We start from the raw sequence: 216,619 nt of genomic DNA, 5'->3' as shown, positions 1-216,619 counted from the left end.
CAGTTGCTCCATCGCACCCAGAATCGTCAAATCCTGTGCCTGCGAAAGATCAAGCTGCAAGGCAGACACATGCTTCAACTGTGCCAATCGCCCCATAAATCCGGATGAATATACCCCTTTAGGGTCCATATGCGATATGTGTAGGATCAGATCCGGCCGGGCAAAGAATACTTTGGCATCGAGCTCGGCAAGGTCCTCGTGTGTATCCGCGCCAACGCGAAAATGAACCGTTGCTCTGCGGCGCAACAGATGCACCGCCTGGTGCATCTTTTCGGCATTCCATGGAGCCCCCTGTATTGAAGCATGCCATAACTCACTCACAGATAATCCCCCTTTTCCATCCATAGTTCCAATTCATTCCATTATAAACAAGATCGCTTGGATCAACCACCACCGATCCCCGTTTTTTCATTCCTTTCCTCTTTTTTCATCCCTCCCCTTTCATCCTTCTCATACTCATGCCTTTCCTTTCCGTCGCTTTCAGGATTATTCGACAGCAATCTACATAAAACTATAACTTATACCGACATATAACTAAGGCGTTTTAAGCTTTTATTACTCATCTGGGGAGATGGAATATGTCGAACATGTTGAACAAGTGGGGGAAACCGGGAACACGGACATCCAGTATGGCAAATACGTTGTCCATTGTGCTGCTGATCATTATCGTAGTTGTCTTTGCCGTGCTGGGAACATTTATGTTTGCAAGCACACGAAACATTCTGGTGAAACAGCAGGAATCCATGCTCCAGACCAAGACACAAGCCATTGTTAGTGAATTTGATGCACTATTCAAGGAAAAAGGTGCACTGGTCAAGCAAATGTCCACCAACACATTATTTCAGCAATACATAAAAACAACAGCATCTGCTGCGGATGCGGCAAGTTCTACCTACGCTGCGGATACACAAGCGACACTGGCCGCTATCGTTAAGGCAGAGCCTTCGTTTGCCGATGCCTGGGTCGCGGGTCTGGATGGAAAAGGCTTTTGGATTCAAAATGATGGTGTCGTATCTGCACCGGACTTTGATATCCAGTCACGTCCATACTACAAGCCGGTTACCACCGCAGACGGACTTTATTTCTCCGATCCGTACATTGATATTGCAGCAGGCAATGTACTTATGGGTATCTTTTATCCGATCAAAGACGACAACAACAACACGATCGGCTTTGCCGCAGCGGATATTGCATTTAAGGATATTCCGGCGATTATGGAGAGTTATTCCCTTGGAAGCACGGGCTATTCCATGTTGCTGTCCAAGAGCGGGGAAATTCTGTACCATCCGGATCAAGAGAAGGTTTTGAAGGAGAACATCCTGGACAGTACGGGGGACATGGGGGACATCGGCAAGAAAATGCTTGCCGGTGAAAACGGCGTACAGCTTATGAACGACAATGGGGAACGTCGTTATATCGGCTACGCTACCAGCAAGGATACGGGATGGTCCGTTGGTCTGACCATATCCGAAGAAGAAGTTCTCGCGGAATTAAAAACGTTCACGTGGATTACGCTTGGCGGTTTTGCTGCAGCTACCCTTCTACTTGTAATTATCTGTTACATTACCCTTCGCCGTCTGTTACGCTCCATACCACAGCTGCTGGCTAAGATTAAACAGATTGAACAAGGTGATCTGACTGTCCAACTGGATATCAAATCTAATAATGAAATTGGACAGATCGCTACAGGCTTGAATTCCATGGTACAGAAAATTCAGGTCATGCTGCAAATGGTCGGCAACTCGGCGCAAATCCTGAACCAGTCGTCGAATGATCTGCAAGCCATCTCCTCTCGAACAGCTGTGACCATGAATGACACATCAACAGCCATCAACGAAATTGCCAATGCAACGAATTATCAGTCCATCGAAACGGAAAATATTTTACGAAAAACAGGCTCTTTATCCAGCCAAATCGATGAAATTGCTACCGATGCGCAGGCTATGGGAACGGTCGTGCAGACATCTGCTGATCAGAGCAGCCAAGGACTTGCGGTCGTGGAACAATTATCGAAATGGTCCGAGGAAAACCATCAGTCCACCCAAGCAATGTCCTCTATTATCCAGGAGATTGACCTGAGTCGGAATGAAATATCCAGTTTTGTGGATACGGTCAAACAGATTGCCTCTCAAACGAACCTGCTCGCCCTGAATGCCTCCATTGAGGCTGCACGTGCTGGCGAACATGGAAGAGGATTTGCCGTCGTTGCCGAAGAGGTCCGCAAACTTGCAGAACAGACGGCTCAGGCAACAGAGGAAATCAACAAAAAGGTGAATGTTATTGAAGAGAAAACAACTTTGTCGGTTGAACATACCATGCGTGGTATGAAGATTGCGGAGGAGAATGCCAAATCCGTAGAAGATACCAAACATGTATTCTTTAGTATTAACAAAGACCTGAAAGATCTTCAGCAGCGTATGATGCAGATTACTAACAATACATCCAATGTACACAAGCACAAAGATGAGATATTCCAGGCACTGGAGATTATCTCTTCCACCACTGAGGAGAACTCGGCATCGACGGAAGAAGTAAGCGCCAGCACGCAGGAGCAGCTGGATAGTATCGAACAGGTAGCGGATCTGTCAAAACAGTTGAACCAGCTATCTGGCAAACTGCAAGACGAATTAAGCCAGTTTAAAGTAAAGTCATGATCCGCAAGCTTTCCCCTGCTCTTCTCTTTTAGTCGCTGTCCATTTATTATTAATGAATATGCATACGAAGAGGATTGGAGGCTGATCATCATCATGAACTTTGCCAAACGAATGGATCATTTCAACGAAGGAATTTTCACCCGGTTGCTGGAGATCAAGCGCCGCAGACAGGAGAACGGACAGCCGGTTATTGATCTCAGTGTGGGTACGCCGAATATCCCACCTGCGCAACATATTATAACTGCGCTATGCGAGGCCGCAGCTGATCCGGCTAATTATATATATGCAGTGAATGATCAGAGTGAGTTGCTGCAAGCTGCTAGCGATTGGTACAAGCAGCGCTATCAGGTCGAGTTAGACCCGGCAACACAGATCTGTTCCTTGCTCGGTTCACAGGAAGGGCTGGCACATATATCCCTCTCCATTGTTGATGAAGGTGATCTGGTGCTGGTCCCCGACCCCTGCTATCCAGTCTTCGCGGATGGACCGTTACTGGCAGGTGCAGAACTGTATTATATGCCGCAAAAAGAAGAAGACGGATATGTTATTCAGCTTCAGGATATACCGGAAGATATCGCTCATCGAGCGAAATTCATGCTGGTCTCCTATCCCAACAATCCAACAACTGCGATGGCACCGGATCAGTTCTATCTTGACCTGATTGCCTTTGCCAAGAAGTATGATATTATCGTGCTCCACGATAATGCGTACAGTGAACTCGTATTTGACGGAAAGTCATGCGGAAGCTTCCTAGCGTTTCCTGGCGCCATGGACGTTGGTGTTGAGTTCAATTCCCTATCAAAAACGTACGGACTGGCCGGGGCTCGAATCGGCTTCTGTGTGGGCAATATAACCATGGTCTCCATGCTGAAAAAGCTAAAATCCAATATGGATTACGGGATGTTCCTACCGATCCAAAAAGCAGCAATTGCCGCCATTACCGGTGATCAATCGGAGGTTGAACGGGTCAGAGCTATTTATGAACAGCGCAGAGACATCCTCTGTGAGGGCTTCAGCAGTCTGGGTTGGCCGATTGCCAAACCTGAAGCAACGATGTTCGTCTGGAGCCGGATTCCGGCGCACTACGACAGCTCGGAACAATTTGCCATGGATCTGGTTACACATGCAGGAGTCATCGCAACACCAGGGAGTGCCTTTGGCCCTTCAGGTGAAGGGTATGTGCGCTTCGCCCTCGTTCAGGATAATGAAATATTGCAACAAGCGGTACAATCCGTCGATGACAGCGGGATTCTGAAATCCAGCTAACGGGAATACGATTCGAATGTGCTCAAGCAAAAATCCCCTCAAGGTTCACAGGGAGTAAAAGTATCACGTTTGATAACGTGATCTCTACTTCTTGTAGACGTGAGGGGATTTTGTCATTTGGTGTGGGGATAGACATTCATTGGGTGATTTAAGCTCACGGCAGAATGGTGCCAAGTGACAGCAAAAAGCCTGCTCAGGGAGCAGGCTTTTTGTTTCAACGATTTATACAGACTTGCGCCAGTTAGAACGATACATCAGATACAGGAAGTACGGTGTTCCAATAATCGCAATGAGTATGCCTGATGGAATCTCTGTCGGTGCCATGACGGTTCTGCCGATTGTATCGGCGAGCACCAGCATAACTGCACCCGCTAATGCGGATAGGAACATGGATCGTCTTAACTTATTCCCCGTCAGTAGCCGTACCATATGTGGTGCAATCAGGCCGATAAAACCAACGGTTCCTACACAAGCAACCGCCCCTGCTGCAAGTAGTACACCAACTGCCATGGCTAATAAACGTGTACGACGTACTCCGAGACCAAGCCCGGATGCACTATTGTCGTCAAATACCAGCAGTTCGAATCTGCGTGCCAGCCACCAAGCTACCGGTACCAGAATAACTAAAAATAATCCGATAACCTTCACCTGTTCCCAGGTACGAGCATAGGTGCTTCCTGTCAACCAGATATATCCGCTGCTACCGTATACCGCACCTCGGACAATCAGAATCTGAATACCTGCTCCAGCAATCGCAGACATCGCAATCCCCAGCAATACAACCGCCGAAGGGTTGAGTCCTTTCTTCCAGGCGAGGGAGAACACAACCACTGCAGCGATGGCTGCACCGATGATTGCCGCAATTGGCAGCAAATATATCGGAAGACCCGGCCATAAAATGATGACCATCATCGCTCCAAGCCCTGCACCTGAGGACACACCAACAATTGAAGCATCTGCCAGCGGGTTACGTACCGCCATCTGAATGAGCACACCGCTAATTGCCAGTGCAGCTCCTGCACCTGCGGCAACAAGAGTACGCGGAATCCGAAGCTGAATCAGCGCGGAGAACAGTCCATCCGATTGGAACAGACTTGGTAACCAATCGGCCAGCGGAATTCGCATACCGCCAAACATCGTACTGAGCAAGATAAGCACGACCGTTATGACTGAGAATAATACAGCCATAGGGCCAAATGCAAAGCGACGCGCAGCTCCTCCTGTGCTCATTGATGTAGACATGCCTGATCCATTCGCAGCCTTCATGCGTGTAAGAACAAGCCAGATGAGCCACGGTGCGCCAATAATCGCCATAACGGCACCCGTTGGCAGTTCCATGCTGGAGTTATGCACCATCTTGGCGAGGACATCTGCTCCAACCAGGAGCGCTGCGCCCCATATGAACACACCGGGTAAAAGTAATCGATTAGAACGTACACCACTCAATCGAACTAGATGAGGTGCAACCAGTCCCACGAACCCAATCGGTCCGATTACACTGACAATCACGGCAGCCAGCAATACAGCAAGAATTAACCCTACTGTACGAGCCAATGTAACCTTTTGTCCCAAGGAAGAAGCCGTTGATTCATCCAGCTCCAGCATATCCCACTGTCTGGACAGGATTAACGTGAGAAGGGTAATCCCAACCACCCAAGGCAAAGCATAAAACACACCACTCCAGTCATTCTGGACAAGTGTTCCGGAGCCCCAAAGGAACAACCCTTGTGTCTCCATGGAGAAAAAAATATGTAATGCACTTGTAAATGAACCAAGCACCATTGATACAATCATCCCGGACAACGCAAGTCGAACCGGGCTTGATGTTCGTCCGCCGCCCATGAAATAAGCCGCAAATGCTGCCAGCAAACCACCTAGTGCTGCGAAAAGAAAAGGCGACTGACTTAATAGACCTGGAAAAGCGATAGCTCCCAGTACCACCACAAAGTACGCTCCTGCATTAATGCCCAGTGTATCCGAAGCAGCCAGTGGATTACGCGTAATCGTCTGAAGCAAAGCGCCCGCAACAGCCAATGCACCACCCGCAAGAATACCAATCACTGTACGAGGCATGCGCAAGTCCCAGACCATATTGTGCTCTAATGAATCCTGTCTGCCTGTGAGCGAGTCCCAAACGACATGCAAAGGAATGGATGCCTCTCCATAAATTAGACTTACAAAAAAAAGCACGATGAGAGCGGTTAAACCGCCCCCATATATGCTTATTGTGCGCCAATTCATAGCTGGCTTAGATCCTTGAACCGAACTCATTTGGTAATCGCCTCGACTACCCCATCAACCAATACTTTGGAAGAGATCGGTCCACCAAAAGTCCATGTGGTGCTGGCCAGTTGATAGGTACGTTTGTCCTTCACGAAGTTCAGTCCGTTCCAAACCGAGTTATCTTTCATGGCTGTGCCAAAAACGTCATCGTCTGGTTGAGTAATATAAATGAAGTTACTGTCCTTAACAGCGGTCAACGACTCAATTCCTACTGTCGAGAAGCCGTAGTTTTCCAGTTTGTCCGGCTTCCAATCGTTCACCAGACCAATTTTGTCCAATGTACCAATAACGACCGAATTATCCGTAAACATACGCAGGCTGACTGCATTTTGATATGTGAATGCTTGAGTCAGTGCAAAGTTGAAGTTCTCTTTACCCGCAGCAGCCAATTTTTCTTTGGCTTCTACATAGTGCTGATCAAGATCACTAAGAACTTGCTTAGCCTTGTCTTCTTTACCAAGAGCTGTTGCAATGGTATTAAAGATCTCTGTCATTTTGTCATAATTATAGCCATCGCCATCATACGGATCGAATTCAATGGTTGGTGCGATAGCATTAAGCTGATCATAGACCGCATTATTATTATCTGCGTTAGCAATGATCAGATCCGGCTTTAATGCAGCAATAGCTTCCAGATTCGGCTCACCGCGTGTTCCGATATCCGTTACACTATCATCCAGTGCTGCTTCGGATGTTACCCACACTTTATAGTTAGCGTTATCTGCATTACCTACTGGCTGAACCCCCAGGGCAACAACATCTTCCGTATATGTCCATTCAAGCGTAACAACACGTTCTGCTGGCTTGTCCAGCTTAAGCTCTCCACGTTTATGCTTCACGGTAACAGGACCTGCTGTCTCTTCAGCGGGAGCACTGCCCGAATTAGTACCTTGACTTGTATCTGTTGTAGTCGTGGTTTTACCACAACCCGCCAAAACCAGCACAAATGCCAGCATGATCAACAGTGCATTTAACCCTTTTTTCATGTCTTGATCTCCCCTGTTTGTATGTATTTATATGATAACAATTATCATTATCACTATTGGATTATGCCGTAGGAATGGATTTTTGTCAATGCAAAGTACCATATTCCAACTCTTTTATGCAATAAAAAAGGAAAGGGATAGCTCTAAGGCCATCCTTTCCCTTCTAGTGCTTGTCTGTTGCACTAACTCAACTGCATCGTAGTGATGCATGTATTATCATTTTCGTATGTAGACAATTGCGTTTCTGCAACCTTTCCATCTTGAACAATACGAATCAGATAGGTTCTGTCTCTAGGCACCCAAAAATCCATAAATCCGTTTGTACCAGACTTCATCACTTCATCTTTCATAAAAGTGTTGCCTTGGGAATCATGAATGGTAACGCTGAATTCCTTATTGCTCATTTCCCCCTGACAACCGGTCAAGCTGTGAATTGCACAGGGATGGGTCTGGTCCACATAGGGTGCAATGGAAAGGAAAAATTCATTTTCAGGCAAATCGTATGTAGTGGTCTTTTTATCTTGATCGGTTACGATTAACTGTTTAGCATTGATGGAGGCAGATTCCGGTGTCTCTTTTCCTGTGCTGATATCTTCCACCAATTTTCTGATGCTGGGCGCATTGGCTGTACCCGCCTCTTCCTTGCCTGTATTGCTTGCAAACAGATAGGTTCCAATTACAATCACAACTGCAACACTTGCAATGATCCATATTTGTTTTTTCATCTGGAATCCATCTCCTCGTCCGTTTTCATTAAGTATAATGGAGAACGAAGAAATATGGACTTATACAACAAACAATTCACCAGATTATCACATTATTGGTACGAATCTTTTCGCATCATAGTTGATTGGTTCGAATGGTAGCCTGGGCTCTGGAAACGCAGAGAGCAGCGGTGAAGTCTATGCGCTTCATCGTCCCGCCACTCTCCAGTGCCTACTAGTTCAGACTATCTTGCTGGATAAATAGACTTATTGACTGGATAAAAGACATAAACTTTTATTTTTATGCTGACATAGACTATATTGAGAATCGGAATTAAGGAGTCAGTTTTAGAATGGTCACAGTGGTATTTAGATTGTTATGCAACTGTGCAGGAGTTGCATTCGCATTTACCAGCTGGATCGTCGTCGGAACCGTTGTTACTGTAATAATTACTTCAGCAGAGATAGGTCCACCTCCATTACCTGTGAAAGGCACAGGAGTTATGGGCGTTCCATTTACCGTGAGGTTGAAAGCCGCATCGCCCTGATTATGAATGCTAAAAGAGATCAAGTAACTTCCTGTTTCATTGATTGTTATCGTGGAGGAAGGCGGCACGAAAGTGAATGCACCTCCAACATTAGCCAAAACCCCGGTTAAAGTTATTGGTGAGTTGCCAGGTACTGTGTCTGTGCCTGTGCCAGGATCTGCTCGGAAAACACTTAGGAAATCGGATATTCCAGCCCCAACTGGACCGGCCGGACCTGTTGCTCCTGCTGGACCTACTGGACCTGCTGGACCTACTGGACCTACTGGACCCACTGCTCCGAGCGCGCCTGCTGGCCCGACTGGCCCTTGTATACCCGGAATTCCTTGCAGTCCTTGTGGTCCCGGTATCCCTTGAGCGCCAGTTGCCCCTTTTGGACCTATCGGTCCTATTGGTCCTATTGGTCCAGAAATTCCTTGAGCGCCTTGCGGTGCATTAACCACAACCTTAGGTCTAACCTTTACCACCTTAACCTTAACTCGACAATGCATGCTTTGTTTAAATTTACGTCTACAAATGCGTTTTCCATGACGATTTAACAATCAACTCACCTCCGTGATATTTCTCCACATACTATGTGTATCCATCACGAGGGGCATAGACTATTAACTATAAATTAGAAAATTATAGTGCCTATAATGAGTAAATTGGTCTATGAATCCAGTCTATAACATGAATGCATAGACCAATTTTCAATATAATATGCAGATAAAAAAGCCAGTCGAACACGAGATACTCTCGATGTTTGACTGGCTTTTGCTATGCTTATCCCTTTCACACAGGTTCTTCTTATTTTACAATAGTGTTTTGTTTTTCTCATAGAACCGGGCGTTGTGGGAAGAGACACCCGCCATATCAGACGCGTCAGGTTCCAGATACGTCTTGGCACTGTTGACTGCGAGCACCGCATCGTTAAAAGCACCAGCGATCAGCCTGACTTTGCTTCCATAGGTGATGAAATCACCTGCTCCGAATATGCCTGGAATGTTGGTACGCATGCGCTGATCAACGGATACGCCGTAATCTTCACGCGCTAGCCCTCATTGCACGAGGTTACCAAAATCACGATCATACCCATGGCTTACAACAACTTCATCCACTTCAACATGTGTGATCTCACCGGTTTCTACATGGGCCAGCTCGACAGGATCGATTTTGTCACCTGTACCGTATAAGCGAGAGATACTATATGGTGTCATGACGTTGGATTGAGCTTTCATCTGGGCAACAGGCGACTCATGTCCAGTAAATTCATGACGTCTGTGTGCCACCGTAACTTCACTTGCTATTTTGCACATTTCATTCGCCCAATCGACTGCGGAACTTCCATTGAGCAATCCATTCCATGTTGTCAGACATAGGTTATCCTTTCAATGGGGATTAGTAATCCAGATTTATAGGTTTCACTATATCAAAATACATGACAACTCCATAACCAACAAGCTATAGCCTGAATAAAATGGTGGACAGCTATTATACATCTCATAATTAATTTTAATCAGAAAAAACACAACAAAAAAGCCCGTACCATCCGGTACAGGCTCTTTCTTACAACTTTAATGCTACTTTTCTATGCTACGTTTTACGTATTACTCAATGCTGGGTTTCGGTGACCCCTGTCCACGTTTCTTTCCTTTTCCTGCCATCCAATACGTCAGTCCACCTGAGACGCCGAAAGCAATAACCACACCAATGCATGTGTGTAACAGATTCAGGCTACCCTCTTCGATGAAGAGCGGAAGGCTGGCCAAGTTTGGATTCCCCACCATAGCAAATGCCTTGACAGATAACAATCCAAAATATAGTCCACCCGCAGCTCCACCCAGCAATGCCGCATAGAAAGAGGATTTTTTTCTCATGTTGACCGCATACAATGCAGGCTCTACCACTCCAAGGAGGGCTGTTCCCGTTGCCCAGAAAGCAAGTCTTCTGGATGTTGGCTCTTTCGAACGCAAAGCGTTTGCGAGCGCAGCCCCTGCTTGTCCTACAATCGCCACTAACATGGCAGCAATCACCATAGAACCACCATTCATAACCATATCATTAAGGATAATGGCAATCAGCCAGTAGTGTAATCCCATAATTAACATTAGCGAGAAGACTGCTCCCAGTAACATCACCGACAACACTGGAGCATTAGCTACGAGTGAATCCAATGCCTCCGGCAGATATTCATCAATCCAGGTGCCGACTGGACCAAGAATCATCAAGACTAGCGGAACAAGAATCAGAATCGTCAGGAATGGAGCAACCATCCCTTTGGAGAATTTTGGGCTCCATCGTTCAACGACTCTTTCCAAGAAGGCGGCTGCACAGATCGTTAGAATGACCCAGATGGGCGTAGAGTAAAAAGCAGGCTGGGACACAAGTGGCACACCCAGGAAATGAACCTCTTTTTCCCCTGACATCAGCATGGTCATCTCCGGATAAAACATGAGTCCGCCAATAGATGCTGCAACATAGATATTGCTCTTCAACCGATAAGCTGTGCTGATTGCTACCAATACAGGCAGTACATAAAATACACCGTCTCCAATGATCCTGAAGATCGTAAAGGTCTGGCTGTCCATCAATACAGAAGAATCCGCAGAACTGTACGTATCCATTAACGCAATAATGGCGATTATAATTTTAATAACAGCGGCTCCGAGAATTGCAGGCATCAAGGGCCTGAATACATCGGATACAAAATGTAAGATCGAGAATCTGTTCTTCTTCACGTGTCCCGCTTCCTGCAACGCTGTCCCTGTCGAATCCCAAGCGTCCATACCCAGTAACGCATTGTAGATCAGGGAAGATTCATCTCTTATTGTCAGATGACACTGCTCACCTGTTACCTGAATATCTGCTACAACATATGTGGAGGCAAGAACCGACATGTTCAATTGTGTACTGTCCTTCAGTACCAGTGTCGTTGTTCCCTTATCATGTTCTACGAGCTTGATGTTCTCCTTGCCACCTGCGAGTTTCAAACAATCTTCAATCAGTGTGTTATGCATTATGTACAATCTCCTCATGTTACGGTAAACCCGTGTTTTGTGATGTGTTATGATCTAATCTGCCTCTATCTATATACACATTTCCATGAAAAAACTTCAATAGGATAAAAAAACTAATTTCCCTGACATTGCATGTTCATTTATACAAGGTATATGGACCTATGAAGATCGAAAAAGCAAAAAAGCCTACTCTTATGTAGGCTCTTATCCATCTTTATTTAGGAGTCTCACTTACCATATTCATAGCCGATATTCGCGGTTATCAGATGGCGATGCACATAAATATACACCCTTCATCCTATGACAGTCCCAACATCGCGTTCATGTCTTCTTCTGCTGTTGTAATTAACTTCAGCCCAAACATATCCACGAGTACATCCAGAACCCCTTCCGATATAAACTCAGGCGGTTTCGGTCCAATCCGAATGTCCTGGATGCCGAGGCTGAACAGGCCGAGCAGGATCGCAACTGCTTTTTGCTCAAACCAGGACAGCACAATGCTGACAGGTAACTCATTTACAGTACAGCCAAAAGCATCCGCTAAAGCCATTGCGATTTTCACCGTAGAACCGGAATTGTTGCATTGACCCAGATCAATATAACGCGGTATCCCCGTGTCTCCAACCGTACCATAATCCACATCGTTGAAGCGGAACTTGCCACAGGATGTCGTCAGAATTACGGTATCATTTGGCAATGATGTCGCGAGTTCACGATAGTAGTTGCCACCTTTGCCTGGCGCATCACAACCGGCTATAACGAAGAATCGACGAATATGACCGTCTTTCACCGCTTGAATAATCTCGGGCGCAAGCCCAATCACGGTCTCATGATGATATCCTGTCGTTAAGACTTGCTCCGACTGTACATTAGCCGCAGGCAGAGACAATGCACGTTCAATCAGCGGTGAGAAGTCATCATCCATAATCTTGGCAACCCCCTCCAGACCCGCCACTTCGTAAGAGAAAAAGCGGTCTGCATATGTGCCTTTGATCGGCATGACACAGTTGGTGGTTGCAAGAATAGCACCCGGGAATTGTTCAAACAGTCTGCGCTGATCGTACCATGCTTTACCGATATTACCCTTGAGATGGGCGTATTTCTTCAACGCCGGATAACCGTGCGCAGGCAACATTTCCGAGTGGGTATAGATGTTGATTCCTTTACCTTCGGTTTGACGCAGCAACTCCTCCAATGCATACAGATTATGTCCCGTCACCACAATGCACTGTCCTTCGATCTGGTTCTGGCTAACCGTAATCGGTTGCGGTACACCAAAGCGGTCCGTGTGCGCACGATCCAGCACGTCCATAATGCGGATTGCTGCATTACCTACCTTCATCGCCATCTCCAGATGTTCCTGCACATTAAAATTCGAGTTCGTTAATGTCATATATAATGCCTCATGTGTAATCCGATCCACCTCAGGATCAGAATATCCCAACTGGCGTGCGTGTGTCGCATAAGCAGCGATGCCTTTTAACGCAAAAATCATTGTATCCTGCAAACTTGCGATTGTTTCATTTTTACCGCATACCCCAACCACGGTACACCCGCCACTCGGCGTCTGTTCGCACTGATAACAAAACATATGGGTTCCCCTCCAAACATAGATTAAACGCCCTTCGTTATGTAATAGCGTAACAGACCCTGAAATGCGCTAGTGTGATGGTGCACACAGTTTTTGATCTAACATCTATCTATGGTTCTCTAGAGCATCATGCAAACTGGAAATAATAACATTCGAAAAGAGGCATATCTCGGATCATTATGAAAAATACTGTGTACAGCTAAAAAAGTATACATTCCATAATCTTAAAAAATACGGAAATGAAACGATTCTAGATTTTGCTCGTAAGGGTAATACACAGAGAGAAATCTAATATTCAAGGAGCTGGTCAATTGCAACATTATAGACACAGTGCGGAGGAAACCCTTCAGGATGTACAGAGTTCCTCCAAGGGACTCACAACCTCCGAGGCTGCAAAGAGACTTGAAACGGAAGGATATAACGAGTTAAAAGGGAAAGATGCAACACCTGTCTGGAAATTGTTCCTCGAAAATTTTAAAGATCCGATGGTCATCGTGCTGCTGATTGCAGCTGCGGTTCAGGTTGTACTTGGACACCTGATTGAATCGTTGATCATTTTCCTGGTTATTTTACTCAACGCGGTAATCAGTGTTGTGCAGACCAAAAAAGCCGAGAGTTCGCTTGACGCGCTGAAACAGATGTCTGCACCCGAAGCAAAGGTCATTCGTGACGGGCAGAAAAAAACCATTCCGGCGAGGGAACTCGTTCCCGGTGATATTGTTATGCTGGATGCAGGTGATTATGTCCCGGCAGACGGACGTATTCTGGAATCAGGAAGTTTGAAAATCAACGAAGGCATGCTGACCGGAGAATCCGAAGCTGCGGAGAAACACGCCGATACCATCCCGGATGAAGCGCCAATCGGAGATCGTCGCAATATGGCCTTCAGTGGCTCACTGGTCGTATATGGACGGGGCATGCTTGTCATTACAGGCACGGCTCTCAAAACGGAAATTGGTAAAATTGCCGAGCTGATTGAAAATGCCGAAGCCAAGAACACCCCATTACAGCGCAAGTTGGAATCATTCAGCAAAAAACTGGGCTTTTTCATCCTGGGCTTATCGATTCTCATCTTTGGCATTGAAGCCGGTCGTGTATGGTTGACCGAAGGTACGGAGAATATCGGACCTTCCATCGTAAATGCATTGATGTTTGCCGTAGCTGTTGCGGTTGCTGCCATTCCTGAGGCACTTTCCTCCATTGTGACGATCGTATTGTCACTCGGAACGAATAAGATGGCCAAACAACATGCGATTATTCGCAGACTGCCTGCCGTTGAGGCGCTCGGCTCTGCCAGTATCATCTGTACGGATAAAACAGGAACACTAACTCAGAATAAGATGACTGTCGTCGATTATTACATTCCCCATGGCACCAAGGACGAATTCCCCGATGATCCCGATCAATGGTCGGAAGAGGAACGACGTCTGTTACATATTGCAGTACTCTGCAATGATTCGAATATTAACCAGGAAGGCAAGGAACTCGGTGATCCAACCGAAGTGGCACTCATTGCCTTCAGCAACCGGGTGAACAAGGATTACAATGAAATCCGTGACCAGTTCCCGCGTGAAGCCGAGCTTCCTTTTGACTCGGATCGAAAGCTCATGAGTACGGTGCATACCTTCGAGGGACAGACGGCTTTGCTGACCAAAGGTGGACCGGATGTGCTGTTCAGCCGCTGTAGTCATGTGTTTATCAATGGTGAAGTTCAGCCCCTCACACCCGAGATTCGCACACAGTTTGAAGAGAAAAATGAGGCATTCTCCAAACGTGCCTTCCGCGTTCTTGCCTATGCGTACAAAAAATTTGATGATAAAAACCAGGTCACCATTGATGACGAGCATGATCTGACGCTTGTTGGCCTGACAGCGATGATTGACCCACCGCGTGAAGCGGTATACGGGTCGATTGAAGAGTCCAAAAAAGCGGGCATTCGCACCATCATGATCACCGGAGATCACAAAACGACGGCCCAGGCCATCGGTGTGGATATCGGCCTTGCAGAACCGGATGATCTCGCCATTACCGGTGCCGAACTGGACAAAATGTCTGATGAAGAGCTGGATCAACAACTCGAACACATCTCGGTATACGCCAGAGTATCACCTGAGAACAAAATCCGGATTGTTCGTGCATGGCAGCGTAAAGGCAAAGTGGCAGCCATGACGGGAGATGGAGTTAATGACGCACCAGCGCTAAAACAGGCTGACATTGGTGTAGCGATGGGTAGCGGAACAGATGTTGCCAAGGATGCGGCTGCCATGATTCTGACGGATGATAACTTTGTCTCCATCGTGAATGCGGTCAGTGTTGGGCGGATGGTATTTGATAACATCAAAAAAGCTATCGCTTACCTGTTCGCCGGTAACCTCGGCGCCATTATCGCCATTTTGTTTGCCTTGATCGTCGGCTGGGTTAATCCGTTTACGGCCCTTCAGCTGCTGTTCATCAATCTGGTGAACGACTCCCTGCCTGCCATTGCTTTGGGTACAGAGAAGCCCGAGCCAGATGTCATGCGGCGTAAACCACGTGATATCAACGAAGGCATCTTCGCAGGTGGAACCCTGCAGGCTGTAATTACGCGTGGTGTCCTGATCGGTGCGGCTGTTATCGTCTCCCAATATATCGGACTTGGCATCTCGGAGGAAATCAGCGTAGCTATGGCCTTCACAACCCTGATTCTGGCACGCAGTCTGCAAACTTTTGCAGCACGTTCCAACACACAGACCATCTTCCAGGTGGGCTTCATGACCAATAAATTCGTGCTTGGCTCCATCCTGGTATGTCTCTGTCTCTATGCAATTACACTGATTCCAGGTGTTCGCGGCGTCTTCGCCATCCCGGATACATTCGGCTGGAATGAGTTCCTGATTGCAGGCGGACTTGCTCTTGTCGCTGTCATACTGATGGATGTCATCAAGTGGATTCGCAATCGTGGCAAACAAGTTACTGCGGCATAAGATCTGCAGATATCGTACGTATGCACAAACAGGCGCCCGTTATCGGAGCGCCTGTTTGATTACTTTTTTCTTTACACAGACAAAGCGTACACTTCTCAGCCATACTGATGATTTCTAGGTATCTTCGCAAAAAATTTAAGCATTAAGTTGATATCTATATCCCAACCAACAGATGGACAGATGCTCATCTGCACCGGCTGCCATTCGGGAACTAGGATACGATCGGAAACCAGGAACGATGAAGGACAGTCAAAATTCCCAATGGTGTAGCCCTCTCATTAGCTGATTGGGCTTCTTTTTCATTCACTACATGTGGAATTAATTGGATTTATATGTTATTATTTGTTTATTCCAACAGAAAGAGTCGATCTTTAAAGTGAAGAAAATTTTCAAAGCCGCTCTTACCTGTACTTTACTATTTAATGTGAGTATGGCATCCGTCGATATGGCCTCGCCAGATACTACGGATCAGTACACTACGGAGAAGTTCACTGAAGTTCAAACGTCAGGGACAGCCAAAGCAAAAGTAGGAAAATTTCAAGGTGATAATACAATTGTTATTGATGAAGAAGGGAACCAAACTACGGTTGGGGAACTCAAAACCTTAACAAACCTTGTTTTACCGGATAACCCTAATGCCGATGTATCTCCGAAAATTACCATACAACTGGCACCACACACTGATATGGTACAGCCATTTGCGTCAGCTTACGGTCACGCTTGGCCTTATTCGGCAGTCACTTCAAGCGGTGTCAATTGTTATGGATATTCGGTAAAGGCACCTTTCTTCTGGAACCCTTGAGATGGTGATGGGGTTTCCAATGTGTATGACACAGGATTTTTTACAAATTCGAGCGTTGAAGCAGCCCTTGTAGTTAAAGACGGAAACACGAATGGACTGTATTTCAAACCTGGTTGGAAAATTCTATCTAGTAGAACAGCTGCTGTCACAGACGAAGAACACCGCATTGCTTATAGAGTTGGCTGGATTGATGCCAACAATAATGGCAAAGTCGATGTAGGTATTGATATGGTGGACTTCCACTTTATGTTGCAGAACAGTACGGGAAAATGGTCTGAGAAACACGGACAACAACCATCTATCAACACCAATATCTCAGACCCAAGTACCTTCTCTTGGGATCTGGGTACTTATAAGAATTTTTATAATAGCTCTACTGCTTATATTGCTGCGAAGGTGCACTAATCTATGTAACCATTTTCATAGAAAAACGGCGTTTATCTTTAAGATAAGCGCCGTTTTCTAATTGTAGAGATTTGAATCTAAATTATGGTCATACTGCACCGGTACTGAATCCGGAACTAGCACGTGCGGACTGATCCGCGTCAAGATCGGGGTTGCCCCTGCGTTGCCTAGCAAGAGCGCGATTAATATCGTACCTTACAATTTACATCGCCGTTCATTTTTATTAGACGCAGGAATTAATTCCATGATGGATCAGTATACTTTTGTGTTTTCTTATTCCACTGCATTTTTACTTCGTGCAAAGTATCTCCTGAACCGATTCCCCCGGATTTAGAATAACGTCGTCGCTCAAACCAGCAAATCGAATCTTCAGACAGATTGTTGTGAGTCCCCATACAAATTTCATCGAAGAAAGCCAGACGAATTTTGGTTGCAATATGTTCAAACTTGCTTTGGATGTTTGAGAAATTATATGAGGAAATAATGATTGTAATCAACTTACCTTCTTGCAAATTTTGATGCTGACCAACGTAAAGCTCCACTTCGCATTTATTTACTTCGACCTCACCTGTATTATTTGGAACAAAGTAAGTCATAAGGTACGGCCAGTCAAACCGATAGACTCCTGGATGAATAGATATGTTTTTCATGTAGCGCTCTCCCCTTAATTAATATTTGTATTCTCTTATAGTTTAAATGACTGATTGATAATCGAGTAATGAGAGCCTAGCCAACTTTCACCGGCTGCTCACCGGGCACCAGGAATGCCACCGGGATTAGCACGTACATATTTCATGAACTAAAAAACTCTCGGCTCTTATACCGAGAGTTTGAACTATAATTTATATATAGTTATCGCTTACTGCCTTGTGAAGCATACCCAGACAGCGATCTAAATCAGCTTTTACTTGCTTCTTATAAAGTTCAGCTTTATCAGCACCGCCTGGCGTAAAATGATAGAGTACAATTTCTTGAAAATCTACTTTAGGATCATCACCCTTTAGTTTTTTTGTACGATAAAGTATTCCTTGTTGAACTAGTTCATGCAGAGCACGATAAACTTCGCTCTGAGGTGGCACATATCCAAAATTCTCAAACTCTTTTTTCATGATCTCCAACATTTCATATCCATATCCTCTATGCTGCTCTACCATCGTAATTAAATATAGCATAATGTATGCGCGTTGAGCTATCATAAAGCCCATCTTTGGTCCCCTCCATCGATACTAAATCGTACCTCAATAGTTAGCTCTTATTCAGAATAAAAAAAGACAACTATCTTTTTGATAGCTGACAAGAGCCCAATTAATTATCATAAAAAGAGAAAAGACCCGCCACAGGTTGACGGCCTGACGGGTCAATTAGTCTGAACTTGCTGCACTCGGTTAGTGGAATACCTACCAAAAATGCTGTATAGCCATTGGCTGGCTAATATCATTATAAACCTACAAAATACTTTCAATCAATAACCGGTTCCCTGGCATGATCTGGCCATTACGTCCAGCTGATCGACTCCACCGACCATCCAGATCTCCAGAAACTTGAGAGTAACTTGTTTGGGCTTTTAGCTACTTGTCCAACTGAATCAGACTTAACATCAGTGGGAATTTTAAATCTCAGAACATCAGAAACTAAACCGAAAAATTAAAATCCGCGATTTCTTTATCATATTTTCCGTTCAGTAACGAGCCATTTACCATAAAGAAATCATTCATTAGTGTTGCAAATGAACTTAGAAACTCTTTATTGAAGCTGGAGAGTAGAAAAAAACTTGTCTCAAAGTTAAATTGTGATACGCCAACTATTTCACCTAGATAGTCATATCCTATTACTTCGTTAGCTACATCTTTAATTTCAGTTGTTACTCCATTCATAGGAAGTAAAGCATTTACTTTATCATTGGCATTTGCAAAATTATGGATTATAGAATTTCTCAAAGCAGCGCAATTTTTCATATGTGTCCATTCAGGCAACTGATTTGGAAAATGAATATTTGCAACACTCAAAATATAATTACTAGCTTTCTCAATAGTAGGTCCATAATTGTTTTTATCGTCTATAAAAGATTTAACACTTCTAGTAATCCTTTTGGTTGCTTTTAAAATTTTGCACATTTTAATAAGAATATGCTCTAAAAACCCATAAAGTGTAACAAAAACTGAATTTCTTAATGTTATCGGGAACCAGTAAGATTCATTTTCCAAACCATAAAAATCATAAGATTCACCCTCATGGGTCACTGTATAATGTGAATTTTTGACCATGTCTTTTATCTGGAATTCATTAGACTCTATGTAACTAGATGTCTGACGTAGGAAATCCCTTATTTCAAGTTTGAGCTTACAAAACTCACTTATATTATTATTCAGGCAGTTTCATTCCTTTCATCCAATCTATATCCATGACTTGTTTATCACAGATCGGACACTGTATTTTATCGTTTAGAAGTCAACTAATCTAAGCACATACTTCAGCCTAAATCGTCAAGCCTATACACATTAACTTTTGCTTCTACATTTAATTTTTCTAACTCGGAGATTTCTCTTTTAGTGTTAAAAGCCGAACGCTCTTCGGATCTTGTACGTTGGTTTCTTAGAATCTTCTCCTCACCCATTTCTTTCTTTCTTGGCTGATAACAATCTTCAATGAGAATAGGTGCCTCTACTAAGTTTCCAGGTGTTTTTTCCCATATCACCCGATAAGAATCACCTTGAACACCAGTCACTGTAAAGGTTTTGCCCAAATGCTGAGAATACCAATACTCGTTACTTTTAGCCTTTTTTACTTTAACAGATTGCACATATCTCATCCCCTTTTTCAAAGCAACCCTTATATACAGCTGATCCACTCCGCAGCAGCCTCCAGATCCTCACGAGCTATCTTTGTAATTAGGAGCAGTATGTTGGGTGTTTTTTCTTTATTGGATACCTCTGAGACGGAGCAGAATATTTTCACTGAACAGTGAACCCCCTGTTGGTGTTTGAAGTCTAATTACCATATCGCTATTTTGTACAGTTCCCATTTTGGGGATAATCTCGGCAGGGGTGTCAGTTTGATCATTGCGATAAACTCTGGTTGATGCATTCAGAACACCTTTTTTGGAAAAGTCATTGCGATCTGGACTATCAAATCCATCTACACGGTATCGTAGAAGCTGTGAAGGATTATATTTTTTTGTATCTTTGTTATAGACTGTCCCGCCTTTAAAATACAGGACGTAACTATTTTTTTGGTCCTTGACCATTAGGTTAGTGATAGAAGGCCGGTTATTGTACCACTTGAGCGTATTGATCGGAGCGATTAACCCAAGGTTAGGGTCGTTGGGATCGGCAAGGTCGATAGCGATAAGTGCGTCAAGTTTTCCCTGATACAGTCCATCTTTCGATGTGATGGTCATAAGCTTTTCGTTCCACATTTCTTCGACCGAAGACTTACCGGCTTGTTTCCAATCGGATTCTGGAGTAACCCACATTCTGGCATCACCGTGAAGATGTTCGTACCGTGCCAGGCTATTTCAGCACTGCCCACCGCATACTTATCGACGTCAAGGGAAACACCAGTGTTCGTGGATAGAATACGTTCGATTACAACGATCGCCTGCGCACGTGTGGTCAGCCCTTTCGGAGCGATCTGCCCTATACCTACACCTTTAATTAGACCTGCTTTCGTAGCAAGATACATCCATTTGTCATCTTCCTTTGTCGTCCCCCCAATCGTACGAGCTGCAACCCGTGCCATTTCTTCGCGTGTCATGACTTTCGTCCAAGCCGCTTCGCTATTGTTGAAATCAGCAGATGCGTACAGGCCTGCTTTGCTTGCGGCGTCAACGTACTCGGTGTACCATTTACCGCTTGATGACGTGGTTTCAAGTTCCATGGCCGAGACGACCATCTTCACGAATTCTGCTCGTGTAACGCTGGCGTCAGGCTTAAATGTACCGTTCGTGTATCCATCGACATATCCTTTGGAAACGCCTTTGGTAATAGCGCTAGCGCCCCAGTGGGTTGATTCCACATCGGAAAATTGAGTTGTAGCGGCTTGCACGTTAGGGGTCATGATGTTCATCATGCTTATCATTAGTGCTGCTGCCAGTGCGATTCCTACGATTTTTGTGAAATGTTTTATCATGCGAAATTCTCCTTTTGATTAGGCGCTCTTGATTTGGGAGAACACCCCACTATATTCATTATCGTCATCATGGGCTTAACAATTTGCTTATCTATTTCGTAATGGAGAAACCGAAAGGTTATCCGAATCTTTTTCCCCGCTTCTTCTTTTCTTTTTCAACAAGGTTTTTTCCTTCAGGTCTTCGCTCCGTGCCAGTTGTGAATCGTCAGGCTGAACGTACCAAAGCCTTGAGTAGGGTGGGGTTGCCTGCTTTAATCGCTCTAGTTATCAGGCCAAGTAACCCCGCAACGGTGCGTAGTGGCTCTTAGATGGTCGCTCTTACCGCTTTAGAGCCGATAGCATCAGCCCGATCCTCTTCAGTCTTTTATACTCCCTCCACTATTTTGTAGAATGTGTTTTTCTTCAAGCGAGCTTATAGTTCGCATCCAGGATGCCCCTTTGCTTGGTGTACGAATGTTCACGATTAATTCGCGGCCGCCCCAGGTGCTTCCCTCTTTTCTCAACAGCTTGCGCTTGTTTAATCCCTTTACACTCTTACTCAAGATCTTAAGTACGAAATCCATAATAAATCAACCGATCCCTTCCAAATCTTCATACTTGAGTGTACCCATAATGGGAATGTCGATGACCATCACAACATGAATTTTTGCATCGGTCACACATTACCACTCCTTTAGCATCCTTGTTTATTGCGGCCAAAACGGTTAATTGATTTTCTAAAAAGCGTATCTCCCTCAATTAGGAACGGCTTTAATTCAGAACTTCTATCATCCTATTAGAGCATATTTCAACAACACCATTTATTAAAACACATATGTTAATATATGTATATTATGGATCGTATTCCATTGACTGTGATATCATTAGTGATAAAATATAGGAACACACGTTCTTTATTTTGGAAATTGGTTGTAAAAACCTAAACTCATTTCTCTTTATAAGGTAGGAGTGATCTCTTCAAAAGGGAGGGGGCTTATATTGATAACGAATGATAGTTTGAATCGTCGTTTTATCACGTATATGGCCAATCTTATATATTACAACTCTATAAATTATGACAAAAAGAGAAGACTAAAGGATAACCGTTTTCCTCTAACATTGGACAACGATGAAAATCTCGAATCTGTCTTATTATCCGTCTATGATTCAGAATCTGATCCAGCAAATCTTGAAGATCACATTACAGATCTTTCACTTTATGAAGCTTATGAAACCCTTTCAACACAGCAACAAAATATCCTATCTTTTGCTTACGTGCAAAATCTAAATGACAAGGAAATAGCGCGGATAATGGGAGTGTCCCAACAGAACATCTCGAAACACCGTTTAAAAGCACTATCCAAATTGCGCAAGTTAATAACGGAAGGTGAAGATTGATGTCGGACGTTGATTTCTCTACGCTCATTGCTAATTTAGGATTTCCCATTGTAATCACGTTATATCTACTTATTCGATTTGAAAAAAAAATATCAGACTTAAGTGAAGCTATTAATGCCTTAAAGAATGAAATACAAAAAAATGTAAAGAAGTGATTTTATGATTGCCGATTTGTTAATTCAAGCACAGCAACACCACGATCAGGAGGCAACATTACATATCCTAGAATCTTTTGTCCCGAAGGTGAAAGCCTCTTTACTACAAGTGCCCCTCGAACACCGAGAAGACTTAGAACAGGAACTCTATGTCAAAATGATTGAGGTTATACAAAGTTTTGATATTAGCTGATCTTGAAATAAAATTTTGAGGGTGGTTGTAGAATCTGAGACTGATTTCTCTTTATATAGAGAACGCCGCAAAGGCGATTCTAAATCATAGGGGGTAATATTAATGGCAATTGGTGATGCGTTAGCTTCAAAATCTCAGCTTTATGGACGTGACAGCGTGGATTTATTGGCCCGAACTCTGTGGGGAGAAACCCGTGGCGATTCAGGCTCTCGTGTAGCCGTGGCATATGTCATCAGTAATCGCAAAAATAATTCCACATACAACGAGTTTAAAAACCTGAACTCGATTGAAGCAGTAGTGCTTGCTCCGTTCGCTTTTAGTTGCTTTAACGAAGGTAATCCCAACTTGGCTGAATGCCTGAAACCTGATACAACAAGTGCAGCTTGGAAAAACATCGTTAGCCTTGCATCAAATCTAAGTGGCAGCTCTAATCCAATTGCAGGTAAGTGTTTCTACACTGCTAATACAAGATTTGCAGAACTGAGTTACACTTCAGGTAACAAACTTTATTATAAGTTTCCTGGTGGAAGTACGGTTCAAGTCAGCTCCAAAATTGTAATCGGTGGACACACATTCTTTGATTATGTTGTTTAATTTTTAACGGTTAAAAAAGGCTTATCTCAACAGAATGTACCCCATAGAGTAAACACTTAAAAAAGTCTCTCTATGGGGTACATTTTACAATTGGTCATCCTTTTTTATTTTTCAATAGGTTTAACTTTAATTTGATCGGCAACAAATTCATTCGTGGCACTATCAAATTTATATGTGATATCAAAATCACAAACGTATGTCGGAGATTCGCCAACAGATCCCGAAATACCCAATTTTATTTTTTGATTCTCCAATGAATAAATCACTACACCGCCGAAAGCGAGTTCATCTTGCTTGTAATCCGGCGATGGATCAGTACTATAATTGAATTTCGATTCTGTTCCTTGCACATTTACTGTAATCGCTAATGTTCCATCATCATTTTTAGAAACCTGCGATTTAATCTGATCAGCAACAATATCCTCATAATTTTGGACTTTTATTTCGGATAAATCCTCGGAATTAACGACATGAATATCAAAATTATCTAAGCCTGTCCCTCTGCCCGTTTGGATAATAACTACAGCTTCTTCTTTGCCATCACCAGTAAGATCAGTATAGAATATCTGAGGGTCAGTTCCAGTATCACCAGGAACATCCCAAGCAAAGTTTTTTTCATTACCATTAATATCCAAGTTTACTTCATCGTTCTTTGAATACAATTTCACCTTTTCATCCTCGGAAGACCCCAGCAATTTCGCATCCATATCTTGTACTGGCTTTGTTGTTACTTGTTCACTTGGGGATTCCCCCACACCTTGTGTAACCGTTTCAGGCTTATCTGATCCACAACCTGAAAGTAAAACGACACTCAACAACAGCACTACACTAAGCTCTTTTTTCAACAAAATATTCCCCTTTCATCTACTACCATTACAGAAATTATATCAGAGCAAATGATCTGATGAGTGACATAACATTAACATTATTTACGAATAAAGTTAAAATTATGTTATCTGATTTACCAACAATAATATGCTCAATTAAAAATCAAATCTCTAAAACATATACTCCTGGTATGCGAAAGTTTGCCCTCTATAATACAACAACAGGTGATAGCCCAAAGTTCATTGTTTTTTATATGAGCTTCTATTGCATCTTCATCATTAACAAAAGATTTTAGCGTATCATAGCTGATTGCTGAAAAGTACTATGATTAAAATGCCTATCTCAAAATTAAAGAATGTTACTAGAATATCCTCCATCTCTTTGGTTTATAAATCTTCAATTTCAATTAAATGAATCCTTACTTTGGGATCATCAATTCTACCTAGTGCAGCACTAGCCATTGCTTGTATATCGCGAAGTTCCCATCCTTTAAATACAACAAGCTCCCGGTTATGTCTTAGGTAGTATTCCAGCTTAGCTGCATCCTCCTCTGTTATGTACCCTCGCTTTAACTTATTTACGAGATAAGAGACAGTACCATCATCCCAATGAACGACTTCTAGTTCCTCCTGAAGCTTCTTCGCTGTTTCCTGTTGCATCACTGTAGTTCGAGTTGGAAGTGGAGCCGGCTTCTCGATATATTGGGGTACGTAGGTTTCCCTGTATTCCTGCATCATATCATCAAGGGCTTTAGCAAAATCAGATTTAAAAAGGGCCATATGACGTGCTTCCAATTCATCATTAGACAATCGAAGTTGGTCTTGTATTACCAGGGCTTCAGATAGCTGAATATTGTATCCCGTTGATACAGCAAAAGCTCGATAGGGTGACTGCAACTCATCTAAGATCATTCGATAAACCGAGAATGTTATCTCATCCCGATTCGTATTCACATAATAAAGGCTACGTACGTCATTTGCTAGCTCTGTTCTTCCGTGGTAGTTAAACACCTCATACAAAGGATATGTATCGTTTTCTGATAGCTCATGGATCAAGTTGTCCCATTTAGAATCCCAGGAAGTTTTATTGGTAAGTAAGATTTCAGATTCCCATAGAAACAATACCCGAAGCGTTGTATCAACGCTCAGTTCTCTGTCTTCTACAAACCAGATAACATCAAGTTCTTTTTCCTTAAAATACTTCTGCCTTTTTCGAATCAGCTTTACAAGGATTTCGTCCCCTTTTTGATGCACGTTCGTCAGTATAGATATCCCAAACTGTTTAGATCCCTTTTGCACAATAATGTCAGGGACAATCTTCCAACTTTCTTGTGATTTTGCTTGATAACCATGTTCGACTTTAAGATCAGGCTTGTATTTCCCTTGTGTACTTAAATCATCGAAAATTACGTCTCGTATAACTGATTGTTTGGACGATTCCCTTTTGATTTGTTTTTCATATTGCTCATAAGCTTGAGACATTAAACATGATTTATCTCGGATATGAGCAAAGTGAGGTTCGTTCGTATTGCCAGCACGCAAGGTTAGAAATTCCTCACAAAAAGGACATGTGTATGCTCTTTTTTGTCCCCTCTTTTTGATTTGATCAATAGCTACTTCCCTACTAGTGAATTTGGGAAACTCATCATGAAGGGAAACTTGCTTCTGTTCATACATAGCAATTTGCAAAGCATTTCCGCCTTTCTATTAGCTTTTTACTGAACCAAATCTCAGTTAATATAAACCGAGCAAATCATCATCTGGCCGGTTAACAAGACACCACTCTTGATTTAGCTAAACCAACCCTCCAGATCCTTGAATCCTGGTGTTTTGTAATTCATAGTCATTAGATTAGTATTACCGATTTCTTAAAATGCCCTCAATAACTAAGCAGATATAGTGAAGTTTTGTTTAATCCATCTCCACTTCCCTGCAAACTGCGTAATCCCTTCCATGATACCTGTTAATGCAATTGGCCCTATATCCTCTGTCATATCAAGCCTGTGACATAAGAAAGAAGCTACATAATCCAATGGGTTTTCTGTTTTACTTATGGCATCGGATGCCACTAAATAATAATCGTGTACGGCTGTTGCCGAATTCTCTCCTATTTCCTCCATCTGACCAATTAAAGATAACACTTGCTCATGCATTTTAATTGCTTGTTCTTTTGGATAAAGATTGTATAAAGCTAATAAATCAAGCCCGAGTGATGCCAGTAAGAACTCAAACTGAGCCCATTCTTCAGGGACTTCCTTAAAAATTGCATTGTATCCTATTATTTCACTTTGTACGTGTGCCCACTTCAACGGTAGATCGTCCGTAACTGCTTTGATGACGATACCAACTGCCTCTTGGGAACTTATTGAACTTACACTAGATTCTTTAACAACCGACACTTTCTCTTGTTCTTTCATTGTTTCTAGCCATTTTTCGGTCACGATACGTTCGACAACACTTCCTTTACTGTCTGTTAGTTCAAGTGTAGTTTTCTTCCCAAACAAGCGATCAAAAATCCCTACTGAAAACCTTGTCATATCTTTACCACCCTAATCACATTATTTTTTTATTTACATATACTTAGAGTTTTTCTGCCTCTACAAGTAAATTAAGATTTTGCCCATCTTTGTTAAAATCTTGTGCATCCGTTAATTTTGTGAATATTCTTGTGGACATACAAATCTTGCTTTCCTTGTCAGGTTCAACCGATATCATATATGAATCAACCTTGTCAGTATCTTTTTTGTACCCTGTGATTCTCATATTAAATATTGCAATTGCTTCAAAAATCTCAAACTTTGCATCCAAAAGAATGAATTCAGAGTGTGATATATAAGTAACTGAAAATCCCTTTCCAATCTCTAATTTAGTTTTATCAAAGCTTTCTATGGATAACTCATTTAAATTTACGTGCTCTTTATATGGTTTTTGTTCAATTAATGAACGGTATAATCTATCAATCCAGATATAGTCTTCCTTAGGAATATCAGAACCAGGGTTAAACGTAACTTGGAGTTTCTCCTCAATACTGAGTATTTTTTCCCAAAATTGAGTACTTTCCTCTATTCCATTAACCGAAAACGAGGAATCATCTGGTGAGGGGAGGGTTTCATTGAATAGTTTTAAAGTTCCTTGTTGAAAAGCTTTGACAATCTTTAAAGCATCAATTACTTCTCTAATCTCTTTACTTCTTTTGATATCCAGATTCAAATTAAGCTTAAGATTGCTCTTTTTTTCATCAATAATATAAGAAATTTTCAAACAATTCGATTCATCAGAACTCTCAAATAAACTCTTATCCATGTAAGGATATGGATTCCTAATAACATTAAATTGGACCTCCACATCATCTGAATGTAGTTTAATAGGAAAAGGTCCTTTAAAAGGAGAAGGTACGATGTGGAAAGGGCCGTGTGTCATCTCTCCAAATGGACTTTTAACTAGTTCATTTAATTTCATCTCTTCACCATTCACCGTTATTGTTTCATTTTTAATGAGTAGGGATTGTTGAGTTCTATATAAAAACTCATTTAAATCACTAATATCTTTTAAATGTATATGATTCGGAATATCTATACTGTTTAAATCAACTCCCACCTTCATCTGCATTTTAAAATCCTCTATATTAGAAGGTACAGCTGCTACTATTCCGTCTTGAAGATTTACATATTTGAATCCGGAAGGTAGCTCTTCGCTGAGGTATTCCATTACTTCTTTTGGGACTTTTGATACTTTGTGAGAATTATCAAAGGCTTCTTTAAAGTTTGCAAACATATTACCAATCCTCTCCTAGTTCATCAAAAATCATTATTTTGGATATTAAGTCGAGTTTTATTCTTTGCTCTTTATCTAGCTCAAGTATAAAATCGATTAAATCTTCTCTGTCTATTCTATTTTTTACAATTATATATCTAACAATATTTAAATCTAATTTTATCCAAAGATTATCGTTGTGTTTAATTCCATTTGAGTAATATTCGTAAGCTTTTGGATTTAATTGCTCTTGAGGCAAAATAAGAGGCAAATCAGTTACATCCTTTGTGACATTAGGGATAAATCTCCATTCTCTTTCATCATGAAAATTCTTGTCTTTGTAATCTCCTTTTCTAAACATTTTTCCACTTATGGGTTTCATATAAAGGAGTGCTGCCAAGAGATAGTTATTGTACATTTCGATGATTGGATTGCTCTCTTCCGAAACTGTTCTTATTGCATGCCCAATTATGTGACTATAATCCTTAATTAAAGGTGAATTAAGGTTTATATACTGAATTGGTTGAATTCCTTTGGAAATACCCCACTCCTTATTGATCCCAATACCATAAAAACCATAAAAGTCAGTATGATACTTTAGTTTGTTTAAATGTATGTCACAAAAACATTTCATAGGTAAAGCAATTTTATCTAAACCGGGTATATTTAAAAAGTCTACTTTCTCCTCATTGTAACGTGGCAACAATGCTTCAAATTCTATAACTTTTTTTAGATACTCTAAATCATCCATAAAATTAAATAAAACGTTCGCACTTTGATTAGGCCGTATATATGGGTCAGGAGATTTTAGAGGTGTTTCCTCCAAGTATAAATTTACCAATTCCAGTCCTCCTAGTTAGTGAGTTTAATCATTTTAAGTCCAACTGATCAACTCCACCGCATCCTCCAGATCCTCTTTGCTCGGTGTCGTATAGATCATTGTCATGGCAATATTGGGATCCCCATTTTCCTTATAGTGCCCCATCAGGTTAGCAACCTTCTGCAGGTCCTTCGTGGCCTCGAGCAAATCGTGGCCAAAGGTATGCCGCAGGCTGTGGCAGTTCAAATGCTTGATTCCAGTAAACTTGCGATACTTCTCGATCATGTGCTATATCCCGCGCTCCGTACATTTTGGGGATCGTCTCGAGACAAACACATATGGGCTATCGTCGTTCCGTGTGTCCAGGTACGCCTGAAGCGCGGTCCGGAGTTCCGAACTAATCGGCAGCTCCCTATCTTTGTCGCCTTTACCGCGAATATACGCTATTCCTTTGCGGTCACTCATGGTCAGATCGGTAAGCTGCAGGTCACATAACTCATACACCCGCAGCCCCATCCGGAGAAAAGTTAGCACAATCGCATGCTCTCTTGCGTCTCCTCGAAATCGGACTTCCCTATGTAATGCATTTTGTTCATTCCTGGATAACCATTTCGGCTGCCGGCGAGCTCGAGGCGGTTTCCTTATCGGCCCTATCGGGTTGTTGGGAATATAGCCCGCTGCAGCAAAGAATCTAAAAATTCTGTTCAGATGAACGAAGGTCAAATTCTTTGTTGATGGTGCTGCCGGCTTTCCTCCTTTCCCTCCAGCGTTATCCAAATGACGTTTGAAATCAGCGATGTCTTTCTGAGTTGCATAAACAGCATTAACTTCTTCACCAGATCGATTCGACGGATTGGAGCCAGGTTTTTACTCTTCCGCATGTACCGGCATTGAAAACTTTATATCCAATAGGGATCTTCATATGTTACATACTTTTTATTCAACTTACCTTTAAACAGTGCTTTGTTTATTTCATTTTTTGCTTGTGTTTCTTTATGAGTCAATACGCCAAGATCAGAGATCCACTGTGACAATTTTGAATCCTCTATTCCGCACTTTTCTAATGTGGCTATAATGCGTTTTATTGTATTCTCGTGATTCCCCATAAGATGGTATTCAAAGGCATTAGCCTGGCCATTAAGCATTTTTAAGTCTTTCCGAAATGTTTGAATAGACGGACTGATGATCTGCCATAATGCGTACCATCGTGTTACTGGAATACTGGTCACGTAATGAATCATGTCTTTCTTATAATGGGCCAAGGAATATTCCTTTATTACCTGACACAAATTGTTTACCTCTGCCGTTGCTTCAGATAAGATTTGATCCAGCTGTTTAGGAACTATATATTGATCTGCCGCAAGGTAATCGTCCTTACAAGTAGAACAATTGATCAGACTAACAGTTTTAATTTCTTCAGAAGAATAATCGTCTCGATATTTATACTTACTTATCGTATAGTTTCCTGCGCCGCACGCGCAGTCATATTCAGAAACTTCTGTTTCATAATGTTCCATTCTGTTCCCCAATTAAATCCCTCCGTTATTATCTTTACACGAACGATCCTCTGTATTTCTGAGGATCTTCTATATGTATAGCAGAATTCATTCTTTGTTCCCGACCACAGCAATTTTCAACTTAATTTTCCCTTCATCGTTAGATGCAGAAATCGAATCCATTACGCCTTCAAGTCCTCACAACTTGTAAGTTAAGACCATATCAGAACATTACAGTGATATCCCCTTTATCTATTCGTTCCATCAAACACCTCCATAATTTTGCCACTGTGGAATTGTTGTAACTCTTTTGGTAGCTCAGAGTATTTAAAATCCTCACCATTCACTTACTCAAGCAAATTCAGACCACTTTTCAAACTATAAGTTAGCAATACATCTTCCAATTCTGTAGCTGTATCATCATTACACTCCTTTTTCGATCCTCTTTGCTCGGTGTCGTATAGATAATCGTCATTTGGATATTAGATTCACCATTCTCCTTGTAGTGCCCCATGAGGTTAGCAACCTTCTGCAGATCCTTTGTAGCCTCGAGCAAATCGTTCAGGCAATGTAACCACACCGCCATCTTTCTCTGTAAATCTAAATTGCTACCAAAACATCCTTAGTTACAGCTTCCACCACTTCCGGAGCGATCTTTTCCACATCTAGCAGGTAAACGATATTAAGTCTAGGGTTGTAAATTCCTAAACGACGTACCTTCTGAAACTCCTTATGAATAGAGCGGAGTCCCAAAATATAGTACATCAAAAGCTGTAAGGTGTGCTTATTGGTTGGTCCATTCTTAGATACTTTGAAGTCCCACAAAGTGTCCTCTGTCAGATAATCTCCATCACCCGTACCCACCTCTTCAGTGTATCCGAATTCGAACGTAAAACTATCTTTAACAATTGGTCCAAACTCTTTCCAAAAAGCAAGACTTCTACTTACCATTGTACGAATATTACTCACCGTTTCATCGTCAGCACAAATCTCTTCAACAGGTTTATACACGGATGTGCCAGCACGAACGCACACATCATACCCTACAAGTTTGCAGGCATTACGTATAGACTGGTCGTCTAAACCTTTAATCTCTTGTATAAGAGATCTTGCCACATCCTCTTCGTCTACCAGAAATGATCCACTCAGAGACATCCCAAAGGCTTCCTCTGCAGAAGACCCGGACAAGTATCTGGTCAAATAGTCAACAGCTAAACCTACTAAGCCTGCGTGAATGTTTTCTTCTGGATGTAACTCAATCCCGTCACTCAACACTATCTCCTCAAAGTCTCTGGGCCGTATGTAGCCTCCTCTAGGCTGTTTAACTTTGCTTACTCTCTGCGTAACTGAAACCATAGCAATCCAACTCCTATATATAATTCATTAAGTCCAGCTGATCAACTCCACCGCATCCTCCAGATCCTCTTTGCTCGGTGTAGTATAGATCACAGTCTTCGCAATAGCCCATTATCGGCAATTATCGTATTATCAAATAAATTATTTAATAATTGTTCCAGTTGACTGTTCAACTACATAAAACATGTTGTCTATATCTCTAATAAGCTTCAAACGTAAAGGATTTGCAATATTTCCTTCAAATAATTCATGATTTTTTTTGAAATGACTTTCTAGATGCAATAAAAGTTCTACAAACTTATCGTATGAGGAAACGTCCTGACTAGCATCGCGAGAAGTTGTCATGCCAAAAGTAGGTGGAATTATAACAAAAGGAAATCCATTTTCATCGGTTAACTCTTGAAGAACTAATGATCCTTCTCCTCTTGCTTCATGTAGTTCATTTTCTGTAAGTTGATGAACCAGCTTTGCTCCTTTTTTTAAACTTTTTAAAATATACGGTTCAATTAATTCGGGCCAGTTATCATACATTGTTTGAAGTATAGACCTATCCGTCCAGTCTCCATGCCAGTATACATTTATCAAATATGCATCATCCTTCTGCAGATATAAGAAAAGAAGAGGTCCTGTTCTTTCAATCAATCGTTGATCTCTTTGATCAGGTTTATCTCCAAGATGAAGGTGTAATACCCCCCAGTCGTTAAACATTCTATCAATTTTAGATATATCATCAATGGCTCTACTAAAATAAGGGGATATACTCGTTCCATTTTCCAAGCAATGGATCAACTGGCTCAGACCATTCTGTAAATGTGAAGGGCATACAAATTCATTTGATCGGTGAACACGTCGAGGATGAGGAGTTCCACCTGTCTTCCTTAGATAAGTGAAATATTTGATCACTAATAATTCCTTTGGTGTTGTCCTTGAATAACGAAGTCCCTTTTCTTCAATATCACCAATTATTATGTCATGCCAGTCAGAAACAAAATCCATTTCGTAATTTATGAAGATCAACCTCTTCCTGATTCTTGGTAATAAAATATGCATCATATCCATAACCATATAATTCTCTGTTGGGAATGACCTTCTGTCCATTACTTTGGGTTAAAATAATCTCGGTAAGATCAGGATAAAGGCAAATATGAGGTTCCGCGGCATCCAGATATTCAACTACCCGAAAGCCCATCTTTTCTTCATAAAACTGCGCGGTTCGCTTCATTTGTATTCCAACCATCATCTTACCCAATTTCAGGGAACTAGTCTATAAATTAAAACTCTACATCACTTAAATTTAACTGATATCCAGTATGACATTATTGCCATATAATAAAATGAAGTGTAAAATGATATATTGCTTTTCATCACATTTTCATCAAAGCTCAATCCGAATTCATATTCATACCCAAGACAGGAATGGTACCGTGAAAGATAAAATTGTCATGCCACTCTGGACGTGTTGCTTGTTCATCGTTGTGATGAACACCACCATGTTCAATGTTTCTTTGCCAGTCATTATTCATGATCTTCAAATCACCTCGGACCTGGGGTCTTGGGTCATCTCAAGTTATTCGATTGGTTACGCCCTGTCGACGGTGATTTACAGTCGATTGTCAGACCGTATCCCGGTACGCAAACTGTTAACGGTTGGGCTCCTGATCCTCGGGTTATCTTCATTGCTGGGGTTGTTCGCGCATAACTTCGCGATCCTGTTGCTGACACGCATACTACAATCTGCGGGTGCAGGAGTTATGGCCGGGCTGGGTCTCGTCATTGCAAGTCGTTACATCCCGGTGGAACGACGCGGAGCTGCTATCGCACTGATCTCATCAGGTAGCGCCATGGCTTTTGGACTTGGCCCCATTGTCGGCGGACTCATTAGCGAGTACTGGGGCTGGAACGGACTTTTTGCCATAACCGTGCTTGTCCTGCTTGCCCTGCCTGTATTGCTTTATTTTCTCCCCCGTGAATCCGTCAAAACAGATCAGCCGTTCGATGTTATTGGTGCCATATTAACCGTCATAAATGCCACTACACTTCTCGTCGCGATCACCCAGCAATCCTGGTTCTGGTTTACCATCGGCGTTATCTCGCTTATTGCACACCTCTTGTATATTCGGAAAGCGAGTCTTCCGTTTGTGAATCCACAAGTATTCCGAACGCCAGGGTACACCCGCTTAATCCTTATCGGGTTCTGCGTGCTGGTCGTGAATCTGGGCAATCTGTTTTTGATGCCGCTTGTGCTCGCAGATCTATATGGACGCTCATCACTCGCCATTGGTTTGCTGATTGCTCCAGGAGCCATTGTTGCAGCATTTTGCACCCGTTTCGTCGGACGCTGGATCGACCGTTATGGCAATATGCGGTTTATGATCATCGGACACATTCTGCTCGCAGCGGTACTTGCCTTATTTATGCTCGGACTTGATCAATCCGCCCTGATCATTACCAGTGGTTATCTCTTTTTCTCACCGGCACTCTCGGCATCCATGGCTTCATTGAATAATGAAGCGTCACGTGTGCTGCCCAAGGCACAGATTGGTTCAGGAATGGGGATGTTACAATTGATTCAGTTCTTCGGTGGATCGGTATCTGTAGCCGTGTGTGGGTTGCTGCTGCACAGCATTCCGGGAGTATCAGTAGAGGAAGCTTATCATGTGGTGTATGCTTGTCTGTTGCTCATCTGTGTTGTTTCACTCGGGCTGACCATCTGGCATAGCAGAGCTTCACGCTCAGGCATTAAATCGGTTACATTGGACAATTGATAATTGAGGTTTAAAGTTCAGAGCAAAAAGGCCCGCGCCAAGCGCGAGCCTTTTTTAGTTTGGAACAGAAATGCCGTTTTTTTTTAAAAGTGGATCACTCAATGAACTTGAACTTACCGGTTACTCTCCTGATTTCATCCTACAGCAGCATGCCAACTATTTACCGTCCAGTGCGAACTTCCAGGCCTCCATGATGCTAATTGGGGCTTTACTGCTGCTCTCGCCGTCACCTTCCTGCGTCCAAAGTGGTGGATAATACGCAAATACTTGTCCTGTCATCAGCTGAGACATATCCTCTTGCCAACCTTTCCAGCGAAAGGTCTGATAGAACTGCTCCAGATCGCCATTCGCCAGCCAGTTGATGAAACCTGAATATGCCAGTTCTGTCGATTCCCATTCGAGTGTATCCGGTGCAAAATAATAAATGTTTCCCGTGCGGCCATACTTGCCTGTATCCAGTCCAAAGAAACCGCCTGCCGCATCATATGCAACGACCATCATACCTTCCAGTACATCTACCCAAGGTTGCTCACTCATACCATTCCAACTGGTGAGACTCCCAGATGTACTGTTACCACCCGCACCAAGCAGCGTGATCCAGCCATGGTCCAGTACAATACCTTCTGTCTCATAAGCAACAGCCCCCAAATAGGATTTGGTGCTTATTTGCAGACGATAGAGGGTATCCCCACCAGCCTCTTGTTTTGCTGGAACATACACATATGTATTTTGCCCACTATCCAGGAGTTCCTTGAGTTCTTCCCATGCGTGATTCTCCCGATCTACTAATTCAGCTATCGTTAATGTATTCATGAGCAGTCTCCTCGCTGATTTTATAAGAGCATATCATGGGTTATTAACCCGTTCAAATCTGCTATAATCTAGGGCGTGTCTGAAAACTCCGAAGGAAGCAGATTTTGCCGAATTTTCGTTCCAAGCAAGGAAGTTTTCCGCAGGCGTGCCAGGGCACGTCAAGGGAAAGTGACGCAGCAGGGGGCGAAAAGGCGGAAAAAGATGCACTTCAGCGAGTTTTGAGACACGACCTAGCTTCAAAGCTAAATTCAAGGGGGAAACGATTTGATTCGCGTACTTATACTTATGATTCCGATTCTGATGGTGCTTGTATCCGGTTGTCAGAATCATACATCTGCCATGAAGGAACCCGTTTCTGTTCAAAAGTCTGATCCCCAGGTCATCCATTACATATCACCCCAAGGAAACGACTCGAATAAAGGAACCATTCAATCTCCTTGGAAAACGTTGCAGCACGCAGCCGACCATGCTTCGCCAGGAAGCATGATCTATTTGCGTGAAGGTGTCTATCATCAGAAAGTCAAAATCACCAGAAGTGGTAATTCTTCCGCTAATCCAACCCTATTTTCAAGTTATCCTCAGGAGCAGGTTATCATTGATGGTAAAGGTTTATCTGTTCGGGGCATTGAAGGGTTAATTGAAATTGAAAATGCCAGTTATATCACGATTCAGAATCTCGAAATTCGTAATTTTACAACCACACTTGGGGGCCAAGTTCCAACCGGGATCTATGTCCACGGAGCAGGTGAGCATATTCAGCTGTTAGGCAACACCATACACGCGATCGCTAGTTACGCAACTCCTGAAGGTCCCGATTTGCGGGGCAGGGATGCCCACGGTATTGCCATATATGGCACAGAGCACCCTCAAGCATTACGCGATATCATCATCAAGGATAATGAATTGTATGATCTTACACTTGGTTCCAGCGAATCACTTGCAGTCAACGGTAATGTCGATACCTTTGCCATACAGGACAATATTATCCATGATTCCGACAATATTGGTATTGATCTGATCGGGTACGAGGGTACGTCCGAGGACGACACATACGATCAGGCTCGTAACGGCATTGTACGAGGCAACGAAGTATACGATATTACGTCCAATAACAATCCCTCCTACGGTACAGACCTGCCCAATGATACCAACTCCGCGGGCGGCATCTATGTAGATGGCGGGAAAGATCATATCATCGACCAGAACCAGGTATATCGGAGCGACATCGGAATTGAGATTGCCTCGGAACATGCCGGACGTTCGACCAGCAACATTACCGTGCGTGATAACCTGATTTATTCCAACAGATTGACGGGTATTGCCATGGGAGGTTATGACGAGGAACGAGGAGCTACCGAGGATAGCAAGATTATGTACAACACGCTTGTGGGGAATGATACCCTGAATGCAGGCAATGGACAGTTATTCATGCAGTCACGGACTCAGAACAATACCTTCATGCATAACATTCTCGTATCGGGCAGCTCGGAAGTACTGATATACAACGAATATACTAGCAATACCGGCAATGTGTTTGACCATAATGTCTATTATTCACCAGGTGAGCAGGAAGATGCCCTGTGGGTTTGGAAAAATAAAGCCTACTCCGGCATCGCCGCCTACATCAAGGGATCTGGCAATGATGCACACTCCATATATGTGAACCCGGCATTTATGGATGAATCGAGCGAAGATTTTCTTCCTCAGGCGAACTCTCCGGCTAAGGCGTATGGTTACCTTGCTCCGCGGTAACGTAAATCTGGTGCTGTTCCAGTGGAATTAGCCCCGCCTATTTTCACACAAATTAAAGAAGCCTGTGTTAAGTGGGATCACTTCCCCCATGTGCACAGGCTCCTTTTTGCTTTCTTTTGATGCAAAGCATTCTTAACTTCTTACCATCTGAGCTGCATGTGTCACCCGGTTTCGTCCTCCAGTTTTGGAGGCATACAGGGCGTTGTCCGCTTTTTGGAACAAGGAATTTTCCGTATCTTCCTCTACTACAGTGGCCGCACCGATACTCACCGTAATGTTATATTCACCCCAGTCGGCTGAAGCAACCTTTGAACGATATCGTTCTGCGATACCAATCGCCTGCTCCTCTTCACAATCTGGAAGAATGATAACAAATTCCTCCCCGCCGTAACGTGCAACCACATCCGTACTTCTCGACAACGATTGCAGCAGCCCTGCCAGATTGCCGAGCACCAGATCTCCGATCGGATGTCCGTACGTATCATTAATGCTTTTGAAATGATCAATGTCTACCACCAGAAGGGAGAAATAGCGTTGTTTCTCACGGAACCTCATCAAACTTTCAAGCATTTTTTCCTGGAAAAACCTTCGGTTCTTCAATCCTGTCAACAAGTCGGTGGAGGCCAGTGTCTCCAACTGATCATTCACTTTGATTAACGCCTGCTCTTTAATTTTATATTCTTCATGCAGTCGTTCAAGCTCCTTGTTCGCTTCTTGCGTCGCTTGATACAGCTCCTGTAGTTTGGTTTTGGTATGCAAAATATCCTTCTCATGTTCGATTCGCTTACGCATGACAACAACGACACAATCCACAACGCTTTCCCCGTTACGGGTCTGACGAATACCGTTAAGCAGAACAGGAACAGCCTGCTGATCACGGGTACGGAACGTAAAGTACATCTCGTCCACATGTCCATATAACTGAATGTAAGGATAGAAATACGTATGGAAAAACACCTTGTTGCTCACCGACATGGTGGATTCAATATGTTGCCCTATGAGCTCATCGCGTTCATATCCAAGCATCGTAAGCAAAGTTTGATTAACCGACTGTACGACGCCCGAATCAGAGATAGAGAAGTATCCACAGGGAGCCAGATCTAATTGTATATCCATGGAATAACTGCCTTTCTTCCGCGTTTTATGCGCTCGTTAAATAATCCTTAATCATTCGGATGGTTTCTTCCGGTTGACTTAGATGCGGATAATGTCCCTTGGCCGTCATCTGTTGCAACCTGCTATTCTTCAGATGAGCGTGTAAATAATCCCCTACTTCTACCGGGGCAATGCTGTCATCCGAGCACTGAAGAATCAATGTTGGCACAGTTGCCTGCTCCAGATCAATACGACAGTCAGATAAAAACGTCACTTCGGCAAATTGTCTCGCAATATGCGGATCTCTGGAGCAGAAGCTTTTCTCCAACTCTTCCGTCAGCTCTTTCCGTTCCGGATTGTTCATCACAATGGGTGCCAGATAACTCGCCCACCCAATAAAATTCATCTGCATCATCTCAAGTAATTCATCGATATCATTCCGATCGAAACCTCCATAATAATTCGGCAGATCATTCACGTAACGTGGGGAGGGCCCTAACATTATAATTTTATTGAAATATTTGGGATTCTGAATTGATGCCAGCATACCAATCATACTGCTGACGGAATGCCCGACAAATATGGTGTCCTTTAGCTCAAGCGCTTCCATAATTTCCAGCACATCCTGGGCGTATCCTTGAAGGTTGCTATATTTGACAGCATCATAATAGTTAATTTGAGATTCGCCAGATCCAACGTAATCAAACAACACCACACGGTAGTTCTCCATAAAACCTGGAATAATGTAACGCCACATATCCTGATCACATCCAAAACCATGAGCAAACACAATCGTTTGGCTACCCGAGCCAAGTACCTTAACATTATTTCTTACAAGTATATCAACCGTCATTGCATATCACCTCTCCGAGGTAGTATTCACTTGAATCATTTTATCTGATTATTATACCGGAAAATGTTGGGATATGAATGTAAAATTATTAATAACTTCTCTCGTCCACCAAAAAATCATGAACCCCAGTTCTGAATATGCGCTTTACAATCTGACTATCGTCAGGTAAAATCAGTTCAACATGTCGCGCGACAGAGATCAACATTACGGAGGAAAACCATGAGTACTTCAACACATAGCTCTACACCTCAGCAACTCTGGGGAAGATCATTCCTGTTTATCATGTTAGCCAACGCATTATTGTTTATGGCATTTGAAATGTTGCTTCCCACCTTGCCTTTGTTTGTCTCAAGTCTTGGTGGCGAAGCCTCCCAAATTGGGCTTGTTACCGGCGTATTTATGTTTTCCGCCATCTTGATTCGACCCTTCACTTCTGTTTTGGCAGCTCGAATAGATAAAAAATATCTGTTGATTATCGGCATCACTATCTGTGCGTTAATGACAGGCGCATACTACCTATCGTCAGGTATTTGGATGATTCTTGTGTTTCGAGTGATCCACGGATTCGGATTTGGTTTGGCAACGACATATTTTGCAACGATTGCCACTGAAAACATACCAAGAGATCGCCGGGGAGAAGGTATGGGGTATTTCGGCGTAGGGGAAACGGTCGCCATATCCATCGGTCCATTAATTGGAACAAGCTTGTTGTTTAGGTACGACTACCAGAGCCTGTTTATGGGTGGCATGTGTATTTTGCTGTTAGCTCTCCTGATGACAGTGTTTGTATCCAGAAAACCGAAGACAGGAGGTAGTAGCGAGTCCATGCAAACCCATGTCCCTTCGGTGAAACTGATTGAAAAGAAGGTACTCTTCCCTTCCCTTCTCATTATGCTCGTTGGCATTGCAGCCGGTTCGATTATGTCGTTTGTGGCTTTATTTGCTGCCGAAAGAGGGTTCGAGAATATAGCCTGGTTTTTCTTCATCGTCGCCATCGCCAGCTTCGCCGTTCGACTGTTCTCGGGGAAAATGTTTGATCAATGGGGACCAGGTTACGTGTTGTTACCTTCTGCCGTGTTTGCAATCGCGGGACTACTGGTTCTGATATTCGCCCAGACTGATGTGCAATTCCTGATCGCCGGCGCATTATACGGCTTTGGTTTTGGTGCCATATTCCCGGCCATTCAGACCTGGTGTGTGAATCTTGTAGAAGAACATGAGCATGAAAATGCGATGGCTTCCTTCTTTAATTTTTTCGACCTCGGAATTGGTGGTGGTTCGTTGATCCTAGGCGTGGTGGCTTCTGCATTTTCCTATACGGTGGTGTATGCTATCTCTATAGGCATTTTTGTGGTATATATCTTGTTATATTTGGTATACTCCCAAAAACAGCAGAGGTATACAGCTCGCCAACTGGAGGTAGACATTGAGTAAAAAACGAATCAAGGAAATTGCCATTCAACATTTTAATCGTCTGGGTTACGAGGGGACCAAGATGGCACAGATTGCCGAAGAGGCAGGCATTCGCAAGCAATCCCTGGCTTATCATTATTCATCCAAAAAAGCGTTATTGCTGGAGTTATATGAGGAAGTTGTGCAGGAGGAACAACAGTTTGTACGCCAATTTTTCAGTGAGTCTGTTACCCAAACGCTGGATCAGCAGCTTTATGCCTTTTTGCATGAACACAAAAATCGCTTTCTGACTCATCCAAACGTTGCTTTTATGTATATCCTGTCCTTTATCACACCGCTGGAGGTGCATGATTTTGTGCTGGCCCAATATCGAACGTACCTCGGGACACTGAAGGAAGAGCTGGCAGCCGTATTTACCAGACATTCCGATATACGCCTGAGTCCGGAAGAAGCCACCGTAGCTTTTGTCACCGTGATGGATGGATTGGATGTACAGCTCGTGTATGAGACACGGCAATCCTATGAACAAGCTTTGGCGATCACCTGGAATGTCTTCTGGTCAGGCATCCAGCGCTAACCAATTGATTACGATAAGACTACACAAGTAGGAGGAATCAGACAGAATGCAACAACTGGATGCGGCCTTGAGCCGTTTGGTGGAACAGCAGGATTTATATAATGAAGCTTATGGACTTTTCAAAAATCATGATCTGCGTCCCCGCGAACAACATCACCAGCCGGAAGTGGATACACGAATACCTCTTTCTCCAGAACTTCAGTATCTGTACAGTCATTATGAAATGATGGATGCGGATGCTGAAGGTACACTCAAAATGAAAAATGCCGCCGTCGAAATCGGTGATGCCGCACTTATTTCCTTTGTTGCACCTGAACATCTGCTTCGTCAGCAACTGGGGTTCCGCTGGATTGGCATGAATGAACCTTATGAGGAGTCCTCCACTTGGCCAAAAAGTCACGTCGTCATCGCAAACTTTAACGATGATCCGTTAATTGTAGATGTAGAAGCACCAAACTCTCCCGTATATGCCGCTTTTACAGGTGGAGAACCAAACCGTGTTGCTGATTCGCTGTCAGACTTTTTCAGTGCACTAGCCATCCTGATTGAAGCGGCGCGCACCTATGCCGGAGAAGTAAAAGATGAAGAAACCTATGAAACCAAGCCCGAGTATCTGGAGCAAGTGGAACCTTTATTGCAAGATCTGTTGGGAGAGGAGTATACTGCTCATCTTTTCGAATATCTGTCATTTTGTTAAAACGGGAATTGGAGGGGCGCCCATATGATCTATGTGGCTTTGCTACGAGGCATTAATGTAGGCGGGAACAATAAAATCAATATGAAGCAGCTGAAAGAAACGTTTGAACAAGCAGGCATGCTCGATGTCGTTACATACATCAACTCTGGCAATATTATTTTTGCCGATCATCTGGAACGTGCCGATGCAAATAGGGAGATATCCCTTGTGCTGGAACAGGCCATCGCCGCCGACTTCGGCTTACAAATCAGGGTAATGGTGCGGAATATGGATGAGATCCAGAGAGTTATTGAAGCACTGCCAGAAGAATGGACTAATGATGATACGGCCAAAAGTGATGTAATGTTCCTCTGGGATGAGATCAATGAGCCCTCCGTGCTGGACCAACTGCCCATCAAACCGGAAATTGGTACACTGATCTATGTTCCCGGAGCGATTTTATATTCAGTCAGCAGAGAAGATGCGTCCAAAAGTGGCATGAACAAGCTTGTGGGTTCCAAAGTCTATGCTTATATGACGGTTAGAAATGTGAATACCACACGTAAGATTTATGCCCTGATGCAAGCAGCAGCAGAGAAATAACTCCGAACCAGCCCAATGGATAGTCAGTTATGTATCGTCCAATTCATATGAAAAAGCATGCAGAAAACATCCTTATGGATGTCTCCTGCATGTTTTTTTGCCATATAAGGAAACTATTTTACCCACCGTGTATTAGTCAATTTAGTCAATCTGAATGCGTCTGCGAGATTGATCATCACCAGGACGTTTCGGAATCTCGAGCTTCAGCACACCTTCTTCCAATTTGGCCTTAATGTGCTCCTCATCAATATGATCAACATAGAATCGCCGGATAAATTCGCCGGAACGGCGTTCTTGCCGTATGATTCGATTGGAGTCATCCTTCTGCTCCACTATATCATTGCGTTTGGCACGAATAATCAATTCATTACCTTGAACCTGAATGTCTATATCCTCTTTGGCAATGCCCGGAAGCTCGGCTTCTACCGAATATTTGTCTTCTTCCTCACGAATGTCGGTCCGGAATGGCTGGGAGCCAGTTCCAAAAGGGGAGAGGAATGAGTTCTCAACCATGTCATTGAAGGATTTCAGCATGTGTCCGAACGGGTCTTCATTTCGTTTACGAAACGGAATCAGATCAAACATGAAAATCAGCTCCTTTTGTGTGGTTGGTTTATTGGTGTTGCTTACATTGATTATTATAATACCCGTGCAAATCAGGCTCAAAGTCCGTAAAAGACGAAAAAAACCGATTTTCTTTCATCATGATTCACTATTTTAAAATAGATCCTTTTTTCTTTTATTTTGACCTTATTTGATCTTCTGACTTTGTCTGACTATAACGAATGAATGGCGTCCGTTACAGTATTGGATTCATTCTTCCGCATTCCCATCATCATGATTGCCAACAAGACAACCAGAACAGCTACGAGCATAAATGGAACATGTTTGTCCACCTGATAAAGTGTCGTTGTAAGTAAAGGCGTAATGACGGCGGATATCCTCTGTATCGCTGCTACCAATCCCGCTGCACCTCCCTGCTGTTCTTTGCTAACTGCCAGCGAAGCACCTGCCATGAACCCGGGCATCATCAGACCTGAACCCATGCCAAACAGGAAAAACGAGAAATAATACATGGATAACACATTGAAGACCAAAAAAAGGATCATGCTTGCGATCAGAAAAAGGGATCCGAGCAAAATCATCGGGCGTGGCTGCCATTTCAACCATTTCATCTGCATGATCTGCATGATCAACATCGCTGCTCCAGAGAACATGAGTCCAAACGAAACCATTCGGGCAGTCGCCGCTGGAGATAGAGCCAGTTGATCCTGGAAATAAAATCCTCCGACAACCTGTAATGTCATGATACCCATCATCGTGACCAAGCCGGCAGCAAGGTACATTCGTAATCCACGTTGGAACGGGTTTACTTTAGGCGGTTTTGCCTGAATGACCGGTTTGGCTGACGGGATTAACAACAAGGCAATAATAAACGCAGCGATCGCTATAAAAATCCCAAAATAAAGCGGCCAGAGCAGACCGATGAGGGTAAAGGCTCCTGCAATCGCAGGTCCAAATACAAGGCCAAGTCCATTCGCAGCACTGATAATCGCCATCCCGCTTCCCCGCTCCTCCCCTTCTGTCACATCACCCATATAGGCCTGGGCAGAAGAAAGTACAGCTGGAATAAACATACCGATCAGACTGCGCGTCACAATCAGAAGAGTTAACAACACGCCCCCTCCGATCCATGCATTCAATCCCCCGTACAATGCCAGTGCAAATAATGCACAGCTCACAGACATGCCTATGAATCCAATCAATATGATTGGTTTTCTTCCTCTTATATCACTCCATCTGCCCCATACCGGAGCCATGACTGCCATCATTATGGACCCAAGCGAGATAATAAGACCGGAATGACTTTCTTTCATGCCCAACTCGCGAATAAGTGGTGGCATAATGGGTGCAATTAGCATCAGACCCAACATGGCTGCAAATACGCTAAAAAAAATACTTCCTCTGATTCGGTTCATGTTCATACACTCCTCTATATTTCAGTACAGTATTCACTATACCTGGAGTATACAAGGCGGAAAGAATCCCCACTGCCTCTATACGGAACAATTCACGGCAAGACGGATTATTTAATAAATCTTTTTCATCTCGGAAGGCTTCACGCCGAATTTGCGATAAAATTGCTGCGAAAAGGCACTGACATTGCTGTAACCGACTGCAATCGCGGCCTCGGTGACGTTGTTATTCTGATTGCGCAGCAACTTCATGGCGTTGTCGAGACGAACCTGACGCAAATATTCGAACACCGTGCTTCCGAAAAGTGCCTTGAATCCTTTTTTTAATTTAAAATCGTTAAGACCTACTTGTCTGGACAATGCTAGCAAAGATGGAGGATCTACCATACAGGCCTCCATAATCTCCCGTGCCGTATGTAACTTCCGGATGTCCTCTCTGGAGAATCCCGCGGGGATTGGCGCCAGATCAAACAGTTGTATCATAAATCGATTCAAGATCTCCAAGGCTGTCGCTTCCATCATTAAGGATGATCGATAACTGTTGTTTAATTCCACAATCAAACTGTCGATCATCGTTCGTATCCGGTTATCCAATTGAAATACAATCGGCCTGAACACTTTTCGTCCCAACACCTGATTAAACGCAATCGACTTGAAACCGCCCAGTTGTGCCGCAGCATAATTGAACAGAGAAACCGGAATCCCCAGCGAAAAGGACGTATACAGCTCCTTTGCCGGAGGATGAAACCACGCTTCGAAATCATGCATAAAAATAAGGGCCCCTTGCCCTATCGATAATGAATAGTCCTCACCGGATATATCCACATGTCGCTCTCCTGACAAGGCAAATTGCAATTCCACAATGGATGTCTCGGAAGCAAAATACGTAGGATAAGGCTGATGATATTCAACCTGGGAATATAAAATCTCAATGCCACTGTATGTTGTCACTCTTTTGACCTTACCGCTACCCGCCTTGGGAGAGAGCAGATACGTGTGTTCATCTTGCTGACTGTAAGGTTCCTGGGTCAGGTAATGCTGATATACTACGCCTAATGCATCATCCGTACGCATGGGTATTCACCTCGCCTATACCTTGATCATACTCATCAGTAAAAGAAAGTCCGAATTAATTGATAATGATTCTCAATTAATTCTACCGCAATTTCTTTTTTTAGACCAGTCCTATATATGAAGGTCACGTATAACCTTTTACACAAATCGCAGACTTCTCTTACCTCACCTTAACATTAGCTCCCTATACTAAAACAATTGTACAACTCATTACACACGAAATGATAAAGGGGATCTGGAACATTGAATAAGAGAAATCAATGGCTTGCCGTTCTGTCGATGACTGCCATTCTTACCGCAGGAGCAACCAGCTACACATCAATGATTCATGCCGCTGACGCAACTAAAACTACCAATAATCATGTCGTACTGCGTACAGCCATCCAAAATATGCAGGGTACGGTCACATGGAACGGAAGCAGTCGCAGTGTTGATATCCAGATCGCAGATACTAAAGTACAACTTCCAATAGGAACGACTTCAGCCACCATCAACGGTGTGAAAACTCCTTTGGACAGTAAAAGTTACATCACCAAAGGTACAACGTATGTATCTTCCCAAACGCTAAAATTAATTACGGATCAACTGATCCTGAAACAAAATAAAACCGGTTTTGAACAGACCGCATCGTTTCAGATGCCTGGTGGCAAAGCAGAAATATCAGCCTCTACGCCAGATGGACAGCGCCTGCTCGTAACCGAAGCAGACAATGGTAGCATTGCCATACTGGATATTGCTGACTTGAAAAACATCAACGTCCTGAAGACAGTCAGCTTCCATGACCTCTCCGCCAAAGCTGAAGTCACAAGCGTAACCGTGTCCAAAGATGGTAAATACGGTCTTGCTATTATTCGTACAGGGGATACAGATAGCGAAGCAAACAAAGGATTGCTTGCCATTGTGGATCTGACAACCTACAAAACCGTCAAAACATATGAACTAGGCATTGGTCCTGACTCCATTGCACTGTCACCTGACGGTCTGCATGCGGTTATCGCGATAGAGGATGAAGAACTGAATAAAGCTGCCGATGAAATTGACTATGCCAACACCAAACGTCCGGGTAGCATTATGGTAGTATCTTTTGCTGGCGGGAACGTATTGGAGGGTGAAATTACCAACTTGCCAGTATCTCTGGACAATGTAGAAGATGCCATCTATCCGCATGATCCACAACCAGAGTATGTTGCCATTAGTCCAGATAGTAAAACAGCAGCCATTACGTTACAGGAAAACAATGTCGTTGCCATTGTAGATCTGGAGACAAAAAAAATTAGCTCAATCTTCGCTCTGGGTACCACTTCACATCAAGCGGATCTGAAAGATGATGGTATCGTTCAGTTTAAAGAGACGTTGACCGCTCGTTATGAGCCGGATGGGATTGCTTTCTCGGCTGATGGTAAATACCTGCTGACAGCTAATGAAGGGGACTTGGGCAAGAATGAATTTGAGGATGGTGTAAAAGCGGGCGGACGCAATATTGCTGTCTGGGATCTGCAAGGCCAGCGGATGTACGATAGCCAGAACCTCATTGACGAGGCAACCGCCATGGTCGGCTTGTACCCGGACGATCGCAGTCCCAATAAAGGCAGTGAAGTGGAGAATTTGACCGTTGCTACTGTAGACGGCACAACATATGCCGCGGTAGCTTCCGAACGGGCAGATGCCATTTTGTTCTTTGATCTTGCTGATCCGGTCAATCCGGACTACCTGGGTCTGATTCCTACAGCCGGAGAATCACCGGAAGGAATCCATCGTGTTAACGGACGCAGCCTGTTTGTAAGTGCAGATGAAAGTACTGGAACCCTTAGTTTTTTTGCCAAGAAATAGAACGAGCGCCCCGGGTATGCAAAGGCTGAATTGAATGGTTTCACGCTGTATTGAGTAGGAAGGGGCGAAGAGCCCCTATCCTCCCATACTGTTGTACCCACACCATTCGGCGTATCCACAATTAGTGGTTCAAAAAGTTAACGAGATTTTATATTTTCCAATCCCTGCTTGTTCCGCTCTACTTCCTCTTGTAATACTCGTACTTCCATCCTTAATGTGGATACTTCCTCTTTGACACCAGACCTCTTCATCACAAGATAGAAGATCAGATATAATACGAGGCCCATCATAATAAAGAAAATCAATAGAGTTATAATCCCAGCAATAACAAAATTACTAGCTCCATCCATAATGTACGTTTTCCCCTTTCCGACATTCTATTAATTTATATTTACAACAATACCATATTTAAGCATAACGAACAGTATGAAAAGCCAAGAGACTATGCTCCCTTGGCTTTCAATTTATCTATATACCTTTTATCTATATATACCTTCCTACCCAGTAATCCTTATTCCCAGAAGAAACGGCCTGCAAACACTTTTTCCGTCAACAGTTTATACGTTTCTTCAGGCAATTCCTTTTTCATCTTTGCCATAACGGCTTCTTTGCCTTGATTATATTGTGTGGACATGCCAATCTCTGCCGTTGTATTGCTTGCATCCAGACGCATGATCGGTGCTTGGGCATCTTTCGTCCAAGGTGTCCATGCCGCAAGATCAGGGGAACCACCCGTACCTGGATTGCCTGTGTACAGGAACTGTTTCAGGTATGCTGCCATCGCGGTGGACAACTCATCACGTCCTGGTTTGTTCGTATCGCTAAAGTACCCCTCAGGGAAATAGGCAGCAATTCCGTCTGCGTGTCCTGTATAGAAGTCCATATCCGCACCATGTGGTGCACCCAGTAACGTGAGCAAACGCTCAGAGATGACCCCAGGTTGTGTGCCCCATGCAAAACGATACGCATATACCGGCGGCTGACCTGCTTCACTCGTCAATTGCTCCGCTACACGCTCTGCATTAAAGCCTGCATAAGCTTCACTACCATATTTCAATGCAGCAGCATATTGCTCCGCCTTGGTTTTATCGGTAAACAGAGTTTCATCCGTGATGGATGGAGAGAAGTTTGGATCACCGAAGGCAAAACCGGAGAACTCCGTTTCCAGGCTGCCGAGCAATACTGGAACTTTCTTATAATTGTCGTTATTGATGGCGTCAAATCCTTCTTTCGGAATCACGGTACCATCACGGAATAGATGCGGGAATGGGTCCATACGGATTGCCGTTGCGCCAAACGCAGTGACCAACTTGTCCGCAGGCAGTGCACGCAGGTAACTCTCCAGCTGTGCCTGAGATTGCTTGCCAATCCATGCTTTTGCTTCTTCTGCGTTAGCCGCTTTCCCCTCTTGCACGAGTAGCTTCACAAGTACATCCTCGGATTTTTGCTCGCCTTCTTCCGGTGATGCTGTCGTTAATCCTCCGCTGAAAGCAATAACTTTTTGATACAGTCCTTTGCTAAGCGGAGAGATCAGAGTTGCCAGCACATCACGCGCACCAGCAGATTGTCCAGCTAATGTAACATTGCCTGTATCTCCGCCAAAACCTTCGATATTATCCTGTACCCACTCCAATGCACGGAATGCGTCAAGCAGACCATAGTTACCTGAGTCATCCAGGGCATTGCCTGTTTTCAGCGCTGTATTCTCAAAGAATCCAAGGGCTCCCAAACGGTAATTCACTGAAATGATAATGCTGTTGGTACTCCGTGCAAGCTGTTCACCTTGAAAATCTTTACCTGATCCGGTCATATTCCCGCCGCCGTGCAGGAACACCATGACCGGAAGTTTCGAACTGGTTGTGTCGGGACGCCAGATATTGAGATACAACGAATCCTCGCTTCCCGCTGTCGTTTTGCCGGAGATCTGCAAGCTGTTCGCTGCAAATTCCTTAACCGATCTGGTTCCTGTCCATGATGCCGGTTCTTGCGGGGCTTTCCAGCGCAGTTCACCTACTGGCGGTTTCGCGTAAGGAACACCAAGCCAGCCGAGCGTGCCATATTGCTTATAGGTTTTGCCATCAATCGCGCCATACTTGGTCTGTTGCACCGTTTGAGGTTTGAACGCTCCAGCTTCTTTATGTTTCAACCAGTTCTGCTCCAAAGTTCCACTGCCATTCTTAAGCTGTATCTGCAAAGCCTGTGCGGTTGCCTCTGCCATCAGGCGATTGGTAAGTTGACTCGCGCCCTTCCCTTGAAGTGCCTTGATTCCTTTACCAGCCGCGTAGGTGGAAGCCGTTCCCTGCTCATAATCCGAACCCGCTTCATATCCAAGCACCTTCAGCAGCATTTCGGCATAACCTTCCGCTGTAAGGGGTGCATTAGGTTCAAACTTCTCTGTTCCTGTTACAATCTCAGACACATACGGATGCTGCTTCAAGTAACCAACGACCGGTTGTAATACTTTGCCTGCCTGAGCCGCATCGTCATACGTTTCCGATCCCTGATAAGCGAGTGCTTCTTTCTCCAATCCGGACAAACGCAAGTAAAGTACTGCGGCCTGAATACGTGTAGCCTTTTTGTTCAGATAAGCTGCATTAACACCTTGACCGCTGCCGCGAATAAGCTCGGATTGGATCAACTTGTCCATCGCTGCTGAAGAAGAAGGTCCTGTATTGCCTGCTGCATAAGCTGGTAGAGCGGATACACATAACCCCAGAATTGTTGCTACGGCAATCGAACGTTTAATGGTTTTCATGTCATAAATCTCCTCGCTGTCCAATGGATAAGTTCATTGGAATGTCCATTTGAGATGCGTATCTGAGAATCAGTATTCCAATGTCTGGATGAGTCTATATCTCTATTTATGAAAAATTAAATCTGCTGCGCTCCTTTCTGTTCGAAATATCTGCTACGGCGCTTGCGGTCATGCCATCAGGCATTTTTTTATATAAAAAAACCTGAACCGAAGGCAAACAGACATCGCTTTAGCGTGGTCTACTGCCCTCAATTCAGGTTTTGCCTGCAATCAGTAACAACCCTGAGGAATGAGGTTCATTCCATATGAAAATGTAAACGCAATCAATCGTTTGATGAACAAAGAACCAACGAATGAACTGACACAGGTATTGCCCTAAACAGGTTACAATCCTGTTGTTATGGTGATGTTAGCACACAATGTAAGCGTTCGCAATATCTTTTTTCTAATCTTCTTCATAGGATTTCTGACAGGGCAACATAAAAACTGCATTCTCATGCGGGTTTAAACTCTACTTACAACATGATGATCTATAAATACTGCCTTAATTCGTCAACTCCTCACTTTGTCCAGTTCACCTGAATGCCAGCATCCTTCACTAATCGTAAATTTTACATATAGTTAACCCATTTCATACGCTAGTTTAGCAATTGTTGTATACACTTGGTTTGAGATACCAAACTATACATATATTCTAGGAGGATGCATTCATGTTAAACCGGTTTAATGTCCGTGCAGCCAAAATGATGCTCGCGGTGACAACAATTGTTACGGCTACACTCGGAGGAAGCAGTGCAGCGTGGGCTGTGGAAGAAACCACCTCAACGACATCTGCATCACCGATTAAAAATGTAATTATTCTGATTCCTGACGGTATGGCTAACGATGCTACCGCTCTGGCTCGTTGGTATAAGGGCTCATCCTTGACACTGGACTCCATGGCAAGCGGCATGGTTCGGACTCACTCCGCCGATGCGCCGATTGCGGACTCGGCCCCTGCCGGAACCGCTTTTGCTACAGGTTATAAATCTCATACCGGATTTGTTGGTGTACTGCCGGACAAGGCTACGATGCCAGGGCAAAAGGCGATTGCACCTGGAGACGCAAGAAAACCTGTTGCATCCGTGCTGGAAGCTTCCAAACTGGCGGGTAAAGCAACTGGCATTATCGCTACATCCGAGATTATGCACGCTACGCCAGCAGACTTCTCTGCTCACTACCCGGATCGCAAAAATTACGATGCGCTCAGCAAACAGCAAGTCTACAATGGCATGGATGTTGTATTGGGTGGGGGTAGCAAGTACCTTGAGCCAGCGGGGCGCAAAGACGGGGAAAATCTGGTTTCCTCCATTAAGGCACTGGGTTACGATTACGTCACTACACCGGCTGCAATGAAAGCATCCGATTCAAATAAACTGTGGGGTATGTTCGCTCCCACGAGCATGGCTTACAATATGGACCGTGACCCTGCGAAGCAGCCAAGCCTTGCCGAGATGACATCCAAAGCCATTGAAGTTCTGTCCAAAGATGAAGACGGCTTCTTCCTGATGGTCGAAGGCAGTAAAGTAGACTGGGCAGCTCACGCCAACGATCCGATTGGTATTATCAGTGACGTGCTGGCTTTTGACGATGCCGTAAAAGTAGCCATGGATTTTGCCAAAACCGATGGAGAGACTGCCGTTGTGGCTGTTACGGACCACGGTAATGGTGGACTCACCATTGGTAACAACGCGACTTCCGGCACTTATGACAAAGAGCCGTTGTCTACATTTATCGGACCTTTGAAAAAGGCTAAGCTGACAGGCGAGGGCGTTGAAGCGAAGTTGAATGCGAAGCGCACAAACATCAAAGCAGTGATGAAACAGTACTATGGTATTACCGATCTGACTTCCGAAGAGATTGCCACAATTAAAGCGGCCGAGCCAGGCAGTCTTAACTATGCAATCGGTCCAATGATCAGCAAACGTGCAGGGATTGGCTGGACAACCGGTGGTCATACAGGTGGAGATGTCGTGTTGTACACGTATGCTCCGAACAATGACCGTCCATTCGGTGTAATTGATAACACGGATGTCGCCAAATATATGGCACGAGTACTGGATCTGGATCTCGACAGCGTGAGCAAACAATTGTTTGTACCTGCCAAACAGGCATTTACGACCAAAGGCGCGACGTACAAACTGGACCTGACGGATGCCAAAAATCCGAAGATCCTCGTTACCAAAGGCAACACCAAGCTGGAACTGCAAATCTACAAAAATATTGCACTGGTAAACGGCAAAAAGACAACTTTGGAGGGTGTCATTGTTTATAACGGTGTAGAGGCATTTGTACCACAGACGGCCGTTGATCTGATTCAATAATTCGTTAGAACTACCGGAGATTACACCTTCTGGCTGCCGAATATTTCGGCAGCTATTTTATTGTTTGCTGATAAGGAGTAGGCTCCTGCTAGCGCCTATCGTATAATGAACGTAACAAAAATACATATCATGCAAAACAAAAGGAGAAATTCACCCATGTTGATCAAATTAAACTGGATCACGCTGAGGGTCAGTAATCTGGAAGCTTCGCTTGGGTTCTACCACGACATGCTCGGACTTCCCATTCAGCGCAGATTCGAAAGCCGTGGACGGCAAATTGCAATGCTCGGCATGGAAAATGAAGCCAAGCTGGAACTGATTGAGGGCAGTGAATCCATTCTTAAACCAGAGGCCGGCGTGTCGATCGGCTATGAGGTGAACTCGCTGGATGAAGCCATGGAACGACTGGCAGAATTGAATATTCCGATTGTGCGCGGCCCCATCCAGCCCAATCCGCATCTGCGGTTTATTTACATTACAGATCCAGATGGATTCGAGGTACAACTCGCAGAGCATGTCTAATTAGGCGATTGTGAAATGAGTGTGCGTATCAAGATAACCAGTTGTTTGTGCATGTGTGCAGTCAAACCTGTATGCACACCCCCTCCTAGGGCAGCGTAAAACGTTATTATGTCTGTTTACAGCTTCATACGGCGCATCAGCGGAACACCTATGCGATTCAGCAACCGATCAAGCAGCAGCCAGCACCAGCGTCTGCCCCATGGAAGCTGGCGCTCATACACAGCGGAATATTCAAAATCCGCCACAGCACCGCGATTGCGCTTGAACTGTGCAGCCCCGGCGCTCTCATGTAACAGATGGCCGTTCTCGCGAGCCTGTCCGATCAGGCATGCCGATAACATGCGGTATAGTCCGACGGATTGGGGGACCGCTGTGTCGTAACCAAACAGCGGCGTTGTCATGATTCCATTTCGGCAGAAATAACCCATCACCGCATCCAGGCACCCTTCCTTCCGCAGTCCATAGAGCCTGAGTGTTCCTGATGCCATCGCAGCAGCAATGAACCGCTCGGTGAATTGCGGATTGTGATAGGAGTATTTTTCAAGGTATAACAGCTTGTACAGCTCCACAATTCGCGGAATATCTGCATCCGTCATATCTGACTCGGAAACGAATTCGTAGTCGTGCTTGGCCAATAATTCGTAATCCCGCTTCAACAGCCAGCGCGATTTCGAGTTGCCAAAATTCGGATCATGCGCTTGATACAAATAGATTTGTCGGCTCGGGATTAATCGGCAGCCCGCTTCCGTTAGCCTCGCCGTCAGATCGGGATGAAGTCCCGGACACAAGGAGCGAAACACAATGACATGCTCAGGGTATCGCTCTTGTACCACTGTAAGCAAACATTCTACCTGTTCACCGGACATGGCTGGATACAGATTGGTGGACAACAACCAGTTGTTCACATGCACAACTTTGTTGATCTGCGATTGCTTCATTCCCCAACCTATTAGACTGAGCAGCACAGAAAGACCTTTTTCCAACACAGGCTTCTGCAACATGGTCAGTTCCTCCTTGGCGTAACTCACATAATGCGTATATGGCGAACAAACGTAAGCATTATCATACTCTGTATCATTCACCGTCAGCGGAATAACGAGATCATCAATCCGGGCGAGCAACATTGTCGTTTCCACGTTGGACATAAAGCTTTGGGTCCCGTCCAGCATCATAGGTTCCAGATAAGCTCTGGCATATCTGCCGTCCTCCGTATCGGGCCAGTCCATGCCTTCGAACGAATGTTGATCATAAAGACGCACGCGTTCAGCGTGATTATCATTCCTAACTTCATATGTACGGTCATAGTAGGCCGAGCTGTCTTTCATTCCTTTATTCTTCAACCTTTTACTCCCCCATGAGGTAACATCTTCTTTTAACTACCATTTACATTGTTAGTTCTACTCTCTTCATACTCTACACATCACACTGTATAGGAAAAAAATGTCGGCATCAAGCTGTTTGGCACATGAAAAAAAGCCCGTCCAGTACGCTAAATACGCACCGACAGGCTCTCAACTATTAATATTAAAGTTTGTTCACAACGGAAGAAGCTTGATGATCCGAGACCAATTCATTCAGGTCTACAATCAGTTGCTCCAGTTCTCCAAAGCTCTCTACCATCTTCTGTGTCAGGTTGCGTTGTTCTTCCATGCTTGCCAGAATCTCTTCTGTCGCTGCACTGGATTGCTCAGTCACACTCGAAATCTCGGAAACCTCATTCACAACTCTGGTGGATGATTCCTTCATGGTCGCCGAACTAGTCTCGATATCTGTCGCTTGAGTTAACACATGCTGAGAGTTGCTGTTGATCGTACGGAATACTTCCTCTGCCGTATGCACGCTATCTCTTCCTTGTTGTAACGATTGACGAATGCGTTCGAATCGATCCGTCAGTGCCTGCGTCTGCCCTTTTAATCGAGACAGGATGGTTCCGATATCACTTGCGGACTGACCCGAGTTCTCTGCCAACTTGCGAACTTCCTCTGATACAACAGCAAACCCGCGTCCATGCTCACCCGCACGAGCGGCTTCAATGGCTGCATTGAGTGCGAGCAGGTTGGTCTGACTCGCAATATCCGCTATGCTGTTCAGCATAAGTGTCATGGATTCACTTTCCTCGTTGAACTTTCGCATGTCATTTGCAGTTGTATTAATCGTTTCATATAGATCTTGCATTTGGATGTTCAGCTGGTCCATCTGTGTGCTTCCTGTTTGCGTGCTCGTTGCCATACTTGCGGACAACTCTTTCATCTGTTGGGAATACGAAGCAACGTCCTTGATATGCTGATCCGACACAGATAAGGATTCCGAGATCTCGGCTACACTGGTCGCCTGAAACTCAACACCTTTTGCAACCTCACTGAACCCAAGTGTCACCTCATTGGTGATAGAGCCGGTCGCATTCACTTTTTCCTTCAATTGATCCGTGTAACGTGATAAACCTTCGACCGATTCCTTCACACGCTCCAGCATGGTTTCCACTCTTTGCTTAGAATGCTCCACCTCATTCTGGCGTACTTCACTTTCATGGAAGAGCCTTTGATTCAGCTGGGAGACCAGCATCAGAATGGCTCCCGTGAGAGCGAATAGTCCCACATTAACGATATTACCTATTAGCTCAACAGAGTCAACGGTATTCATAACAAATAACTGAAGAACACTGTTGACTAGTAATACCGAAAATCCAACCACAAAAAATTTCTTGTTAGGAAATAACAGTAGAACTGCGGTTATGACCAAACTTAACGCAAAATTGACCGTTCCCCAACCGACATAGACTCCACATATTGTCAGTAATACGGTAATCAGCCATGGAATGAGATGAATATGTTTCTTTTTTGCATTAGCGTATGTAATCCAAACTACAAAGATCAGAGCTACTCCATTGGACACAAGTAACTTCGGCATCGTAAAGGCCAGACCCATACCAATGGCAATAATAATCCACAAAATGATACCGATTAATTTGTTCCTTTTCCAAATAATTTCGTCCATACGATCCATGCATACCCCGTCCTTTTAAGTAGGTTAAATGTGAGTTGTAGGGCCTTTCTGTACTACATCTAGTAGTCTATGGTCCTGCTTATGTGCAAATCGCAAATACGCAGCGCCTTAACATAGTACATATTAACTTCACAAGTATGAAATCAGCGCTACTTTATGTATATCGGTATTCAACATTTAAAATGAATATGAAATATAAAATGATATGTAAGCATATCATTTTATAAACAAAAAAGGTCTGTCTTATACGTTATGGCGTACAAGACAGGCCTTTTTGGTCGTAAATGGATGTCCAGCAACTTTTACTTTCCGAATACAAGTGTTGTATTGGAGGAGCCTGCATACTTGGTGACGAACTCACGCGCGTAGCTGGCACTCTCTACCTGATAACTGTAATTGGAGCTTGGTCTCCAGTTCGTTTTAGGAGAAGTCGGACTATTAAGCGCTGGTGTACTTCCCGTATCCGTAAACTCACCTTTTCCTTTGTCATCCAGGATGCCGCCCTTTTCAGCACCTGCACCAAAGTAGTTGTTTTCGGAATAAATCCGTGCTTTTTCACCAATGGTAATGGCCTGATTAAAGTTGTTTGCATAGTTGTTTTTGAGATGGAAGTAACCATATCTTAAAAGTCCAGGTCCTCGCACATATAAATTTTCAAAGTAATTGTTGGACATCGTCACATGAGGGACGCCATTGTAACTGCTATTACCATCATTCGGATAACCGAGGATAACACCATACTTATGGTTTGCAAATTTGGAATTGCTAATCGTAATGTAGTCTGCGCGATCGCCAATATACAGCAGTTTGTCCAGATCACTACCGCCAGAGCTGTAGCTATGGCCAGCAAATGTCACATGGTCGATCCAGTAATTGGAGCCTGAAGTGATATACATCTGGATATCATCATTGGCATTAATATTGGAAGCGTGTTCAAAAGTCAGATTCTGAAAAATCACATTGCTTGAACTGCTTGTGGATCTGAAATGAATGTTCGTTAATGTATGTTTGCCAAAGGAACCTACCAGTGTCTTGTTCGCTCCGAATTCAACTTTTTGCAACGTAGAGGAGGAAATATTCTGTTCAACGACGACAATTTTGGCCGTAGAGCCCGCCATGTGTGTTCTCAAATCATTGAGATTACTAACGTAAACCACCTGACCGTTCTTGCCACCTGTCGTAGCTGACTTGGATACACCATTCTCATTCTTGGCACTGCCTGCAAAACCAGTCAGCCCGTTCGTACCTGTGTTTGGATAACTGGCCGCACCATATGTAGACGGGGCTGTGGAGACAGTTAACAACAATAGAGTTACAGCAAGTAAAAGCATCGAAAATTTCTTCAAAATTTCACCATCCTTTATAATATTATCCTCAAAGACAACTCGATTATATCGTGTAACTTTGGCTGTGACAATACAAAAATTGCAAAAAGACAACAATTATCATTTTTATGCAACAGCAGATCAGATATAGTGAAAAAACGTAAAACCAGGCCATTCGTTCACACAAAATAGAGCTGCTAATTAGCGGCTCTATTAACGAGTACTATGTGATACAACTTGGAACTGATCTGCCCTCGGATCAGTTCCTAAAGCCTCTGACAAAAAAACATCGCTTGCGGATAATAATATGTTACGACTTCTGATAGCTGCGGCGGAAGGAGCCAGGTGTAATTCGTTCCAGCTTCTTGAAGATGGCTCCATAATAGCTGGTCGATTCAAAACCAACTTGACGAGCAATATCCTCCATACCGCGCTGCACATTATCAAGCAGCAGTTCCTTGCTCTTGTTGACTCTTACCTGATTAACATAGCTGATGGGACGAATACCTGTCGTTTTCTTAAACAAATGACAGAAATATTCTGGTGTGACACAGATCAATCCAGCGAGCGTTGGCAAAGTAATCTCTTCAGCATACTGTTGTTCAATATAGTCCAGAACCGGTTTTAATCGCTCATACTGCTGCCCGACCGTATCGCTGCCCTCAACAGATACGCGTTGAATAATCTCTGTCAATAAGGTATAGAGAATGGCGGAACAGGCGTAATTGCTTAATGTCTGCTCTTGTGGTGTTAAAGCAGCTTGCAGCAGCTCCCGCATTCGGGATAGAAGGTATTCAGGTTGTGCAAGCGTGTATACGCATGTGTCGACAATGCCCACGGTTTCAAATAAGTTTGCTGACCCGTTGCCATCGAAAATGATCCAGTCGACTTCCCAACTGTCGGATAGCGCATAGTATTCGTGCTTCTGTCCAGGGAATAACAGCATGCCCATACCTGGCTTGACGATATGTTCCGTTTCACTGAGCTTGAGCTTACCCACACCGCTGCGGCATTGTATCCACTGATAATCCTCAATGCCTTGGTCTCGGCGGATATGCTCCTGTTCATGATGCAGGCCGATGCCAAGCAAATAAAAAGGAAGAAGCTTGTCTCGGGCAGATAATACCGGAAAATTACGATTGGGATGAGGCATACGACTAACTCTCCTGATCTTAATATTGTTTTATCATATTAATTTTTTAAGATATTCACTCGAATTAATATATCATATAATCGCAATATATTGATAAATAAAGGAGATCACAGGATGACAATTAAGATCGGAATTGATTATTATCCAGAGCAATGGACACCAGAGTTATGGGAGAAAGATGCCATACTTATGCAACAGACGGGGGTTGCTGTTGTGCGAATGGCAGAGTTCGCCTGGAGCCGATTGGAACCGACTGAGGGTAAATATCAGTTTGAATGGCTGGATGCGGCTATAGAAGTATTCGCTTCGCGCGGCATGGAAATTGTGTTATGCACCCCAACCAATACCCCGCCAAACTGGATGACAACCCGTTATCCGGATGTGCTGCCCATGGATGAACAACGCCACATCATTCGGCCAGGTGTCCGTGGACATCGCTGCAACAACAGCCCTTCCTTGAGAATGCTGGGCTCCAAATTTGTGGAAGCGATATCACAGCGCTATGGTAAGCATCCCGCCGTTATTGGCTGGCAAATCGATAACGAGATGCACTACCAGGAATGCCATTGTGATACATGTAATCGCACATTTGTTGCTTGGCTGCAAAAGCGTTATTCTAATCTGGAGGAGTTGAACCGGGAGTGGGGTACGGTCGTCTGGAGTGGTGAGTACAGCAGCTGGGCTGAGGTAACAACACCACTCGGTGCCAGCAAACCGATGAATCCTTCCTATCTTCTGGAGTACAAGCGATTTTGTTCTGACAGCGTAGGCTATCTGCTGGGATGGCAGCTTGAGATTTTACGTCGTAACTGTCCAGACCAATTCGTGACGCATAACATGTGGCAGTATCCGAATAGCCTGGACTATTATGATATGCACAACGAATTGGACTTCGTCTCTGTTGATTATTATCCGAATGAGCTGTATCGCGATTATGGCGATCGGTTTCCGAGGAACGGAGCGCTTACGCTGGACTTGGTTCGCGGCATCAAACGCCGGAATTTCTGGGTAATGGAACAGCTCAGCGGAGCACAGGGAGCCTGGATGCCGATCCAGCGCACCCCGTATCCTGGACTGATCCGAGCTCGCTCCTGGCAGACAATCGCCCGCGGTGCGGATATGGTCGTCCATTTCCGCTGGCGGAGTGCAACCGTCGGAGCCGAACAATTCTGGCATGGGCTGATCGACCACAGCAATGTTCCTGGACGCAGGTTCAGAGAGTTTGCCGAGCTTACTCGCGAGGTGAACCAGTTAGGAGAACTGCTGGCCGACTCAACCATTGTTACCCAGGTTGCGATTCTGCATTCGCATGATCAGCATACGGCACTTTCCCTTCAGCCGCAGGCGGAAGGAGGAATGCACTATATAGACAACTTGTCCTCTATGCATAATGCATTTCTGAAAATGGGTGTTGGTACAGACGTTATCAACTGGACCGAGGAGCTCGACGGGTACAAGCTGGTCATTGTCCCTTCTCTCTTCCTGTTAAGTGAAGAAATAGCACAGCGACTGGAGCGATTCGCAGCTAAAGGGGGGACGGTTGTCCTCACCAATCGGACTGGTGTGAAGAACATGAGGAATGTATGTGAGATGCTGCCTCTGCCGGGGCTACTGGCTGAAGCGGCGGGTGTTGTCGTAAGTGAATATGATGCCATCGGCAACAGTGAGCATCGGATACGGAACGCGGAGGGCAAGACATTCGCTGCGAAGCAATGGTGTGATCTACTGGAACTGCGAGGGGCAGAGCCGATCGCCTGGTATGACAACGACTTTTACGAGGGTGTACCAGCGGTTACTGTCAATAAGTTTGGTGAAGGTAAAGTGTATTATGTCGGCACTTGGCCGGAGCCATCGTATTTCTATCAGTTGTTTGAAGGCATATTGAAGGAAAAGGAATTGGCGCCCAAAATTGAGCTGCCGGAAGGTGTCGAGATGTCGATTCGAACGAAGGGGGAGCAAAACTTCCTGTTTCTGATCAATTTGACGAATGAGCAACGAGAGATTACGCTGGACGTTCCTTATCGCAGCTTGTTGACCAGCGAGAGGTTGGATCAAAAGTTGACCCTTCCAGCTCCGGGAGTAGATATTCTAACTGTATAAGATCAGCAGCTTTTCGTATTTAAAAAGGGATGTATCACAAGGCTTACGACCTTGAGGGACATCCCTTCTCTTATTTCACTAACATCCACCTAATCTGAATAAGAGTATTGCCAGTTAGTTCATCTTATTTAATTTTGATGTCCAGTTCATCCTTCTTGGCTTCCTGCAAATCATCATAGACCTTACCTGGTTTACCACTAAGTTTTAATATCATGGACTCCGGCTGGTCCAACTGATTGCTGCTGAAAGAATACATCATTCCATCTTCCGTTCCACTCCCACCTACCATGGATAACTTGGTCTGCTTCCCAATCCTGGAGATCGAAATGATCTCGATAGGACGAACGATCTCGTTGAGCGACAACTTCGTTTTGTAATCAATCTCTTGATTAGGTGCATGGACAAATTTGACCCGAGTTACTAGCGGAGACACCTCCACCTCCGACAACAAGACCTCATAGCCTCCAAGAGTAAAAGTCCGATTAACGTTAATGACTTCCGTTTTAGGGATAGCAAACTTGGGATCAAGAGGGAAAGAAACGTTCATTTTTTTGGAAAATTGATATTTTCGTTCCTTCTCCCCGTTGTCTTTATAACCCGCCACATCTGGCGCAACTGAAGATAGCTGAAATTGTAGATTCACTTGCTCAGGCAATGGTTTGTCTCGATTTCGATCTATTGTACTTCGACCATAAACGATATGCTTATCCTTCGAAAAATACACACCGCCTGAGCTACCGTTGTCAAGCAAATCACCTGTCGATGCATCCGTCATCTTCATATTGACAGTCGAATACATTTCCTGCGAAGCATCCGTTTTGGCAGTATACAATACCGTTATTCTATTCTCATCTGCCATAACTGCATTCACAGTAAACGCATATATGCCCGACGTAACCGTCTGATCTACAAATTGCACGTACCCATTATTAATTGCGGATGTTATCGTGGTCTTTTCCATATCGGTTGTCAGCTCACGAAAGGGTTCAAGTATGCCCCAATTGGCTACAGGTTCAGTAAATGTTGCCTGTTCCTGCCCATAGCTCCCAAACGGGCCCACAATGAACCAACCTGCAGCCAGGACTGTGACCAGCACTGCCGTGATCCATTTGAAACGAACGGTCCTACCTGATCGTTTTGTTCTGGCCATCGCGAGACCGCGTTGAATTGCAACAGTCGTATCCGCCGGATTCCATTGCTGTTTCTCTCTTTTCACCTGATATGCATCTGCAAGAAGTGCTTTCTCCTCCGGGTTAGTGGTCATGCCAATCCCTCCTGTTCTTCATCAACTTGCGCAACTGCTGGAGCCCCTTGTGCTGCCAGGTCTTGATCGTCCCTTCCGGTTTGCCGAGGATCGAGGCAATATCCGTCAGTGTCATGTCGTTATAATATTTCAGCAATAATACATGGCGATATTTTGGTTTCACCTTTTGCAAAAGAGATTCCATAGCGATTCGATTATCATCAACGCTGATCATCCAAGACGCGGGAATGCTGTCCTCCAGATCCTCCTTCGCCAGAGGTGTCGCCCGCTTGCGGCGCCTCTGTTCATCGATGCAGATATAGATCAGAATTCGAATGATCCACGACTTGAACGCCTTCTCATTGTTCAGCGTACGACGTTTGATCCAAGCCCGGCACGTCATCTCTTGTACCGCTTCCAGCGCATCTTGCCGATTACGCAGGTAACTGTAGGCAATGGAAATAAGCGTATCTTGATGCTCCATTATGGATTGCACAAATACCGTCTCATCTTCGATCTGTACATAGATCCTCTGGTTCATCTCTGCTTTTGTTTCCACCCCGCATCCCTCCTTCTCTCTCTTTCTGTGGTATAAGACGGGTGAGTGAAGCAAACGGTTTTTAATATTTGTTCATCAAAAAAAGCTCCGCCAACACCTGAGGGAGCTTTTTACATAAGACTTTCATCGCCAAAATACCGAATGATGACACACATGAACAATCCAAACAAGATTAACTCTTTACAAATTACCGATAACTTCGATCCCGTCAGCCAATTGCAGATGGTTTCTCACCCACACGGAAACCGATTCAGAAAAATTCGTAATTCAGGATCTGTAACCAGCTGCTGATCCAGCGCTGACAAAATCTCCGCCCATACATCCTTCATAATGGGATTCTCCCAGCAGGGATCAAGAGCCTTCATCTCTTCTCCAGTTCGCGGGTCAGTTAAGGGAAATGCGCGATCCAATGCAGGACGAATAGAGTCAAAGTCTTCATTATATATGAACAGCATGTCTTCCATCTCTACTTCAACCGATTCTTCTATGTATAAAGGGGATAAAACAAAACCCACATTCCGCTGTGGACCTTGATACTGATATATGAGCTGTACATGTTGGAAAACGTTAATGCAACTGCCACACGCTTCACAACTTCAGGTAAAATCGCAGGCTCCGTTGCTCTAATCCCATATTCCCAGCCCATATGTAGAACCTCCTTCAGACTTCGTTCGCTCCAGATTGTTGCTTTTGTTCATGCATTTGATGGATTGAACGATCCAACCACAACTCATACCAGTCCAGAAAATGCAGTCGATTCGTATTGCCCCAATACTGATCAGGATAGATTCCGTTGCGGTTGGCCCGGTCATCAACCCAGATCTCTCCGTAGGAGGCTCCCTTAACAATCAGATTCATCGATATGCCACAACCAAAATCACTGATGCGCAGCATGCCTGCCGACCATTTTGGATCAAAATATTCGTGTTCTAGGGCATACCATTCCTCTTCTTCCTTGCTGTCATCGAACCAGTCATAGTTCCAGTTCCATGCTTCCGTGAATTGGAAAGGGTCCGAGAGCGCGTTCAGCTCATCGTCATAACCAAGCACAGCGTATACGCCGTCATCCGGATTTTCCAGACCATAATAAGGTCCTGGACCACCTGTTCCCATATGAAGAAGCCATACCTTATAGTCCTCCGGCAACTCAATTCGCCATTTCTGTTCAAATTGCGCAATATCCTTCTGCGTCCACACAGACGCCATTTCATATTCATGGTTCTCTGCGCCAAACAGGTCCAGATCCGGGTCCAGGCTTCGAAGAGTGATCAACTTTTCACGCATACGCTCAAGTTGTACATTGTACATGGCTTACTTTCCCACCTTTGCTACTGTATTACGTTTGTTCCACGGCGTACCCGCGTTGCTGTAACTCATCCAGTACTGCTGCCACATCTCGATCAGGACACAACTGCTTAATCAGTCTGGCGGTCACCGGTTTTTCTTCATATACTTCAGCTACGGCTTCCAACGGCAGATCCGGCAAGTCATAGTACCCTTTGGCCCAATCAACGTAATCTACCGGGTTCTTCTCCAAATATCCCAGCAAAAATTCTGCGCCACCTCTGGCGTCCGCTTTGTCTTCCTCAGCCATCGCCATCTGAATCCAGTTACCAACCTTCCATGGCAAGTCGTTCCCTTCCTGCCATAGGCAAAAGGTCACATCCTCCAGATCCAATGTTTCCTCCTGATCTCGCAGAACAGCCATCAACGTCTCCGGCACTTCATCGTACATGCCCCGATAGATTTCTCCGTCCTCACGAGCATGTGGGCTCAATGGTGACTCATGATCAAATCCTTTGATCAACGTGCCTGAGTTCGTAAACAAGACATGCAGATGATCACCTGCGCCGTTATTGATGCTTCCCCATGCCACACCTGGCTGAAGTTCAGCTTCATAATGATGAACGCGTAGCCATTCTTCCTCCGAAAAGATAATATCCAAAGCAGCGAGTATTCTCATTTGTTTACGCAGGGCATCTGCATTCATCATCGTTATCTCGTTCCATTCCTGCATATGAATCCCTCCTGTTTGTATCTGTACACTATATCCGGATTAATTCATTCAGCGTGTTATTTCCCTGAATACTTGGTGTCATGACAATGGTGATCCGACTGGCTCCTCTGGAGAAGATACATGCATAATTTCCAGGCTTTAACTGAAACAGAACCCCTTCACACGTCTCATCCGGCTCTAATTCACCGCCAGTGACATCATCCGCCGCCCCCAGATAGACGTGCCCAGACGGAACTTGCAGATGATACACTTTTTCCTGTTCCGCTCCGTGATCTGGATCTGAATCCCCCTCTACATCCTCCAGGCTCCATTCCACCTCATACACTCCATCCGCACCCAGATTCAGGAACAGACAATGACCTGCATTCACCTCAGCCAGCTCATCCACTGGAATGGACCACCAGTCCGAAGTATCCTCGGCACGATGTTTTAACGCTGCTAGATCATAAAGGCACAATGTTGCCGTATCTGTAACCATTTGAAATGTTCCTCTCATATTCACCCGTCCCTTCTGTCTGATCCAGGTCTGACCTCAGAAATATATTCCATCATTATATCAAGCCTGATACACGTGTAAAAGGAACCCATGGACCATCTCTGCTTGCGCAACTCTTCATTTCTCGCTCCAAATGGTCGATATAAGCATAACTGACTTTTTTTGAACCTGATGGAGGAAGCCAAGCCATGTCAATTAACAATAGAAAAGAACCCTTTCGCTACACATTGAAGGAACCAATCCACTTTGAGATCTATATTCTCAGCATCAACGGGGTTAACGCACCAGCCAAACCCATTCAGGCCGAACTCTGCGATATCAGTCGATCCGGCTGTCAGCTGTCATTTCCGCTGTCCCTTCCTGTAGAGAATAACGATATTCGGATTGGAATGAATATGCTGCTCTTTGAAGACCCTCTATATATGGAAGGCACTCTCCGCTGGGGTCAAGAAAAAAATACCTCATGGCATTATGGTGTTCAACTCGAAATGCAGGATGGGAACCAGGACCGTCTCTCTAGAGAGATGCGAATGCTTGCAGGACAAGGCAAAATTATTGTGAAATAGTTAGATGCCATATAGCCTGATAACAAAAAAACAGCCCAATCAAATTGGACTGTCGCAAGATGAAACTCTTTATGCCGCTTTACTTACTGTCGCTGGTTGTTCCATTTTGGACCAGTTCACGGTTTTTTCAAGAACCAGTGAGACCAATACCCCAATGACGAGACCGTTGCTTATGATCGGGATGAGATACATGGGCAAGGTTTGAAAGGCCTCAGCAGGAATATTCATGACTGCAACTCCCGTGAGGACCGGCAGCGCTACACGATAGATCGTTTTAGAATTAAACGTTGTACCTTCCAGCGTTCTTAGTGCCGTGCCGAACATCTGAAGATAAGCCACGAACAAAACCGCACTGCCGACGCTTGGTGGTATTTGTGCAAAAAATGCTGTCACTGAAGGTGTAAGACCTATCATACATAACATCCCCGCTCCAATTATCAAGGCAGCACGGCGCAGAATGCGAGTACTCTCCAGGAATCCGATCGATGATGCAAATAAACCAAAGGGCAGCACACCTACACAGGCTGACAACATCGTGAACAGACCCGTTAGCGCATAGGAATGCCTATACTGACGGCTTGTTGTTTCTGTCCGGTATAGTTTCTCAACTGTGCTTAATGTGGTGATCGAATTCGTCATGTTCACCAACCCCACGAAAAATGCAGTAATGACAATACCCGGTTCCCATCTGGGTGCTCCCCACGGAAACAGTTCGAGACCTGCCGGGGCCTGATTCGGCTGTCCGCTATGCTGTCCAGGAAACAATAGACTATAAGCGATCCAGCCTGCCACAATCCCAATCAGGATCGCGTAGTTCCCCAGTTTCCCCCTGCCCTTTAATTGAATCCATGCCACCAAAAATGCAATGACAACGGACAATGTGGCAACAGGCAGATCGAAACGGCCAAACTCCGTATATCCAATCATACCTTTGAAAAAATTCATGGTTAATTGAATCGTCATTAGAAACAACATGGCACTCTTCACCATAGGTGTGAACAGCTTTTGCAGCACTTGCGCTGCTCCCAGCCAACCCAGAATCACCATCGTTAGTCCCGCTAACAGAAAACCTGCAGCCAGTCCACCGCCAATACGCTCCAGACTCATACCGGCCGATGAAGCAGATACCGTCAAACTTAGCGTCAATCCCCACCATAACCCTGACGGACCATCCATAATCGCATATCGATGACCAAATACGGCTTGAAGAATGCACACTGCTCCGGTAAGTATAAATGCGTGCTGCATGGAGGCAGCGATGGCATCCGGAGACAGATGAAAATTATGTCCAATGGATAGCGGAACAACAACGGTATTGGTAAACAGGAAGAAAAACCACTGTATACCTGCCAAAATCAGTGAAGATACGTCCTTCATATTCTTTTGTAAAAAATGCTCTTGATGTCTGTTCATTCGTTTGGAATATCCTTTCACTGTTCTGTATTATAAATGTATAAGTCTCTTCAGACTTGGGTTAATAGTCGTTCCATCTCGGCATACCGATGCCGGCTCGCATGTGCAAGCGGTGTAATCCCGTCCCGATCCGCAATCTTTGGATCTGCACCATATTGCAAAAGCAAGGCAACGATCTGCTGGTGACGCGGCCCGCCATCTCCCAAAATGACCGCTTCCAGCAAGGCTGTCCACCCCAGGTTGTTGATATGGTTCACATCCACATCACTGCGTGTCAGCAGAAGCTCCACAATGTCCACATGGCCCCGATCTGCTGCTGGGATAAGGGCTGTGCCGCCAAAACGATTCGTTAACCTCGTATCCGCACCAGCTGTAATCGCCAATTCGACCATGTCATACATACCCTCAGCACTCGCATATAACAGCAGGTTGTCCAATCGTGCATCTCGAAGATTAATGTCGGCTCCGGCATCCACTAACATCCTTGCCGTGTCTATCTTGTTACCGTGCACCGCAGCCAGCAGAGGTGTTCGCCCCAATGCATCCCGTTCATTCAACCGGCTACCCTGTTGTGTGATAAATCGAATGACCTCATCGGTATGGCCCGCTTGAGCAGCATCATGTATTGTTCTAACCACGTTGTTTTATCCTCCAATTCAAGGTCTTTCTCATGCAGTAATATTCATATAGAAACCAAACTCTGTTAGTCAGGTATGCAAATCTAATGTATGGTAACATAAGATCGTAGTATATTAAAAATACATGTTTTGTTGGCTTTCCATACGAATTACATATACATTGCAGGCGAAGGAGTACAACCAATTGGATATCAAACAATGTCGCTATTTCATTGCCATTGCTGAGGAAAAACAGATCACAGCCGCTGCCCGAAGACTTCACATGGCTCAGCCACCCTTAAGCCAACAGCTTAAGTTAATGGAGGAGGAGCTTGGCGTAATTTTGTTTGAACGCAAAGGACGTATGATGGAGCTAACGCAGGCGGGTCGAAGCTTCTATGATTATGCGGTTACCTTGACCAAATATATGGAGGAAGCTGTAATGGAGATGCAAAGTTTCCGTCACGGCATACGGGGCAAACTCGCCATCGGCATCAATACCATATCGGATCGCCTGATCCCGCAAGCATTGCAACAGTTTCGCACCACCCATCCACAGGTTACCTATAAAATTCAGCAAAATGAATCTGCACAATTATGCCGCCTGCTGGAAGATGGCAAAGTTGAACTCGCCTGTGTACGCATGCCCGTCCAGACCGAACGCTATGAGGTCCTGCACCTGCCACAGGAGCGACTCTTCTATATTTCTTCAACACCACTTGATAGTCCGATAGAGATGGGACCAGGAGCGGAGATGGGGACTTATTTTGAGCAGCTTACAGGGATCCCTCTACTGCTGCCAAGCACAGAAGGACTCGGTATGTTCGAGCTAATTTTGGACAAGTTCCGGGAGCATCAGGTTACCCCCTCCATTATGGGTGAGTGCTCAGACATCAATATGTTGCTGGAACTGGTCCGACTCGGCTTCGCCAGTTCCATCGTGCCTCACACGGTACTACAGCTATATCACGAGCACCCATTCCACGTATATCGCATCCAGGATCAGCATTCCACGGTTGGCTCGGCGCTGGTCTGGCTGCAGAACCGTTATCTGTCCAAGCCTGCACAACACTTTGTGCAACTGGTCCAGGGTATGCTTCCCGTGTAAAAGGCTATATGCAAAAAAAACAGCAGCTTTACCGGATTACATTCCGGTAAAGCTGCTGTTTCATTTTTATGGTTAAGCTTTAGCTGTGAACAACAAGTCTTTTTCTTTGATCGTAGTGCGACCAGCAGACTCAATGGACTCATACTGATGCATGTTTGTAATAATGACTGGTGTAATCGTCGTGTAACCGGCTTTTTCGATCTGTTCCCGGTCGAACTCCATCAGCACATCACCTACAGATACCTTCGCACCTGCTTGAACTTTCGGAGAGAAGAATTGGCCTTTCAACTTCACGGTATCAATCCCGATATGAATCAACATCTCTGCGCCTGTATCACTTACCAGACCAATGGCATGTCCGCTCTTCGATAACGAGAACACAGTACCGTTAATTGGAGAAACCACACGTCCTTCAGATGGTTGAATTGCAAATCCTTTACCCATAATCTCTTCAGAGAATGCAGGGTCTGGCACTTCGCTCAGCGGTTTAACTTCACCTGTGATTGGGCTGAAGATTTGCTCATCTTGTGCTTTTGCTTCTTCAGTTACAACAGCAGAAGTTGTTGCTGCTGGTGTTGCCGGCTCAGCTGCTGGTGCTGGCTCTGTTGCATTTTCCTCTTGGAATCCAAGAATGTACGTCAGTACTGCTGCAGCTACGATGGCAATCAAACCACCAGCCAGAGCATAGAGCAGTGTGCTAATTGCTGGACTGATAAATGCTGCCACACTCGGCAGACCTGCTAACCCTGTAATAACGTACGATTTAACATTGAAGATACCCATGAATCCACCGGCAATCGCTCCCCCGATAAGGGCTGCAATAAACGGTTTTTTGAACTTCATGTTGATACCATACATCGCTGGTTCCGTAATCCCCATGATAGCCGTAAGACCTGTGGAATACGCAAGCGATTTGGTTTTGCCATTTCTCGATCTGAGACCTACACCAAATGCTGCACCACCTTGTGCCAAGTTAGCTGCAAACATCAGTGGAATAATAAAGTCGTAACCCAGTGTTGTCATCGAACCAACTACGATTGGCAGCAACGCATAGTGCATACCTGTAATGATTAGCAGTGACATCGTACCACCAATCAGAATACTTGCGAAGATGGACATGTTATCGAACAACCATGAAATACCACCGGACAAACCATTACCAAGAACCGTACCCAATGGACCTACTGTCATCAATGTCAGTGGAACCATAATCAACAAGGTAACTGTTGGAACAACCAAGAGTTTAAGTGAAGCATGTGTTACACGATCAACGGCTTTCTCTACATATGAAGCAATCCAAACTGCTAGAACAATCGGAATAACTGTAGAAGAATACGTTGCCGCTATGACTGTAATCCCCATAAATGATGAGTTGTGACCATCCGCCAGTAGTGCTGTAATGGTCGGATGCATAATCCCTGCTGCGAGCGCTGCGGCAATATACATATTGCTACCCAGTTTACGGGCAGCACTGATTGCCAGAATGATCGGCAGGAAGTAGAATGCACCGTCACCAATCGCCGACAAAATGATATAGGTTGAACTAGTGTCGGACAACCACCCAAGTGCGACAAAGATGGCCACGATCCCTTTGATCATACCTGCACCCGTAATTGCAGGCAGGATTGGTGTAAACATACCTGAGATGAAGTCGAACAGCGCACTTATTGGATTTCTCTTTTTCTTCTCCCCAGTTGAAGCGCTTGAGGTTGCATTATCAGTGGTTGGTGATTTGGACATGTTGCCAACGAGTGCGTTATACACGATAGGTACATCGTTACCAATGATAACCTGGAACTGTCCACCGTTTTCCATCACGCCCATCACGCCTGGTGTATTTTTTAGCGTCGCTTTGTCCGCTTTTTGGTTGTCATTCAGGTTAAATCTGAGTCTTGTCATACAGTGTGTGACTTGATCGATATTCTCTTCGCCACCAACAAGCTTCAAAATATCCTTGGACAATTGTTGTTTATCCATTGTGTTTTGCTCCTTTTATGTGTAATGAAGGTTAAAAAAAAACCTAAACACTGAATAATGACAAAGCAGAAAAGCTTATCATTATTCAACGTTTAGGTTTTGCCTTTTTAGCAGTAACAATCCCAATTTTATTCAATTGTTTGTTCATTTCTGACAACTCGTTCAATATGAATGGTCAGATAGAGTATTTCTTCCTTGGACAACACCCGATTATAGATCTTACGCGTATAGTCACTGATCCTTACTGCACATGCATGTGCTTCCGGATACTGCTTGCTCACCAAGTCATGAAGCGGGTTATCTTCTTCTTTATCTTCAATCGCCGTTCCTTGCAACACACGTTGGGCAAAGAACTTCAGATGAGTCAAAAACCGATAATAACTCAATGAATCTTCATCAAGTTCAATCACAAAGCTACGTCTTACGATGTTAAGTATGTCCTTAACAATGTTCGTAATACTGATCGTTTCCCTCATCTCACCGTTCATCTGGGCATTAACCAGATGCATTGCAATGAATGCGCATTCGTCTTCGGGTAACAGGACACCTAACGTTTCCTCAATAATCTGTAGCGCCTTGAGTCCAATGGCATATTCCTTCCGGTACATGCGCTTGATCTCCCAGAACAATGCGTTACGGATCTGCAATCCTTGACGATGTCGATCAATGGCAAAATGAATATGATCCGTCAGTGAAATGTAGATGCTTTCATGCAGCTTCTCACCTAACACCGTCTCGGCATAACGGATAATCTCATCCGAGCACTCGACATATTCAACCGGGATATCAGACAGAAGTGTTTTAAGTTTCTGTGATACTTCCTTACTTTCAAGCGAGAATATTTTTTCGACGAGACTTTCGTCAATCGATTCACCAGTATGCTTTTTGAAGGCAATTCCACGTCCCATAACGACCAGTTCGTTTCCTCCCGGATCAATTACGGTAACTACGTTGTTGTTCAGCACCTTCTCAATTTTCATTTCTTCACATCACCTTGCACCGTCAAAGTAGTAAAAGGCAAAACCAAAGCAGGTCACGAAATATACCCCGCTTCTGGTTTTGCCTGATTGAACAGTAACAATCCAGTATTCATTAGCCTTAGGCCCATCTTACCATATAATTATCCATATGACAATGTTTTTGTGAAAGCGGTTAATGTGCGGTAATGTGACATAAAAAGGTGCTTGTACAACTATGCTTATAGAACTAGAATTTACTCGTTACTGTTCTTAAGACTTGCGCCATTTGTACTAATAACTTCCTTGTACCAATGGAATGATTTTTTCTTGTAACGATCCAATGTTCCTGAACCATCATTGTTGCGGTCTACATAGATGAAACCATAACGTTTCTTCATCTCTGCTGTTGAAGCACTCACCAGGTCAATACAGCCCCATGACGTATAACCCATCACTTCTACGCCATCCTCAAGAGCTTCGCCCACCTGTACCAGATGGTCATTCAAGTATTGAATACGGTAATCATCGTTCACCGTTTTATTTCCATTTTCGTCCGTAATCAGCTCATCTACTGCACCCAGACCATTTTCGACAATAAACAATGGTTTTTGATAACGGTCCCAGTATTTGTTCAAAGTTACGCGCAGTCCTTGCGGATCGATCTGCCAGCCCCACTCACTCGCTTTCAGATAAGGGTTTTGCACACCTGCGAACAGGTTTCCTTTTCCTTCGATACGTTTCTCGGGATCACCAGTCTCACAGATGCTTACATAATAACTGAATGAGATAAAGTCTACGGTATGCTTAAGAATTTCAGCATCGCCATCTTCAAACTTGATATTGATATTATTCGCTTTAAAATAACGATTAATGTATTTTGGATAATAACCACGTGCATGGATATCAGCAAAGATATCATTGCGCTGTTCCGCATGCATCGCTGCAACCACATCATCCGGATTCGGAGTCAACGGATACGTAGGCATGCTAAGTACCATACAGCCGATTTTGGCTTCAGGCATAATTTCATGCCCCAGTTTAACAGCTAGGGCACTAGCTACCAATTCATGATGGATCGCTTGGTACAGATCCTGTTTGGACAGTTCTGCTTTTGGCGTGTAGATCCCGCCGCTCATGAATGGCTCCTCCAAAATGGAGTTGATTTCATTAAACGTCAGCCAGTATTTCACTTTGCCTTTGAAACGGTTAAACAGCACTGTTACGTAACGCTCGTAGAACTCGATCATTTTGCGGTTAACCCAGCCATCATATGTTTTGGACAGATGCAGTGGTGTCTCATAGTGAGAGATCGTTACGAGTGGTTCAATCCCGTATTTGTGACACTCATCGAACAGGTCATCATAGAATTGCAGACCTTTCTCGTTTGGCTCCAATTCATCACCTTTAGGGAAGATACGGGACCAAGCGATAGATGTACGGAACACTTTGAAGCCCATTTCAGCAAACAGTTTAACATCCTCTTTGTAGCGGTTGTAGAAATCGATACCGATCAGTTTCAGGTTATCTTCTGTAGGTGCTTCCGTTCTAGGCGTTGTAATCCCGTGTGGCATTACATCTTGAACAGACAGACCTTTGCCATCTGTATTATAAGCTCCTTCAAGTTGGTTGGCTGCTACAGCGCCGCCCCATAGGAAGTCTTTCGGAAATGGTGTAGTCATATCAATCATTCCTCTCTAATTAACGATATTTTCATTCTTTGTCTAAACGCATTACTCTATCCTTTGCCGACAGGAAAAAGCGGACAATCTCCAACTAAAAGGGCAGTCAGGAACATCAGGTTCCTTGAATGCCAACTTTCGCGTTAGGTTTTGCCCGCTCTTTTTATGCGGTAACAATCCTGGAAACGAGAGAACTACAGTTGCTCACCATTGCTGGAGATTACATTTTTGTACCAGTCGAATGAATCCTTTTTGGAACGTTTGAGAGTTCCGTTACCCTCGTCATCCAGATCCACGTAGATGAAACCATAACGTTTGGACATTTCGGAAGTGGACATGCTCACAAGGTCAATCGGGCCCCATGCTGTGAATCCAATCAGATCCACACCATCTTTGATGGCTTCTTTCATCTGCTCAATGTGTTTCTTGAGGTAGTCCACACGATACGAGTCATGGATTGAACCATCCTCTTCCACTTTGTCATACGCGCCCAGACCATTCTCTACGATAAAGAGTGGTTTCTGATAACGATCCCAGAAGTTGTTCAACGTTACGCGCAGACCGATCGGATCGATCTCCCAACCCCAGTCGGACGCTTCCAGATAAGGGTTTTTCACGCCACCAGTCAGGTTACCCGCAGTTTCTTCCTTGTCTGCTGAAGCAGATTTGGTTACGGACATGTAGTAACTGAAGGAGATGAAGTCCACTGTATTGTTCAGCAAGATCTCGTCATCGCCTGCTTCTTTTTGGATCACGATGTCATTTTCTTCAAAATAACGAGCCATGTAGTTCGGGTACTTACCACGAGCATGCATGTCTGTGAAGAAGAGGTTAATCTGATTCTCGTGCTGAGCCAGACGAACATCTACCGGATTACAAGTTGCTGCATAAGTTTCCATACGAGCAAGCATACAGCCGACTTGGGAACCTGGGATAATCTCGTGAGCAAGCTTCGTTACCAATGCACTTGCTACAAATTGGTGATGCAGCGCTTGATAAGTGGTTTGCAGTTTGTTGTCCACTTTATCGATCAGAATGCCGCCGCCAGTGTACGGGCTGAACAGCATGACATTAATCTCATTAAACGTCAGCCAGTATTTCACTTTGTTTTTATAACGATTAAATACCGTTTCTGCGTAACGAACGTAGTGCTGGATCACTTCACGACCAGCCCAGCCGTTATATTTTTGCGTCAAGCCAAGCGGTGTCTCATAGTGAGACAATGTAACGAGCGGCTCGATGCCATATTTCAACAATTCGTCGAATACTTCATCGTAGAATTTCAAACCTGCTTCATTCGGCTCTTGATCATAACCGTTCGGGAAAATACGTGCCCAGTGAATGGACAAGCGGAATACTTTGAAGCCCATTTCAGCGAACAATGCAATATCTTCTCTAAAGTGATGGTAGAAATCGATACCAAAACGTTTTGGAAAACGTTCTTCAATTTTGCCAGAGAGAATCTCTTCAATTCGGGAAGAGGAAATTTCCATGGCATGTCCGCCTGTACGCTTCTCTTTCGGAACATGAGCAATCATGTCTGCTGTGGAGAGACCTTTGCCGTCCTTATCGAATGCACCCTCCAATTGATTGGCAGCTGTAGCGCCACCCCATAGGAAGTTTTCGGGGAATCCTTTTTTTGCCGTGGTCATAAACAACAACCTCTTTTCGAAATTTATTTTGGTTTTTCCGGGTGAAAATGGTGTGATTTAGAGCAGAAAACAAGAAAAACCTAAACTCAAGGTAAAATAGCACCAAAAAAAGGGGCCTTCATTTCACCATCAGTTTAGGTTTTGCCTGTCTTCACAGTTACAATCCATCAAAAGATGTTATTGCATATTCTGTTGTGTTTGCTCTTGTAATGTAAGCGTAACATATCTATTTTGCAAAATCAACTTCACTGGATCATAGGATTGTTCGCACATATACTCCATAAGAAAAATTAACGCGGCATACGCAAAATGGCTGCCCTTAATGCCTGCGCCCCCTCCTCGGTTTCCAGGTACGTAGCGGGACTTTGGTCCCCTAAAGCCGGGATATCTTTCATGATCCATTCAAAAGTGTACTCCCCCATTTCACACAATAGTACCCGACTTATATCCGCCGGAATCCCTTGTCGTTGTGCACGTTCTGCCCACCCGGGGTCCAGCTTCTTTTCAAGTTCTTCAAACAGTTCGGAAAATGAGTCCCAGCGTGCCTGATTAAACTCTCTGAAATACATATCTTTCATACTCATGTAAATTCGCTCCCTGGATTGCAATTAATAACACCGAAGTCCTATCTGACACAATTCATCCTTAAGCCGCTTGAATCCGTTTCTGTAACAGGTAGACTTAATTTTAAATGTTTTTCGGGGGAAAGACTAGTACAGGAGGATTCAACAAATGACTTATGAAGAAAACACTTCCGGTTGGGATGCAATTGATAAAGCCATCGGTGAGCTATACGGTGAACAGGAGCCGCACCATTATGGAACATCCATTCCTTACATGCTCGGAGGTCCGGACCCTATCGATGGCATCAGTGTTTATTCAGTGAATACACCCATGCCCCACTGGCATTTTGTCACATATGGTTTCTCTGAATTATATGAAAAAGAGATGCAGGATGCATCCAAAAGCGGGTATGGTTTTGAACTCACATTTCGTCTTACACGCAGTGAAGGAGAGACTGATCCGCCAGCCTGGGCGCTGAATCTGCTTCAAAATGTAGGACGTTACGTGTTCACTAGCGGAAATATCTTTCAGCCAGGAGATTACATGGACGCCAATGGCCCCATCTGTCTGGAGTCCGATACTTTGTTGACTGCTCTCTCGTTTATTGAAGACCCGGATCTACCGGCGATCTCTACGCCTAACGGTTCAGTGCAATTTATCCAGATGGTTGGCATTACAGGTCGGGAGCTGGAAATGATCCAAAGCTGGAACGCTCGTGGCTTCCTGTCGGCCTCTTCCATGTTCATGCCCAAATATGTGACGGATCTGATGAGAAATTCGTACGCAGATATTCCTTCGGTTATACAAGCGATCGAGCATGGAATCGAAAAGGACGGGTCCAGCACAGCGTTTTTATTCATACAACAACTGGGTTGGGAGTCTCCCCGCAAAAAATTGCTGCAAAAAGCAGTTCCGGCCAAACTCCAGCTTGGAGCCAAACAAGCCCTATTAGTTGGCACCATCCTTCGTAGCCGAATTTCGAAAGGCGAATCTCTGTCCTTGATCGGACCTGATACTACTATTCTGTTCGAAGCCGGAGAACATCCTGTTGTATTGGAATCCGACAGACAAGTTACCTTGACGGTGAACGAAAAAATTGTTGAGGATCTGGCAGAAAACCTTCGCCCGGTTGAAGGAACATTCGAAATAACTTCATTGGATCATATGCTCGTTCAGATTGTTAAAACAGAAATTAAAAACCAGGAAGGGCAAGTCATCAAAACGATTGGATGACGAACCTCAGATTCAATCAGATCCTACGCTTACTAGCGACTGTGCAGGAAGGAGGAACCAAACATGCCTGCCATTACACTTGCCTCACGGCACAAGGAGTCCGCCATGTGCCAGCATGTAACAGAAACGGCTCCGTTCGATTATTTACCAAAATCTCAACTGGACAGGCTTCGCAAAATCAATCATTTCCTGATTCATGCATTCCAGAACAGCCTCTCGGATATTAAAGAGAATTTAACGGGCACTTATCTTTTTCTACTCACAGATATGGACGGTGTGCTTCTCTCCATGGATTATAGTCCAGATCTGGAAACTGTCGTAGAAGGTTCACCCATTCGTCCGGGAATGATCTTCACCGCACAGAGCTGTGGAGTAAACGCCATTTCTGTAACGATGGACAGCAATGAACCTGTGCTTCTGTTGCCCGAGCAACATGAAAGTCCCTATTTTCAAAGTTGGCATTGCTACGCTGCCCCTCTGTCCATGGGATCGCAGCATTTCGGTTATCTGGATGTGTCCACCATTAACGCGGATATGCAGGGCGAGCTAATTGCTATTGCCAAGCTGATTCCTGCATATATGCAGAACAGTTACCAGAATCAGCAGGCTGCTGAACCTTGCCACAAACCGGCGGTGGAGTTCACTGAGCGTCAGTTAACCATTCTCGAGATGATAGCCGGTGGCCTCACGGTAAAAGCCATTGCTTTGAAATTAAAGATCAAGGAATGCACCGTGAATCATCACAAAAAAGTGATTTTCAACAAATTAGGTGTGCAATCCAGCACAGAAGCTGTTTCAATTGCCAGCCGAATGTCTTATGTATAGAAGACCCCTATAGATTCCTATAGGTAGTATATGAGAACGTTTGTGCTACAATTTAGGAAGCAGGCAACATGTAGAGAGATAGAAACAAACACACACACACATTTCAGGAGGGTAATATGACAATTCCAAAAAAAGCTTCTTTATTCGCCATGCTCATTATGATTATGCTGGTTGCAGTCGCTTGCGGTGACAAAGCAGATAACACAGCCGCAACAAAAGAGCCTACCCCGACAGAAAAAACGACGGGGACTGATTCTGATACAGCGAATACAGAAGAAACAGAGAACACAGAACCAGCAAGCGAAGAGTCCAAGGAAACCGATAATTCACAAGACGTTGAGCTGGGGACTACAGAAAAAGGTTCTTACACCAATGACTATTTCGGCGTATCTCTGAAATTCCCGGAAGCTTGGGAGTTCCAGGATGCTGCTGGCATGAATGAGCTGACAAGTGCTTCATCCGAAGCGATTGCTGGTGATGATGAAACAAAGAAAAAACAAATTGAACTGTCTCAGACAAAAACATTGAATCTGCTTATGGCTTCAAAGTACCCATTGGACGGAGGTCAAGTTGGCCCTTCCGCTATGGCCATTGCTGAGAAAGTAAGCTTGTTGCAAGGCATTCGTACAGGTAAAGACTACCTGGAAGCAACCAAAAAATTCATGGTGGATAGCCAGTTCCCTTATGATTATAAGGAAATGACAACGGAAACCATCGGTGGTAAAGAGATGGATCTGATGCAAATCACGATGGATCCAGGTGACGGTTCAACCATTACTCAAGATTACTATAGTACAATTATTGAAGGATATGCTTTCAACTTCATCTTCACTTACATGGATGATAAGACCAAAACCGAGGTTGATACCATCAAGAAATCGGTTCAATTCAAATAATCGCTTTTGATTACTGCCATTATATGAAGAACATATAACTCAACCCCGATAACGATCTATGGAGATCATCGTCGGGGTTCTTTTGTCGTTGAAAAAGACTATATATTTCACTATCTAGCCAGATATGGCAACCCAATGTCCTTCCGTGACTTCTACCCATTTGGAATGCTCCAGATTATAACGGTCCTCTACTTCCACATTTTCTCTGGCTGCTTCTTTGACAACATGCCTCTTTTTCTTCGCTTCGATCGCCGGATCAGGCACAGGAATAGCGGACAGCAATGCCTTGGTATAGGCATGTTGCGGGTTGGAATAGAGTTCTTCACTCTCAGCCAGCTCCACAATTTTCCCGTTATACATGACAGCTACTCGGTCACTGATATGTTTGACCATGGACAAGTCATGCGCGATGAAGAGATACGTCAATCCGAGTCGCTGCTGTAACTCTTCAAGCAATTGTACGATCTGAGCCTGTATCGACACATCCAGTGCAGACAATGGTTCGTCACATACGATGAATTCCGGCTCCACAGCCAGAGCTCGAGCTATACCGATCCGCTGTCTCTGTCCACCTGAGAATTCATGTGGATAACGCTGCGCATGGGTAGGATCAAGACCCACCATCTCCAGTAGTTCCTCCACCCGCTTCTCCCGCTGAGATGCTGTACCTGCAAGTTGATGAATATCAAGGGCTTCTCCAATGATATCCATAATCCTCATTTTGGGATTCAGCGATGCATAAGGGTCCTGGAAAATAATCTGCATATGTCTGCGCATCGTTTTCATCTCCGAAGCGGACAGACGATTAAGCGGAACTCCCTTAAACAGGACATCCCCACCTGTTGGCTCATGCAATCGAAGAATGGCACGCCCCGTGGTCGATTTACCACTGCCGGATTCTCCCACAACGCCGAGTGTCTCTCCTTGACGAATATGGAAACTGATATCATTCACGGCCTTTAAGGTATTGCCTTTCCCCAGATTAAAATGTTGTCTGAGTGATTTCACCTCAAGTAACGGCTGATCATCCTCCAGATCTCTCTGGACCAACGATACCGGTTTTGGCTTTTTCTTCTGATCCAGACGTGGTAATGCATTCAGAAGTCTGATCGTATACGGGTGTTTGGGATTAGCAAAAATCTCTGTCGTCGTCCCAGTCTCCACGATCTGTCCTTCTTTCATAACAACAACCCGATCACACATGCCTGCCACTACGCCCAGATCATGCGTGATCAGAATAATCGATGTACCCAGTTGATCCTGCATATCTTTCATCAAACTCAGAATCTGTGCTTGAATTGTAACGTCCAGTGCGGTTGTCGGCTCATCGGCAATGAGCAATTCAGGACGACAAGCAAGTGCAATACCGATCATGACCCGCTGACGCATGCCTCCTGAGAATTCGTGCGGATACTGGTTGTAGCGTATTTCGCTGCGAGTTATCCCTACCCGCTCCATCATCGCAATCGCCTGCTTCTTGGCTTCCCTTTTGGACACCTTCTGGTGTTTGATCAGACTTTCAGAGATCTGTTTACCCACTTTAATGGTCGGATTAAGGGAACTCATCGGGTCCTGAAATATCATACCAATATCACGCCCACGGATGCTTTCCATCTCTTTCTGCGTTTTATTGGCCAGGTCGACCCCTTTAAACAGAATCTCTCCATTTTTCATCTGTGAAGGCGGCGATGCAAGCAGCCTCATAATGGAACGTGCGGTTACACTTTTTCCGCTGCCTGATTCTCCTACAATGCCCAGCGTCTCGCCTTTGCGCACTTCAAAACTCACTTCTCGCACTGCCTGAAACTCACTCTCTCCGGAGTGAAAAGAGACAGATAACTCATTAACTTTCAGTAAAGGTTCCATGCAATCACCAGCTCTCATCCGTTTTTTCACATACCCATATGTATACAATTAATACCTTGACAATTGTTTAGACCCTAAATAATATATACTATATCAATCGGAATAATGCAATTTAAACCTGAATGAAAGGAGGCACGCTTGGTTTGAATCTTGCTGAAGGCAGTAGAATCTCACGGTTGGGACACAATTTAAGCTTTATATATGGAAAAATGCTGCTTCATCCTTCCTATCGATACGTTCTGTTCATTCTTGGATTACCGATCAATTTGGTCGTGTTTCTAATATGGCGTTCGAATCGAAAAAATGACGGCTGGGTAGCTGCCAGACAGGCGGCTGAGCAAGAACTGCTCGCTTCTTCCTACCGGAACAGGCTGAAGTTGGAAGTGGAAGAACAACTGCGTCGCAAACATCGTTTTTTCCAGCAGCAGGTCAGTGAGGGAGAATTCAAGCATCAGACCGAGGAATGGTTGGAGGAAAGTGTTCAGACAGAGTTGAAGGAGCGGACATCACGCATACTTCAGGAACAAGGACATCAACGTCTTACAATGGCCGATACGTTCCACTCACTGATCGACAAACCATGGTTTTTCGCGATATCCATTATTCCAGGCTGTCTGATGTATAGCATCCTGTTTTTGTATGGTAATCCTTATCTAAAGTACATATTTGAAAGAATACTGATGACGGTATTTGTCATTCTGGGCGTAGCTACACTCGTATTTACAATTTTGTATCTGTCTCCGTTCAACCCGGCAGCTAACATTCTGGGAGAGACAGCAACGCAGGAACAGATTGCCGCATTCAATCAGGTATATGGCTTGGATCAGCCTTATCTTACACAACTCTGGAACAATATTAAGGGAGTTGCTCTCTTCGATCTTGGCAAGTCTTTTGCAGGAAATGAAGACGTAACAGCAACGATTGCAAGAAAGTTTCCGATTACATTGACTCTCGCGGTCATCTCCCTGCTGTTAGCACTTGTCATTGCATTACCCATCGGTATTATCTCAGCGATTAAGCCTAATTCATGGTTCGATTATACGTTTATGTTTATCGCTCTGATTGGATTATCGATCCCGAATTTCTGGCAAGGACTTATTTTCATTCTGAACTTTTCCATCAAAATGCAGTGGCTTCCCGCCACCTTCAACCCACAAAATTGGCTATCGATTATTATGCCAACCATTGTGCTTGGCACGGGACTCACAGCTGCGGTGGCCCGGATGACCCGGTCTTCTACACTGGAAGTCATTCATGAGGATTATGTCATGACCGCCCGTGCCAAAGGATTAAGCGAACGCCAAGTCATGCTGAAACATGCTGTGCGCAATGCATTGATTCCCATCGTAACGGTGGTTGGACTTCAATTCGGAGCCATGTTGGGCGGAGCAGCAGTAACCGAGAAAGTGTTTAATATCAGCGGTCTCGGGAGCTACATTGTGGATAAACAATTCATCCCCGATATTCCGAGTATCATGGGCGGAGTAATCTACACAGCAATTACGATCTCCATTATCAATGTAGCGGTTGATCTGCTGTATGCTTTTATTGATCCAAGAGTACGCTCCAAGATGAAACAATATTAAAGTGTGTGTTGAACTACCTCTTAAAGCAGGTGTATTATGACAAACTCGTCCTTAACACAAGAAATGCGTTTCCAGCTTAAGTCTTCTCGCGAATACAGTCAGGCCAGCTTCGCCTGGATCACGTCCCTTCTCTTGACTGCCTTGTTGCTGTTCAACAGTTATGACTGGAGCGAGCAGGCGTTCAAACCATTTCTGCTATTGATACTTGGGATCTATGTATTCTTCACACTGGTTCAAAGTATCATCACCCTTCGGATTCGAAAAGACTTGATCCGAACGGGTACGGTCACTGCTCTGACTCGCAGGATCGCCTGGGTTCAGTTACTTGCTATCATTTCTGGCAATATATTTATCGTAACGGCAGCCTTTCATCTGATTCGAAAAGCGAGGAATGTGGAGTATACCTTTGCGGTGTATATGCTGTTAACCCAGCTGTTCGTCATCGGTGTATCCGCATTAAATGTTTTCAAACCCTATGTGGCTGACAACTTTCTGCCAGCCATGGCTGTGCTCATATTTATTCTCGTTATTGACCTGGTCGTACTGATTATCGTATCGCGATATAACGCGATCTCTATCCTCCCTCGCTGGATGATCGGTGTCAGTGTAATACTGATTCTGACCTCAATCACAGGGAATGTATTTGCACTCTTGCTCGGCATTTCCATCATTGGACGCATTCGCAGACAGGGGAAACAAAAATCAAACTTCTGGAACGATCTGTGGGAGCGCCTTGCTCCAAATATGACTGCCATGTCCGGTTTGTTTTTTATCGTTTTCCTGTTCTCGATATCGATCTGCAGCTTCTTTACCTTTGACTACAGCATGGCTGTGGAAAATAACTACTCGGCGCTGCTTCAACCCCCTTCCCTTGCGTATCCGTTGGGAACGGACGACTTCGGACGATGTTTATTTTCCCGGATTGTATTTGGTGCTCGAATCTCCTTAATCGTAGGTTGTATGTCGACCATCATTCCAGTGTTGATCGGTGGAGTCCTCGGAGCATTCTCCGGCTTCTACGGAAGGCATACGGATAACATCATCATGCGACTGCTCGATATTCTCTATGCCATTCCGGGAATTCTGCTCGCCATTGCGATTATTGCGGCGTTTGGAGCCAATACGGTCAATCTCATTCTGGCGCTGAGTCTGGGTTCGATTCCAACTTACGCCCGTACGATGAGAGCCAGTGTGCTCTATGTTTCTACTTTTGAATTTGTGGAAGCTGCACGTGCACTGGGGTACAACAATCGTACGATTATTTTCAAACACATTATTCCCAACTCCCTTGCGCCCATGATTATCAAATCCACACTCACGATTGGTGGAGCCGTTATTGCTACCAGCAGTTTGAGTTATCTGGGACTCGGCGTGGAGCCGCATATTCCGGAATGGGGTAACATTCTGAAGCTCGGCAGTACATACCTGGAAACCCATTCTTATCTGGCGATTTATCCAGGCTTGGCTATTATTCTGCTGGTTCTTTCGTTTAACTTTCTCGGTGACGGTCTGCGTGATGCGCTCGATCCCAAGCTGGAGAAGGCCTAAATGATTCGTCGAAATGAATGATATAGAAAAAAGAAATCACACATCACACATTCTAAATACGGAGGGTAATCCCATGAAAAAACGGACACTGATCTCATTGCTACTAATTCTCGTCATTGTGATTTCTGGCTGCAGTGTAAAAACGAAAACCGAATCCCAGGCGGAGACCGCACCAGCGGACACAACTGAAACTGCACAAAAAACGGCTGACATTGAACTGCTCGCCATGAGTTCTTCCGAAAATGATGTAAACATTGTACGCGACCAGCTGACTAAAAACGGCTTCAATGTGAAGTTGAACCTTCAGCCGGATTACGGTAGCTTCAAATCCCAGCAGGATGCAGGGAATTATGACATTGCCTTGTCCAGCTGGACCACGGTAACGGGAAATCCCGATTATGCGGTGCGTTCCCTTTTCAAAACAGGTGGAGATTACAGTATCCTTGCAGATGGGGAACTTGATAAGCTCATCGATCAGGCAGCTACTCAAACTCCAGATGAGTACAAAGACACGTACAAACAATTGGAAGATCGCTTGGTAACGGATCAGGCGTATATCGCGCCTCTGTACATTTCCCTAAAGAGTCAGGCTGTGAACAAAGACATTCTGAATGTTGACACCGTTCGTCTCTCCAAATCCCGCGCCATGGCTTGGGAACCGATTGAGTTCAAAGACAGCTCCAAAAATGCCAAAGATCCGTTGATTCTGACGCAAAGTGCATCCGTACTGACTTCCCTTGATCCGATCAAAGGAAACGACGGCTCCATCAACCAGTTGAACACCAATATGTATGTACGTCTCGTTAACTTGACGGATGATGATCAGCTGACAGCAGAAGGATCACTGTCCCATAATTTCAGTATTGCTGAAGGTAATTCGGACTACTACTTCATTCTCAGAGACGATATCAACTTTGCGAAGATTGATAACAAAAAAGCTGTAGATACAGGAGAGCGTGTCGGTGCAGATGATGTGATCTTCTCCCTGGATCGTGCTAAAAATAAAGATTCCGTTCCGGATCACCGGACGTACAGTCTGCATGAACACATCAAAGAAGCTGAGGTTGTAACGGATCTGAGTGCTTTGCAATCCATTAAACAATCCAGCGGTAACGGCACAATCCTCGAAGCATTGGAACAAGGACTGGGCAGCAAAATTACAGAACTCGTAACTGACAAAACCAAAGCAGATAATAGCGCAGGTAAATATCAGGTCGTTAAACTGACAACAACGGAACCTTTCCCACAAGTGCTGAACTACCTGGCTCACCAATCTGCCGGGATCGTGTCCAAAAAACAGGTGGAGAGCATCAACACTTATGATGTAGCTTCTTTTGACGTCAACAAAGATATTCCTTACGGTGATCAGAACACGGTGACTGAAGGCGCATCATACAATAACACCCTTTATACTAGCGGACCTTATATTTTATCTTATAAAAATGACTATGAAGCTGTATTCTTGCAAAATCCGGGATACCGCAAAGGCACTGAATATGCACCAAAAATTGCTCAGGTCAATGTCCGGTTCATCGCGGATGCAGACAGCGCCCTCTCTGCTCTTCGCAGCAGTGAAATTCATTTATACTACGGTGTGCCTGAAACCAAGTATGACATTATCAAAAATGACAGCAAATTGCATCTGCAAAGCATTCCAAGCAACGCCGTTTCTTATCTCTTGTTCAACACGGCCAACCGTGATGTGGCCAAGAGTAGTGATTTGAGAAAAGCCGTACTGTACTCCATTAATCAGGATGAAATTTTGAGTTTCTACAAGAATAACAAACTCAAAGCATACTCCACAGTAAGCCCGTTCGTTCCGACCGGGAATGAATTGAAAGCTGATCCTGCAAAAGTAAAAGAATTCTTGAGCAACTATAACGCCTCCAAATAAACGTATACCAAAAAAGGCTGTCACTGGATCATCTACCGATCCTAGTGACAGCCTTTTTATTCTTCCAGCACACGGCAATCTGCCAGAACATCGGGGTAATTTCGCATGCTGTCCGCTTCTGTGATTTTGCGAATAACTTTGCACGGTACGCCTGCTGCAAAAGAATGCGGTGGAATATCACGGGTCACCACGCTACCTGCTCCGATCACACAGCCGTCTCCAATCGTTGCGCCCCCGCACACTGTGACGTTTGCGGAGATCCATACATCGTTTCCAATCGTGACCGGTTTGGCATAACATAGCGACTTCACATCACCGTTCTGATCCATCATCCGTCTCCGCTCACGGGCAATCATGGGGTGAACAGGAGTGACAATCGTAACGTTCGGTCCAAAACTGGTATAGTCCCCAATCGTCACTTGCGCATCGTCTTGTATCGTCAGATTGTAATTACCGAAGAAGTGATCGCCTATCCGGGTATGCACACCATAATGAAAGAAGATGGGACCTTGCAGGAATCCCCCTTTACCGATCTGCCCCAGTAGCTGTTGCAATATCTGATCCCTTTCCTCCGTCTGTTCCTCAAAGGTCTGACTGTAACGCTGACTGAGATTATGGGCCCGCCTTTTAATAGTCTTTAATTCCGGATCACTTGGACTAAACAATACGCCCTTCATGATTCTCTCTTCTTCACGCATCATGAATCCTCCTCTACAAGAGTTAGCTTATAAAATAAAAGCCACAGACATGAACTGTGGGTTATAAGGCTTCTGATAGAATGCCTGACTTCAACGCCTGAAGCACCATTCCTCGTAACCCAGCATCAAAATCATATTGGAACGAATCCTGATGTACGATCTCGGGCAATGACGGCATGGGATGCTGCTCCATGTACTGTTTCCACGCCAAGTCCAGTTCTTCTCTCTCCACACGTTCCTGATAAATGACAATCTGGTGCGGGGCAACGACGGCATTAATCGTTTGCAGAATATGACATACCTGCACCACAAAATCATCGTTGCTCATGTCACTTTGCCAATCAGGTGAATAAGGAAGATACTTAATCTCACCAAACATCCCTTTATTCCCGCGGATCATCTGTCCATTCAACATCATGCCCATACCCGGCGGATATCGGTTCGGAAAATAAACGCCTGCTACACTCTGTTCCTTCATATCCGCATGCTGTGTACAGTATCCGCTAATCGCTGCATTAACGTCATTTTCCACGAGAACTTTCAGTTGGAACTCGCTCTCGATCTCCCGTATCAGATGTGAATGGATAAGTTCTTCATGACTGCTCACCGTGATGTCCCCATCCACGGCTTGCCCCGGAATACCGATGCCGATCATATCAATGGAAGGATACTCCGCAATGAAACGCGCGATAAGTTGCAGCACATGCTGTTTATCTAAAGCAGGCAAGACGCTCTCTTCCTTCAACAGAACCTTATTCTCCAGATTCATGACCGTTGCCGAAATCAACTCCTGGCCTTTCATCTCTTTGATGTAAAGAACCAAAGCAAGTTTGAAGTTATAATTATATCGATATGCCTGCGCAGGACGACCGCCGTTAGAGGGAACCACTTTATCCTGGAACAACTCTCCGCCATCACATAATTCCTGAATCAGCGCATTAATGGTAACAACACTAAGATTGGTTAATAAAGCTAATTGCGGTTTGGTCGCCGTCTCAATCTGCTGCATGACTTCACGCACATTATTCAAATTGATGTATTTCATCATTGTAGCGTTGGCTTTTTTCATAACCCTCTCGTTTCTACTCTGGTTCAATGGAGCCAAAGCAATGGTATGGATGTCATTTACACCATATCATAACATAATGCCTTACTCGAACACATGAGTTCCATCGTGCTGGCGATGGATCGAAATCGGCAGAGCTACTTGGTTCACTCAAACAAATCATCCATCGATTTCACAGGCTTCACTTCAATCGGTTGCTTGGACAAGACCATACTTGCAAAGGTACCTGACCATATTATAACTGCCATAATAACGTATACCATCCATACTTACCTCCCTATTTCATGCGGATTATGATCTTACGATACTTACCACACGTCACTATTCCTCTAGTTAATAAATAAACTTTATAAAGTATATTACGTAAGTATGCGAGGATATCAGTTCTTTGTCAACTACAGCAACAACTTTCCGCTCGATGCCATAACAAACGGCTGTCGAAAGAATCATTCAACGATTCTTTCGACAGCCGTTTGTTCCATATGCAAGCAGTTTATTTCGAATATGTTCGCTGTACCCCGGGCAATAAGGTCACAACTTGAATACCCACTCCCCATGCAAAATAGACCAAGTGAATAATAGAGACATCCTGAATCCAGTATACCTGCGCCATTATCCAGATGATGAGAGCAAACCCCGTATATAAAGAAAAAGTCCACGCCCAGTAGCGGTCAGGATAGAGATTCAGCCTCTCACCCGGCGCCCAATGAGTGTAGCGGATGAGTGCAATAGCTATCATTATAGGCATCGCGCCAAGAACCAGCAATAGGATGATCCCCGGGAACAAAAAACTGGCAAACGGAGAATTCTCCAACAAAGATGCGGGCAAATTCACCATACTTCCGGATGGGTCTATGATTAAAATGACTCCTCCAACGATTGCCCCAATCCCCAGCATTCCATGCATCAAAATGAGTAACCACGATCTGCCTTCACGCTGCTTCATCATGAATTGCTCCTTCCGTTCTCTCGTTTCTCAACTTCATATATGGAGGACTATGCTCAAACCCTCTAGTACCATTCTCACACATGCCGCGTATTGTTCCTGTGCTTCTTTTCACTATATTGAATCTCGAAAATCATTCGTAATGGAAAAACTTGATAAAAGAACGTACGTTCGGTATAATGGGATTATCCTGAATAAGCGAGAGGCAGATATGGACGACAAATTTATTAAGGAATTACGCGAGATTAGTCGGGATGACAGACGAAGATCGGAATTTATGATTCAAGGTTTGAAGGAAACACTGCAAGAACGCAAAGAAGAAGGCATACTCAAGCGCTGGATACGGCGTAAGAAAACAGAGAAAAAAATCTCTCAAAGATTTAATACAGATCCTCACTCGGATCAAAAGTAACAACATAAAAAAGGAGGCGTATTACGCCTCCCATGCTATTTACATATTTGAATCATTTAGATTAGTTAGTTGTGACTTAACCCATAAGTTTGCCAAAGCACACATTTATGCTTCTAATAAAGCAAACCCTAGCTAGGCTTGGTTCTTGATAACTTTCTTACCTGACTTTCTTATAAAGGGAGTGAAAATATGACAAATACTTCGGGCTCAATATCAAAAAAGAAGGCGATAATTCTGGTGACAGGAATGTCGGGTACAGGTAAATCAACGGTTCTGGGCGAACTTGCTCATAGAGGGCATAGCGTTATCGACACCGATTATGATGGTTGGAGCGAGAATGTTGATGGTTCTGGGTGGTTATGGAACAAGAATCGAATTGATGAGCTGCTCACTGAACATAGCGAAGGTACTTTATTCATTTCGGGTTGTGTATCAAATCAGGGGAAGTTTTACCCGATGTTTGATGCAGTAGTATTGTTAAGCGCCCCCCTCAAAGTAATCCTTGAACGTGTAGCTTCCCGTAAGACGAACGATTATGGAAAAACTGTCGATCAACGTGAAGAAATTATACAAAACGTCGCAAGTGTTGAGCCTCTCTTACGTGCTGGAGCTACTGTTGAGATCGATACCAGGAAGCCGCTTGATGAAGTTGTAAACGAGCTTGAGCTCATTGCCCACTCCACTAGCTGATCACTTCTTCGCACTGTACAAAACCGCCCAGTTCGACCAATCTATTACCTTGTTAAACAAAGCATCCAATCACAATGATCGGCTGCTTTCTTTGTTTTATAAAGCGTAAGTTCAGCTTCAACATTTTTAATTCCTTCTTTTAAATACTCACCTCCCAGGGATTTTTGACAGTTCCCGACCTGCTATTTTAGCATATATAATTTTTCCTCCCTTAGGCTATTCTTGATTGTGATCTAGCTCTTTACCAAAACAAGTCTTTTGGTTGTATGATTCGAAAAATTCGGAAGGAATATCCAGTGTTCTAATAGTGAGTAGATAACCATTTATCGTGTTAGTAATCATTTCAATTTCAGATACATTGTATGAAGTTATATCCATTTTCGAAATGATCACATGCTTACTAAGCACTTTTGATAAAGAAGAGGTAATTTGTTCCTTTACATCATCATTTAAACTTTCAAACTGGAGTACGAGGTTCTCAAGGTTCTCAAGGTCATCATTGCTACCTTTCATCAAACTGTGGGATTGGATAGCACTATGCTTTGGGGATGAAGACTTAATAGCATAAATCTCAATGATATCATCCATTTTAAATTTAAAGTCTTTACCCTCTTCTGTTTCAACAAATAGGTAGCCTTCCTTTAATTCTTTAGCAACACCACGGAAAAATTCATCTCGATTATTAACTTTAAATACTACAGAATGTTGTTCTTTAACTGTCATCTCAATAAATTGTCTCTTATTCATCCCACTATGCAATGTGTTTCCCTCCCTTTTAAAAATAAAGTATTCTATATGCGGTATGTTATTCCCTTTTCACTAGGGAGTGTCTTCAAACTCAAGCAAGCCACACCATAATGGATGCTAAGGCCAAAAAAACTTGAATGTACACGCTAATTTATCATAACGAGTCGCTAAACGACGATAATTCTTTACTTTATTAAAGAAGCATTCCACCAAATGGCGCTCTTTGTAGACATCCCGATCATATTTTAGGGTCATTCGGCGATTTTTCTTTCCGGGAATCACCGGTATGGCCTGTTGTTCCTTTAAAAAGGCCCGAATGGCATTCGTATCATACGCTCGGTCGGCCAGGACTTGCTTCCGGGTCAGTTTCATGCTTTTAAGGATTTCGAAACCTTGGACGGAGTCATGCGCTTCGCCTCCGGTCAAGTCGAAGCGAAGTGGATTTCCTAACGCGTCAACTACCGCATGAATTTTCGTGCTTAATCCCCCTCGGGAACGTCCGATCGCTTGCTTGCTTTGCCCCCTTTTGCGCCTGATCCATACTGGTGAACTCGCACAATCGTGGTGTCAATCATCACACTTTCCTCGTCAGAATCTAGGGAAACATGCTTTAACACTTCATCCCAAATGCCCGCTTTCTGCCAGCGTCGAAAGCGGGTGTAGACGGATTTCCAATTGGGGAAGTAGTCTGGTAGATCACGCCAAGGGGCACCTGAACGAGCTACCCATAACATCGCGTTGAACATAATTCGATTGTCCACCGCAGGACGTCCTCCTTGTGGTTTTCGTTCAGGTGGAAACAAATCTTGAATTAGCCGCCATTGTCTCTCGTGAATTTCGTATCGTATATTCATTTAATATAATTAACCCATCTATTACCATTTAATCAGTTTGAAGACACACCCTAAACTAATCTGCCCGTTAACTGAAAAACAGCCGGCTATTTAGCCGGCTGTCCACTTGAGTATCATTCTGAATTCTGTGCCTTATTTATCTATTTCAGCTTTTGATCTACCCCGTTTTACGGCAAAATGGCAAAGGATCGAACTGGAAAACCAGATGCTTTCTCCGCCTTCGGTACGATGTTGAAGATCACCGCACCTTTAGCCGGCACCTGATCCAGGTTTGTTAACAGCTCAACTTGATATGTATCCTGGGCGAGTACATAATATTCTGCCAGAAGTGCTCCATTCTTCTGATAATCCACCGCTGAATCCGTGTCAAAGGTTTCATGCCCAATGGCTTGTACCTTTCTTTCCTCAAATAAAAACATGAGCGCACGAACCGACCATCCAGGCGCATGACTGTTACCCTCCGCATCCTTGTTATCAAATGCTTCATGGCTAGGCCAGCGTTTACTCCAATCGGTACGTAAGGCTACAAAGCTTCCAGCTTCAATCACGCCATGCTCTCTTTCAAATTCAAGAATATGCTCCACATCCAGTGTGAAATCCGGATTGTTCTGCACTTCAGCGGACTGGTCAATGACCACAAGTGGCAATACAAGCTCCTTCAAGCCCAACTCATCCAGATACCGGGTATCCCGAACGAAGTGGATCGGCGCATCAAGATGTGTCCCGTATTGACCTGGGAACTTGAAGCTCTGGGCAAAGAAACCTTGATCGTGATCAAACAGTGTATCGAATTGTGCTGCCTCAAAAGCTGAAAAATGTGGAGAGTCCGGTCCAAACGTATGGGTCAAATCCACCCATTTCTTTTCTTTTAACAATTGAATGGCTTGAATGAGTTCGTTGGACATCCTAATCACCTCATGCACAAAATGGAATAAATTTCTCCTATTATATCTTATTACAATACAATTGGGGAGCAATCCCTAAAGTTTTTAGGGCTGCTAATTTTCAAATTTAAAAACTTCACTGACCATAGATGTCAGTGAAGTTTATTTATAATACAAGAGTAATCCATTCAATCATGAAAACAAAAGGAGCATGTATGATGCAAACGAAGAACGTATATCTATATGTATTTGATACGATGTCAGACTGGGAGATAGGATATCTAACTGCTGAATTGAACTCGGGAAGGTATTTCAGGAAAGAGATCGAACCTTTGCAGGTCGTAACGGTAGGTGTAGATAAACATCCGGTAACTACCATGGGCGGATTAAACATCCTTCCACATATTTCTATTGATGAATGTACGTTGAAAGGTAACGACGTCATCATTCTTCCAGGAGGAAACACCTGGATGGACACCATCCATGATCCTCTATTAAAAAAAGTTGCTGCCTCCATAGAAGAAGGTACGGTTATTGCGGCGATTTGCGGTGCCACAGTTGCACTTGCAAAAATAGGGATACTGGATTCCAGACAGCATACAAGCAATGATTTAGAATACCTGAAGATGATATGCCCAGATTATACTGGAGAGGCCTATTATGTAACGGAGCTAGCAGTAACCGATGGAAATGTAGTTACTGCATCTGGAATAGCTCCGTTAGAATTTACGATGCATGTGTTGAAGCTGTTGAATGTCTTTGCACCAGAAACATTACAGGCCTGGTTCAATTTGTATCAGACTCATGAGTCCAAATACTTCTACCAGTTAATGAATTCTATTGCACCTGAATAACCAGTTTCCCGCGGGTATGATGGGTTTCACTCTTCTCATGTGCTTCCCGTAATCCCTGTTGAGTTAGCGGGTACGTTCCATCAATAACCGATTTGAGTTTGCCTTCCGCAGCCAGTTCAGCCAGCTGATCCAGTTGATCCCCTTTGGGCTCCATCATGAAAACGTTGGCCGTTACTCCGGCTTCCTTGGCAAGCTTCTCATCCGGTTGTTCCACCAAGGACACCAGATGTCCGCCAGACTTTAACACCTTGAAGCTATCGCGCTGAATATCACCGCCCATGGTGTCCAGCACAACATCATAACCGGAGAGAATCTCCGAGAAATCTTCTTTTTTATAATTGATAAAATGATCTACACCCAACGAGCGAAGCAACGCTTCGTTTGATTCACTTGCCGTGGAAGCCACTTCAGCGCCGAGGGACTTGGCAATCTGTATTGCATACGTTCCCACACCGCCTGCACCAGCATGAATGAGTACCTTCTGCCCTTTGCCTAAACGTCCATGATCCACAAGGGCTTGCCAAGCCGTCATCGCAGCCAGCGGGATCGCTGCCGCTTCCTCGAAGCTCAAGTTCTCCGGTATACGGGCAATAATGTCTGCATCGACAGCAACATATTCTGCATAAGTTCCGAATTGACGCGGACGCGCAAATACCCGATCACCTTCTCTGAACCGCGTGACATTTGAACCTGCTTCAGCCACAATACCCGCAACATCGCCGCCCAGAATCAACGGAAAACTCTCCGCTGCTTCTTTCATATCACCTTGTCTGATTTTGAAGTCCACCGGGTTCACCGACGTGGCATGTGTTCGAATTAACACCTGATTCACTCCACATGCTGGCTTGGCTACTTCCTTTTCCTTCAATTGTTCTGCTCCACCAAATTCTTCAATCACAATTGCTTTCATTAGAGATCCCAGCCTTTCCAATGGATTATCGTTATACGCTCTCTCCCTTCATTACCCTTTCCCTGCGGTCACTTGACCTATTCATTCAAGAAATCGCAGCAATCTGGGTTTCACTATCCAGTTCAACAATCATGATATAATGTCGATTATCGATTATGTTAAACCTTAATCCAATACTTGAACAAGCGAGGTAACACGATGGAAGTGAAAGTTAGTACATTACATGCATTTTCGGACAAGGCCTATGGCGGAAACCCCGCAGGTGTTGTTTTACAAGCAGCGCATTTGTCTGAAACCCAGATGCAGGAGATTGCCAGACAAGTCGGTTTTTCAGAAACTGCATTTGTTATGCCCTCGGATCAGGCTGATTTCAACGTGCGTTATTTCACCCCAAGTGATGAAGTCGATCTATGTGGACATGCCACAATTGCTTTATTTTATCTAATGAAGACACAGAAGCTCGTTAATGTTGGTACATATACACTGGAGACACTGGCCGGAATTCTTAAAGTTGATATCGAAGTCAATGGAGAAGTTTATCTGTCTCAGACGTTGCCGGAGTTTGGGGAGATCGTGGATCGACAGCAGATTGCCGATTCGTTACGTATTTCTATGGAGGATTTGCATTCCGAGCTACCTGTACAGATTGTGTCTACCGGGCTACCCGATATCATGATAGCCGTTAAAGATGTTGATGTTCTGACCAAAATCGATCCTGACTTCCAGCGTATCACTGAAATAAGCAAGGCTCATCACGCTATAGGTTATCACGTGTTTACACTCGAATCAGATGTTATGGACGTTCTGGCAGAATGCCGTAATTTTGCACCACTTTATGATATACCGGAAGAGAGCGCAACGGGCACATCCAATGGTGCCATGCTCTGTTATTTATCCCAGTACAACCAACTCACAGATCCTCATCATCACACGTACAAGATCAGACAAGGGTATACCATGAACCGCCCCTCCGAAATCCGAGCCCGATTAACGCTGGATAGCTCTAATGAAATCACACAGATTCAGGTTGGCGGTAGCGCAGTTCATATCGAAAACATCAAAATACACCTCCCTTAGTGGGAGGTGTTTTACGTACTTAGGATATGTAAACTATCTTATGCGAAGCAGTGTAGTAGCCTGGCCTGTGGTCATCATTGAATTTGCTCTAAAAATCGTAGTACCGCTACCTCCAACTGGTTCAGTCCTGGCTGCTCTATAGGAAAATGGCCTGCCCCTTCCAAGATCACACATTCCTTGTCCACCACCAGACGATCAAAAAAAGATTGGCTGAACCTGATCGGTGTCATGGGGTCCAGATCAGGGTGAACCAACAGGACCGGACACTGATTGAACTGTTCCGGGCTTACCTCCGGTTTTTTATTAAGGAATGTTCTTAATAATTCCAACGGAATACGTGTAGCTGCCGCTTGTGGATCATTCATAATAAGCCGGGTTAAGTCCTTGTTATTAGTAATCAGTTGCATACGGGATACCTGTTTGACCGAAATACGTACATGATCCAGCAGACCAGGGAACAGATCCATCATACGTTTTCCCGCCCGGCTCACCAGACGATTCGGCGCAAGCTGGTCACGCATTTCCGGATTACTCGTGTCTACAAATGTAGTTGCGATCAAACCCTTAATCCGCTTGCTGCGTGCACTGGTATGATAGGCAAGCATCCCTCCGATGCTACTTCCCAATACAACGATTGGCTTGCCGTCTTTTTTGTATTCCCGTTCGATGAGTGAAACAAGTAACTCTATCCAAAGTTCGTAGTTGATACGTGTACCAGCCATTGCGTAACTTAACCCATACGGCGGAAGATCCGGCGATACCACCTCGTATCCATGTCGCTGCAACATGCGGGCATACGGAGCGAGCAACCTGCCATTGCCTCCCGCACCATGAATGAACAGAATTTTGATTGAAGACTCCGGCGCAGGTAAACGATCGATATGCAAATGAACCCCATTTGACTCCCACCATTCTTCTTCAGGAGCTATATGCTCCCCTAGCCTCACTTCTTCCGGGAAAAAGGCCTGATACTGCTTCCAATAGGGATGTGTTGTCTGATATGAAGGCAAACTTTTTTTCATACGGTACATTCTCCTCTTTTCGTATACAAAAAAAGCCGTACAGTGTACGACTTTTCGTTAAGAATACGTCTATGACCATACTTCTTTTTATAACAACTCCGTATATCTGTCAATCGGGAAACTGTACATTGCCCGGTACGATATATGCACCACCCGATCCATCATTAGGCAGAGCCGGGATCGTGTCATTTAATACCTGACCGCGAATATCAGTAATACGAACGTTTAGTTTTACTTTGCCCAGTCCGGTTCCGAGGAAATGATTATAGTCTTGCTTTTCAAGATTGAGCCACGTACCATCCTTCTGTTTCACTTCGAACTTCAGCACCGGATATTTGTGATTACGAACCTGAATGGCTGCCCACCACTGACTGCTGCCTTCCTTGATCCGATAGGAGACGTTGCCTTGAATTGGAGCTTTGACCACTTTCCAGCTGATATTGATTTTGCCTGCCTTTGGGTCACCGATCAGGTTAAAGGCATTCGGCGAGAGATCCAGCGCTCCGCTGGCACCCTCTGGATAGAGGTCTGTTACATAGACGGTTGTTTTGCCTTTAGGACCCTGCACCTCGAGATATGCTCCCGCTAAAGCGGCTTTGACACCGTTATAATTGAGTTGGAGCGGATTAAGTGCAGTAATCTTCATGTCCGCCGGGATGGGATCAAGCAACACTGCACCTCCCGAGTAGCCTGAGCCCGTATACGTCGCATAACCCTGATATGTATCATTCCATGCAGCAGATGCAGGTAGAGCAAATAATACGAGACTGAGCAACATCGCTGTACCGGCCCATTTTAACCTTTGAAATCTACTTTTATTGTTCATGAGCTATTCCTCCTCGTCCGTTCTCGTGTACATAATGTGTTCAACTGCTAGAATTGAATATAACATTATTTTACATAATGACTGTTTATTATCAATCCCTATCTACCAAATCACATCTATAGTCCTGCCTCTGGACTTGAACATTCACGACCACGCACAAGATATGGATACATACCATAATTTGGTGGAAGAAGAAGTATAATAACAAGACTGTATTGGATGGGTTCCATGTAATAAAAAAAACGCCACACCCCGGAGTAATTTCGCTCTCCAAATGGTGTGGCGCTTATTAAACACTACGGTCAGAATACCCTGGCTGCCCAGCGACGGCCGCACCGGCTCAACCCGTTTCCCTTCGTTTCATCCGCTTTCTTAGTCGCTCATACGATGCGTAAATCCGTGGAGATTCTTTTGTCAAGATAGGCCCCAGCACAGCCAGAATTAACACATACAACACGGCAAACGATTGGATGGATGCCATCAGCCCTCCGGCCTTGCCGATGTTCGCCATGATAATGGAGAATTCGCCCCGCGAGACCAGGGTAAAGCCCACATTCAATGAGGCCTTAGGGCTCATTCCAGCCAGTCTGCCAGCGATCATACCTGCACCATAGTTACTGGCAATCGTCAGAATAACGGCAATAATCGTCATCCCAACAGCTCCGCCAAGTGAAGCCGGCTCGATGGTCAGGCCAAAACTGAAGAAGAAAATTGCACCAAAAAAATCTTTGAAAGGCATGATCTGATGTTCAATCCGACTCACATGTCTTGATTCGCCCAACACAAGCCCCATCATCAACGCTCCAATAGCTTCCGCTACGTGCAGCGTCTCCGAGAAACCGGCCACCAGGAAGAGCAGTGTCATGACGGTAAGCAGAAACAACTCTGATGACTTGATATTCAGTGCCTTATCAATATATTTGATGCTTTTCCTGCCAATAATCAGGAACAGCACAATAAACAGCAGGGCAGACAGCGATACCAGCAGAACACTTAAGAATGAAGTTGCCCCGCTGAGCACAAGCCCAGTCAGGATGGAGATATGAATTGCGATGAACAAGTCATCGAACATGATCATGCCCATGATAATCTCTGTTTCAGGGTTTGCCGTTCGTTTCAGATCAACGAGCACTTTAGCTACAATCGCTGTAGAAGAGCTGGTCATGATCCCGCAGACAACGAGTGTCTCCTGAAGGGGCAGATCCATGAACCACCCCAACAGCAATCCAGAGACAAAATTCAGACCAACATAGAACATGCCCCCGGTCAGAATGGCTTTACCCGACTTTAATAACCGGGAGACCGAGAACTCCAAACCCAGATAAAATAGCAAAAACAAAATGCCAAGCCTGCCCATAAATTCAATAAAGGTCGAACTTTCGATAAAACGTAAATCCACTATGCCGATCTGTGGTGCATGTGGTCCAACAGCCATACCAATCAGGATATAGAAAGGAATGACCGAAAATCGTAATCGTGAAGATATCAGCCCAGTAAGTGTAATCAGCGCAACGGCAATTCCCACTTCAAATATGAGCATATCCATAGGCTAAGTCCGTCCATCAGTCAACAATTGTTTGAGTTGCTTGATCTGATTCCGTTCACCGGCAACCACAATCGTAGCTCCAGCGGTAAAAGCATAATCCGGACCCGGATTAAAATGCTTCTCCTTATCCTTGGTCACAACAGCGAGAATAACAGCGCCCGTAGCCTGACGGATATCCAGTTCACCAATCGTCATGCCTACGCTTGCTGCGTGAGGCTCAATTCGTAGCCATTCGATTAACAACCCTTCAAGCATCACTTCACGCTCATCCTGAAACTTCGGTTTATAGGTCATACCACCAACGATAGCGGCAACCGCCCGGGCTTCATCATCGTCCAAGGTGACAAGAGATACCATATCACCCACCTCTTCAGGCGTATCCCCTGACTCCATATGGAACAGGTCACGCCTTTCGTCGTTATGGATCACAATGACCAAATGCTCACCGCTACGGGTATGCAGCCAGTATTTACGCCCAATCCCTGGTAAGTCTGTCTCTTTAAAGTGCATGATCTGCACCCCCTAGAGCCGACTCGTTCAAGGTTTCGCTCCTCAGCTCAATCCCCGTAATGCGGATTCTCATGGAACCTGATGGTGTATGAACAGATCTAACTTCCCCTTTACTGCCAAGCAGTAATTGACTTCCTACTGGAGAGAGGAAGGAAATACGCCCCTCATCAGGATCGGTATCTTCTGGCATAACAATCATGAACGAATCTGACGTATGAAAATCGAGATATTCAAAATCAATATGACTGCCGATCAATACAGCCGAGTCCAGATCTTCATCAGGGCCCAGGAGCAGTTTTTCCACATACTCCGTATATGCCGACAGTTGTTTTTCCAATTGTATCCGCTCTGGATCGCGCACGTCGAAATAGGCGTCGAGAAATGTTCTTTTCTCTTCACCGAATGTAAATAGCTGGCTCACCAGCTTCTCTCTGCAATTATGGCGGGAAGTCCTATGGTTCATAGTAGATTTCACCCCCTATACAAGCCTTGTTCTCCATGTTAATCGGCATGTTTCTCTTCATCATCTTGTTTTCCTCCTTTTTATTATAAAAAGACCCCGGGATACGAGACCTTCTTACCATCTTACCAAAACTAATATTTTAATCCAGTATATTCGTCTAACTTGCTTTTTTATTATCATTTGTGGTCATATCTTCCATTTAATAACTCAATTCTTCACATCATATGGTAGATCCATAGAACATTTTAATTACTGCATAAAAAACATTTTATGGTTTTTTATCTCGTATTTTTATTTGCTTTCCTGTATATTTAACTACAAACTTTTATTCAATTTATGCAAATAAGCCTCTACAGACTTTAACACAATAAAGGAGTGCATCGAAAAAGTGTCCACGATAACAAAAGAAACTACAGAGTCCGTTCAAGTTACTGCCGCAGAATATGTTCATTCCGTTTATGAGTCGGTTGTCGCCAGAAATCCGCACGAAGATGAGTTCCATCAGGCTGTCAAAGAAATTCTGGATTCCCTTATTCCTGTTATTGAAGCACACCCTAAATACAGGAACCATAGTCTGCTGGAACAGCTTGTTGAACCCGAACGTGTAATCACATTCCGTGTCCCATGGGTAGATGATCAGGGCAAAGTTCAGGTTAACCGTGGATTCCGGGTGCAATTCAACAGTGCCATTGGCCCATACAAAGGCGGACTTCGCTTCCATCCTTCTGTATACTCGGGCATCATCAAGTTCCTTGGCTTCGAACAGATCTTCAAAAATGCTTTGACTGGTCTGCCCATTGGCGGTGGTAAAGGCGGTTCTGACTTCGATCCCAAAGGAAAATCGGATCTGGAAGTCATGCGTTTCACGCAAAGCTTCATGACAGAGCTGTACAAATATATCGGTTCCGATACGGATGTACCGGCTGGTGACATTGGTGTAGGCGCAAGGGAAATCGGTTACATGTTCGGTCAATACAAACGTATTCATGGCGGGCATGAGGCAGGCGTGTTGACAGGTAAAGGACTGCTGTACGGAGGAAGCTTGGCACGTAAGGAAGCGACTGGCTTCGGCTGTGTGTACTTTGTGAAGGAGATGCTGCAATCCAAGGGGCTCAGCTTCCAAGACAGCACAGTCGTTGTCTCTGGCTCTGGTAATGTGTCCATCTATGCCATTCAGAAGGCACAGGAGCTTGGAGCTACAGTCGTGGCGTGTAGTGACTCAGGTGGCTACATACACGATCCACAAGGCATCAACCTGGATACCGTGAAACGTCTGAAAGAGGTTGATCGTCTTCGCATCAGCGAATACATCAAAGAACACCCGCATGCTACATATACCGAAGGCTGTGAAGGCATCTGGTCTATCCCTTGTGATATTGCTCTTCCATGTGCAACGCAAAACGAGATCGATGAAGAAGCTGCAGCCCTGCTGGTTAAAGGTGGCGTGAAGGCCATTGGCGAAGGCGCGAATATGCCTTCCACCCTGGCTGCCATTGACGTCTTCCACGGCGCAGGCGTACTGTTTGGTCCAGCCAAAGCGGCTAATGCCGGCGGTGTAGCCGTGTCTGCTCTTGAAATGTCACAGAACAGCATGCGGTTGTCCTGGTCATTTGAAGAAGTAGACGCGAAGTTGCATGACATCATGAAGAACATCTACACCAGCTGTGTAGAAGCTGCTGAAGAGTATGGTTGTGAAGGCAACCTCGTTGCCGGAGCGAATATCGCCGGTTTCCTCAAAGTAGCCGATTCCATGATTGCTCAAGGTGTAGTTTAATTTAAATACGTGATTATCCACGATCAAAGGGCGTTCCTATTAACTTGGGGAACGCCCTTTTTTCCTTGTCTTCAATTGCTCTAATCGCAGGGCAATGGTAAAGTGGTAGTGACGTAATTCCATCTATTTGTACTATTATAAGGAAGTGTTTACATTGTCTAACCAACCATTTGCCAGCACTGCGAGTCCTCATCTTAGCGCAGACTGTGAGCAATGTTTTGGCCTGTGCTGTGTTGCCTTGCCCTATGGCAAGTCATCTGACTTTGCTTTTGATAAAGCCAGTGGCACACCCTGTCCAAATCTGCGCACGGACAATCGCTGCGGTATCCATACCCAGCTTCGGCAGAAAGGGTTCAAAGGTTGCACGGTATACGACTGTTTCGGAGCTGGACAGAAGCTGTCCCAAGTGACCTACGCGGGCAAAGATTGGCGTGATCATCCAGAGTCTGCAAACGAGATGTTCGATTGTCTGCCTGCCTTGCGACAACTTCACGAGTTGCTCAGTTATATGAAGGAAATGATGATGAGACCGGAGACGTCATCCCTTCACTCGGCATTTGGTGAGTTATATGAGGAGGTTGAGCGCTTGAGCAATCTGGAGCCTGCGGCCCTTCTCCGTCTGGACATCGCCAATTATCGGTCCAGTGTGAATCAACTCTTGGTCCAGGCAAGTGAGATGGTACGCGCGAATGTGCCACCCACCGCTCATGGACAAGGGAAGTCGAAGAAGAGTAAAAAACGTACCGGAAGTGACTTTTTTGGTGCCAATTTAAAAGGGGCAGACCTGCGGGGCGCAAGCTTCCGAGGGGCTTTAATGATCGCAGCCGATCTGCGAAATGCAGACACACGAAATGCGGATTGGATTGGCGCGGACTTGCGGGATACGGATCTGAGCGATGCAGACCTGAGAGGTGGCATCTTCCTGACGCAATCCCAGATTAATGCTGCCAAAGGTAATGTGAATACCAAGTTGCCGGATCATCTTAACCATCCCTCACACTGGGTGTAGCAAAAAACAACAAAAACAGCTCGTCCTATACATCCAAGGACGAGCTGTTTGTTATACAAATCACTGGAACGAATCAGAATTATAACAAGTCACGGCGAAGATCTTCAGCCGATTTCGGAGACAAGTGACCGAGCGGAATATCAAATACCGTTTTCGCTCCCTTATGTCCTTCCACGCTCAAGCGTTGTGCGGCTCTTGCATACGCCACAAGTACGCTTGCTGTAAATTCAGGATTGCTGTCGAGTTTCAGACCAAATTCAATAATTTGCTTTTGACCAGTACCCGTAACCCCACTGCGAATAACAAATCCACCATGCGGCATACCTTCATGCTCGGATTTCAATTCTTCTTCACTGATAAATGTTACTGTCGTATCGTAATCAGCAAAGTAGTTAGGCATCGATACAATTGTCTCACGAATCTCATCCTGATTGGCGCCATCTTCAGCTACCACATAACATTGACGCAGATGTTTCTCACGTGTAGACAACTCTGGTGTCTCCCCTGCACGAATACGGTTGATAACCTCTTCCACAGGTACAGTATACTGTACACCCGCCTTAACGCCTGGAACACGACGAATAGCATCCGAGTGACCTTGGCTTACACCTTTGCCCCAGAACGTGTACTCTTTACCTTCTGGCAGGATGGACTGTGCAAGCAGACGGTTCATGGAGAATAAGCCTGGGTCCCAACCTGTGGAAATGACACTTACATGACCACCTTGTTCTGCCGCAGCATTCACTTCCTTGTAGAATTCAGGAATCTTGGCATGCGTATCGAAGCTGTCTACCGTATTGAACAACTTGGCGATGGCTGGTGTCTGCTCCGGAAGGTCCGTTGCCGAACCACCACAGAGGATCATAACATCGATCTTGCCTATGTATTGCTCCGCTGCAGAGATATGCTCAAAACGTACTTCTGTGCTTTCAGCGACCATCTGCTCCGGATTACGACGTGTAAACACAGCAATCAATTCCAGATCCTCGTTCTGGGAAATGGCTTTCTCTACACCTTTACCCAAGTTACCGTAACCAACAATACCCACTCTAATCATGTTCAATCCTCTCCTGTCTTCTTCTATAGTTGTCTATTACTCTATTATAATGATATAACATACCATGTAACCTGTCAGGTTTCCAGTTCGAAATAAAAATACCTTGCAGCGGTGCAGCAATAATGCGGCTCCGTATGCAAGGTATTATGGCGTTCATTCGTTATTTTAGGAAGAAAGAAAGCAGGAAAGAAAAATAGTCCTTATTTTGTGCTTATGATTCTGTCCAGCTCAACGTCAGTTCAATGACGCCTTCCTGTGACGCCAATGCCCCTCCAATTAAGGACCAGACATCCTGCGTTTCCGGGTCAGTTCCCTGAATAATAATATTTTTGTCGTCAATCGTCTGACCCGCATTCGTCAACTTTTTGGCATCGAAGTAATCTTTATACAGCTCAGATACGGTTTGCATATCTTGTTCCGTGGTGAAAATCACCATGGCCGATTGCTTGCCTTCATTCTCACCGGAATTGGCTAAACGAATGGTTGCATCTTCCGGCAATGGGAAATCACTTGGCAAGTTCTCCGGCAACTCATTGGTTCCAGCAGTGGCTTCCTCACCACTATCTGAATCCGAGCCGGCTGGCGCAGTCGTACCCTCCGTCTCGGTCACTGCACTTGTTGTTGCTTCGCTTGCACCTTCATTAGTCGCTTGTTCACCAGTTCCGGAGGAAACTTCGGTGTCTACCTTCTCCGTTTCACCTGTCGGTTCTTCTGCTGCGCTGCTGCAAGCACTCAAGGCCACCATCATCGCCAGTGCCGCACAGGCCAATACATAACTCCTTCTCTTCACCATCCGTTACCACCCCTTATTGTTCGTTTTATGTGCTAATCACGCTCAAACGACTGGATTACAGGCACCGCATGAACGTTATTCTTGACCCATATCACAGATACAGATAATACACTTAAAGACAATAGACAGCTGGCTACCAGTATGGACAGGAATCGGGTGATCACTCTAAACTTTTTCATCCATCCCTCCTCCTTATCCTGTTCATCATGTGTTTGTGGGATCATCTCACTCATAGGTCACTCGATGTTGGCACTAATTTCATGATTTCGGCAGCGACAATATCCGGCTGACTGTTATGAATATAATGCTCGGCGTCAGGAACAAGTTGCTGGTTTCCTTGTTTCGACCATGAAGCAAATTTTGCTTGATCTGCTTGCCATGCCCGACTCCCCTCACTTGGTTGATCTGATCCGGCCGTCAGGATTGTCAGAGGAAAAGAAAACTGCTCTTTGTTCTCCAGCACACGTGATGCATTGATCTTGGAGTGACGCATCTCATCCATTACGTTATCATTGTAAGCATGCTTCAGTGTAGAAATGGTGGCGGCTTTTTTCATTGACGTAGAAACCAACTTCGGGTCAATGACCAGAGTTGCCATCATCCGATCCGAATGAAGCAGTGTACGCGCTACACCTGTTTTCACCAGGAATCGAGCTGAAGCAAAATACCATTCGGGCGTATCCATCTCCACCGTACTGTAATATTCAGGACTGCCTCCATCGATCATGACCATGCCAGCCACCTCATCAGGATACCTTTGCGCAAACCGGAGTGTCTCCAACGAACCCAAAGAGTGACCTACCATGATGTATGGTGGACGTTGCCCGGATGTTCGCAGCAATTGGTGGATCTCTTCCGAGATGGTATCGACATCACGGGGTTCATTCGTATAGTCGCTGTATCCGTACCCAAACCGATCGTATACCGCAATTTTCACCTTTGATTTCAACTTGTCATACAGCGGACTGAAATCCACATACGGATTGGGTGTACCCCAGCCTGAGGCAAAAACCACCGTAACTTCTCCTTTTCCAGCGGTGTAGAGATGCATGTTGCGACCACTCACTTCATAATACTTGCCCGGCGGGGGATAGGACTTCATATCCTGCGTGGATTGATACGCTTCATACGCTGTACCTGCCAGCAGCAAAAGTCCTGTGGCAAACATCATGCCTCCCAGCACCTTTAACCCTCTCCGTAATCCCTTCTTCATCTTCTCTACCCCTTATCCCCAAGGTTCATCTATATATGTATGCTTCAATCGTACCCAAGAAATAGCGGGATTGAAACAATCCCGAGTCCAGTCCTTTCCCCAACCAAAGTCCAGTCTCATTCCCCTACCTGTGACGCAAAAAAACTGCAAATCTCCCATTCAGGAAACTTGCAGCTCATCTACTTGTATTCTAAAATTCATACCTAATTCATCTCACGCCGATCCTTACCTATAGTTGCAATGTAAGACCCACCGGGCAATGATCACTGCCCATCACATGGCAGTCGATATGTGCATCCACCACCTTGGGTGCCAATTGATTGGATACGAGAAAATAATCAATGCGCCAGCCCACGTTCCGTTCTCTGACTTTCGGCATATAGGACCACCAACTGTACACATCCGTACGATCCGGATACAGATGGCGGAAGCTGTCCACATACCCGGAAGCAAGCAACTCGGTCATCTTGCCACGCTCTTCAAGGGTAAAGCCGGAATTGCCCAGATTGGGCTTCGGATTCTTCAGATCGATCTCCTGATGAGCCACATTCAGGTCACCACAGACGATAACCGGCTTGGTCTGCTCCAGTTGCAGAATATACCCCCGGAATCGATCCTCCCATTCCAGACGGTAAGGCAGTCGGGTCAGATCCCGCTTCGCGTTAGGGGTATAAACGTTCACCAGATAAAACTCATCATACTCCAGTGTAATCATCCGGCCTTCCGGTTCGCTGTCCTCCTCCATCCCGTAACGAACGGATATAGGCTTGATTCGGCTAAATACAGCCGTACCGGAATATCCTTTTTTGATCGCATAATTCCAATATTGATAAACGTCTTCCCCCAGGTCCATCTCAATCTGTCCGGTTTGTAATTTGGTCTCCTGAAGGCAGAAAATATCCGCCTGACTCTCTTGATAATAATCCATGAATCCTTTGGTCACACATGCCCTTAAGCCATTCACATTCCAGGACACCAGCTTCATATCCTCATCTCCTCACATCTCTCCAATATAGCACGGGCTCATTCAGAGGGACAAGCCTTACGAATTTGGGATGAGTTGGAGTCATTGGAATCCTTATGGGGCTAGCTTGCCTATATTTCGCTTCGTAACTTAGAGAACACCGCAAGGTCAATATATCTGCCTTTCTCAAACTCATGCTGCCGCAGTACACCTTCCTGTTGAAAACCAAGCTTGTGTAACAGGCGAATTGACGCCTCGTTCTCCGGTTCAACCTTTGCTTCGATCTTGTTGAGCTGCATGCTTGTGAATCCAAACTGCAACACAGCACGGGCCACTTCCGTCATAACACCGCGGCCCCAGAAAGAGGAACGCAAGTCGTATCCAATCTCTGCACGGTTATGTACATCTTCATAGTTCAGGAACCCACAGGTTCCGATCACTTTACGAGCTTCACGGTCTTCAATCATCCAGCGTAAACCCGTGTGTTCCTTGAAAATCTTCGTATACCAATTCATCTCACCCTGTGTATCCTCCACGGATTCAAAGGGAGTGAATGGCATATATTGAACCACAGATTCATCGGAATATAATGCGAGCAGATCATGGCTGTCCCCAGCCTCGGCTGACCGGAGGATGAATCGTTCTGTCTGAATTAATGGAAATAGATCAAACCTAAATTGCTCACTCATGCGAGGTCTCCTTTGCAACATTCATTGTAGAAGTCCATTTTACTACACTTGCCTTCATCAAGCTTTTACTATTAATATGTTCTATTAAGGCATTACTGTAGAAAAGGATACATAGGAGAGGGCGTGCTATTATCACACAATCATATGACGTTATTATCGTTGGAGCCGGCTCCATGGGTATGAGTGCAGGATATTATCTATCTCGCAGTGGATGCAAAACTTTATTAATTGATGCCTTTGATCCTCCGCATACGGAAGGAAGTCATCATGGGGATACCAGACTGATGCGCCATGTGTACAGTGGTGGGCCTGACTATATTGCCATGGCATTACTTGCACAGAAGTTATGGCACGAGCTGGAGGAAACGACCGGAGACCAACTGTTTGTTCCTTCCGGTGTAATAAATGTGGTTGATCCGGAGATTCATTCCTTCCACAACCGATTGAGCCATGCAGATGATGCAGGCATTCGTTATGAAACGTTGCACGCAGCCGAGGTGATGAAACGCTGGCCAGGTATTACAATACCTGAACATTACGAGGGAATGTATGAGCCTGATGCGGGTTATCTGTATAGTGAACCCTGTATTCGTGCCTTCCGCAAAGCAGCCGAGACTCACGGTGCCACCTTGTTAACGCACACGCTTGTGGAGCATATCGAATACGGACCACATTCCGTTGCAGTTCAGACTTCAGGTGGTGAGACATACCATGCAAATCAAATCATCCTGAGCGCTGGCGCCTGGTTTCAGACATTGAAACCTTTCGTGGATCTCCCCATTCAGGCAGTGCGTAAAACGGTTGGATGGTTTGATGCACCAGAAGCCTTATACGGCGAGGCACACTTCCCCGGGTTTACACTGGCAGGAAAAGAAGGTACATATTATGGATTTCCAAGCATGGGCGGATCAGGTCTGAAGATGGGTCGTCATGATACGGGTCAGGTGTGGACACCAGGAAGTACAATGGCTCCATTTGGTACGGAAGAAACGGACGAGGGGGATCTGCGCAGGCTGCTCGAACTTCATATGCCTCAGGCAGCAGGAGCATTGAAGCGTGGTAGTGTGTGCAAGTATGAATTCACTTCGGATGAAGATTTTATTATCGACCGACACCCTGCCCATGAACGTGTGTGGCTCGCAGGCGGTTTCTCCGGTCATGGCTTCAAGTTCGCAAGTGCCATTGGACAAATTCTATCCGACTTGGTGCAAACGGGGCACACGGATCAGGATATTAGCAGGTTCGCCATATCCCGTTTTCGTTAAGTACCTGCCGGGTGGATGAATATATGTATTTTCTAAAATAGCTACTTTCCTTGAGGGTGCAGTGTTACACTGCACCTCCAAGAAAGAAGGACACGTAATAACGTTTAATTCATGCGTACTCACACTAATTAACTTTGACTAGGCTCCATTGCTGATTGGCCCCGCCATTGTCAGCCCACTGAATGGTTGAGGCACCCGCGGTCAGAGAACCTTGATTGATGTCAATCGTCAGGCCACTGTTTCGATTCGCAAGTACCACATATCCTCCCACATCAATTGGCAGCCATTGCTGATTGTTGCCCCCGTTATCTTGCCACTGAATCAGAGCGGCTCCGCCTTGTGTAGAACCCGAATTCACATCCAGCAAAAGCCCACTGCCCACATTGCGGATGTTGTAATATCCGTTACCTGCGGACTCCAGCTTCCACTGCTGGTTGGCTGCTCCATTATCATTCCACTGAATGATTGTTGCCCCACCCGTAGAAGAAGCACCGTTAACATCGAGTGCAAGTCCACTGTTGCGGTTGATTAATTTGTAGATGGCCCCGGATTCATATCCTGTACCGCCATTGTAAGTTGCACCGGAAATGACGTAGGTTGTGACCGAATTGGCCTTGGCCGTAGCGGTAAAGGTTTTGTTTTGCACCGAAATATTGGTCAGTTGCTGCAACTTCTCTGTTGAAGAGGTCCGATAGACTTGAGCAGACGTGCCTGTGTTCGTAAAACGACTGAGATCATAGGTTACCGTTGTATCCGTCGAATCCGAATTGGTTGTTACCAGCACAACTTTGCCGGAAGCCGCATCATAGGCTGCAAGGGTATTGGCATCACTCATGCCGATAATCTTGTACCCAGGACGAATAAATTTGCTGTAATTACCCATGACATAGTATTTTTGGTTCACGGTATAACTGGTCGTTTGGGTATTGTTCAACACGTTTTTGAAAAATCCCCATCCTTCTGCACTATCGACGGCTTGCCAATACACCCATCCACTTGCGCCCATATTACGAATATCCTTGAGGATGGTCCGTGACATCGTAAGTCCGCTTGCATCCCCATCGCCATATTCCGAGGTCCACAGATGTTTGCCCGCAGACGTCGCTGTGTTGCGCAAAGCAGTACGATTGCTGCCACCATACGTATGGGTGTTGATCTGAGTAACCGCTGATTTAACCGCATTGCTGTAGCTGTTGAACGACACATTGGTATCATCGATACTGTATTCTTCCGGTGCGCTCAGCTTTGTGAACAAGCCCTTCGCATTCAACGAAGCTTGTACCTGACTCAGAATCGTGTTCTGATCCGCCCGGTCAAAGTGCATGCCCTCTTGGTCATTGCCCTGCTTCCACCACGTCGAGATCGGTTCATTCAGCGGAGTTACGCTATCGAATGTGATCCCCCAGTTATCCCGAAAATGCTTCACAACCTCGGTTAAGTAATCGGCAAAATCATCGTAGTAATCGGGCTTGAGGTTGTTACCGCCATTGGCTGAACCGGACACATTACCACTGATCGTCATCCAGTACGGTGCAGAATTCGCAAAAGCTTCGATGACATTCACGCCTTGAGCTTTGGCAGCTTGCAGCATATATCGTTGGTTTGCATCTGCATTCCAGTCATACACGCCGGGAGAAGGCTGGTAACCAGGAACGGCTTTGCGATATTCAAGGATATTGGATGATGGATTATCCCCGCCTCCAATGTTGTACCGCAGGATGTTTAGCCCCAGTCCGGTATTTGCGTTGAACATTTTCTCCACATACTCATCCCGATTGGAATATTCTCCAACCACTTTGCCCCACCACGCGAGGGATGTTCCCCATCCTTCCATCGTCTGATATTGCTTCGACGGATCGGCAACAGCCGTGTAGGCTCCTGCAGCAGACACCTCTGTGCCCAGACCCAAACTGCCTGTTAGCAGACTTCCTGCCAGCAGCAGCGAGCTCATTCGTTTTAACCACTTCATCCGCTTCACTCCTTATGATTTTTTAGAAAACAAACACCCATTATGGTGCAACCTCTCGGAAAGTCGCGTCTGACTTATCAAGTGCGGTAACGACAGCTTCCAATTTCAGCACATTATTATAATGTCTCAGGTACAGGTTCGGATTACTAGAAGAGGTATACGATGTCCAACTGGTGTTAGCAAGTCCATTTACCCGTTTGAACGTGGCGTCATTTCGGAAGGTAGCGCTGCCGTCATTTTTCACGAGTGTGATGTTGCCATTATTATTGCGCAGGAAATAACCCGGATAATTCATGGACTCGAATGAAATGCCTGTTGCATTCGACAGCCCGGGAACGATACGGAATTGTGCATCCTCCGCCGGACTGACATTGGCATCAATTCGCGCCTGATAGTTGTAATGACGAATGAAGCTGCCCGGCACGTTGAATGACTCCAACTTGCGGATATCACCCGGTTGTCCAGACTCTTTCAATACGGTCATATGCCGGACGAGTCCGGTAAGACCCGCAATCTCCTGCTTGGCACCCCAAGTCTGGAAGTTGTCAGCAGAGTCGCTGTAATAATATTTTTGTGTCGCATAGCCGTCAAAGTAGATTCGCCATGAACCATTATCCAGCTGAACAAGCGCCGGACCTTCTATCCAAGATCCCCAACCTGCCCAATCCCCTGTGCCTTTAAAGGCATAAGGACCCGTTAGCGAAGTGGCTGTCGCATATTCAATGTATTTGGTGGTCTCGTTTTTGGTAAAAGCATGATAGGTTGAGCCTGTCTTCACGATAAAAGTGTCGATATAATTGGGAGCAATGCCTGCCAGTTCAGTAGGTGCAGACCATGAGGCAGACGCTAGATTGCTGCCGGAAGCTGTGAGGACATAAGGTTTGAAATACTCATAGTTGCCTGGGGAGAGGGACACGATAATATTCAGACTGCCGTTGCTGTCTTTGAACCATTCCGGTGCCCAGGTGTGTGCGATTGTGGTAGGTGTGGATAATGTAATGTTACGGACAAATGTCCAGTTTACCTTATCCGGGCTGGAGGCGATGCCGATGGTATTCCCTGACCAGTTCGTGGTGTAGACGACGTAATATAGACCATCGCTGTGCTTCATGATGCTGGGATCGCGGATCAGATCGGCCGGAGGTGTATAGGCTGGCCCTTTCAGCAAACCATAATGAATCGCATTATACGATTCGTAGATATACATATTGGACTCACTTGTGTTCGTAAAGGCGGATATCGTATATACACTTGTCGCCGCTCTCGCTGTATTGGGAAATAACATTGTTAATAGAAGTAATGTTCCCAACAGCAGGATCATTCCGGCCTTGAAACCTTTGGACTTTCCTATTCCTATTCCTATTCCCTCTTCCTTCTTCGTCAACATTGGGTCATCTCCTTATCCATGAGTGATGAACAGAGGATTACCTTACTGTATTACCAAAGACAAAGCGTACCTGGGACTGCCACTGATGAGCAACACCTCACGACTACCTGTTCAAATTCCAATTACATGAAGCATCACTCCCTTCACAGATCATGGATGAACACTCTTTATATATGTAAACGGTTACAATTCATTAAACTACAAGTGTTACCTTAGTTCGTTGTATCAACCTGATCACCACAGTTCCCCCATTCCCTTAGCTAATTCACTCCGCAAGACTGAATCCGAAAGATTCATGAACCCGGGGTATTTTGACTAAGAAAATGAGGTAGTGTGACTGTGGTAAAAGGTGGAATGTTGCGTTGTAGCTGCTATTTTCAAGCCCATTCCATTTCTAGTTAATTTATCTCTGCCATGCTTCTACTCCACCGCAACCCACGGATAACGGGATAATGCGTCCAACAGGAATCGTACCCGTTCTGGCGTTTTTCCTTCTTCATCGAACAAAAGTAATTCATTCTCTTCCTGTAGCCATGCTACTGGAATTTTGTAATCCTCTTGCGGACCAATCTGCCAGTAACGGCCCAGATGATGTCCGTTCAGGTGAAGCGTTCCTTTGCTCATCCCGGTCAGGCGAAGCATCAGATTCACTTTATGATGCTCCGAAACCGTAGGCTTCGCGAAACGCCAGCGGTACCAGACCGGCTGACCATACGATCCTCGGATTGGAGTATGATTGGATACAGGGTGAGACTTCTCACTCAATGTAGCACGATTAACCGATTCATTCGTGGTGTGGGGCACCAGATTGGCAGTACAATTGCCACCTGCAGCGATACCAGGCTGTCCTGCACGCTGGATTGACCCCTGTGCTCCAGGATGGATCGATTCCTGTCCTACCTCGTAGCTCACCCATTGTTGCGGAAGCAATGCATCCGTCCCTGCCATACGCCAATCCTTCAGTTCTCCCTCACTCGGATATGTGATTAGTTCCAGTCGATCCAGCGAAGAGCGGCTATACGGCATTTCCAGTGTATTTGTCTCTCCGGGCTTGATATACAAGGATATGTTTAACGTCTGGAAGGCAAACCAATCCTGATATCCTTCCATCGGAACTTCGATGCCATTGATACGAAGGCCTTTGCTCAGTGCACCCACGAGAATGGCACGATCCATGCCATCCAGCGTAAAACTTCTGCTCAGCAGTGGAGATTCTTGGAGAGAGTTCACCTCATCGAGATGCACAAGTCCACTCTCCATAACCCAATCCCGACGAATATCCTGAACTTGGCCACCTAGATACACCTCACCAGCCAGACCTTTGCTCTCACCCAAATACGGGGAGAAGTTCAATCTGCCCATATGCTGCACCAGAATCTGAAGTGTATTCTTCCCTTTGGCCACCTGCAATTGCACACCTGCTGCCCCTACCTGACGCACGAATGCCTGCTGAAAACCATTAACGATGATTCTGGCAGTATCCTGAATATCCGGCAAAATGAGGTCAGTGGCCCCTTCGGTTGGACTCTCGAAATCACATTCGTACAATAGATAACCAAAATCTTGTCCGTATCGGGAAAAGTCTTCGGGTTGTCCACTCGCCGGACGCTGCTTCGCAGTTAACGTAACACGTGACAACTCGGGTGAATCAGACAACGTCGGCGCACTCGGCGATGTCCATGGAAGCTGCTGCTGTATACCTGCAATAGACTCCTCGCTGGCATAGAACTCGTGACCTGTTAACGTTTGTTCTCCATCGGTCCAGTCACCAAGCAGCGTAATTGTGCGATCTGGGGCAGTAATCATGCCCTTGACCTGACCGGATGGTAATACGTCTACGTCATCGAAGCCTATTGCATAACGAAGTCCCTTCTGTTCTGTTGCTTCCAATCGCCATGTTCGATTCATCGTCTCTTGATCCAGAATGACCAAACGGATCGGTGTGCCGTTTGCTTCCAGTTGGATCATTCCCGGCTCTTGGAAATGGAACAGGTCGAAGCGGTGCACGTTCCTTGCTGAATCATGCTCGACCAGCACTTGCACCGAACTGTCCATGACATTCAAGTCCACGGCTTCCAGTTCAACTATGGAACGCTGCCCTGCTGGGGCCACAATGAACAGATTCAATTCTCCATTGATCATTTCATTGCCCGTTATCATCGTACCCGCAGTCAGGTATACGTGTTCAGCAATCTGTACTCGGTCCAACAACGAAACAATCTGCCCGGGATTGAGCGATACGGGAAGAGTCCGGCCCTCTTCAAGCGTAATGTGCACCGTCTCGCGTTCATCCTTGTGACTCTCCAGGAACCACATTTTCTGGTTGTCAGCCTGTCTGCCTCGCACAGATATGCCTTCAGGATGACGTACAACGATCTGTTCTTCTGGAATTTCCTCTGTTTCCATCAGAAGAGTCCCGAAAGCATGGACGAAATAAGACAGATTCTTGGTTACCGCATATTTCGGTGTCACCCGTCCATATTCGTTTAGCGGTGCATCATAGTCATAAGAGGTTATCATGAATATGTCACTGCTACCCATCGTTCTGCCGCCATATCCACCAAAATTGGTGCCGCCGTAGAACATGTAGTGACTGATTCCGGTATACCCGGCACGCAGAATCTCCATGATGCGTTTCTCCAGCAAAGGCGCCGTCTTCTGAATAGCAGAAGGCCCTCCCCAGTTCTCGAACCATCCGGTCCAGAATTCCGTGACCATCTTCGGGGTGTCCGACTGTTTGGCTCGAAGTTTCTCATAATGCCCGTCAGCACCCGACCAGAAATTAGCCCCTTCGATCGTGCCTTCCGCCCCGCCAACGCATGTGATCAGCGTAGCGTCAATGCCACGTTGCAACAATCCATCCCTCAGCGTATTCATATGTTCACTTGCCGCGGCGTCATCCATCAGGTACCCATACTCATTCTCCACCTGAACGAGAATGACCGTGCCCCCGGCAGATAACTGACGCTCCCGAATGATCGGCACAATCCGGTCAAAGTACAGGTTCACATAGTGCAGATACGTCTCATTATTCTCCCGGAACTTCACGCCGTCCTTCGTACCAAGCCAGTATGGAAAACCGCCAAAATCCCATTCAGCACAGATAAACGGACCCGGACGCGCGATGACCCACATGCCCAGTTCTGCGCACAAATCCAGAAATGCTCCGCAATCGTTGTCCCCTTCAAAGGACCACTGTCCTTCTTCCGGTTCATGCACATTCCATGCAAAGTAGGTGTCGATGCAATTCATGCCTGCCAGCTTCGCCTTCAGCAGAACCTCACGCCATTCCTCCTTTGGCATACGGAAATAATGGATCGTGGCACTGTTCAGAAATACACGCTCTCCGTTTAGGAAAAAGCTGCGTGCATCGTATGTTAATTCAGATTGAACACCATTCTCAGCCCTGGCGATGTTCTTCTCCTGTTCCTGCAGCAAAAGGGATGCTTTTTCTGTCAAAGTTATCCCCTCCTTCTCTTTATTTAGGTTCATATGTCCTGTAATTCATTTAAGATATAAGTTCAACTAATGCATGTTTACACTGGCCCTCCGATGACAGAATAACCTTCCAATCGCTGTTATCCCCAGGTTTTTTCTGTCCTCTCCATTTTCTGTGTAATTCTGTAGTTGAACTTATCTTCCTTAATCATCAGTTCGCCTGCACTGTTACGCCTTCCAGTACAATCGTTGTAATGGAATTGTCCGCCGTAGGCACTTCAAGTCCGTTGGCATACACCGGAATGTCTTCAAGCTGTTCCATGTTCCGATCCGGTGAAGTCTGATACACCTGTGCGGTGGATGTTTTTCCATGCGCATACCCTTCCAGTTCAAACGCTGTTGTACCCGCTGACAATTCGTTACGAATCACCAGCACCAGTCGTTGATTTTCCGCGTCATAGGCAGCCAACGTGCGACCATCATCCGTTGGAATAATCGTAGCGCCGGGACGAATAAACTTCGTGAACTGAGCCATGCCGTAGTACTGTTTCGTCATCTCATACTGCTCTTCTCCGTTAAAATTGGCGTGAATGAAGCCCCAGTTATTATTGGCGCCTTCATCTTCAACGGCCTGCCAATATACCCAGGCGGATGGCTGCATGATTTTCAAATCAAACATGATCCGCTCTGCCAACTCTTGGACCGACGTCATATCCTCATGACTGTGCGGCTCGCTGCCGCCGGTTCCGTACTCGGACATCCACAGCTTCTTGCCATGCCGTTCTGCCAATGTGCGCAGCTCTTCCATTTTGCTACCATTATAGGAGTGGGTATTAATCTGCTGGATTACGTCCAGTGTGTCCTGGTCATAGAGATTGAAATTGAACACCGTCTCATCAATGCTGTTATCGTCCGCGGCACTAATGACGGTTCCATCCAGTCCTTTGCTCTTCAACGATGCAGCGACTTTCTTGATAATCTCGGCCTGTTTTTCATTGGTAAAATGACTGCCTTCCTGCATATTGCCTTTCTTCCACCAGTCGGAGGAAGGTTCATTGAGCGGATTCAGGGTGCGGAAAGTGATCCCCCACTCGTCCCGATAATGCTTCACGACTTCGGTCAGATAATCGGCAAACGCATCATACTGGTCGTCACGCAGGTTATTGCTGCCATCCACGGCTCCGGTAACCGATCCACTAATCGTCATCCAGTAGGGTGGTGAATTGGAGAATGCTTCAGCAATGTTCACGCCGCGCTCCATCGAGCCTTGTAATACAGCACGCTGAGCTGCATCAGCATCCCAGTCCCACTCTCCAGGCTCAGGTTGGAAGCCAGGTACATCACCGCCGGGGCGAAGAGCTTTCATCTCCGGATTTTCCTCACCGCCAATATTGTAACGAACGATGTTCAGACCTAATCCTTTCTCCGGGTCAAAGACCAGGTCCATCACTTCACTAACCTTCGCCTGATCTTTCCATCCGCCAAGATCGTTGGCCCACCAGGCAAGTGACGTGCCCCATCCTTCAAAATGATCATAAGACTGATCCAGCTTCAGATGTACCGGTTCCTCTTGAAATACAAGTGTTTTGGATGATTCATTGGCAAAATGATTGATAACAATTCCTCCTCCTGCCAGCAGAGCAATCAGGGCGACACCTATGAGGATGTAATTCCGTTTGCTCCTGCTGCGTTGTTCTTTATGCGCCATGGGCTAAACAATCCTTTCTCCATGTACGTTAATGACTTCATTGGCCTTGAACAACAGGTTCAATACATACACACACTACACACCTTCTGTTACTTGATTCCGCTGCTTCCGCCGCTAATGTTCGCTTCATAGACATAACGTTGTCCGAACAGATAGACCAGTACCATCGGAATGGTGAGGAACAGGGAAGCAATCATCACAAGGTTCCATGGCGGCATCTGCCCGCCACCTACCGTAGTCAACAGCTGCACCCCAAGTGCCAGCGGCATTTTCTCCGGATCATTGATATAGATGAGCGGTCCCATGAAGTTGCCCCAGTTATAGGAGAAAGAGAAGATCGCAATGGCCGCAAGTATCGGATAAGTCAGTGGCATGATAATCTTCCAGTAGATTCCCGGGTGCCCCATACCATCGATCATGGCGGCTTCATCCAGTGATTTTGGAATACTCATGACGAACTGCCGAATCAGGAATACGTTGAACGCCCCTGCGAAGAAACTCGGTACGATCAGCGGGTAAAATGTATTAATCCAGTCCAGGTGACGGAAGATGATGAACTGCGGTACCATCGTCACCTCACCCGGAATCATCATCGTACTGAGCAACACAATAAACAGGAAACGGCTGCCTTTTGCCTTGATTCGGGCAAAGCCGTAGGATACGATCGAAGCTGACAATACCGATCCGATAATCGTAAAGACGGTAATGATGACCGAGTTTTTGAGATACGTGCCAAGATTGTTATTCGTGAAGATGGTATAAAAGTTCGACCATTGGAACTCCATTGGAACGAAGGTAAAGGCTGATTTGACGGTTGTTGCGTCACTTGCCAGTGCAATGGAGATCATGTATAGGAAAGGCGAAGCAAGCAGCACCCCGACCAGAATCAGAAAAATATAGGATATCGTCTTCTCCACAGTCGATGGATTACTCATTGGCTTTTCCCTCCTCGTAGTGCACCCATAGCGCCGATGAACGGAATACAACGAGTGTCAACGCCATGATGATGATGAATAGTACCCAGGCAATCGCCGATGCATATCCCATTTTGTAGAATTGGAACGCATTCTGGAACAAATAGGGAACAACCATCTGACTTGAATTGTCAGGTCCCCCGGCAGTAACAATGAATACCTGCGCGAAGGTCTGGAGCGCACCAATCATGCCAGTCACGAGATTGAAGAAGATGACGGGAGTCAGCATCGGGAATGTAATATGGAAAAACGATTGTGTACTCTTCGCTCCATCGATGGCAGCGGCCTCGTACAGCTCTTGTGGAATGCCTTTCATCCCTGCAAGCAGCAATACCACGCCACCACCCACACCCCATAAGGACATGAGAATCAATGCAGGCTTAACCCAGTTCGGATCAAGAAGCCAGGCGGGACCCTGAATACCAAAAATCGCAAGTGCCTGGTTGATCAATCCTTCCGTCGGCGCAAGCAAGTGGATGAAGAGCAATGAACTCGCAACCACCGGAACAACGGAAGGCAGATAGAACAGAATACGGAAGAAGGTGATACCTTTAATTTTTTTGTTCAGGTAATATGCAATCCAGAGCGAGATCGACATGCCCAGCGGAATGGATATCAGTGCATAGAAGAAGGTATTGCCGACGGATTTCCAGAAGATCGGATCATCGGTCAGGAGCGTTTTGTAATTGTCGATACCGATGAATTCAGGGGACTGGAACAGATCCCAATTCGTGAAGCTCATATAGATGGAAAACAGGATCGGACCCAGGGTCAGCCCCAGAAACCCGATCAGCCAAGGCGAGATGAAGATGTAGAACCATTTCCCGTCCTTTTTTCTCACGTTAAGCCCTCCCATGACGCAGAGAGCAGATGGAACCCGCGTTCACGCCGAATTCCACCTGTCCTCCTGTCGCTGCTATTTGTGCATGTTCAGAAAAATCCTCTATTTGTAGAGTCTTTCCAGTCCACTCTGAATTTCGGTTACGGTATCATCAAGCGAGGCTTTGTTGTTGAAGTACACACCCAGCTTATCGTTAATGAGCTTCATCATTTCGTTCCATTGCGGGTTGAACGGTTCTGCATAGATCGTCGATTCACTGAACGCAGCCATGTTAATTTTTTTGCCACCATATTCAGCATTGAGGAATTCATCACTGGACAGACCCGCTTTGGTTGCAGGAGCATCCTGACCGGCTTTGACCATTGGCATCTGTGCTTCTGGTGTCGTCATTGCTTCGATTACTTTGAATGCTTCTTCCTTGTGTTTGGAAGCGTTGGTAATCGTTAAACCGTTAAAGAATGCGTTCGTTTCGCCCCATACCGGAGAGATATCCCAGTTGATACCTTCGACCTTAGCAAGCGAACCGATGTTCCAGAAACCGGTTGTTTCCATGGCGATCTTGCCTTGCGCAAACAGCGGATCGGCTCCGATATTCCCCATGTCGGCAATCTCGGTTGGCGTTGGTCCTGCACCGTGGGTGAAGGTCAGATCATTCATGAATTGCAATGCTTTACGCACAGGCTCCGTATCGAAAGTTGGTTTGCCACTCTCATCGAACAATGAGCCACCGTTCTGGTAGATAAGCTGCATCCATTGTGGCCACCAGCTACCCGGATAGTAGCCCCATTGAACTGTTTTGCCATTCTCTTTCACCGTCAGCTTCTGAGCAGCTGCCATCAGATCGTCCTGCGTCCAATCTTTGGTTGGGTATTCCACCCCGGCTTTGTCAAACAGATCTTTGTTATAAAAGAGGACCATCGCACCTGCCCGATCTGGCAAACCAAATTGCTTGCCATCATACTTCATCAGGTTCGCAATATCATCAGAGTAACGCTCAGACATGTTCACATTGTTCGCCTTAATCATGTCATCCAGCGGTATAATCTGATTCTTGGAGGCGTAGGCCTGATAGTTCTCGGCAATCATCATGATGTCCGGCGCCGTTCCCCCGGCGATCATCGTCTGTACCTTCTGGTCATAATCTCCTGCAACCACGTTCAGCTTCACGTTAATATCGGGATACGTCTGCTTCACGATGTCGAGTCGCTCCTGATAAATCTTCTTCTCATCCTCCGAGCCCCAGATCGTCATGCTCAAATCAACCTTGCCACCGGACTCGCCTGAAGAACCGTTTTTACTCCCGCTGCTGCAGGCTGTCAGACCCATTACCATGACCAGCATCAATAACGAAATGACCTTTAGACTTCTTCTCATACGTTACGCCCCCTTGAACTAATGAATGGATGACCACACTGAAACCCGTTTCATGAAATGGGTTTCATTAAGCTTAAACATAAAACCCGTTCCACTTTATGAAAGGGGTTTCATTCACGCACTCATTATATTTCACCCTTCGAGGAAATGTCAACGCTTTCTTTTCCAATTACAGGCCCTTTATCTTGCAGCAGGTCCTGTACTTTGACGCACAATCAGCTCCGGTTGCAGAATGATCTGCTTCTTCGGTTTGCCTTGGTTAATCAGTTCATGCAGTACATCCACAGCCTGTTTGCCAAGCTGATACGTGTTCTGGGATACGGTTGTCAGTTCCGGTATAACGGCACTGGCGAGCGGTGTATCATCATAACCCACAATGGATATATCCTGCGGAATCGAGAGCCCATGCTCAATCGTTGACTTGATGGCACCAATCGCCGTGTTGTCATTGACACAGATGACTGCGGTTGGCGGATTGTCACGATCCAGCAGTTTGGACATCTCCCTTTTGCCGTCGTCGATGGAGAAGCTGCCGAGCAGCTGCCGTTCTTTCGGTATTTCGAGCCCATGCTCCCGAAGTTTCTTCTGCACAGCTCTGACCTTGACCATGGTGGTGGACAACTCTTTCAGACCGCCAACAAAGGCGATATCGCGATGCCCCAGTTCAAGCAAATGCTCAGCTGCAAGGGCTGCCCCTGCACCTTCATCCGTGTACACCCTGTGGAACCCGCCTTTGGCAATATTGCCATTGACCAGCACGATTGGCATACGCTTGCCCATATCAATCAATTCCTGAGCCATGTCATCCGGACAGACCTGCATGTTAATTCGCCCGCCGAGAAAAATAATCCCGTCTACCCGCTTCTCTCGCAGGATGGACAAATATTCAGATTCCCTGTTGTAGTCACCTGCGGTATTGCACAGAAAGAAGGTATACCCCAATCCGCGAGCCTCATTCTCCGCCCCCCAGAAGACTTCCGGGAAGAAGGGATTTGTAATGTCCGGCAGGATGATGGCGATGGTACCCGTCTCTTTCTTGATCAGACTGCGTGCCTGCGCATTGGGCTGAAACTGGTGTTTTTCAATGATGGACATAATCTTCTCTCGGGTGCTTGCACGCACAGGTGCCGTATCATTCAGTACCCGGGAGACCGTCGCTACAGATACATTTGCTTCTTTGGCGATGTCGTATATGGTGATCGGTGTCATAGCGGAACCTTCCTTTTTCTCTAATTTTCCCTATTTTCCCTGCTTATCATACCAGATAAGGAATGCTGATGAAATGGGTTTCATTGACGGGCGAATGATTTCACACTGAACCCATAGAAATTCCGGGTATGACAATCATACGTGAACTGTTCGTTGCATTACGCATTAGCGTCAAATTTTTTACAGGACATGTTTGCTTTTCTTTATTTCATCTTCTAATCTGCGTTTATGGTCCATATATTAAATTGTAAGCGAATTCATTGGAGATTAGAGGAGTGTGAACAACGTCATGATCATTCAAGTCAGTCCGCTGGCAGAAGCAAGACTTACTGAAAAGCTGGGAGATCGACCAGGCTATTTCAAATTGTTTTATGATACCGATGGATGCGGTTGTGACGGAATTGCGGTACTTCTGATCTTAAACGAACCGGATAGCGACGATGTTACCGTAGAAGCGGGGTCGCTTCCATTTGTAATCAACAAACAGCAGCAGATTTACTTCGAACCCTGTCTGCGTCTGCAATCCGAGCACAGTTTCCCTTCGTTCCGACTGAGTAGCGATTCCATGATCTACGGCAGCAATGTCAAAGTCCATGATTTACGAGATACCGCAGACGTAGCCCCTCAGCCCACTGGATGGTTTGTACGATAAACGTTGAATATGCACTATAATCAAAACCTCCCAATCCCAGATGCTCCGTGGGACGGGAGGTTTTTTATCGATTTTAATGAGTTCATTAGGCATTATTTTCGTAAACATTTCATATTCGTGCAGTGCCTCTGTACCTCTGCCAATCTATTTCCAACCATTTTTCAGGACAAAAGAGGTGAAAATTTGATTAATTAATATGGACTTTAGTTTAATACAAATAATTACAAGCAAACCGTATACTTAGATAACCACATATGAATTTGGGAGATACACAAAATGGAATACCTAATTAAAAGTAAGTCTAGTTATACCAAAAACACGGTTAGAACATTGTATCCGTTTAGAAGTGTTGAGGAGGAAAATTGAAACTTATGAAGTTACCCATAATCCTGAACGTAGTCCGCATCTGGTTGAGTATTAAAGTTATATACCTTATTGTTTCTTTCAGTGTATTTCTCTATATTTTCAGTCAAAATCCTGAAGCCTTTGCCGGTTATCAAGTGAACGGCAATGATTTGATTAATTTCTCTAATGAAATTACTGGGAGAATCATATTTTTGATCACTCCTAGTTTGCTTGCTATCATTTGCATCACCAAACGACAATTCAGATCGACTGTTACGTTCCTGAGTATCGCTTTATTTATCGGACTACTGAATGAAGGACTATTAACTGGACTTATTCAACTATTCGCCTTGTTAGTTGTGCTCTTACATCGACCAAGTAAGATATTTTTAAAGCGCCAGGATTCAAATGACACAGAGACACAATACATCGCCAAGAAGAGCCTGACTTAAACGTCAGGCTCTCTTTGTTTTGGTGTCTTTGCACACAATCCATTAAGCCTACTTCTAAACCCGCCAATTCAATATTACGCAGATTACTTCACAAGAATTTCAATGGGATTCATGGTTAATGCGATATCCGCGGTCATATCCACATAGAGATTTTGTGCCCCTTTTTTGGATACCAAAAATTCATCTTCAACCTCAACCACTTGACCTGATTTAAATTCAGTTACATATCCCACATCCGTATAATTACGCTCCTCGTCACTGCCGGAAAAGAAAAAACGAATGATTGGTTTTCCATGAGTAACTTCAACGGGTTTAATACCTGTATATGTTAAAGTCCCTTTTACTTTCGTTGTCTCACCCGTGCCTATAACAGTGGGTGTTGTGACTTCGAGAACAAAATCTGATGCGACTACACGTTCAGTAACTGTATCTTCAAGTTTCTCTGTTGATGAACACCCAGATAACATCGCGAATACCACTGATACCAACATTAAGATGTTATTACTCATTTTATTCATTTCACATCACCTCTCTCATACTCTAACGAATGATATATGGAGAGGGTTGCTCAATTCGTTCATTGATTTCCCTGCGATATCACCAATCTCGGATGTGCCATCCCAGAGAATTATTGAAGAAGCTTCATCGTTTTCAACAAAATCATCAAGTCGGCACAGTTCACCCATGAACAGAGCTCCATACTCTATCCGTTCCGGTCCATGAAAACTTGGCTGGAGTCTAAACTTCATTAGCCCTTTGAATTCAGCTGTATCCAGAATTTGATTGGTTTCCTCATACAATTCTCTAATTACACATTGCTCCGCATGCTCTCCAGCTTCAATAATCCCCCCTGGAAGTTCCCAGTTTTTTCTCCACTTATTATGCATGAATAGATACTTTCCTTGGCACTTTACCACAATTAGGGCATGTGTTAATGGAGCATCCAGTTTACTTGTAATGACCTTATCGTACTCGATACGAATAAATTCCAAGAAAATGTTACCTCTTGAATCTGTCATGATTGCCATTTACATTCCTTCATTTCTTGTGTAACAAAAATAAAAAAACGCGCTAGACCTAAGTCCTGCGCGTTCATAACACAGGATAGGAAGCGCGAATAGCGTTAGGCGGCGGGATGAATTACTAGAATACGTTTTTTTCATGTAACCTTTTAGCTACCTACTCGATCTAATATATAAGTAACGTTACGAACATTCTAATACTTTTAGTAAGAAAGCAGGTGAACCCTTGCATACAGATTCTATTGTCATCAAAGCCAAAGCTGGGGATCCTGAAGCATTCGTGCAGTTGATGCTAGAGATGGAGTTACCTTTATATAGAACTGCAAGGTCCATCGTCAACAATGACGAAGATTGTGCAGATGCCCTGCAGGAGACAATGCTTAAAGCCTTTAAGTCCATCCACACACTCAGAGAGCCCGCTTTTTTCAAAACATGGATCTTCCGGATTCTGATTAATGAATGCAACAGAATGGTCAAAAGCAGCTCCAGAACGCTTCCTTACGGAGAGCTTCCCGAAGTCACTTCCACTTCCAAGGATTATGAGAAAATCGAATTGTGGGATGCCGTTCAACATCTGGAGGAGAATCTGCGGACTGTGATTTTGCTTCATTACCTACAGGACATGCCGATCAGCCAAATTTCCGACATTCTCGAAATTTCTAAGGTAGCCGTGAAGACCCGTCTGCATCGCGCCCGTAAAAAGCTAAAACATTCATCTCAAATCAATCAAGAAAAAGGAGTTGCGACATCGTGAACACTAAGTTAGAAGAACAATTGAAGAGCTGTCAAAGCCTACTTCCCAATCAGTTATCGGATGTTGCACGCTCCAAGATGAATGAGACTTACCAAATTATCAGAGAAACCGATAATTCCGTTTCCTCGATTGAGCGAAAAACAAATAGCTCAAGAACTATTAATAAATGGTGGGTTTCCACTGCAGCCGCTACAATCCTTGGAGTGACACTCATTGCTTCCGGCTTCGTATCGCCCGCAATGGCTGATGCTCTCAAGCAAATTCCGGTCCTAGGACAAATCTATTCAATATGGGGAAAAAACAACTTAGATCCCGGTCTTCAACAAGCGGAGGATTTCATCACAAACGTAAATCAAAGCGTGACCCATGGCAACGTGACTATGAATATTCCAACGTTGTTATTTGACGGAACCCGCATTCTTATGAACGTAACCACTCCTGGAAATCACCTGGATTCGGAGCCCAATTCGCTGTCTTCAGATGCCAATAGAGGGGCAGTGGATACGTTAGAGGTCCTCTATAAAGGCCAGCCTCTGAGTTGGAATTCCGACTTTATGGACGGTAAGACTGCTTCCAGCTTAATCGTTCAGGTTACCAACACTACTATCACAAACCAGAATGTCCAGTTCCCTGATCAGTTTGACTTGAGTGTAAATGTAACGTTAAAGGGTTACGATGTCCCGTTCCAATTCGTTCTGCCTGTTACAAAAACTACGCCCGTTACCGTTCTTACTTCAGAGGAGACCAAGCATCATGATAACATTAACATGCAGATCAGTAAGCTGGAAATCACCCCTATCACAACGCAGTTATCCGTTGAGTACAAAACCAATCCGGGCCAGAGCATAGAAAAGATGCTCGCTTCTATCCCTTCGGAATACAAGGGTGCTAACGGGGGAATCATCGCTCTTCAATATGATATTGTGGATGAACATGGCGTTCAACTGAAGCCCATCGGTTCTCACCCCATTAGCGAATCTTATAATATTCGCTTTGAACCCTTTAAGACGCTACCGCGTACCGTAACCATTAAACCTTACTTAGTCGTATCCGAAGGTCAAGCCCCAACTGGGGTTATAGGACAGTGGGAAGACAAAAGTATGGTCAAGAAATACATTCCTGAGCTAGAGACTGTACTTTCTGTGCAATAGTGCAGCTGTAAAAAGATCCTTATTATCTAGGATTAAAAAGGTTGCAAACCTACAAAAGACGAAGCCGTAAATGGTTTCGTCTTTTTATTTAAATAAATTTAACCCCTGTCTAGCCTAAGTCAATTCATCTTGTTCACTAGTGTATTGATAGATATCCATTCAGCCTTTACTTCGCCAACCATTAAAACCCTTGTTTAATTATTTTTATACTATGCTGCGCTAACCTGTCCGTTATTTCAATAAAAGCAGCCGATCACATGGATCAGCTACTTTTTTTTGTGTTACTTAGCTATCGTTTCCCGTTAGTTCAATGCCGGACATCAGCATCAAATATCGTACTTAATAGAAGTCTACCGATCATTCAATAGTTAGACTAATTTAGAATCTCGCCTTTATCTATTTTCGCCAAACGTTTATGCCAAACTGCGAGTTGTTCAGGCGTTTGTCGCACCCAATCTTTCAATTCACCAACAATTTTTAGTGGGGCTTTGCTGCGATATGATCGCGTCGGATTACCTGGAAATTTCTTATCCGTCACATTTGGGTCATTTTCCCATTCCCCTGTTGGTTCAACAAGATACACGCGCGGTTCACCACCGCCTTTTGCCAACTCCGCAGCTAACCCAGCCCCATCACGCAAAGCTGTAAAATAAATGTGATTCATCACAACATCCGGATTGTAATTTGAGCGGTAGCCAGCTGTAAGCAAGTCCCCAATCTGCAAATCTGCTCGTGTCCCATGATAAAAAGGACCTTTGTCAAGAATTTCAGCCATCTCGTCACCACCTCCAAATTTAGTGAAATGCTCTATTTTATCATGAACCTGCCCTTAGATTTTTCTTGCATAATACATCCATAGTGCCAAAAATACGATTAAAACAAATAATAAACAAGTTAGTAAGGTGTAGAATATCATGGGATTAAAGAAACCGGCAATCATGGAGGCTATGCCCAGACTAATAAGAATAATTGCTACGCTAAGTGTGCCTGCATTCTGGAGTATTGTAACACTCCGCTCGTCATTCTCCTCAATAAACTGCTTCTTCAGCTCGGCTTCATTTTTGCTGGCTTTTATATACCTGACGAGAAAATAAGTGACGATCACTTCAACCCCGATAAAAGCCCCTGTATGAAATCCCTTTATAAAACTAGGCAGAGCGGGTAGTCCACCTCTGTAAAATATAAGTCCTACATAGATCAATATCGTAGCAGCAGCTACCAGTGACAGTGCGTTTTTGCGAGTTTCTACTTTAATCTTGAACTTGTCCACTTATATCTCCTCCACTTCGCTGAAATCAAAAACATCTTCAATAGCGAGTCCAAAAAAATTAGAAATTTTGTAAGCAAGAATAAGGGAAGCCGTATATTTTCCCCTTTCTAGAGAAGTGATGGTTTGCCGGGTAACACCTACAATTTGTCCCAACTCTTCCTGTGACAGTTTATGCTGCTTACGCAGTTCTGCAATTCTTGTCTTCATGTAATCACGTCCTTGCAATGTTTACTTTGCATTTTTAGCATAGTTGACTTTGCATTTTGTGTCAAGTTAACTTTGCATTCTATATAAATTAACCTGCTCTTTATTTGAAAAAAAGCAGCTGATCACATGGATCAGCTGCTTTCCGACATTTAAGGAGCGCTATTATGTTGCATTCTAATGTCTCTATTTTACACAGTGAAAAATAAAGGATCGACTTTTAGAATTTGCGTGTTTAAAATCCCAATCGCCATATGTTTCAATTTTCGAAAACCCTGTTTGTTTCAGCGACTCATCCAATTCTTCTTGATTTCGAAATCTGATCTGCATTTTTTCATGAACTAGGACTTCGTCTGTTTTTGTATTTTTCACAGTTTCATAAAAAGTATAGATGTCCCCCTCAAACCCTTCATATTCTGTAGAGATTTCAAGAGGGTCTCCACTTCGCATATCTTTAGCTAAGTCCGGAGTCCTGTCCTTCTCCCACTCTTCCCACACTTTAACCAAAGGGTTTCTAATATCAAAAATAAAGTGACCGCCAACTTTTAGGGATCGAAATACGTCTGAGATTACTTTCTTCCAACTATCATCAGTAAGAAATACCTGTGCCACATTGGCAGTCATAATAACCGCGTCATTGGTATTGGTTTGTAAATTTGAGCTATCTCCTACAATCCAATTCACTTTGCCTGCATTATCTTTAATTCTCGCTACTTCAATTGCTTCTTCATGGGGATCAATAGCTGTAATTTTATAACCGTACTGAACAAGATGAGTCGTCCATCTTCCTGTTCCGCAGCCTAAGTCAACGATAGACTCTACTTTTAATTTATTTAGTAAGGCAAGAAAAAACTCGTCGTCTTTTCCCCAATGGTTAATCTGGTCATATACTAATGGAATCATAGATGTTGTTCCCACTTTCTGTAGCATTTTTACTAGTTCATCAGATAAGAAATGGTTTAGTCAATTAAAGTATTGCCCATCACCTGAACAAAAGCAGCCGATTAGGTTAATCGCTACTTTCTGTGGTTTATTGAGCTATCGTATTCCCTTAGTGTAACAAATGACGACTGGGACTGATATCATTAACACTTCAGTATCATTTAAAACCGAAATGCCTTTCAACTTCTAATAACATCTGCTCTTTATTGGACTGGGATGTTCTCATAAACCATTTTAATTGATACTGCTCTGCTTGTTGCAGATAATGATTCGATGCTCTAACCACTGTGTTTAATGTTTCGTCCCGTGCACGTTGTGGATCTGATAAACTAGGAAACAAATCTTCCATGCCTCTCAGATGATCTCGATCCAGATAATCTGCTCGAATGAGGTCATCTTCTGCAAACATATAAATAACTCGGTTTGGGTCAGAAATCTCCCTTAGATAAGCAGGTTCCATAAAAGTATCTACTACGATTGGCTTCTCTTTCCCCATCTGTAACAAATCCAAGATGATAAACTCCACACTTTCGTCAAACACGGAATTTAACCAGTGATTTCTATCATTCCCTCGTCCTAAAAAGAACCATTCCCAATCAATGAAATGTCGCAAAATTGCTGGATGATCCTGTGGATTAGCCTTTTTTTGATAATCGAACGTGTGGTCATCTGAAGAATAATAATTCATATTCCATTTTGAAGAAAGCAAATTAGTCATCGTGCTTTTTCCGCCGCAAGGGCCTCCACATATCCAATAAACATGATCTAAATATTGTCTTAATAGTCGGTCTGAAATTTTCATAGTATGAACAGCTCCTAGTATAAGATTATTTTCTTATAAGGGAGAATGTCTCTTGTCCTAAATGCACTAAATGTCCAAGTAGCTGGCATTTTTACACCGCCTTTCCTAACTTCCTTTTATGACAATATTATTCCTCTGATTCGCTTTTCACAAAATAATTACCGTGAGAAAGAATCTGTTTGGTATCGGCCGTTAAATCATCTAAGTTATCAACCGTTTCCTTCTCGGTAATGTAGGGGTCTTTCTCGGTTACCCTTTCAAATGTTCCAAAAGAAGTCGTTATACCACTGACATTTTCTAAAGCTCTATTTATTTCCTCTGCTGATAATTTTACCGCTGGACCAAAATCTGGATAGTTTGGGTTATCTGCTTCAGCATCATCATTATGATGACCAGCATAAATACTTAAAGCAGCCACTGCCGAAACAGTCATTATCGATGCCGTACTAACCAATAATTTTTTCATTGGATGTCACTCACTCCTCAATCGTTTCTATAGTATGCATTCATATATCCATTGCCTTCTAGTTCAAGTGGGCCTACGTTTTAGTAGAAGACAGATACAACAACTAATGATCTGTATACTGCATAGCGTGAATCGGTGTACCTTTCGTGACTTCACCTGTCCATGTATTGATTTCTAGTGGCTCTACTAAAACCTTCCATCCATTTCCGCTTTTGAAAATTTTATATGGGAGTGGCGGTGACTGTTCATAGTCTTGTCCTGCATACTTTTGAACGACATAAAGTTGAACTTCATCCGTATTGATTTGTTTGCTTTCCACAATTTCATACCCTGTAGTTGGATTGGTCTTCAAGTCCTTTACATATCCTTCTTCACGACTCTTCTCATCCAAATAGTTTGTATCTTTAGCATAGAACATCATCCCCTCTACATCCTTAGCAATGTAAGCATCAAAGTACTCAGTTGCGGCTTTCATCGGAGTTCGGGCTACGACTCTTTCTGCAGTCGTAGTCGATGCAACTAAAATAGAACTAGCAACAACACTGGCAAGTAGAAGCGATACTAATCCTTTTCCTTTCATGGTTCGAGAACCCCTTTTTAGTGATAGAGTTGGTAATAGCGATCAAATTTTCTTTATATCTATTTAGTATAACGCATTGAATTATTGGAAAGTTTTTATATTTATGAGAAATTTGTTTACCTTGGATTTCCGAAGGCTATCGACAGCATCCGATGATCACCGAATCAGGCCGCTGTGGATACTCCTTATCTTATGTAACTTTACTTCACGCATTGTAATAGAAACACACCTAATCCACCTCAGCACTTTGTACAATATGCTTAAAAATTCGTTATCCTTTAGCCTCTTTATCCAAACTCTTCTTTACGCCCACCTCACTTAATGTTAGATTTTATAACATATTATGATGAAAGCGGTGGGTTGAAGATGGATCTGCAACAGTTATTGACTATCCCCATTCTCTCCAAAGCAAAGGTTATTGCCGGACATCGTGGCCTCGATCGCTTGGTGCAATCGATTAATATTATGGACGCGCCAGATATTGTACAATTCCTGAAACCCGGAGATATGCTGCTGACCAACGGTTATATCCTGAAAGACCGACCCGAAGCTCATCTTGGATTCATTACTGACATGCATGCGATTGGTTGTGCGGCGCTTGCTGTCAAGACACAGCGCTTCTCTCTTGAATTATCTCCGCAACTGCTCGAGACAGCAGACAGGCTGGGCTTCCCGATCATTGAGCTGTCTGAGATAGACAATACACTCGGTGAAATATTTCAACATTCGATCAGTGCTATCCTACAGAACAAAACCCATGAGCTCCACTATGCCTTGTCTATTCACAAGCAATTTTCCACGATGGTGATGCAAGGAAAAGGCATCCCCTCTATCGTAGATACGTTGTCTCAGTTGTTATCCTCACCTGTACTGCTGCTTGGCTCCAAGAAGCAGATTACGGCCAGTTCCCATTATGCAGAACAGATGGATGACAAGTCTCTCGCCGCACCCTTACTGACATTTATAGATGAGCACCCTTCCTTCCATACTGCAATCTCCATCTGTCTGCTTACCGCCGAGAAATATCGACACGCCGAGTTCCATCCCATCTTCACGGATCGGCACGAGGGCTATTTGATCGCACGATACAACAGTTCCGCAAGCTCTAAGCTCTCCACTCTGGCTCTGGAGCAAGCCGTCAATGTAATCGGTCTGGAGTTAACCAAGAAGCAAGCGGTCAAGGAGCGTTCCCGCCGTTACAAAAATGAATATTTCTCCGATCTCATTCAAGGCTTCATTCGTTCGGAACAAGAAGCGCTGCATCGCGGCAAGAAATACGGGCTGCAGGCAAAAGGAAGTTCCGTTCTCATCATCGCCAAGATGGATGAACCTTTAACGAACAAACCTAATCACATTCTCACTCCCTCAGGAGAAGAGCGGTTCATCTCGGAACGAGACGCTAATTACGAGCTAATTAAGCAGGAGTTCACCAAACTGGATCTTTCTTTTGTCATGTTCACGAAGAATGACCAGTTCGGCATACTCGTCTTTTTGGCCGAATCGTCTTGGGACGAACACACCGTTGTTCAGCAGCTTGAGCGGATGGCGCACAATCTGTATTCGGAGTCTCAGCTCAGCCTATCCTTCGGAATAGGTAATCCCTACACGAATGTATTGGATATTGGACTCTCCTATAAAGAAGCAGTCAAGGCACTTCAATCCGGCTATCAGATGCGAAAGACCCGCTTCGCCCATTCCTATCAGACGATGGATATAAGTCGCCTGCTGCGTATGATTCCCCACGATGAAATGTTACAGTTTCATCAAGAAACCTTTAAACCCTTCGAAGGCCGAGATCCAAACGAGCGCAGCGAGCTTATGAAGACCTTGTCCTCCTTCTATGAGAATCATTGCCAGATCGTGGATACAGCGAAAGAGCTGTTTGTACATCGCAATACAGTGATCTATCGGTTGGAGAAATGTGAGAAACTCACCGGCAGAAACATCAAGGACCCGATGGAGAGTCTTCGCTTCCGACTCGCCTTTGCACTTGAGTCCCTTCTGAAGCTTAATCCACCTCCCAGTGAAGTTAATCATACGTCTTGAATCGAGAACGTGTCATGTATAATGACACGTTCTTTTGTTTTTCTTTTCATATCCAATCTTCAATTGTTCATTTTAACTGATTTAATTGTATTTTTATGTTCAAAGTAACTAATGACAACAGAACTCACAGTCTATATGATTAGGGATATATTAATTAATGTCATTTTAATTAACATCAATTCACGTCAAGAAACAAACCATCATCAGGCTGTAGGAAAGGGGTTACCTATCATGGCTATACAGATACAAGGCGTATCCAAATCATTTGTCAGTGCAACCGGAGAAGATATTCAGGTACTCGCTGAGGTTTCGATGCAAATCAAGAAGCAGGAGTTCTTCAGTATCGTGGGACCGAGCGGCTGTGGCAAGAGTACGATCTTCAATATTATCGCGGGTCTGCTTAAGCCAACGAATGGCAAGGTTATCGTCTGTGGCGAAGAGATTGATCAGACCACCGGGCATGTCGGCTATATGATGCAGAAGGATCTGCTGCTGCCTTGGAGAAGCATCTTGGACAATGTCACGCTAGGCTTGGAAGTGAAGGGCATGTCCAAAAAAGATCGCAGCGATATTGCCATGGATTATCTGGATCGTTATGGCCTGGCTTCATTCGCAGAAGCCTATCCCTCCACACTATCAGGCGGTATGCGCCAACGTGTAGCCCTCATACGTACCCTCGTTACCCAGCCCGATATTATATTACTGGACGAACCCTTCTCCGCACTTGATTATCAGACCAGACTCATTCTGGAAGATGAAATCTTGTCTATCCTGAAATCCGAGGGCAAGACAGGCGTGCTTATCACGCATGACATTGAGGAAGCCATCGCCATCTCCGACCGTATTGCCGTTATGAGCAAAAGACCAACAACCGTGAAACAGGTCTACGATATTGGTCTCGCTTCTCAGTATGGCTCAGCACTGAAAGCCCGCTCCGACCAGAAGTTCAAGCAATATTTTGAATCGATCTGGTCAGAGCTTGATATCCAAATGGGGAGGATCAGCTAATGAAGAGCACATCACCTGAAATTACCCTTGCCGGAAAGCCTGCCGGAGTTGTGATGAGCAAACGCAGACAGTCCACATTCTCCAAAGAATGGCTGGTAACAATGCTGTGGCGATTCATTATTGTTGCAGTCATCCTGGTGATCTGGGAATCCGCCGTTCGATTGAAGCTCATCAACGGATTCCTCATGGGATCACCGAGCGCCATTCTGGATGCCGCCATCACGATGGCCAGCTCAGGGCAACTGCTCAAAGACGCTTTCGCAACGGTGAATGCCACTGTTATCGGCTTCGTAGCAGGAAGCTTAATCGGCTCGTTGGCAGGATTACTCATGTGGTATTCCAAATCTGTTGCCCGTGTACTCGATCCCTTCATTGTAGCCATGAACGGTATCCCGAAAATTGCCCTTGCCCCCATGATTATTATCTGGTTCGGTTCAGGCATCTTCTCCAAGATTGCTCTCGCCTCTGTCGCAACGTTTATCGTAGCGCTATTATCCGCCTACCAAGCGACTCATCAGATCGACGAATCCCAGATTAATCTGATGAAATCCTTCGGTGCAAAGAAATCACAGATTTTCCGCAAAATTATCGTTCCCTCCTCTCTGCCATGGATTATCTCAGCCTTCCGGATCAATATCGGATTGGCACTGGTGTCTGTTGTAGGCGGAGAGTTTATCTCTTCTGACAAAGGACTCGGACATATGGTATTCGTCGAAGGCAACCTGTTCAACCTTCCAGCCGTATGGGTTGGCGTGTTCATGCTGATGCTGGTTGCCATGCTCCTTTACACCTGTGTCGGTTATATCGAATCTCGTCTCCTCCCATGGAATGACAACAAAACCAGCAACAAATCTACATCTGTCTAAGCTGACCCACAACGACTAACTTAACTACAACCATTAAAGGGGCCTGATGACTAATGCGTACATTCAAAAAGATAGCTATTCTGGCAACGATGACGGTGATATTGAGCGCACTACTCAGTGCATGCGGAAGCAATGCCACAACACCTGCAAGTGGCGGAGGTACATCCAGTAATGAGGGGCAAGATGCTGCGAAGGTGGATAAAATCATGGTGTCCGAGGTGTATCACAATCTGCTCTATCTTCCCTTGTATGTAGCGAACAACCAAGGTTTTCTAAAGGAGAATCGCATTGAGCTATCTTCCATCCGTGCTGCCGGAAGTGGACCAACAGCATTGTCTTCGGTCATCTCAGGCGAGTCCGCATTTTCCTTCCACGGTCCTGAGCATGTCGCATTCGCTAATGCGAAGGGCGGAGATGCTCGCTCACTGGTCCTTCTATCCGGCAGCGCTCCAGTATGGGCGGTTGCACGAGAAGGAGTAACGGTAAACACCACAGAGGACTTCAAGGGTAAGACCATCGTAGTAGGCTTGGCACCTACAAGCTCCAACAGCTTACTGCGGAAGCTTTTCGCTGACAACAACATTGATATCGACAAGGATGTGACGATCACTGAGGTTCAGAATGGCTCCGAACTTGGTGCTGTATTAGCCGGCAAAGCCGATATTGCTATCGTTTATGAACCCCAACTGGATCAAGGCGTTGCTGAGGGGCTGCACATTGTCCATGATTTCACGAAAGATTATCCTGACTTCGCCTTTGCAACGATGAATACAACCGCAAGCTTCATTGAGGAGAATCCTGACCTCACCCAGCGCTTCGTCACCTCTATCGAGCAAGCCCTGGACTATATTCAATCCAATCCTGATGGTGCCAAAGCAGTCGCTGTGAAGGAATTCCCGAATCTGGACAAAAACGTCGTGGAGCAAGCCGTACAACGCATGATCGACAGCAAGGTATACCCTGCTGAGGGGCTCATCAACGAATCAGCTTTTAACACCGCAATCGATATGCAGCGCTTCATCGGCAATCTGAAGGAAGAACTCGCTTACGAAGATATTATCGATTCAAGCTTCACCAAATAGAGAGAGAAAGGTTGATTACTCTGAACCAAGACGACTATCTCACACACCGCCGTACGGAAAGTGCGAAATACACGAACGGAGTTATTACGAGTGAGGAGCTTGCTCTATTTACAGCCGACTTGGAGCTGATTCGAGGTTTCAAATTGCCAGAAGAAGTCGGCCCCAATGCTCCGCATAGGAGGGTGCCTCTGCGATGATTACGAAACCACTGAACGAGCTGACGATTACGGAAGCCGCAACATTGATTAAAAACAAGACAATATCTCCTGTTGAGCTTACGAAATCCTATTTGAATCGCATTGAGCACGTAGAGCCTGCTGTGCAAGCCTTCGTTACGGTTACCGCGGAACAAGCCTTGCAGGCCGCAAGAGAGTCTGAGCGCAAGCTGATGAATGGCGAATATCTCGGTCCTCTGCATGGCATTCCTTATGGAGCCAAAGACATTATCCATACCGCTGGCATACGCACCTCGGCTGGATCAAATACCTATCCTGACTTCGTACCAGAGACGAATGCTACTGTGATAGATAAGCTACACGCTGCAGGCGCTATCCTGCTCGGCAAGACAACAACGACGGAATACGCCTTTCAGGGAGGAGAACCCCCAACCCGCAACCCGTGGAATCTGGAGCACACCCCAGGTGGTTCCAGTTCAGGCTCCGCCGCTGCTGTAGCGGCTGGTATGGCCTCCTTCACTCTCGGAACGCAGACCTTTGGATCTCTGCTCAGACCCGCAGCTTACAATGGATTAACCTGTATGAAGCCAACTTACGGCAGGGTTAGCCGTAACGGTGTCATCACAGCCAGTTGGAGTCTGGATCATATTGGCGCCTTCACTCGATCCGCACAAGATAACGCAATCGTTCTGGAAGCGATGGCCGGGCAGGATGAGCTGGACTCCTTCACACTTCCTCACGGCAAGCCAGACTTAACAAGCGCTCTTGAGCATCCTATTTCAGGAATGGTGATCGGGCTTCCGAGCAACTTCTTCCAGACCGATGAACCGGCGATCTTGTTAGCGGTAGAGTCGGCACTCGCTGTACTTGAGAAGCTGGGCATGCAATGGAAGAAAGTTGATCTGCCTGCTTATATGGAAGAGACCATTGCTGCTCATCGTACGGTTATGCGGGCAGAAGCTGCCGCCTTCCATCAGGAACGCTTTGCGGAAGCCTCCGATCGCTACGGTCACACGATGCGGGAGCAGCTTGAACTCGGCTTTCAAACGAGTGCTGTTGATTATTTGCAGGCACAGCGCATTCGAACGATATTCCGCAGCGAGATGATGATGCTTTTCGATGAAGTGGATGTGTTATTGACTCCATCAACGCCGTATGTGGCCCCCTATGGCTACAAGACCGGTAGTCCGATTTTCAACGGGCCTTTTACCAATACAGGACTACCTTCCATTACCGTTCCCATTGGGTTTGATCCTTCCTCAGGAAAGCCATTGCCTGTCGGCATGCAGCTTGTCGGCCCACTCATGAGAGAAGACCGCTTGTTGTGCATCGCCCATCAATATCAGCAGGCTACAAACTGGCATCAGTTAACAACCAATATACACCCTCACTAGGAAAGGAATGATAACTTCTATGTCTACCATCATACATGCCAGTACAGCACCCAAGTTCCCACTTCCTTTCTCCCACGCTGTCCGTGCAGGAGATATGGTCTACGTCGCAGGTCAGGTAGGCGTTGATCCACAGACCCTTGAGCCTATCGGCGGCATTAAGGAGCAGACTGAGCAGTGCATTCGCAATATTGAGGTGATCCTGCAAGAAGCCGGACTTACACTGGATCATATCGTGAAGGTAACGACTCATCTGGCACGAGTGGAGGATCAGCCCAAATACAACGAAGTATATGCGCAAATGATTAAACAGCCCTATCCCGCCCGTATTACCGTATTCAGCGGGTTAGGTCCTTATTTAATTGAAATGGAAGTGCTGGCGTATGCGCCATCCGTTCGGGGAGAGTAGCACATCACACAAAAAAGCATCTGTACCCTACGATAGGTACAGATGCTCACATTGTCGGAGAAACTCGGTTCTCTTATGAGAAACGGGTTTCTTTCGTATTCATTTAACTGTGTAAACCGAAGAAATTCTACGCTGTGTCTCACAGACTAGCTATACTTACTGCTTCTCACTACGCAGGCTGCTATGCTACTTTATTTTGAAGCGGGATGATTCTTCGGCAAGTTGTTTGGTCAGTCCATCAATTCTCTGCACCATATCTGCCAAACGTTCTGTCATACCGGACTGCTCCTGCATCGTCGCTGTGACTTCTTCCACAGACGCGGATACTTCTTCACCAGAAGCGGACAGATTCTGTGCAGCTCCAATGACGTCATCCTTATCACGTTCAATGGATTGGATCTCCGTGGCAATGGCCTGGACCTGGCTCATCATCTCATTCATATTCTGGGTGACAAAATTGAATTTCTCCTTGGTCTGGCTAACACTGCTCTTATGCTGTTCCGCTATCTCCTCAATAGCCTGAACACTTCGGTTATTCTGCTCCACGTGATTAATTGTCTGCATGACAATTCGGTTGATATCCTCCGATTGCGCTGTCGTCTGCTCTGCCAACTTGCGAATCTCGGAAGCGACCACGGCAAAGCCGCGCCCTTGCTCACCCGCTCTTGCAGCCTCAATGGAAGCATTCAGCGCAAGTAATTTCGTCTGATTCGCAATTTCGGCAATCGTACCTGTGATCTGGTGAATGCCCGAGGAGCTTTCAGCGAGTTGCACTGTAATTTTGGAGATGTTGCCAACTTCAATCTCGTTCTGCCCGTTCACCGCAATGAGTGCATCGATAACTTCATGATTATTTTTGAATGCATCCGTAATTTCATCTGCCTTGAGCATAACGGACTGCGACATCTCATTTACGTTCTCAATCTTGTTACCAACATTCATGAATTTGTCCACAATGGCTTCCGTATCGTTCGCCTGGGACTCCATAGCTCGTGAAATCTCAAATGCTGTTGTCGTTGTTTCGGCAATAGTGGTCGAGGTTTGCTGAGTGGACTTTTCCAGCTCGGATGTACTTATATTCAGGATGCCGATGGAATGGTTCATGCTGGAGATCAGCTGTTTGTTCCCCTCGGCCATGGTATTGAAGCTGCTTCGGAAGTAGATAACTGTAGGTCCAAGGCCGGTGTTGACGATTGGAAAATGTAGACTTTGGGTTAATACAAAATATGACATCAACATCGATTAATGTCTGTAATACATATCGTCCCCCGATTCTGACCATCGTATGGAGCAGAAGACGAAGCTATAAGCTAACCATTACGTTCATGAGCCAGGCTCTATTGTTTGGCATTGTGTTCTTTCAGAATTCCCTTGTCTTGTTTCACATCTTCATGTTGCTCTGTCTGTTGCTCCACAAGCCCAGCAAGGTGTATCTTAAGCAGGAAGGTCCTTCGCGAGATGACAACCAGGAGAATCTGAGGTTATAGGTTCGAAGTAGAAGAGGAGAAGTGGTATGGTAAAAACAGCATTACCCACACTTTTAAATGTCGTACGCATTTTATTGAGTGTAAAATTGATCTACGTGATTGTGTCCTTTATTGTGTTCCTCATCGATTTTAACCAGAACATGGAGGCCTATCTTGCTTTCTCACGCAAAGGAGATGATCTGGCTTACGCTTCTGGCGTAATCATAGGCAGAATGTTGTTTATGATTGGACCAAGCCTGCTCGCCGTTATATTCATCACCAAGAGAAAGTTCAAGCTCGCCGTGACATTTCTAAGTTTGGCGCTACTTGTTGCTATTCCCAATGAAAGTAACCTGTTTATCCTGATTCATCTCTTCGCCCTGCTCATCGTGCTCTTGCACCGTCCAAGCAAGTTGTATCTGAAACGGATGTATACTGGTGGCAATGATGAAGCGGTTGAACAATCTTAAAGTGCTCGCAAGATATGATCTGGAATATACCGTTGAACGTACAATAGATGATGTTAAAATAAAAACAAGGACTTTCCTCAGAAGTACAGGAAGGTCCTTGTTTATTATATTCACTATATAAGTGAATTTCCAATTACAGTGCGGCTTGATAGATTTGCACGACATCTTCACGCTGCAATTTCTTGAAGAATCCGAACGGACCGAATCGCATCGCTTTATCAGCCATCGCGTCAATCTGACTGTCGTCGATGTCATAGTCAGCCAGACGGCTAGGAGCACCAATCGAAGTCCAGAAATTACGCAGGGCTTCGATGCCTTCTTCAGCCACTTGTTTGTCTGATTTTCCATTAGGATTGATATCAAATACATTAACGGCCATACGTTTGAATCGATCTACATCCACATCCAGATTATGCTTCATCCAGTGCGGGAACAGAATCGCAAGGCCTCCCCCATGAGGAATGTCATACACGGCCGACACAGCATGTTCAATATTGTGAGATGCCCAGTCTCCGGCAAGCCCCATATTCAGAACATCATTAAGCGCCATTGTTCCGCAGTAGAGAATGGTTTCGCGCAGTTCATAGTTTTCCGGATCTTTGATCAGGAGAGGGGCAGTATCGATGACGGTACGAAGAATCGTCTCACAGAATCCAAGCTGAACCGGTGTATTTGTATCCAGATGGAAATAATGTTCAAACACATGCGACATCATGTCCACCATACCGTATACAGTCTGATCCAGTGGTACGGTAAATGTGTTTACCGGATCAAGAATCGAGAACGCTGGGAAAGAATATTCGCTGAACCATGCCCATTTCTCCTGCGTATCCTGATTCGTAATCACTGAACCGTTATTCATCTCGGAACCTGTCGCTGCCATCGTCAGAATTGTACCCAGTGGAAGTCCGCCTTGCGGAGTTGCTTCGCGCACAACAACATCCCACATGTCTCCATCGTATTTGGCCCCTACTGCGATGGCTTTACCACAGTCAAGCACACTGCCGCCGCCAACCGCAAGAACCAAATCAATATCATGTGTTCTGCATAACGCTACACCCTTGTGAACCGTAGACAGACGTGGGTTCGGTTCTACACCGGACAGTTCTGTAACCTCTGCTCCGATTGCATTCAACTGGCTGATTACCTGATCGTACAGCCCGCTGCGTTTAATGCTTCCACCACCATATACAAGCAAAATACGTTTTCCGTACTTTGGAACTTCGGTCTGTAGTGCTTGAAGTTGCCCTTTGCCAAAAATCAGCCGGGTCGGATTATAAAACTGAAAAGATCTCATTACGTATGTTCCTCCAAAGAAGTCTGAAATTTTGTGCATCCATCATTATAGTTCTCTTTATTCGTAAAAACAAATACAGGCAAGAAGGAGATAAGATGAGTATGAAGTCTGTCAGAGATAGATACGGTGTTCCTGAAACCAAAAAGCTCCTGCCAGCAAAGTGGCAGGAGCTTATACGGCAGGGATTCAGCGTGAACATCGCATGCTTTCTTGAATGACATACACGCATGATATTCCCTCAAATATTAAAGTTTCATTACTTCCCTTTTAACCCAGATCGGCAATCCGCTGTCCAATTCGCGGAAACAGCCCAAAGGCATTCTCGTAGAAGACTTTATCATGATGCTGCTCCGGTACAAGCCGGCGGACGAATTCCGCGTACAGATCGATGGGCGCAAGCGGCCAGTCTGTGCCAAAAAGCATTTTCTCGTAATGATCCGAGTAGACCAAGGCCCGGCGGAAATGATCCATGAACAAAGGCTCGTTCATGAAGCGTTCAAAATGAGGCCGATCCCCCACCACCAGACCAGACAAATCCGCATAAACGTTCGGATTCTTCGCCACCACTTCAGCTGCATCCATCACCCAGGGATCACCCAGATGGCAGATCATGAAGTTCACACCGCGTTGCTGAAAGGCCAATTCATCCACGGTCAGTGGATGCGAATACTTGAGTAGCCCGTTCATGGAGTACGTGTCTCCCGTATGAATGACGACAGGCAAGTTATACTTGGCTGCGAGTTCATAGACAGGGGTGTAGATTTTGTCATACACATAGTGATGATAGTATCCTGCGTAGAGTTTGATTCCGGCTACCTCAGGGGATTGCAGTCTAGCTTCAATCCGGTCCAGCTCGTCCTGAGCGTGTTTACTGTCTAGCGCATTAGGATTAATGCCCACGCATTCCATGAGGAATGACGGAACCTTTTCTTCCAAATCCAGCCCCATCGGGTTGGGGGAACTGGAATCCGGGAACGCTCCCTTCGTCTGCTCCGTAACCCCCATTCCAATGCCTAGAATGACGTCGTTTTTATCAAACTCCGCTTTAAGACCTGCGGCTGAGTAATCCACTTTGGACAGATCGATTGCTGTTCGGTGAAAGCTCTCGATGTCCGACAGATGAATGTGAATATCAATGATCGGCATGTGAAGCCTCCTTTTCATCGGTAGAATTTACAAAATTCAGTTTCAGAAGGTCATGCACATCCGCTGAACTCAGCGGGATGGGTCCCAGGACAAGATATGTCGGCTCCGTCCAGACCGTCTCCCCGTGATGAAGTGTCAGATGATGATTCACGTGCAGCCCCGTCACCTGATTATTGGCAAAAGCCCAAGCACTCTGGTTCGGGTAACGATGGACCGCATGCAGCATGTTTTCACGCGAAACCGATCCGACTCGCAAAAGGTCTTCCAGTGGCAGGCCCACATCTACTTTGCCTAATGGGAATCGATCTTTGCCCGGTTGTTCGATCCAACCTTCCGCAAATACAGATGAAGGCTGGAGGAAACGTTCCTCCGCAAGCGAGTAATCCGTCAGCGTCAGGCCACTTTCGTTTGTCACCGCAAGCAGCGTGCAGAGCACAGGAACACCCGGCAGCATCAGATAATGCTGGTGAATTGTGATTCCCCGATTCGCTTCATGCTTCTCAATCCGGGTAGTCAGCTTAATACCCTTCCAGACGTTACCGTATTGATCCTTCTGCTCTGTCCAGGAAGCGACTCTCTGTTCCAACTGGCGGCTGAAACCATTCATGCCCGGGATCGCCACTCCCAACCCGCCGTACCACGGATTCCACCATGAGCGTGGAGCCGGTTCAGGGTACGAGCTGTCCAGCCATTCTTCGCCTGCAACTTTCAGTGAGTGTACGACACTGCCGAATTCTGGAGCAACGGCGATCGACAATACGCCATTGTCTACAGTGTATACAGGTCCCGAAGAACCTTCTTCAATCTTCTGCCTCACCTCTGTTCCGGTCTGCGGGAACCAAAGCGCCGTTCGCACCTGAATCCGATCTTCGCCCCGGTATAGCCCACGAACTTTCCAACCACTCACGTGCTGTTGGCGATCCACTTCGTCCGGTGAAAATGTCAGTTTGGCGGAGTTTAGATTCTGCTCCGGATTGAATTCCTTCGCTTTTGCCATAACCTCCGGTTCGCTACCCTGCTGTACATACAGCTCCAGGTTGCCCGCAAGCGGAACCAGTTTATGTTCAGTCAAGGTTGCTTGCAGCAGATCTGGGGCAAATGGATTCCCCTCACTGAGTGTCAGATCCAGATGACTGTCCAGCAATGGAATGACCGGGTTACGCTGCTTCCTGGCAAATGCACGGAAATCATGCCATTTGGCAAAAGTGTTCAGAGCAAACACCGTTTCCTTGGTTCGTGCTACAGTCCCTGCCTCCAAACGTCCCAGTTCATGCTGCAACCCCAGCGTGTATTCCGGACGAAGCAGCTTCAGGGAAGGGTCCCAATAGATGCCGCACGCGCCATACTCTTCTTTGCAGAACAGCCAGTTCTCCGTAATCTGTGAGCTATTCCAATGGTTCGGATCACCCGCATAATCATCGCCCATATCCACGAAGCGCCCCTGATAAGGAAGGATCAACCTGTTACCATAGAACCCGAAGTTATTCATTAGATACAGGTCCTCTTCCCAGGCGGTATCTCGTGTATTTTCAACCTCGTGGTAGAATTCGGCGATTCCATTCGCAGACAGCTTGACCACGGACTTAATCTGTACGCCCGGGAAATCCTCAGAGTCATACAGCGCTTCAAGAACCTGACGTTCCCCTTCGGGATAAATATTCACTTCTTTGGCTTGTTTCTTGGATAACTCTTCGGCAAACGGCTTACCCAGCTTCGGATAAGTCCACCAGAATGAATGACGGGAACCGGGATATTCAATCCACATGACGTTATCATGCTTGTTCATATGGAGCGAGAATGCGCCATTGACGGCCACCCATTGATCCTCAATTTGCCCGCCATATTTGCCCTCGATCCCCTTCATCAGGACAGAAATTTTGCTTGTAAAAGATATCGCATGGTTCCCCACGGGGACAGCCGTCACTTCTACTTCTTGGAAATATAGACTATATGAACGCAAGGTGAAGGTTACTGGCACAGACACTTTGCCTTTGGCTGGCACCGTAAAGCGTATCGAACGCTCCGCCCATTCAAGGAATTCATCCTCAGGCAGGTTCAGGCTGAACTCTGTTTCTGCATCCACATTATTTTCCACATTCAAAATCAACTCCGCCGGGATACCTGGATAGAGCTCCTTCACCGGCAAAACGGTCTTGATCTTGGCCGGGAATTTCGGGGCAATACCTAACCTGAACTCCGCTTTCTTACCACCGATCAGCCATGTGCTGGCAACAACGGGATGGGTCTTATTGTTATTCTGTTCCTCTGTAATCGGATCAAGGTGAAACTCACCTTCCACGGTAATGGTTTCTCCCGGAGCAACTGCTCGTGCAACGTCTAGCGCAAATCGAATGTTTTTGTTATCCTGACCCTTGATTTCGATCGCCAGTTCAGACGCAGAAGTGTTATTAATGCGATAGCGAACCTTGTAGCTGGAACCGAAAACCAGATCATGATCATCGACCTCTGTAGCGATTTCGTAATCCGGTGTTTCGAGGGCAGTCAGCCCGCGACCCGACTTTTCAAATTCAGCCCGCAGGGAGACCTCTCCCTTTTTCCACGTATAGTCAAAGAAATCAAACCCACGCTCCCGTCGGCCATCCGGCTCGACGACGAGTTCACGCGTGCTGTCTGCATACCAATCCAGCTCCTCGAAATAAGGAGCAAGTGCTTCGGTCTGCAAGATGGTGGGGATGAAATTCATTAGATGCACATTCTCATCTTTTTTCTCCCAGAAGAATCCGCATTTCTTGTACATCGGTACAGCCTTCGTATTGCCTGCCCATGTGAACAGATCCAGGCGGGGCCATCCGGCCTCTACGGTCTTGCGCACAGCATTCAGGATCAGGTTGCGTCCGACCTTGTACCCGTGATAGTCGGGGCGTACATTAAGCAGCGGTACATATAGGGCTCTCTCATCATAGCGGTAATGAGCAAAACTGCAGAAGCCAACAACCTCTTTCTCATGAACGGCTAGAAATGCGTGAAGATTGGACGAACTCTCCATCTCGCGGCGAACCGTTTCCTCTGTTCTAAGGTTGGTGCCACCTCCCCAGCTCTCATTACTGCGGTTCCACATATCCGCGAGTGCGGCAGCGTAAGAGGGATCGTATTCAATAATGTGAATTTGATCGATAATCGAAGTTACGGTCATGTTCTGATCTCCTTCTCTGTATGTATAGGATGGTGAAGAAGCTAGTGATAGTCTTATCATACTATAATTGGAAACATTTTCAGAGTGTTATATTGGTGTTAGGGGCAGGGTGATATGGAGTTCATCTTGTTCGAAGACCAACCGCCTGCTCAACGCATGTCGAATGAGATATCGCTTATGTATGACCTAACATATCCCGCCGTGACGGGCTTAATCGGATATGCATGTGAGTTTTGACAAGCTCTATTCGCTATTGTTACTCTTTGTAGAGGAGTGTTTCTTAACTATAAAAAATAGATAGATTTGTGGAGGGAAAGCATGACGGAGTGGATCACGCAATTTATACTTTTTTTCAAAGATTTGTCGTACGCAGGTCTCGTTCTTGCCTTGTCGTTTGAATTCGTACCTGCTGAACTCGTACTGCCCATGGCGGGATATTGGGTGTATCTTGGAGATATGAAGCTGTGGCTGGCTATACTGGCGGGTACCGTAGGTGGAACGTTTGGACCTCTGACATTATATGCCCTGGGACGTTACGGCGGCAGACCGATGGTCGAAAAATACGGCAAGTATTTCTTGATTCGCCCCCACCATCTGGACGCTTCCGATACGTTCTTCGAGAAATATGGCAGCGGGGTCGCTTTCTATGGACGTTTTGTCCCCGGCATTCGGACCGTGATCTCGATCCCTTGTGGAATGGCGAAAATGAATGTGTTTAAATTCAGTATCTTTACCTTCTTGGCCATGCTTCCGATCACATCATTGTACATTTACTTAGGCTTCAAATTAGGCTCTCAATGGGAGCACGTGGATGAGATTGTTAAGCCTTATATCGTTCCGGCAGCGGTCGTTTTCTTGGGCGCATTTGGATTGTACGTGCTTCTGAAACGTTGGAAAAGAAGAGCGGCTTTGAACAAGTCATAGGCTTGCCTGAGGAATGCGGACTGTATAGTAGAGTAGCTGGTATATGATTAAAAAAATCCTTACTCTACATGGCCTGTGGTTATGTTTTGTTAAGATACTAGTGATAGATGATATACCCGTACTAATCTACTCGTATATTCATATGCAAAGCCCCGCCGATCCTAAGGATTAGCGGGGCTTTATCAGTTTATGAAATTTCAAACCAAGTTACAAAAGTACATGGTAGCTACGTTAAAATGTTAAGTGATTCATTCAGAAATTCCATTTTGGAATGTATACCTCCATTCCTTCAGAAACATTACTTATAAATATAAGGTATGGTATTGAGTTAGCCGAAAGATTGCTGGAGCATGAAGCTGGTTTGATCGTTGTATTTGTCACGGCCTACCAAGAATACGCTGTAAAAGCCTTCGAAGTGAACGCCATTGATTATATTTTAAAACCGGTCCGTTTCGATCGATTGTCCAAAACGATGAATCGAATAATCAATAGTAATACCATGAGCTTTAATCACGCTGATTCTCTAAAACCACTTAAGATGACGTTGTTCAAACAAGTCATGATTGAAGAGCTGCAACGGCCACTTCTCGTTAATTCAATGGAGAACCACCAGAGCGCAGGAACTTTTTCTGTATCTACTTCAGCACAGAGGGCAGCTAGTTCGAAAATCATTTATCGTAGACTCGCTATGGACTAATGTAATTGGAGCTAGAGAATGTCATCCTGGATGTAGCAGAGTGGAATTCCTCTCCGGACGTTAAAGATATTTCGGAAGACAATCTGGAAACCTACCTTAAGAAAATTAACAGCTATACAGGTGATTATCTGCAAGAATACGATTACTGGTGGGCAGAGGGAGAGCGACAAAGACTCAAACAATTATGGCTTAATACAGCTCTATGTGTAGGACAGTGGTATGAAGATCAACAGAAATTTAGCGAAGCTTTGACAACATACTTACAAATAAACCGTCTCAATCCGGCCAGTGACAGGCTTAGTATTGCAAATCCAACAAAGGTTCCCGGTACTTTTAATGATACGAGCCCTGAAAAAAAAACAAAGTACACCTGGTGGGGGAACTACGGTATCCTTCATAGTACCGAACTCAGCACATATGAAAAACTGAAAAAGCACTTGTAGATTGGATGATGCTTCCCAACATTTTTGGAAGACTTATGTTGCTCATACGTCATGCTATGCTGATCCAGTTCATTAACGGCTAAACGAAAAATAGAGCAGTTGACAACTTGCAAACTGCTCTATTTGATTTGAACATAATCAAAGAAGATGTTTTTAAACAATCACACCTAAATTATTGTCCTGATCTGCAAACCATAGCTCACGAAATTAAGTCCTTCATCAACTCCTGTAATTTCAAATTCCATTCCATCGACCTGTTCGTACAATTCAATTCCTTTATAGGACCTGATTGACAAGCGCTTGGGTCCTGTTTAGCTTCTGAATTGGTTTAGTGTTCGTTAGGTCGTGAGGGTCGATTATTTCTTCCGATTGGGCATGCTTCACGCCTAATACGTCTAGCATGACCCGATCGGAACCTTCCTCTGCATTTAAGTATACTACTGTGATTTTCTCCTCTTGGCCTTCACGGTTTAATCGACCAATGATTTGCTCATGGACCTTAGGCGACCAATCCAACTCTCCAAACAATATAGTCGAGCAGCAATACTGCAAACCGTCCAATCCTGCACCGCTACGTAACGATAATATGAATACATTTGTCTCCCCTTGGACAAACCGCCTAACGGATTCGATCTTTTGCATATCCGACTCACTGCCTGTATACATAGCTGGGCGATAATCTGCCAATTCCTTAAGCCATATCTCATAAACATCGCGATGCCATCCAACAAGAAGCAGGGGGATGCCTGCTTCCAACAACTGTTTCGCATACTGCGCAACACCTGCAGCCTTAGCCACACCCGTTGCCTGTCTCATTAAAAGGTCCAGCTCACGAGCTGCTGAGCCACGTTCCAGGTATGTCCCTTGAGAAGCTTTTAAGGCAAGTTGTTTTGCTTGTGCTTTCACCGATTTTAACTTTGATAAATCGGGCTCGACCACCTCGACGATCTGGTTGACGGGGGGCAACTGTTGGCCAACTTCTCTTTTCGTCCGCCGGAGCATGACATTATGCTCCCGAAGGAAGCTACCTAGTACAACCGGGTCATGAACTTTCCGATCATTGCTGCACCATTCCCGAATAAACTCTGAATAGGTTCCCAATAGGTCGGGGTCGAGGAATTGTAAGACATTCCAAATCTCAGTACCGTAGTTGTAAATCGGTGTTGCCGAAAGACCCAACCGGAATTCTGCTGCATCGGACAAAATTTTCGCGGCCTCTCCTTTATTACTTGTAAGACCGGTTCGAAGTTCTTGGATTTCGTCATAAATGACACATTGAAAGTGGCCGTCTGCAAAGAAGTTCTTCCAACCGGCAAGCTGGCTATACTTGAACAAATAAACATCTGCAACGGGAAGCGAATACGGCCGTGTTCTTTCAATTTTATGAACAATAAGCTCTGTGAAGGATTCAATCTTCTCTTTCCATTGGTCTTGGAGATGAGCCTGAACGACAACGGCAGCGGGATGTGTATCCGGTTCTAGCAACATGCCAGCCGCTGTGTACGTCTTTCCGAGGCCAAGATCATCACCGAGGAGCAAAGAACGGCGTTCCAAGCACAGATCGATAGCCTGTAATTGATAGTGGCGAATCTTTTGTCCAGGTTTGAGGCCTGGGCGTAAGATGGGGTCATAATCAGGAGTGAGTATCTGTTCCAAGTACGCTTTCTTCTCAAAGAACTTATCGTGGCCACGCAATAACTTAGCTCTGTCTTCAGAAGTTATCTCCATCGGAAACCGCTGAGTAAACCAGACAAGATCCGTACATATATTCGATCTGTTCGAAAACAAAAATGTGCCCGCTTGTTTCATTGCAACGCGTGGAAACAGCTGCTTCAAGCGAATTACAACATGTGGGTGAACTTCGCTTAACTTCCACCTTCCGTTCACTAGCTCTAGTTTTCCATACATCGTTCCAATCAACCCCACCTTCCAATGAATCATTTTATGCAGGCACTGCGCTCGTCAATCTCGATCTATCCCTTAATGCGTCGGATTCCTTGAACGATCTGTTCTCTCTCAATTTCCCTCAACGAATAGAGTACAGGTGCTGTAGGAATCTCAAATTTCAGATGGGAATGAGGAATTTCCGTCAATAAAGTTCCAATAGGTTGTTGGCTTTTTTTACTACGTACAACATTCCAAAATAACCTGGACCTATTTTCCTCTGTTCCCCACTTTTCTAGCGAATTTCGAAATAGTAAACATTTGCCGATAACGAAATCATGATCATCGAGTGATTCCATTGCTTCAAAGCCGGCGTCCTCAAGGCCATCAAAAAGTAGAGGCATCAACTTGTCTAAATACAACCCATAGGCAGCATCTTCTATCTCATGAAAAGCGACCATTAGTTGATCGTGCATAGAATCATATAAGGGCTTCCATGCCGTTTCAATATACAGATTGCCTACCTGGCTAATCTTCTCGATTGTCATCTCGTAATGGAATACTGGATTAAAGGTCATTTTATTCCTCCTTGATTTGTATTACCATCATCATACAACATGTAAGCCAATTGGAAGGTTTTTTAGGAAAGTACAAGTAAAATCAACACAAGGATAGAGCAAAGGTTATAATAGTTCCAATGTTATTATTATTAGAAAGGCGGGATAACATGGGAATGCGACCAAGAAAACTGGCGAATAAATTTATGATAAGCGCTAGCACGTTGCGAAACTACGAAGCGAAGGGGCTCATCCCTCCTGCTGAGCGTTCTGCCAATGGTTATCGCATGTATACGGAAAGGCATGAAGCCTATCTGGCATGTATTCAAGCCATGGCCCCTGCATTCGGGATGGAGGTGACGACCGAGGTACTACATGGTCTCCAAAGAAATGAGTTGGATGACGCATTGTGGGTCGTAAGGGGGAGGGAGGTCAAACTGCATCAGGAAAAAGCAAGTTTGGAACAACTCGTAGAGGAGTTGAATTCGTATGCCAACGGAGGTCAAGTTTTCGACTTGAACCAGCGCTTCCGCATCCACGAGGTCTCTAGACGGACGGGGGTCCCTAAATCAGCGATTCGATACTGGGAGAAAAGTGGCCTGTTCATTACTGAACGTAACTGTGATAACAAATACCGTCTGTATAATGAAGCACACCTGCTTAAAATTAAGATGATCCAGATATTGCAAAGCTCTGTTTATTCCGAGGAGACTGTACACTTAAAGCAATCAATTGCACTGTTAGAATTCCAAAACATCGAGCAGGTGATCAAGCTTGCAGAACAAATCCGAACTTACCTGAACAAAACGATTAAACTGCAGGTAAGAGGTCTTTACTTCCTACATCGATTGATACGATCATTAGACTTTTAAGATATAACCGAAGCTCATTGTTGTTTGGCCATTCTCTCCGCGGAAATGCCTCCGGAACGCCGACCAATCAACCAACGCATGCAGACGAATCAATCCAGGTGGACGGAGACTAATATCCAATCGATTAATCATATTTTTCAACCAATTCCAACTCTTGTTTTAACGGAGAAGGATACACTCCAAAAATATGCATGACTGCTTCTCCCTTTAACGGATCGATCGTGTTACCCGTTTCTATGGATAATTGCTCGGTGATCAATGAGACAACTCCCGGACCCGAATAACTGCCATGTCCGCCGAACGAACGGGAGCTTGGGGAGCCTTTTCCATCTGTGTTTTTAATCGTGATGCTATTTTGTAACATTTTGTCCAGCTGGTCGGACTGAAGGTCTATATCGTACCAATTGGTCAGTTGATACTGATCTATATGTATGAAAAGTCTCTCTCGCAGTATAAAAAAAACTCCTTCCACTCCGTAGTTCGAGTGAGAAAGAGTTCTTTATAAAGCTTGGTGTTACGTAACAACTAAATCAGTTCCTGCCTTCTTTTCAAATATACATACAATACTACTCCAGATGCCGCACAGATCACTGCACATAAACCGATGAATCCATATCCCGCCTGAAGTCCGCGCAGCAGTCCTAACTGAGTGGTTGCCCCATACATATGCTTCACGCCTTCAATGACCCAGCCAATCACATAGTTACCGATGACACTACCAACCCCCATCAAGGTAACCGTGAACGTAATCGCGGTGTCACTGCCGTTCGGATATCTGCGTGCGATAAACGCCATTACTGTTGGATAGATCATCGCTATGCCCGCGCCAGATATCGCAAAGAAAATCGAAAGACGCTCTCCCCCTGCAAGCGCCACGAATGTACATATTCCCGAGAAAGCCGAGAACAGAATCAGTGACAATACAAATCCGATCCGGTCCGTCAATGGACCAAGCAGCAGACGTCCCAGCGAGAACGTGAGGAAGAACGCAGATAATAACCCGGAGGCTTTGACCGTGTCCCACGTGTAGGCTTTTTCCAGGAAGTTAACGAGCCAACCCCCAACTGCCAGCTCCGATACCACGCCAAAAGAAAGAATGAGCACCATCAGCCAGAGGGCTGGATCACGTGTTAACGTCTTCAGTGAAGTCCGATCTTCATGAGCAAGATCGTCCCCCGGGAATTTACTGCGCAGCGCCGCAATGATCGGCAGCAGACAGAGTGACAACATCACGAGATACATGCCGCGCCAGTCCAGTACATGTCCGAACACGCTCAACGACATCACCCCTGTCGCCAGCAAAGGCGCCACCGTTGAACTCAGCCCATAGAAGAAATGGGACAGGTTCATCATCGTACCTGTGTTCTTCACAAAGATCCGCGCACCCAGAATCGCCAAAGCAATCTCCAGCATGCCGTTACCGATGTACATGAAGAAGTACGATGAAGCAAAGAGCGGATAGTTATGAGACATGTAAATGAACACACCCGATAAGATCATCGATGCAAACGATATGATGCTAACCGCCTTGATGCCCCATTTGCGAACCAGAATAGCCGTGAACGAGCAGGCGATCAGGTACCCCAGTGCGTTAAGAGACAATAATGTCCCGAGCTGTTTCTCATCCAGATTGAAGTCGAATTGAATGCGCGGAATAGCCGGCCCCTTAATATTTTCCGATATCCCGAATACGATAAATCCGAGAAAGATTGTTGCCAGTTGCATGGCGTACAGCTTGTTGAACTTTCGTTTGTTCCCTTGTGTACCTGCTTGCTGATTCAAAATAAGTTCCTCCATTATGTTCAGAAAAATGGTTACACTCTATAACTACGATTGCAGTACCATCTTCCGACCGCTGTTATCCCTGTATTTTTTGAATCTTTCCTAGAGGTGAAAATACAGGGATAAAGGCGTTCTTCAGATTGGTTCTGCACTCTCCATTCTCGTGTAAAAAATTTTGCTTAACTTCAATTCATAATAAGTAGTTCCTACCACTGCTTCTCAACCACCTGAATGCGGTAGGTCAGACTCTCCAACGTAACAGCGACTAGCCCAGTCACATATTCGCGCCGTGTGTCTCTTTGGATGATCAACTCCGGCATATGCTCCTGTGGGATCAAGTGATCCCGACAGCCTTGTAACAGGTCATCCCGCATAGCCGGGTCCATTGTATCGCCCGTAACGACAATTGCTGCCGGGTTAATAATCGCAATGATGGAGATCAGCGTCTTTGTGACGAGTTCCTGCAACCCTTCTGTCGTTTTCAACATGCGCAACTGCTCTTCCCGTGACACGCCAAACGGCAAAAAGGAAACCTCGCCCCCAAATTGCGTGTTCCCCGTCAGCGGACGACCATCAATGATAAAGCCTGCACCCGGAAAATGGTTCTCCGGAAAAGTTACCACCGCAAAGTTCTTCTCTTCCTCAAATTGCTGCTGGTTATAAAGTCCGTAGACGGTCAGGTTCATATCGTTGCCAATAACTACTTCCACATCTTCATATTGTTCCTTAAGCCTTGGCCCAAGCGGCTGATACATCAGCTCCGGTACATCGCAAATCCCAATTACGCCGTTGTGCGCCACCCCAGGTATCCCGATACCAATCGCCTGCACATTGTGGTGTTGTTCGATAAGGTTCGCAATCAGATCCTCTACCACCGTGACATTAATCTCATCCAAAAAGAGTGTTTGTTCATCCTCCATCTCTCCGTTCAGATTGGCATATGTATGTGTGATCGAGTGAATGCCGCCCTCTGTTCGAATAATCAGGCAAAGTACGCTGGCGTAGTCCGCATTGAATTGATACCGACTCGCAGGTCTTCCCCCACTCGATTCATCCGGGCCCAGATCGATAATCTCACCCGTTTGGAGCAATTCGTTCAGGATGGTGCCGCATGTCGCTACGCTGAGTTTCGTCAAGTTCGCGATGGAAGCCTTCGTGCCTACGCCCATGGATCGGAGTGTGTTCTTTACCAATTCAACGTTGATTCGTTTTACCTGCTGGGTGTTGTGTGATGTGGGTAACATGATAAGTTATATGCCTCCTTTCGTTCATTTTGAACCATTCAATGAATGTTTTTAAAAGTATTTTAATAATTGAAGTGTAGGGGGATTTGGAAGGAAAGTCAATGCTTAATTGGGAGCGATAAACGTTTGGATGGACAGACAAAAAGACAGTTCAAGATCATCATGTGTGATCCTGTACTGTCCTTTAGTTAAGGTGGTTTTATGTAGACTGGCTCATTTGATTTGCCAAGATGCTCTTCTCCAGTCGAACTTTAAATAACTTTCGGTTCAGATCCTGTTCCATGGCATGTAGATGATATGCTGCTTGTTTCACGGTATCCATGTCTAGTAAACCTGCCTGCTTCGCGATGATGTCCATGGCGTCCAATATTAGTTTGTTGCATTTGATTAGTTGGTCTACGTAATCGTCTTCTTGTTCTACAAGTTGTGCGTACTGCAAAGTTAAGTCTTCGCTGTTGGTACTTGTCATGTCACCACTCCTTTTAAGGAGAGGGTATCACATCCAAAGAGAGGATGTGGTACGTCATTGCGTAATAGATACAATGCTATTTAATATCAAATTTTTTATTACTCTTAAGAAGTGAATTTACTAGTGAACTTTCCTCAGAATTTAGCATGTCTATCTGTAATTTTTTTGAATCTTGAAGTTCACTTATCTTTCCTAAGCTAGAATAAAAGTAATTATGACTTATAAAATTAATATTATCTTTAGGAATTAAATCTTTATTCAACTCAAAAACATTAGATGAATCTGCAACTAAGTAACTTTTATCTATATCTGTATGAATTATTTGTTTATTTTTAAAGGCTGTTCCATCCTTTAGTATGAAGTTTGCAGAGATTTGCGAGTGCCCGATATATCTAAATAAATTTTTTGTTCGCAAAAGCAAAAAAAAGTATAAAACTGTAATCATCACAGAGGCACTAATAGTGGAAGGGTTAAAATCTCTAATTAGTAACAACACACTAAGTGGATCATCTACATTTCCACCTAGAGCATTCCCTTGCATACTTAGAATTTTATTTATCACCCAACCATATAATAATGAATAGTGGACTAAATATATCAAAATGAGAATCATTAAGCCAAGTATTAACCATTTTCTTCTTTTTAGTGTACTCTTTTTAGTATATGCCCAAGAAGTAATAGCACTCTGCATTTTTTTAAATGATAAAATTTGAATAATTGCTAGAAAGAAAAATAAATAAAAAAGTGCATAGCCTACGTTACTAAAAACATATACAATTTCATTGCTCATCCATTTATAAAGAGAAGAAGACATTAGTACAGCGTAGATTCCAGCACTTATTACTATTAAAGTCCATATGTATACAAATCTAAAAAATTTCATTGTACTTCCCATATAAAATATTTCCTCAAGTGACACAAAGAAACGCAATGGATTCTTAGTCATTTTTAAATATGTAGTAAAGACATAAAATACAACTGTACCTAAAAAACCTGAAAAAGCAATAACTGGATTGTAGAAAGCCTCCATGAATATCATCCCTTCTCAACATTTAATGCCACTTGTTCCTAATTATTTCTTAACCTCCTATATTATTTATTATATAACGTTTCAATTAATAGTAGAGTGAAATATGATTAATTCTTCCATTACTTAACACAAAACTATCAACATTCATTTAATTTTTTAACACTATTCTATTTGACACCCCCCTCAAAAAGGTCTATCTTAATAACGAACCAACCATTCATTATAAGGAGTCGTTCCCGATGGTGCAAGCCAAGAAAGATGACGTCAGGAAAGAGATTGAATACGCGGCGCTCAAAGTCTTTTTTGAAAAAGGCTATGTGGATGCCAAGATGAGCGATATCGCGGATGAGATCAATATTTCCGTGGGCAATATCTATACTTATTTTAAGAACAAGAAAGAACTATTCTACGCCGTCGTGCCGCCGGATCTGGTGGATTATCTGAAAAATGTGCTGGTGGAGACGATTCACTTTGACAACCAGAGCTTGTTCGAGGAAACGGATAGCGAGCGAACGTCGGCGCTGTTGCAGGAACAGGTGGACGTATTACGGAAATACCGGAATCAGATTGTCATCATCTTTGAAAAGAATAAAGGCACCATCTACACCAACGCCAAGAAAGAGCTTGTTGAGCTGATGATCGAAACCAAGAAGGCCTATCTGAAGAATCAATATAAAAGGTATGAGATTGGCACCGAGGAGAATTTGATCTTACTGAACATTCTCGCACACAATGTGATCGACATGAACCTGGATCTATTGAAGCGGGATATGAGTGAGGATAGCCGGAAGCAAATATTCGAAGCGTTATATGTATACAGACTGTACGGTATGAAGAGTCTCAACGAATAATGCTCAATCTCATCATTATTGCCGGGTAGACAAAGCGTGCAGATCAGATCAACTTCACTTGGTTTGCACGCAAAAAAACTCCATCATAGATCAGCCTATTTTTTTAACTCAAAAATGAATTAATTATTCATTATTGAAACAAGCACCTTCGTCACTCTAACTACTCACCTCACCCACATTCTAAGGAGGAACACAAGATGAACACCGCTTATGCATTGAAAAACGTCAATCTGATCCACGGCGACTCAAGCCGCAATCTGCAAAAAAACATGACGATTCTCGTCAATGAACAAGGTCTTATTCAGGATATCGGCCGAGATCATGAGCTGAATATCCCAAGTCACTACACAACGATCGACCTCTCCGGCAAATACGTAATGCCAGGACTGATTAATGCCCACGTACACCTCTTTGCAGATGGTAAACCGTTTAGTCTCTCGGTCAGTGAAGGCATGTTGAAGTTCGCATATGATCGGATATTGAATACCAAATTCGGCAGAAACATTTTAAAAAAACGAATGAAACGCAACGCGCTGACCGCTCTCCATGCGGGTGTAACGACGATGCGTAGCGTGGGAGAATTCTTTTACACCGACGTCCAGCTGCGGGATGAGATTAATAACGGCGACTTTGTCGGTCCTAATCTGCTTGTCTCTGGGTTTTTCCTAAGTGTAACGGGCGGACATGGTGCTCCATTCCTCGCTCTGGTGGGCGATTCTCCGTGGGAAGCACGAAGAAATGTACGGCTGAATGTGAAACACGGCGTGGATTTGATCAAAATCTGTGTGACGGGTGGCGTGACGGATGCGAAAATGGTGGGCGAAGCTGGACGTTTACAGATGACAGTGGAGGAAGTTGCGGCGATCTGTGATGAAGCACATAAGATTGGCCTGCGGGTGGCAGCGCATGTGGAGAGCACCGAAGGTGTACGCGTTGCGTTACAGGGTGGCGTCGATACTATCGAGCACGGTTCGGAGATGGACGACGAAATCATTCGTTTGTACAAAAATAATCCCAATGCCCTGAATGGTTACACCGCACTCATCCCCACCCTGCAAGCCGCTTATCCCTCCGCTTCTCTGGATACCAGCGTAACAAAGGTCAGTGCAACGGTAAAAGAAAATTCCAGACTCGTCTACGATTCCATGCTCAAAGGCGTGAAACAAGCAATCGAAAACGACATCACCATCGGGATCGGTACTGATGCCGCCATGCCTTACGTGACTCACTATGATATGTGGAGAGAGATGGACCACTACATGAGACAGGCCAACCTGAACAACAAACAGGTCATCGACATGGTGACCCGAACCAATGCGAAGATCCTCGGTGTTGACGATGTTACAGGGACGGTGGATATCGGGAAACAGGCCGATCTGATTATCATGGAGCAAAATCCACTGGAACATATCGAGGCCTTGTCAGACATCGCTATGGTCATGGTCAAAGGAAATTTAATCCAAACACCATCTGTCACAAGAATCAAAGAAGTCGACGATGTTCTAAATTCAGTTTGGTGAATTCAGGAGTGAAATCATGCTTGGTATACTGATCAATTGTTTTTCCATTATATGTGCGGGAGTACCCTTGGGGCCATCTCCAAAAAGTTCATGAATGACGGTTATAAATCCATACTCAATCAAGTGATTGGGATCAGCGCACTCATCATAGGCATGAGTACAACCATGAGCAGCATATCCACCAGCCAATATCAGATTATGTTTATCATCTTCCTCACCTTAGGCGGGATCATTGGGCAACTGATTAATTTCGAGAACATCTTGTCCAACATCATGACCAAATTCTCGTCGGCTTAAATGAAGGATTAACGTTTGCATCTCGTTGTTGTGCGTAGGATCGATCCCGATTCTGGGGCCACTACAAAGTGCATTACAGGGGGATAATACCTTTTTGCAAATTAATACGATTTTCTCGGGCATTACGTCATTGATTCTGGCATCCACCTTCGGGATCGGCATCATCTTCTCAGCGTTCATTCTATTGGTCATCGAAGTGCTGGTCTTCTTCTCGGCTGATTTCTTATCCGTTTTCATGACAACGAACATCATGAATGAAATCACTCTGATTGGCGTCATCCTGGCGCTTTGCACGGGGTTAAACATCTTGAAGATTACGAAGATCAAAGTATTGAATCTGCTGCCTGCCTTATTTATTCCGATATTTTTGCTATAAGTTCGGGTTGAGAATGATATGTAAGAAAAAAATTAACTTTTTCGTGTCTGTAGCTTAAGACAAACTATCACAGAAACATATAAAAGTCGACAACATTTAATTGTCGACTTTTTACGATAATTATGATTGGGTAATTCCACTGTATGAATGCTTATTAATGCAGTTAATGGTGACTTTCCCGTTCTCAACATGAATATATTTGGCTAAAACAGCTACTTTGGTTTCCCTATTTAAGGTATTCCAATAAAAATCAAGCGTTTCGTTGATATCGTCAAAGACGCTGACTATAAACGGCTCGCCCTCAAAAGAAGGAATGGGGGCTCCATTTGCCGCATAGGTTGTTATACAGTGGCCAAACCCAGGAATGGCTTTTTCGTAATTATAGATATTTCTTATACAGTATTGCGGATCATTATAAAACGATTTTAATATGGATAACTTATAACGAGGTACGGCTGTTCCGATTTGCAACAATCCAGATATTCTCGGAGTAAAATTAGGTGGGTCCGGCTCAAACTCTCGTTCATCCAGAGCATTCTCGAAAGTTTTCCCTGCACTCAGAGCATGATAAATGGTTTCTGTCTGATCTCCATTCGATATAATATGATGATCTTCATAGAATTTTATTGGAGAATAAATAATTAATGATGGATCTGTCAGTTTGGAGGAATCAAATGCTTCCGTTCGAACAAACCCATTTTCCTCTACGAATATACGATTCTGGCTGTTCTCGCTTCTCCCCATTATCCAATAAATCTGAACGTAATGCAGCTGATCAGGCGTAAGACCGATGACGATACCTCTTCCAGGATAATGGTTTTCTCTAAGATTTTTTAAATTACGTTCCAAAACTTCATTAACGTGACTACTCATTTCTGATCTCCTTTCGGACGTATGTTAAGGCAGGAATGTAAATTGATAATTAGACAAACTTGTATAGGCTTCTTTTAATTGCTTGTCCGGACTAAACGTATACGAAAAAGACCCTTGATCCAAATTAAATATCTTGGCTCCCTTTTGCAATGTTTTACCTCGAATAAACAGCGTTATGCAATGCTCATCATCGCTATCATTGATGGTTTGATGTGCGTAATCAAGCAATCCCGAATTCGTATCCCCTGTATTTAGCATATATTCATCTAACAGTTCCAATTTTGCTTCCATCGTATCGTCATTGGTTTCAAGAACTTTCCACAGTTTTTCTCTGTACGAACCGGCAAGAATGATGGTTGAATAGATCCACTTATGACTGTGCACTTTAGGGACAGACTCTCCATTATGCTTTTTGGATTTGAACCTGTGCAGTCTCACACGAAAACGATCTTCGGTATCCATGTGCAACATAAATTTATCCATCGTTATCCGTGGATATTGATTATGGGGTTTATATTCTTTAAAGAGTTCTTCGTTCGTTGCAATTTCCCGACAACGTTGCTGGATTTCCTCAGGACATTTAATGATTTTTTTTAAAGCGTCTTCCACTTTTAAACACTGCTCTTGCGTAGGTTCATCCCAATTGATCTCCGTTTCCAGATAGGCAATAAATTCATTCCAAGTTGTCAACTTAATCGTCTCCTTTACAAATGAACTAGATCTTGATTAGTTATTCATAATATTGATTTTTTTTGGATAAAACCGCATGACTTCCCATTCCAAAATGCTTAAGCACCGGATGGTAACTAAACTTGTCCAATTTTCTCATTAAAGGCAACCAAGCATTAAACCATGGCAGTGGAATCGCATCCGGACCAAATTGGACAATTTCAAACCCACCCTCTTTCAAGCTCTTTCTCATTTTCCATGGAAATCTCCACAAGTGTTTGTTAACCCTCCCGAATTCCTCCATGTCTTCCGCAACCCCCTCGTCACCTTTTACCGCATGGTATAACAATCTCCATGAACCATAAATTAACGAGAAGGGGCTCTTCCAGGAGAACTCGAAATAATGGGAACCACCGAGTCGTGATATTGCACAGAAATTCAAACATGTTGGAAGCGCAACGATAGCTTTGTTTTGACTGACCCTTCTTATTTCTTCCAGACCTTGTTTGAAGTCGGGGAGGTGTTCCAAAATATGCAACGCAATTACATTTTGAAACGATTGATCCTTAAAAGGAAGTTCAAACGGTAACGCTTCCACAAATGTGATTTGTTCTTTCACACCTTGAATCTCTGCAAATTTTTGAATCACTTTCAGATTTTTCTCCGACACATTACTTATGGTCACATTCAATCCTTTTTTGGCTGCCAATACGCCAAGTATACCATCTACAGAGCCGCCTCTCCCAATATCAAGCAGACTCTCTCCAGTTGTTAGGTGAGATAGTAACTTGTCAAATTTAGCTCGATGAATATATTTTTTCAACTCATGGTTTGAATTCCACCTACTGTCCAATCGCTCATACAAGCTTTCGAAACTGATATTGTCGAATACTCTTAAATCCACAACATGTGCAACTCCTTTTCTTATCGTATATTGAAGATGGGTCTATCTGCGTTAATTTCATCGACCCATGACAGTATTTTCTCAATATCACTGTCCGTATTATCTTCAATATACAAAATGTGGTCCATATCTCTTAACCCGGAAAAGAATTGGCATATATTCTCTATGAACTCATAGGAGTCCTCACTCAAAAATACATCGTCCCTTGTTTTCCTTGTACCCTCTTTTCGTCTTCCATCGAGCCTCGCAGCCACCACTTCAGGTGGCGGATTTAACACAATGGTATACGGTTGATAGCCACTATTCTCAAGAATAAACTTCAGTCTCTCGAAATGTTGCTCTTCGAACCAGTTTAATTTCCGATATGTAGATATATACGCAGCAGAATCATAAATCCCCCGAGATGTAATGATTACGTTTTCAGATTTGGAGGCTGCTAACGTGCCCGCATAATTAGTCAAGTAGATTCTGTGGTAAAGTCTGATTAAGCAACGCTCAAAATCGGACAAATTCCTGATGTTGGGAAACTCTTTAAGAAAATCAATGTCAAAATCGTTTTCGTAAAAAATATTGTGCTTTTCTTTTAATTTGTTTAACAACGTCGTTTTGCCCGACCCGTGCGGACCTGATAAAAATATAGGATGCTTCATTTTCGCTTCAAACCTCCAGTGTAGATTCTCTTATAAAATTTCATTCAGTATATCGATCTTGTTGAATCCAGTAGAGTTTGGTCGTGATCTTTGAACAAAATCAAACTTTCTGTCCCCAGAAGGAATTATATCTGAGCCAATCACTTCAAACAGATCTTTTGCTGTAAGAATCAATGCATCAACTAATTTATTTTCGTTGTTATCCGAATGTTCCATTTTTGATATATATCCGTTATATTCAATTTCAAATTGGTACTGAAATTGATTGTATGCTTCGCAGATTGTTACTGCCAATGAATATATCCTTCCGTCCGTTGTATTGAGCAAAAAATCTTTGATACGCTTCTTTGTCATACACCCCATATAGTGAACTTGGTTTTTCTCCAATTCCGATTTGATCGCATTTAAGTCATATAGAAATGTCTCATCATTACAATAAACTTGGAATAATTCCGAATGTAACACTTCGTGTCTCTTTTTCTTTAACATCAACCTGTTTTCATATTCAAAGATGGAATACTCCAGGTCGTTATCAGAAAAAAAATGCGTTGTCATTGTGCTTCGTACTTGGACGGGATCAATTACATAACGATCACTTCCTTTAATTGCATTCTCTATAAGCGCTAAATAATGAGATAATTCCAAACTTTTTTGCTGAAATTCAAACTTAATCTCAAATTCCCTGTCGGGGAATTCTCTTCCAATACGTTGGCAAGTCAAAAAATCTTTTTCTTTTTTCAAATCATCACCTCAGGAAATTATTATCTTGATTCCTTTTTCTGATTCATCCCTCCCTTATAGAATCAACTTTGGTAAACAATATCGATAAAATAAAAATTGCTACTTACGTGTCTCTCTAGATGGTGTTCAACAAACAGAATGATATGATCATAATAATTACTCATTAGGTCAGGAATATCCTCTTGGCTTATTTTGAATTCCACAGCATATCCTCTTTCCGTCCGATCATATTTGACAACATCCCTAGAAAAATATGCAAATTTATTTCTCGTCAGCGTTTTTCTAAACTTCCCTATTTGAATATGGATAACATCATCGTCTATGCCTGAATCCGTATTCACATGTACAGTGACAGATAATATATCTTTCATTAGAACATCCATCTCTATCTCAGGTGATTCCCCGCCATTATTTTTCTCAATTCCGAATAATGGATACTGCATACTCTTATTGGAATATACATTGCTTGCATGACGTGAGACCTTAGCCTTCGAAGAATCCATAACCCTGAAGATAGGGTCTAACTTATCTGACACCGTAATATCTTGAATTCTTTCAGGAATAAACCATGTGTTAAATTGCCAGAAAAGTATTTGTGGGTATTTCGAGTAAGTTCTTAACCCATCCATATAAACTAGCTCCATGCCGAATAATTCCTGGGTGATATAATTAGTGAAAGACACAGCATCTTGAGCCCCGTAAAGATTAACGAACTGTACAAAAACACCTCTGTTAAAATTCTGATGACGTATTAACTCCATAACTTCAATGACCTCGATCAGCTTCATGGATGGAGCTTTGGCGAAACCGGTCACATAATCATTAAATATATTAATGCAAGCGAGTAAAGCTGACATCGTTACTGTAGGAATCAGACAATCCGGTAATTCTACCGTATGATGAATGATCGAATCGTAATCCAGATAATTTACGAATTGCAATGGTTCGTTCGTAGTTAATTCTTGGTTCAACTCCCTCTGCTCAAGATCTCTCGGATATGAAGCAATCGGAAAATGCCGATGCAAATCAATTTCAATAGAATCTTTAGTTAGCATGGAATATTCATGCGGATTGGGTGACTTTATTTCATTGAAACCATCCTCCACCAGAATCCTAACAAATTCGGAAGGATCTTGCGCAAAAACATCCATATCCTTGCTTTTCCTTAATAATGCGGTATTCCCGGTCAAGTAAAAAGATGTAAATCCCTTTATAACTAATGGTTTTATTCCTTGTCTTAAATGAATCCTTTTCAAAAAAGCTAATTTATCCTCATTCAACTTCTTGATGTTATATAGATCAATTTCTAACTCTTTTGTATAAACACCCTCAAATCGAGTACTAACGAAACTCTCTAATCGATGTTGCCTGACAAATTGGATGACTCCCATTTTGTCCGTTTGAGGTAAAAGATTCGAGATGGCCTCCTTTATTTGTTCCACAGACTTAACCTCCTGCACCTTGATATTTATTCACGCTGAGCATCCACAGACGGTAACCAAGCAAATAAACCAGAGGACCTATCACAGGTACAATCCACATCGTCCATGATGACAACAGCGCGGTGCCTTTGGTAAGCAAGAATGCAGCAGGATAGAAATTGATGAACGCAAATGGAATGACAAACGTTAAAAGTACTTGTATGAATGTACCGAATACAGGGAGTGGATACGATATGAATTCCTTAAATTTGAAAAATAAGGTGAACAAAAAATTCGTTCTAATCCAAACAAAGGATACGGCTCCGATTACCGACATGAATCCAGCCTGAATCATGGCCCCGCCAATGATACAGAGAATAAGGTACAGCACTTCAGCCCCGGATAAATTTAGGTTTAACTTAAAGAGTGCCCAGAGCAGCACAGACCCTGATATCGCCACATGTGCAAGGTATCCCAAGTTGAATCCCCTGCATACCAAGTATAGGTATGGATTCACGGGTTTGATCAATATTGAATCAAATGTCCCATTCTTCACTTGATTCTCAAGGTCCCGCATTTGCACAAATGAAAAAGAGGCTCCTAGTGCGTAAGTGAACAGCCCCAGACTGTACAACAACGCAATTTCAGGCCAGGACCAACCGGCCAGAGTATCAAACTTTCTTAGAAACAGCCAAATAATAATATAATCTCCGGTATAATTAATGATTTGAGCGATAACTGCAAGGAAGAAGTCCCCGCGATATTCCATTCTTTCTTTAGTTAACAAAAAGACTAATTTCCCGAAAAGTTTCAATGTCATTTAGATCAGCCTCTCTACAGCTACATTATCCACCTTGGACCACCAGACGCTTGATCGCCCTATTCCATAACCAGCACACAAGAAGAGTCAGCCCCGCAGTCCATACTAGACCTGTAATAATAAAAGTTCCTATCTCCTGAATCGTGACCGCTCCCAAATAGATTGCAGCAGGAAGATATCCCAGGTACAGGAAAGGAAGCATTTTGGTTATGGTCACCCACGAATCCGGAAAAAACCATAAGGGTAAAAAGGAACCTGAAAAAATCGTGATGAATCCGCCCAACATCCAATTTAATGCAAAGTGATTCATGAGCCAAAAAGCCAATAAAGATATAAGGTACCCCAACAAAAACGAAATGGCCAATGCCAGGATTAAAGCAATCAAAAAAAACAGAAAATGAATTGCCGAAGCTGGAGGAAGAAAACCAAAGAAAAACCATGCGATGAATAAAGAAGGAATAGAAGTAAACACCAACTGATAGAATGAATTCCCTAGTCCCTCAGATAATAGATGTAGAGGATAAGAAAGAGGTTTAATAAGTTCCGAAGCGATGGAACCTGTTTTTAGACTGTTATCCACTTTTGCACTAATTCCGGTAAGTAGCAGGGCAGCAAGCAACGTGTTGATAATGCTATATGTAATCATTTGCTCTACACCTATGCCTTCAATCTCTCCATTCCCTAGAACTGCTCTCCAGATCTCAGTCAGAATCAAAATAGCCACAAAATTCCCCAACAATCTTAGCCAAACTTCAGAACGATATGAAAGTTGATTCGAGAATGTTTTTACACCAAACATAATATACGTTTTCAACCCAGGCCCTCCTTTCACAACTCATTTGCTCTATCTTCTTCGTCCAATTTTCTATAGAGTTTCCGAATGACCGAATCTATGTCTGCGCTTTCAATAGAAGCATCTTCAACTGCATGTTCACTCGCGATCTGATTCACACAATCAAATACGGTCCTGTCGCTTTTTTCAAATAAGTACGTTTTTCTTAACCCTTCGTCCTTTATTAGTTTAATCCCGGGTATATCAATCACGCCTGGCTCTTCCCGGAAGTAAATGATAACCTGGCGCTGATCACCCAACGTTGTTCGAAGTTGTTCGACAGATCCGTCATAAACCATATTGCCTTTGTTCACAACAATCATTCGTTGGCAAATTTCCTCAATATCCTTCATGTCATGAGTCGTCAAAACAATGGAGACTTTCTTCTCACGATTAATCATCCTTAGAAATTCCCTAATCTGTTCTTTGGCAATGACATCCAGACCAATCGTTGGTTCGTCTAGAAATAAAATTTTGGGATCATGCAGTAAGGCCATTGCGATTTCCACTCGCATTCTTTGACCCAAACTTAATTGTCTAACAGGCTTTTCAATAAATGAGGATAACGCTAGGAGGTCGGAATAGTAGTTCAGATTTTTTTGATATGTGGAGTCTGAGAGCTTATATATGTATTTATGAAGATCAAAAGAATCACGAACCGGAAGATCCCACCATAAATTACTCCTTTGTCCAAACACAACGCCAATATTTTGAGAATTGCTCTGCCTTGCTTCATGCGGGATCGAACCAAGAACCCTTAGCTGGCCAGAAGTCGGAACCAATATTCCCGTCATCATCTTAATCATGGTGGATTTGCCCGCACCGTTTGGACCTAGATAACCTACTGCTTCTCCTTCCTTTATCGAAAAAGTGATATCACGTACCGCTACTTCCTCCGTATACTGCCTAGTAACTAGACTTCTCAGAGAGCCAACCAATCCCGAGAATCTTTTGTATTGCCGATAAACCTTTGTGATACCGTTTACATCAATGATGCTCATAAATCACACCTCGTCCACTTCAGTTAATGTAACACAACTCAATTTATTACAATTTCCACCATTCTTTTTAACATATTACCTTTTTGTAAAATGAAAAAATACCATGTTTATTAGATTATTTTTCATATTATAATTAGATATTTTTTCATGCTGCAATTCTTACTATCAATAATATATATATATATCTACTCACTTTTTGTGATATCCTTCAACTCAAATCGCGTTAGCCTTTATCAAAAGTCATCTCGGTAAAGCTAATAACGCTATAAGGTCGAAGTTTATCAAGAAATCCCCATTGACACCCCCTCCAAAAAGGGCTGTTTTAATAACGAACCAGCCGTTCACTATTAAGGAGTCGTTTCCTATGGTATGCCTGGCCCGATTAATGCTCACGTGCACCTCTTTGCAGATGGTAAACCGTTCAGTCTCTCGGTCAGTGAAGGCTTGTTGCAGTTTGCCTATGATCGGATATTGAACACGAAGTTTGGCAGAAACGTTTTGAAAAGACGCATGAAACGCAATGCGCTGACCGCTCTACATGCGGGTGTGACAACGATGCGTAGTGTGGGAGAATTCTTTTATACCGACGTTCAGCTGCGGGATGAGATTAATCATGGTGACTTTGTCGGTCCTAATCTGCTTGTCTCTGGGTTTTTCCTAAGTGTCACAGGCGGACATGGTGCTCCATTCCTGGCTCTGGAGGGCGACTCCCCGTGGGAAGCCAGAAAAAATGTACGAATCAATGTGAAACACGGCGTGGATCTGATCAAAATCTGTGTGACGGGTGGCGTGACGGATGCGAAAATGGTGGGCGAAGCTGGACGTTTACAGATGACGGTGGAAGAAGTTGCGGCGATCTGTAACGAAGCGCATAAGATTGGCCTGCGGGTGGCAGCCCATGTGGAAAGCACGGAAGGTGTACGCGTTGCGTTACAGGGTGGCGTCGATACCATTGAGCACGGTTCGGAGATGGACGACGAAATCATTCATTTGTTCAAAAATAATCCCAATGCCCTGAATGGCTACACCGCACTCATCCCCACCCTGCAAGCCGCTTATCCATCCGCCTCACTGGATACCAGCGTAACGAAGGTCAGTGCAACGGTAAAAGAAAATTCCAGACTCGTCTACGATTCCATGCTCAAAGGTGTGAAGCAAGCGATCGAAAACAACATCACCATCGGGATTGGCACCGATGCCGCCATGCCTTACGTAACTCACTATGATATGTGGAGAGAGATGGACCACTACATGAGACAGGCCAACCTGAACAACAAACAGATCATCGACATGGTGACTCGAACCAATGCAAAGATCCTGGGTGTTGATGATGTAACAGGGACGGTGGATATCGGCAAACATGCCGATCTGATTATCATGGAGCAAAATCCGCTGGAACATATTGAGGCCTTATCAGACATCTCTATGGTCATGGTCAAAGGAAATCTAATTCAAACACCATCTGTCACAAGAATCAAAGAAGTCGACGATGTTCTAAACTCAGTTTGGTGAGTTCAGATATGTAAACATAGAATTCATCAGTAATACGTAATATTTGCTTCAATTAAATACGCTTTATCTTTAGAGTTTAATAATTCAGGCATTATGCTTTGAGGTGCCGGAATATCTTCAACAAGTTCTCCATCCAAAAATAATTCAAGTGCTTCTTTCGCCATCAATAATGCTTCTTCAACTGAATCGCCACAGGTGATACATCCAGGCAAATCAGGAAATGTAACATTAATTCCATCTTCAGCAAAATTAAAAATTGCGTAGTATTGGTAAGTTCGAATCATACGGGACACCTCCTGTTATCTAAATTTTTATCAAAAACAGCAAAAAGCCTTTCGTATTATATTCTGAAAGGCTTTCAACTCGTTTAACTCTTCATTTCCCTCAAATATATTGTTATAAGATTAATCATTCAATCCTTTGCCCTCCAGGATCGGCTGCATGTACTTCTCAATTCGTGACACTTTTGTTTTGGATTGCTTCGGTTGTGAGAAATAATAGAGATAGGCCCGCTGCCGTCCTGGTGTGAGTGCTTCAAATGCATCTCGAAAAGCAGGATTTCCATCGAACTGCTGCTGAAGTTCCTCAGGGACGCTATATTCGGCAGTCTTTTTCATTTCCACTTGCAGTCCGGCTTGTTCAACCTCAATCGCTTGCTGAATATAGGTTTTGATCATAGCCTCCTGCTCCACAATCTGCTCCAGACTGGTGAAGCGAAGCTGGCGTTCTGCCTGTACATTCTGCGTTTGCTGGACCAAAATGCCGTGTGTATCCTTCAGTAGAGCACCTTTGAAGAACAGAATGGCGACGTACTCTTTGAATCCATGGATGAGAACGATGTTTTTTCCATCAAGCATATAACAAGGATGCATCCATTTCATATCCTCTGTCAGGTCAAAATCTCGAATAATCTCTCTCAGCTTCGCGGACTCTTCCTTCCACGATTTTAGTTTCTTGATATAGCCGTCAACTTTGCGATTCCCACTTGTATCCGTCATGGAGAAATACCTCTCTTTATCTCATGTTCTTATAGGTTCAATTGTACTGGTTTTCAGTGGATTGTACAGCGTTGCTTACAGAGCTTTTATTGACCTTTCCACTTGAATATAAACCTTAATAACAACAAAGACCATCCTGTTAGATGTCCCATAATCTAATCCAATCTCATCTAATAAGTTTCAATCGACAGTTTACAATACCCATAGTAAAATAATGGAATGTCTATTGTCATAATTCCAACATATGAAAGGATGATTTAAATGAGAGAGTACACAGTTGTTCCAGGTCCGAAAAATGTTCAAGTAAACCGAGGTGATACTCAGGCTGCTGTTAATTTATTTTCTGATATCATCAATCACAAAGCACAATCCGGATGGATCTATCAATCGATGGAGTCGCTAGCCGTGACCGAGAAGCCTGGTTGTCTCCAACAACCTGTTACAACGCATCATTATATGCTGATTTTCTACAGAGAGATTTAATAATCGTACAACAATCATGAGAAACTCAGAATCTGAGGAACTGATATATAATAACATGCCATCCGAAGAAGAACTTATTAGACTCTTACATACACATCATGAAGAAAACGATCCTCGAAGCAGTTTCTATATAAGAACTCATGTTATTCCAGAAATCGATTGGTTGAAGTCTTTACTCAACGTTACACTTGCACTATTCACAGGACTAATCATCTCTATGATCTGTTTCTATCTTCTAAATCTATTCATTCCAGTAAATGCTTTGCTAGGTGCCCAGATTGTTTTCATAACAAGTATGTTCTTCATCGTTCTACAACGTGCTGGAGCAATCCTCATATGGAGTATTAGAATTTATCAACGTTTTGCCCCCATTGAGGTGAGGAACAAATGTCGTTTTGAACCAAGCTGTTCTGTGTATATGACTCAAGCTATTGAGAAATACGGGGCGATTAAAGGTCTTTCCTTGGGCATCCATCGTCTTCGCAAATGTAATATCAACGGTGGAGGATATGATTATCCATAAAGCAAAAAGGTCCATAGACGATCTATATTATGGGCCTTTCTTCATTCCGGTATTTAACTTTTATTATCGCTTCATATAATACAAGATTTATAGGAGGACCCTTTGCTAATAAAACAATTGCTTCATTATTATTTAAACTGTCTTAAATTCGAAAGCTATTACTCTATACATCTTAAAGAAGAAGAACTTGTACATTCGCAGATATATCCTGACGATATAGAGGACATTATTACACGCTATGAAAAGCTAAGTGCTAGGTTGAAATCAGAGGAAACGATTCTGTTTGGTTATCCACTTATTAGAACAGTTCAAGGAAATAAAACTTCATATATACCATTATGCTTATGGAGTACTTCAAGCTTCTTATCGAATCGAAACCTCTTCAAAGCTGACTATGTCGGATTCCATCAAGAGATCTTCAAGCTTTTTACAGATTATAAATCAATGGATATGCTACAGAAATTACATGAACAATTTGTTTCTTCACCCGATGCTTTTTTACATAATCAGCAGAATCTTGAGAAGCTTATAGATTCATCTGAATACAACTTACAGGATATTATTCCAAGTCATGTGATCCTACTAGCTAAGAATACAACTGGCATTAATTATTTGATCTCAAAAGAGATTGAAGATGTTTTAACGGATAAAAACCAGCCAAGCGCTGTACTTAACAGCTTCCTTACTCACAGTTATTCCTTATCTGATTCAAAACCTGAGAGAACGCAGCTACATATTGTACCCAGTAATTATCCTCAAAATCTTGCACTTGCTGATCTTCAGCACACTATTAGCATCATTAAGGGACCTCCGGGAACTGGAAAGACGCAAACTATTATCAACTTATTGGCTAACCAAGTTGATCGCCTAGAGACATGTATTGTAGCTAGTACTAACAATCAGGCAGTTAATAATATCTCTGAAAAATTAGAAGGAAAAGGAATCTCAAATTCGTTTTTCGGCTTTGTACGCCTAGGAAATAAAACGCACAATCAAAATCAGGCGTTAGCAATTCAGACAGCGATTGAGCGTATGAAACAAGAAATGAATAACTTGTTATCAGACAATACTTACGATTCATATTTACATAACAGTCTTTTATTATTGGAGCAGATTAATCAGGTCGAACTACAAGAACAACAGATTATTGACTTGGAAAGCACCATTAAGCAACTTCAAGATTTAATAGGTGTTTTAAACAACCGATTGCGTATAAACCATCTGATGACTATGAAAAGTAATTTAGAAGCCCTTACTCTTCCCCATATGCAGATAGAAAACAGATTACGCCAGCTTGTAGATGAACCGTTACATTTATTTGGAAATGATGTTTTTCGTAACTTTCGAGCCTACATTGCAAGTAAACTCAAATTTTACATGAAGAGACGTATTAAAAATTATTTGCAGTCAATTGATGCTTCGCAATTGTGGGAGTATATCGATACAACCATGCCAACACATTCACTTGCTCTATGCGAAGAAATTATTAAGGTCATCAACCTCGAACAACGCTTGCAGCAATACCAGAATCAGCTTTTACAGTTGCAGGAGCAACAAAAAGATCAGTCAACAAGCTTAGCAATGTTGTATGCGAAAAAAAACGATATAGATCTTACGATTGTTCGCTCTCAGTGGCTCAGAAAAGCAAAACCCATCCTTTGTAGTCAGACGGAAATGAACAATATTGCCCAACTTATAACTGAACTCAGTGAAAAAGGGGAAATTAAAAGAACTTCTTTTGCCTTTCCTGCCTTTTTGAAGCTATTCCCTGTTCTACTCATAAGCAGTTTATCAGCTCGACGTTGTATCCCATCTGGGGCATCCATAGATCTGGCTATCATAGATGAATCATCTCAGTGCTCTATCGCAAGCGTTTTTTCTCTATTACAAGTTTCAAGAAGAGCTTGCTTTTTTGGTGACGTTCATCAATTAAATCATATTGTCACATTGCAAGATGAACATAGTAAATCATTGTTTAATGTGCATGCGAGTGGCATTGAGTATTCACCGTATTGCTTTCAAAGAGTCTCAGCTTTTCAAAGAGCAGCACATGCTTGTGAACAGAATGAACATGGTCAACACTTACTCAATTACCATTACCGATGTATTCCTTCTATTGTATCTTTTAGTAATCAACATTTCTATCGCGGGCGTCTACTCACGATGCGTCAAGAGCCTGAGCGGAAACCTTACCATACAGGAATCTTTTCAACGAATGTATACGGGAGAGCTACTGGTACTTCCAACGATCACGAACTGAAGGAAATCATATCCATCGTTGAAAGGTTAGAACAGAACGGTGTCAAAGAAATTGGTATTGTCACACCATTTGGTGCACAAAAAAAGAGATTGCTGCAAATGTTCAGACATAAACCAAACATCAAGGTTGGAACTGTCCACACGTTTCAAGGTGGGGAATGCCAAGCTATCATTTTCAGCACTGTTATCTCCAGTGGTTCAACTGCTTTCCAGATTGATTTTGTTCAAAATAGTTATCGTTTAATAAATGTTGCATTGACCAGAGCACTTGATTATTTCATCCTTGTTGGTAACCTAGCCGAGATTGATAATGGTCAGGGTTATCTAACAAAATTAAGTCAATATATATATACAATAGAGGCCAATAGTTTCCATCGTCCTGCTATCATGTTATCCATTGAATTCAATCAACTCATACGTGAAGAAAGTCGAAAAACTTTAATGCATCAGGGAGAACGTATGATTTATAACAAGTTATTGATATTTCTCGAAGGCATGCCCTTCATTGTATTTCCCAAAGTGCCCATCAAAGATGTACTCTCTATTCAAATTGGATTAGATACTGAATTAAAATCTTATTATTTCACCAGTCATATGGACTTCGTAATCTACGAGAAGGATTCTCTCCAACCTTTATGTTCCATAGAATATGATGGTTTCTATCACAGACGTGATCACAAAACGATAGACAATGACCGAAAAAAAGATACGCTTTGCAGTTATGCTGAATTTATGCAGTTTCGTATTGCTTCCAATGATGAGAGTGAGGGTTGGGATAAATTAAAAACCTATCTTCATTCTTTCAATTAACTACCCAAACTAATTATTCCTCCTCTTAAATTCATACAAAAACAGAGAGCACGAAGAAAAAAAAATAAACTTAAAAAATAACTGATGCCCCAAACGGATATCAGTTATTTTTTAAGTTTATATATGGTTAATTCTCTTTCTTTACTTCTTACATGAACATCGCCAGCAACGGTTATAAATAATAGTCGCATCTTTCGCCTCGGTCATTGCATCACCTATTTGGATCAAGCAGTAGTTCACCATCTATAGTCTAATCTGTCACGTTCATGCACAGATTCGTACCAAGTAGGCGGAAATAGTGATCCTAGTCTGTGGCTTTGATCTTTAACGTGAAGACAGCCTTCGGCATTCAAATTTTTCTATAACAAGAAATGACTTTCCAACACCCTCCAATAACACAATAAAGTTATACTGTATTGTCGGCTTTGACACATCAATCAGACTATCAGATACATTTTTAAACTTGCCAGAGTCGAATACATGTACTTCAAAACCATTTCCCAAAGTTTTTAACTTCTTCCTTATTCTCATAACTGTAGCCCACAGGATCAGAAAATACCATTTTTTTCGAAAATTTATTAAATTCCTGTTCTTTAGCAAAGGTCTGTACAGCTTCAGTTACATTACCGGCAAAACTACAAAATACGGGTGGTTAAAGGTCTTTCCTTGGGTATCTGCGTCTTCGGAAATGTAATATCAACGGTGGGGGATATGATTATCCATAAAGCGAAAAGGCCCATAGATAATCTATGGGCCTTTTCGTTCGATTAACATGTCTGGTTTAAGCCAGCATCCAGTAGTGACTGTGTCTCATCTTCCAACATGGAGGAAGCTATCATCATGAAGTCTTCAGCCCCAATTTCAAAGTGACCTTTACGAAATGGAACCCCCCAATTGCGATTCCCCCGTGTAAAACTAAGTTGGTCTAACAACGTTGCGATCTTTACTTCTCGACATGGAAGATAACAGAGATCTCGGCGAAAGGGTACAAAGGATTCCGACATCTGATATTGGTATATCCTGTCGTCGATAATCTGACCAATAGCGGTAAAAGCCTGAAGTGGCTTCCCTGTTGATATCTCTGTACGTGGAGAATAGTATATCATCCAGTCACCCGGGGACATCTGTCTCAACATCGCTGACTTACCATGGCACAGCTGTGCAAACCCTCCCTCTACAGCTACATTGACATGAGAAGCTGATACAACACCAATCCAATATCTGCTGTCTGCGGTTTCCAATGATTTCAATACTTCCGTTGTATTTCTCATCCTTCAACCAACTCCAATTCCTTTTGATCTGTGGTATATCAAAGTATAAAAAAACACTGCTGACAGGTGTATGTCAGTAGTGTTTTAAGATGTTTTTGGCTACTTCCTGTATTCGAAAGCGTAAAGATTCCGGCTCCAAGACCTCGATATCCCCACCCCAGCCAAGCAAATAATGCAATATTTCCTCCGGATAGCGGACACGAAAATGAAAAATCACACCATCCTCTTCCTCCTCAAATGCATCCATATAAAAATGAAGGGCCTCCATAACTTTGTCAGCAATTTCAGGTTTTGCTCTGATTAATACTTGTTCGTTACGGTCTTCAGGAGGTCGATAACTGTTTAGATCAAAATCCGGTGGCAAAAGGAATTGATCCTCCAGCACGGAAAGTTCAGTCATGCGTGACAAACGAAAATGACGAATGTCTTGCCGCAGATCACAACGTGCAATTAACACCCAATTCTCCTGAACCAGTGAGAGGCCATAGGGTGAAACCTCACGCATGTTATACCGATTGCCATCCGTTCCCGGCATTTTCTTCAGATACATAAAGCTGATCTTACGTTTCTCCAGAATGGCATTACGTATCTGGTTAAGGTATGTTTTAACCCTTGTTCGGGTTAAGGGTTCAACCGTATGAAGCAGTCGCATCGTTTCACGAACACGCGTGGATTCGTTACGAACGGTTTCTGGTAAAATCGCTTCAATTTTTCGTTGAGCCGACTTAGCCTGCATCGCGTATTCTGTATCCAATCTCTGTTCGATAAAATCAGCTCCCATGAGCAGGGAAACAGCTTCTTCTGCGGTGAAGCTTACCGGGGGCAGAAAATATCCTTCCATGAGGGAATACCCATGACCCGGAGCACCCATAATCGGAACACCAGCTTCACTTAATGCCTGGATATCTCGATATATCGTACGTACACTCGTCTCGAATTGAGCAGCTAAATCTTCTGCTCTTAACATCTTTCTTCGCTGCAATTCAAGCGTAATCGCAAGCTGCCGCTCCGTTTTGTTCATGTTCCAAGCCCCCACCGTTTCATCATCCAGACCTAACTTATTCTATCATAGTAACTTGCCCTTTCGTCTCTTGAATTAGTGCAATGGAACGTCTTACATGCCAGCCGAAGTTTTAATCAATCCAATAAAAAAACTGACACCCCAAAAGGATATCAGTTTTTTCTTCTACTTTTTAGCTACTTTTCGTCTATTTCCATCTATTCCCTATCTAATTTATACACAGTTAAATCTCTCCTACACTTCTTACACGTACAAGGCGAGCAACAAGTTATAGATCATCGTTGTTGCTTCCGCTCGTGTCGTTTCACTTCCTGCACGAACCGTATGGTCTGTATATCCATTCACAATCTTGGCCTGCACCGCTGCATCCAGTGCTTCCTGTGCCCAAGATGGCGTCTGCGATGCATCGGTGAAACTTGGTTTAGCGGATGTATTACCAGACATTCCGGCTTGTGCATCTGAACTTACTTTCAGTGCATTCGCCATCATGACTGCCATCTCGGCACGGGTAATCGTCCGATCGGGCTTAAATGTGTTATCGCCGTACCCTTTCACGATTCCAGCTTGCACAGCTGCGGCAATGTCGCCTTTTGCCCAGTCTGGCAGACTACCTTGATCTGCAAATGTCAGTTCAGACTCCACGGACTTCAATGCCAGCGCCTTACTGAGCAACGTAACAAACTCTGCCCGGGTAATCTTCTTCGATGGTTGGAATGTACCATCTGTGTAACCTTGAATCACGTTCATGCCCAACAAGCGATCTGCGTAGTCGGAAGCCCAGTGTCCACTCAGGTCAGACAGATTCATTGGTACATAGCTTGACACAACGAATGTACCCAGATGATTCACATTGGCCGTTATGCTTCCTGCTGCATTCGTCTTGCCACCGATAAACACCCAGCTCTGACGAGCTTCATTATAATAGTAGATTGCAGGTTGAGTGCCATTCGGCAGATCTGCCGAATCCACTTTCAAGCTCAATGCCGCCTGATCATTCAACGTTCTTCCGCCATTGCGACTAATCTGTACAGCTTGTCCAAGTACATTCAGGGAAGCTATATTCTGCAACTTGTCCTTGGCAACCACGGACACGTGCAACGTATCCTTGGAACCAATGGCTCCCGCTGGAGCGTTGAATTGTACGATGTCTTTCAATCCGGCTTGGACCGGCTGATTCGCTACCACCTCAACCTTCACCTCAGTGGATGAGTCTGATCCCGTTTCAGGGTTCGTTGGTGGGGTTGGAACGGTAGGCGTTGGCACACTCGGTGTGCTTCCCCCTGAATTCCCACCGGAGTTGCCACCATTACCTCCGCCACCATTGCCTGAGCGTGCTTGTACAGTAACGGTACGGATAACTTCCTGAGCTGCATTACCAGCGATATCCTTTACGTTATACCGAAGGGTGTAGATCCCTGCTGCTTGTGTGTTCACCATGCCATCCACCTGCACGGAACCACGGATGCCGACATTATCAGAAGCCTGTGCCCCAGGCTCGTTATAGTTGTCTCCCACGTTCAGCGTCATCTGGCTGCTACCTTGCAGGGTGATGACGGGAATCTCACGGTCTATTTTAATGACCAGAGGTAAAGTATACGTTTGTTCCAGATCATCGGTTGCTCGGAATAAAAGGTTGTGCTCCCCCGGCTCCGTTATCTCCAAAGGCGTATTCTCTGTATATGGTTCATACGTCTGCCCTCCATCACGAGACAACTCGATGATCGCAGAAGTAGCAGGCGCGTATACTGCGCTGGTTACACTGACGGTTACGGACTGGTTCATCCATGTATCCGTGTGATACGGCTGGCCGTCAGCGGTAGTCATGTTACTTTTCAACACCAGCGCCTGATTATTCGTGCCTTCCACAATGACAGTGAACGTTTTGGGTTGAGATTCCATGCCACGCTGCACGGTTGCCGTCAGTTCCAATCGCTCATTATTGTCCGGTTGCGTTAGCAGCTTACCCTCGTTATTCATTAGTTCCGGGTTGGAGCTGGACCAGCTAATGGTTGCACCATGCTTCCCTTCAACAGGAAGGGTAAGATCGGAATGGACCGCGTTCAGATCGCCCAGATCGATTGCTTGAAGCGTATCGGTTACCGCCTGTGCGTCACTGTACGGTGTAGCACTCATGAAGATTGGGTTGGAGTAGAACCACAGATCGCGATAGTTGCTATCGTTAATTTGATTAAAACGGGTCGTTGCATCCGCTGTTGTATTTTTCGGATCAAGCTGCGGTTCACCATTGACAGTCTCACCGGTTACGTTCATGCCCAGATTCGTACCGCGCAGGCGGAAATACTTGTCCTGGTCTGTAGCTTTGATCTTGTACGTGATGACATTGTAGCCCTCAGCATCTGTCGTCCAATCGTTGGACGTGAAAGTAGCCATTACTCTGGTAGAGTCATTGGTGTCTTTGGTATATGCGGCTGTACCCTTCTGGGCCTTGTCTGTCACATCCCCAGCGATGAGATCGACGTGATCCACCACGGGTACTTGTCCAGCGGACGTGCCACTGTTGATTGGTTTTTCATAGTTGTTGCTCGTGGTCGGACTCTTGAAGCGGATCTTCAGCTCTACTTCATCCCCTTCGGTCACATGAAGGTCTCCGCCCATCTCAACCTGAGCACCCGTTCCAGAAGCTGTGAAGTCCAGTGCGTTGATCAGATCACCGAATACGGAAAATGATTTCCCTGAACGCAGTCCATCCAGAACTGCCTGCATGCCTGCGCCCTCAACCCATGAATAGGTCTTAGCATATTCGCCCGGAAAATAACCACTGGAATTCGTGCCAATCGTCTTGAAGTGGTAATCCGAATTGCCATAGTTCCAGAAGTGACGTCCTTCTCCAAGCAATGCATCCCATAGTCCGCCAACCTTGGCGACCATATAGTCTACACCGCCGTATGTACGGTATTTGTATCCATCATCAGCGGTCGGATTAGCTACATTGTAGCTTGTGTTGTACCCTCCACGATCCGGTTCCATCTGGTTACCCAGCATGCCTTCGATACCAAATACCACTTGTGGAGCCAGATCGTTGAACTCACGGAAGTCCGCGACGGTATATTTGTTTTTGCCCCGTGAAGGGTGGTTGATCATCGCATAACTTGTCATTGGATAGTTCGTTGCGAGCCAATTGATGGCGGTTAAGGCATCCTGATGAGTCGTGTAAGCACGCTCTCCGTTCTGATCCCATTTTGTTACGTCCGCCGCATTAAACAGGTTCGCTGCGCGATTCGTGAAACGGTATTCGAATTCCTTGGCAGCGTTTAGCGCTTCGGTTGAGTTTGGCTCATCCGTAAGAATCCCCACCCCAACGTGTTCATGTGTCGGCATGTCCCATTCGAAACCGGAGAAGATCGTTTTACCTGCGTATTTGCCTGCATCCTGAAGTGCCTTGATCTGTGGTACCTGATATTCATTCATTCCCTGAGACATCGGTATTGGTCCACCCGAAATATCGTTCCCGTTGTGATCTCGCTTGGATAACCGCAGGTGATCCGTAAGGGCGATCCAGTCCAACCCATATTTCGTTAAACCCGCATCAAGCACGTTCTCCAGTGAAACCTGTGCATCATCGGACTCAAACGTATGTACATGCAAATCTCCCGTTTGCCAAGAACCTGTTGCCAAGCTGTTGATCGATGTGTTGTCTCCCGCATCTGCATACGTTATCGCAGCAGGGAAAGCTCCCATGACCATCCCTGTAGCCAAGGGTATAAGTGTAAGCATAGCGAGTATCTTCTTGCCTTTATTAGTGAACAAAATCGTCCCACCACCCGTTCTGATTTGTTGTGTCGGGAGTAAATATAAGAGACTTTCAGGGGCAGGGTCAACGGCCTGGAAGCATATATTTAAAATTTTACATATACCTTCATTCGTTCATATTCCGTTAAAGGTTTTTCTAACTTATCCTGACGAAGTCATACTCTATACTGCTCCATATTTGGAGGTGAATCTAGGAATAACGCTGCAAATAGGAGGAGATACAAAATTCAGAGATTGTTCACGATTCAGGAAAGTTCCACCACTGCTGTGGATCACTAGGAGGAGAACTGGTGTATGAGGAATGATAAAGCGGAGAAAATAATGAGTTTTGTAAAAAGATCAGGGTTACGTATACGCTGAGTATAGAAAAAAGCACCCCGGATCATGGGCATAATACGCCCTGAATCCGCAGGTACTTTGGGTTGAGCTGGATTTTGCTTCAGCATTTACATCTTTACTTTTGTGAACTGGGGATGAGTTGTTTGTGAAATCCGACCTATCTCCACTTTATATTTAAACTGGAAAAATACAATATATAAACCGATAATGTTGAAAATGGCTAACAACGCAAAGGACATTATTCATTGAAGGAGTTGTACACTTTTGAAAAGATTCTATCTAGGTTTTGGATTAACGATCACCATTATCATTGTACTATTATCAAGCTCTACTCCAACAGAAGCAGCATCGAAGAAAGTAAACTTAAAATTGTCCGAAGGAGGGATGTACTATGGTGAAGTTTTAAACGGAAAACCTCATGGTAAAGGAACCGCGAGATGGGAAGAAACCGAAGTTTACTCTGGAGATTGGGTGAGTGGTAAGCGGCAAGGAAAAGGCAAATATACATATACATTAGTTAAAGGTGGAGGTGTCCCCTTTGAGGATTACAATGAATCTAATATGGGCCATGGAACAGGCGAATTCACTACAAAAACTTACACCGGATCATGGATTAATGATACATATCATGGTAAAGGAAAAGAAATTACGCAATGGTTAGAAGTACAGTATCTTACTTCTGATGGTAAGGTTTACCCTATACTTGACAGATACATCAACACCATTAACAATGGAACATTCAATCGGGGCAAGATGTCTCAGGGATATTACGCAATCCACTCTTCAGATACTGTCTCACTAGGATATACCGATCCTACGACTACGATTGCTCTCAAAAATGATTATTTCAACGAAAAGTTAACCGGGGATAAGGACTTTTTTGACACGATTATCGATTATAAAAAGAAACACGGTTCTTCTGAAAAATATATTGGGATTAAACCATCCGAATTCTCCAAAGGTACATTAACTAGTGGCAAATTCACGGGGGTTACGCATCTAATCGATTATAGTAATTCAGTTAGTTATTCTAAACAAGTCATAATGAACGATAACGTATTAAAGGAGAATCACATAACATCTGCCGTCTTTGATAAAGATCGCAAGCAAATCATTAATGAATTCCTGCAAGCTATTAAGCCCTATTCAGTCAAAATCAATACCATCTCTGACGAGATTATGTCATTAAAAGACATTAACTATGAGGGAATGACTCCCTAGGTAGTGGAGGTCACAAAATGAGAAAAAAAGCGATGGATTGTGAGCATAGTCATTTTGATTATCATACTTTTCATGAGCGAATTGATGATGTTGTCCTCAGGAAAGGTTGGAGTTCTCAACATAACGCAGAGAGTTATTTCAGGTGCACCTCATGTTATCGTTCAAGGGCAGACACTGTCTTACCAAGGTAAGGTTCATTGGGAGGAAATCCAAAGTAGTATCGAAGAATATTCCGTAAGCGATGAAGGAACGGTCTTGTATAAAGCACTAGGCATCCCTGTCCCCCCACCTTGGATATATGTGAAAAAAGGAAACCATCAGGGTTTCCGATATAAAATCCCGCATCTTCCCTGGAAACTATAAAATGATCCGGGAATTTCACGAGCGGACATCAACAGTTGTCCGCTTTTGCTATTAATTTATAATCTCACTCGCTCAATGGTGACATGTCCTATGGTTCGGGTATCAAATACAATCCACACTATTGTTCCTCTCACATACCTTCCAATCCGTTAAACTGCCTTAGCATGGCGGTGAAACGTTCCAGTTCCTTATCATCCCATCTGGATATACGGTCATAAAAAGCTGACTCCTTCTCCTTGAGCGCAGCAACCGTCGATTGTTGACCAAGTTCCGTAAGAGACAGTAACACCCCGCGCCGATCCTTGGGGTCTTGCTCTTTGCTAACATATCCCGACTTTTCGAGTTGTTTGATTAATCGGCTGACCGAGCTGCGGTCCATTGCATTCACTTCTGCCAAAGCCGCGGCGCTTGTTGGACCATAGGAGTAAAGCCACCGTACCAGTTGAAAAGCGGCAGGTTGCAGATTCGCATCAAAACGCTCGGCAGACCGAACGTTAAGCGCATGCGAAGCACTGATCAGTGCATGAATCTGCTCACCCAGTGCTAGTTCCAGGGCTGCTCTATCTTTGGTTTGGTAAATGCCCTGAATCCTGGCTTTAATGTTACAGGGCTTGGACGAGAACTATAGTTTGCAAGTGTGCTTGAACGCATGTTAACCTTTTTGCACATTGGCGACCCGCGCCGGGGTGCGGATATCATTACTCGGTTGGCTGTGGATTTGAAGTATGGCGAGGTTTCGGGAGGATATTTCAATGTGGGAACTGGAGCATCTATTGTTTCTATACATCCTGGCGGAGATGAGGCCATGCAAAACAGACTGTGGATCGCTACGAGACAACTGATAAAAGATAACGGCGTACTGGATTAATTGAACAAGAACAGGGGTGTTCCATAAGCCATAAACATAGCTAGGAACACCCCCGCCTTTTTTCAGCAACTTAGATTGCTGCAAATACCTTGTCAAAACCTGCTTTCGACTTAGCCAATATTTCACTCAATCTTAGATTCGATGCCGATGCCAGTACTTCCTGAGCCACCACACCATTGTAACCAATCGCCTGCAGATTTCTCAGAAATCCACCCAGATCAATGACCCCTTCGCCGGGATACAAACGCTCATAATCCAGCAATTCTTCAACGGGTAGATCATAGGCATCATTAATATGAACATGAACAATCTGCTCTTTCTTCAGTTTCAGCAGATCTTCCATCGGTAAACCATTTGTATGCCAGTGATATGAATCTACCAGTAAACCTACGTTAGGCGCATGGATCGTCCCGATCCAGTCCAGCGTATCTTCCACACGCCAGATAAACGGATTCTTCCATTGTGTCCGCAAATGGTGGCAGCCAACAAACTCCAGACCTAACTTAATCCCGTAAGCATCCAAGATATCTGCACAGAGTCTCAAGCGTTTCGTAGCGGCGGCCATAAATTGCGCTGCCGGTTGATCCGTTGAGGGTAAAATATACGTGCAACAGCTGTAACAGTCCAGCGAAGCAGAAGCTTCTGCCATAGCGACCAACGATTGCAATCCCTCACGAAACTGCTCATCTGTCGTCCGCCACTCTACCGTCAGGCCCGATGAACCGATGATCACCTGATTGCTTTCCAGCAGATGTTGCGCCCGTTCTTTGCCATACGTTTCAATCAATGAGAGCGGATTCAAATCTACAGATCCGAATCCGTGCTTGGCCGCTTCTGTGATATATTGTTCATCAGACTCGATATTGCCCAGTCCCGCATTCGTTAACCCTCTAATCATCCCAATCTCCTCCTGTGACTCGTCTGGAATTGCAGCTTGTGTATCATTTTCTTTATCATTTTATAATAGCAGTACTCTCCAAAAAAGAAACCATCAAAAAAGAGCCGCAACAACGTTACATTAACGTCATTCCCGCTCTAACATCTCTATCTCACACTCTCCAGCGTATACCGGTTACGCGGAATCTCAAGACCCAGATTCTCCCTTAGCGTCTCATGTTCATATTCTGTACGGAACAGCCCTCGTTCTTGCAGAACCGGAACAACGAGCTCCACGAAATCTTCCAATCCATTGGGTACTACTGTACGAACATTGAATCCGTCTGCCGCTTCGCCTTCAAACCATGCCTGCATCTGATCTGCGATCTGATCCGGTGTACCAATGAACGATGTACGTGGGGTAGACGCTAACAACGCCACTTGGCGCAGGGTCAGCCCCTGTTCGCGTGCCTGCTGCTTGATCTTGTCCGTTGTACTGCGGAAGCTGTTGCTGCCGATCTCCCCAATCTCGGGAAAAGGTTCGTCCAGCGGGAATCGGGAGAAGTCATAATGATCGAAGTACCGCCCCAGATAGTTCAACGCCTGATCAATACTAACAAGTTCGGCAATTTCCTGATACTTCTGCTCCGCCTCTTCCGCAGTTCTACCCACAATCGGGCCGATGCCCGGGAAGATCAGAATATCCTTTGCCTGCCGTCCATATGCCACTACTCTTGCCTTCACATCCCGGTAGAACTCCCTTGCTTCCTCCAGCGTCTCATGCCCTGTGTAGACGGCATCCGCCGATCGGGCGGCCAGATCTTTACCAGATTCAGATGAGCCCGCCTGGAAAACCACCGGATGGCCCTGCTTCGAACGCCCCACATTAAGTGGACCCTGTACCGAGAAGTGCGCTCCCTTGTGATTCAGCGTATGTAGCTTGGCAGGATCGAAAAATACGCCCTGCTCTTTGTCTCCGACAAAGGCATCGTCCTCCCAGGAATCCCAAAGGCCTTTGACCACATTCAAATGTTCTTCTGCAATTTCGTAGCGCAGCGCATTGTTGGGATGTTCGCCTTTGCCAAAGTTCAGTGCCGATCCTTCCAGAGGTGAAGTAACCACATTCCATCCGGCTCTCCCATCGCTTAATTGATCCAACGAGGCAAATTGCCTCGCAACCGTGAAGGGTTCACTATAGGAAGTAGACAATGTAGCAACCAGCCCGATGTGGGAAGTTGCCCCGGCGAGTGCGGACAGAAGCGTCAGAGGTTCAAAGCGATTGAGAAAATGAGGATTGGACTTCTCGTTGATAAAGAGACCATCTGCAATAAAGAGCAGATCAAACTTCCCTTTTTCAGCGATACGCACCTGCTTCTTGTAGAATTCCAGACTAACGCTCGCGTTAATTGGAATATCCGGGTGACGCCAAAAGGAAATGCTGTTACCCACTCCGTTCAGATTAGCTCCCAACTTCAATTGTCGTTGCGACATATATATTCCTCCCTATGTTGTAGTGATGACCATTCAGTTCAAGTCCGCCTGTTTCACATTACTAACTCTGGCTGCCCAAGCCGCTCCCAGCAACACAATCCCTGTGAAGAGAAAAATAAACGGAATGCCGATCCATCCACCGAGTAAACCACCGATTAACGGTCCAAGTACAATACCGAACTGACTCGCCGTCTGACTCAGACTGACAGCCCTCCCACGAAAATCGTGATCAGCATACTTGATGATCAGCGCATTAAGCGCCGGATAGACTGCCGCAAAGAACAAACCATAAACAAATCGCAGGCTGCCAAAATAAATCAGATTCGTTGCTGTCATCTGCAACAGACTGCCAATTCCACCGCCAATCAGACCAATAAATAGTGTTTTCTCGTATCCGATCCTTCCACCAATCTTCCCCCATCGCGGCCCCATAATGACGGTTGCCACACCAATCGCCGAGAAGACAATCCCTGCACTGAGTGTTGCACTGCCAACATCTCCGCCAATCTGGACGACATAGAGCGTCAGCACCGGTTCGATGATGAGCACGGAGGTAGAGACTAAGAGAATCAAACCATAGATTCGCATCAAACCCGGCGTGGAAGCCGCTCTTTTCAAATCCCCTATGATCTTCGTTGGAACGATCGTACGAGTTTGTCGTGACTCCTTAACACCCAGGACCATTAGAGCCGCGAGCAATGTAATTACAGCGGATGCAATGAAACATCCCCGCAGTCCGATCCAGTGACTCAATACACCACCGGCAAGAGGACCAAGAATCCCACCCGCAGCGCTGGCCGTGGAGATCACGCCAAGTGCGTAACCCACCTGTTTCTCCGGAGTATTGGTACCGATCAGTGTAATCGAGGCGGGATGGAAACCAGCCATGAGTCCCTGAAAGACCCTCACCGCGACAAACGTATACGGATCATACACAAAGAAGTTAGCCAGATGTGCAATGCCTAGCCCCACTCCGGAACGGACCAGCATCAGTTTGCTGCCATATTTATCAGCCAGTGATCCCCAGAAGGGTGCGCATAATCCGCTGATCAGAAAGCTGATGGAGATAGAGATACCGGACCAAACTTCCAGACCGCTCTGGATACCAAGATCATTTTGCAGAAATATAGGAAAAAACGGAACGGACAGTGAGTATGCCATATGATTGAAAAACAGGCCGAACCACAGAATATACAGATTTCTCTTCCATTGTGGCATCTGGGCATTCTCCATACTATATAATTCCTATATAAAAAGTAGGTTATCATCCATATTAGGGTAACGTCATCGGAAAGTATAATAGAAAAGTTCAATAGACCCATTCAAGAATTAAATGAATGGGTCTATCTTATTGTAGATACATCGTATTTAATTATTGTCCTAACTGTGATTGATACTCGTATTCGAATACATGTTTCATAATATCCAATTCCATATTTTTCAATTCAATGATTTTATCCAGCATGACATCATACTTTTTGTATACACCCTGCTCCATGATGAATTGATTCATATACATGACCAGATTACGGAGTTTTAAAGCTTCGCTAACCAGCTCTTCTAACCTTATTTTTATCGAAGGATCAGGGAGAATGTCAAGTATGGCTTGAGCAAGCAGTTGTTTATGTTCGTAAAGCAGGTGAAAAGGATGTATAGCAAACGGCTGATTTTGCATCCCTTTCTTCTGCATCCCCAGCATATCAATCATCTTATCGTATATTTCACTTCCAAGATAACGGTGATCCTTTCTCAGAATACCGCGAACTTGATTAGTCTCTCCTACGTATTCTTTCAAAATATTCATTAGATCCTCTTTGGAGAACTGGAGAACCGTTTCATAATAATATTCACTTGGTTCCTTGTACTCATCTGTCTTTTCAATGGCCCATATTCCGTTTAGATAATCCGTAGACCATTCAGCATCGAAATTCGAATCTTGAATAACAGTGATCTCATCATAGGGAAGCCATTTCTCACCGTAGAATCCATCCCAAAAATCATGACACAAAAACTCTTTACGATCCGAATCGAATCCAGAGATGAATACCTCATGTTTACCACCACCAGGAATATTTCTCAGGAAATAAATATAATTATTCTTTTGAATTAGTTCCACTATAAAATCTTGCAGTTCCCACTGTTTTAAAATCATATCTCTATCGTACACCCTTGTAATCAACATGGGGCATGTCGACATTTTGAATTTGTGCCAAGGATAATACTGTGAACAGACGTCCAATCCATAGCCCCCCTCATCATTGTGATGCAGGATGACCAATAGAAAATTATGATAAATCCAGCTACGTGAACGCTTGTCCAAGTCCAGCATGGAAAAGAGACTCGCGTGATGTGGGTAGGTAGTCATTAAAGGCTCGTTCACTTGCAATTTTTTAATCATGACTGATCTCCAATCCTGAGCAATTTATTAAGTTATGCTTCTCCAGTTCATGAATGGCTTCCAGCTTGCTTGTGAATTTTCTCCACTGATTATGTGTCATATTCTCCCGATATACTGCCTTCGCCAGCACATTACGTAACTCACTCCAATGATCCTGTATTGCCTGAGCAGCAGAAACAAGATCGGTATGATGTTCATATAACCGTTGCATACGATAGGTTTCGACCTTTTTGGCATTCACAATGTCTACAATGGATTGTAGAACAAGTTCAGCATAGGCCATATCAGGTGAATCTTCTTCATTGAACTGATACGTCTTCTGTATGAAGGACAGAAGATGACTCAGTTCCTGATTAATTTCTCCTGGTGTAACGCGCACATGATCAATAAACATGTCACGCAGTTCTCCCAGCATGATGTTGTTTCTTTCATGTGAGACAGTTTCACAAGCTGAAAATGCGTAGAACGTAGGTACTTCTTCTTCCTCCATGAAATGCCGTACGAATCCTTCATAAGCTTGTACAATATCATTCATAGGCATCTCCATCGGTTGATACGTGAGATTGTCCCGATGATCATGTTCTATTACATGGAACACTTGCCGCTGGAGATCATACCCATAGATTAATAAGGAATGAGGCCAGTGGGTACGTAAATACATGTCTTTGCGCAAGGACTCGTAATAACAGTCCACTCGGATAATTACTGGGCGGTTCAAATTAACCGCTTCTATAATCTCTTTTCGTACATCCTCGCTGTAGGTCTTCGTTTCATAAGTTATCCCCATACGCTCAATTAGCTGGTCATCTGATAATACAGCTTGATACTCTAATCGAAGTATGCCCTGATGTTCATCGAATCTATAGTGCATTCGGTCGTTGATCATCACAGACAGTACACCAATAGAATAGAAGTTCAATACGGGAAAGAGTGAATTATAGAAGCAGTTTTTGTAGAAAACATCATTAAATGGCTCTATTCCTGCGATGATAACTATTGGCCTATGGGAATGATGTAATATAAGATGATTCGCTTCCGCCGTTGCCCCGACTTCCTTGGTAAATTGCTTCATTGCACCATCTGTCTCTGGCATATCCTGCTCTTCAAGCTCTTTTTGAGAGTTATGCTCATCCGCTTCATATCCCTTGTTTTGAAGCACTTCAGCCAGTGATGCAATAGTCTCATGCCGCATCACTTCATCAGCAGTAAGCGGAATACTCTGCCTCTCCATATTCGCCTCAAGTTTAATGACATTCAGTGAATGCCCTCCAATTTCGAAGAAGCGGGCATGAACGTCAATCTCTTTCAATTGCAACAGATCCGACCACAATTCGGCGAGCACCTGCTCTAATGCATTGCGTGGAAGTGTAATATCTGTCCCTTCTCCCTGTAAGAGCAAGGGATCTGGAAGAGCTTTTCGGTCCAACTTCCCATTGGCCGTATATGGCATATGATCCAACATGGTGTATCTGGAGGGCAGCATATATTCAGGCAACTCTATCAGCAAAAAAGATCGCAATTGCTCCTGATTGATACTTTGGCTCTCCGTTACTGTGTAATAGGCACATAACAGGGACTGCCCATCCTGATCTGACCGAACTGTGACCGCAGCAGCCGAGATAGCCGGGTACTGGAGCAACCTGTTCTCGATCTCCCCGAGTTCAATCCGATAACCACGTATTTTCACTTGAAAATCGGAACGACCCAGATACTCCAGATCTCCATTATCATTGAGACGTGCGAGATCTCCTGTTTTATACATATAAGCACCTTCATGAAAAGGATCCTTTACAAACCTCTCGGCCGTAAGCTCAGGTCTGTTCCAATAACCTCTGGCTACTCCATCTCCTGCGATGCATAACTCTCCCGTTGCTCCGATTGGCATATGCCGATGCCGCTTATCCAGAATATAAATACGGGTATTGGCAATCGGATGACCAATCGAAATTGTCGCCGTAGGGGAAAGTTCCTTAATGCTCGACCATATTGTTGTTTCTGTGGGTCCATACATATTGTAGATGCGGGCAGAGGTTATCCCCGCGACCTCCTCATACAAGGCATACGGTAGAGCTTCCCCTCCAATCATCAATATTTGAATCATGCTCCATACCGGTGAATCGACTGTAAGCCCAATCTGAAGCATTCGCAGTCGAGAAGGAGTTATTTGAATTAATTCAATGTTGTGAGTAACAATTAGATGCGCAATACGGCTTGGACTTAACTGATCCTCCTCTACTGCCATGATCAGTGTTAACCCGTTAGCGAGTGCCCCGAGCGTTTCCAGTACAAAGATATCAAAGGAAAATGTTGTGAGGGCGAGAATTCGTTTGCCAGCTTCAAAAGAAATGCTGCGGGATACACCTTCCACAAAGTTTCTTAGTGCCCGATGTTCAATCATGACCCCTTTGGGCCTGCCTGTAGATCCGGAAGTATATATCAAATAAGCCAACTGCTCCGACGAAACAACTGGCAGTGAGATATGTTGGTCATCCCATTCTTCCATGCGAGAAATATCGATTATTTGGCCTGTGTATATGAGTGAGCCGATCAGATCGGGCTTCGTTAGCACAATCGCAGCCTGGCTATCCTCCAGCATGAACTGCAAACGATTATTTGCATATGCAGGGTCCATCGGCATGTAAGCAGCCCCCGCCTTAAGTACACCCAGCATAGCCAAGAGCATGTCTTCCGATCGGGTTAACAGAATTCCTACAATAGCACCTGATCTTACTCCCTGAGCTAACAGGTATTTCGCAAGTTGATCTGATTTGCAATCCAAGCTTCGATAGGTAAGAATATTATCTCCGCAGATCACTGCGGGAATATCCGGCTGTTGCGCAGACCAAGACTGAATCACCTGGATGATTGAACGAGCTTTAGGAAAACGTATCTCCGTATCATTCAGATGTTCAATAACCTGGTCTTCCTTGCGCGAGAGCATCTTTATATGATGTAATCCCTCATCTGGATGGGCTGTACAAATAGAGAGCACACGCATCACGTGGTCTACAATCTGTTCAATGGTTGCTGGAGAATATAATGCGGCATTGTAATTCATGCGTAGCGCCAGCCCCACTTTAGACATTTGAAGTGAAAACACCATATCGGCTAGGGGGCCTGTTTCCTGTAGATTCTCCTGCATATTGTCCATACGAACCACAGTGGCCACCCTTGGCAAGTCTGTCCCTTCATGACCAAGCAATTCAAGAATTTTCTTCAGTGAAAGATGGTTAAACTTTTTGGCTGCACCCACAAGGGTCCTGAGCTGAAGAACAAGTTCCTTAAAAGAACACTCTTCACCAAAATTGATGCGAATAGCACGTAGTTGACTTGAATTTGTTGCACCAGACGAAGCGGGAATACCTACAGTTATATCGTCATTGTCCAGATAACGGTGTAACACGTATGTGACACCTGCCAGAAGAAGAATAAATGCCCCTGCTTCGGTGTTCCCGGAAATGCGAAAGATTTGTTCTGAAACAGGTTGAGGAAATGCAAGTTGCATCTCCTCAAACACTTGCTCACCCCATGTTCCCCTCGTTTTATCACCAGGGAACATACTGAATTGAAGGTCCCCTGAGAGATGGTTTAGCCAATATTGCTTCTCCTCTTCGAACTTTCGGCTCGATAATAGCAAATTTTGCATGAATGCACCTGGCTCTGCTGACAATTAGCACGCCTCCCATTCTCTTTGGGATCAAGAATAATCAGATTAGGTTGAGACCTTTTTTCTTTGCCATCTTTTCTACCTTGCGCAGCATAACAATTGAGATGATTGTATACGAAATGGCAAAAAAGATAAGGATGCACCATTCCATCCAGATCGGTGCAAGGGGCACCCACTCTGTTTTGAAACTGTAATAACGCACCATATCATACCCCCAGGTATAAGGCAGGAGATATGCAATCCAACGAACGACTGCAGGAAACTGGTCCACTGGGAAATAAGCACCTGCTACAAATTCAAACATGATAAACAAAATACCCACAATGGATGAGACCTGGCGGTACAGAATCCCCAGTAGTGCAATCATGACGCCAAGCGCCATTAATGCAACGATGACCACAAGGCAGGTGACTAGAATCATCATGGATTCAGCAAAGTTGAGACCTGCGTACAGAACAAGCAGGATATACATCGGTATGAACACAATGACATTCATTAATGCACTGGCTACAACCGTCCCTACATAATACGCATAACGAGAGATTGGATTGCAGTACAGATACTCCAATGTGCCGTTATGGAGATCGTTCGTCACGGCGCCGAGCGGAGCGTTTAACGCTACTCCGTAGAACAACCATACAAGTATTGCACCCAGATAAAAGATAAACAGGTTATCTCCTTGAAGTATATTCTCTCCCTCGTATACAACAAACGTGGACATCAGCAGAAAAAAGAGTACTCGTAGACCCAACTGTAGGAAGTTACCGAAGAAGTTGGGCAGATACCTTACAGCAATCTGCAATTCCTTCACGGTTGTTGCCCACACGACGGTGAAAAATCCGGTAGGTTTACCTATCGCTTGCAGCTTTAGCGTTTCCTGACCTGTCCCGGTTTTAGCGTATTCGATACTCACGATTCTCTGCCTCCTGCCAATGTGTACTCTAAATTCTCATCAGACTTCACATAGAGCTGAACAAACAAATCTTCAAGTGTTAGTTGTCTATGCTGAATGGTTGTATGGATATTTCCTTCTTTTAATTCACTAATAACCGCGCCCATCCCGTCGTACAGGTTCGTGATTCCGAAGGAAATCGTGTCTTCCTCCTCACGAATAATTGTGGAAGCTACCTCCGGCAGAGCAGTGATTCGCTCCTGAATGGAAGGGGGCAAGTCTGCTCTGGGAATGTCGATGAATTCGACTGCGCCCAGATTGGATTTTAGTTCGGCAATTGTACCTGTTTTAAGGAGCGTCCCTTTGCGCATCAGGGACACCCGGTCCGTCATGTCTTCTACCTCAGTCAGAATGTGAGAGGTCAGAATAATGGATTTCCCCTCATCCCGCACATAACTTTTAATGAACTCACGTACACGCCTCGAGATCACGGGGTCCAGGCCCTTGGTCGGTTCATCCAGATATATCACTTCAGGATCATGCAGCAAGGCTCGCATAATGACAACGGTTTGCTTTTGGCCTCCCGATAATTGCATAAATTGCTTGTTCAGATGTTCCGAGAAATCCAGATACGCACTTAATTTGTCAATCTGGTTTGAGATCTCTTGTTTGCTAAGTCCGGTAAGTCTTCCAAAGAATATCAAGTTCTCTCGAACAGTTAATCTCGCATAAGCAGAGCGTTCAGTGTCTTGACCCACGTATCCAATTAGTCTCCTGATAATGTTCGCATCGGTATCCAAATCGTAGCCGCCGATATTGACAATTCCGGAGTCCTTGGTCAACAAGGTCGCCAGGACTTTAATAAATGTTGTTTTCCCTGAACCGTTGGTGCCCAGAATTGTGTGGATCTCACCCTTGCGAAGCTCAAAGGACATGTTATCTAACGCTAGATGTTTACCATAGGACTTAGTGACGTTCTCCGCGGATAGTACTCTCACTTGTTTTCCCCCTTTATGTATTGCCTGTATTGCTGAATTCATGGGAGGGCGAATACGCTATTACAGCGTATTCGCCCCTAATGTAATCACTTTACGCCGACAGCTTCGTGTACCAGATACTCAGACAGTTCGTAGTGATGTCCAGTATCATCAATGATATGATTCATCCACTGATTTCTTTCTTTAACAGGTAACTTTTTAGTTTCAAAGATGCCCTTGAGCAGTTCCAACGCTTCTATCATTTGCTCTTTGGAGGGTTTGTCCCCCGCATTTTCAACCTGCTCCTGAATTGCCTGGATTCGTTTGTAACGCTGAACAACACCTTGTTGATACTCTGCTTCATCCCAATTCTGGTTCGGCGTTGCCACTGCAATGGCTAAACATTTAGTTATGACTGTCGGTACTCCTTTTTTCTTCTTGCCATCCGCTTGAAACATGCTGATCAATTTCTGACGTTCCGCTTTTTCGCCAAAACAAAGCGAATTGATATCAGGACAGTTCGTTTTGGTCAATTTGTTCAGTACATTTTTGGGTCCCATTTCGATGGCAAGTGTGACACCGAAACGCTCAAGGTATTGAAGAATCCGTGTCCATTGCACAGGTTTGACCATCTGATCTGTCAGCAATCCCGGAATTCGCTCCACATCACCATAAGGTTGACCTGTAACATTGGATAGTACCGGCCATTTGAACATATTGTACGAATACTTTGCCAGTTCTTGACCGAGGCGCTCTGCATCTTCCGCCATCAGCGAACTATGAATGGGTGCACTGGACATTAGGGGAGTAACCTGACCATCGGCATCCAATACGGCTGCTTCGATCTCCTCCAGTACGTATTGATGACCGGATACGGCAGCTTGTGTTGGCGAATTATAACAGGAGACCACAGCTACACCCTGCTCGCCGCTGTATTGTTCACAGAGTTGCTCCACAATGGATGCGTCAATACCGTCCATAATGGTCATTGATCCTGTCCCCCGATCAATATGAAGCTGCATCATTGCACCACGCAATTTGGTGATTCGAACAGCGTCGGAAAATGTCATGGCCCCTGAACATACCAACGCCGAATATTCACCCATACTGTGACCTGCACAGAATTGTGGTCGAATCCCCACTTCCTCCATATATACTCTGAAAGCCGCTACATTCGTTGCCAGAAGAGCAGGTTGCATGTTCTCATTCTGATTCAGTTCAGATAGACTTCCTTCAAAACATAGTTTTGCCAGATCCACACCTGCAACGTCACTCGCTTCCTCGTACGTTTGCTTGGCAATGCTATATTGATCATAGAAACTCTTTCCCATTCCTACATACTGAGAACCTTGTCCCGGAAACAGCAGTGCTATTTTTTCCATGTCGTAACCTCCATTAATAGGGTTGGTATATTAATTATTAATAATGTTCAGTTCCACATATGAAGGAATTTTCTGAATATAGCTCATGTCGTGTTCAAAAATGACAAGGTCCTCTTCCTGATGGATTTCTTTGAATCCGCCAAATTTATAGGTCAGATACATCATCCGATTACGATCGGTCATTTTGAATTCAGCCCGTATCTTGACCCCGGCTTCTTTCGCCTGTTCCAGGATATAATTCATGAGAATCGTGCCTACCCCTCGTGACATTACACGGCAAGACATCAGCAGCAGCTTCACGGTCCAGTACTCCTCTTCCATCTCAAGCAAAGCGAGTCCAATTTTTCCATATGCTCCATACTTGTCTTCCAGTCCTGTAATGAGAAGTTTGTGATTAGGAGATTGACTGAGTTGTTCCAGATCTTCATAGGAATAGGTATACCCTGTGGTGTTCAGCTGATGAGTCCGCACCGTTAACTCTTCTGCACGCTGCAGATCATCTCCCTTGAGGGGAGAAATCGTAAATGTCATGCCAAGTGAAGCCAGAAAGTCATCTTTGGGACCTGTGAATTCCTCTTCCGCCTTATTACGGATCTCATCGCTTTTGTACATTAAACGGCGAAGTCTGGAGTCCTCTGTAATAAAACGGGGATTCATCATCTCCATATCGGGAATGTCCAGGTACTGGGCAGCATCTATGCATCGAACTTCAGCATGCTCAAACTGTACCTCTTCCAGCTCAAACATCTGATCATCCACAAAAGCAACCGTATTCGCTCCGATATTAATGGAAGTTATGATGGATTGAATGGAGCTCGACTTGGAATTCCAGTGGATCTGGGGGTATAGGAAATATTCATGAATTCCGAATTCCTCAAGCTTCTCCATGGCTGTCTGATGGTCATTTTTACTGGCGATGGATTGCAGAACTCCGCGCTCGTCCAGTGTCCGGATCACATCAATAATTCCCTCTTTCAAGACAACATTCTCATCTTCCAGAAGGACACCTTCCCAGATTGTATTATCCAGATCCCAGACGACCAGCTTCACCTTCTCTTGCTTTTGCTTGTCCATTACCGAACTTACCGATGGATCACCCATACCTGAACCCCTCCTTCGCATATTGTTCCAAACTATTGCTTCAAGACCTTCAGGCAGTCTATGCTGTCTTTCGTTCAATCAGTTCATTAATCTTGTTCAACGTACGGAAATTGCTCAGATCCATATCCTGGGTCTCAATCCGAATGTTGAATTCTTTCTCCAGAAACATCACCATCTGCATTGCAAACAAGGAATTGGCAAAACCCAATTCAAAAATATCCTCATCATCCTGAATTTCACGTTTGCGATAGAAACGACTCAGAAATGTTTTTACTTTGACTTTGGACTCCATGCACAGTCACCTCGTATAATTTATAGTCGATACACTTACAGAATCACGTGCTCAAAGAAGCCTTGACCGCTTTTTGCTCCTAACAATCCGGCATCCACCATCTTGCGAAGCAAGGGACATACTCTATATTTCGGGTCCTGATAACTCTCATAGAGTACATCCAATGAATGAACCACAGTATCTAGACCAATCAAATCCGCTGTGTGAAGCGGGCCCATCTTATGTCCAAAACATTTGACGAATATATCATCAACCTCTTCCGGTGAAGCTACCTGATCCTGAACGACAAAGGCAGCTTCATTCATTAGAAGATGGGATATTCGGTTGGATACAAAACCGGGAAGATCTTGTACCAGTATGGCTTCTTTGCCCATGGTATGGAGCAGGGATCTGGTTGCTTCAATCGTTGTATCCGAAGTGTGATAACCCTGAATAGCTTCGACTACCGGTTTTAACGGGACTGGATTCATAAAATGCACACCGATGACCTTGTCCGGCCGTTTGGTGATGGAGCCCACTTTTGTAATCGAAATGCATGATGTATTGACCAAATAAATGCAAGAATCGGGGCAATAGTTTTCAAGCTGTGCATAGACCTCTTTTTTCACATCCCATTGCTCAGGCACGTTCTCAATAATAAATTCTGCATCGCTCAGCGAATCATAATGTGTCGTAAACTCCACACGTGAGAGCACAGTATCCGGGTCTTCGGCATCAGCATCCTTGTTATAGAAGCCGGAAAACCGGATGTTGGTAAACAAGGCTGTTCTCGCCTGATCCAAAATTTCCTCATTCACGTCGATCAAAACCACGTTGTGCCGGGACTGCGCAAGGCTCTGCGCAACCCCTTTTCCCATGACTCCTGCTCCGATAACACCAACCTTCATCCCTATCAACGCCCTTCTGCAATCTGGCTAGAAATTGAAATTCACTTCTTCATCTGCAGCTTCATCCGTTATTTCCCTGACACGATCAAGTTCGATATCATAGATCAATGTATCCGGCTGTTCTGAAATGATCTCAAGAATCTTCACATAATCTTTGGCGATATGCTCTGCTGTGTTGGGCAAGAACAAGCTCGTATTATATTCCAAAATAAATTCGATCGTACCCTCCCGCTCAATCGCATCCAGTGCCAGATCAAACCTTGAAACCCCACTGTCATAATCGAATAATGTGCCTTTGAAAGCCTCAATCTCTCCGGTGTACATCCCTACATTTTGCAGTGCAAAATACACATCGAACAGGGGGTTCCTGCTCGGATCGCGTGTACTGTTCACAAGCTGTACAATCCGGTCGAATTGACAATCCTGGTGTGCAAAAGCCGATAACGTACGCTGCTTCACGTCCAGAAGTAACTCTCTGAATGAGTCATCAGGCACAGGTTCGTTTCTCAGGACAATTGTATTCACGAACATGCCAATGGTGGCATCAAAGTTACCCTGTTGGCGACCCGTTACAGGCGAACCGATGAGTATATCACTCTGGTTCGTATATTTATGCAACAGGACATTTAAGGCAGATAAGAGCAACATGTATAGCGTGGTTCCTGTACGTGCTCCGAGCTTGGCTATACGAGCAGTGAGTACGCCGTCGGCATAAAAAGTCATTTTGGCTCCATCATAGGTTTTTCGATCAGGCCGTGAAAAGTCTGTTGGAAGTTGCAGTGTGGGCAATGGCCCTTTCAGCGTTTCCAGCCAGAAGGCTTCCTGTGATTTAATCGAATCCGATTGCTGATAATGGTTGCTCCATTCCGAGTAATCCCTATACTGATAAGGAATATCCGGCAGGGGTGAACCACTGTACATTGACGTAATTTCGTGCATCATATTGTCCATCGACATACCATCTGTAACCAAGTGATGCACATCGAACATCAACAGATGACGACCGTCATCCAACGAACCGACAATCATGCGAATCAGCGGTGCCGCTTCCAGATCAAACGGTTGGACAAACTGCTTCACTACATCCTCCACTGCTTCCGTTCCACGAATGACATCTGGCAACGTTTCGATCGAAAAATCCACGTTCTCGTGAATTCTCTGAATCGGCTCTCCTTGTTCCCAGTGAAATGATGTACGGAACGATTCATGGCGCTGAATCAGAGTGTTGATATAACCATTCAACGTGAAAGGGTCAAAATTCCCCTCCATAATCAACGCCTTGTTCAGGTTATAGCTGATGTTGTCCGGGTCCTGAGTACAAAGGTAGAATATCCTTTTTTGAGCTGATGAAAGTGGATATTCTTCTTTGGCTTCTGCATGAGGAATGGACTGTTGTCCCACTGTTGCATTCTCCACATCGACCAGAGATTGCAGGTGCACTCCCAGTCCCCAGATCGTCGGATATTGCAGCACATCCGAAGGATTAACCTGTATCCCCGTTTCCCTGTATATATCCGATGCCATCTTGAGTCCAATAATGGAATCACCGCCATATTCGTAAAAATCATCATAGAGATCCATTTCTGTCAGTCCCAAATGAAGTGACCAAATCCGGGATAACATCTGTTCCATGGCTGTATATTGACCATCATTGCGGCCGTGTAACGAGACTTCTTTTTTCAGCGTTGCCTTTCTCATCTCCACTTCAGCAATCACGCTGGCACTTTGATCCTGAATCGTGTTGTATACTTCCTCCGACATCATCATTGGCATGTCACCTACGTAGGCCATATATTCCGAGTCATAATTCAGTTCGCCGATGATAGACCGATGCACTTTACGCTGAAAAGCCTGGTCAAAGGCCTTTAATGCAGACTTTGTTAAAACAGACTTGAACACCATGTCGTCATTTACGCCAAAATCTTTGGCCATCCCGGTCTCTTTCCAGGCCACCCAATTGATCGTTAATGTTCGTCCACCCCTGCGATTGCGATACGCTGCATAAGCATCCAGATAGCTATTCGCTGCTGAGTAATCTCCTTGACCCGGAGAGCTGAATAATGTTGAAGTGGTTGAGAACAGAACAAGAAAATCCAGAGAGTCGTGGGCTGTTGCCTGATCCATATTCCAGGTTCCCTGGACTTTCGGAAGCAACACACGGTTAAAGGTCTCCGCATCCTTGGACGCAAGGAATCCTTCACCAGCTACCCCTGCCCCATGAACAATGCCATCCACTTTGCCATACTGCTCTCTGATGTTCTCGATGAGTCTTGATACTTGTTGAAGATCACCTGTATCCACGCTGTAAAGACCTACTGTGGAACCTTTGTTCTCAATCGATTGTATCCATCTAATTTTGTTGCATTGTTCCTGATCCTTGTTATTCTCCAAAATGGCTGGCCATGTTTCCCGATCAGGGAATTCCGATCTGCCTGCAAGAATCAAGGTAACGTTGTGTTTGTTAGCAAAATGTTCTGCAAACGCTCGACCAATGCCGCCCATTCCACCGGTGATCAGATAGACCCCCTGCTCCTTAATGGTTACATCGGAGAGCTCAGCTCCCAACAGATCTGTTTTCCCAAACTCTTCCACATATCGTTGACCATTCCGATAAGCAGTGGAGTAGAAAACATCATCTGCATTCATTGCATTAAGCAAAATAGGAATAGCGGTGTCATCATCTATATCCATGACTTTGCATTCCAGCTGAGGATGCTCTTGTCCAATCGCTTTGCCCAAGCCAAACATCGTTGCATATTCAGGAGCAAGGTGTAATTCGTGGCCGCTAACTTCGTTAACATACTGGGATAACAGAACAATGCGCATTCGATTTCGCAATCCTGCACCTGCAATGGCTTTCGTGAGGTAAAACAAGCTATGCACACCTTGGGATAAGGCATCCTCCAGTTCCTTCGGACTCTCGGGTGCTGTATGACCATTTATGGTAAAGGTGTGAATAATCTGATCTATTCTGTGATTCTTCGTAGCCTTCAATAATTGCAGAAACTGATCCTCCGAACCATCGATCTGATAATGAACCGGAGAGATCTTCGCATATGTTGCACCAAGAGTAACTTCAATTACATGTGCCCCACGTTCAGTAAGTTCCCGCGAGAGACTGTCACATAACGGAATTGTCCCCTTCAAAAGCAAGACGGTTTGCGGATTCGGAATAAGCCTCTCAGGATTTTTCGCTTCCACCCAGCCAATGGTGTAATGCATTGTTGGTTCTTCCTTCTGCACAACGGATGATTGAACCGCAACTCGTTCGGGAATATCAATCCAGCAACGATTACGCTCGTAAGGATACGTTGGAAGATGGAGCCGGAAGGTTTCCTCTTCTGCATACAATCTTGACCAATCAATGTTGGCTCCCTCTGTATAAAGAATCGATATTTCCTCCAAGTGCTGATCTTCCCATCCGTGGTCGTTAATGAGATTCAGTACCCTATCTGATTTCTCGTTTAGTTCACGAAGTTTTCGTTCCGTCAATTCGCCAACACCAGGCTCCTTCGTCTCGGGAACCATCCGATGTTCAGATGCATAAGCAACGGGCGGTTTAATCTCGCTAAACGGGCATTCACGCAGCTTGTCCAATCGGGCTAACAGCTCTTCTTTGTCTTTAAAAGCAATGGCGATACGCAACTTGTAGTGTCCTCTTCCCTGAGCAGCTGTTCCGCACAGGCTTAACAAATCCAGTTCATCGTAACTATCGAGATAATCATGATAAGCTGCGATCAATCTGGACAGAGAGTCTTTACTTTTGGCGGAAAGAGGCAAAATATAAGGTCTGCGTTCCTCAGCTTGGACAAATGTTTGTACAGGGGCCTCTTCCAGGATAACGTGACAATTGGTTCCACTAATCCCAAACGCGCTGATCCCACAACGTCGCGGTCCTTCCTCGGAATGCCAAGTACGCAGACGGGTATTCACAAAGACCGGTGAATTGGAAAATTCAATCATTCGATTAGGTCGATTAAAGTACAGCGTCGGAGGAAGCTTTTTCTCACGCAGTGCCATAACCGCCTTCACCAAACTAATCACTCCAGCAGCCTCCGAAGAATGCCCCAAGTTGGTCTTGATGGAACTCACCGCACAGAACTGCTTGCGATCTGTGTAGCTCGACAGTGCATCGGATATGCCCTTAATTTCAATCGGATCTCCCAATGTCGTGCCCGTGCCATGTGTTTCAATGTAGGTGATTGTCTCCGGTTCAACTCCTGCATCCTCCAAAGCAGATATAATCACCTCTGTTTGAGATGCCGGATTAGGTGCCGTGATGCCTATTGAACTGCCATCCTGATTCACAGCCCCGCCTTTAATTACAGCATGGATCGAATCATGGTCATCCAATGCCTGCTGAAGTGATTTCAGCAGTACCACTGCAACCCCTTCTCCAATACCTGCTCCATCTGCTTCATCATCAAAAGCTTTGGAGCGATGATCTGTAGACTCAATGCCAAGTTTCATATTTTCATCATCCACCGGGCACAGATTAATCTTGATTCCGCCAGCCAGTGCATAATCACATTGTCCACTACGAATAGCTTTGCAAGCCATGTCTACAGACACCAATGAAGATGAACAGGCCGTATCAATAACCATGCTTGGACCCTTTAGATCCAATAAATATGAGATCCGCGCAGACATCATGGCTGTCAGATTACCCACCATGGAGCTTGAACCGCTCCCAGGATCAACTTCATATAAGAGACGTGCATACAGATCTCGCAAGGTTGCCGCATATCCAAGATATACGCCCGTTTTACTACCACTCAATCTGGTGCCGCCATACCCTGCATCCTCAATTGCAGTCCACGCAGCTTCAAGAAATAATCGCTGATTGGGATCCATAAGACTTGCTTCCTTGGGCGATAACCGAAAGAAACCTGCATCAAACTTGTCTATGTCTTCCAGATACGCGTTCTCGTTGTATTTCATCTGTGTCTGGTCATGACCTGTGAACGCAAAATGCTTGTCAATATCCACTTTTCTCGATTCCGGAAACGACCGAACCAGATCCGTGCCGTTGACGAGATGCGCCCACAGCTCCTCAGGTGTGGAAGCAAGCGGCACATTCACAGCCATGCCGATAATCGCAATATCTCCATCTCGTTCCGCCGCAGTACGCTTCTTGAGATGCATCGCTGGAGAAGGACGCTGTTCCTCCTTCTTGTTTTTTCCACCGATAAATTTTGCGAGATGATGAACATTCGAGTATTCGAACAGATCCGTAACATTAATGGCTCCTGGAAAAATCCGCTCAATCTCACTCTGAATTTTCATCAGCAGAATAGAGTCCGCACCTAGTTCAAAGAAGTTGTCGTGAATATCGATTTGATCAAAACCCAATATTTTTCTGCAACATTCGGCTACACGTTTTTCCGTATCACTAAACTCTTCGTTGAGACTTCCTGTCAAACTCACTTCTCCTGCTGGATTTGTCGCTGCACTCTTTGCTTTGGTCGCTTTTTCCTGCTTCTTTTTCTCCTTGAATAGTTCAATTTGCGCAGTCAGCACAGGAGATAGCATCACCCCTGATTTTTCGAGCAGGAAGACCCCACCGTTCTCATAATTGAGATAACCTACAAGTGCTCTCGGTACATTATGAGATAACACCTGCTCGAACCCTTCAAGAGCCTTACCGGTTGGCAGCGTCTTAAAAATGGTATCGATTGTGAACCCACCTTCGAGGGCCATACCGGTTTCTTTCCAGGTCGTCCAGTTCACCACATGTGTCCTTCTGCCGAGCTTGTTCCGATATTCCCCGTAGGCATCCAGATAAGCATTGGCTGCGGTATAATCTCCTTGAACGGCTCCGCTAAACATCGTTGCTACCGAAGAAAACAGAATAAAGAAATCCAGATCATCCGAATGGGTAACTTCATCCAAAATACGTGTACCCATAACCTTAGGATTGAAGATGCTTTTAAACTGGTCATCCGTACGATTCATTAATAAGTCGGATCTTCCGATTCCCGCGCCATGGATAACCCCCCGAATCTTCCCGTGACGTTGACGCAGCTCTTCTACAATTGGAACTATCTCTTCTTTTTTGGAAATGTCAGCGCTGTATATTTCAACGGTAGCTCCCATATTTTCAATATCAAGCACTCCCTGAATCTTTCGGCATAACGACTGATCCTGCTGTGCTTCCAAAATTGCTTCCCATGTTTTCCGGGGTGGAAAGGCAGTACGATTAATCCAGGCCAGATGTACCTTGTCCCTGCCAGCCAAATATTTGGATACTTCAATCCCGATACCTCCGGCTCCACCAGACACAAGATATATCCCTTCTGAATGAAGAGCTGGAAATTGTCCGTTGTTACTGTCCGACTCTGCAACAGGCTGGAGTGTACCGAATGACTGAACATACCGTTTTCCGTCTCGAATGGCGGTAAGGAAGTGATCTGTTTTTCTGAAAACAGACTCTGCACTCCCCTTGCTCCATAGCTTATCTTCCAGGTCGATAACTCGACATTGTATGTTCAGATGCTCCTTGCGTATGACCTTGGCAAGACCTTCTAGGGGTGCGAGCTCAGGTCTAAGAGCCTTTTCTTTGCCTGTGACATGATGGACACATTGGGTCAAAATCACCATATCCATATCATAATCAATACCATGTCTGTTCAATGAACGAACCAGATACAGCAGGCTGTAAACGCCGCGTTCCTGCGATTCATTCAACTCCACCAGATTCTGAACAGTAGTGTCGGAAGCAAAGGTAGGTGCGTAGATGACCTGTGACCATGATTTTGAATCCAAAGCATTGACTAAAGAATCAAAATCGACCTCTTTGGAACCAATTCGAAAATCAGTATCGTCCCTCTGTTCGAAGTAATCTCCCGGGCAAACCCTAATGACGTCCTTGCCCGATTGTTGCAAAAGCAATGCAAGGTCAGCCCCGACTTTATCATCAGCCGTAAAGAGTACAACTCTCTCGCTTGAATGAACTTCGTTATCCTCGTACTCTCCCTCAAGCTCATGCCACGTAAGAGAAAACAATCCGTTGTCAGGGTGGACACTCTCTTCTGCTGGTCTGCTTCCCATGTCAATCCAGCATTTCTGTGGATCAAAAGGATAACCCGCCAGAGGTACGGTCTTCGTAGACTTGCCCTCATACAGACGCCACCAGTCCACGGATGCCCCTTGCACGTAAAGAGTACACAGGCGCCCCCAGTCGAATGTAGCCTTATTCATCTGGTTCAATTCTTGTCTGACCTCTTCACTTAACGCACGAACGTTTTTCTGGGTAATATCATGTACCCCTGAAACTTCCCGATTGTCGCTGATCAGTCGGTGTTCCCCATAATGAAACCATGGTGCTGTGAACGTGTGAAAGTCTCCAGATATAACCTGGGTTAGCTTAATGCGCAAATCCTCCAAATGTTCAGCCAAAATGATTACTCGGTGAGCATAATGTCCGCGACATGCATTGGCTGTTCGACACACATCCAGTAATGAATACCTGTCAGGGAAGGCAGATACTCCGTCCAGATACTGTTTCATCAGGATTTGAATTCCATTAACTGATCCCGCAGACAACGTGAATGGATGAACACCCGTATGCCCATCATGCGTAACGGTCAGTGTGGCCTGTACAGGAGCTTCTTCCAGCACTATATGACAATTCGTTCCGCTCAAACCAAATGTGCTTATCCCGCATCTACGCGGATCAGCACCTCGCTCCCACTCTCTTAACCTTGTATTGACATAGACGGGTGAATTCCCAAAATCAATATTCAGGTTTGGATAATTAAAATGAAGGGAAGGCGGGAGTTTCCGATGATACAATGATAAAAGTCCCTTGATCAGACTGGCCATCCCTGCTGTTTCATACAGATGCCCGACATTGGTTTTGACCGAACCGATTGCACAAAATTGCTTTTTATTCGTATATTTTCGAAAAGCACGTTCCAGCCCCTGAATCTCGATAGGGTCACCCAGATTCGTTCCTGTTCCATGAGTTTCAATATAGGCCAGGGATTCCGGATGGATACCTGCTCGCTTCCACGCTTCCTCGATTACTTCGGATTGAGCAACCGGATTGGGGGCCGTGATGCCCATGGACGTTCCATCCTGATTCAAGGCGATGCCTTTGATTACACCATAGATGTGGTCTCCATCCTTCTGAGCCTGACGAAGCGGCTTCAAAATTACTGCAGCCACACCTTCACCCATACCGGAACCATCTGCTTCTTTATCAAAAGCTCTTGTCCGGTAGTCGGTGGATTCAATCCCAATCTTCAGAAAATCATTATCCACTGGCAAAATATCCAGCTTAACTCCTCCGGCAATCGCCATGTTGCAATCCCCGTTCATCAGCGATTTACAAGCCAGATAAACGGATACTAGCGAGGACGAACAAGCAGTATCCACTACCATGGTCGGTCCTTTTAGATTAAGCAGATACGAGATGCGGGTAGGAAGCATTGACGCGATATTTCCAGTCATCGCAATAGACAACTCTTCCGGATTAGTATCCTTGATCATTTCCTTATAGTTGTTGCTATTGGCAAATCCGGTAAAGACGCCGGTATTGCTTCCTGCAAGCCTTTGCCCGCCGTAACCGGCATCTTCGATGGCATGCCATGCCGTCTGCAAAAATAAACGATGACAAGGGTCCATCAGACTGGCCTCTTTTGGCGAGAGACGGAAGAACTTATAGTCGAATTGATCCACTTCATCCAGAAAAGCACCATCCAGATATTGAAGGAATTCGTCTGAATATCCGCTTAGTCTGAGGTACTCATCCGTTACAGATTTTCGATCAGATGGATAATCGCCTATGCAATCAATCCCCTGCTCAACAATGTGCCAGTATTCCTCCGGGCGATTTGCATGGGGAAATTTAAGGCTCATGCCTATGACTGCTATATCCTCTTGATGATTTGCTTCTTCCTGCTTCAGCAGATTGATGACCTGAATCCCCGTCACTTTGTCAATTTTGCCGGAGGCTATGTTTTCAACAACATGTTTGTAGACTTTCTCCACAAGCTCACTCCCCTGGCCGTATTTCATCCAAACGATGAAGAATGTCTTCGACAGATACTTCCCCGTCCTGCAACTTGTCCAGCATATGGCTTAATGAGTCATTCCAATCTCCGTCCTGCTCTTCTGATGCGGATGTTATCGGTGCAGCTTGCAGGATATGTTGCTCATTGCCTGCAATGTAATTGCTGAGTTTGTCTACAGTTGTATATTCGAACAGATCTACCAGTTTGATCTTATTGGGGAAATGCCGATCCAATAACTCATGCATCTGGCCCAACATGATCGAATCTCCCCCTAATTCGAAGAAACTGTCATAAATATTGATTTCACTGAACCCTAGTACCGAACCGAAGATTTTGGCAATCAGATCTTCAGCATCGCTATATGCTCCTTCTCCTGTCCTGCCATCCAGAGTAACTTCTGCATAACCGGTCTGGTTCTGAGTTTCAGTAAAAACAGTCTTCTCATCAGTAGCGAGGGATTTCAGGTCATCAGATAATCTCACAGCAACACTTGACATCATGCCAAGCAATTTGCTTTCACGATTGATCTCGCCGACGATCACCCGGTTCAAGGTCATTCCCATCGCACGATCCAGCCATGCAATGCCCTGCTCCGTAGGAATGGCGGAGAATACGCCATCCACATTGATACCGTAACGAACGCCCATCCCCGTATCTCGCCATGTGTTCCAATTCATAGTTAGGGTTCGTTTCCCAAGCTTGTTTCGATATGCAGCAAATGCATCCAGGTATGCATTGGCAGCAGCATAGTCCCCTTGGCCCGGAGCAGCAAACACCGAAGAGATCGTGGAAAAGAGCAGGAAGAAGTCAAGATTATCCTCAAGCGTGACCTGATCAAGCGCCCATGTTCCTTGGACTTTGGGACCTGTCACCGCTGAGAACTGTTCCTCCGTCTTGCGCATCAGCATGCCTTCACCAGGTACACCGGCACTGTGGACTACGCCACGAATGGGACCGCAGGTATGTCGAAGTTCATCAAATACCTCACGTAGCCTATCCAGATGCCCGATATCCACTTGATAAAATGAACATGACGTTCCTTTCTTCTCCAGATCCATCACCCGATTTATTGTCTCGCACACTTCCCTGTCTCTGTTCTGATCAAGCCATTCAGTCCACTGGTCACGCGTCGGAAAAGGTGAACGGGCAAGCAAAGCAACATGTCCTGCTCCCTTGTCAGCCAAGTACTGGGCAACTTCCAGTCCAATGCCTTTCGTGCCGCCAGTAATCACATATACACCGTCATTTTGAATTGCTGGCGAATGGCCGATCACCGTTGTATCGTCCAAAGTCTCGAACTGCTCCTCATAACGAGTACCTTCCCGGTAAGCAACAAGATATAAATCAGACTTTCGGCCAATCTCTTGTAACACATCTTCAGCAGAGACAACATCATCCACGTCCAGAAACTTGCAGGATATGCCCATCAATTCCTGACCTACAACCCGTCCCATTCCCATAAAAGGAGCTTGTTGCGGCTGAAGGACACGTTCATTGCCTGTCACTTCGTTCACATAATCAGATACCAGCGTAAGGCTCAGTCCGCGTTCATAACCCACATGTGCCAGTGCCTGTGCAAGATACATCAGGCTGCGAGCCCCACGCTGCTGGGTCACCTCTAATTGTTCGATACTCTCAGGAAATACTGCTTGCTCAGTTGTTGACATATGGATAATATGTGTGAATTGATACTCAGATTGAAGATCGGTTAACAAATCCTCATACGCCTGTTTATTTGAATCAACGCCATACCATCCATCGTCTGGAGTAGAATCCTTTTGAAGTCCAATCTCTACTCTTACAACCTTCCGACCCGCAGCTAGTAATCTCTCATAGATCGATGCCGAAAGAGCAGTTTTTCCTGTGAACAATAATACATCTCCAGATTCGGATGACATCCATGATGTCCCATCGGTGGATGGCGTGTTAACCCAACGAATAACATGAAATGGTTGTTCCATATGTTCCACTTTTACCGGAGCGATGTCGGGTATGTCCAGCCAGTGTGTCTTACGCTCGAAAGCATACACCGGGAGCCGCACTTTACGAGGTGCCTGTCCGTCATTCCATAATAATGGTGGCAAATCTGCGCCCGCCGAATACAACTCATTAATTTTGACCTGCATGGATTCGTCCCTGTAGAGGCCGTTCTTCCACGCTAATGCGACTTCTTGAATTTCGGCGTTCAAATTTTCCTTCTGAACCAGAGTAAGATCATCCGGACGTCTAATCCCATCCGTACCTGATACCAATCGGTGTTCTCCATAACGATAGAAAACCTTGCCTGCTTCGCCCAGTTCAGACTCCCAAAAGTAGAGCCGGTTCAATTCATTCAAACGGGAAACAAGCTCCATTGTCGTATTCACTGCAAAAATTAATCGATGCGGATAATGACTGCGCCCAGCTTGGACCGTGTAACAAATATCCTGCAAATCCATTTGTAATAATTGCGGACCATATGCAACGTACCTTGTAACAAGTTGCTGCAAGCTCTCACGTGATTTGGCCGAAAGCATGAACATCTGTGGCCCAACGTGAGGAACATGGTCAGACAGTTCTTTATGGATATAGTCTGTCGGTGGCTCTTCCAGCACAATATGGGCATTGGTTCCGCTCATGCCAAACGCACTGACGCCAGCTCGCCGCGGATGGCCTTCAACCTCCCACTTACGAGTAACGGTGTTGACGTATATGGCAGAATCGTAAAACGGGATATTTTCATTGGGTCGATTAAAGTGAATCGTTGCAGGCAATTCCTTGTTTTTAAGTGCCAACGCAGTTTTGATCAACCCGACGATTCCCGCTGCTTCAAGCAGATGACCCATATTGGCTTTGACAGATCCAATCGCACAGAAATTTCGTTTGTCGGTGAACATACGGAATGCATTTGTCAAACTGTTTACTTCGATCGGGTCCCCTAAAGGTGTACCCGTCCCGTGGGCTTCCACATAACCAATAGTCGCAGGATCAATGCCGGCATCATCCCATGCTTTGCGAATCACGTCTTCCTGAGCCGCCGGATTTGGTGCTGTCATCCCGGCAGAACTGCCATCCTGATTGGATGCTGATCCCTTAATGACCGCATAGATTTGGTCGCCATCCTGTTTAGCTTTTTCGAGTGGTTTGAGCATGATTACACCAATGCCTTCGCCAAATCCCGTCCCTTCCGATTCCTCATCAAATGCACGAGTGATTCCATCCATGGATTCCATGCCTATTCCCATGCGTGTATTCGTGTGATGAATCGGCATAGTATGGATTTTAATCCCACCAGCTATGGCCATTTCACACTTGCCGCTACGAATCGATTGACAAGCGGCATCTACAGCAACGAGGGATGATGAACAGGCTGTATCTACGACCATCGATGGCCCTTTCAAGTCCAGCATATAAGATACTCTTCCAGAGGTAACTGCTGCTGTGTTGCCCACCATAGCGCTGGATAGCAGAGTCGGATTGGTTTCATAAATAAGGCGTGAATACATATCGCGAATATTCGGCGAGTAGCCAACAAACACCCCGGTATGACTTCCACTAATGTCTTCTACACAACCGGCATCTTCAACTGCTTCCCAGCATGCCTGCAGGAAGAGACGCTGATGCGGGTCCATCAGGCTTGCTTCCTTGGGAGACAAACGGAAAAAGGTACTATCGAACTTATCAATCTCATCAATATACGACCCTTCCACAAGAGCAACGCTGCCTTCAGGAAACTGTTTATATCGAATATAGCGATCAATGGCATCCTTTCGTTCTGCAGACAATGCGGTCCTGCAATCCAACCCGTTGCGAATATTGTCCCAGAATTCATCAGTGTTGTTGGCGTTAGGCAGTTTGACGGAAATGCCAATAATGGCTATGTCCTGTTCCGTTCCTTTCATCGTTGCATGATGTGTCATGTTGTTGCTTCCCTGGCGTTTATCTACCAGAAAACGGGCCAGCTTATAAACCGTTGCGTGCTCAAACAGGTCCGTAATCATAAGCGAACCTGGATCAAGCAGTTCCAATCTGGCATGCATCGTTTTTAACAAGAGGGAATCGGCTCCCAGTTCAAAGAAATTCTCATGGATGTTAATTTCCTCGAAACCCAATACCTGTCTGCAAACATCAGCGACACGTCGTTCTGCTTCGGTGTAATCCTCTTTTTCTTTTCCCGTGAGGATCACCTGACCCGTGCCATGTTGTGAAATTGATCGGGTAGAAGCCATATCTGCTATAGACCTGGTCGTAGACTTCATTCTCTTCAATCGTTCGAGCAAATGTGGAGCAACCCGAATCCCTGAACGTTCGAGTAAAGGAATGCCCCCACCATCTATGTTTAATTCTCCGATAATAACGCGTTCTACTTTTTGAGTAACAACGTCTGCGAGAGTATGGATCGCCTGTTCAGGCAAAATGGCCTTAAATATAGTATCCGCCGTAAAACCCGAGCGTGCTGCCATTCCCCGCTCCCTCCAGGTCACCCAGTTAATGGCGAGTGTGTGAAGTCCCTGCTTGGTTCGTTGTGCAGCGAACGTATCCAGGTAGGCATTGGCTGCAACGTAATCTCCCATCGTCAACGTGCTGAATGTTGTAGCGACAGAAGAACATAACAGCATAAAATCAGGCTGATCTTGTCGGGTAAGTTGATCAAGCAGCCATGTCCCCCTGATCTTGGGAGCCAACGTGCGCTTGACGTCATCTTCACTCTTCTGATCGGTAAACAGATCACTGCCCGTTCCTGCACAATGCACAATTCCACGTATAGAACCAAACGTTTTTCTGATATCATCCAACGTATGGGTAAGACGCATTTCATCGGATACATCTACGCTAAAATAAGTTACCATTGCTCCGAGACTTTCCATGGCATCTATTTCACGAATAATCTGCTGAACAGCAGTTAGGTCTTTCCCATTCTTACGAAGCATTGGCCATTGCTCTCTGTTGGGTAATTCTGTCCGTCCCAGTAGGACAATTCGTACCTTTGCCTGACCAGCCATCCATCTCCCAATCTCTGAACCTATGCCCCCTGCTCCACCAGTTATGATGTATACTCCATCTTCAACCAGTTGCCAGTCCCTATTTTCCTGAGTCTCCGTGTTCCATTCATCCAGCTGTTCAACATAACGAATCCCATTCCGATAGGCAGAATTCTCGTTGGAGATGCCTATGCCACCAACCAACTCCGGAATAGATTCAAGTGAACTATATTCATCTCTGTCAATGCACTGACAACGGATATGCGGATATTCCTTTCCTATAACGTTAGCCCAGCCGATCAAGGCAGCGTGCTCAGGGTACAGTTCCACTTCGTCCCCCGTCACTTGATAAGCAGTTGTCGTAGCAATTGATATTTCTACAGGGCCAGACACTGCTCTCTGCACAAGGGATTTGACCAGTCTGAACAGACTCAGAGGACCCTCTATTTCTGCCTGAGAAAGATCCGCCAGATTGTGTACCTGCGTTCTGGGCGTTGAGCTCAGTAGATGAATAACCCGGGTTATATCATTGAAAGGCAGTGCACCAAGCAGGTGATCATAAGCATCCTCTGAAGAAAGTTGCACTAGACCTGAGAGACCTTCCATAACAGCAACATCTCCGTCAAATGTCACGGATACCAGCTTTCGTCCCAGATTACGCAAGGTGGTTTGTAGCCTTTCGCCTTCAAGGTCTTTATCTTTTCGCAATATCAGGGTTATCCCATCATCAATTGGCTGCTGCGACTCATCGGGTTTGGGTAGTTCCAAAGAGTCCGCGATCCAGCGTGTTCTATACATGCTCCGAGCCATGTCATCTGTCTGGCGTTGATCCATGTCCGATTTCCAGTCCAGCCAGCATATGTTCGGTTCAAACTGGTATGAAGGAAGTGGAATTCTGCGCACAGACTTTTCTCTGTACAGATCCTCCCAACTCACATCGGCTCCCTGAACATACAAATCACAAATGGCCTCCAACAGCACTTGCTTCGGATGAAGATGAGGTTCAGCAAGCCATGCCTTGGCCTTCTGTCCAAGTAGTCTGGCCTCCTGCTCCGTGATTTCCCCTGTACTTCGCGTGGACTCCCCTGCACCCGCTGTTATAATCCGATGCATGCCTGTACGCACTCCGTTTATCTCGAGATCTGGACCCCCATTTGCGTCTGATACCAGCTTCAATTTTCTTTCCAAATCCTTGCGATCACTGTAAGTGATCGCAAGCCTTTGAGTATAGTGACCCCGTCCGGTATTAGCCGAAAATGATAGATCTGCCAGCGAAAGTTCAGGATCTGAAACGAGCAAGGCCTGATAGGCATGCACCAGCTTTGTTAAGCTGGCAGCACTTTTGGCAGAGATCGTCAAAATTTGCATATCCGGGATCGTTGCGGTATCTGCCCTGTGATAACGTGGCGGCTCTTCAACTACAATGTGACTATTGGTTCCACTTAGACCAAACGCGCTGACACCACATCTGCGTGGAGCTCCTTCGGCATACCATATTCTAGGGCGTGTGTTGAGATAGACCGGAGAATCTTCAAAGTTGATTTTTGAGTTTTGACGCTGAAAATGAAGTGTGGGTGGCATCATGCCTTCACGCATTCCCATAATAACCTTGAAAAGCGAAGCCATACCGGCTACACAATCCAAGTGGCCCACATTCGTCTTCACTGAACCGATAGCACAGAATTGTTTCTTGTTCGTAAACTTTTGGAAAGCTCTGCGAATGGCCTCAAACTCTATGGGATCTCCCATATCTGTCCCTGTACCATGTGTTTCAATATAATTTAGCGTCTCCGGGTTAATCCCCGCATTTTGCCATGCTTTCACCAGCAAATCTGTCTGTGAAGCGGTATTAGGCGCTGTGATGCCTACGGAAGTTCCATCCTGATTCACAGCACTTCCTTTAATGACTGCGTAAATATGGTCTCGATCCCTGAGTGCTTTGTTCAAAGGTTTGAGGATAATAGCAGCAGCGCCTTCACCCCACACCGTCCCATCCGAATCTGCATCGAACGCCTTCACTTTGCCATCTGGCGCTTCCACACCAAGCTTGTTCCCTTCATCCAGGGGAAACAAACGTATCTTTACGCCACCAGCGACAGCCAGATCACAATCTCCGTTTCGAATGGCCTGGGACGCGAGATGGATGGCTACGAGAGAAGATGAGCATGCTGTATCGAGACAAAGGCTCGGCCCCTTCAGATCCAGCAAGTAAGAAATCCGGCTAGCCAGAATGGAGGCCAGATTACCTGGAACTGCACTGGGATCTGCCTGCGGTTCCAAGTCAGTGATTAATCTTTTGTAGTCATATACTTCATCGTTACGAAACCCAACGTATACACCTGTGTTGCTTCCTTTAAGTTTACCGCCTCCATATCCCGAATTCTCAATGGCATGCCAGGCCGTTTCAAGAAACAACCGCTGATTGGGGTCCATGAGAGAAGCTTCACGGGGAGACAGGTTGAAGAAACGATAATCGAATCGGTCAATATGATTCAAAAACCCTGCTTTGGTATATGCGACCGACTCTCCCCGTGTCTTCATATAATAATCTGTGAAAGATTGTCGTTCTGCGGGAAAATCGCTGATACTGTCCACACCGTTAACCAGATTGCTCCAATATGTCTCGAGTTCCTCTGCACCCGGGAATCTGCCGGACATTCCAATAATGGCAATGTCCTTAGTCGAAACACTTTCGATATCGACCGATTCTGCCCCGGATTCCAGGAGATCATCCAGTTTAATACTTCCCATTAATCCTTTTCTCATTTTGCTCTCCTTTACAGTCGGCTTGAGATCATTCGAGTATCGGGTTCAGTAGTTTAAAGTAGAGTTGCAAGAGTGACTCGACCTTGCTCTTCCGCCATTTCATTGAACGGAATCCACATATAAAGTGCAGGCTGTCCTCCTGATGAACCACTTGTAACGTTAAGTCGTACAGTTCAGACACTGGAACTCCCGAAGCAACTGCACCAGCGTTATAGAACAAAGGTAATGTTCCTGTACCGGGTTCCTGCAAAAGTGTACTAACATGCTTGGTGTGGAAGGCCTCTCTGCCATCTTGACCCTTGGATTGATGGATAAGCTGGAATAATTCATTAAATTGTTCCAACGAGCCGAAGTCCAGATCAAATACTTGAATATAGTCGGACTGCCCAATGGCTGCATGCATACTCATCCGATCACTGTTGGAGGTCTGTGCGAGAAGGTACGCAAAGCCGGCAAATAAAATATCATCCACCTCCACGTCCCACCTGCTGGCAGCATTCACCACACGATCATAGAGTTCTGCTGATAAGGCAAACTGCAACTCTTCTGTTTCGTTTGATGTCGAATCTCCCTCCACGAAATAATCCATGGACAAGGGAATGCGGGAGCGTGATACATGGATTACATCCATCTCGTCCAACTGATTCTCGATAAATGCGGTAATATCCGAAATAGTTGGCAAATTAAACATGTCGGTTATTTTCACAATTCCCGGATATTGGTCATCAAGTCTGGCGTGTGCTTTGATCATCAGAACAGAATCGCCACCGATCTCAAAGAAATGCTGATTCACACCAATGTGAGCATTGCCAAGTACTTCGCTCCATATCTGTACCAATTGTTTCTCAATATCATTGGCGGGAGCCTTATATTGAACCTGAGCTGTGTGTAGAGCTGTTGGTTCAGGTAATGCATTACGATTGATTTTTCCATTTGCTGTTAAAGGAATGGCTTCCAACCGGATAAAGAATGAAGGCACCATGTACTCCGGCAATCTGGATATCAGAAACTCTCGCAATTCAGCAATGGAAACTTCTTGATCAGAGACATAATAGGCACACAGATATTTTTTCTTTTGCTCGTTCTGCCTGTCCATTACATACACACGCTTCAAGGCGTGGTGCTGAATGAATATGGCTTCAATTTCACCAAGTTCCACGCGATGCCCCCTGATTTTGATCTGGTTGTCCTTTCTGCCCAAAAATTCAATGTATCCCTCTTTGCGCATGACGCCATGGTCTCCCGTTCTATACAAACGACCAAGGAGTGGATGCTGAATGAATGCTTTCTCCGTTTTATCCAAGTCATTCACATATTGATCTGCAAGACCTACTCCGCCGATAAACATCTCACCTGGAACATCAACCGGACATGGACGCAATTTATAATCGAGCACATGGAATGTTTGATTCGCCAACGGATACCCGTAAGGGATACTGTTCCACGCATCAGATATTGAATTAATAGGGTAATAAATGGACCAAATGCTAGCCTCTGTTGCACCACCGAGACTCACAATGCTTGCATCAGGACACAGATTTCTGACTTTGCCTGGTAAAGATAGAGGTATCCAGTCACCGCTGAGCAGTATAAGACGAAGACTGCTTTGATGGTTACCCTCGTTTGTGATGTTTACTGCTCTTTCTATATCCGAACTTTGGATATTTAACTTAGCCAGCGGAGCGGTCTGTGCACCCAGGACTGCTACGGAACGTTCCGATAATAGGGATGGGTCAGCAGCCATTGGGTTTTCGCCATAGGATATCGATACGCTTGGATTTTGTCTGATATAATTTCTGCTGCTCCATTCTTCCGTAGAAGCCATTTCATCGTCTGGCTTCAATCCTGCTTCCACCGTGTGAAGCCAGATCTGATTTTCATTTAAATTGAATAACGGTTTTACTTTCTCAAAAGGCATATCTCCGATCGAACACATTCCAATGCCCAACATCTCTCCAACACTGTTTAGTGTGGATACCATAATTCCGGTATCAATAAGGGAATATAAATAACCTTGAGCGCCATATTTCGGCATGGTTGCTTCCGCGTTGTAAATGAAGAAAACAGTAAACGCTGAAGACTGATAAATGGACCTGTTTGTGTAATAGTGCATTTCATCAGTGAATGACTGATTCCCATGAATAAGACGTACCGTGTGATCCACTGGACTAAAGTAGTACAAGCCCGCCTCCATTCCCGCAACTCTTCCTTCCTTCACATACACAAACACATCTATCGGGTATAGTCCTCCCGCGGAAGGATAGTAATAACGAATTTCCTGTCCTTGATCATACTGACCCAGTACTCCCATCAGATCGGAGAACTGTTTCATGGTGACAGGCTGATCCTCCTTAAAGGAACGATGAGAACGTCGCTTGGAGATGAAATCTGGATATTCAACACCACGCTCCAGTGAGACCTCAAGTGTGGTGTTCCCACCGAAATTACGATGCAACTGTATTTTTTTGAATGCTTCGTATGCCTGTGCATCGTATGCCACCTTTTCGTCATACGGATTGCGGAATAACTGCGTCTGCTTCTTGAAAATTTCTGCTGGCTCCATAAGTCCGCTGACCAAAGCACGTTTGCGAATAAGCAGCTCCATGAGCGAATTCACTTCACTAGCAGGTACATTCGGGAAGAAAGAAGCAATCTCGGATTGCCGAATCCCCTTTTGTGCCAAGAAATACAGTTCAGGGAACATACCTGTTGCATATGCAGGGCATTTGAACTCATCCACGTAGATATGCTTTCCATCCATTCGCCACAGCGTGGAGAATGACCAGTGGTACACCGATTCTACTGACTCTTTCTCCACAGCCAGTTGGGTTGACGCCTGAATCTCTTCATCACTTGCCCAACGGTAGCTTCGTCCAGCATCGGATTCCAGGCGATCCATGAACATATCCATAATTGCTGGAACCGAATTCCAGATTGTAACCTGATGGCGATCAACGGCCTCTTTCATCATTCGGATATCTCTTTGGTCGGATACAATTACGAGAGCTGCACCCGAGGAAAGTGCACCGAACACGTCATATACGGATAAATCGAAACACATGGAAGATACGCCAAGCATGCGATCCTTCTCATGAACACCGAACTTTCTGTTCATATCCTGAATAGTATTCGTTACAGCCCCATGAGTAATGGCAACCCCCTTCGGTCTACCCGTACTTCCCGAGGTATAGATGACATATGCAATGTCATCAGGTATTCCAGATGGCTCACCTTCGAGTGGAGGATAACCTGAAGCCGAGACCTGATCATAGGCATCCACGTCCAATACAATTCGACAATCACTATTCTTAAGCATGTAAGCTTGCCGTTCTTCCGGATAATCCGGATCAAGTGGTACATATGCCGCACCAGTGCGAAGTATAGCCATTACATTTACAATGGTCTCCATACGGCGCCTTGCTACAACGCCAACTCGATCCCCTCGCCCGATCTCCTGTTCAAGTAAATATCCTGCCAGTTGACCGGATCTTCGGTCCAGCTCCGAATACGTCATCCGCTCATCCTCAAACAACAATGCGTCCTGATCTGGATAATGTTTAGCCATACGGTCAAACAAATGTTGCAATGTTGTTGGCAGGATATTTTCTTCTGATTGGTTATACCTTTCCAAAATGCTGCGATCGACTGAAGGAATGTCAGGCCCCGTAATCGTTTCTCCCACAATTAGGCCATCCAGCAGCGCAATATATTGCGCAAACATCGTTTCGACCACCTGTTGGTCAAACAAGTCATCCACGTAATCCCAGGTTAGCGTTAGTTGCCCTCCCGCATCCGAAGCCTGATGATCCAGATATACCTGCGATGTTTGGCTAACTCCAGTTCGAACCTTTCCAATCAGTCCCTGAGTTGCTTCAGATGTCTCACGTTCATTAAAGATCATACTTGTGAAGACAATTGGCATTACGGTCTTGTTCCCCATTTGATGATGCTTGGAGAGATCACGTATGAATTCGATGCCTTCATAATGCCTGTGCTCCAGCGCCTCCAGTATACTGTCCTGAACATGACGCACATGACCCATAAAATCATTCCCCGAAGCCATATCCACATCAATTAAAATCATGGAAGTAAAGTCCCCAATGATATCCTGTATGCTTGGGTGGAATGGATAACGATTGAAGACTGTCAGGTTCAGCGCAATCTTCTGTTGATTGCTCCAGTACGATAAGATTTGGGCATAGGCTGCACAAAGAAGCGCTGAAGGTGTTAGCCCGTGTCCATTAGCAATCTTTTTCAATTTCTCCCAACGCTGTGGTTCAAACACTTCATTAAGTCGCTTGAATTTTGGTTCGCTGATCTGTGCAGGATCTGTCTTCAATGGGAGTGCAGGTGCTGCTGGGAATTCCTCTACTCGGGCAAGCCAGTATTGTTTATCAGACAGGTAGGTATTCGATTTACGGAATTCATTGTAAGCAAGAATATAATCGCGGAATGTAAATGGATTAGGCTCCGGATCAATCTCGGGATGATGGTAGAATTTCAGTAGATCATTATTAAAGATCTGTATGCTTGCCCCATCAGCAATGAGCAGATCATATCCAAACAACAGCAGATGTGTATTTTTAGATATTTTTTTCGCACGTATCTCAAATAATGGCCATTGCTCCAATTCAAAAATATGATGAGACATGCGTTCTCTTTCGGCTATGATCACCCGTTCCATCTCGTCAGGACTCAAACCACTGATATCTTCAATATCCATCCGGTATACCGGTACATGTGGCAGGATTCGTTGCTCTCCGGTAGGCAGGATAATTGCCCGCAACATAGGATGATGTTCAATCAGCTTGATTAGTGCTTCATTGAAGCGCGTCATCTCCAGTTGAGTTTCGAATTCGAGGTACCCGTGTGTCGAAGTGCCCCCCCATTTCAAAAGCCTGACTTCTTCCTGCGACATAAGCCATCTGTACCTCGGTCAGCGGGAATGGTCGGCCTTCGGGATCAGGGCATGGATCATGCTGCGGATAATGAATTGTTCCCACTGACTCTTCATTTTCCACAGAGCTCTCAAGCAAAGCCGCCAGTTCATAAATATCTCTCAGGGCCATAAATTCCTTGAAGCTGAGACGTTGATTGAATTCCTGCCCAATCCGATTCACCAGCTGCACCATTAGAATTGAATTGATCCCCATCTGGAAAAAGCTGGCGTGAGTTCCTATTCCATTCATACCAAATACCGATTCACAGAGTTCAATCAGCTTTTGCTCCGTTGGGCTTTCTGTTCCTGCAAGTGCACTGGACTGTTGTCCAAAGGTTGGCTCCGGTAACGCTTTCCGATCAATCTTTCCATTGGGTGTAAGTGGAAATTCAGACAACTGGATTAAATGCTGAGGAACCATATAATCCGGAAGTGCTTTTGCCAAAAGACGCTTCATCTCCAATTCGTCATAACTGCGCTCCGCTGAGTAATAGGCTACCAGTACCTTTGTTCCTTGCATGTCCACTTTATCTATAACGACAGCCTGCTTCACGCTAGGAACTGTAGATAATCGACTTTCAATTTCTCCAAGTTCAACCCGATACCCCCTGATTTTCACTTGGGAATCCCGTCTGCCAAGGAATTCAATGTATCCTTCTCTTCGCAAGACTCCAAAATCACCTGTGCGGTATAAACGTCCCAATTCCGGATGATTAAAAAATGCATTGTCGGTCCTCACCGGATCATTAAAGTATCCTTCAGCCAATCCTGCTCCACCGATGCAGAGCTCACCAATGACATCGACTGGGCTCAGGCTACCCGTGTAATCAAGCGTATAGAATGTCTGATTCGCAAGTGGTCTTCCATAAGGAATGCTCTTCCAATCAGACTTGACAGTATCAATGGGATAATAGATAGACCAAATGGATGCCTCTGTCGCACCTCCCAAGCTGATAACCTGTGCCGAAGAAAAACGCCCATGTACTTGCTCTGGCAATTTCTTCGGTATCCAGTCCCCACTGAGCAGGATGAGTCTTAATTGTTCAGTGGTTTGATCGGTTACGTAATCTGCCATCAGTTGCATAATGGCTGGAACTGAATTCCAGATGGTTAC

At 44.7% G+C, this 216,619-nt stretch carries 185 protein-coding genes and 3 pseudogenes (1 of these 188 running past the window's edge); 60 read left to right on the top strand and 128 right to left on the bottom strand.

Going from position 1 to position 216,619, the window contains the following annotated elements:
* Positions 1-321, bottom strand: a pseudogene (locus FE296_RS19240) (hypothetical protein); the annotation flags it as partial.
* 257 nt (positions 322-578) lie between these two features.
* On the opposite strand from FE296_RS19240, the gene FE296_RS19235 reads away from it, so the two are divergent.
* Together FE296_RS19235 and FE296_RS19230 are read left to right on the top strand one after the other, a co-directional pair.
* The gene (locus FE296_RS19235; RefSeq protein ID WP_190945362.1) at positions 579-2,654 is read left to right on the top strand and encodes a methyl-accepting chemotaxis protein; all 2,076 of its coding nucleotides are present in this window, start codon (positions 579-581) and stop codon (positions 2,652-2,654) included.
* A 93-nt stretch (positions 2,655-2,747) separates the two neighbouring features.
* Positions 2,748-3,920 carry an aminotransferase class I/II-fold pyridoxal phosphate-dependent enzyme gene (locus FE296_RS19230; protein WP_150366022.1) on the top strand — a complete coding sequence of 391 codons (1,173 nt, stop codon included), beginning with the start codon at positions 2,748-2,750 and terminating at the stop codon, positions 3,918-3,920.
* A 222-nt stretch (positions 3,921-4,142) separates the two neighbouring features.
* On the opposite strand, the gene FE296_RS19225 is transcribed toward FE296_RS19230, so the two are convergent.
* The 8 genes from FE296_RS19225 to hcp form a co-directional block, all read right to left on the bottom strand.
* The gene (locus tag FE296_RS19225) at positions 4,143-6,191 is read right to left on the bottom strand and encodes an iron ABC transporter permease (protein ID WP_124115889.1); all 2,049 of its coding nucleotides are present in this window, start codon (positions 6,189-6,191) and stop codon (positions 4,143-4,145) included.
* On the bottom strand, positions 6,188-7,189 hold the full coding sequence (locus tag FE296_RS19220; RefSeq protein WP_124115888.1) for an ABC transporter substrate-binding protein: 1,002 nt from the start codon (positions 7,187-7,189) through the stop codon (positions 6,188-6,190). The genes FE296_RS19225 and FE296_RS19220 overlap by 4 nt, the downstream gene beginning before the upstream one ends.
* A gap of 182 nt (positions 7,190-7,371) precedes the next feature.
* Positions 7,372-7,914, bottom strand: coding sequence for a CueP family metal-binding protein (locus FE296_RS19215; protein ID WP_150366021.1), 543 nt, complete (start codon positions 7,912-7,914; stop codon positions 7,372-7,374).
* A gap of 313 nt (positions 7,915-8,227) precedes the next feature.
* Entirely contained in the window at positions 8,228-8,905 is a 678-nt protein-coding gene (locus FE296_RS19210; RefSeq protein ID WP_223868945.1) for a collagen-like domain-containing protein, read from the bottom strand.
* A 327-nt stretch (positions 8,906-9,232) separates the two neighbouring features.
* Positions 9,233-9,436 carry a hypothetical protein gene (locus tag FE296_RS33480; protein WP_223868944.1) on the bottom strand — a complete coding sequence of 68 codons (204 nt, stop codon included), beginning with the start codon at positions 9,434-9,436 and terminating at the stop codon, positions 9,233-9,235.
* Between the two features lie 42 nt (positions 9,437-9,478).
* Entirely contained in the window at positions 9,479-9,775 is a 297-nt protein-coding gene (locus FE296_RS33475) for an NAD(P)/FAD-dependent oxidoreductase (protein ID WP_223868943.1), read from the bottom strand.
* A 252-nt stretch (positions 9,776-10,027) separates the two neighbouring features.
* Positions 10,028-11,437 (bottom strand): PTS transporter subunit EIIC, encoded by a 1,410-nt coding sequence (locus FE296_RS19200; RefSeq protein WP_190945360.1) that lies wholly within the window; start codon positions 11,435-11,437, stop codon positions 10,028-10,030.
* A 298-nt stretch (positions 11,438-11,735) separates the two neighbouring features.
* Positions 11,736-13,028 carry a hydroxylamine reductase gene (gene hcp, locus FE296_RS19195; protein ID WP_150366019.1) on the bottom strand — a complete coding sequence of 431 codons (1,293 nt, stop codon included), beginning with the start codon at positions 13,026-13,028 and terminating at the stop codon, positions 11,736-11,738.
* A gap of 311 nt (positions 13,029-13,339) precedes the next feature.
* Here hcp and FE296_RS19190 point away from each other — a divergent pair, with 311 nt between their 5' ends.
* The 3 genes from FE296_RS19190 (at position 13,340) to FE296_RS19180 (ending at position 17,198) form a co-directional block, all read left to right on the top strand.
* Complete coding sequence (locus tag FE296_RS19190; RefSeq protein ID WP_150366018.1) at positions 13,340-15,991, top strand: cation-translocating P-type ATPase; 2,652 nt, start codon at positions 13,340-13,342, stop codon at positions 15,989-15,991.
* Between the two features lie 322 nt (positions 15,992-16,313).
* Entirely contained in the window at positions 16,314-16,793 is a 480-nt protein-coding gene (locus FE296_RS19185) for a hypothetical protein (RefSeq protein ID WP_150366017.1), read from the top strand.
* Between the two features lie 21 nt (positions 16,794-16,814).
* Positions 16,815-17,198 carry a hypothetical protein gene (locus FE296_RS19180; protein WP_150366016.1) on the top strand — a complete coding sequence of 128 codons (384 nt, stop codon included), beginning with the start codon at positions 16,815-16,817 and terminating at the stop codon, positions 17,196-17,198.
* Between the two features lie 236 nt (positions 17,199-17,434).
* Here the strand turns inward: FE296_RS19180 and FE296_RS19175 are convergent, their stop codons facing one another.
* The 7 genes from FE296_RS19175 to FE296_RS32875 form a co-directional block, all read right to left on the bottom strand.
* Complete coding sequence (locus FE296_RS19175) at positions 17,435-17,848, bottom strand: hypothetical protein (protein WP_150366015.1); 414 nt, start codon at positions 17,846-17,848, stop codon at positions 17,435-17,437.
* Positions 17,849-18,040: 192 nt separating this feature from the next.
* Entirely contained in the window at positions 18,041-18,403 is a 363-nt protein-coding gene (locus tag FE296_RS19170) for a replication termination protein (RefSeq protein WP_150366014.1), read from the bottom strand.
* A gap of 426 nt (positions 18,404-18,829) precedes the next feature.
* The gene (locus FE296_RS19165; protein ID WP_150366013.1) at positions 18,830-19,462 is read right to left on the bottom strand and encodes a hypothetical protein; all 633 of its coding nucleotides are present in this window, start codon (positions 19,460-19,462) and stop codon (positions 18,830-18,832) included.
* A gap of 206 nt (positions 19,463-19,668) precedes the next feature.
* Positions 19,669-20,046, bottom strand: a complete 378-nt coding sequence (locus FE296_RS19160) for a hypothetical protein (protein WP_150366012.1) — start codon at positions 20,044-20,046, stop codon at positions 19,669-19,671.
* A 69-nt stretch (positions 20,047-20,115) separates the two neighbouring features.
* Positions 20,116-20,595 (bottom strand): hypothetical protein, encoded by a 480-nt coding sequence (locus tag FE296_RS33470; RefSeq protein ID WP_223868942.1) that lies wholly within the window; start codon positions 20,593-20,595, stop codon positions 20,116-20,118.
* Positions 20,592-21,326, bottom strand: a complete 735-nt coding sequence (locus tag FE296_RS33465) for an S-layer homology domain-containing protein (RefSeq protein WP_223868941.1) — start codon at positions 21,324-21,326, stop codon at positions 20,592-20,594. Before FE296_RS33465 ends, FE296_RS33470 begins: the two co-directional genes overlap by 4 nt.
* Before the next feature lie 356 nt (positions 21,327-21,682).
* On the bottom strand, positions 21,683-21,889 hold the full coding sequence (locus tag FE296_RS32875; protein ID WP_190945358.1) for a hypothetical protein: 207 nt from the start codon (positions 21,887-21,889) through the stop codon (positions 21,683-21,685).
* A gap of 415 nt (positions 21,890-22,304) precedes the next feature.
* Between FE296_RS32875 and FE296_RS19150 the strand changes: the two genes are divergently transcribed.
* The 4 genes from FE296_RS19150 to FE296_RS19135 all read left to right on the top strand — a co-directional run bounded on the left by FE296_RS19150 (position 22,305) and on the right by FE296_RS19135 (position 23,645).
* Positions 22,305-22,703 carry a sigma-70 family RNA polymerase sigma factor gene (locus FE296_RS19150; RefSeq protein WP_150366011.1) on the top strand — a complete coding sequence of 133 codons (399 nt, stop codon included), beginning with the start codon at positions 22,305-22,307 and terminating at the stop codon, positions 22,701-22,703.
* On the top strand, positions 22,703-22,858 hold the full coding sequence (locus FE296_RS19145) for a YvrJ family protein (RefSeq protein ID WP_150366010.1): 156 nt from the start codon (positions 22,703-22,705) through the stop codon (positions 22,856-22,858). Before FE296_RS19150 ends, FE296_RS19145 begins: the two co-directional genes overlap by 1 nt.
* Positions 22,859-22,862: 4 nt before the next feature.
* The gene (locus tag FE296_RS34085) at positions 22,863-23,051 is read left to right on the top strand and encodes a helix-turn-helix domain-containing protein (RefSeq protein ID WP_150366009.1); all 189 of its coding nucleotides are present in this window, start codon (positions 22,863-22,865) and stop codon (positions 23,049-23,051) included.
* A 102-nt stretch (positions 23,052-23,153) separates the two neighbouring features.
* Complete coding sequence (locus FE296_RS19135) at positions 23,154-23,645, top strand: cell wall hydrolase (protein ID WP_150366008.1); 492 nt, start codon at positions 23,154-23,156, stop codon at positions 23,643-23,645.
* Between the two features lie 104 nt (positions 23,646-23,749).
* On the opposite strand, the gene FE296_RS19130 is transcribed toward FE296_RS19135, so the two are convergent.
* The 11 genes and pseudogenes from FE296_RS19130 to FE296_RS19080 form a co-directional block, all read right to left on the bottom strand.
* On the bottom strand, positions 23,750-24,490 hold the full coding sequence (locus FE296_RS19130; RefSeq protein WP_150366007.1) for a hypothetical protein: 741 nt from the start codon (positions 24,488-24,490) through the stop codon (positions 23,750-23,752).
* A 369-nt stretch (positions 24,491-24,859) separates the two neighbouring features.
* Complete coding sequence (locus tag FE296_RS19125) at positions 24,860-26,161, bottom strand: competence protein CoiA family protein (protein ID WP_150366006.1); 1,302 nt, start codon at positions 26,159-26,161, stop codon at positions 24,860-24,862.
* A gap of 197 nt (positions 26,162-26,358) precedes the next feature.
* A complete protein-coding gene (locus FE296_RS19120) occupies positions 26,359-27,009 on the bottom strand; it encodes a hypothetical protein (protein WP_150366005.1) in 651 nt (216 codons plus the stop codon).
* Between the two features lie 43 nt (positions 27,010-27,052).
* The gene (locus FE296_RS19115) at positions 27,053-28,246 is read right to left on the bottom strand and encodes an abortive infection system toxin AbiGii family protein (RefSeq protein ID WP_150366004.1); all 1,194 of its coding nucleotides are present in this window, start codon (positions 28,244-28,246) and stop codon (positions 27,053-27,055) included.
* A 1-nt stretch (position 28,247) separates the two neighbouring features.
* Complete coding sequence (locus FE296_RS19110) at positions 28,248-29,066, bottom strand: abortive infection system antitoxin AbiGi family protein (protein WP_150366003.1); 819 nt, start codon at positions 29,064-29,066, stop codon at positions 28,248-28,250.
* A 33-nt stretch (positions 29,067-29,099) separates the two neighbouring features.
* Positions 29,100-29,768, bottom strand: a pseudogene (locus tag FE296_RS33460) (tyrosine-type recombinase/integrase).
* Positions 29,769-29,944: 176 nt separating this feature from the next.
* Entirely contained in the window at positions 29,945-30,562 is a 618-nt protein-coding gene (locus FE296_RS19095; RefSeq protein ID WP_190945355.1) for a hypothetical protein, read from the bottom strand.
* Between the two features lie 364 nt (positions 30,563-30,926).
* Complete coding sequence (locus FE296_RS32870) at positions 30,927-31,127, bottom strand: hypothetical protein (protein WP_190945353.1); 201 nt, start codon at positions 31,125-31,127, stop codon at positions 30,927-30,929.
* A gap of 14 nt (positions 31,128-31,141) precedes the next feature.
* Complete coding sequence (locus FE296_RS19090) at positions 31,142-31,816, bottom strand: hypothetical protein (RefSeq protein WP_223868950.1); 675 nt, start codon at positions 31,814-31,816, stop codon at positions 31,142-31,144.
* Between the two features lie 222 nt (positions 31,817-32,038).
* The gene (locus FE296_RS19085) at positions 32,039-32,893 is read right to left on the bottom strand and encodes a hypothetical protein (protein WP_190945351.1); all 855 of its coding nucleotides are present in this window, start codon (positions 32,891-32,893) and stop codon (positions 32,039-32,041) included.
* Positions 32,877-33,146 (bottom strand): hypothetical protein, encoded by a 270-nt coding sequence (locus tag FE296_RS19080; RefSeq protein WP_223868940.1) that lies wholly within the window; start codon positions 33,144-33,146, stop codon positions 32,877-32,879. The genes FE296_RS19085 and FE296_RS19080 overlap by 17 nt, the downstream gene beginning before the upstream one ends.
* A gap of 193 nt (positions 33,147-33,339) precedes the next feature.
* Here FE296_RS19080 and FE296_RS19075 point away from each other — a divergent pair, with 193 nt between their 5' ends.
* Entirely contained in the window at positions 33,340-34,662 is a 1,323-nt protein-coding gene (locus FE296_RS19075) for an MFS transporter (protein WP_223868949.1), read from the top strand.
* 156 nt (positions 34,663-34,818) lie between these two features.
* Here the strand turns inward: FE296_RS19075 and FE296_RS19070 are convergent, their stop codons facing one another.
* Complete coding sequence (locus tag FE296_RS19070; RefSeq protein ID WP_150365997.1) at positions 34,819-35,475, bottom strand: DUF2625 family protein; 657 nt, start codon at positions 35,473-35,475, stop codon at positions 34,819-34,821.
* 264 nt (positions 35,476-35,739) lie between these two features.
* Here FE296_RS19070 and FE296_RS19065 point away from each other — a divergent pair, with 264 nt between their 5' ends.
* A complete protein-coding gene (locus FE296_RS19065; protein WP_150365996.1) occupies positions 35,740-37,227 on the top strand; it encodes a right-handed parallel beta-helix repeat-containing protein in 1,488 nt (495 codons plus the stop codon).
* Between the two features lie 132 nt (positions 37,228-37,359).
* Here FE296_RS19065 and FE296_RS19060 read toward each other — a convergent pair whose 3' ends face one another.
* Positions 37,360-38,343, bottom strand: a complete 984-nt coding sequence (locus FE296_RS19060; RefSeq protein WP_150365995.1) for a sensor domain-containing diguanylate cyclase — start codon at positions 38,341-38,343, stop codon at positions 37,360-37,362.
* A gap of 25 nt (positions 38,344-38,368) precedes the next feature.
* Entirely contained in the window at positions 38,369-39,175 is an 807-nt protein-coding gene (locus FE296_RS19055; protein ID WP_150365994.1) for an alpha/beta fold hydrolase, read from the bottom strand.
* A gap of 219 nt (positions 39,176-39,394) precedes the next feature.
* Here FE296_RS19055 and FE296_RS19050 point away from each other — a divergent pair, with 219 nt between their 5' ends.
* From FE296_RS19050 to FE296_RS19035, 4 genes are read left to right on the top strand one after another with little or no spacing between them, the layout of a single operon-like run.
* Complete coding sequence (locus tag FE296_RS19050) at positions 39,395-40,609, top strand: MFS transporter (protein WP_150365993.1); 1,215 nt, start codon at positions 39,395-39,397, stop codon at positions 40,607-40,609.
* A complete protein-coding gene (locus tag FE296_RS19045) occupies positions 40,602-41,165 on the top strand; it encodes a TetR/AcrR family transcriptional regulator (protein WP_047843882.1) in 564 nt (187 codons plus the stop codon). The genes FE296_RS19050 and FE296_RS19045 overlap by 8 nt, the downstream gene beginning before the upstream one ends.
* A 46-nt stretch (positions 41,166-41,211) precedes the next feature.
* Positions 41,212-41,862 (top strand): hypothetical protein, encoded by a 651-nt coding sequence (locus FE296_RS19040; protein WP_150365992.1) that lies wholly within the window; start codon positions 41,212-41,214, stop codon positions 41,860-41,862.
* Positions 41,863-41,886: 24 nt separating this feature from the next.
* Positions 41,887-42,444: a DUF1697 domain-containing protein gene (locus FE296_RS19035; protein WP_150365991.1), complete on the top strand. Its 558-nt coding sequence runs from the start codon at positions 41,887-41,889 to the stop codon at positions 42,442-42,444.
* Positions 42,445-42,585: 141 nt separating this feature from the next.
* On the opposite strand, the gene FE296_RS19030 is transcribed toward FE296_RS19035, so the two are convergent.
* From FE296_RS19030 to FE296_RS19020, 3 genes are all read right to left on the bottom strand, one after another.
* Positions 42,586-43,029, bottom strand: coding sequence for an Hsp20/alpha crystallin family protein (locus FE296_RS19030; protein ID WP_036617413.1), 444 nt, complete (start codon positions 43,027-43,029; stop codon positions 42,586-42,588).
* Between the two features lie 191 nt (positions 43,030-43,220).
* The gene (locus tag FE296_RS19025; protein ID WP_150365990.1) at positions 43,221-44,423 is read right to left on the bottom strand and encodes an MFS transporter; all 1,203 of its coding nucleotides are present in this window, start codon (positions 44,421-44,423) and stop codon (positions 43,221-43,223) included.
* Positions 44,424-44,534: 111 nt separating this feature from the next.
* Positions 44,535-45,494: a helix-turn-helix transcriptional regulator gene (locus tag FE296_RS19020; protein WP_150365989.1), complete on the bottom strand. Its 960-nt coding sequence runs from the start codon at positions 45,492-45,494 to the stop codon at positions 44,535-44,537.
* Positions 45,495-45,737: 243 nt separating this feature from the next.
* Between FE296_RS19020 and FE296_RS19015 the strand changes: the two genes are divergently transcribed.
* On the top strand, positions 45,738-47,324 hold the full coding sequence (locus FE296_RS19015) for a choice-of-anchor I domain-containing protein (RefSeq protein WP_124115871.1): 1,587 nt from the start codon (positions 45,738-45,740) through the stop codon (positions 47,322-47,324).
* A 511-nt stretch (positions 47,325-47,835) separates the two neighbouring features.
* On the opposite strand, the gene FE296_RS19010 is transcribed toward FE296_RS19015, so the two are convergent.
* The gene (locus FE296_RS19010) at positions 47,836-50,079 is read right to left on the bottom strand and encodes a carboxylesterase/lipase family protein (protein ID WP_150365988.1); all 2,244 of its coding nucleotides are present in this window, start codon (positions 50,077-50,079) and stop codon (positions 47,836-47,838) included.
* Between the two features lie 743 nt (positions 50,080-50,822).
* Between FE296_RS19010 and FE296_RS19005 the strand changes: the two genes are divergently transcribed.
* Both FE296_RS19005 and FE296_RS19000 read left to right on the top strand, forming a co-directional pair.
* Complete coding sequence (locus tag FE296_RS19005; protein WP_150366034.1) at positions 50,823-52,442, top strand: alkaline phosphatase; 1,620 nt, start codon at positions 50,823-50,825, stop codon at positions 52,440-52,442.
* Between the two features lie 156 nt (positions 52,443-52,598).
* Positions 52,599-52,964 (top strand): VOC family protein, encoded by a 366-nt coding sequence (locus tag FE296_RS19000; RefSeq protein ID WP_076328197.1) that lies wholly within the window; start codon positions 52,599-52,601, stop codon positions 52,962-52,964.
* 116 nt (positions 52,965-53,080) lie between these two features.
* Here FE296_RS19000 and FE296_RS18995 read toward each other — a convergent pair whose 3' ends face one another.
* The 4 genes from FE296_RS18995 to FE296_RS18980 form a co-directional block, all read right to left on the bottom strand.
* The gene (locus FE296_RS18995) at positions 53,081-54,304 is read right to left on the bottom strand and encodes a GNAT family N-acetyltransferase (RefSeq protein WP_124115869.1); all 1,224 of its coding nucleotides are present in this window, start codon (positions 54,302-54,304) and stop codon (positions 53,081-53,083) included.
* A gap of 184 nt (positions 54,305-54,488) precedes the next feature.
* Positions 54,489-55,967, bottom strand: a complete 1,479-nt coding sequence (locus tag FE296_RS18990) for a methyl-accepting chemotaxis protein (RefSeq protein WP_124115868.1) — start codon at positions 55,965-55,967, stop codon at positions 54,489-54,491.
* 302 nt (positions 55,968-56,269) lie between these two features.
* Entirely contained in the window at positions 56,270-57,313 is a 1,044-nt protein-coding gene (locus FE296_RS18985) for a pectate lyase family protein (protein WP_150365987.1), read from the bottom strand.
* A 289-nt stretch (positions 57,314-57,602) separates the two neighbouring features.
* Entirely contained in the window at positions 57,603-58,445 is an 843-nt protein-coding gene (locus FE296_RS18980; RefSeq protein ID WP_150365986.1) for an AraC family transcriptional regulator, read from the bottom strand.
* A gap of 114 nt (positions 58,446-58,559) precedes the next feature.
* Between FE296_RS18980 and FE296_RS18975 the strand changes: the two genes are divergently transcribed.
* Positions 58,560-60,545, top strand: coding sequence for a beta-galactosidase (locus FE296_RS18975; protein WP_150365985.1), 1,986 nt, complete (start codon positions 58,560-58,562; stop codon positions 60,543-60,545).
* Positions 60,546-60,669: 124 nt separating this feature from the next.
* Here the strand turns inward: FE296_RS18975 and FE296_RS18970 are convergent, their stop codons facing one another.
* From FE296_RS18970 to FE296_RS18945, 6 genes are all read right to left on the bottom strand, one after another.
* On the bottom strand, positions 60,670-61,809 hold the full coding sequence (locus tag FE296_RS18970) for a DUF4179 domain-containing protein (protein ID WP_150365984.1): 1,140 nt from the start codon (positions 61,807-61,809) through the stop codon (positions 60,670-60,672).
* Complete coding sequence (locus FE296_RS18965; RefSeq protein WP_124116423.1) at positions 61,799-62,329, bottom strand: sigma-70 family RNA polymerase sigma factor; 531 nt, start codon at positions 62,327-62,329, stop codon at positions 61,799-61,801. Before FE296_RS18965 ends, FE296_RS18970 begins: the two co-directional genes overlap by 11 nt.
* A gap of 248 nt (positions 62,330-62,577) precedes the next feature.
* Entirely contained in the window at positions 62,578-62,811 is a 234-nt protein-coding gene (locus FE296_RS33455) for a hypothetical protein (protein ID WP_223868937.1), read from the bottom strand.
* 196 nt (positions 62,812-63,007) lie between these two features.
* Entirely contained in the window at positions 63,008-63,655 is a 648-nt protein-coding gene (locus FE296_RS18955) for an SMI1/KNR4 family protein (protein WP_124115863.1), read from the bottom strand.
* A 28-nt stretch (positions 63,656-63,683) separates the two neighbouring features.
* The gene (locus FE296_RS18950; protein WP_124115862.1) at positions 63,684-64,364 is read right to left on the bottom strand and encodes a hypothetical protein; all 681 of its coding nucleotides are present in this window, start codon (positions 64,362-64,364) and stop codon (positions 63,684-63,686) included.
* A gap of 28 nt (positions 64,365-64,392) precedes the next feature.
* Positions 64,393-64,860, bottom strand: a complete 468-nt coding sequence (locus tag FE296_RS18945) for a DUF6386 family protein (protein ID WP_223868936.1) — start codon at positions 64,858-64,860, stop codon at positions 64,393-64,395.
* A gap of 188 nt (positions 64,861-65,048) precedes the next feature.
* Here FE296_RS18945 and FE296_RS18940 point away from each other — a divergent pair, with 188 nt between their 5' ends.
* Positions 65,049-65,426, top strand: a complete 378-nt coding sequence (locus tag FE296_RS18940) for a PilZ domain-containing protein (protein ID WP_036617371.1) — start codon at positions 65,049-65,051, stop codon at positions 65,424-65,426.
* 69 nt (positions 65,427-65,495) lie between these two features.
* Here FE296_RS18940 and FE296_RS18935 read toward each other — a convergent pair whose 3' ends face one another.
* Together FE296_RS18935 and FE296_RS18930 are read right to left on the bottom strand one after the other, a co-directional pair.
* Positions 65,496-66,839, bottom strand: a complete 1,344-nt coding sequence (locus FE296_RS18935) for a uracil/xanthine transporter (RefSeq protein ID WP_223868935.1) — start codon at positions 66,837-66,839, stop codon at positions 65,496-65,498.
* A gap of 50 nt (positions 66,840-66,889) precedes the next feature.
* Positions 66,890-67,477, bottom strand: coding sequence for an ankyrin repeat domain-containing protein (locus FE296_RS18930; RefSeq protein ID WP_100529214.1), 588 nt, complete (start codon positions 67,475-67,477; stop codon positions 66,890-66,892).
* A gap of 184 nt (positions 67,478-67,661) precedes the next feature.
* Between FE296_RS18930 and FE296_RS18925 the strand changes: the two genes are divergently transcribed.
* Positions 67,662-68,564 carry a LysR family transcriptional regulator gene (locus FE296_RS18925; protein ID WP_124115860.1) on the top strand — a complete coding sequence of 301 codons (903 nt, stop codon included), beginning with the start codon at positions 67,662-67,664 and terminating at the stop codon, positions 68,562-68,564.
* Between the two features lie 72 nt (positions 68,565-68,636).
* Here FE296_RS18925 and FE296_RS18920 read toward each other — a convergent pair whose 3' ends face one another.
* The 5 genes from FE296_RS18920 to FE296_RS18900 all read right to left on the bottom strand — a co-directional run bounded on the left by FE296_RS18920 (position 68,637) and on the right by FE296_RS18900 (position 75,415).
* Positions 68,637-70,541 (bottom strand): beta-glucoside-specific PTS transporter subunit IIABC, encoded by a 1,905-nt coding sequence (locus FE296_RS18920; protein WP_124115859.1) that lies wholly within the window; start codon positions 70,539-70,541, stop codon positions 68,637-68,639.
* 128 nt (positions 70,542-70,669) lie between these two features.
* Positions 70,670-71,521 carry a BglG family transcription antiterminator LicT gene (licT, locus tag FE296_RS18915; RefSeq protein WP_036668684.1) on the bottom strand — a complete coding sequence of 284 codons (852 nt, stop codon included), beginning with the start codon at positions 71,519-71,521 and terminating at the stop codon, positions 70,670-70,672.
* 233 nt (positions 71,522-71,754) lie between these two features.
* Positions 71,755-73,179 carry a glycoside hydrolase family 1 protein gene (locus tag FE296_RS18910; protein ID WP_150365982.1) on the bottom strand — a complete coding sequence of 475 codons (1,425 nt, stop codon included), beginning with the start codon at positions 73,177-73,179 and terminating at the stop codon, positions 71,755-71,757.
* A gap of 194 nt (positions 73,180-73,373) precedes the next feature.
* Positions 73,374-74,831 (bottom strand): glycoside hydrolase family 1 protein, encoded by a 1,458-nt coding sequence (locus tag FE296_RS18905; protein ID WP_150365981.1) that lies wholly within the window; start codon positions 74,829-74,831, stop codon positions 73,374-73,376.
* Positions 74,832-75,121: 290 nt separating this feature from the next.
* A complete protein-coding gene (locus tag FE296_RS18900) occupies positions 75,122-75,415 on the bottom strand; it encodes an antitoxin Xre/MbcA/ParS toxin-binding domain-containing protein (protein ID WP_150365980.1) in 294 nt (97 codons plus the stop codon).
* 148 nt (positions 75,416-75,563) lie between these two features.
* Here FE296_RS18900 and FE296_RS18895 point away from each other — a divergent pair, with 148 nt between their 5' ends.
* From FE296_RS18895 to FE296_RS18885, 3 genes are all read left to right on the top strand, one after another.
* Complete coding sequence (locus FE296_RS18895) at positions 75,564-76,628, top strand: suppressor of fused domain protein (RefSeq protein WP_124115855.1); 1,065 nt, start codon at positions 75,564-75,566, stop codon at positions 76,626-76,628.
* A gap of 63 nt (positions 76,629-76,691) precedes the next feature.
* Positions 76,692-77,453 carry a LuxR C-terminal-related transcriptional regulator gene (locus tag FE296_RS18890; RefSeq protein ID WP_124115854.1) on the top strand — a complete coding sequence of 254 codons (762 nt, stop codon included), beginning with the start codon at positions 76,692-76,694 and terminating at the stop codon, positions 77,451-77,453.
* Positions 77,454-77,569: 116 nt separating this feature from the next.
* Positions 77,570-78,349 carry a hypothetical protein gene (locus FE296_RS18885; protein ID WP_150365979.1) on the top strand — a complete coding sequence of 260 codons (780 nt, stop codon included), beginning with the start codon at positions 77,570-77,572 and terminating at the stop codon, positions 78,347-78,349.
* Between the two features lie 114 nt (positions 78,350-78,463).
* Here FE296_RS18885 and FE296_RS18880 read toward each other — a convergent pair whose 3' ends face one another.
* A complete protein-coding gene (locus FE296_RS18880) occupies positions 78,464-80,215 on the bottom strand; it encodes an ABC transporter ATP-binding protein (RefSeq protein WP_150365978.1) in 1,752 nt (583 codons plus the stop codon).
* A 143-nt stretch (positions 80,216-80,358) separates the two neighbouring features.
* Between FE296_RS18880 and FE296_RS18875 the strand changes: the two genes are divergently transcribed.
* From FE296_RS18875 to FE296_RS18865, 3 genes are all read left to right on the top strand, one after another.
* Positions 80,359-81,801 (top strand): ABC transporter permease, encoded by a 1,443-nt coding sequence (locus FE296_RS18875; protein ID WP_223868934.1) that lies wholly within the window; start codon positions 80,359-80,361, stop codon positions 81,799-81,801.
* A 36-nt stretch (positions 81,802-81,837) separates the two neighbouring features.
* Positions 81,838-83,349 (top strand): ABC transporter permease, encoded by a 1,512-nt coding sequence (locus FE296_RS18870; protein WP_150365977.1) that lies wholly within the window; start codon positions 81,838-81,840, stop codon positions 83,347-83,349.
* A gap of 73 nt (positions 83,350-83,422) precedes the next feature.
* Positions 83,423-85,243: an ABC transporter substrate-binding protein gene (locus FE296_RS18865; protein ID WP_150365976.1), complete on the top strand. Its 1,821-nt coding sequence runs from the start codon at positions 83,423-83,425 to the stop codon at positions 85,241-85,243.
* A 56-nt stretch (positions 85,244-85,299) separates the two neighbouring features.
* Here FE296_RS18865 and FE296_RS18860 read toward each other — a convergent pair whose 3' ends face one another.
* The 3 genes from FE296_RS18860 to FE296_RS18850 all read right to left on the bottom strand — a co-directional run bounded on the left by FE296_RS18860 (position 85,300) and on the right by FE296_RS18850 (position 87,953).
* Positions 85,300-85,941, bottom strand: coding sequence for a sugar O-acetyltransferase (locus FE296_RS18860; protein WP_150366033.1), 642 nt, complete (start codon positions 85,939-85,941; stop codon positions 85,300-85,302).
* Between the two features lie 61 nt (positions 85,942-86,002).
* A complete protein-coding gene (locus FE296_RS18855; RefSeq protein ID WP_124115847.1) occupies positions 86,003-87,010 on the bottom strand; it encodes an ROK family protein in 1,008 nt (335 codons plus the stop codon).
* A 490-nt stretch (positions 87,011-87,500) separates the two neighbouring features.
* The gene (locus tag FE296_RS18850) at positions 87,501-87,953 is read right to left on the bottom strand and encodes a hypothetical protein (RefSeq protein ID WP_223868933.1); all 453 of its coding nucleotides are present in this window, start codon (positions 87,951-87,953) and stop codon (positions 87,501-87,503) included.
* A gap of 211 nt (positions 87,954-88,164) precedes the next feature.
* On the opposite strand from FE296_RS18850, the gene FE296_RS18845 reads away from it, so the two are divergent.
* Positions 88,165-88,365: a hypothetical protein gene (locus FE296_RS18845; RefSeq protein WP_124116421.1), complete on the top strand. Its 201-nt coding sequence runs from the start codon at positions 88,165-88,167 to the stop codon at positions 88,363-88,365.
* Between the two features lie 189 nt (positions 88,366-88,554).
* Positions 88,555-89,055, top strand: coding sequence for an AAA family ATPase (locus tag FE296_RS18840; RefSeq protein WP_223868932.1), 501 nt, complete (start codon positions 88,555-88,557; stop codon positions 89,053-89,055).
* Positions 89,056-89,271: 216 nt separating this feature from the next.
* Here FE296_RS18840 and FE296_RS18835 read toward each other — a convergent pair whose 3' ends face one another.
* From FE296_RS18835 to FE296_RS18825, 3 genes are all read right to left on the bottom strand, one after another.
* The gene (locus FE296_RS18835; RefSeq protein ID WP_190945347.1) at positions 89,272-89,802 is read right to left on the bottom strand and encodes a hypothetical protein; all 531 of its coding nucleotides are present in this window, start codon (positions 89,800-89,802) and stop codon (positions 89,272-89,274) included.
* A gap of 117 nt (positions 89,803-89,919) precedes the next feature.
* Positions 89,920-90,656, bottom strand: a protein-coding gene (locus FE296_RS18830; RefSeq protein WP_411860588.1) for an IS5 family transposase whose coding sequence is annotated in 2 segments (ribosomal slippage) — positions 89,920-90,320 and positions 90,320-90,656 — 738 coding nt in all. Because the reading frame shifts where the segments join, the coding sequence is not laid out codon by codon here.
* A gap of 167 nt (positions 90,657-90,823) precedes the next feature.
* Positions 90,824-91,561: a cyclase family protein gene (locus tag FE296_RS18825; protein ID WP_124115844.1), complete on the bottom strand. Its 738-nt coding sequence runs from the start codon at positions 91,559-91,561 to the stop codon at positions 90,824-90,826.
* A gap of 197 nt (positions 91,562-91,758) precedes the next feature.
* Between FE296_RS18825 and FE296_RS18820 the strand changes: the two genes are divergently transcribed.
* Positions 91,759-92,394 carry a type 1 glutamine amidotransferase family protein gene (locus FE296_RS18820; RefSeq protein ID WP_150366031.1) on the top strand — a complete coding sequence of 212 codons (636 nt, stop codon included), beginning with the start codon at positions 91,759-91,761 and terminating at the stop codon, positions 92,392-92,394.
* Here FE296_RS18820 and FE296_RS18815 read toward each other — a convergent pair.
* Complete coding sequence (locus FE296_RS18815) at positions 92,378-93,304, bottom strand: NADP-dependent oxidoreductase (protein ID WP_150365974.1); 927 nt, start codon at positions 93,302-93,304, stop codon at positions 92,378-92,380. The two genes, FE296_RS18820 and FE296_RS18815, sit on opposite strands and share 17 nt — an antisense overlap.
* A gap of 198 nt (positions 93,305-93,502) precedes the next feature.
* Here FE296_RS18815 and FE296_RS18810 point away from each other — a divergent pair, with 198 nt between their 5' ends.
* Positions 93,503-94,381 (top strand): PhzF family phenazine biosynthesis protein, encoded by an 879-nt coding sequence (locus FE296_RS18810; RefSeq protein ID WP_150365973.1) that lies wholly within the window; start codon positions 93,503-93,505, stop codon positions 94,379-94,381.
* A 74-nt stretch (positions 94,382-94,455) separates the two neighbouring features.
* Here FE296_RS18810 and FE296_RS18805 read toward each other — a convergent pair whose 3' ends face one another.
* From FE296_RS18805 to FE296_RS18785, 5 genes are all read right to left on the bottom strand, one after another.
* Positions 94,456-95,403 (bottom strand): alpha/beta hydrolase, encoded by a 948-nt coding sequence (locus FE296_RS18805; protein ID WP_150365972.1) that lies wholly within the window; start codon positions 95,401-95,403, stop codon positions 94,456-94,458.
* Between the two features lie 109 nt (positions 95,404-95,512).
* Positions 95,513-96,229 (bottom strand): expansin ExlX, encoded by a 717-nt coding sequence (gene exlX, locus FE296_RS18800; RefSeq protein WP_150365971.1) that lies wholly within the window; start codon positions 96,227-96,229, stop codon positions 95,513-95,515.
* A 340-nt stretch (positions 96,230-96,569) separates the two neighbouring features.
* Positions 96,570-97,775: a cation:proton antiporter gene (locus FE296_RS18795; protein WP_076216431.1), complete on the bottom strand. Its 1,206-nt coding sequence runs from the start codon at positions 97,773-97,775 to the stop codon at positions 96,570-96,572.
* A 3-nt stretch (positions 97,776-97,778) separates the two neighbouring features.
* Positions 97,779-98,285 carry a cation:proton antiporter regulatory subunit gene (locus FE296_RS18790; RefSeq protein ID WP_190945346.1) on the bottom strand — a complete coding sequence of 169 codons (507 nt, stop codon included), beginning with the start codon at positions 98,283-98,285 and terminating at the stop codon, positions 97,779-97,781.
* On the bottom strand, positions 98,275-98,748 hold the full coding sequence (locus tag FE296_RS18785; RefSeq protein ID WP_124115838.1) for a GreA/GreB family elongation factor: 474 nt from the start codon (positions 98,746-98,748) through the stop codon (positions 98,275-98,277). Before FE296_RS18785 ends, FE296_RS18790 begins: the two co-directional genes overlap by 11 nt.
* A 388-nt stretch (positions 98,749-99,136) precedes the next feature.
* Here FE296_RS18785 and gdhA point away from each other — a divergent pair, with 388 nt between their 5' ends.
* Together gdhA and FE296_RS18775 are read left to right on the top strand one after the other, a co-directional pair.
* A complete protein-coding gene (gene gdhA, locus FE296_RS18780; RefSeq protein ID WP_190945345.1) occupies positions 99,137-100,522 on the top strand; it encodes an NADP-specific glutamate dehydrogenase in 1,386 nt (461 codons plus the stop codon).
* A gap of 154 nt (positions 100,523-100,676) precedes the next feature.
* Positions 100,677-101,531, top strand: a complete 855-nt coding sequence (locus tag FE296_RS18775; protein WP_124115837.1) for a pentapeptide repeat-containing protein — start codon at positions 100,677-100,679, stop codon at positions 101,529-101,531.
* 79 nt (positions 101,532-101,610) lie between these two features.
* Here the strand turns inward: FE296_RS18775 and FE296_RS18770 are convergent, their stop codons facing one another.
* The 6 genes from FE296_RS18770 to FE296_RS18750 all read right to left on the bottom strand — a co-directional run bounded on the left by FE296_RS18770 (position 101,611) and on the right by FE296_RS18750 (position 106,247).
* Positions 101,611-102,588: a diaminopimelate dehydrogenase gene (locus tag FE296_RS18770; RefSeq protein WP_397383653.1), complete on the bottom strand. Its 978-nt coding sequence runs from the start codon at positions 102,586-102,588 to the stop codon at positions 101,611-101,613.
* Between the two features lie 211 nt (positions 102,589-102,799).
* A complete protein-coding gene (locus FE296_RS18765; protein WP_124115836.1) occupies positions 102,800-103,381 on the bottom strand; it encodes a hypothetical protein in 582 nt (193 codons plus the stop codon).
* A gap of 32 nt (positions 103,382-103,413) precedes the next feature.
* Positions 103,414-103,560, bottom strand: a complete 147-nt coding sequence (locus tag FE296_RS32865) for a hypothetical protein (protein WP_165980244.1) — start codon at positions 103,558-103,560, stop codon at positions 103,414-103,416.
* Positions 103,561-103,610: 50 nt separating this feature from the next.
* Positions 103,611-104,594: an alpha/beta hydrolase gene (locus FE296_RS18760; protein WP_124115835.1), complete on the bottom strand. Its 984-nt coding sequence runs from the start codon at positions 104,592-104,594 to the stop codon at positions 103,611-103,613.
* Positions 104,595-104,823: 229 nt separating this feature from the next.
* Positions 104,824-105,579 (bottom strand): exodeoxyribonuclease III, encoded by a 756-nt coding sequence (locus FE296_RS18755; RefSeq protein ID WP_150365969.1) that lies wholly within the window; start codon positions 105,577-105,579, stop codon positions 104,824-104,826.
* Positions 105,580-105,689: 110 nt separating this feature from the next.
* On the bottom strand, positions 105,690-106,247 hold the full coding sequence (locus tag FE296_RS18750) for a GNAT family N-acetyltransferase (RefSeq protein WP_150365968.1): 558 nt from the start codon (positions 106,245-106,247) through the stop codon (positions 105,690-105,692).
* A gap of 131 nt (positions 106,248-106,378) precedes the next feature.
* Between FE296_RS18750 and solA the strand changes: the two genes are divergently transcribed.
* Positions 106,379-107,512, top strand: coding sequence for an N-methyl-L-tryptophan oxidase (gene solA, locus FE296_RS18745; RefSeq protein WP_150365967.1), 1,134 nt, complete (start codon positions 106,379-106,381; stop codon positions 107,510-107,512).
* A 124-nt stretch (positions 107,513-107,636) separates the two neighbouring features.
* Here solA and FE296_RS18740 read toward each other — a convergent pair whose 3' ends face one another.
* The 8 genes from FE296_RS18740 to FE296_RS18705 all read right to left on the bottom strand — a co-directional run bounded on the left by FE296_RS18740 (position 107,637) and on the right by FE296_RS18705 (position 120,412).
* Positions 107,637-109,481, bottom strand: coding sequence for an RICIN domain-containing protein (locus FE296_RS18740; RefSeq protein ID WP_150365966.1), 1,845 nt, complete (start codon positions 109,479-109,481; stop codon positions 107,637-107,639).
* 40 nt (positions 109,482-109,521) lie between these two features.
* Positions 109,522-110,868: a glycoside hydrolase family 43 protein gene (locus FE296_RS18735; RefSeq protein WP_150365965.1), complete on the bottom strand. Its 1,347-nt coding sequence runs from the start codon at positions 110,866-110,868 to the stop codon at positions 109,522-109,524.
* Positions 110,869-111,288: 420 nt separating this feature from the next.
* Complete coding sequence (locus FE296_RS18730) at positions 111,289-114,327, bottom strand: beta-galactosidase (protein ID WP_150365964.1); 3,039 nt, start codon at positions 114,325-114,327, stop codon at positions 111,289-111,291.
* A gap of 190 nt (positions 114,328-114,517) precedes the next feature.
* A complete protein-coding gene (locus tag FE296_RS18725; protein ID WP_150365963.1) occupies positions 114,518-116,014 on the bottom strand; it encodes a glycoside hydrolase family 30 protein in 1,497 nt (498 codons plus the stop codon).
* Between the two features lie 89 nt (positions 116,015-116,103).
* Positions 116,104-116,949, bottom strand: coding sequence for a carbohydrate ABC transporter permease (locus tag FE296_RS18720; RefSeq protein ID WP_062835736.1), 846 nt, complete (start codon positions 116,947-116,949; stop codon positions 116,104-116,106).
* Positions 116,942-117,829: a carbohydrate ABC transporter permease gene (locus FE296_RS18715; protein WP_036668619.1), complete on the bottom strand. Its 888-nt coding sequence runs from the start codon at positions 117,827-117,829 to the stop codon at positions 116,942-116,944. The genes FE296_RS18720 and FE296_RS18715 overlap by 8 nt, the downstream gene beginning before the upstream one ends.
* Positions 117,830-117,931: 102 nt before the next feature.
* On the bottom strand, positions 117,932-119,203 hold the full coding sequence (locus FE296_RS18710; protein ID WP_124115827.1) for an ABC transporter substrate-binding protein: 1,272 nt from the start codon (positions 119,201-119,203) through the stop codon (positions 117,932-117,934).
* A 180-nt stretch (positions 119,204-119,383) separates the two neighbouring features.
* Positions 119,384-120,412 (bottom strand): LacI family DNA-binding transcriptional regulator, encoded by a 1,029-nt coding sequence (locus FE296_RS18705; protein WP_105599944.1) that lies wholly within the window; start codon positions 120,410-120,412, stop codon positions 119,384-119,386.
* Between the two features lie 277 nt (positions 120,413-120,689).
* On the opposite strand from FE296_RS18705, the gene FE296_RS18700 reads away from it, so the two are divergent.
* A complete protein-coding gene (locus FE296_RS18700; protein ID WP_223868931.1) occupies positions 120,690-121,064 on the top strand; it encodes an iron-sulfur cluster biosynthesis family protein in 375 nt (124 codons plus the stop codon).
* A gap of 410 nt (positions 121,065-121,474) precedes the next feature.
* A complete protein-coding gene (locus FE296_RS32860; protein ID WP_190945344.1) occupies positions 121,475-121,861 on the top strand; it encodes a hypothetical protein in 387 nt (128 codons plus the stop codon).
* Between the two features lie 83 nt (positions 121,862-121,944).
* Here the strand turns inward: FE296_RS32860 and FE296_RS18690 are convergent, their stop codons facing one another.
* Together FE296_RS18690 and FE296_RS18685 are read right to left on the bottom strand one after the other, a co-directional pair.
* The gene (locus tag FE296_RS18690; RefSeq protein WP_150365962.1) at positions 121,945-122,379 is read right to left on the bottom strand and encodes a hypothetical protein; all 435 of its coding nucleotides are present in this window, start codon (positions 122,377-122,379) and stop codon (positions 121,945-121,947) included.
* 15 nt (positions 122,380-122,394) lie between these two features.
* Positions 122,395-122,853, bottom strand: coding sequence for an NUDIX domain-containing protein (locus tag FE296_RS18685; protein ID WP_190945343.1), 459 nt, complete (start codon positions 122,851-122,853; stop codon positions 122,395-122,397).
* Between the two features lie 256 nt (positions 122,854-123,109).
* Here FE296_RS18685 and FE296_RS18680 point away from each other — a divergent pair, with 256 nt between their 5' ends.
* On the top strand, positions 123,110-123,637 hold the full coding sequence (locus tag FE296_RS18680) for an RNA polymerase sigma factor (protein ID WP_150365960.1): 528 nt from the start codon (positions 123,110-123,112) through the stop codon (positions 123,635-123,637).
* Positions 123,634-124,788, top strand: a complete 1,155-nt coding sequence (locus tag FE296_RS18675) for a DUF4179 domain-containing protein (RefSeq protein WP_150365959.1) — start codon at positions 123,634-123,636, stop codon at positions 124,786-124,788. The genes FE296_RS18680 and FE296_RS18675 overlap by 4 nt, the downstream gene beginning before the upstream one ends.
* Before the next feature lie 373 nt (positions 124,789-125,161).
* Here the strand turns inward: FE296_RS18675 and arr are convergent, their stop codons facing one another.
* The 7 genes from arr to FE296_RS18640 all read right to left on the bottom strand — a co-directional run bounded on the left by arr (position 125,162) and on the right by FE296_RS18640 (position 129,052).
* A complete protein-coding gene (arr, locus tag FE296_RS18670) occupies positions 125,162-125,563 on the bottom strand; it encodes an NAD(+)--rifampin ADP-ribosyltransferase (RefSeq protein ID WP_150365958.1) in 402 nt (133 codons plus the stop codon).
* A 54-nt stretch (positions 125,564-125,617) separates the two neighbouring features.
* The gene (locus FE296_RS18665) at positions 125,618-126,058 is read right to left on the bottom strand and encodes a DUF2178 domain-containing protein (protein ID WP_150365957.1); all 441 of its coding nucleotides are present in this window, start codon (positions 126,056-126,058) and stop codon (positions 125,618-125,620) included.
* Positions 126,059-126,265, bottom strand: a complete 207-nt coding sequence (locus tag FE296_RS18660) for a helix-turn-helix transcriptional regulator (protein ID WP_124115817.1) — start codon at positions 126,263-126,265, stop codon at positions 126,059-126,061.
* 183 nt (positions 126,266-126,448) lie between these two features.
* Entirely contained in the window at positions 126,449-127,165 is a 717-nt protein-coding gene (locus FE296_RS18655) for a class I SAM-dependent methyltransferase (protein ID WP_150365956.1), read from the bottom strand.
* Between the two features lie 196 nt (positions 127,166-127,361).
* Positions 127,362-128,006, bottom strand: a complete 645-nt coding sequence (locus FE296_RS18650; protein WP_150365955.1) for a hypothetical protein — start codon at positions 128,004-128,006, stop codon at positions 127,362-127,364.
* Positions 128,007-128,133: 127 nt separating this feature from the next.
* Entirely contained in the window at positions 128,134-128,472 is a 339-nt protein-coding gene (locus FE296_RS18645) for a hypothetical protein (RefSeq protein ID WP_150365954.1), read from the bottom strand.
* A 103-nt stretch (positions 128,473-128,575) separates the two neighbouring features.
* The gene (locus FE296_RS18640; RefSeq protein ID WP_150365953.1) at positions 128,576-129,052 is read right to left on the bottom strand and encodes a hypothetical protein; all 477 of its coding nucleotides are present in this window, start codon (positions 129,050-129,052) and stop codon (positions 128,576-128,578) included.
* 366 nt (positions 129,053-129,418) lie between these two features.
* On the opposite strand from FE296_RS18640, the gene FE296_RS18635 reads away from it, so the two are divergent.
* The 7 genes from FE296_RS18635 to FE296_RS18605 all read left to right on the top strand — a co-directional run bounded on the left by FE296_RS18635 (position 129,419) and on the right by FE296_RS18605 (position 136,030).
* Positions 129,419-131,098 (top strand): PucR family transcriptional regulator, encoded by a 1,680-nt coding sequence (locus tag FE296_RS18635; protein ID WP_190945342.1) that lies wholly within the window; start codon positions 129,419-129,421, stop codon positions 131,096-131,098.
* Positions 131,099-131,329: 231 nt separating this feature from the next.
* Complete coding sequence (locus tag FE296_RS18630; protein ID WP_124115811.1) at positions 131,330-132,106, top strand: ABC transporter ATP-binding protein; 777 nt, start codon at positions 131,330-131,332, stop codon at positions 132,104-132,106.
* Positions 132,106-132,972: an ABC transporter permease gene (locus FE296_RS18625; RefSeq protein ID WP_150365951.1), complete on the top strand. Its 867-nt coding sequence runs from the start codon at positions 132,106-132,108 to the stop codon at positions 132,970-132,972. The genes FE296_RS18630 and FE296_RS18625 overlap by 1 nt, the downstream gene beginning before the upstream one ends.
* A 53-nt stretch (positions 132,973-133,025) precedes the next feature.
* Positions 133,026-134,054, top strand: a complete 1,029-nt coding sequence (locus FE296_RS18620) for an ABC transporter substrate-binding protein (protein ID WP_150365950.1) — start codon at positions 133,026-133,028, stop codon at positions 134,052-134,054.
* Positions 134,055-134,065: 11 nt separating this feature from the next.
* Positions 134,066-134,251 carry a hypothetical protein gene (locus FE296_RS18615; protein WP_124115808.1) on the top strand — a complete coding sequence of 62 codons (186 nt, stop codon included), beginning with the start codon at positions 134,066-134,068 and terminating at the stop codon, positions 134,249-134,251.
* Entirely contained in the window at positions 134,248-135,624 is a 1,377-nt protein-coding gene (locus FE296_RS18610) for an amidase (protein WP_150365949.1), read from the top strand. Before FE296_RS18615 ends, FE296_RS18610 begins: the two co-directional genes overlap by 4 nt.
* 19 nt (positions 135,625-135,643) lie before the next feature.
* On the top strand, positions 135,644-136,030 hold the full coding sequence (locus FE296_RS18605) for a RidA family protein (RefSeq protein WP_150365948.1): 387 nt from the start codon (positions 135,644-135,646) through the stop codon (positions 136,028-136,030).
* Between the two features lie 186 nt (positions 136,031-136,216).
* Here FE296_RS18605 and FE296_RS18600 read toward each other — a convergent pair whose 3' ends face one another.
* Complete coding sequence (locus FE296_RS18600) at positions 136,217-137,269, bottom strand: methyl-accepting chemotaxis protein (protein WP_150365947.1); 1,053 nt, start codon at positions 137,267-137,269, stop codon at positions 136,217-136,219.
* Between the two features lie 274 nt (positions 137,270-137,543).
* On the opposite strand from FE296_RS18600, the gene FE296_RS18595 reads away from it, so the two are divergent.
* Positions 137,544-137,966, top strand: a complete 423-nt coding sequence (locus FE296_RS18595; RefSeq protein WP_150365946.1) for a hypothetical protein — start codon at positions 137,544-137,546, stop codon at positions 137,964-137,966.
* Positions 137,967-138,099: 133 nt separating this feature from the next.
* Here the strand turns inward: FE296_RS18595 and FE296_RS18590 are convergent, their stop codons facing one another.
* The 3 genes from FE296_RS18590 to FE296_RS18580 form a co-directional block, all read right to left on the bottom strand.
* The gene (locus FE296_RS18590; RefSeq protein WP_150365945.1) at positions 138,100-139,263 is read right to left on the bottom strand and encodes an iron-containing alcohol dehydrogenase; all 1,164 of its coding nucleotides are present in this window, start codon (positions 139,261-139,263) and stop codon (positions 138,100-138,102) included.
* 267 nt (positions 139,264-139,530) lie between these two features.
* Entirely contained in the window at positions 139,531-140,409 is an 879-nt protein-coding gene (locus FE296_RS18585) for an amidohydrolase family protein (protein ID WP_150365944.1), read from the bottom strand.
* Entirely contained in the window at positions 140,396-143,563 is a 3,168-nt protein-coding gene (locus FE296_RS18580) for a GNAT family N-acetyltransferase (protein WP_150365943.1), read from the bottom strand. Before FE296_RS18580 ends, FE296_RS18585 begins: the two co-directional genes overlap by 14 nt.
* 318 nt (positions 143,564-143,881) lie before the next feature.
* Here FE296_RS18580 and FE296_RS18575 point away from each other — a divergent pair, with 318 nt between their 5' ends.
* The 3 genes from FE296_RS18575 to FE296_RS18565 all read left to right on the top strand — a co-directional run bounded on the left by FE296_RS18575 (position 143,882) and on the right by FE296_RS18565 (position 145,627).
* Positions 143,882-144,487, top strand: coding sequence for a DedA family protein (locus FE296_RS18575; protein ID WP_150365942.1), 606 nt, complete (start codon positions 143,882-143,884; stop codon positions 144,485-144,487).
* A 271-nt stretch (positions 144,488-144,758) separates the two neighbouring features.
* Entirely contained in the window at positions 144,759-145,184 is a 426-nt protein-coding gene (locus tag FE296_RS33805) for a response regulator (RefSeq protein ID WP_150365941.1), read from the top strand.
* A gap of 5 nt (positions 145,185-145,189) precedes the next feature.
* Complete coding sequence (locus FE296_RS18565; RefSeq protein WP_150365940.1) at positions 145,190-145,627, top strand: bacterial transcriptional activator domain-containing protein; 438 nt, start codon at positions 145,190-145,192, stop codon at positions 145,625-145,627.
* A 276-nt stretch (positions 145,628-145,903) separates the two neighbouring features.
* Here FE296_RS18565 and FE296_RS18560 read toward each other — a convergent pair whose 3' ends face one another.
* Together FE296_RS18560 and FE296_RS18555 are read right to left on the bottom strand one after the other, a co-directional pair.
* Positions 145,904-147,514 (bottom strand): SNF2-related protein, encoded by a 1,611-nt coding sequence (locus FE296_RS18560; protein ID WP_190945341.1) that lies wholly within the window; start codon positions 147,512-147,514, stop codon positions 145,904-145,906.
* An 86-nt stretch (positions 147,515-147,600) separates the two neighbouring features.
* The gene (locus FE296_RS18555) at positions 147,601-148,089 is read right to left on the bottom strand and encodes a DUF6022 family protein (protein WP_150365938.1); all 489 of its coding nucleotides are present in this window, start codon (positions 148,087-148,089) and stop codon (positions 147,601-147,603) included.
* Between the two features lie 155 nt (positions 148,090-148,244).
* Between FE296_RS18555 and FE296_RS18550 the strand changes: the two genes are divergently transcribed.
* Positions 148,245-148,940, top strand: coding sequence for a MerR family transcriptional regulator (locus FE296_RS18550; RefSeq protein WP_223868930.1), 696 nt, complete (start codon positions 148,245-148,247; stop codon positions 148,938-148,940).
* A gap of 124 nt (positions 148,941-149,064) precedes the next feature.
* Here FE296_RS18550 and FE296_RS18545 read toward each other — a convergent pair whose 3' ends face one another.
* From FE296_RS18545 to FE296_RS18525, 5 genes are all read right to left on the bottom strand, one after another.
* Complete coding sequence (locus FE296_RS18545) at positions 149,065-149,304, bottom strand: hypothetical protein (RefSeq protein ID WP_124115794.1); 240 nt, start codon at positions 149,302-149,304, stop codon at positions 149,065-149,067.
* Between the two features lie 161 nt (positions 149,305-149,465).
* Positions 149,466-150,665: an MFS transporter gene (locus FE296_RS18540; RefSeq protein WP_150366029.1), complete on the bottom strand. Its 1,200-nt coding sequence runs from the start codon at positions 150,663-150,665 to the stop codon at positions 149,466-149,468.
* Between the two features lie 263 nt (positions 150,666-150,928).
* On the bottom strand, positions 150,929-151,966 hold the full coding sequence (locus FE296_RS18535; protein ID WP_150365936.1) for an ROK family protein: 1,038 nt from the start codon (positions 151,964-151,966) through the stop codon (positions 150,929-150,931).
* Between the two features lie 199 nt (positions 151,967-152,165).
* A complete protein-coding gene (locus tag FE296_RS18530; protein ID WP_150365935.1) occupies positions 152,166-152,435 on the bottom strand; it encodes a hypothetical protein in 270 nt (89 codons plus the stop codon).
* Between the two features lie 76 nt (positions 152,436-152,511).
* Positions 152,512-153,465 carry a hypothetical protein gene (locus FE296_RS18525; protein ID WP_150365934.1) on the bottom strand — a complete coding sequence of 318 codons (954 nt, stop codon included), beginning with the start codon at positions 153,463-153,465 and terminating at the stop codon, positions 152,512-152,514.
* A 239-nt stretch (positions 153,466-153,704) separates the two neighbouring features.
* Between FE296_RS18525 and FE296_RS18520 the strand changes: the two genes are divergently transcribed.
* The 4 genes from FE296_RS18520 (at position 153,705) to FE296_RS33795 (ending at position 156,509) form a co-directional block, all read left to right on the top strand.
* A complete protein-coding gene (locus FE296_RS18520; protein WP_150365933.1) occupies positions 153,705-154,316 on the top strand; it encodes a TetR/AcrR family transcriptional regulator in 612 nt (203 codons plus the stop codon).
* A gap of 197 nt (positions 154,317-154,513) precedes the next feature.
* Positions 154,514-155,836 carry an amidohydrolase family protein gene (locus FE296_RS18515; RefSeq protein WP_150365932.1) on the top strand — a complete coding sequence of 441 codons (1,323 nt, stop codon included), beginning with the start codon at positions 154,514-154,516 and terminating at the stop codon, positions 155,834-155,836.
* Positions 155,837-155,887: 51 nt separating this feature from the next.
* Positions 155,888-156,133, top strand: a complete 246-nt coding sequence (locus FE296_RS33800) for a DUF554 family protein (RefSeq protein ID WP_263364227.1) — start codon at positions 155,888-155,890, stop codon at positions 156,131-156,133.
* Positions 156,134-156,158: 25 nt separating this feature from the next.
* Positions 156,159-156,509, top strand: a complete 351-nt coding sequence (locus tag FE296_RS33795) for a DUF554 family protein (protein WP_190945339.1) — start codon at positions 156,159-156,161, stop codon at positions 156,507-156,509.
* A gap of 120 nt (positions 156,510-156,629) precedes the next feature.
* On the opposite strand, the gene FE296_RS18500 is transcribed toward FE296_RS33795, so the two are convergent.
* The 9 genes from FE296_RS18500 to FE296_RS18460 form a co-directional block, all read right to left on the bottom strand.
* On the bottom strand, positions 156,630-157,382 hold the full coding sequence (locus FE296_RS18500; protein ID WP_124115785.1) for an IMP cyclohydrolase: 753 nt from the start codon (positions 157,380-157,382) through the stop codon (positions 156,630-156,632).
* A gap of 24 nt (positions 157,383-157,406) precedes the next feature.
* On the bottom strand, positions 157,407-158,072 hold the full coding sequence (locus tag FE296_RS18495) for a hypothetical protein (protein WP_124115784.1): 666 nt from the start codon (positions 158,070-158,072) through the stop codon (positions 157,407-157,409).
* Positions 158,073-158,112: 40 nt separating this feature from the next.
* Complete coding sequence (locus FE296_RS18490; protein WP_190945337.1) at positions 158,113-158,955, bottom strand: class I SAM-dependent methyltransferase; 843 nt, start codon at positions 158,953-158,955, stop codon at positions 158,113-158,115.
* Between the two features lie 20 nt (positions 158,956-158,975).
* Entirely contained in the window at positions 158,976-159,605 is a 630-nt protein-coding gene (locus tag FE296_RS18485; RefSeq protein ID WP_150365929.1) for an AAA family ATPase, read from the bottom strand.
* A 30-nt stretch (positions 159,606-159,635) separates the two neighbouring features.
* Positions 159,636-160,346 (bottom strand): hypothetical protein, encoded by a 711-nt coding sequence (locus FE296_RS18480; protein ID WP_150365928.1) that lies wholly within the window; start codon positions 160,344-160,346, stop codon positions 159,636-159,638.
* A gap of 62 nt (positions 160,347-160,408) precedes the next feature.
* Entirely contained in the window at positions 160,409-161,788 is a 1,380-nt protein-coding gene (locus tag FE296_RS18475; protein WP_150365927.1) for a nucleotidyltransferase family protein, read from the bottom strand.
* Positions 161,789-161,792: 4 nt separating this feature from the next.
* A complete protein-coding gene (locus tag FE296_RS18470) occupies positions 161,793-162,587 on the bottom strand; it encodes an ABC transporter permease (protein WP_150365926.1) in 795 nt (264 codons plus the stop codon).
* 25 nt (positions 162,588-162,612) lie between these two features.
* A complete protein-coding gene (locus tag FE296_RS18465) occupies positions 162,613-163,401 on the bottom strand; it encodes an ABC transporter permease (protein WP_124115778.1) in 789 nt (262 codons plus the stop codon).
* A gap of 14 nt (positions 163,402-163,415) precedes the next feature.
* Positions 163,416-164,420, bottom strand: a complete 1,005-nt coding sequence (locus FE296_RS18460; RefSeq protein WP_124115777.1) for an ABC transporter ATP-binding protein — start codon at positions 164,418-164,420, stop codon at positions 163,416-163,418.
* Positions 164,421-164,789: 369 nt separating this feature from the next.
* Between FE296_RS18460 and FE296_RS18455 the strand changes: the two genes are divergently transcribed.
* On the top strand, positions 164,790-165,932 hold the full coding sequence (locus FE296_RS18455) for a metal-dependent hydrolase family protein (protein WP_150365925.1): 1,143 nt from the start codon (positions 164,790-164,792) through the stop codon (positions 165,930-165,932).
* Between the two features lie 26 nt (positions 165,933-165,958).
* On the opposite strand, the gene FE296_RS18450 is transcribed toward FE296_RS18455, so the two are convergent.
* Positions 165,959-166,216, bottom strand: coding sequence for a type II toxin-antitoxin system HicB family antitoxin (locus tag FE296_RS18450; protein ID WP_150365924.1), 258 nt, complete (start codon positions 166,214-166,216; stop codon positions 165,959-165,961).
* 120 nt (positions 166,217-166,336) lie between these two features.
* Positions 166,337-166,930, bottom strand: a complete 594-nt coding sequence (locus FE296_RS18445) for a YdeI/OmpD-associated family protein (RefSeq protein WP_150365923.1) — start codon at positions 166,928-166,930, stop codon at positions 166,337-166,339.
* 261 nt (positions 166,931-167,191) lie between these two features.
* Between FE296_RS18445 and FE296_RS18440 the strand changes: the two genes are divergently transcribed.
* From FE296_RS18440 to FE296_RS18430, 3 genes are all read left to right on the top strand, one after another.
* Positions 167,192-167,413 carry a hypothetical protein gene (locus FE296_RS18440; RefSeq protein WP_150365922.1) on the top strand — a complete coding sequence of 74 codons (222 nt, stop codon included), beginning with the start codon at positions 167,192-167,194 and terminating at the stop codon, positions 167,411-167,413.
* 55 nt (positions 167,414-167,468) lie between these two features.
* Positions 167,469-167,936: a membrane protein insertion efficiency factor YidD gene (yidD, locus tag FE296_RS33440; protein WP_223868929.1), complete on the top strand. Its 468-nt coding sequence runs from the start codon at positions 167,469-167,471 to the stop codon at positions 167,934-167,936.
* 102 nt (positions 167,937-168,038) lie between these two features.
* Positions 168,039-171,005: an AAA domain-containing protein gene (locus FE296_RS18430; RefSeq protein ID WP_150365921.1), complete on the top strand. Its 2,967-nt coding sequence runs from the start codon at positions 168,039-168,041 to the stop codon at positions 171,003-171,005.
* Positions 171,006-171,772: 767 nt separating this feature from the next.
* Here FE296_RS18430 and FE296_RS18425 read toward each other — a convergent pair.
* The 3 genes from FE296_RS18425 to FE296_RS18415 form a co-directional block, all read right to left on the bottom strand.
* Entirely contained in the window at positions 171,773-172,276 is a 504-nt protein-coding gene (locus tag FE296_RS18425) for an EVE domain-containing protein (protein WP_150365920.1), read from the bottom strand.
* A gap of 73 nt (positions 172,277-172,349) precedes the next feature.
* A complete protein-coding gene (locus FE296_RS18420; protein ID WP_150365919.1) occupies positions 172,350-173,297 on the bottom strand; it encodes a helix-turn-helix transcriptional regulator in 948 nt (315 codons plus the stop codon).
* A gap of 243 nt (positions 173,298-173,540) precedes the next feature.
* The gene (locus FE296_RS18415; protein ID WP_150365918.1) at positions 173,541-177,065 is read right to left on the bottom strand and encodes an S-layer homology domain-containing protein; all 3,525 of its coding nucleotides are present in this window, start codon (positions 177,063-177,065) and stop codon (positions 173,541-173,543) included.
* A 606-nt stretch (positions 177,066-177,671) separates the two neighbouring features.
* Here FE296_RS18415 and FE296_RS18410 point away from each other — a divergent pair.
* Complete coding sequence (locus FE296_RS18410; protein WP_150365917.1) at positions 177,672-178,628, top strand: MORN repeat-containing protein; 957 nt, start codon at positions 177,672-177,674, stop codon at positions 178,626-178,628.
* A 493-nt stretch (positions 178,629-179,121) separates the two neighbouring features.
* Here the strand turns inward: FE296_RS18410 and FE296_RS18405 are convergent, their stop codons facing one another.
* Positions 179,122-179,592, bottom strand: coding sequence for a MarR family winged helix-turn-helix transcriptional regulator (locus tag FE296_RS18405; protein ID WP_411860590.1), 471 nt, complete (start codon positions 179,590-179,592; stop codon positions 179,122-179,124).
* Between FE296_RS18405 and FE296_RS18400 the strand changes: the two are divergent.
* Positions 179,566-179,859, top strand: a pseudogene (locus tag FE296_RS18400) (short-chain dehydrogenase); the annotation flags it as partial. The gene FE296_RS18405 and the pseudogene FE296_RS18400 overlap by 27 nt on opposite strands.
* Before the next feature lie 70 nt (positions 179,860-179,929).
* Here the strand turns inward: FE296_RS18400 and FE296_RS18395 are convergent.
* From FE296_RS18395 to FE296_RS18325, 15 genes are all read right to left on the bottom strand, one after another.
* On the bottom strand, positions 179,930-180,757 hold the full coding sequence (locus FE296_RS18395; protein WP_150365915.1) for a sugar phosphate isomerase/epimerase family protein: 828 nt from the start codon (positions 180,755-180,757) through the stop codon (positions 179,930-179,932).
* Positions 180,758-180,903: 146 nt separating this feature from the next.
* The gene (locus FE296_RS18390; protein WP_150365914.1) at positions 180,904-182,226 is read right to left on the bottom strand and encodes an LLM class flavin-dependent oxidoreductase; all 1,323 of its coding nucleotides are present in this window, start codon (positions 182,224-182,226) and stop codon (positions 180,904-180,906) included.
* Positions 182,227-182,259: 33 nt separating this feature from the next.
* A complete protein-coding gene (locus FE296_RS18385) occupies positions 182,260-183,444 on the bottom strand; it encodes an MFS transporter (RefSeq protein WP_190945333.1) in 1,185 nt (394 codons plus the stop codon).
* Positions 183,445-183,598: 154 nt separating this feature from the next.
* Entirely contained in the window at positions 183,599-184,624 is a 1,026-nt protein-coding gene (locus tag FE296_RS18380; RefSeq protein ID WP_150365912.1) for a hypothetical protein, read from the bottom strand.
* Positions 184,617-188,294: a non-ribosomal peptide synthetase gene (locus tag FE296_RS18375; RefSeq protein WP_150365911.1), complete on the bottom strand. Its 3,678-nt coding sequence runs from the start codon at positions 188,292-188,294 to the stop codon at positions 184,617-184,619. The genes FE296_RS18380 and FE296_RS18375 overlap by 8 nt, the downstream gene beginning before the upstream one ends.
* Positions 188,295-188,331: 37 nt before the next feature.
* Positions 188,332-189,204 carry an ABC transporter permease gene (locus FE296_RS18370; protein ID WP_124115732.1) on the bottom strand — a complete coding sequence of 291 codons (873 nt, stop codon included), beginning with the start codon at positions 189,202-189,204 and terminating at the stop codon, positions 188,332-188,334.
* On the bottom strand, positions 189,201-190,181 hold the full coding sequence (locus FE296_RS18365) for an ABC transporter ATP-binding protein (protein WP_124115731.1): 981 nt from the start codon (positions 190,179-190,181) through the stop codon (positions 189,201-189,203). The genes FE296_RS18370 and FE296_RS18365 overlap by 4 nt, the downstream gene beginning before the upstream one ends.
* A gap of 86 nt (positions 190,182-190,267) precedes the next feature.
* Positions 190,268-191,542, bottom strand: a complete 1,275-nt coding sequence (fabD, locus tag FE296_RS18360; protein WP_124115730.1) for an ACP S-malonyltransferase — start codon at positions 191,540-191,542, stop codon at positions 190,268-190,270.
* A gap of 30 nt (positions 191,543-191,572) precedes the next feature.
* The gene (locus FE296_RS18355; RefSeq protein WP_124115729.1) at positions 191,573-192,643 is read right to left on the bottom strand and encodes an HAD-IIIC family phosphatase; all 1,071 of its coding nucleotides are present in this window, start codon (positions 192,641-192,643) and stop codon (positions 191,573-191,575) included.
* Positions 192,644-192,701: 58 nt separating this feature from the next.
* Entirely contained in the window at positions 192,702-192,935 is a 234-nt protein-coding gene (locus FE296_RS18350) for an acyl carrier protein (RefSeq protein WP_017686948.1), read from the bottom strand.
* A gap of 35 nt (positions 192,936-192,970) precedes the next feature.
* Positions 192,971-193,822, bottom strand: coding sequence for a 3-hydroxyacyl-CoA dehydrogenase family protein (locus FE296_RS18345; RefSeq protein ID WP_150365910.1), 852 nt, complete (start codon positions 193,820-193,822; stop codon positions 192,971-192,973).
* A gap of 27 nt (positions 193,823-193,849) precedes the next feature.
* The gene (locus FE296_RS18340; RefSeq protein WP_150365909.1) at positions 193,850-202,843 is read right to left on the bottom strand and encodes an SDR family NAD(P)-dependent oxidoreductase; all 8,994 of its coding nucleotides are present in this window, start codon (positions 202,841-202,843) and stop codon (positions 193,850-193,852) included.
* A complete protein-coding gene (locus FE296_RS18335) occupies positions 202,821-210,566 on the bottom strand; it encodes an SDR family NAD(P)-dependent oxidoreductase (protein WP_150365908.1) in 7,746 nt (2,581 codons plus the stop codon). The genes FE296_RS18340 and FE296_RS18335 overlap by 23 nt, the downstream gene beginning before the upstream one ends.
* Positions 210,567-210,594: 28 nt before the next feature.
* Entirely contained in the window at positions 210,595-215,460 is a 4,866-nt protein-coding gene (locus FE296_RS18330; RefSeq protein WP_190945331.1) for an AMP-binding protein, read from the bottom strand.
* Positions 215,387-216,619: the end of a non-ribosomal peptide synthetase gene (locus tag FE296_RS18325; protein WP_150365906.1), read on the bottom strand. It continues 5,919 nt past the right edge of the window; only the last 1,233 of its 7,152 coding nucleotides appear in the window; the start codon falls outside the window, past its right edge; the stop codon is at positions 215,387-215,389. Before FE296_RS18325 ends, FE296_RS18330 begins: the two co-directional genes overlap by 74 nt.

This window comes from Paenibacillus sp. UASWS1643 (genome assembly GCF_008693195.1).
GTDB lineage: Bacteria > Bacillota > Bacilli > Paenibacillales > Paenibacillaceae > Paenibacillus > Paenibacillus amylolyticus_B.
The sequence above is the reverse complement of the archived record's forward strand: the minus strand, read 5'-3'. Positions and strand labels throughout refer to the sequence as shown.

Excerpts from the sequence above, each read along its gene's own strand:
- FE296_RS19235 (WP_190945362.1), top strand. The coding sequence starts at position 579 with ATGTCGAACATGTTGAACAAGTGGGGGAAACCGGGAACACGGACATCC.
- FE296_RS19230 (WP_150366022.1), top strand. The coding sequence starts at position 2,748 with ATGAACTTTGCCAAACGAATGGATCATTTCAACGAAGGAATTTTCACC.
- FE296_RS19225 (WP_124115889.1), bottom strand. The coding sequence starts at position 6,191 with ATGAGTTCGGTTCAAGGATCTAAGCCAGCTATGAATTGGCGCACAATA.
- FE296_RS19220 (WP_124115888.1), bottom strand. The coding sequence starts at position 7,189 with ATGAAAAAAGGGTTAAATGCACTGTTGATCATGCTGGCATTTGTGCTG.
- FE296_RS19215 (WP_150366021.1), bottom strand. The coding sequence starts at position 7,914 with ATGAAAAAACAAATATGGATCATTGCAAGTGTTGCAGTTGTGATTGTA.
- FE296_RS33480 (WP_223868944.1), bottom strand. The coding sequence starts at position 9,436 with ATGCGTACCAACATTCCAGGCATATTCGGAGCAGGTGATTTCATCACC.
- FE296_RS19200 (WP_190945360.1), bottom strand. The coding sequence starts at position 11,437 with ATGCATAACACACTGATTGAAGATTGTTTGAAACTCGCAGGTGGCAAG.
- hcp (WP_150366019.1), bottom strand. The coding sequence starts at position 13,028 with ATGTTTTGTTATCAGTGCGAACAGACGCCGAGTGGCGGGTGTACCGTG.
- FE296_RS19175 (WP_150366015.1), bottom strand. The coding sequence starts at position 17,848 with ATGAAAAACATATCTATTCATCCAGGAGTCTATCGGTTTGACTGGCCG.
- FE296_RS19170 (WP_150366014.1), bottom strand. The coding sequence starts at position 18,403 with ATGGGCTTTATGATAGCTCAACGCGCATACATTATGCTATATTTAATT.
- FE296_RS19165 (WP_150366013.1), bottom strand. The coding sequence starts at position 19,462 with ATGGTCAAAAATTCACATTATACAGTGACCCATGAGGGTGAATCTTAT.
- FE296_RS33470 (WP_223868942.1), bottom strand. The coding sequence starts at position 20,595 with ATGACCATCACATCGAAAGATGGACTGTATCAGGGAAAACTTGACGCA.
- FE296_RS33465 (WP_223868941.1), bottom strand. The coding sequence starts at position 21,326 with ATGATAAAACATTTCACAAAAATCGTAGGAATCGCACTGGCAGCAGCA.
- FE296_RS32875 (WP_190945358.1), bottom strand. The coding sequence starts at position 21,889 with ATGGATTTCGTACTTAAGATCTTGAGTAAGAGTGTAAAGGGATTAAAC.
- FE296_RS19145 (WP_150366010.1), top strand. The coding sequence starts at position 22,703 with ATGTCGGACGTTGATTTCTCTACGCTCATTGCTAATTTAGGATTTCCC.
- FE296_RS34085 (WP_150366009.1), top strand. The coding sequence starts at position 22,863 with ATGATTGCCGATTTGTTAATTCAAGCACAGCAACACCACGATCAGGAG.
- FE296_RS19135 (WP_150366008.1), top strand. The coding sequence starts at position 23,154 with ATGGCAATTGGTGATGCGTTAGCTTCAAAATCTCAGCTTTATGGACGT.
- FE296_RS19120 (WP_150366005.1), bottom strand. The coding sequence starts at position 27,009 with ATGACAAGGTTTTCAGTAGGGATTTTTGATCGCTTGTTTGGGAAGAAA.
- FE296_RS19115 (WP_150366004.1), bottom strand. The coding sequence starts at position 28,246 with ATGTTTGCAAACTTTAAAGAAGCCTTTGATAATTCTCACAAAGTATCA.
- FE296_RS19095 (WP_190945355.1), bottom strand. The coding sequence starts at position 30,562 with ATGGAACATTATGAAACAGAAGTTTCTGAATATGACTGCGCGTGCGGC.
- FE296_RS32870 (WP_190945353.1), bottom strand. The coding sequence starts at position 31,127 with ATGGCGGTGTGGTTACATTGCCTGAACGATTTGCTCGAGGCTACAAAG.
- FE296_RS19085 (WP_190945351.1), bottom strand. The coding sequence starts at position 32,893 with ATGGATTTTGTTTCTGACTGGCATGACATAATAATTGGTGATATTGAA.
- FE296_RS19075 (WP_223868949.1), top strand. The coding sequence starts at position 33,340 with ATGCCACTCTGGACGTGTTGCTTGTTCATCGTTGTGATGAACACCACC.
- FE296_RS19070 (WP_150365997.1), bottom strand. The coding sequence starts at position 35,475 with ATGAATACATTAACGATAGCTGAATTAGTAGATCGGGAGAATCACGCA.
- FE296_RS19060 (WP_150365995.1), bottom strand. The coding sequence starts at position 38,343 with ATGGATATACAATTAGATCTGGCTCCCTGTGGATACTTCTCTATCTCT.
- FE296_RS19055 (WP_150365994.1), bottom strand. The coding sequence starts at position 39,175 with ATGACGGTTGATATACTTGTAAGAAATAATGTTAAGGTACTTGGCTCG.
- FE296_RS19050 (WP_150365993.1), top strand. The coding sequence starts at position 39,395 with ATGAGTACTTCAACACATAGCTCTACACCTCAGCAACTCTGGGGAAGA.
- FE296_RS19040 (WP_150365992.1), top strand. The coding sequence starts at position 41,212 with ATGCAACAACTGGATGCGGCCTTGAGCCGTTTGGTGGAACAGCAGGAT.
- FE296_RS19035 (WP_150365991.1), top strand. The coding sequence starts at position 41,887 with ATGATCTATGTGGCTTTGCTACGAGGCATTAATGTAGGCGGGAACAAT.
- FE296_RS19030 (WP_036617413.1), bottom strand. The coding sequence starts at position 43,029 with ATGTTTGATCTGATTCCGTTTCGTAAACGAAATGAAGACCCGTTCGGA.
- FE296_RS19025 (WP_150365990.1), bottom strand. The coding sequence starts at position 44,423 with ATGAACCGAATCAGAGGAAGTATTTTTTTTAGCGTATTTGCAGCCATG.
- FE296_RS19020 (WP_150365989.1), bottom strand. The coding sequence starts at position 45,494 with ATGCGTACGGATGATGCATTAGGCGTAGTATATCAGCATTACCTGACC.
- FE296_RS19010 (WP_150365988.1), bottom strand. The coding sequence starts at position 50,079 with ATGAAAACCATTAAACGTTCGATTGCCGTAGCAACAATTCTGGGGTTA.
- FE296_RS19005 (WP_150366034.1), top strand. The coding sequence starts at position 50,823 with ATGATGCTCGCGGTGACAACAATTGTTACGGCTACACTCGGAGGAAGC.
- FE296_RS19000 (WP_076328197.1), top strand. The coding sequence starts at position 52,599 with ATGTTGATCAAATTAAACTGGATCACGCTGAGGGTCAGTAATCTGGAA.
- FE296_RS18990 (WP_124115868.1), bottom strand. The coding sequence starts at position 55,967 with ATGGATCGTATGGACGAAATTATTTGGAAAAGGAACAAATTAATCGGT.
- FE296_RS18980 (WP_150365986.1), bottom strand. The coding sequence starts at position 58,445 with ATGCCTCATCCCAATCGTAATTTTCCGGTATTATCTGCCCGAGACAAG.
- FE296_RS18975 (WP_150365985.1), top strand. The coding sequence starts at position 58,560 with ATGACAATTAAGATCGGAATTGATTATTATCCAGAGCAATGGACACCA.
- FE296_RS18970 (WP_150365984.1), bottom strand. The coding sequence starts at position 61,809 with ATGACCACTAACCCGGAGGAGAAAGCACTTCTTGCAGATGCATATCAG.
- FE296_RS18965 (WP_124116423.1), bottom strand. The coding sequence starts at position 62,329 with ATGAACCAGAGGATCTATGTACAGATCGAAGATGAGACGGTATTTGTG.
- FE296_RS33455 (WP_223868937.1), bottom strand. The coding sequence starts at position 62,811 with ATGGAAGACATGCTGTTCATATATAATGAAGACTTTGACTCTATTCGT.
- FE296_RS18955 (WP_124115863.1), bottom strand. The coding sequence starts at position 63,655 with ATGTACAATGTACAACTTGAGCGTATGCGTGAAAAGTTGATCACTCTT.
- FE296_RS18950 (WP_124115862.1), bottom strand. The coding sequence starts at position 64,364 with ATGCAGGAATGGAACGAGATAACGATGATGAATGCAGATGCCCTGCGT.
- FE296_RS18945 (WP_223868936.1), bottom strand. The coding sequence starts at position 64,860 with ATGAGAGGAACATTTCAAATGGTTACAGATACGGCAACATTGTGCCTT.
- FE296_RS18940 (WP_036617371.1), top strand. The coding sequence starts at position 65,049 with ATGTCAATTAACAATAGAAAAGAACCCTTTCGCTACACATTGAAGGAA.
- FE296_RS18935 (WP_223868935.1), bottom strand. The coding sequence starts at position 66,839 with ATGAACAGACATCAAGAGCATTTTTTACAAAAGAATATGAAGGACGTA.
- FE296_RS18920 (WP_124115859.1), bottom strand. The coding sequence starts at position 70,541 with ATGGATAAACAACAATTGTCCAAGGATATTTTGAAGCTTGTTGGTGGC.
- licT (WP_036668684.1), bottom strand. The coding sequence starts at position 71,521 with ATGAAAATTGAGAAGGTGCTGAACAACAACGTAGTTACCGTAATTGAT.
- FE296_RS18910 (WP_150365982.1), bottom strand. The coding sequence starts at position 73,179 with ATGACTACACCATTTCCGAAAGACTTCCTATGGGGCGGCGCTGTAGCA.
- FE296_RS18905 (WP_150365981.1), bottom strand. The coding sequence starts at position 74,831 with ATGACCACGGCAAAAAAAGGATTCCCCGAAAACTTCCTATGGGGTGGC.
- FE296_RS18900 (WP_150365980.1), bottom strand. The coding sequence starts at position 75,415 with ATGAGTATGAAAGATATGTATTTCAGAGAGTTTAATCAGGCACGCTGG.
- FE296_RS18895 (WP_124115855.1), top strand. The coding sequence starts at position 75,564 with ATGACTTATGAAGAAAACACTTCCGGTTGGGATGCAATTGATAAAGCC.
- FE296_RS18890 (WP_124115854.1), top strand. The coding sequence starts at position 76,692 with ATGCCTGCCATTACACTTGCCTCACGGCACAAGGAGTCCGCCATGTGC.
- FE296_RS18885 (WP_150365979.1), top strand. The coding sequence starts at position 77,570 with ATGACAATTCCAAAAAAAGCTTCTTTATTCGCCATGCTCATTATGATT.
- FE296_RS18880 (WP_150365978.1), bottom strand. The coding sequence starts at position 80,215 with ATGGAACCTTTACTGAAAGTTAATGAGTTATCTGTCTCTTTTCACTCC.
- FE296_RS18870 (WP_150365977.1), top strand. The coding sequence starts at position 81,838 with ATGACAAACTCGTCCTTAACACAAGAAATGCGTTTCCAGCTTAAGTCT.
- FE296_RS18865 (WP_150365976.1), top strand. The coding sequence starts at position 83,423 with ATGAAAAAACGGACACTGATCTCATTGCTACTAATTCTCGTCATTGTG.
- FE296_RS18860 (WP_150366033.1), bottom strand. The coding sequence starts at position 85,941 with ATGCGTGAAGAAGAGAGAATCATGAAGGGCGTATTGTTTAGTCCAAGT.
- FE296_RS18855 (WP_124115847.1), bottom strand. The coding sequence starts at position 87,010 with ATGAAAAAAGCCAACGCTACAATGATGAAATACATCAATTTGAATAAT.
- FE296_RS18850 (WP_223868933.1), bottom strand. The coding sequence starts at position 87,953 with ATGAAGCAGCGTGAAGGCAGATCGTGGTTACTCATTTTGATGCATGGA.
- FE296_RS18845 (WP_124116421.1), top strand. The coding sequence starts at position 88,165 with ATGGACGACAAATTTATTAAGGAATTACGCGAGATTAGTCGGGATGAC.
- FE296_RS18840 (WP_223868932.1), top strand. The coding sequence starts at position 88,555 with ATGACAAATACTTCGGGCTCAATATCAAAAAAGAAGGCGATAATTCTG.
- FE296_RS18835 (WP_190945347.1), bottom strand. The coding sequence starts at position 89,802 with ATGAATAAGAGACAATTTATTGAGATGACAGTTAAAGAACAACATTCT.
- FE296_RS18825 (WP_124115844.1), bottom strand. The coding sequence starts at position 91,561 with ATGTCCAACGAACTCATTCAAGCCATTCAATTGTTAAAAGAAAAGAAA.
- FE296_RS18820 (WP_150366031.1), top strand. The coding sequence starts at position 91,759 with ATGCAAACGAAGAACGTATATCTATATGTATTTGATACGATGTCAGAC.
- FE296_RS18815 (WP_150365974.1), bottom strand. The coding sequence starts at position 93,304 with ATGAAAGCAATTGTGATTGAAGAATTTGGTGGAGCAGAACAATTGAAG.
- FE296_RS18810 (WP_150365973.1), top strand. The coding sequence starts at position 93,503 with ATGGAAGTGAAAGTTAGTACATTACATGCATTTTCGGACAAGGCCTAT.
- FE296_RS18805 (WP_150365972.1), bottom strand. The coding sequence starts at position 95,403 with ATGAAAAAAAGTTTGCCTTCATATCAGACAACACATCCCTATTGGAAG.
- exlX (WP_150365971.1), bottom strand. The coding sequence starts at position 96,229 with ATGAACAATAAAAGTAGATTTCAAAGGTTAAAATGGGCCGGTACAGCG.
- FE296_RS18795 (WP_076216431.1), bottom strand. The coding sequence starts at position 97,775 with ATGGATATGCTCATATTTGAAGTGGGAATTGCCGTTGCGCTGATTACA.
- FE296_RS18790 (WP_190945346.1), bottom strand. The coding sequence starts at position 98,285 with ATGCACTTTAAAGAGACAGACTTACCAGGGATTGGGCGTAAATACTGG.
- FE296_RS18785 (WP_124115838.1), bottom strand. The coding sequence starts at position 98,748 with ATGAACCATAGGACTTCCCGCCATAATTGCAGAGAGAAGCTGGTGAGC.
- FE296_RS18770 (WP_397383653.1), bottom strand. The coding sequence starts at position 102,588 with ATGATTAGAGTGGGTATTGTTGGTTACGGTAACTTGGGTAAAGGTGTA.
- FE296_RS18765 (WP_124115836.1), bottom strand. The coding sequence starts at position 103,381 with ATGGTGAAGAGAAGGAGTTATGTATTGGCCTGTGCGGCACTGGCGATG.
- FE296_RS32865 (WP_165980244.1), bottom strand. The coding sequence starts at position 103,560 with ATGAAAAAGTTTAGAGTGATCACCCGATTCCTGTCCATACTGGTAGCC.
- FE296_RS18760 (WP_124115835.1), bottom strand. The coding sequence starts at position 104,594 with ATGAAGAAGGGATTACGGAGAGGGTTAAAGGTGCTGGGAGGCATGATG.
- FE296_RS18755 (WP_150365969.1), bottom strand. The coding sequence starts at position 105,579 with ATGAAGCTGGTGTCCTGGAATGTGAATGGCTTAAGGGCATGTGTGACC.
- FE296_RS18750 (WP_150365968.1), bottom strand. The coding sequence starts at position 106,247 with ATGAGTGAGCAATTTAGGTTTGATCTATTTCCATTAATTCAGACAGAA.
- FE296_RS18740 (WP_150365966.1), bottom strand. The coding sequence starts at position 109,481 with ATGAAGTGGTTAAAACGAATGAGCTCGCTGCTGCTGGCAGGAAGTCTG.
- FE296_RS18735 (WP_150365965.1), bottom strand. The coding sequence starts at position 110,868 with ATGTTGACGAAGAAGGAAGAGGGAATAGGAATAGGAATAGGAAAGTCC.
- FE296_RS18725 (WP_150365963.1), bottom strand. The coding sequence starts at position 116,014 with ATGGCGCATAAAGAACAACGCAGCAGGAGCAAACGGAATTACATCCTC.
- FE296_RS18720 (WP_062835736.1), bottom strand. The coding sequence starts at position 116,949 with ATGAGTAATCCATCGACTGTGGAGAAGACGATATCCTATATTTTTCTG.
- FE296_RS18710 (WP_124115827.1), bottom strand. The coding sequence starts at position 119,203 with ATGAGAAGAAGTCTAAAGGTCATTTCGTTATTGATGCTGGTCATGGTA.
- FE296_RS18705 (WP_105599944.1), bottom strand. The coding sequence starts at position 120,412 with ATGACACCGATCACCATATACGACATCGCCAAAGAAGCAAATGTATCT.
- FE296_RS18690 (WP_150365962.1), bottom strand. The coding sequence starts at position 122,379 with ATGAATAAAATGAGTAATAACATCTTAATGTTGGTATCAGTGGTATTC.
- arr (WP_150365958.1), bottom strand. The coding sequence starts at position 125,563 with ATGGCTGAAATTCTTGACAAAGGTCCTTTTTATCATGGGACACGAGCA.
- FE296_RS18660 (WP_124115817.1), bottom strand. The coding sequence starts at position 126,265 with ATGAAGACAAGAATTGCAGAACTGCGTAAGCAGCATAAACTGTCACAG.
- FE296_RS18655 (WP_150365956.1), bottom strand. The coding sequence starts at position 127,165 with ATGATTCCATTAGTATATGACCAGATTAACCATTGGGGAAAAGACGAC.
- FE296_RS18650 (WP_150365955.1), bottom strand. The coding sequence starts at position 128,006 with ATGAAAATTTCAGACCGACTATTAAGACAATATTTAGATCATGTTTAT.
- FE296_RS18645 (WP_150365954.1), bottom strand. The coding sequence starts at position 128,472 with ATGAAAAAATTATTGGTTAGTACGGCATCGATAATGACTGTTTCGGCA.
- FE296_RS18640 (WP_150365953.1), bottom strand. The coding sequence starts at position 129,052 with ATGAAAGGAAAAGGATTAGTATCGCTTCTACTTGCCAGTGTTGTTGCT.
- FE296_RS18635 (WP_190945342.1), top strand. The coding sequence starts at position 129,419 with ATGGATCTGCAACAGTTATTGACTATCCCCATTCTCTCCAAAGCAAAG.
- FE296_RS18630 (WP_124115811.1), top strand. The coding sequence starts at position 131,330 with ATGGCTATACAGATACAAGGCGTATCCAAATCATTTGTCAGTGCAACC.
- FE296_RS18625 (WP_150365951.1), top strand. The coding sequence starts at position 132,106 with ATGAAGAGCACATCACCTGAAATTACCCTTGCCGGAAAGCCTGCCGGA.
- FE296_RS18620 (WP_150365950.1), top strand. The coding sequence starts at position 133,026 with ATGCGTACATTCAAAAAGATAGCTATTCTGGCAACGATGACGGTGATA.
- FE296_RS18610 (WP_150365949.1), top strand. The coding sequence starts at position 134,248 with ATGATTACGAAACCACTGAACGAGCTGACGATTACGGAAGCCGCAACA.
- FE296_RS18605 (WP_150365948.1), top strand. The coding sequence starts at position 135,644 with ATGTCTACCATCATACATGCCAGTACAGCACCCAAGTTCCCACTTCCT.
- FE296_RS18600 (WP_150365947.1), bottom strand. The coding sequence starts at position 137,269 with ATGTTGATGTCATATTTTGTATTAACCCAAAGTCTACATTTTCCAATC.
- FE296_RS18595 (WP_150365946.1), top strand. The coding sequence starts at position 137,544 with ATGGTAAAAACAGCATTACCCACACTTTTAAATGTCGTACGCATTTTA.
- FE296_RS18590 (WP_150365945.1), bottom strand. The coding sequence starts at position 139,263 with ATGAGATCTTTTCAGTTTTATAATCCGACCCGGCTGATTTTTGGCAAA.
- FE296_RS18585 (WP_150365944.1), bottom strand. The coding sequence starts at position 140,409 with ATGCCGATCATTGATATTCACATTCATCTGTCGGACATCGAGAGCTTT.
- FE296_RS18580 (WP_150365943.1), bottom strand. The coding sequence starts at position 143,563 with ATGACCGTAACTTCGATTATCGATCAAATTCACATTATTGAATACGAT.
- FE296_RS18575 (WP_150365942.1), top strand. The coding sequence starts at position 143,882 with ATGACGGAGTGGATCACGCAATTTATACTTTTTTTCAAAGATTTGTCG.
- FE296_RS33805 (WP_150365941.1), top strand. The coding sequence starts at position 144,759 with ATGTATACCTCCATTCCTTCAGAAACATTACTTATAAATATAAGGTAT.
- FE296_RS18555 (WP_150365938.1), bottom strand. The coding sequence starts at position 148,089 with ATGACCTTTAATCCAGTATTCCATTACGAGATGACAATCGAGAAGATT.
- FE296_RS18550 (WP_223868930.1), top strand. The coding sequence starts at position 148,245 with ATGCGACCAAGAAAACTGGCGAATAAATTTATGATAAGCGCTAGCACG.
- FE296_RS18545 (WP_124115794.1), bottom strand. The coding sequence starts at position 149,304 with ATGTTACAAAATAGCATCACGATTAAAAACACAGATGGAAAAGGCTCC.
- FE296_RS18540 (WP_150366029.1), bottom strand. The coding sequence starts at position 150,665 with ATGCAACTGGCAACAATCTTTCTCGGATTTATCGTATTCGGGATATCG.
- FE296_RS18535 (WP_150365936.1), bottom strand. The coding sequence starts at position 151,966 with ATGTTACCCACATCACACAACACCCAGCAGGTAAAACGAATCAACGTT.
- FE296_RS18530 (WP_150365935.1), bottom strand. The coding sequence starts at position 152,435 with ATGACAAGTACCAACAGCGAAGACTTAACTTTGCAGTACGCACAACTT.
- FE296_RS18525 (WP_150365934.1), bottom strand. The coding sequence starts at position 153,465 with ATGGAGGCTTTCTACAATCCAGTTATTGCTTTTTCAGGTTTTTTAGGT.
- FE296_RS18520 (WP_150365933.1), top strand. The coding sequence starts at position 153,705 with ATGGTGCAAGCCAAGAAAGATGACGTCAGGAAAGAGATTGAATACGCG.
- FE296_RS18515 (WP_150365932.1), top strand. The coding sequence starts at position 154,514 with ATGAACACCGCTTATGCATTGAAAAACGTCAATCTGATCCACGGCGAC.
- FE296_RS33800 (WP_263364227.1), top strand. The coding sequence starts at position 155,888 with ATGTGCGGGAGTACCCTTGGGGCCATCTCCAAAAAGTTCATGAATGAC.
- FE296_RS18500 (WP_124115785.1), bottom strand. The coding sequence starts at position 157,382 with ATGAGTAGTCACGTTAATGAAGTTTTGGAACGTAATTTAAAAAATCTT.
- FE296_RS18485 (WP_150365929.1), bottom strand. The coding sequence starts at position 159,605 with ATGAAGCATCCTATATTTTTATCAGGTCCGCACGGGTCGGGCAAAACG.
- FE296_RS18470 (WP_150365926.1), bottom strand. The coding sequence starts at position 162,587 with ATGACATTGAAACTTTTCGGGAAATTAGTCTTTTTGTTAACTAAAGAA.
- FE296_RS18460 (WP_124115777.1), bottom strand. The coding sequence starts at position 164,420 with ATGAGCATCATTGATGTAAACGGTATCACAAAGGTTTATCGGCAATAC.
- FE296_RS18455 (WP_150365925.1), top strand. The coding sequence starts at position 164,790 with ATGCCTGGCCCGATTAATGCTCACGTGCACCTCTTTGCAGATGGTAAA.
- FE296_RS18450 (WP_150365924.1), bottom strand. The coding sequence starts at position 166,216 with ATGATTCGAACTTACCAATACTACGCAATTTTTAATTTTGCTGAAGAT.
- FE296_RS18445 (WP_150365923.1), bottom strand. The coding sequence starts at position 166,930 with ATGACGGATACAAGTGGGAATCGCAAAGTTGACGGCTATATCAAGAAA.
- FE296_RS18440 (WP_150365922.1), top strand. The coding sequence starts at position 167,192 with ATGAGAGAGTACACAGTTGTTCCAGGTCCGAAAAATGTTCAAGTAAAC.
- yidD (WP_223868929.1), top strand. The coding sequence starts at position 167,469 with ATGCCATCCGAAGAAGAACTTATTAGACTCTTACATACACATCATGAA.
- FE296_RS18425 (WP_150365920.1), bottom strand. The coding sequence starts at position 172,276 with ATGAGAAATACAACGGAAGTATTGAAATCATTGGAAACCGCAGACAGC.
- FE296_RS18420 (WP_150365919.1), bottom strand. The coding sequence starts at position 173,297 with ATGAACAAAACGGAGCGGCAGCTTGCGATTACGCTTGAATTGCAGCGA.
- FE296_RS18395 (WP_150365915.1), bottom strand. The coding sequence starts at position 180,757 with ATGATTAGAGGGTTAACGAATGCGGGACTGGGCAATATCGAGTCTGAT.
- FE296_RS18390 (WP_150365914.1), bottom strand. The coding sequence starts at position 182,226 with ATGTCGCAACGACAATTGAAGTTGGGAGCTAATCTGAACGGAGTGGGT.
- FE296_RS18385 (WP_190945333.1), bottom strand. The coding sequence starts at position 183,444 with ATGCCACAATGGAAGAGAAATCTGTATATTCTGTGGTTCGGCCTGTTT.
- FE296_RS18380 (WP_150365912.1), bottom strand. The coding sequence starts at position 184,624 with ATGATTAAAAAATTGCAAGTGAACGAGCCTTTAATGACTACCTACCCA.
- fabD (WP_124115730.1), bottom strand. The coding sequence starts at position 191,542 with ATGGAAAAAATAGCACTGCTGTTTCCGGGACAAGGTTCTCAGTATGTA.
- FE296_RS18355 (WP_124115729.1), bottom strand. The coding sequence starts at position 192,643 with ATGGGTGATCCATCGGTAAGTTCGGTAATGGACAAGCAAAAGCAAGAG.
- FE296_RS18350 (WP_017686948.1), bottom strand. The coding sequence starts at position 192,935 with ATGGAGTCCAAAGTCAAAGTAAAAACATTTCTGAGTCGTTTCTATCGC.
- FE296_RS18345 (WP_150365910.1), bottom strand. The coding sequence starts at position 193,822 with ATGAAGGTTGGTGTTATCGGAGCAGGAGTCATGGGAAAAGGGGTTGCG.
- FE296_RS18340 (WP_150365909.1), bottom strand. The coding sequence starts at position 202,843 with ATGAAATACGGCCAGGGGAGTGAGCTTGTGGAGAAAGTCTACAAACAT.
- FE296_RS18335 (WP_150365908.1), bottom strand. The coding sequence starts at position 210,566 with ATGAGAAAAGGATTAATGGGAAGTATTAAACTGGATGATCTCCTGGAA.